The 227,736-nt window shown below is 71.3% G+C and carries 207 protein-coding genes, 1 tRNA gene and 1 pseudogene (2 of these 209 only partly in view); 144 read left to right on the forward strand and 65 right to left on the reverse strand.

Annotated elements, in window-relative coordinates; translation table 11 throughout:
* Both ACMTAK_RS36215 and ACMTAK_RS36220 read left to right on the forward strand, forming a co-directional pair.
* Positions 1-597: the 3' portion of a methyltransferase gene (locus ACMTAK_RS36215; protein ID WP_198277192.1), read on the forward strand. The gene continues 186 nt to the left of window position 1, outside the view; the window shows 597 of its 783 coding nt (coding positions 187-783); the start codon falls outside the window, past its left edge; it ends in the stop codon at positions 595-597.
* A gap of 271 nt (positions 598-868) precedes the next feature.
* Positions 869-1,261 carry a DUF3040 domain-containing protein gene (locus ACMTAK_RS36220; protein WP_030831620.1) on the forward strand — a complete coding sequence of 131 codons (393 nt, stop codon included), beginning with the start codon at positions 869-871 and terminating at the stop codon, positions 1,259-1,261.
* 146 nt (positions 1,262-1,407) lie between these two features.
* Here the strand turns inward: ACMTAK_RS36220 and ACMTAK_RS36225 are convergent, their stop codons facing one another.
* From ACMTAK_RS36225 to ACMTAK_RS36240, 4 genes are all read right to left on the reverse strand, one after another.
* On the reverse strand, positions 1,408-3,840 hold the full coding sequence (locus tag ACMTAK_RS36225) for a transglutaminase TgpA family protein (RefSeq protein ID WP_413810069.1): 2,433 nt from the start codon (positions 3,838-3,840) through the stop codon (positions 1,408-1,410).
* Positions 3,837-5,225 carry a DUF58 domain-containing protein gene (locus ACMTAK_RS36230; protein WP_413810070.1) on the reverse strand — a complete coding sequence of 463 codons (1,389 nt, stop codon included), beginning with the start codon at positions 5,223-5,225 and terminating at the stop codon, positions 3,837-3,839. The genes ACMTAK_RS36225 and ACMTAK_RS36230 overlap by 4 nt, the downstream gene beginning before the upstream one ends.
* A complete protein-coding gene (locus tag ACMTAK_RS36235) occupies positions 5,225-6,277 on the reverse strand; it encodes an AAA family ATPase (RefSeq protein ID WP_413810071.1) in 1,053 nt (350 codons plus the stop codon). The genes ACMTAK_RS36230 and ACMTAK_RS36235 overlap by 1 nt, the downstream gene beginning before the upstream one ends.
* 219 nt (positions 6,278-6,496) lie before the next feature.
* Positions 6,497-7,051 (reverse strand): beta-class carbonic anhydrase, encoded by a 555-nt coding sequence (locus ACMTAK_RS36240; RefSeq protein WP_413810072.1) that lies wholly within the window; start codon positions 7,049-7,051, stop codon positions 6,497-6,499.
* A gap of 409 nt (positions 7,052-7,460) precedes the next feature.
* Here ACMTAK_RS36240 and rsmH point away from each other — a divergent pair, with 409 nt between their 5' ends.
* From rsmH to ACMTAK_RS36325, 17 genes are all read left to right on the forward strand, one after another.
* Entirely contained in the window at positions 7,461-8,423 is a 963-nt protein-coding gene (rsmH, locus tag ACMTAK_RS36245; protein ID WP_413810073.1) for a 16S rRNA (cytosine(1402)-N(4))-methyltransferase RsmH, read from the forward strand.
* Positions 8,420-9,001, forward strand: coding sequence for a cell division protein FtsL (locus tag ACMTAK_RS36250; RefSeq protein ID WP_413810074.1), 582 nt, complete (start codon positions 8,420-8,422; stop codon positions 8,999-9,001). The genes rsmH and ACMTAK_RS36250 overlap by 4 nt, the downstream gene beginning before the upstream one ends.
* Before the next feature lie 8 nt (positions 9,002-9,009).
* A complete protein-coding gene (locus ACMTAK_RS36255) occupies positions 9,010-9,144 on the forward strand; it encodes a hypothetical protein (RefSeq protein ID WP_413810075.1) in 135 nt (44 codons plus the stop codon).
* The gene (locus ACMTAK_RS36260; protein ID WP_413810076.1) at positions 9,141-11,129 is read left to right on the forward strand and encodes a peptidoglycan D,D-transpeptidase FtsI family protein; all 1,989 of its coding nucleotides are present in this window, start codon (positions 9,141-9,143) and stop codon (positions 11,127-11,129) included. The genes ACMTAK_RS36255 and ACMTAK_RS36260 overlap by 4 nt, the downstream gene beginning before the upstream one ends.
* Before the next feature lie 12 nt (positions 11,130-11,141).
* A complete protein-coding gene (locus ACMTAK_RS36265) occupies positions 11,142-12,902 on the forward strand; it encodes a UDP-N-acetylmuramoyl-L-alanyl-D-glutamate--2,6-diaminopimelate ligase (protein ID WP_413810077.1) in 1,761 nt (586 codons plus the stop codon).
* A 62-nt stretch (positions 12,903-12,964) separates the two neighbouring features.
* Complete coding sequence (locus ACMTAK_RS36270) at positions 12,965-14,395, forward strand: UDP-N-acetylmuramoyl-tripeptide--D-alanyl-D-alanine ligase (RefSeq protein ID WP_413810078.1); 1,431 nt, start codon at positions 12,965-12,967, stop codon at positions 14,393-14,395.
* A gap of 8 nt (positions 14,396-14,403) precedes the next feature.
* Positions 14,404-15,471: a phospho-N-acetylmuramoyl-pentapeptide-transferase gene (gene mraY, locus ACMTAK_RS36275; protein ID WP_044582076.1), complete on the forward strand. Its 1,068-nt coding sequence runs from the start codon at positions 14,404-14,406 to the stop codon at positions 15,469-15,471.
* Positions 15,456-16,919 (forward strand): UDP-N-acetylmuramoyl-L-alanine--D-glutamate ligase, encoded by a 1,464-nt coding sequence (gene murD, locus ACMTAK_RS36280; RefSeq protein WP_413810079.1) that lies wholly within the window; start codon positions 15,456-15,458, stop codon positions 16,917-16,919. The genes mraY and murD overlap by 16 nt, the downstream gene beginning before the upstream one ends.
* Before the next feature lie 54 nt (positions 16,920-16,973).
* Positions 16,974-18,425: a putative lipid II flippase FtsW gene (gene ftsW, locus ACMTAK_RS36285; protein ID WP_413810080.1), complete on the forward strand. Its 1,452-nt coding sequence runs from the start codon at positions 16,974-16,976 to the stop codon at positions 18,423-18,425.
* Positions 18,426-18,431: 6 nt separating this feature from the next.
* A complete protein-coding gene (gene murG, locus ACMTAK_RS36290; protein WP_198278911.1) occupies positions 18,432-19,526 on the forward strand; it encodes an undecaprenyldiphospho-muramoylpentapeptide beta-N-acetylglucosaminyltransferase in 1,095 nt (364 codons plus the stop codon).
* Between the two features lie 13 nt (positions 19,527-19,539).
* On the forward strand, positions 19,540-20,337 hold the full coding sequence (locus tag ACMTAK_RS36295; RefSeq protein ID WP_413810081.1) for a cell division protein FtsQ/DivIB: 798 nt from the start codon (positions 19,540-19,542) through the stop codon (positions 20,335-20,337).
* A gap of 277 nt (positions 20,338-20,614) precedes the next feature.
* Positions 20,615-21,856 carry a cell division protein FtsZ gene (gene ftsZ / locus ACMTAK_RS36300; protein ID WP_413810082.1) on the forward strand — a complete coding sequence of 414 codons (1,242 nt, stop codon included), beginning with the start codon at positions 20,615-20,617 and terminating at the stop codon, positions 21,854-21,856.
* 43 nt (positions 21,857-21,899) lie between these two features.
* Entirely contained in the window at positions 21,900-22,640 is a 741-nt protein-coding gene (gene pgeF, locus ACMTAK_RS36305) for a peptidoglycan editing factor PgeF (protein WP_413810083.1), read from the forward strand.
* Positions 22,641-22,643: 3 nt separating this feature from the next.
* Positions 22,644-23,363, forward strand: a complete 720-nt coding sequence (locus ACMTAK_RS36310; RefSeq protein WP_413810084.1) for a YggS family pyridoxal phosphate-dependent enzyme — start codon at positions 22,644-22,646, stop codon at positions 23,361-23,363.
* A 123-nt stretch (positions 23,364-23,486) separates the two neighbouring features.
* Entirely contained in the window at positions 23,487-24,107 is a 621-nt protein-coding gene (locus ACMTAK_RS36315; RefSeq protein WP_030831675.1) for a cell division protein SepF, read from the forward strand.
* An 82-nt stretch (positions 24,108-24,189) separates the two neighbouring features.
* Positions 24,190-24,486 (forward strand): YggT family protein, encoded by a 297-nt coding sequence (locus ACMTAK_RS36320; protein WP_014060001.1) that lies wholly within the window; start codon positions 24,190-24,192, stop codon positions 24,484-24,486.
* 49 nt (positions 24,487-24,535) lie between these two features.
* Positions 24,536-25,732, forward strand: coding sequence for a DivIVA domain-containing protein (locus ACMTAK_RS36325; protein WP_413810085.1), 1,197 nt, complete (start codon positions 24,536-24,538; stop codon positions 25,730-25,732).
* 509 nt (positions 25,733-26,241) lie between these two features.
* On the opposite strand, the gene ileS is transcribed toward ACMTAK_RS36325, so the two are convergent.
* The gene (ileS, locus tag ACMTAK_RS36330) at positions 26,242-29,379 is read right to left on the reverse strand and encodes an isoleucine--tRNA ligase (protein WP_413810086.1); all 3,138 of its coding nucleotides are present in this window, start codon (positions 29,377-29,379) and stop codon (positions 26,242-26,244) included.
* A gap of 597 nt (positions 29,380-29,976) precedes the next feature.
* On the opposite strand from ileS, the gene ACMTAK_RS36335 reads away from it, so the two are divergent.
* From ACMTAK_RS36335 to ACMTAK_RS36350, 4 genes are all read left to right on the forward strand, one after another.
* Entirely contained in the window at positions 29,977-30,717 is a 741-nt protein-coding gene (locus ACMTAK_RS36335) for a TraR/DksA family transcriptional regulator (RefSeq protein ID WP_413810087.1), read from the forward strand.
* A gap of 70 nt (positions 30,718-30,787) precedes the next feature.
* Complete coding sequence (gene lspA, locus ACMTAK_RS36340) at positions 30,788-31,375, forward strand: signal peptidase II (protein WP_020872083.1); 588 nt, start codon at positions 30,788-30,790, stop codon at positions 31,373-31,375.
* 93 nt (positions 31,376-31,468) lie between these two features.
* Complete coding sequence (locus tag ACMTAK_RS36345) at positions 31,469-32,410, forward strand: RluA family pseudouridine synthase (RefSeq protein WP_020872084.1); 942 nt, start codon at positions 31,469-31,471, stop codon at positions 32,408-32,410.
* Positions 32,407-32,871: a GNAT family N-acetyltransferase gene (locus ACMTAK_RS36350; RefSeq protein WP_413810088.1), complete on the forward strand. Its 465-nt coding sequence runs from the start codon at positions 32,407-32,409 to the stop codon at positions 32,869-32,871. The genes ACMTAK_RS36345 and ACMTAK_RS36350 overlap by 4 nt, the downstream gene beginning before the upstream one ends.
* Before the next feature lie 16 nt (positions 32,872-32,887).
* Here ACMTAK_RS36350 and ACMTAK_RS36355 read toward each other — a convergent pair whose 3' ends face one another.
* Entirely contained in the window at positions 32,888-34,027 is a 1,140-nt protein-coding gene (locus ACMTAK_RS36355; protein WP_413813103.1) for a mechanosensitive ion channel family protein, read from the reverse strand.
* Between the two features lie 132 nt (positions 34,028-34,159).
* Here ACMTAK_RS36355 and ACMTAK_RS36360 point away from each other — a divergent pair, with 132 nt between their 5' ends.
* Positions 34,160-34,750, forward strand: coding sequence for a dienelactone hydrolase family protein (locus ACMTAK_RS36360; RefSeq protein ID WP_413810089.1), 591 nt, complete (start codon positions 34,160-34,162; stop codon positions 34,748-34,750).
* Positions 34,751-34,792: 42 nt separating this feature from the next.
* Here the strand turns inward: ACMTAK_RS36360 and ACMTAK_RS36365 are convergent, their stop codons facing one another.
* From ACMTAK_RS36365 to ACMTAK_RS36385, 5 genes are all read right to left on the reverse strand, one after another.
* A complete protein-coding gene (locus tag ACMTAK_RS36365) occupies positions 34,793-36,424 on the reverse strand; it encodes an alkaline phosphatase D family protein (protein WP_413810090.1) in 1,632 nt (543 codons plus the stop codon).
* A 158-nt stretch (positions 36,425-36,582) separates the two neighbouring features.
* Positions 36,583-37,410 carry a thioredoxin domain-containing protein gene (locus ACMTAK_RS36370; RefSeq protein ID WP_413810091.1) on the reverse strand — a complete coding sequence of 276 codons (828 nt, stop codon included), beginning with the start codon at positions 37,408-37,410 and terminating at the stop codon, positions 36,583-36,585.
* Positions 37,411-37,473: 63 nt separating this feature from the next.
* A complete protein-coding gene (locus ACMTAK_RS36375; RefSeq protein ID WP_413810092.1) occupies positions 37,474-38,175 on the reverse strand; it encodes a hypothetical protein in 702 nt (233 codons plus the stop codon).
* A 64-nt stretch (positions 38,176-38,239) separates the two neighbouring features.
* Positions 38,240-38,980: a thioredoxin domain-containing protein gene (locus ACMTAK_RS36380; RefSeq protein ID WP_413810093.1), complete on the reverse strand. Its 741-nt coding sequence runs from the start codon at positions 38,978-38,980 to the stop codon at positions 38,240-38,242.
* A gap of 310 nt (positions 38,981-39,290) precedes the next feature.
* A complete protein-coding gene (locus tag ACMTAK_RS36385; RefSeq protein ID WP_044576934.1) occupies positions 39,291-40,616 on the reverse strand; it encodes a DUF2252 domain-containing protein in 1,326 nt (441 codons plus the stop codon).
* A gap of 214 nt (positions 40,617-40,830) precedes the next feature.
* Here ACMTAK_RS36385 and dnaE point away from each other — a divergent pair, with 214 nt between their 5' ends.
* Positions 40,831-44,376, forward strand: coding sequence for a DNA polymerase III subunit alpha (gene dnaE / locus ACMTAK_RS36390; RefSeq protein WP_413810094.1), 3,546 nt, complete (start codon positions 40,831-40,833; stop codon positions 44,374-44,376).
* Between the two features lie 212 nt (positions 44,377-44,588).
* Here dnaE and ACMTAK_RS36395 read toward each other — a convergent pair whose 3' ends face one another.
* Positions 44,589-44,768 carry a hypothetical protein gene (locus ACMTAK_RS36395; RefSeq protein ID WP_413810095.1) on the reverse strand — a complete coding sequence of 60 codons (180 nt, stop codon included), beginning with the start codon at positions 44,766-44,768 and terminating at the stop codon, positions 44,589-44,591.
* Positions 44,769-45,071: 303 nt separating this feature from the next.
* Between ACMTAK_RS36395 and ACMTAK_RS36400 the strand changes: the two genes are divergently transcribed.
* From ACMTAK_RS36400 to ACMTAK_RS36415, 4 genes are all read left to right on the forward strand, one after another.
* Complete coding sequence (locus tag ACMTAK_RS36400) at positions 45,072-46,385, forward strand: NYN domain-containing protein (protein ID WP_413810096.1); 1,314 nt, start codon at positions 45,072-45,074, stop codon at positions 46,383-46,385.
* Positions 46,386-46,680: 295 nt separating this feature from the next.
* A complete protein-coding gene (locus ACMTAK_RS36405; RefSeq protein WP_413810097.1) occupies positions 46,681-47,721 on the forward strand; it encodes an ABC transporter ATP-binding protein in 1,041 nt (346 codons plus the stop codon).
* A 273-nt stretch (positions 47,722-47,994) separates the two neighbouring features.
* Positions 47,995-48,753, forward strand: a complete 759-nt coding sequence (locus tag ACMTAK_RS36410) for an ABC transporter permease (RefSeq protein ID WP_413813104.1) — start codon at positions 47,995-47,997, stop codon at positions 48,751-48,753.
* 59 nt (positions 48,754-48,812) lie between these two features.
* Positions 48,813-49,610, forward strand: coding sequence for an SLC41A family transporter (locus ACMTAK_RS36415; RefSeq protein ID WP_413810098.1), 798 nt, complete (start codon positions 48,813-48,815; stop codon positions 49,608-49,610).
* Between the two features lie 60 nt (positions 49,611-49,670).
* On the opposite strand, the gene ACMTAK_RS36420 is transcribed toward ACMTAK_RS36415, so the two are convergent.
* A complete protein-coding gene (locus ACMTAK_RS36420; protein ID WP_413810099.1) occupies positions 49,671-50,696 on the reverse strand; it encodes a LacI family DNA-binding transcriptional regulator in 1,026 nt (341 codons plus the stop codon).
* A gap of 190 nt (positions 50,697-50,886) precedes the next feature.
* Between ACMTAK_RS36420 and ACMTAK_RS36425 the strand changes: the two genes are divergently transcribed.
* From ACMTAK_RS36425 to ACMTAK_RS36450, 6 genes are all read left to right on the forward strand, one after another.
* The gene (locus tag ACMTAK_RS36425; RefSeq protein ID WP_413810100.1) at positions 50,887-51,885 is read left to right on the forward strand and encodes an asparaginase; all 999 of its coding nucleotides are present in this window, start codon (positions 50,887-50,889) and stop codon (positions 51,883-51,885) included.
* Positions 51,878-52,756 (forward strand): polysaccharide deacetylase family protein, encoded by an 879-nt coding sequence (locus ACMTAK_RS36430; RefSeq protein ID WP_413810101.1) that lies wholly within the window; start codon positions 51,878-51,880, stop codon positions 52,754-52,756. Before ACMTAK_RS36425 ends, ACMTAK_RS36430 begins: the two co-directional genes overlap by 8 nt.
* A gap of 173 nt (positions 52,757-52,929) precedes the next feature.
* Positions 52,930-54,258: an MFS transporter gene (locus tag ACMTAK_RS36435; RefSeq protein ID WP_413810102.1), complete on the forward strand. Its 1,329-nt coding sequence runs from the start codon at positions 52,930-52,932 to the stop codon at positions 54,256-54,258.
* A 21-nt stretch (positions 54,259-54,279) separates the two neighbouring features.
* Complete coding sequence (locus ACMTAK_RS36440; RefSeq protein ID WP_413810103.1) at positions 54,280-55,062, forward strand: SDR family NAD(P)-dependent oxidoreductase; 783 nt, start codon at positions 54,280-54,282, stop codon at positions 55,060-55,062.
* 13 nt (positions 55,063-55,075) lie between these two features.
* Positions 55,076-55,813: an SDR family NAD(P)-dependent oxidoreductase gene (locus ACMTAK_RS36445; protein WP_413810104.1), complete on the forward strand. Its 738-nt coding sequence runs from the start codon at positions 55,076-55,078 to the stop codon at positions 55,811-55,813.
* Between the two features lie 126 nt (positions 55,814-55,939).
* The gene (locus tag ACMTAK_RS36450) at positions 55,940-56,773 is read left to right on the forward strand and encodes a hypothetical protein (RefSeq protein ID WP_413810105.1); all 834 of its coding nucleotides are present in this window, start codon (positions 55,940-55,942) and stop codon (positions 56,771-56,773) included.
* Here the strand turns inward: ACMTAK_RS36450 and ybaK are convergent.
* The 3 genes from ybaK to ACMTAK_RS36465 are packed head-to-tail and all read right to left on the reverse strand — an operon-like array spanning position 56,662 to position 59,562.
* Positions 56,662-57,159, reverse strand: a complete 498-nt coding sequence (gene ybaK / locus ACMTAK_RS36455; protein WP_413810106.1) for a Cys-tRNA(Pro) deacylase — start codon at positions 57,157-57,159, stop codon at positions 56,662-56,664. The two genes, ACMTAK_RS36450 and ybaK, sit on opposite strands and share 112 nt — an antisense overlap.
* Positions 57,160-57,170: 11 nt before the next feature.
* Positions 57,171-57,911 (reverse strand): LON peptidase substrate-binding domain-containing protein, encoded by a 741-nt coding sequence (locus ACMTAK_RS36460; RefSeq protein ID WP_413810107.1) that lies wholly within the window; start codon positions 57,909-57,911, stop codon positions 57,171-57,173.
* A 55-nt stretch (positions 57,912-57,966) separates the two neighbouring features.
* Positions 57,967-59,562: an oxidoreductase gene (locus ACMTAK_RS36465; RefSeq protein ID WP_413810108.1), complete on the reverse strand. Its 1,596-nt coding sequence runs from the start codon at positions 59,560-59,562 to the stop codon at positions 57,967-57,969.
* 156 nt (positions 59,563-59,718) lie between these two features.
* Here ACMTAK_RS36465 and hisD point away from each other — a divergent pair, with 156 nt between their 5' ends.
* From hisD to hisF, 8 genes are all read left to right on the forward strand, one after another.
* A complete protein-coding gene (gene hisD, locus ACMTAK_RS36470) occupies positions 59,719-61,044 on the forward strand; it encodes a histidinol dehydrogenase (protein ID WP_413810109.1) in 1,326 nt (441 codons plus the stop codon).
* Entirely contained in the window at positions 61,041-62,159 is a 1,119-nt protein-coding gene (locus ACMTAK_RS36475) for a histidinol-phosphate transaminase (RefSeq protein WP_413810110.1), read from the forward strand. The genes hisD and ACMTAK_RS36475 overlap by 4 nt, the downstream gene beginning before the upstream one ends.
* Positions 62,156-62,749: an imidazoleglycerol-phosphate dehydratase HisB gene (gene hisB, locus ACMTAK_RS36480; protein WP_044576972.1), complete on the forward strand. Its 594-nt coding sequence runs from the start codon at positions 62,156-62,158 to the stop codon at positions 62,747-62,749. The genes ACMTAK_RS36475 and hisB overlap by 4 nt, the downstream gene beginning before the upstream one ends.
* A gap of 85 nt (positions 62,750-62,834) precedes the next feature.
* On the forward strand, positions 62,835-62,999 hold the full coding sequence (locus tag ACMTAK_RS36485) for a hypothetical protein (RefSeq protein WP_037948925.1): 165 nt from the start codon (positions 62,835-62,837) through the stop codon (positions 62,997-62,999).
* Complete coding sequence (gene hisH / locus ACMTAK_RS36490; protein ID WP_413810111.1) at positions 62,990-63,634, forward strand: imidazole glycerol phosphate synthase subunit HisH; 645 nt, start codon at positions 62,990-62,992, stop codon at positions 63,632-63,634. The genes ACMTAK_RS36485 and hisH overlap by 10 nt, the downstream gene beginning before the upstream one ends.
* Positions 63,635-63,688: 54 nt before the next feature.
* Positions 63,689-64,420 carry a bifunctional 1-(5-phosphoribosyl)-5-((5-phosphoribosylamino)methylideneamino)imidazole-4-carboxamide isomerase/phosphoribosylanthranilate isomerase PriA gene (gene priA / locus ACMTAK_RS36495; protein ID WP_413810112.1) on the forward strand — a complete coding sequence of 244 codons (732 nt, stop codon included), beginning with the start codon at positions 63,689-63,691 and terminating at the stop codon, positions 64,418-64,420.
* Positions 64,417-64,827, forward strand: a complete 411-nt coding sequence (locus ACMTAK_RS36500; protein ID WP_413810113.1) for a Rid family hydrolase — start codon at positions 64,417-64,419, stop codon at positions 64,825-64,827. Before priA ends, ACMTAK_RS36500 begins: the two co-directional genes overlap by 4 nt.
* Complete coding sequence (hisF, locus tag ACMTAK_RS36505) at positions 64,824-65,594, forward strand: imidazole glycerol phosphate synthase subunit HisF (protein ID WP_413810114.1); 771 nt, start codon at positions 64,824-64,826, stop codon at positions 65,592-65,594. The genes ACMTAK_RS36500 and hisF overlap by 4 nt, the downstream gene beginning before the upstream one ends.
* Positions 65,595-65,656: 62 nt before the next feature.
* Here hisF and ACMTAK_RS36510 read toward each other — a convergent pair whose 3' ends face one another.
* The 3 genes from ACMTAK_RS36510 to ACMTAK_RS36520 all read right to left on the reverse strand — a co-directional run bounded on the left by ACMTAK_RS36510 (position 65,657) and on the right by ACMTAK_RS36520 (position 67,907).
* Positions 65,657-66,712 (reverse strand): CU044_5270 family protein, encoded by a 1,056-nt coding sequence (locus ACMTAK_RS36510; protein ID WP_413810115.1) that lies wholly within the window; start codon positions 66,710-66,712, stop codon positions 65,657-65,659.
* A complete protein-coding gene (locus ACMTAK_RS36515; protein ID WP_413810116.1) occupies positions 66,709-67,350 on the reverse strand; it encodes an RNA polymerase sigma factor in 642 nt (213 codons plus the stop codon). Before ACMTAK_RS36515 ends, ACMTAK_RS36510 begins: the two co-directional genes overlap by 4 nt.
* Positions 67,351-67,538: 188 nt before the next feature.
* Positions 67,539-67,907 (reverse strand): MerR family transcriptional regulator, encoded by a 369-nt coding sequence (locus ACMTAK_RS36520; protein ID WP_413810117.1) that lies wholly within the window; start codon positions 67,905-67,907, stop codon positions 67,539-67,541.
* 64 nt (positions 67,908-67,971) lie between these two features.
* Between ACMTAK_RS36520 and ACMTAK_RS36525 the strand changes: the two genes are divergently transcribed.
* Positions 67,972-69,072 (forward strand): alkene reductase, encoded by a 1,101-nt coding sequence (locus ACMTAK_RS36525; RefSeq protein ID WP_413810118.1) that lies wholly within the window; start codon positions 67,972-67,974, stop codon positions 69,070-69,072.
* 2 nt (positions 69,073-69,074) lie between these two features.
* Here ACMTAK_RS36525 and ACMTAK_RS36530 read toward each other — a convergent pair whose 3' ends face one another.
* Positions 69,075-69,545 carry an OsmC family protein gene (locus ACMTAK_RS36530; RefSeq protein WP_413810119.1) on the reverse strand — a complete coding sequence of 157 codons (471 nt, stop codon included), beginning with the start codon at positions 69,543-69,545 and terminating at the stop codon, positions 69,075-69,077.
* A 184-nt stretch (positions 69,546-69,729) separates the two neighbouring features.
* On the opposite strand from ACMTAK_RS36530, the gene ACMTAK_RS36535 reads away from it, so the two are divergent.
* The 3 genes from ACMTAK_RS36535 to ACMTAK_RS36545 all read left to right on the forward strand — a co-directional run bounded on the left by ACMTAK_RS36535 (position 69,730) and on the right by ACMTAK_RS36545 (position 72,463).
* Positions 69,730-70,473: an SDR family oxidoreductase gene (locus ACMTAK_RS36535; RefSeq protein ID WP_413813105.1), complete on the forward strand. Its 744-nt coding sequence runs from the start codon at positions 69,730-69,732 to the stop codon at positions 70,471-70,473.
* An 86-nt stretch (positions 70,474-70,559) separates the two neighbouring features.
* Positions 70,560-71,423: a polysaccharide deacetylase family protein gene (locus tag ACMTAK_RS36540; protein ID WP_413810120.1), complete on the forward strand. Its 864-nt coding sequence runs from the start codon at positions 70,560-70,562 to the stop codon at positions 71,421-71,423.
* A gap of 209 nt (positions 71,424-71,632) precedes the next feature.
* Positions 71,633-72,463, forward strand: a complete 831-nt coding sequence (locus tag ACMTAK_RS36545) for an endo alpha-1,4 polygalactosaminidase (RefSeq protein WP_413810121.1) — start codon at positions 71,633-71,635, stop codon at positions 72,461-72,463.
* A gap of 192 nt (positions 72,464-72,655) precedes the next feature.
* Here the strand turns inward: ACMTAK_RS36545 and ACMTAK_RS36550 are convergent, their stop codons facing one another.
* Together ACMTAK_RS36550 and ACMTAK_RS36555 are read right to left on the reverse strand one after the other, a co-directional pair.
* Entirely contained in the window at positions 72,656-73,288 is a 633-nt protein-coding gene (locus ACMTAK_RS36550) for a TIGR03085 family metal-binding protein (protein ID WP_262704693.1), read from the reverse strand.
* Between the two features lie 112 nt (positions 73,289-73,400).
* Positions 73,401-74,420, reverse strand: a complete 1,020-nt coding sequence (locus tag ACMTAK_RS36555; protein WP_413810122.1) for a hypothetical protein — start codon at positions 74,418-74,420, stop codon at positions 73,401-73,403.
* 131 nt (positions 74,421-74,551) lie between these two features.
* Between ACMTAK_RS36555 and hisI the strand changes: the two genes are divergently transcribed.
* The 18 genes from hisI (at position 74,552) to ACMTAK_RS36645 (ending at position 95,027) form a co-directional block, all read left to right on the forward strand.
* Complete coding sequence (gene hisI / locus ACMTAK_RS36560; RefSeq protein ID WP_413810123.1) at positions 74,552-74,929, forward strand: phosphoribosyl-AMP cyclohydrolase; 378 nt, start codon at positions 74,552-74,554, stop codon at positions 74,927-74,929.
* A gap of 46 nt (positions 74,930-74,975) precedes the next feature.
* Positions 74,976-76,511 (forward strand): anthranilate synthase component I, encoded by a 1,536-nt coding sequence (locus tag ACMTAK_RS36565; RefSeq protein ID WP_413810124.1) that lies wholly within the window; start codon positions 74,976-74,978, stop codon positions 76,509-76,511.
* 117 nt (positions 76,512-76,628) lie between these two features.
* Positions 76,629-77,324: a TIGR02234 family membrane protein gene (locus tag ACMTAK_RS36570; protein WP_413810125.1), complete on the forward strand. Its 696-nt coding sequence runs from the start codon at positions 76,629-76,631 to the stop codon at positions 77,322-77,324.
* 288 nt (positions 77,325-77,612) lie between these two features.
* Entirely contained in the window at positions 77,613-77,876 is a 264-nt protein-coding gene (locus tag ACMTAK_RS36575) for an HGxxPAAW family protein (protein ID WP_413810126.1), read from the forward strand.
* Between the two features lie 117 nt (positions 77,877-77,993).
* Complete coding sequence (locus tag ACMTAK_RS36580) at positions 77,994-78,404, forward strand: DUF2752 domain-containing protein (protein ID WP_413810127.1); 411 nt, start codon at positions 77,994-77,996, stop codon at positions 78,402-78,404.
* 157 nt (positions 78,405-78,561) lie between these two features.
* Positions 78,562-79,371, forward strand: a complete 810-nt coding sequence (gene trpC / locus ACMTAK_RS36585) for an indole-3-glycerol phosphate synthase TrpC (RefSeq protein ID WP_138911135.1) — start codon at positions 78,562-78,564, stop codon at positions 79,369-79,371.
* A gap of 23 nt (positions 79,372-79,394) precedes the next feature.
* Complete coding sequence (trpM, locus tag ACMTAK_RS36590) at positions 79,395-79,547, forward strand: tryptophan biosynthesis modulator TrpM (protein ID WP_369075658.1); 153 nt, start codon at positions 79,395-79,397, stop codon at positions 79,545-79,547.
* Between the two features lie 114 nt (positions 79,548-79,661).
* Positions 79,662-80,909, forward strand: a complete 1,248-nt coding sequence (gene trpB / locus ACMTAK_RS36595) for a tryptophan synthase subunit beta (RefSeq protein ID WP_413810128.1) — start codon at positions 79,662-79,664, stop codon at positions 80,907-80,909.
* Positions 80,909-81,727 carry a tryptophan synthase subunit alpha gene (trpA, locus tag ACMTAK_RS36600; RefSeq protein ID WP_413810129.1) on the forward strand — a complete coding sequence of 273 codons (819 nt, stop codon included), beginning with the start codon at positions 80,909-80,911 and terminating at the stop codon, positions 81,725-81,727. The genes trpB and trpA overlap by 1 nt, the downstream gene beginning before the upstream one ends.
* 72 nt (positions 81,728-81,799) lie before the next feature.
* On the forward strand, positions 81,800-82,618 hold the full coding sequence (locus ACMTAK_RS36605; RefSeq protein ID WP_413810130.1) for a DsbA family protein: 819 nt from the start codon (positions 81,800-81,802) through the stop codon (positions 82,616-82,618).
* A 70-nt stretch (positions 82,619-82,688) separates the two neighbouring features.
* Positions 82,689-83,660 carry a prolipoprotein diacylglyceryl transferase gene (gene lgt / locus ACMTAK_RS36610; RefSeq protein WP_413810131.1) on the forward strand — a complete coding sequence of 324 codons (972 nt, stop codon included), beginning with the start codon at positions 82,689-82,691 and terminating at the stop codon, positions 83,658-83,660.
* A gap of 188 nt (positions 83,661-83,848) precedes the next feature.
* A complete protein-coding gene (locus tag ACMTAK_RS36615; RefSeq protein ID WP_020872135.1) occupies positions 83,849-84,580 on the forward strand; it encodes a VIT1/CCC1 transporter family protein in 732 nt (243 codons plus the stop codon).
* Positions 84,581-84,881: 301 nt separating this feature from the next.
* The gene (gltB, locus tag ACMTAK_RS36620; RefSeq protein ID WP_413810132.1) at positions 84,882-89,432 is read left to right on the forward strand and encodes a glutamate synthase large subunit; all 4,551 of its coding nucleotides are present in this window, start codon (positions 84,882-84,884) and stop codon (positions 89,430-89,432) included.
* Positions 89,425-90,885, forward strand: coding sequence for a glutamate synthase subunit beta (locus ACMTAK_RS36625; protein WP_413810133.1), 1,461 nt, complete (start codon positions 89,425-89,427; stop codon positions 90,883-90,885). The genes gltB and ACMTAK_RS36625 overlap by 8 nt, the downstream gene beginning before the upstream one ends.
* A 178-nt stretch (positions 90,886-91,063) precedes the next feature.
* The gene (locus tag ACMTAK_RS36630) at positions 91,064-91,486 is read left to right on the forward strand and encodes a GntR family transcriptional regulator (protein WP_020872138.1); all 423 of its coding nucleotides are present in this window, start codon (positions 91,064-91,066) and stop codon (positions 91,484-91,486) included.
* The gene (locus ACMTAK_RS36635) at positions 91,483-92,415 is read left to right on the forward strand and encodes an ABC transporter ATP-binding protein (protein ID WP_413810134.1); all 933 of its coding nucleotides are present in this window, start codon (positions 91,483-91,485) and stop codon (positions 92,413-92,415) included. The genes ACMTAK_RS36630 and ACMTAK_RS36635 overlap by 4 nt, the downstream gene beginning before the upstream one ends.
* Positions 92,412-93,470 (forward strand): translation initiation factor IF-2, encoded by a 1,059-nt coding sequence (locus ACMTAK_RS36640; protein ID WP_413810135.1) that lies wholly within the window; start codon positions 92,412-92,414, stop codon positions 93,468-93,470. The genes ACMTAK_RS36635 and ACMTAK_RS36640 overlap by 4 nt, the downstream gene beginning before the upstream one ends.
* Before the next feature lie 57 nt (positions 93,471-93,527).
* Positions 93,528-95,027, forward strand: coding sequence for a glycosyltransferase family 39 protein (locus ACMTAK_RS36645; protein WP_413810136.1), 1,500 nt, complete (start codon positions 93,528-93,530; stop codon positions 95,025-95,027).
* Between the two features lie 12 nt (positions 95,028-95,039).
* Here the strand turns inward: ACMTAK_RS36645 and ACMTAK_RS36650 are convergent, their stop codons facing one another.
* Positions 95,040-95,513, reverse strand: a complete 474-nt coding sequence (locus ACMTAK_RS36650; RefSeq protein ID WP_413810137.1) for a PPOX class F420-dependent oxidoreductase — start codon at positions 95,511-95,513, stop codon at positions 95,040-95,042.
* Between the two features lie 143 nt (positions 95,514-95,656).
* Entirely contained in the window at positions 95,657-96,544 is an 888-nt protein-coding gene (locus ACMTAK_RS36655; RefSeq protein WP_413810138.1) for a hypothetical protein, read from the reverse strand.
* 265 nt (positions 96,545-96,809) lie between these two features.
* On the opposite strand from ACMTAK_RS36655, the gene ACMTAK_RS36660 reads away from it, so the two are divergent.
* Positions 96,810-97,607 (forward strand): S1 family peptidase, encoded by a 798-nt coding sequence (locus tag ACMTAK_RS36660; RefSeq protein ID WP_413810139.1) that lies wholly within the window; start codon positions 96,810-96,812, stop codon positions 97,605-97,607.
* Positions 97,608-97,669: 62 nt separating this feature from the next.
* Here the strand turns inward: ACMTAK_RS36660 and ACMTAK_RS36665 are convergent, their stop codons facing one another.
* On the reverse strand, positions 97,670-98,056 hold the full coding sequence (locus ACMTAK_RS36665) for a VOC family protein (RefSeq protein ID WP_413810140.1): 387 nt from the start codon (positions 98,054-98,056) through the stop codon (positions 97,670-97,672).
* Positions 98,057-98,947: 891 nt separating this feature from the next.
* Here ACMTAK_RS36665 and ACMTAK_RS36670 point away from each other — a divergent pair.
* The 5 genes from ACMTAK_RS36670 to ACMTAK_RS36690 all read left to right on the forward strand — a co-directional run bounded on the left by ACMTAK_RS36670 (position 98,948) and on the right by ACMTAK_RS36690 (position 105,539).
* Complete coding sequence (locus ACMTAK_RS36670) at positions 98,948-99,328, forward strand: chorismate mutase (RefSeq protein WP_413813106.1); 381 nt, start codon at positions 98,948-98,950, stop codon at positions 99,326-99,328.
* Positions 99,329-99,407: 79 nt separating this feature from the next.
* Positions 99,408-102,044: an aminopeptidase N gene (gene pepN / locus ACMTAK_RS36675; protein WP_413810141.1), complete on the forward strand. Its 2,637-nt coding sequence runs from the start codon at positions 99,408-99,410 to the stop codon at positions 102,042-102,044.
* A gap of 245 nt (positions 102,045-102,289) precedes the next feature.
* Complete coding sequence (locus ACMTAK_RS36680; protein WP_413810142.1) at positions 102,290-102,523, forward strand: hypothetical protein; 234 nt, start codon at positions 102,290-102,292, stop codon at positions 102,521-102,523.
* 131 nt (positions 102,524-102,654) lie between these two features.
* The gene (locus ACMTAK_RS36685; protein WP_413810143.1) at positions 102,655-104,055 is read left to right on the forward strand and encodes a pyridoxal phosphate-dependent decarboxylase family protein; all 1,401 of its coding nucleotides are present in this window, start codon (positions 102,655-102,657) and stop codon (positions 104,053-104,055) included.
* A complete protein-coding gene (locus ACMTAK_RS36690; RefSeq protein WP_413810144.1) occupies positions 104,052-105,539 on the forward strand; it encodes a lysine N(6)-hydroxylase/L-ornithine N(5)-oxygenase family protein in 1,488 nt (495 codons plus the stop codon). Before ACMTAK_RS36685 ends, ACMTAK_RS36690 begins: the two co-directional genes overlap by 4 nt.
* A 42-nt stretch (positions 105,540-105,581) precedes the next feature.
* On the opposite strand, the gene ACMTAK_RS36695 is transcribed toward ACMTAK_RS36690, so the two are convergent.
* Positions 105,582-106,148 carry a TetR family transcriptional regulator gene (locus tag ACMTAK_RS36695; RefSeq protein ID WP_413810145.1) on the reverse strand — a complete coding sequence of 189 codons (567 nt, stop codon included), beginning with the start codon at positions 106,146-106,148 and terminating at the stop codon, positions 105,582-105,584.
* Positions 106,149-106,268: 120 nt separating this feature from the next.
* On the opposite strand from ACMTAK_RS36695, the gene ACMTAK_RS36700 reads away from it, so the two are divergent.
* The 3 genes from ACMTAK_RS36700 to pyk all read left to right on the forward strand — a co-directional run bounded on the left by ACMTAK_RS36700 (position 106,269) and on the right by pyk (position 109,753).
* Complete coding sequence (locus ACMTAK_RS36700; protein WP_413810146.1) at positions 106,269-107,207, forward strand: NADP-dependent oxidoreductase; 939 nt, start codon at positions 106,269-106,271, stop codon at positions 107,205-107,207.
* Between the two features lie 227 nt (positions 107,208-107,434).
* Positions 107,435-108,166: an SIMPL domain-containing protein gene (locus ACMTAK_RS36705; RefSeq protein ID WP_413810147.1), complete on the forward strand. Its 732-nt coding sequence runs from the start codon at positions 107,435-107,437 to the stop codon at positions 108,164-108,166.
* Between the two features lie 156 nt (positions 108,167-108,322).
* A complete protein-coding gene (pyk, locus tag ACMTAK_RS36710) occupies positions 108,323-109,753 on the forward strand; it encodes a pyruvate kinase (protein ID WP_037948817.1) in 1,431 nt (476 codons plus the stop codon).
* Positions 109,754-109,881: 128 nt separating this feature from the next.
* On the opposite strand, the gene ACMTAK_RS36715 is transcribed toward pyk, so the two are convergent.
* Positions 109,882-109,956, reverse strand: a tRNA-Leu gene (locus tag ACMTAK_RS36715).
* Positions 109,957-110,053: 97 nt separating this feature from the next.
* On the opposite strand from ACMTAK_RS36715, the gene ACMTAK_RS36720 reads away from it, so the two are divergent.
* On the forward strand, positions 110,054-110,689 hold the full coding sequence (locus tag ACMTAK_RS36720; protein ID WP_413810148.1) for an ANTAR domain-containing response regulator: 636 nt from the start codon (positions 110,054-110,056) through the stop codon (positions 110,687-110,689).
* Between the two features lie 62 nt (positions 110,690-110,751).
* Here the strand turns inward: ACMTAK_RS36720 and ACMTAK_RS36725 are convergent, their stop codons facing one another.
* The 8 genes from ACMTAK_RS36725 to ACMTAK_RS36760 form a co-directional block, all read right to left on the reverse strand.
* Positions 110,752-111,468, reverse strand: a complete 717-nt coding sequence (locus ACMTAK_RS36725; protein ID WP_413810149.1) for an ABC transporter ATP-binding protein — start codon at positions 111,466-111,468, stop codon at positions 110,752-110,754.
* A complete protein-coding gene (locus tag ACMTAK_RS36730) occupies positions 111,465-112,367 on the reverse strand; it encodes an ABC transporter ATP-binding protein (protein ID WP_413810150.1) in 903 nt (300 codons plus the stop codon). Before ACMTAK_RS36730 ends, ACMTAK_RS36725 begins: the two co-directional genes overlap by 4 nt.
* Positions 112,364-114,118, reverse strand: coding sequence for a branched-chain amino acid ABC transporter permease (locus tag ACMTAK_RS36735; RefSeq protein ID WP_413810151.1), 1,755 nt, complete (start codon positions 114,116-114,118; stop codon positions 112,364-112,366). Before ACMTAK_RS36735 ends, ACMTAK_RS36730 begins: the two co-directional genes overlap by 4 nt.
* 12 nt (positions 114,119-114,130) lie before the next feature.
* Complete coding sequence (locus ACMTAK_RS36740; RefSeq protein ID WP_164434188.1) at positions 114,131-115,063, reverse strand: branched-chain amino acid ABC transporter permease; 933 nt, start codon at positions 115,061-115,063, stop codon at positions 114,131-114,133.
* Positions 115,064-115,164: 101 nt separating this feature from the next.
* Positions 115,165-116,397 (reverse strand): branched-chain amino acid ABC transporter substrate-binding protein, encoded by a 1,233-nt coding sequence (locus ACMTAK_RS36745; protein ID WP_413810152.1) that lies wholly within the window; start codon positions 116,395-116,397, stop codon positions 115,165-115,167.
* Positions 116,398-116,906: 509 nt separating this feature from the next.
* Positions 116,907-117,299, reverse strand: a complete 393-nt coding sequence (locus ACMTAK_RS36750; protein WP_413810153.1) for a hypothetical protein — start codon at positions 117,297-117,299, stop codon at positions 116,907-116,909.
* 121 nt (positions 117,300-117,420) lie between these two features.
* On the reverse strand, positions 117,421-117,936 hold the full coding sequence (locus ACMTAK_RS36755; protein WP_413810154.1) for a hotdog fold thioesterase: 516 nt from the start codon (positions 117,934-117,936) through the stop codon (positions 117,421-117,423).
* Positions 117,937-118,017: 81 nt separating this feature from the next.
* On the reverse strand, positions 118,018-120,300 hold the full coding sequence (locus ACMTAK_RS36760) for an FdhF/YdeP family oxidoreductase (RefSeq protein ID WP_413810155.1): 2,283 nt from the start codon (positions 120,298-120,300) through the stop codon (positions 118,018-118,020).
* Positions 120,301-120,542: 242 nt separating this feature from the next.
* Between ACMTAK_RS36760 and polA the strand changes: the two genes are divergently transcribed.
* The 7 genes from polA to ACMTAK_RS36795 all read left to right on the forward strand — a co-directional run bounded on the left by polA (position 120,543) and on the right by ACMTAK_RS36795 (position 127,848).
* Positions 120,543-123,281, forward strand: a complete 2,739-nt coding sequence (gene polA / locus ACMTAK_RS36765) for a DNA polymerase I (RefSeq protein WP_413810156.1) — start codon at positions 120,543-120,545, stop codon at positions 123,279-123,281.
* Between the two features lie 113 nt (positions 123,282-123,394).
* Positions 123,395-125,161, forward strand: coding sequence for a lytic murein transglycosylase (locus ACMTAK_RS36770; RefSeq protein WP_413810157.1), 1,767 nt, complete (start codon positions 123,395-123,397; stop codon positions 125,159-125,161).
* Positions 125,162-125,332: 171 nt separating this feature from the next.
* The gene (locus tag ACMTAK_RS36775; protein WP_413810158.1) at positions 125,333-125,467 is read left to right on the forward strand and encodes an SPW_0924 family protein; all 135 of its coding nucleotides are present in this window, start codon (positions 125,333-125,335) and stop codon (positions 125,465-125,467) included.
* A gap of 16 nt (positions 125,468-125,483) precedes the next feature.
* Positions 125,484-126,485 (forward strand): PorA family protein, encoded by a 1,002-nt coding sequence (locus tag ACMTAK_RS36780; RefSeq protein WP_413810159.1) that lies wholly within the window; start codon positions 125,484-125,486, stop codon positions 126,483-126,485.
* A gap of 2 nt (positions 126,486-126,487) precedes the next feature.
* Positions 126,488-127,108: a hypothetical protein gene (locus ACMTAK_RS36785; RefSeq protein WP_413810160.1), complete on the forward strand. Its 621-nt coding sequence runs from the start codon at positions 126,488-126,490 to the stop codon at positions 127,106-127,108.
* A 147-nt stretch (positions 127,109-127,255) separates the two neighbouring features.
* Positions 127,256-127,474 carry a hypothetical protein gene (locus ACMTAK_RS36790; RefSeq protein ID WP_020872172.1) on the forward strand — a complete coding sequence of 73 codons (219 nt, stop codon included), beginning with the start codon at positions 127,256-127,258 and terminating at the stop codon, positions 127,472-127,474.
* Positions 127,471-127,848, forward strand: a complete 378-nt coding sequence (locus ACMTAK_RS36795; RefSeq protein WP_413810161.1) for a hypothetical protein — start codon at positions 127,471-127,473, stop codon at positions 127,846-127,848. The genes ACMTAK_RS36790 and ACMTAK_RS36795 overlap by 4 nt, the downstream gene beginning before the upstream one ends.
* A gap of 202 nt (positions 127,849-128,050) precedes the next feature.
* On the opposite strand, the gene hrpB is transcribed toward ACMTAK_RS36795, so the two are convergent.
* On the reverse strand, positions 128,051-130,684 hold the full coding sequence (gene hrpB, locus ACMTAK_RS36800) for an ATP-dependent helicase HrpB (RefSeq protein ID WP_413810162.1): 2,634 nt from the start codon (positions 130,682-130,684) through the stop codon (positions 128,051-128,053).
* Positions 130,669-131,595, reverse strand: coding sequence for a class I SAM-dependent methyltransferase (locus ACMTAK_RS36805; RefSeq protein WP_413810163.1), 927 nt, complete (start codon positions 131,593-131,595; stop codon positions 130,669-130,671). The genes hrpB and ACMTAK_RS36805 overlap by 16 nt, the downstream gene beginning before the upstream one ends.
* A 367-nt stretch (positions 131,596-131,962) precedes the next feature.
* Between ACMTAK_RS36805 and rpsA the strand changes: the two genes are divergently transcribed.
* Complete coding sequence (gene rpsA / locus ACMTAK_RS36810; protein WP_020872175.1) at positions 131,963-133,471, forward strand: 30S ribosomal protein S1; 1,509 nt, start codon at positions 131,963-131,965, stop codon at positions 133,469-133,471.
* A gap of 62 nt (positions 133,472-133,533) precedes the next feature.
* Here the strand turns inward: rpsA and ACMTAK_RS36815 are convergent, their stop codons facing one another.
* Entirely contained in the window at positions 133,534-133,995 is a 462-nt protein-coding gene (locus ACMTAK_RS36815; protein WP_413810164.1) for a right-handed parallel beta-helix repeat-containing protein, read from the reverse strand.
* Between the two features lie 313 nt (positions 133,996-134,308).
* On the opposite strand from ACMTAK_RS36815, the gene ACMTAK_RS36820 reads away from it, so the two are divergent.
* The 3 genes from ACMTAK_RS36820 (at position 134,309) to ACMTAK_RS36830 (ending at position 136,515) form a co-directional block, all read left to right on the forward strand.
* Positions 134,309-135,253 carry a PAC2 family protein gene (locus ACMTAK_RS36820; RefSeq protein ID WP_413810165.1) on the forward strand — a complete coding sequence of 315 codons (945 nt, stop codon included), beginning with the start codon at positions 134,309-134,311 and terminating at the stop codon, positions 135,251-135,253.
* A 38-nt stretch (positions 135,254-135,291) separates the two neighbouring features.
* On the forward strand, positions 135,292-135,900 hold the full coding sequence (coaE, locus tag ACMTAK_RS36825; RefSeq protein WP_413810166.1) for a dephospho-CoA kinase: 609 nt from the start codon (positions 135,292-135,294) through the stop codon (positions 135,898-135,900).
* Between the two features lie 234 nt (positions 135,901-136,134).
* Positions 136,135-136,515: a tetratricopeptide repeat protein gene (locus ACMTAK_RS36830; RefSeq protein WP_044577125.1), complete on the forward strand. Its 381-nt coding sequence runs from the start codon at positions 136,135-136,137 to the stop codon at positions 136,513-136,515.
* A gap of 91 nt (positions 136,516-136,606) precedes the next feature.
* On the opposite strand, the gene ACMTAK_RS36835 is transcribed toward ACMTAK_RS36830, so the two are convergent.
* Positions 136,607-136,813, reverse strand: coding sequence for a hypothetical protein (locus ACMTAK_RS36835; protein ID WP_413810167.1), 207 nt, complete (start codon positions 136,811-136,813; stop codon positions 136,607-136,609).
* A 280-nt stretch (positions 136,814-137,093) separates the two neighbouring features.
* A complete protein-coding gene (locus ACMTAK_RS36840; protein WP_413810168.1) occupies positions 137,094-137,399 on the reverse strand; it encodes a DUF6343 family protein in 306 nt (101 codons plus the stop codon).
* A 144-nt stretch (positions 137,400-137,543) separates the two neighbouring features.
* Here ACMTAK_RS36840 and ACMTAK_RS36845 point away from each other — a divergent pair, with 144 nt between their 5' ends.
* Complete coding sequence (locus ACMTAK_RS36845) at positions 137,544-138,752, forward strand: ADP-ribosylglycohydrolase family protein (protein ID WP_413810169.1); 1,209 nt, start codon at positions 137,544-137,546, stop codon at positions 138,750-138,752.
* A 34-nt stretch (positions 138,753-138,786) separates the two neighbouring features.
* Here the strand turns inward: ACMTAK_RS36845 and ACMTAK_RS36850 are convergent, their stop codons facing one another.
* A complete protein-coding gene (locus ACMTAK_RS36850) occupies positions 138,787-140,010 on the reverse strand; it encodes an FUSC family protein (RefSeq protein ID WP_413810170.1) in 1,224 nt (407 codons plus the stop codon).
* 70 nt (positions 140,011-140,080) lie between these two features.
* On the opposite strand from ACMTAK_RS36850, the gene ACMTAK_RS36855 reads away from it, so the two are divergent.
* Positions 140,081-140,551 (forward strand): type II toxin-antitoxin system PemK/MazF family toxin, encoded by a 471-nt coding sequence (locus ACMTAK_RS36855; protein WP_413810171.1) that lies wholly within the window; start codon positions 140,081-140,083, stop codon positions 140,549-140,551.
* 41 nt (positions 140,552-140,592) lie between these two features.
* Here ACMTAK_RS36855 and ACMTAK_RS36860 read toward each other — a convergent pair whose 3' ends face one another.
* Positions 140,593-141,135, reverse strand: a complete 543-nt coding sequence (locus ACMTAK_RS36860) for a DUF1697 domain-containing protein (RefSeq protein WP_413810172.1) — start codon at positions 141,133-141,135, stop codon at positions 140,593-140,595.
* A gap of 101 nt (positions 141,136-141,236) precedes the next feature.
* Between ACMTAK_RS36860 and ACMTAK_RS36865 the strand changes: the two genes are divergently transcribed.
* Positions 141,237-141,884 carry a nucleoside/nucleotide kinase family protein gene (locus ACMTAK_RS36865; protein WP_413810173.1) on the forward strand — a complete coding sequence of 216 codons (648 nt, stop codon included), beginning with the start codon at positions 141,237-141,239 and terminating at the stop codon, positions 141,882-141,884.
* Between the two features lie 56 nt (positions 141,885-141,940).
* Here the strand turns inward: ACMTAK_RS36865 and ACMTAK_RS36870 are convergent, their stop codons facing one another.
* The 4 genes from ACMTAK_RS36870 to ACMTAK_RS36885 form a co-directional block, all read right to left on the reverse strand.
* A complete protein-coding gene (locus ACMTAK_RS36870; protein ID WP_044577138.1) occupies positions 141,941-142,603 on the reverse strand; it encodes a DUF4360 domain-containing protein in 663 nt (220 codons plus the stop codon).
* A 30-nt stretch (positions 142,604-142,633) separates the two neighbouring features.
* Positions 142,634-143,287 (reverse strand): DUF4360 domain-containing protein, encoded by a 654-nt coding sequence (locus tag ACMTAK_RS36875; RefSeq protein WP_413810174.1) that lies wholly within the window; start codon positions 143,285-143,287, stop codon positions 142,634-142,636.
* A gap of 324 nt (positions 143,288-143,611) precedes the next feature.
* Positions 143,612-144,247: a methylated-DNA--[protein]-cysteine S-methyltransferase gene (locus ACMTAK_RS36880; RefSeq protein WP_413810175.1), complete on the reverse strand. Its 636-nt coding sequence runs from the start codon at positions 144,245-144,247 to the stop codon at positions 143,612-143,614.
* An 89-nt stretch (positions 144,248-144,336) separates the two neighbouring features.
* A complete protein-coding gene (locus tag ACMTAK_RS36885) occupies positions 144,337-145,218 on the reverse strand; it encodes a glycerophosphodiester phosphodiesterase (protein ID WP_413100583.1) in 882 nt (293 codons plus the stop codon).
* A gap of 215 nt (positions 145,219-145,433) precedes the next feature.
* Here ACMTAK_RS36885 and uvrB point away from each other — a divergent pair, with 215 nt between their 5' ends.
* From uvrB to ACMTAK_RS36905, 4 genes are all read left to right on the forward strand, one after another.
* Positions 145,434-147,578, forward strand: coding sequence for an excinuclease ABC subunit UvrB (gene uvrB, locus ACMTAK_RS36890; protein WP_413810176.1), 2,145 nt, complete (start codon positions 145,434-145,436; stop codon positions 147,576-147,578).
* Between the two features lie 196 nt (positions 147,579-147,774).
* Positions 147,775-148,353 carry a TerD family protein gene (locus ACMTAK_RS36895; RefSeq protein WP_210949447.1) on the forward strand — a complete coding sequence of 193 codons (579 nt, stop codon included), beginning with the start codon at positions 147,775-147,777 and terminating at the stop codon, positions 148,351-148,353.
* Between the two features lie 170 nt (positions 148,354-148,523).
* On the forward strand, positions 148,524-150,464 hold the full coding sequence (locus tag ACMTAK_RS36900; protein WP_413810177.1) for a TerD family protein: 1,941 nt from the start codon (positions 148,524-148,526) through the stop codon (positions 150,462-150,464).
* 242 nt (positions 150,465-150,706) lie between these two features.
* A complete protein-coding gene (locus ACMTAK_RS36905) occupies positions 150,707-151,711 on the forward strand; it encodes a TerC family protein (protein ID WP_413810178.1) in 1,005 nt (334 codons plus the stop codon).
* 88 nt (positions 151,712-151,799) lie between these two features.
* Here the strand turns inward: ACMTAK_RS36905 and ACMTAK_RS36910 are convergent, their stop codons facing one another.
* From ACMTAK_RS36910 to ACMTAK_RS36920, 3 genes are all read right to left on the reverse strand, one after another.
* Positions 151,800-153,110, reverse strand: a complete 1,311-nt coding sequence (locus ACMTAK_RS36910; RefSeq protein WP_413813107.1) for an MFS transporter — start codon at positions 153,108-153,110, stop codon at positions 151,800-151,802.
* 121 nt (positions 153,111-153,231) lie between these two features.
* A complete protein-coding gene (locus ACMTAK_RS36915) occupies positions 153,232-153,888 on the reverse strand; it encodes an MBL fold metallo-hydrolase (protein ID WP_413810179.1) in 657 nt (218 codons plus the stop codon).
* Positions 153,889-153,892: 4 nt separating this feature from the next.
* Complete coding sequence (locus ACMTAK_RS36920; RefSeq protein WP_413810180.1) at positions 153,893-154,639, reverse strand: maleylpyruvate isomerase family mycothiol-dependent enzyme; 747 nt, start codon at positions 154,637-154,639, stop codon at positions 153,893-153,895.
* A 229-nt stretch (positions 154,640-154,868) separates the two neighbouring features.
* On the opposite strand from ACMTAK_RS36920, the gene uvrA reads away from it, so the two are divergent.
* Entirely contained in the window at positions 154,869-157,886 is a 3,018-nt protein-coding gene (gene uvrA, locus ACMTAK_RS36925) for an excinuclease ABC subunit UvrA (protein WP_413810181.1), read from the forward strand.
* A 73-nt stretch (positions 157,887-157,959) separates the two neighbouring features.
* Here uvrA and ACMTAK_RS36930 read toward each other — a convergent pair whose 3' ends face one another.
* The gene (locus tag ACMTAK_RS36930; protein ID WP_413810182.1) at positions 157,960-158,910 is read right to left on the reverse strand and encodes a carbohydrate kinase family protein; all 951 of its coding nucleotides are present in this window, start codon (positions 158,908-158,910) and stop codon (positions 157,960-157,962) included.
* Positions 158,907-159,965 (reverse strand): LacI family DNA-binding transcriptional regulator, encoded by a 1,059-nt coding sequence (locus ACMTAK_RS36935; RefSeq protein WP_413810183.1) that lies wholly within the window; start codon positions 159,963-159,965, stop codon positions 158,907-158,909. The genes ACMTAK_RS36930 and ACMTAK_RS36935 overlap by 4 nt, the downstream gene beginning before the upstream one ends.
* Before the next feature lie 198 nt (positions 159,966-160,163).
* Between ACMTAK_RS36935 and ACMTAK_RS36940 the strand changes: the two genes are divergently transcribed.
* From ACMTAK_RS36940 to pgi, 13 genes are all read left to right on the forward strand, one after another.
* Positions 160,164-160,589, forward strand: coding sequence for a QcrA and Rieske domain-containing protein (locus tag ACMTAK_RS36940; RefSeq protein ID WP_413810184.1), 426 nt, complete (start codon positions 160,164-160,166; stop codon positions 160,587-160,589).
* A gap of 132 nt (positions 160,590-160,721) precedes the next feature.
* Positions 160,722-162,890 (forward strand): excinuclease ABC subunit UvrC, encoded by a 2,169-nt coding sequence (uvrC, locus tag ACMTAK_RS36945; RefSeq protein ID WP_413810185.1) that lies wholly within the window; start codon positions 160,722-160,724, stop codon positions 162,888-162,890.
* Entirely contained in the window at positions 162,887-163,822 is a 936-nt protein-coding gene (gene rapZ, locus ACMTAK_RS36950) for an RNase adapter RapZ (RefSeq protein WP_262702717.1), read from the forward strand. The genes uvrC and rapZ overlap by 4 nt, the downstream gene beginning before the upstream one ends.
* Complete coding sequence (locus tag ACMTAK_RS36955; protein ID WP_413810186.1) at positions 163,819-164,838, forward strand: gluconeogenesis factor YvcK family protein; 1,020 nt, start codon at positions 163,819-163,821, stop codon at positions 164,836-164,838. Before rapZ ends, ACMTAK_RS36955 begins: the two co-directional genes overlap by 4 nt.
* Positions 164,829-165,818: a DNA-binding protein WhiA gene (gene whiA / locus ACMTAK_RS36960; RefSeq protein ID WP_020872204.1), complete on the forward strand. Its 990-nt coding sequence runs from the start codon at positions 164,829-164,831 to the stop codon at positions 165,816-165,818. The genes ACMTAK_RS36955 and whiA overlap by 10 nt, the downstream gene beginning before the upstream one ends.
* Positions 165,819-166,123: 305 nt before the next feature.
* Positions 166,124-166,471, forward strand: coding sequence for a hypothetical protein (locus tag ACMTAK_RS36965; RefSeq protein ID WP_413810187.1), 348 nt, complete (start codon positions 166,124-166,126; stop codon positions 166,469-166,471).
* Between the two features lie 166 nt (positions 166,472-166,637).
* Entirely contained in the window at positions 166,638-167,642 is a 1,005-nt protein-coding gene (gene gap / locus ACMTAK_RS36970) for a type I glyceraldehyde-3-phosphate dehydrogenase (RefSeq protein ID WP_198267364.1), read from the forward strand.
* Positions 167,643-167,725: 83 nt separating this feature from the next.
* Positions 167,726-168,928, forward strand: a complete 1,203-nt coding sequence (locus ACMTAK_RS36975) for a phosphoglycerate kinase (protein WP_413810188.1) — start codon at positions 167,726-167,728, stop codon at positions 168,926-168,928.
* Between the two features lie 5 nt (positions 168,929-168,933).
* Entirely contained in the window at positions 168,934-169,710 is a 777-nt protein-coding gene (tpiA, locus tag ACMTAK_RS36980) for a triose-phosphate isomerase (RefSeq protein ID WP_262702712.1), read from the forward strand.
* 113 nt (positions 169,711-169,823) lie between these two features.
* A complete protein-coding gene (secG, locus tag ACMTAK_RS36985; RefSeq protein ID WP_014059875.1) occupies positions 169,824-170,051 on the forward strand; it encodes a preprotein translocase subunit SecG in 228 nt (75 codons plus the stop codon).
* Between the two features lie 219 nt (positions 170,052-170,270).
* A complete protein-coding gene (locus tag ACMTAK_RS36990) occupies positions 170,271-170,606 on the forward strand; it encodes an RNA polymerase-binding protein RbpA (RefSeq protein ID WP_009718803.1) in 336 nt (111 codons plus the stop codon).
* Between the two features lie 159 nt (positions 170,607-170,765).
* Positions 170,766-172,004, forward strand: coding sequence for an MFS transporter (locus ACMTAK_RS36995; RefSeq protein WP_413810189.1), 1,239 nt, complete (start codon positions 170,766-170,768; stop codon positions 172,002-172,004).
* A 50-nt stretch (positions 172,005-172,054) separates the two neighbouring features.
* Complete coding sequence (pgi, locus tag ACMTAK_RS37000) at positions 172,055-173,707, forward strand: glucose-6-phosphate isomerase (protein ID WP_413813108.1); 1,653 nt, start codon at positions 172,055-172,057, stop codon at positions 173,705-173,707.
* A gap of 97 nt (positions 173,708-173,804) precedes the next feature.
* Here the strand turns inward: pgi and pgl are convergent, their stop codons facing one another.
* The 5 genes from pgl to tkt are packed head-to-tail and all read right to left on the reverse strand — an operon-like array spanning position 173,805 to position 180,500.
* Positions 173,805-174,587 carry a 6-phosphogluconolactonase gene (gene pgl, locus ACMTAK_RS37005; protein ID WP_413810190.1) on the reverse strand — a complete coding sequence of 261 codons (783 nt, stop codon included), beginning with the start codon at positions 174,585-174,587 and terminating at the stop codon, positions 173,805-173,807.
* Positions 174,584-175,735, reverse strand: coding sequence for a glucose-6-phosphate dehydrogenase assembly protein OpcA (gene opcA, locus ACMTAK_RS37010; protein WP_413810191.1), 1,152 nt, complete (start codon positions 175,733-175,735; stop codon positions 174,584-174,586). The genes pgl and opcA overlap by 4 nt, the downstream gene beginning before the upstream one ends.
* Entirely contained in the window at positions 175,732-177,255 is a 1,524-nt protein-coding gene (gene zwf / locus ACMTAK_RS37015; RefSeq protein ID WP_413810192.1) for a glucose-6-phosphate dehydrogenase, read from the reverse strand. Before zwf ends, opcA begins: the two co-directional genes overlap by 4 nt.
* Before the next feature lie 4 nt (positions 177,256-177,259).
* Positions 177,260-178,378, reverse strand: coding sequence for a transaldolase (tal, locus tag ACMTAK_RS37020; protein ID WP_413810193.1), 1,119 nt, complete (start codon positions 178,376-178,378; stop codon positions 177,260-177,262).
* Between the two features lie 43 nt (positions 178,379-178,421).
* Positions 178,422-180,500 (reverse strand): transketolase, encoded by a 2,079-nt coding sequence (gene tkt / locus ACMTAK_RS37025; RefSeq protein WP_413810194.1) that lies wholly within the window; start codon positions 180,498-180,500, stop codon positions 178,422-178,424.
* Between the two features lie 383 nt (positions 180,501-180,883).
* On the opposite strand from tkt, the gene ACMTAK_RS37030 reads away from it, so the two are divergent.
* The 3 genes from ACMTAK_RS37030 (at position 180,884) to ACMTAK_RS37040 (ending at position 183,507) form a co-directional block, all read left to right on the forward strand.
* Entirely contained in the window at positions 180,884-181,834 is a 951-nt protein-coding gene (locus ACMTAK_RS37030) for a heme o synthase (RefSeq protein WP_413810195.1), read from the forward strand.
* Between the two features lie 24 nt (positions 181,835-181,858).
* A complete protein-coding gene (locus ACMTAK_RS37035) occupies positions 181,859-182,284 on the forward strand; it encodes a hypothetical protein (protein WP_413810196.1) in 426 nt (141 codons plus the stop codon).
* Positions 182,285-182,370: 86 nt separating this feature from the next.
* Positions 182,371-183,507: an amidohydrolase gene (locus tag ACMTAK_RS37040; protein WP_413810197.1), complete on the forward strand. Its 1,137-nt coding sequence runs from the start codon at positions 182,371-182,373 to the stop codon at positions 183,505-183,507.
* Here the strand turns inward: ACMTAK_RS37040 and ACMTAK_RS37045 are convergent.
* The 3 genes from ACMTAK_RS37045 to ACMTAK_RS37055 form a co-directional block, all read right to left on the reverse strand.
* Positions 183,477-184,469, reverse strand: a complete 993-nt coding sequence (locus tag ACMTAK_RS37045) for a COX15/CtaA family protein (protein ID WP_413810198.1) — start codon at positions 184,467-184,469, stop codon at positions 183,477-183,479. The two genes, ACMTAK_RS37040 and ACMTAK_RS37045, sit on opposite strands and share 31 nt — an antisense overlap.
* An 85-nt stretch (positions 184,470-184,554) precedes the next feature.
* Positions 184,555-185,328, reverse strand: a complete 774-nt coding sequence (locus tag ACMTAK_RS37050) for an ABC transporter permease (protein WP_413810199.1) — start codon at positions 185,326-185,328, stop codon at positions 184,555-184,557.
* On the reverse strand, positions 185,325-186,251 hold the full coding sequence (locus tag ACMTAK_RS37055) for an ABC transporter ATP-binding protein (protein ID WP_413810200.1): 927 nt from the start codon (positions 186,249-186,251) through the stop codon (positions 185,325-185,327). Before ACMTAK_RS37055 ends, ACMTAK_RS37050 begins: the two co-directional genes overlap by 4 nt.
* A 195-nt stretch (positions 186,252-186,446) precedes the next feature.
* Here ACMTAK_RS37055 and ACMTAK_RS37060 point away from each other — a divergent pair, with 195 nt between their 5' ends.
* From ACMTAK_RS37060 to dapD, 11 genes are all read left to right on the forward strand, one after another.
* A complete protein-coding gene (locus ACMTAK_RS37060) occupies positions 186,447-187,247 on the forward strand; it encodes a helix-turn-helix transcriptional regulator (protein ID WP_037949651.1) in 801 nt (266 codons plus the stop codon).
* Positions 187,244-188,665 (forward strand): Fe-S cluster assembly protein SufB, encoded by a 1,422-nt coding sequence (gene sufB / locus ACMTAK_RS37065; RefSeq protein WP_413810201.1) that lies wholly within the window; start codon positions 187,244-187,246, stop codon positions 188,663-188,665. Before ACMTAK_RS37060 ends, sufB begins: the two co-directional genes overlap by 4 nt.
* A gap of 92 nt (positions 188,666-188,757) precedes the next feature.
* A complete protein-coding gene (gene sufD, locus ACMTAK_RS37070; protein WP_413810202.1) occupies positions 188,758-189,927 on the forward strand; it encodes a Fe-S cluster assembly protein SufD in 1,170 nt (389 codons plus the stop codon).
* Complete coding sequence (locus ACMTAK_RS37075; protein WP_262702696.1) at positions 189,924-190,247, forward strand: bifunctional 3-phenylpropionate/cinnamic acid dioxygenase ferredoxin subunit; 324 nt, start codon at positions 189,924-189,926, stop codon at positions 190,245-190,247. Before sufD ends, ACMTAK_RS37075 begins: the two co-directional genes overlap by 4 nt.
* Before the next feature lie 7 nt (positions 190,248-190,254).
* Complete coding sequence (gene sufC, locus ACMTAK_RS37080) at positions 190,255-191,019, forward strand: Fe-S cluster assembly ATPase SufC (protein WP_216340892.1); 765 nt, start codon at positions 190,255-190,257, stop codon at positions 191,017-191,019.
* Positions 191,016-192,272 (forward strand): cysteine desulfurase, encoded by a 1,257-nt coding sequence (locus ACMTAK_RS37085; protein ID WP_413810203.1) that lies wholly within the window; start codon positions 191,016-191,018, stop codon positions 192,270-192,272. Before sufC ends, ACMTAK_RS37085 begins: the two co-directional genes overlap by 4 nt.
* Before the next feature lie 11 nt (positions 192,273-192,283).
* Positions 192,284-192,748, forward strand: coding sequence for a Fe-S cluster assembly sulfur transfer protein SufU (sufU, locus tag ACMTAK_RS37090; RefSeq protein WP_413810204.1), 465 nt, complete (start codon positions 192,284-192,286; stop codon positions 192,746-192,748).
* On the forward strand, positions 192,745-193,083 hold the full coding sequence (locus ACMTAK_RS37095; protein ID WP_037949638.1) for a metal-sulfur cluster assembly factor: 339 nt from the start codon (positions 192,745-192,747) through the stop codon (positions 193,081-193,083). The genes sufU and ACMTAK_RS37095 overlap by 4 nt, the downstream gene beginning before the upstream one ends.
* 108 nt (positions 193,084-193,191) lie before the next feature.
* Positions 193,192-193,512: a DMT family transporter gene (locus tag ACMTAK_RS37100; RefSeq protein ID WP_262702694.1), complete on the forward strand. Its 321-nt coding sequence runs from the start codon at positions 193,192-193,194 to the stop codon at positions 193,510-193,512.
* Positions 193,512-194,081: a TetR/AcrR family transcriptional regulator gene (locus ACMTAK_RS37105; protein ID WP_413810205.1), complete on the forward strand. Its 570-nt coding sequence runs from the start codon at positions 193,512-193,514 to the stop codon at positions 194,079-194,081. Before ACMTAK_RS37100 ends, ACMTAK_RS37105 begins: the two co-directional genes overlap by 1 nt.
* Before the next feature lie 44 nt (positions 194,082-194,125).
* Complete coding sequence (gene dapD / locus ACMTAK_RS37110) at positions 194,126-195,115, forward strand: 2,3,4,5-tetrahydropyridine-2,6-dicarboxylate N-succinyltransferase (RefSeq protein ID WP_413810206.1); 990 nt, start codon at positions 194,126-194,128, stop codon at positions 195,113-195,115.
* A 139-nt stretch (positions 195,116-195,254) separates the two neighbouring features.
* Here the strand turns inward: dapD and ACMTAK_RS37115 are convergent, their stop codons facing one another.
* Positions 195,255-197,081: an endonuclease/exonuclease/phosphatase family protein gene (locus ACMTAK_RS37115; protein ID WP_413810207.1), complete on the reverse strand. Its 1,827-nt coding sequence runs from the start codon at positions 197,079-197,081 to the stop codon at positions 195,255-195,257.
* 394 nt (positions 197,082-197,475) lie between these two features.
* On the opposite strand from ACMTAK_RS37115, the gene ACMTAK_RS37120 reads away from it, so the two are divergent.
* The 3 genes from ACMTAK_RS37120 (at position 197,476) to ACMTAK_RS37130 (ending at position 201,971) form a co-directional block, all read left to right on the forward strand.
* Positions 197,476-198,993, forward strand: coding sequence for a hypothetical protein (locus ACMTAK_RS37120; protein WP_413810208.1), 1,518 nt, complete (start codon positions 197,476-197,478; stop codon positions 198,991-198,993).
* A gap of 422 nt (positions 198,994-199,415) precedes the next feature.
* Positions 199,416-200,864 carry an alkaline phosphatase PhoX gene (locus tag ACMTAK_RS37125; RefSeq protein ID WP_413810209.1) on the forward strand — a complete coding sequence of 483 codons (1,449 nt, stop codon included), beginning with the start codon at positions 199,416-199,418 and terminating at the stop codon, positions 200,862-200,864.
* Positions 200,865-200,936: 72 nt separating this feature from the next.
* Entirely contained in the window at positions 200,937-201,971 is a 1,035-nt protein-coding gene (locus ACMTAK_RS37130; protein ID WP_413810210.1) for an LLM class flavin-dependent oxidoreductase, read from the forward strand.
* A gap of 19 nt (positions 201,972-201,990) precedes the next feature.
* On the opposite strand, the gene ACMTAK_RS37135 is transcribed toward ACMTAK_RS37130, so the two are convergent.
* Positions 201,991-203,217: a TerD family protein gene (locus tag ACMTAK_RS37135; RefSeq protein ID WP_413813109.1), complete on the reverse strand. Its 1,227-nt coding sequence runs from the start codon at positions 203,215-203,217 to the stop codon at positions 201,991-201,993.
* Positions 203,218-203,402: 185 nt separating this feature from the next.
* Positions 203,403-204,341: a DMT family transporter gene (locus ACMTAK_RS37140; protein ID WP_413810211.1), complete on the reverse strand. Its 939-nt coding sequence runs from the start codon at positions 204,339-204,341 to the stop codon at positions 203,403-203,405.
* A 116-nt stretch (positions 204,342-204,457) separates the two neighbouring features.
* Here ACMTAK_RS37140 and ACMTAK_RS37145 point away from each other — a divergent pair, with 116 nt between their 5' ends.
* Positions 204,458-205,033 (forward strand): TetR/AcrR family transcriptional regulator, encoded by a 576-nt coding sequence (locus ACMTAK_RS37145; protein WP_413810212.1) that lies wholly within the window; start codon positions 204,458-204,460, stop codon positions 205,031-205,033.
* On the opposite strand, the gene ACMTAK_RS37150 is transcribed toward ACMTAK_RS37145, so the two are convergent.
* Entirely contained in the window at positions 204,998-205,414 is a 417-nt protein-coding gene (locus ACMTAK_RS37150; RefSeq protein WP_413810213.1) for an ATP-binding protein, read from the reverse strand. The genes ACMTAK_RS37145 and ACMTAK_RS37150 overlap by 36 nt on opposite strands.
* Between ACMTAK_RS37150 and ACMTAK_RS37155 the strand changes: the two genes are divergently transcribed.
* The 5 genes and pseudogenes from ACMTAK_RS37155 to ACMTAK_RS37175 all read left to right on the forward strand — a co-directional run bounded on the left by ACMTAK_RS37155 (position 205,415) and on the right by ACMTAK_RS37175 (position 208,968).
* Positions 205,415-205,765, forward strand: coding sequence for a helix-turn-helix domain-containing protein (locus ACMTAK_RS37155; RefSeq protein WP_413810214.1), 351 nt, complete (start codon positions 205,415-205,417; stop codon positions 205,763-205,765). It begins immediately after the preceding gene.
* A pseudogene (locus tag ACMTAK_RS37160) lies at positions 205,762-206,018 on the forward strand (DUF397 domain-containing protein). Before ACMTAK_RS37155 ends, ACMTAK_RS37160 begins: the two are co-directional and overlap by 4 nt.
* Before the next feature lie 33 nt (positions 206,019-206,051).
* Positions 206,052-207,014 (forward strand): SDR family NAD(P)-dependent oxidoreductase, encoded by a 963-nt coding sequence (locus tag ACMTAK_RS37165; RefSeq protein ID WP_413810215.1) that lies wholly within the window; start codon positions 206,052-206,054, stop codon positions 207,012-207,014.
* A gap of 65 nt (positions 207,015-207,079) precedes the next feature.
* Positions 207,080-207,529, forward strand: coding sequence for a MarR family winged helix-turn-helix transcriptional regulator (locus ACMTAK_RS37170; RefSeq protein WP_413810216.1), 450 nt, complete (start codon positions 207,080-207,082; stop codon positions 207,527-207,529).
* Entirely contained in the window at positions 207,526-208,968 is a 1,443-nt protein-coding gene (locus ACMTAK_RS37175) for an MFS transporter (protein WP_413810217.1), read from the forward strand. Before ACMTAK_RS37170 ends, ACMTAK_RS37175 begins: the two co-directional genes overlap by 4 nt.
* A 533-nt stretch (positions 208,969-209,501) precedes the next feature.
* On the opposite strand, the gene ACMTAK_RS37180 is transcribed toward ACMTAK_RS37175, so the two are convergent.
* Positions 209,502-210,311, reverse strand: a complete 810-nt coding sequence (locus ACMTAK_RS37180) for an NAD-dependent epimerase/dehydratase family protein (RefSeq protein ID WP_413810218.1) — start codon at positions 210,309-210,311, stop codon at positions 209,502-209,504.
* Between the two features lie 310 nt (positions 210,312-210,621).
* On the opposite strand from ACMTAK_RS37180, the gene ACMTAK_RS37185 reads away from it, so the two are divergent.
* The 14 genes from ACMTAK_RS37185 (at position 210,622) to ACMTAK_RS37250 (ending at position 227,333) form a co-directional block, all read left to right on the forward strand.
* Positions 210,622-211,581, forward strand: coding sequence for a 5-dehydro-4-deoxyglucarate dehydratase (locus ACMTAK_RS37185; protein ID WP_413810219.1), 960 nt, complete (start codon positions 210,622-210,624; stop codon positions 211,579-211,581).
* Positions 211,578-212,777 (forward strand): hypothetical protein, encoded by a 1,200-nt coding sequence (locus ACMTAK_RS37190; RefSeq protein WP_413810220.1) that lies wholly within the window; start codon positions 211,578-211,580, stop codon positions 212,775-212,777. The genes ACMTAK_RS37185 and ACMTAK_RS37190 overlap by 4 nt, the downstream gene beginning before the upstream one ends.
* A gap of 138 nt (positions 212,778-212,915) precedes the next feature.
* Positions 212,916-214,091, forward strand: coding sequence for an MFS transporter (locus ACMTAK_RS37195; RefSeq protein ID WP_413813110.1), 1,176 nt, complete (start codon positions 212,916-212,918; stop codon positions 214,089-214,091).
* Between the two features lie 139 nt (positions 214,092-214,230).
* Positions 214,231-214,869: a GntR family transcriptional regulator gene (locus tag ACMTAK_RS37200; protein WP_413813111.1), complete on the forward strand. Its 639-nt coding sequence runs from the start codon at positions 214,231-214,233 to the stop codon at positions 214,867-214,869.
* Between the two features lie 130 nt (positions 214,870-214,999).
* Positions 215,000-215,902, forward strand: a complete 903-nt coding sequence (locus ACMTAK_RS37205; protein WP_413810221.1) for a dihydrodipicolinate synthase family protein — start codon at positions 215,000-215,002, stop codon at positions 215,900-215,902.
* Complete coding sequence (gene araD, locus ACMTAK_RS37210) at positions 215,899-217,638, forward strand: L-arabinonate dehydratase (RefSeq protein WP_413810222.1); 1,740 nt, start codon at positions 215,899-215,901, stop codon at positions 217,636-217,638. The genes ACMTAK_RS37205 and araD overlap by 4 nt, the downstream gene beginning before the upstream one ends.
* Before the next feature lie 83 nt (positions 217,639-217,721).
* On the forward strand, positions 217,722-218,702 hold the full coding sequence (locus ACMTAK_RS37215) for a carbohydrate ABC transporter permease (protein ID WP_413810223.1): 981 nt from the start codon (positions 217,722-217,724) through the stop codon (positions 218,700-218,702).
* Positions 218,699-219,598 carry a carbohydrate ABC transporter permease gene (locus ACMTAK_RS37220; protein WP_413810224.1) on the forward strand — a complete coding sequence of 300 codons (900 nt, stop codon included), beginning with the start codon at positions 218,699-218,701 and terminating at the stop codon, positions 219,596-219,598. Before ACMTAK_RS37215 ends, ACMTAK_RS37220 begins: the two co-directional genes overlap by 4 nt.
* Before the next feature lie 151 nt (positions 219,599-219,749).
* Positions 219,750-220,916 (forward strand): Gfo/Idh/MocA family protein, encoded by a 1,167-nt coding sequence (locus tag ACMTAK_RS37225; RefSeq protein WP_413810225.1) that lies wholly within the window; start codon positions 219,750-219,752, stop codon positions 220,914-220,916.
* On the forward strand, positions 220,913-221,785 hold the full coding sequence (locus tag ACMTAK_RS37230; protein WP_413810226.1) for a DUF6807 domain-containing protein: 873 nt from the start codon (positions 220,913-220,915) through the stop codon (positions 221,783-221,785). Before ACMTAK_RS37225 ends, ACMTAK_RS37230 begins: the two co-directional genes overlap by 4 nt.
* Positions 221,786-221,955: 170 nt before the next feature.
* The gene (locus ACMTAK_RS37235) at positions 221,956-223,305 is read left to right on the forward strand and encodes an ABC transporter substrate-binding protein (protein ID WP_413810227.1); all 1,350 of its coding nucleotides are present in this window, start codon (positions 221,956-221,958) and stop codon (positions 223,303-223,305) included.
* A gap of 208 nt (positions 223,306-223,513) precedes the next feature.
* A complete protein-coding gene (locus ACMTAK_RS37240) occupies positions 223,514-224,359 on the forward strand; it encodes a polysaccharide deacetylase family protein (protein WP_413810228.1) in 846 nt (281 codons plus the stop codon).
* Between the two features lie 213 nt (positions 224,360-224,572).
* Positions 224,573-225,793, forward strand: a complete 1,221-nt coding sequence (locus ACMTAK_RS37245) for a right-handed parallel beta-helix repeat-containing protein (protein ID WP_413810229.1) — start codon at positions 224,573-224,575, stop codon at positions 225,791-225,793.
* A gap of 94 nt (positions 225,794-225,887) precedes the next feature.
* Positions 225,888-227,333: an NCS2 family permease gene (locus tag ACMTAK_RS37250; RefSeq protein ID WP_413810230.1), complete on the forward strand. Its 1,446-nt coding sequence runs from the start codon at positions 225,888-225,890 to the stop codon at positions 227,331-227,333.
* A 54-nt stretch (positions 227,334-227,387) separates the two neighbouring features.
* Here the strand turns inward: ACMTAK_RS37250 and ACMTAK_RS37255 are convergent, their stop codons facing one another.
* On the reverse strand, positions 227,388-227,736 hold the 3' end of the coding sequence (locus tag ACMTAK_RS37255; RefSeq protein ID WP_413810231.1) for an aldo/keto reductase. It continues 632 nt past the right edge of the window; the window shows 349 of its 981 coding nt (coding positions 633-981); its start codon lies off the right edge, out of view; its stop codon occupies positions 227,388-227,390.

Genomic DNA, 227,736 nt, shown 5'->3' on the forward strand with positions numbered 1-227,736 from the left:
CGCCTCGGTCACCGCGTCACCGTGGTCGACCCGAGTCCGAACGCGCTGTTCGCGCTGGAGCGGCGGGCCGCCGAGGCCGGGGTCGCCGACCGGGTGCGCGGGGTCCAGGGCGATGCCCACGGGCTGTTCGACGTGGTCGAGCGCGGCGGTTACGACGTGGTGCTCTGCCATGGCGTCCTGGAGTACGTGGACGATCCCGCCGAGGGCCTGCGGAACGCGGCGGCGGCCCTGCGCCCGGCCGGGACCCTCAGCGTGCTCGCCGCGGGCCTGGGCGGCGCCGTGCTGGCCCGCGCCCTGGCCGGTCACTTCACCGAGGCCCGGCAAGCGCTTACCGACCCCGAGGGCCGCTGGGGCTCCGGGGACCCGATGCCGCGCCGCTTCACCGAGGACCAGCTGTCCGGGCTGGTGCGCGCTGCCGGTCTGGAGATCGCCGCGGTGCACGGGGTGCGGGTCTTCGCCGATCTTGTCCCCGGAGTGCTCGTGGACACCGAGCCCGGGGCGCTGGACGCCCTGTTGCAGCTGGAGGAGGCCGCCGCCGAGCTGCCCGCCTTCCGCTCCGTCGCCACTCAGCTGCACGTTCTCGCCGAGCGGGACTAGAGCGCTCCTCCCGCCCCATCCGACGACGGGCGGCGCAGGTGGAGTCGGCCACAGCAGACCCGATCGGCCGCCTGGCGCCGTATGATCGGGGTACACCGTCCGGCATGGCCAATCGGCGGGAGGGGAATGGACGTCTCAGCGTCAACTTTCGCCACGCCCGAAGGGGTGGGCGAATTGGCGTTGAGGGGCGGGTTTCACGGGGGCGATTCCCTGCCTATCCTGAAAGGGTCGCACCCGGTCGCCCCCCGCGACCGACGAGTAGGAGGACTCCGTGCCGCTCTCGGAGCACGAGCAGCGCATGCTCGAGCAAATGGAGCGAGCGCTGTACGCCGAAGATCCCAAGTTCGCGACAGCGCTTGAGGGAAGCGGCCTGCGAACGTACACCCGGCGACGGGTCTACCAGGCGGTCGCGGGTTTTCTGGTGGGCATCGCACTCCTCATGGTCGGGGTGATCGTTCCCCAGATCTGGATCAGCGTGGTGGGCTTCCTGATCATGCTGGGATGCGCGGTGCTCGCGGTGACCGGTTGGCGCAAGGCCCCCAAACCCGGCGAGGCACAGCGTGGTGGCGGGGCGGCTCCCCGTCGTCAGGGCCGTCAGCGCCGCTCGATGATGACACGCATCGAGGAGCGGTGGCAGCGGCGTCGTGATGAGCAGGGCCACTGAGAATTCACGGATGAGCGGTTGAGGGGCGGTCGCCGACTGGCGACCGCCCCTCAGCCGTGCGGTGTGCTTCTTCGGGCCCCCGCGCCATGCGTCGGGCCCCGCGCCATGCGCGGGGGCTCACGCAGGCGCTCAGGGCCGCCCGGGGATCAGTTCTCCTGCTGGCCGCGCGGGGCCCGGAGCTGGGAGGCCCAGCGGGCCCAGCGGGGCGTCCCCCACCGCTCCACCAGCGCCGACCAGCGCTGTCCCGCCGCCCACGCCAGCTGGGCCGCGGACCGCGGGGCCAGCAGCGCCCGCAGCCGCTCCCGCCGCCCCGCCGTGGCCCGGAATCCGGCCAGCACCAGCCGGACGTCGTCCGCGACGCCCGTGACCGGGCGCGGCCGCGGTGCGTACAGCACCTGCTCGACCGCCTCGGCCACCCGCTGCGCCGCCCGGGCCGGTTCGTCGTCGAGCCCGGCGATCCGCACCATCCGGGCCACCGCTCTGCGCGAGGTCAGCGAGTCGTCCGGCAGTACGCCGAAGTCCCAGGCCGAGTCGGTGAGTTCACGCCATGCGGCGAGCACCCGGTCGGCGGCGTCCTGCTCGGTGCGCCCGCCCGAGCCGTTCAGTCTGCGGGTCCGTATCCGCCGCCGCCACAGCATGGGCAGCAGGGGCACCACGGCCAGCAGCACCGCCAGCGAACTCCAGCTGGTGACCTTGGTGGCCGACCAGCCCCCGCCCGAGGCGCCGTCGTCCGGCTGCTGGGCCGCGGCGCCGCCACAGGTGCCCAGCTTCTTCATGTCCGGGGGGCAGCTGTCGGACGCGGTCGGCGCGGCCGTCGGCTCGGAGGTCTCGGTGGGCTCGGTCGTGGGCTCGTCGGTCGGGGTGCCCGAGGGCGTCTGCTCCATCGTGTAGTCGGGCTGGGTGCCCCGGCTCGGGGTGGGCTCGAAACGGGTCCAGCCCACGCCCTCGAAGTACAGCTCCGGCCAGGCGTGCGCGTCCTTCAGGCCCACCGACACCGAGCCGTCCGCCTGGGCGGTGCCGGGGGTGAACCCGACCGCGACCCGCGCCGGAATGCCCAGCGTCCGGGCCATCGCCGCCATCGAGAAGGAGAAGTGGACGCAGAAGCCCTCCTTCTGCTTCAGGAACCGGACGATGGCGGCCGAGCCGCTGCCGGACTGCACCTGGGTGTCGTAACGGAATCCTCCGCTCACCGCGAACCAGTCCTGGAGCTTGACCGCCTTCTCGTACGCGTTCGCCGCGCCGGCGGTCACCTCCCGTGCCGTACGGGCCACCACGGACGGCAATGAGTCCGGCACCTCGGTGTACTCGCTCCGCAGCCGGGAGGGCGGTGCCGGGGCGGCCGCCAGCTGGTCGGCCGTCGGCTCCACCAGCAGGCTGGTGACCCGGTAGCGCGCGCCCCGGGTGGTCTGGCCCCGGTCGCCGACCAGCGTGCGGCCCTCCGGCTCATAGCGCCAGCGCCCGTCGATCTCGACCTTGGAGGCGGGGTAGGGGAGGGGCAGCCAGTTCTGCGCGTACCAGTCTGCGGCCGAGATCGAGGTGTCGATCGAGGAGACCCGGACCGAGGGGCCGAGCCCGGCGGGCGAGGGGAGCTGACTGGGCACATCGGTGACATGCCGCTCGGACGACTTCCATGAGGTGCCGTCGAACCGGTCCAGCGCCACGATCCGCAGATAGAGGTCCTGGGTGGTCTGCGAGGAGGTGCGATAGCGGAGCACCTCCTTGTTCTCCGGCTGGTTCAGGCTGTCCTGGAGCGACACCAGCGGATTGACCGCCGAGATCGTGCCGCCGCCGCTGCCCGCCCCGCCGTTGCCGCCCTGCCGGTCCAGCAGCCCGCCGTCCAGGGACGGCAGCACCGCGGGCACCGCGAGCGCGATGCCGAGCGCCAGCACGCCGATCCTGCGGCCGGTGCGGACCGGGGCGAGCGCCGGGCTGCCTCCGGCCCCGGCCAGGCCTGAGGGTGGCATACCCGCCGGATGCGGGGCTCCGCCGCTGAACACCCGGCCCCACTGGGACAGCCGGTCCCGGCCCTCGGCCAGGAGCAGCAGCAGATAGCCGGCCGCCGCCAGCAGGAACCACAGCCAGTCGCTCCCGTCGTCGGACAGACCGGCCGCGACCGAGTAGAGCGCGAGCAGCGGAAGCCCGGCGGGGGCCGCGCTGCGGTACGTGACCGCGAGCGCGTCGACCACCAGGCCGATCACCAGCACCCCGCCCACGAGCATCAGCCGGATGCCGTCGGTGAGCGGCGCGGGGATCGCGTACTGCCCCACGTCGTCGGCGCCGTCGCGGAGCAGCAGCGAGAACTCGTGGAGCGCCTGCGGGCTCGGCAGCAGCCCGCCCAGCGCCTGGTCGTGCGCGAAGACCAGGGTGAGCAGCAGCAGCGTCACCAGGCCTTGCACGGCCAGCGTCAGCGGGCGGGCCAGCGGCACCCGGCGGGCCACCACGCCCGCGGCGCTCTGGACCGTCAGCAACAGGACGGCCTGCAACAGCCAGCTCGCCGGATCCACCAGCGGCAGCAGCGCACAGGCCGCCGCCACTGTGGCCAGCGCCGCACATATCGCGAGCCGAACGCTTCCACTCATGTCCAGCTCCCTGTCATGCCGCCGCCCGCGCGGCTTCCGGCGTCCGCCCGGGTGGCGCCCTGGGCGTCGGCCTGCCGCCACAGCTGCGTCAGCGAGGCGCCGGGGCCGACCGGCAGCGCCGTCCACCCCGCCTCGCGCAGCCGCCGCAGCCGGTCCTCCAGCTCCTGTGTGCTGCCGAGCTCCGCCCCGCGCGACCAGGCGGCGCCGTCCAGCACAAAGGCCACCGCGGCCGTGGTGCGGTGCCGCATCCGGGCGGCCATCGCCGCCTGCTCCTCGTCCAGATCGCCCAGGAAGGCCACCAGCAGCCCCTCACCGCCGCCGCGCAGCACCTCATAGGCGGGCGAGAGCCCTCCGCCGTCGGAGTGGTCCACCACGGCGAGGGTGTCCAGCATCAGCCCGGCCGTCTCCGCCGAGTCATGGGTGGAACCGGTGAAGCCGCCTCCGCCGTCCGGGCCGGGTACCGAGCTTCCGGTGTCGGTCAGCAGCCGGACCGCATAGCCCCGCTCCAGCAGGTGGACCGCGGCCGAGGCCGCCCCGGTGACCGCCCACTCGAAGGCCGAGTCCGGCCCGGAGCCGTAGTGGGCGGTGCGCCGGGTGTCCAGCAGCACCGTGCAGTGGGCCCGTTGCGGCTGCTCCTCCCGGCGGACCATGAGCTCCCCGTAGCGCGCGGTGGAGCGCCAGTGCACCCTGCGCAGATCGTCGCCTATGCGGTAGCCGCGCGGGATGACATCGTCCTCGCCGGCCAGCGCCAGCGAGCGGTGCCGCCCGTCCCCGTACCCCGCGGCCTCGCCGGTCAGGCGCACCGGGGGCAGGGGCTCGACGCGGGGCACCACCGTGAGCGTGTCGTAGGCGCTGAAGGCGCGGGTGAGCTCGCACATCCCGAACGGATCGCTCAGCCGCAGCTGGAGCGGGCCCAGCGGATAGCGGCCGCGCAGATCGGAGCGGACCCGGTAGGAGACCTCGCGGCGGCCGCCCGGCTCCACCCGGTCCAGTACGAACCTCGGGCGCGGCCCCAGCACATAGGGCACCCGGTCCTGGAGCATCAGCAGCCCGGTGGGCAGCCGCGAGACATTGTCCATCCGCAGGTGCACCCGGGCCTCGGAGCCCGCGGGCACCCGCGCGGGCGCGAGCCGTCGGCTGCCCGCCACCCGGTACCGGGTGCGGTAGACCACGGCCACGCAGACCAGCGGCAGCGCGGCCAGCAGCAGCCCGACCCGCAGCAGATCCGCCTGGCCCAGGACATAGCTGCACACCGCGGCGGCCACCCCGGCGGCCAGGAAGGAACGGCCGCGGGTGGTCAGACCGGCGAGGGCGGCCCGCAGCCCGCCCGGCTGCTCGCCGGCGCCGGGCCCCTCCGGGCCCATGTCCGTCCCCCCTGCGGCCATCACAGCCTCCGCGCGCCCGGCTGCTGCCGCCCGAAGTCGGCCGGGGGCATGGGCGGCATGGGGGGCATCCCGCCCGCACCGCGCTGGGTGGAGGTGGGCACCGGGGTGCGCTGCACGATGTCCGCGACGACCTGCTCCGAGGTGCGGCGGTTCAGCTGGGCCTGCGCGGTGGGCAGCAGCCGGTGGGCCAGCACCGCGACGGCGAGGGTCTGCACATCGTCCGGCAGCGCGAAGTCCCGCCCGGCCAGCGCGGCCGACGCCTTGGCGGCCCGCAGCAGATGCAGCGTGGCGCGCGGCGAGGCCCCCAGCCGCAGATCGGGGTGGTTGCGGGTGGCGGCCACCAGGTCCACCGCGTAACGCCGGACGGCCTCGGCGACGTGCACCGAGCGCACCGCCTCGATCAGCTTGACGATCTCATGGGCGTGCGCCACGGGCTGCAGGTCGTCCAGCGGGGAGACCCCGCCGTGGACGTCCAGCATCTGGAGCTCGGCCTGCGGGCTGGGGTACCCGATGGAGACACGGACCATGAAGCGGTCGCGCTGCGCCTCGGGCAGCGGATAGGTGCCCTCCATCTCGACCGGGTTCTGCGTGGCCACCACCATGAAGGGGTTGGGCAGCTCATAGCTCTCCCCGTCGATGGTGACCTGACGCTCTTCCATCGACTCCAGGAGCGCGGACTGGGTCTTGGGCGAGGCGCGGTTGATCTCGTCGCCGATCACGATCTGGGCGAAGATGGCGCCCGGCTTGAACTCGAACTCCTTGCGCTGCTGGTCGAAGATGCTCACGCCGGTGATGTCGGACGGCAGCAGGTCCGGGGTGAACTGGATCCGCCGCACGGAGCAGTCGATGGACCGGGCGAGCGCCTTGGCCAGCATCGTCTTGCCCACGCCCGGGACGTCCTCGATCAGCAGATGCCCCTCGGCGAGCAGCACGGTCAGCGAAAGCCGTACGACCTCGGGCTTGCCCTCGATCACACCCTCCACCGACCTGCGGATCCGATCCGCTGTGGTGGTCAGATCGCTGAGGCTCGCTCGCTCGTCATAGGTCGTCACCCGGCCCTCCTCGGCCCGTTCTCAGGGCCGTTGCCCTCGGAACGGACCGGCCCACCGCAAACGCTGACATCGGACCCCCGCGTGGTTGCGGGGGACGATGTCACCTATGCATTCTTGCGGTCTCCGCGGCCTCGCGTCACTCGGCTGTGGATAACCCGGGGTTATTTGTCACGCTTGTACGAGTTCGAGTGCTGAATCCCTTCCGTATCTCCAGCACCCTCACGTCCGTGGCGTGACCTCCCGCAGCAGACCCGTCGTCACGTCGAAGACAAAGCCGCGGACGTCGTCGGTGTGCACCAGGAACGGCGAGGTGCGCACCCGCTCCATCGACTGGCGGACGTCGGCGTCGAGGTCCTTGAACGCCTCGACCGCCCACGACGGCCGCTGTCCCACCTCCTCCTCCAGCTCGTGCCGGAAGTCCTCGGTGAGGGTCAGCAGACCGCAGCCGGTGTGGTGGATGAGCACGACGCTGCGGGTCCCGAGGGCCCGCTGGCTGATGGTCAGGGACCGGATGATGTCGTCGGTGACCACACCGCCCGCGTTGCGAATGGTGTGGCAGTCGCCCAACTCCAGGCCGAGTGCCTCGTGCAGGTCCAGACGGGCGTCCATGCACGCGACGATGGCGACGCGCCGCACCGGCCGCGCGTCCATCCCCGGGTCGGTGAATTTCTCGGCGTAACTGCGGTTGGCCTCCACAAGGCTGTCGGTGACCGTGTCTCCCGTGCGGGCGTCGCGGTCGGTGGACGGGTTCGGCTGCGGCGCTGATATCGACATGATGACGACGCTACCCCTCACCAGGAAATTTTGTCTTCTCTTTAGGTAGGGCAAACGAGGGCAACGGGGTGGGCCGAAGGGGTGATGTGAGGCAATCCACAACCCCCCGCGCCCCGCGGTCCGGTGCCCGGGGGAGGGGAAACCACCCCCGGGGCGGGACGCGCAGGCCGGTTGGTTGACCGAAGGGACGAGTGGACTAAAGTGGCGCGAAGTGGGAGGCGTGACGCTCCCCTCGGATCCCGGAATTTCGCGTGAGCGCGGTGCGTACGCACCCCTCGGCCTCCTCCCGCTCCGGTCGCCTGACGTCACTTCCCCGGCGCCAGTAGGCCACTTCCCCTTCAGAGCGGGCGGGGACCCGGCGGTGCGTATCATCCTCGCCCGATCCTCAGAAGGGCGCACGAGCAGCGCAATGAGCAGCAACGCTCTCCATGTTCCCGTCATGCTCCAGCGCTGCCTGGACATGCTGGCCCCCGCTCTCGCCCAGCCCGGCGCGGTCGTGGTCGACTGCACCCTGGGCCTCGGCGGCCACAGCGAGGCGCTGCTGCGCGACTTCCCCGAGGCCCGGCTGATCGCCCTGGACCGCGACCCGTCCGCACTGCGGCTCGCCGGAGAGCGGCTCGCCCCTTACGGCGATCGGGCGACGCTGGTCCACGCGGTCTACGACGAGCTGCCCGAGGTCCTCGACCGGCTCGGCGTCCCGCGCGTCCAGGCGATCCTCTTCGACCTCGGTGTGTCGTCCATGCAGCTGGACGAGGCCGGGCGCGGTTTCGCCTACGCCCAGGACGCCCCGCTGGACATGAGGATGGACCAGACCACCGGAGTCAGCGCGGCTGAGGTGCTCAACACCTATCCGCCGGGCGACCTGGTGCGCATCCTGCGGACGTACGGCGAGGAGAAGTTCGCCAAGAAGATCGTGGACGCGGTGGTGCGGGAGCGCGCCAAGGAGCCGTTCACCAACAGCGCCCGGCTCGTCGAGCTGATCCGCGATGCGCTGCCGCAGGCCGCCAAGCGCACCGGCGGCAATCCGGCCAAGCGCACCTTCCAGGCGCTGCGGATCGAGGTCAACGGCGAGCTCGCGGTCCTGGAGCGGGCCATCCCGGCGGCCGTAAGGGCGCTCGCGGTCGGCGGGCGGATCGCCGTGCTGTCGTATCACTCGCTGGAGGACCGCCTGGTCAAGCAGGTGCTCGCGGCCGGTGCCGGCAATACGGCGCCCCCGGGGCTGCCGGTCGTCCCCGAGCAGTACCAGCCCCGGCTGAAGCTGCTCACCCGTGGTGCGGAGCTGCCCACCGAGGAGGAGATCGCCGAGAACCGCCGGGCCGCCCCGGCGCGGTTCCGGGGGGCGGAGCGCATCCGGGAAGAGGTCGCCCCATGAGCGCGCGGGGGACGGGCCCGAAAGGACGGCCGGCGCCGGGCGCCACCACGGCCAGGCGCACGCCCTTCGTGCTGCTCGTCGTGGTCCTGCTCGGCTCCGGCCTGATCGCGCTGCTCCTGCTGAACTCCTCCCTCAACCAGGGGTCGTTCGAGCTCACCAGACTGGAGAAGCAGACCAAGGAGCTCACCGACGAGCGCCAGGCCCTCCAGCAGGACGTGGACAAGCTCTCCGCGCCCGGCGAGCTCGAGCGGCGCGCCCGGGAGCTGGGAATGGTGCCCGGCGGCACCCCCGCCTTCCTCAACCCGGACGGCTCGGTCAGCGGGGTGCCCGCCCCGGCCACGGGGCAGCCCTCGGTGCTGGGCGGACCCGGCCGGGTGCTGCCGCCCGCGCTCGGCACCACGCCGTCCGAGGCGTCGCCCGTCCTGTCCGAGGCGTCGCCCACTCCGTCCGCCCTCGCGCCGCCGACGCCGCCGTCCGCCACGGCCTCGGTGCCCCCGTACGGGCTGGCCACCGGCCCCTCCGCCTCCGTATCCACCTCCGCCTCCGCCTCCGCGAACTCCACCCCGGCCCCTCAGTAGGTGACACGGTGACGCGATCCCCAGCCTGCGCCCAGCCCACCCCGCCCGCGCGGGCGACCACCCACGCCCGGTGGACGGCCACCGGCCCGAGGGCGGTCGGCGACCCGAAGGCGGCCACCGAGCCGAGGGCGGCCCTCGCGTGAGCGCGCCCCAGGACCCCCGCCGCCGCGGGGTGCCCGGCCCGGCCGGTCCGCGCGGTGACCGCCGCCCGCGCCAGGACCCGGCGCGGCGCCCCGGCGAGCGCCGGGGTCAGGGCGGACCGTCCGGCCGTCCGGCCCCGCGTCCCCATCCCGGCGCTCCCCAGCAGCTGCGGCTGGGCAGCCCGCGTCCCCGACTGCGGCTGATCAGCCTCGGCCTCACCCTGGTCATGCTGGTCTTCGTCGTACGGCTGCTCCAGGTGCAGGCCGTCGACGCCAGCGCCTACGCGGCCAAGGCCAACGTCAACCGCTACATCCCGGTGAAGCTGTCCGCCGAGCGCGGCTCCATCACCGACCGCAATGGTGTCGACCTGGCGACCACGGTGGACGCCTACGACATCACCGCCGCCCCCGACCTCCTCACGCCCAAGACGGCCAAGTCCCACGACGCGCCCCGCCAGGCCGCGGCCCTGCTCGCGCCGATCCTCGGCAAGGACCAGGCGGACCTGGAGCAGAAGCTCACCGACAACCCCAGGTCGCAGTACGTCGTGCTCGCCCGGCAGCAGTCCCCGCAGGTCTGGAACCAGATCAAGGACCTGAAGAGCGCCCTGGACGACGCGGCGGCCAAGGGCAAGGGCGCCAATGTCCTGGCCGGGGTCAACCGCGAGGCGCACAGCAAGCGGGTCTATCCGAACGGGGACCTCGCCGCCGGGATCCTGGGATTCGTGGACGCCGACGGACGCGGCTCCGCCGGGCTCGAGCAGCAGCTCGACAAGAAGCTCGCGGGCAAGGACGGCAAGCGCGTCTACGCCCAGTCCGGCGGCCACCAGGTGCCCACCGGCGACGTCAGGGAGCAGCCCGCGGTCCCCGGCAGCGACTACGAGCTGACCATCGACCGGGACATCCAGTGGGCCGCCCAGAGCGCCATCGCCGACCAGGTGCGCAAGTCCGGGGCCGACCGCGGCTACGTCATCGTCCAGGACACCCGCACCGGACAGCTGCTGGCCATGGCCAACGCCCCCGGCTTCGACCCCAACGACATCACCACCACGGACGCCGACGCCCTGGGCAACGCCGCGGTCTCCGACGCCTACGAGCCCGGCAGCGTCAGCAAGCTGATGTCCATGGCCGCCGTCCTCCAGGAGGGCGTGGCGCGCTGGAACACCCATGTGGTGGTCCCCAACCGGCTGCCGCGGGCCGACCGGGCCTTCGCCGACGACATCGACCATCCGACCTGGTACCTCACGCTCAACGGCGTGCTCGCCAAGTCCAGCAACATCGGCACGATCCTCGCCACGGAGCAGCTGGCCAAGACCAAGCGGCAGAAGAACCAGATCCTCTACTCCTACCTGCGCAAGTTCGGGATCGGCCAGCCCACCGGGCTCGGCTTCCCCGGCGAGACCCCGGGCATCCTGGCCAAGCCGCAGGACTGGAGCGCCTCGCAGCAGTACACCATCCCCTTCGGCCAGGGGCTTTCGCTCAACGCCATCCAGGCGGCCTCGGTGTACTCCACCATCGCCAACGGGGGCGAGCGCATCGCGCCCACCATCATCCGCGGCGCCAGGGGGCCCGGCGGCGACTTCACCGCGGCGCCCGCCCCCAAGAAGACCCGTGTCGTCAGTAAGGAGACCGCCAAGACGCTCGCCGAGATGCTGGAGTCGGTCGTCGACGATCAGCAGGGCACCGGCGTCAAGGCGAAGATCCCGGGCTATCTTGTCGCGGGCAAGACCGGCACCTCCAACCGGGTGGACCCCAAGACCGGCCGCTACCGCGGCTACACCGCGTCCTTCGCCGGCTTCGCCCCGGCCGACAAACCTCGGCTGACGGTCTACTGTGCCGTTCAGAACCCGACCAAGGGCAGCTACTTCGGCGGTCAGGTCTGCGGACCGGTCTACAAGAAGGTCATGGAGTTCGGCCTCAAGGCCTTGCAGGTCCCGCCCTCCGGGAAGCAGCCCAAACGGCTCCCGGTGAGCTACAACCCGGGCCAGTGAGCGGGCCCAGCAGTGATGACGATCACGCCGGACTCCGGGAACCACGGTCCGGTACGGCCCCGCACCGCCGCCTCATTTCGCGGGGGAGCGGGTGTCCCGGGTACGCTCACCGCCGTGCCCCACGCTGATCAGTCCCAAACCCCTCAGAAGGACGTTTCTGTGGAATACCCGGGAGCGCCCCGCCCTCTCCAGGTCCGCCCGATCCCGCTGGCGGAGCTGGCGGATCAGCTGGGCGTCGAAGCCCCCGAAGCCTCGGAAGGGGCCGCGGTCACCGGGATCACCCATGACTCGCGGGCCGTGCGCCCCGGCGATGTGTACGCCGCGCTGGCCGGTGCCCGCCTCCACGGCGCGGACTTCGCCGCCCAGGCCGCCGACCTCGGCGCGGTCGCGGTGCTGACCGACCCGGCCGGCGCCGAGCGCGCCGCCGCCACCGGCCTGCCGGTCCTCGCGGTGGACAACCCGCGCGGCCGGATGGGCGCGCTGGCCGCCACGATCTACGGCGACCCGGGTCACGACCTGCTCCAGATCGGCATCACCGGCACCTCCGGCAAGACCACGACCGCGTATCTCATCGAAGGCGGCCTCAAGGCCGCCGCGAAGCACGACGGCGGCCTTACGGGTCTCATCGGCACCGTGGAGATGCGGATCGGCGACGAGCGCATCAAGTCCGAGCGCACCACCCCCGAGGCCACCGACCTCCAGGCCCTGTTCGCGGTGATGCGGGAGCGCGAGGTCCGCTCGGTCGTCATGGAGGTCTCCAGCCACGCCCTGGTCCTCGGCCGCGTCGACGGCTGCGTCTTCGACGTCGCGGTCTTCAACAACCTCAGCCCGGAGCACATGGAATTCCACTCCGGTATGGAGGACTACTTCCAGGCCAAGGCCCAGCTGTTCACCAAGGCCCGCAGCCGCCTCGGAGTGATCAACTACGACGACGAGTACGGCCGCCGACTGATCGAGCAGTCCGAGGTGCCCGTCACCACCTTCTCCGCCGAGGGCCACCCCGACGCCCACTGGCGCGCCGCGGACGTCGAGGTGGGCCCGCTCGGCTCGACCTTCACCGCCGTCGGCCCGAACGGTGAGTCCGTACGGGCCGCCGCGCCCCTCCCGGGCCCCTTCAACGTGGCCAACGCGCTCGCCGCCGTAGTCGCGCTCGCCGTCGCCGGGATCGACCCGCAGACGGCCGCCGACGGCGTCGCCGCCGTCCCCGGCGTACCGGGCCGGCTGGAGCGGGTCGACGTGGGCCAGCCCTACCTCGCGGTCGTCGACTACGCCCACAAGACCGACGCCGTGGAGTCGGTGCTGCGTGCCCTCCGTAAGGTGACCGACGGCAAGCTGCACGCCGTCCTCGGCTGCGGCGGTGACCGCGACCGGCTCAAGCGCGGCCCCATGGGCGCCGCGGTGGCCCGGTACGCCGACACGGCCGTCCTCACCTCCGACAACCCCCGCTCCGAGGACCCGCTCGCGATCCTCGCCGCCATGCTCGCGGGCGCCGCAGAGGTGCCGGCCCATGAGCGCGGTGATGTGCTGGTCGAGGAGGACCGGGCCAACGCCATCGCGGCCGCCGTCGCCCGCGCCGAGCCGGGTGACACCGTCATCGTGGCGGGCAAGGGCCACGAGCTGGGCCAGGACATCGCGGGCGTGATCCGGGCCTTCGACGACCGCCAGGTACTCCGCGAAGCCATCGAGCTCAGTGAGCGAGCCCACAGGCGCGATGCCACGCGCCCCGAGGCGAGCCCACAGCACCGGGACAAACACCTACACGACCAGGGATGACAGACCGCCATGCGCGCACCAGCCCCCTCCAGGCAGCTCTCCCGCACGGCCGGAGGTGATCAGTGATCGCACTGTCCCTCACCGAGATCGCCGGCCTAGTCGGTGGACAGCCGCACGACATACCGGACCCGGACCTGAAGGTCACGGGCCCTGTCGTGATCGACTCCCGCGAGGTGCGGCCCGGCAGCCTCTTCGCCGCGCTCCCCGGGGAGCGCGTGGACGGCCACGACTTCGCCAGGGGCGCGGTCGAGGCGGGCGCCGCGGCGGTCCTGGCCGCCCGCCCCGTCGGCACCCCGGACGCCCCCGTACCGGCGATCGTCGTCCCCGACGTCATCGCCGCCATGGGAGCGCTCGCGCGCGCCGTCGTGGAGCGCCTGGGCACCACCGTGGTCGCCCTCACCGGCTCCGCCGGCAAGACGAGCACCAAGGACCTCATCGCCCAGCTGCTCCAGCGCCGCGGCCCCACCGTATGGACGCCGGGCTCGCTCAACAACGAGATCGGCCTGCCGCTCACCGCGATGAGTGCCGACCAGGCCACCCAGCACCTGGTGCTGGAGATGGGCGCCCGCGGTAAGGGCCACATCCGGTATCTGGCGGAACTCACCCCGCCCCGTATCGGACTCGTGCTCAACGTCGGCACCGCCCATATCGGGGAGTTCGGCGGCCGGGAGCAGATCGCCGAGGCCAAGGGCGAGCTCGTGGAGGCCCTGCCGTCCGCAGTGGAGGGCGGGGTGGCGGTGCTCAACGCCGACGATCCCTTCGTGCGCGCCATGGCGTCGCGCACCAAGGCCCGTACCGTCCTGTTCGGCGAGGCCGAGGACGCCGATGTGCGTGCCGGGAATGTCCGGCTCGCCGACGGCGGCCGTCCCGCCTTCACGCTTCAAACCCCTACCGGGTGCAGCGAAGTGACCATGCGCCTGTACGGTGAGCACCACGTGTCGAACGCGCTCGCCGCGGCCGCCGTCGCCCACGAGTTGGGCATGTCCGTCGACGAGATCGCCGTGGCGCTCTCCGAGGCGGGGCAGCTCTCCCGCTGGCGGATGGAGGTCACCGAGCGCTCGGACGGCGTGACGGTCGTCAACGACGCCTACAACGCGAACCCCGAGTCCATGCGAGCAGCGCTGCGCGCGCTGGTCGCCATGGGCGCTGTCACACCGGGGCGTCGCACGTGGGCGGTGCTCGGCCCGATGGCCGAGCTGGGCGAGGAGTCACTGGCCGAGCACGACGCGGTCGGGCGGCTGGCCGTCCGGCTCAACGTCAGCAAGCTCGTGGCGGTCGGCGGCCAGGAGGCCGCCTGGCTGGACATGGGCGCCAAGAACGAGGGTTCGTGGGGTGAGGAGTCGGTGCACGTGTCCGACGTGCGGGCAGCGGTCGATCTGCTGCGCAGCGAGCTGCGACCGGGGGACGTCGTGTTGGTGAAGGCATCCAGGTCGGTGGGGCTGGAGCAGGTCGCGCAGGCGTTGCTCGAGGGCGAGGGTGAGGGCATCCACTAATGGGTGGCATGAGGCAGATCCTCTTCTCGGGAGCCATCGGGCTCTTTCTGACCCTGATCGGCACCCCGCTGCTGATCAAGCTGTTGGCGCGCAAGGGCTACGGCCAGTTCATCCGGGACGACGGCCCGCGCACCCACGGCAGCAAGCAGGGCACGCCCACGATGGGCGGAATCTCCTTCATCCTGGCCACGCTGATCGCCTACGCCCTGGCGAAGGTGATCACGGGCAGCCAGCCGACCTTCTCGGGTGTGCTGGTGCTCTTCCTGTTCGCGGGCATGGGCCTGGTCGGCTTCCTCGACGACTACATCAAGATCGTCAAGCAGCGCAGCCTGGGCCTGCGGGCCAAGGCCAAGATGGCCGGTCAGCTGATCGTCGGTATCGCCTTCGCGATCCTCGCACTGAACTTCGCCGACGCGCGCCAGCAGACCCCCGCCTCCGACCGGCTCTCCTTCGTCCAGGACTTCGGCTGGTCCTTCGGCCCGGTGATCTTCGCGATCTGGGCGCTGTTCATGATCCTGGCGATGTCGAACGGCGTGAACCTCACCGACGGTCTCGACGGTCTGGCCACCGGCGCCTCCGTGATGGTCTTCGGCGCCTACACCTTCATCGGCGTCTGGCAGTACCAGGAGTCCTGCGCCAACGCGGAGACCCTCACCAACCCGGCGTCCTGTTTCGAGGTCCGCGACCCGCTCGATCTGGCCGTCGTCGCCTCCGCCCTGATGGGCGCGTGCTTCGGCTTCCTGTGGTGGAACACCTCACCCGCCAAGATCTTCATGGGTGACACCGGTTCGCTCGCGCTCGGCGGCGCGCTCGCCGGCCTCGCCATCTGCTCCCGTACGGAGCTGCTGCTGGCCCTCCTCGGCGGTCTGTTCGTCCTGATCACCATGTCCGTGGTCATCCAGGTCGGCTCCTTCCGGACGACCGGGCGACGGGTCTTCCGGATGGCACCGCTCCAGCACCACTTCGAACTCAAGGGGTGGAGCGAAGTCCTTGTGGTGGTCCGGTTCTGGATCATCCAGGGCATGTGCGTGATCGTCGGCCTCGGCCTCTTCTACGCGGGGTGGCGGGCCTCGTGACGTCGGGCGCCGCCTCCCTCGACGTGTCCGGCCTCGCCGGACGGCAGGTCACCGTCGCCGGACTCGGCGTCTCCGGGGTCCCCGCAGCGCGTGCGCTGCGGGGCCTCGGGGCCTCGGTGACCGTGGTCAACGGCAGCGACGGCGAATCGCAGCGCGCCCAGGCGGCCGAGCTGGAGCCGCTGGGCATCACGGTCCGCCTCGGCGACGGGGAGACCCTTCCCGACGGCACCGAGCTGATCGTGACCACCCCCGGCTGGAAGCCCACCAGCCCGCTCTTCCTGGCCGCCGCCGAGGCGGGCGTGCCCATCTGGGGCGATGTGGAGCTGGCGTGGCGGCTGCGCGGGGAGGACGCCCCGCCCTGGCTCGCGGTCACCGGCACCAACGGCAAGACGACCACCGTAAGGATGCTGGCGGCCATCCTGGAGGCGGCCGGGCTGCGCACCGCCGCCGTCGGCAACATCGGCGTCTCGCTCCTGGACATCGTGCTGGGCGACGAGCCGTACGACGTGCTGGCCGTCGAGCTCTCCAGCTACCAGCTGCACTGGGCGCCCTCGCTGCGCGCCCACTCCGGGGCGGTGCTCAACCTCGCCCCCGACCACCTCGACTGGCACGGCTCCATGGCGGCCTACGCGGCCGACAAGGGCCGGATCTACGAGGGCAACCAGGTGGCCTGCGTCTACAACGTGGCCGACCCCGCCACCGAGGACCTGGTGCGCGCGGCCGACGTCGAGGAGGGCTGCCGGGCGATCGGCTTCACTCTCGGCACCCCGGGCCCCTCCCAGCTCGGCGTCGTGGAGGACATCCTCGTCGACCGGGCCTTCGTGACGGACCGGCAGAAGCAGGCGCAGGAGCTCGCCGAGGTCTCCGACGTGAACCCGCCGGCCCCGCACAACATCGCCAACGCCCTCGCGGCGGCCGCCCTGGCCCGCGCCTACGGCGTCCCGCCGACGGCCGTACGGGACGGCCTGCGCGCCTTCCGGCCCGACCCGCACCGGGTGGAGCATGTGGCGGACGTCGACGGCGTGGCCTACGTCGACGACTCCAAGGCGACCAACACCCATGCCGCGGAGGCGTCGTTGGGCGCCTATGAGCACATCGTGTGGATCGCGGGCGGCCTCGCCAAGGGGGCCACCTTCGACGAGCTCGTCCTTACGGCGGCCGAGCGGCTGCGCGGCGTGGTGCTGATCGGCGCCGACCGCGCCCTGATCCGGGAAGCGCTCGCGCGACACGCAGCAGATGTCCCGGTCGTGGACCTCGACCGGACCGACACTGGGGCGATGGCTGCGGCTGTGCGCGAAGCGGCGCGGCTCGCCCGGCCGGGCGATACCGTCCTGATGGCCCCGGCCTGTGCCTCGATGGACATGTTCACCAACTACAACAAGCGGGGCGACGCCTTCGCCGCGGCGGTTCATGACCTGGCCTCCGGCCGGGTCCCGGACGATCAGTAGCCCGCCGGTCCCCCGCGAGGACCGCCCGCGCGGGGAAACCGGAGGGGATACGACATGACGCCCGACCAGCCCGCCGCCCCGCGCTCCCGGACGCCCCGCCCCGGCACCGGCCGCCCGGTGCCGCGCTCGGGCGGCGCCCCGCGGCTGCGGGAAGCCGTACGGGGCAAGGGCCGGGCGGCGTCACCGGCCCGTCCGCGCGGCACGGCGGGCGCCTCCCGGCCTCCGCGCCGCCCGCCGAGGGTGAACGTCCCGGACGCCCTGCGCGGGCTTCAGCAGCGTGTCAGGCGGGCCTGGGACCGGCCGCTGACCGCGTACTACCTGCTGCTCGGCGGCTCGCTGCTGATCCTGGTACTCGGGCTGGTCATGGTCTACTCCGCCTCCCAGATCAAGGCGCTGCAGTCCGGGCTCTCGCCGTCGTACTTCTTCCGCAAACAGCTCTTCGCCGCCGCGCTCGGCGGCGCGCTGATGCTGCTCGCCGTGCGGATGCCCATCAAACTGCACCGCGCCTTCGCCTATCCACTGCTCGCGGTCTCGGTCTTCCTGATGTGTCTGGTGCAGGTCCCGGGCATGGGCATCGCGGTCAACGGCAACCAGAACTGGATCTCCTTCGGCGGCCCATTCCTGCTCCAGCCCAGTGAGTTCGGCAAGCTCGCACTTGTCCTGTGGGGTGCCGATCTTCTCGCCCGCAAACAGGACAAGCGGCTGCTGGCCCAGTGGAAGCACCTGCTGGTCCCGCTGGTGCCCGCGACCGGCATGCTGCTCGGCCTGATCATGCTGGGCGGGGACATGGGCACCGCGATCATTCTCACGGCGATCCTTTTCGGCCTGCTGTGGCTGGCCGGCGCCCCCACCCGGCTCTTTGTGGGCGTCCTCGCCTTCGCCGGGGTCATCGGCATGCTGCTCATCAAGACCAGCGCCAACCGGATGTCCCGGCTCGCCTGTATCGGCGCCACCGAGCCCGGTGCGCACGATCAGTGCTGGCAGGCGGTGCACGGGATCTACGCGCTCGCCAACGGCGGATGGTTCGGCTCAGGGCTCGGGGCAAGTATGGAGAAATGGGGCGAACTGCCCGAACCGCATACTGACTTCATCTTCGCCATTACCGGGGAGGAACTCGGCCTGGCGGGGACGCTGTCCGTTCTCGTTCTCTTCGCGGCTCTAGGCTATGCGGGTATCCGCGTGGCCGGACGCACGGAGGACCCCTTCGTGAGGTACGCCGCGGGAGGCGTGACCACCTGGATCACGGCCCAGGCCGTGGTCAACATCGGCGCGGTGCTGGGTCTGCTGCCGATCGCGGGTGTTCCGCTCCCGCTGTTCTCCTACGGAGGGTCCGCCCTGCTGCCGACCATGTTCGCCGTCGGCCTGCTGATCGCCTTCGCACGGGCAGAGCCCGGTGCGCGGGCGGCGCTGGCGATGCGGCAGCCTGCTTTGCGGAAGAAGCTGGCTCGGGTGAGACGGAAGACGATGAGACGGCCCGCCAAGAGGCGGCCGTCCGGAGAGCGGTGAATTTCGGTGCATGTCGTACTCGCCGGTGGGGGGACCGCCGGCCACATCGAGCCCGCGCTCGCCCTCGCGGACGCCCTGCGCAGGCAGGACCCGACCGTGGGGATCACGGCGCTCGGCACGGAGCGCGGGCTCGAGACCCGGCTCGTACCGGAGCGCGGCTATGAGCTCGGGCTCATCCCGGCCGTACCGCTGCCGCGCAAGCCCACCCCCGAACTGATCACCGTCCCCGGGCGGCTGCGCGGCACCATCAAGGCCGCCGAGCAGATCCTGGAGCGCACCAAGGCCGACTGCGTCGTCGGCTTCGGTGGCTATGTGGCCCTGCCCGGCTACCTGGCCGCCAAGCGGCTCGGCGTGCCGATCGTCGTCCACGAGGCCAACGCCCGCCCCGGCCTCGCCAACAAGATCGGCTCCCGTTACGCCCACTTCGTGGCGGTCTCCACCCCGGACAGCAAGCTCCGCAACTCCCGCTATGTGGGCATCCCGCTGCGCCGCTCCATCGCCACCCTCGACCGGGCCGCGGTCCGCCCCGAGGCCCGCGCGGCCTTCGGGCTCGACCAGAACCTGCCGACGCTGCTGGTCTCCGGCGGCTCGCAGGGCGCGCGGCGGCTGAACGAGGTGGTCCAGACGGTGGCGCCGTTCCTCCAGCGCGCCGGGATCCAGGTGCTCCACGCGGTCGGTCCGAAAAACGAACTGCCGCATGTGGACAACATGCCGGGAATGCCGCCCTATATCCCGGTACCGTATGTGGATCGAATGGACCTCGCGTACGCCGCGGCCGACATGATGCTCTGCCGCGCGGGCGCGATGACCGTCGCCGAACTGTCCGCCGTCGGACTCCCCGCCGCCTACGTCCCGCTGCCCATCGGCAACGGCGAGCAGCGGCTCAACGCCCAGCCGGTGGTCAAGGCGGGCGGCGGGCTGCTGGTCGACGACGCCGAGCTGAGCCCCGAGTGGGTGCAGGGCAATGTGCTGCCGGTGCTCGGCGACCCGCACCGGCTGTACGAGATGTCCCGGCGCGCCGCCGAGTTCGGCCGCAGGGACGCCGACGAGCTGCTGGTCGGCATGGTGTACGAGGCGATCAGCGCACGCCGCCAGGCGTGAGGAGGCAGGGAGCGTGGCCGGACCGTCGACCGCCGAGCGCGGCGCACGAGGGACGACTCCGTCCGGCCCGCCCCCACGCCTCCTCCGGGTCCGCCGCGGGCTCCGGCCGCCCCGCCGCCGCACCCTGCTGGTGACGGCGGTGGCGGTGACCCTGCTCGGCGCCGGGGCCGTCTGGCTGCTCTACGGCTCGAGCTGGCTGCGGGCCGAGCGGGTGCGGGTCGCCGGCACCACCGTCCTCACCGCCGACGAGGTGCGCGACGCCGCCGATGTTTCCCTGAACACCCCGCTGGTGGCGGTGGACACCGGAGCGATCGAACACCGTGTACGCGAGCGGCTGAAGCGGATTGCGAAAGTGGACGTATCCCGGTCATGGCCGCACACCGTCAGTCTGGTGGTGACGGAACGCAGGCCCGAAGCCATTGTCGAAGAGGACGGGAAGTTCCACGAAGTGGACGCCACGGGAGTCCGGTTCTCCACGCTGAGCAAGCGCCCGAAGGGGGTTCCGCTGCTGGAAATGGAGCCGGATCGGTCGCCGAGTTCGCGCCATTTCGGCCCGACCGGACTGCGCCGCGAGGCGGTCCGGGTGGTCACCCAACTCCCCGAGAAGGTCCGCCAGGACACCCGTTCCCTCCGGGTCCGCTCGTACGATTCGATCACCCTGGAGCTGACCGGGGGCCGTACCATCGCCTGGGGGAGCGGAGAGCGCGGCGCGGCGAAGGCGAAGGCGCTCACCGCCCTGATGAAAGCGCGGCCGGACGCCGACCACTTCGATGTCCAAGCGCCGAGTGCCCCCGCGGTGTCTCGCAGTTGACGTGGATAGCGGCAGGCCAGCACCCTGGTTGGCTAGCCCGCTGGGTGATCACATAGGGTGAAAAGAAAAGCGGGAGGTTCGGCGTGTTCATTGAACGCGCGACACTTGTCGACTTAGTGTCCTGTTCCGAAGAGTCCGGGAAACAGAGGCACTGGTAACCCTAAACTTCAGCGTTAGGGTTGGGGTCGGCAATCGGAACCGTCCCATTCGGCATCAGTCGGCGCACCGCGGCAACAGCGGGGTGGCGACACGTAACTCGAGGCGAGAGGCCTTCGACGTGGCAGCACCGCAGAACTACCTCGCAGTCATCAAGGTCGTCGGCATCGGCGGCGGTGGCGTGAACGCCATCAACCGGATGATCGAGGTCGGGCTCAAGGGCGTCGAGTTCATCGCGATCAACACCGATGCGCAGGCCCTGCTGATGAGTGACGCGGACGTCAAGCTGGACGTCGGTCGCGAGCTCACCCGGGGCCTGGGCGCCGGCGCCAACCCCGACGTCGGCCGTAAGGCCGCCGAGGACCACCGCGAGGAGATCGAGGAGGTCCTCAAGGGGGCCGACATGGTCTTCGTGACGGCGGGTGAGGGCGGCGGCACGGGCACCGGCGGTGCCCCGGTGGTCGCGAACATCGCCCGCTCGCTGGGCGCACTGACGATCGGTGTGGTCACCCGCCCGTTCACCTTTGAGGGCCGCCGCCGCGCCAATCAGGCGGAGGACGGCATCGCGGGTCTGCGGGACGAGGTCGACACCCTCATCGTGATCCCGAACGACCGGCTGCTGTCCATTTCGGACCGTCAGGTGAGCGTGCTCGACGCGTTCAAGTCGGCCGACCAGGTGCTGCTGTCGGGTGTTCAGGGCATCACCGATCTGATCACCACCCCGGGTCTGATCAACCTCGACTTCGCGGACGTCAAGTCCGTGATGTCCGAGGCCGGATCGGCGCTCATGGGCATCGGCTCGGCCCGCGGGGACGACCGCGCGGTGGCCGCGGCCGAGATGGCGATCTCCTCGCCGCTGCTGGAGGCGTCCATCGACGGCGCCCGGGGCGTGCTGCTCTCCATCTCGGGCGGCTCGGACCTCGGTCTGTTCGAGATCAACGAGGCCGCCCAGCTGGTGAGCGAGGCCGCTCACCCCGAGGCCAACATCATCTTCGGCGCGGTGATCGACGACGCGCTCGGTGACGAGGTCCGGGTCACCGTGATCGCGGCGGGCTTCGACGGCGGTCAGCCGCCCTCGAAGAACCGCGACAAGGTGCTCGGCTCCTACAGCGGCGGCAACCGCGAAGAGGGATCCGGCAGTTCCTCGAACCGCCCGGCCGGCCAGGACACCGGCGGCCGCCCGTCCTTCGGCGGGCTCGGCAGCGTCACCCCGCGTGAGGAGGAGCCCGCCCCGGCGGACCCGGCCCCGGTCGCCGAGGTGTCGCCGCCCCCGGTGTCCACCCCGCACCCCCAGGTCCCCCCGGCTCGCCCCTACCCGGAGAGCCAGGCCGAGGAGCTGGACGTCCCGGACTTCCTGAAGTGAGCCGTCCGGTATGGCTCGGCGGCGACTTTGAAGTGAACCAGACGTGATAGCGCAACAGCACGACGCGAGCGGCGCGCACTTCGCCTTCACCGACCGGTGGGGCGGGGTGAGCGCCGCTCCGTATGAGGAGCTCAACCTCGGCGGGGCGGTCGGCGACGACCCCCAGGCCGTACGGACCAACCGCGAGCTGGCCGCCAAGGCGATGGGCCTGGACCCGGCGGCGGTCGTCTGGATGAACCAGGTGCACGGCCGGGACGTCGCGGTGGTCGACGGACCGTGGTCGGACGACGAGATCCCGGCGGTGGACGCGGTGGTGACGCGGCGTCGGGGCCTCGCCCTGGCCGTTCTCACCGCCGACTGCACCCCGGTACTGCTGGCCGATCCGGTGGCCGGGGTCGTCGGCGCCGCCCACGCCGGGCGGCCGGGACTGGTCGCCGGAGTGGTCCCGGCGGTGGTGAAGGCGATGACCGAACAGGGCGCCGAGCCCGCCCGGATCGTCGCCCGCACCGGTCCCGCGGTCTGCGGCCGCTGCTACGAGGTCCCCGCGGACATGCGCGCCGATGTCGCCCAGACGGTGCCGGAGGCGTGGGCCGAGACCAGCTGGGGCACCCCCGCCGTGGATGTGGCGGCCGGTGTGCGGGCCCAACTGGCGTGCGCGGGTGTGCGGATGGACGAGATGGATGGACAATCTCACATCTGCACCCTGGAGTCGGCGGACCACTTCTCGTACCGGCGCGAGCGCACCACGGGGCGGCTCGCGAGCTATGTCTGGTTGGGCGGCTGAGCTGTGACGGATCGCAAGGCGGAACTGGCCGCGAATCTGGCCCGCGTGGAGGAACGTATCTCTGCCGCCTGCGCCGGGGCCGGTCGCAAGCGCGAAGAGGTGACCCTGATCGTGGTCACCAAGACCTATCCGGCGAGCGATGTCCGTTTGCTCGCGGAACTCGGCGTACGGCATGTCGCCGAGAACCGCGACCAGGAGGCCGCCCCCAAAGCTGCGGAATGCGCGGATCTGCCATTGATCTGGCACTTTGTCGGGCAATTGCAGACCAATAAGGTGCGTTCCGTATCGAGTTATGCCGATGTGGTGCAATCTGTCGATCGCAAGCGATTGGTCGACGCGCTCTCCCGTGCGGCTGTGGGGGCCGCGCGGGAGTTGGGCGTCCTGATTCAGGTCGCGCTCGACGTGGACTCCGATGACCGGGGAGAGCGCGGAGGGGTGGGACCGGACGGAGTGGAACGGCTCGCCGAGTCCGTGGTCGAGGCCGAAGCGCTCCGGCTGGACGGTCTGATGACCGTCGCCCCGCTGACGGGTCCCTACGAGGGGCGGCCGCGGGCGGCGTTCGACCGGCTGATGGAAATCTCATCCCGCCTGCGCGTGGCCCATCCGGCTGCGAACATGGTCTCGGCGGGGATGAGCTCGGACCTGGAGGAAGCGGTGGCGGCGGGGGCGACACATGTGCGCGTCGGCACTGCGGTACTCGGAGTCCGACCCAGGCTCCGGTAACGTCGCGAAGAAGTCGGACCACAGCAGAAAATATGGTCATTCCCGTCAAAAGGCGGGCGGGCCACGTGGATCCATGGCATCCGGTGGCGGAGCCGATCCACCACAGAGCGGAGGACGCAGAAAATGGCCGGCGCGATGCGCAAGATGGCGGTCTACCTCGGCCTCGTGGAGGACGATGGTTACGACGGCCGGGGGTTCGACCCCGACGACGAGTTCGAGCCCGAGCCGGAGCCCGAGCGGGAGCGGGACCGTCGGCGGCATCAGGTGGTGGAGACCGAACCGCGGCCGGAAAGGGGCGAATCTGTGCGAGTCGTCCACCCTCCCGCACAACGCGAACCGGCCCCACTTGCGGTGGAAACCGGGCGACCCGCGCGAATTGCCCCCGTGGCGTCCATCACACCTGAACGTCAGAACTTGGAGAAGAACGCGCCAGTGATCATGCCCAAGGTCGTGTCCGAGCGGGAGCCGTACCGCATCACCACACTGCACCCCCGGACCTACAACGAGGCCCGTACTATCGGGGAACACTTCCGTGAGGGCACTCCCGTGATCATGAATCTGACGGAGATGGACGACACGGATGCGAAGCGACTTGTCGACTTTGCGGCCGGTCTGGTGTTCGGTCTCCATGGGAGCATTGAGCGGGTGACGCAGAAGGTGTTCCTGTTGTCTCCTGCTAACGTCGATGTCACGGCGGAGGACAAGGCCCGTATCGCAGAGGGCGGGTTCTTCAACCAGAGCTGAGACGCAATAACGGCAAACCGGCAACACCGAGTCATCCGAGGCCGAAAGGCCGAGTACGAACCAGGGGAGAGGGACGCGCGGGATGGGCATCGCACTACAGGTGATCTACATCGCGCTCTACTGCTACCTGATCGTGCTGATCTTCAGGCTCGTGATGGACTACGTCTTCCAGTTCGCGCGCTCGTGGCAACCCGGTAGGGCGATGGTGGTCATCCTCGAGGCCACCTACACTGTGACCGATCCGCCACTCAAGCTGCTGCGGCGGTTCATTCCGCCGTTGCGTCTCGGGGGTGTGGCGCTCGACCTGTCCTTCTTCGTGCTGATGATCATCGTCTGGATCCTGATCACCGTCGTGAGCAATTTTGCGAGCAGGGTGTGAACGATACGGTCTTGCCGATTGCCGACGACTACGTTGAGGTGAAGTAGAGATGCCGTTGACCCCCGAGGACGTGCGGAACAAGCAGTTCACGACCGTCCGCCTCCGAGAAGGCTATGACGAGGACGAGGTCGATGCCTTCCTCGACGAGGTCGAAGCCGAACTGACCCGGCTGTTGCGGGAGAACGAGGACCTGCGCGCCAAGCTGGCCGCCGCGACACGTGCCGCGGCCCAGAGCCAGCAACAAGGCATGCGCAAGCCTCCCGAACAGCAGGAGCGGCCGGGCGCACCTGTGCCCGCCGCCATATCTGGACCGCCGCAGCAGCCGGTGCCGCCCGGCCAGCAGCAGATGGGTGGCCCGCCCCAACTCCCGGGCGGAGCCCCGCAGCTGCCGGCCGGCCCGATGGGCCAGAACGGCCCCGGTCCGATGCAGCAGGGTGGCCCCGGTCCGATGCAGCAGGGCGGTCCTGGCCAGATGCAGCAGGGCGGACCCGGCCCGATGGGCCAGAACGGACCCATGGGTCCCGGCGGTCCCATGGGCGGCCCGATGGGCGGTCCCGGTGGCCCGGGTGGCCCCGGCGGTCCTGGCGGCCCCGGTGGCCCGCAGCTGCCGCAGCCGGGGCAGGGCCCGGGCGGCGACAGCGCCGCGCGCGTGCTCTCGCTCGCGCAGCAGACCGCCGACCAGGCGATCGCGGAGGCCCGTTCCGAGGCCAACAAGATCGTCGGCGAGGCCCGCAGCCGCGCCGAGGGCCTGGAACGGGACGCCCGCGCCAAGGCCGACGCGCTGGAGCGGGACGCGCAGGAGAAGCACCGTGTCGCGATGGGCTCCCTGGAGTCCGCTCGTGCCACGCTCGAGCGCAAGGTCGAGGATCTGCGCGGCTTCGAGCGCGAGTACCGCACGCGGCTGAAGTCGTACCTGGAGAGCCAGCTGCGCCAGCTGGAGAACCAGGCCGACGACTCGCTCGCCCCGCCGCGTACCCCGGCGACCGCTTCGCTGCCGCCGTCCCCCTCGATGAGCGGCTCCATGGCCTCGGCTGGCGCCGGGACGATGGGTGGCCACACGATGGGTGGCAACCAGTCCATGGGCGGCCACAACCAGAACGGCGGAGCGCCGTCCTACGGTGGCCAGCAGCAGATGTCTCCCGCGATGACCCAGCCGATGGCACCGGTGCGGCCGCAGAGTCCGCAGCCGATGCAGCAGGCGCCCAGCCCGATGCGGGGCTTCCTCATCGACGAGGACGACAACTGACGCGGGGCGCGTAAGCGCGCGGCGTTCGGCAATCACAAGGGCCGGGTCCCAGGAGCCTCCTCCTGGGACCCGGTCCTTTGCCATGCGCGCTGGCCTGCGGGGGCTGTTTCCCCTACCCGCCCCTCCCCGTAACCGGGGCTCCGCCCCGGACCCCGGTCCTCAATCGCCGGACGGGCTGGATTGCCGTGGCCCGTGGGTTGGGCCTGGGTTCGGGTCCTCAATCGCCGGACGGGCTGGGTTGCCGTGGTCCGGGGGTTGGGCCTGGGTTCGGGTGCTCAATCGCCGGACGGGCTGGTGGCCGCGGCTCTCGGTTGGGCCCTGGTCCGGGGCGATGGGTGGGGTGGCGGGTTGTGGCCCGGGTTTGTCCCGGGGGTGGACGCCTTGTCGCCGGGCGGGCTGATTTCAGCCCGCCCGGCGATTGAGGACACGCCCCCAGGGCGTTCGGGGTTCAGGGGCGGAGCCCCTGGTTCGGGAAGGGGCGGGGTGGGGAACAAGCCCCCGGCGGGGGGCTACGCCTTGCGGAGGCGGAAGGTGAGGCCCAGCGGGGCGTCGGTGAACTCGTCGCCGTAGCCTTCCTCCCCGTCGCCGGAGGCGAAGTCGGTCGCGAGGACCTCGTCCGCGATCAGCTCGGCGTGGTCCGCGAGGGCCTGACGCAGCTCCTCGTCCGCCGACTGCCACCGCAGCGCGATCCGGTCGGCCACATCCAGCCCGCTGTTCTTACGGGCCTCCTGGATCAGCCGGATCGCGTCACGGGCGAGACCCGCGCGCCGCAGCTCCGGGGTGATCTCCAGGTCGAGGGCGACCGTGGCGCCCGCGTCGGAGGCAACGGACCAGCCCTCGCGCGGGGTCTCGGTGATGATGACCTCGTCGGGGGAGAGGGCGACCGTCTCGCCGTCCACCACGACCGACGCGTTCCCCTCGCGCAGCGCGACCGACAGCGCGGCGGCGTCGGCCTCCGCGATCGCCTTGGCGACCGGCTGGGTGCCCTTGCCGAAGCGCTTGCCCAGGGCGCGGAAGTTGGCCTTCGCGGTCGTGTCGACCAGCGAGCCGCCGACCTCGCTCAGCGAGGCGAGCGAGGAGACGTTCAGCTCCTCCTCGATCTGGGCGCGCAGTTCGGCGCCGAGGGTTTCGAAGCCGGAGGCGGCGACCAGCGCGCGCGACAGCGGCTGGCGCGTCTTCACACCGGACTCCGCGCGGGTCGCGCGCCCCAGCTCCACCAGGCGCCGCACGAGCGCCATCCGCTCCGAGAGGGCCGGGTCGATCATCGTCCGGTCCGGCTCCGGCCAGGTGGTCAGGTGCACGGAGGCCGGGGCCTCCGGGCTCACCGGGACGACCAGGTCCTGCCAGACCCGCTCGGTGATGAAGGGCACCAGGGGTGCCATCAGCCTGGTGACCGTCTCGATGACGTCGTGGAGGGTGCGCATCGCGGCGGCGTCGCCCTGCCAGAAGCGGCGGCGCGAGCGGCGCACGTACCAGTTGGACAGGTCGTCGACGAACGCCGACAGCAGCTTTCCGGCGCGCTGGGTGTCGTACGCCTCAAGGGACTCGGTGACCTGCTCGGTGAGCGTGCCCAGCTCGCCCAGCAGCCACCGGTCCAGCAGCGGCCGCTCGGCGGGGGCCGGGTCGGCCGCGGAGGGTGCCCAGCCCGAGGTGCGGGCGTACAGCGCCTGGAAGGCCACCGTGTTCCAGTAGGTGAGCAGTGTCTTGCGCACGACCTCCTGGATGGTGCCGTGGCCCACCCGGCGGGCCGCCCACGGCGAGCCGCCGGCGGCCATGAACCAGCGCACCGCGTCCGCGCCGTGCTGATCCATCAGCGGGATCGGCTGAAGGATGTTGCCCAGGTGCTTGGACATCTTCCGGCCGTCCTCGGCCAGGATGTGACCGAGGCAGACCACGTTCTCGTACGAGGACTTGTCGAAGACGAGCGTGCCGACCGCCATCAGCGTGTAGAACCAGCCGCGGGTCTGGTCGATGGCCTCGGAGATGAACTGCGCCGGGTAGCGCCGCTCGAAGAGCTCCTTGTTGCGGTACGGGTAGCCGTACTGGGCGAACGGCATGGAGCCCGAGTCGTACCAGGCGTCGATGACCTCGGGCACCCGCTCGGCCGTCAGCGAGCAGCCGTCGGCGGTGCAGGTGAAGGTGACCGCGTCGATGTACGGCCGGTGCGGGTCCAGACCGCTCTGGTCGGTGCCGGTCAGCTCGGAGAGCTCGGCGAGGGAGCCGACGCAGGTGAGATGGGACTCGGCGCAGCGCCAGATGGGCAGCGGGGTGCCCCAGTAGCGGTTCCGCGACAGCGCCCAGTCGATGTTGTTATTGAGCCAGTCGCCATAGCGGCCGGTCTTGACCGACTCGGGATACCAGTTGGTCTTCTCGTTCTCCCGCAGCAGCGCGTCCTTGATCGCGGTGGTGCGGATGTACCAGGACGGCTGGGCGTAGTAGAGCAGCGCCGTGTGGCAGCGCCAGCAGTGCGGATAGCTGTGCTCGTACGGCACGTGCCGGAACAGCAGCCCGCGCTCCTTGAGGTCCGCCGTCAGCGCCTCGTCGGCCTTCTTGAAGAACTGGCCGCCGACCAGGTCCAGGCCCTCCTCGAAGGTGCCGTCCGGGCGGACCGGGTTGACCACCGGCAGCCCGTAGGCCCGGCAGGTCAGCAGGTCGTCCTCACCGAACGCGGGGGACTGGTGGACCAGACCGGTGCCGTCCTCGGTCGTCACATACTCGGCGTTGACGACGAAGTGGGCGTCGGGGATCTCCACCAGCTCGAAGGGGCGCCGATAGCTCCAGCGCTCCATCTCGGCCCCGGTGAAGGACTCGCCGGCGACCGTCCAGCCCTCGCCGAGCGCCTTCTCGACCAGCGGCTCGGCGACGACCAGCTTCTCCTCGCCGTTGGTGGCGACCACATAGCGCACCTCCGGGTGCGCGGCCACGGCGGTGTTGGAGACCAGGGTCCATGGCGTGGTCGTCCACACCAGCAGCGCCGCCTCGCCCGCCAGTGGGCCCGAGGTCAGCGGGAAGCGCACGAAGACGGAGGGGTCGACGACCGTCTCATAGCCCTGGGCGAGCTCGTGGTCGGACAGCCCGGTGCCGCAGCGCGGGCACCAGGGGGCCACCCGGTGGTCCTGGACCAGCAGCCCCTTGTTGAAGATCTCCTTGAGGGACCACCACACGGACTCGATGTACCCGGGGTTCATGGTCCAGTACGCGCCGTCGAGGTCGGTCCAGAACCCCATCCGGGTGGTGAGCTCGGCGAAGGCGTCGGTGTGCCGGGTGACGGACTCCCGGCACTTGGCGTTGAACTCGGCGATGCCGTACGCCTCGATGTCCTTCTTGCCGTTGAAGCCCAGCTCCTTCTCGACCGCCAGCTCGACCGGCAGGCCGTGGCAGTCCCAGCCCGCCTTACGGTCGACGTGGTAGCCCCGCATGGTGCGGAAGCGCGGGAAGACGTCCTTGAAGACGCGGGCCTCGATGTGGTGGGCGCCCGGCATGCCGTTCGCGGTCGGGGGGCCCTCGTAGAAGACCCACTCGGGCCGCCCCTCGGACTGCTCGAGGCTACGGGCGAAGATCTTGTTCTCCCGCCAGAAGTCGAGCACGGCGTGCTCGAGGGCGGGCAGGTCGACCTGGGCGGGCACCTGGCGGTACTGCGGCGTCATCGGGGCTCTTCTTCCTCCGGCGGACACGTGCTCTTCCGTTTCCGTCGGAGGGACGAGAGCCGTGCGCTCCCGCGGTACCACCCTCCTTGACCGGCAGCCGCTGGCTCCCGGCCCCCTCATTGGGATCGCGATGCCGGTTCTACTGACCCAGGGCGGGCGTTCTTCCGGCGGCTCCGGGGTGATCCTTCACATCGCGCTCGCCCCCGGGCTCACACCGTCCCCGGGTCGCTCTGGGCCGCCTACGACGCTACTCGTCCCCATCCACGTCTTTCGCTGCGCCCCAGTGTACGGGGCCGGGGAGCCCGGGGCCGACCGAATAAGGCGCTGCGCCGAGTGGGGGACGCCCGGGTCCGGGGACTGGCCCGAATGGCCGGACGCCGGGGGCCGCGATCAGGACAGTCACGCTGGGTCACCCCCGGGTATCGCATCCCGGACGGATTACCGGAGGCGGAGTGGGGCACAACGGTGGAGACCGGGTTGTCGTACGGGCAAGCCGGGCGAATCGGGCGGCGTGCCCCGTTGCCGCCCGCTCGGAGTCGATTTATCGTTCCGGAACGATTCGCGCGCAAGATCACAATATGTGAAGGGGCCGCGGCCATGGTGGCGAGAAAGACCACCGTGCAGAAGAGCACGGCGAAGGCGACGAAGGCCGCACCCGGCAAGAAGAGCGCCTCGGGCAAGAAGGCCGTCAACGAGACCGCGGCACCCGGCAGGGCCGCCGCGCAAGGCGCCGCCAAGGCGGCGAGGAAGAGCGCACCGAAGAAGAAGTCGGAGACGCCAGCCAAGAAGGCCGCGCCCGCCGACAAGGCGGTGCCCGCGAAGAAGACGGGAGCCAGGAAAGTGGTTGCGAAGAAGACCTCGGGTGGTGCGCCGACCGGCAAGAAGGCCACGACGACCGCGCCGCCCCTGCCCAAGGCCCGTGCGGCGGGCGCCCCCGTCGACCCCGGCGAGCTCGCGGTCCGCCCGGGCGAGGACCCCTGGTCGGCCGGGGAGGTGGACGAGGCGCGCGCCGGGCTGCTGGCCGAGGCCGGCCGGCTGCGCACCGAGATCCTCGCCTCCGAGGAGGCGATCACCGGGCTGATGCGCGATTCCGGCGACGGCGCGGGCGACGACCAGGCCGACACCGGCACCAAGAACATCACCCGCGAGCATGAGATGGCCCTGACCGGAAACGCCCGCGAGATGCTGCTCCAGACCGAGCGCGCCCTGGAGCGGCTGGACACCGGGACGTACGGGCTGTGCGAGAGCTGTGGCAATCCGATCGGCAAGGCGCGGATGCAGGCGTTCCCCCGGGCCACGCTGTGTGTTGAGTGCAAGCAGCGCCAGGAGCGGCGCTGACGCCCGTACGCGTGTGCCGTACCCTCGTCCCTCACAGGGGGAGACAGACTCACGAGGTTGAGGGACTCACGTGACAGAGGCGGAGCAGGCCATCGGTACGCCGGACGCGGGGAAGGCGGAGGGAGGCGCCGGGACCAGCGCCGCCGGATCCGGTGAGGCCGCGGCGGGCAGGGGGAAGCGGCGTGTCGGGGTGCTCCTCGCGGTCGCGGCGCTGGCCTATCTGATCGACCTGACCAGCAAGCTGGCCGTGGTCGCGAAGCTGGAGCACCACGCTCCGGTCGAGGTGATCGGCACCTGGCTGCAGTTCGAGGTGATCCGCAACCGGGGGGCCGCGTTCGGCTTCGGCGAGGCCATGACCATCGTCTTCACGGTGATCGCGGTCGGCGTCATCGTGGTGATCGCGCGGCTGGCCCGCAAGCTCCACAGCCTGCCCTGGGCCATCGCGCTCGGACTGCTGCTCGGCGGCGCCTTCGGCAATCTCACCGACCGGATCTTCCGGGCGCCCGGGGATTTCCAGGGGGCGGTCGTCGACTTCATCGCGCCCTCCCACTTCGCGGTCTTCAACCTCGCCGACTCGGCCATCGTGTGCGGTGGCTTCCTGATCGTGATCCTGTCCTTCCGCGGTCTGGACCCGGACGGCACGGTCCACAAGGACTGACCGGGGCCGACACCGGTCCGGCCCTGGAAGGGGCGGGGCGGCCGTATCCGACGGGCGTACGAACCGGTGCTCCCGGTCCGGCATACTCGTCGGGTGAGTACGATTCCCGAGATCCGCACCCTGCCCGTACCGGACGGTCTGGAGGGCGAGCGCGTCGATGCCGCGATCGCCCGCATGTTCGGTTTTTCCCGGACCAAGGCTGCCGAGCTGGCCGCGGCCGGAAAGGTGCAGCTCGACGGCAGTGTCGCCGGGAAGTCCGACCGGGTCTCCGGGGGTGCCTGGCTCGAGGTCGAGATGCCGCAGGCCGCGCCGCCGGTGCGGATCGTCGCCGAGCCCGTCGAGGGCATGGACATCGTGCACGACGACGAGGACATCGTGGTCGTCTCCAAGCCGGTCGGCGTCGCCGCCCACCCCAGCCCCGGCTGGAGCGGCCCCACCGTGATCGGCGGGCTCGCCGCCGCCGGTTTCCGCGTCTCCACCTCGGGCGCCGCCGAGCGCCAGGGGATCGTGCACCGGCTGGACGTCGGCACCTCCGGGCTGATGGTCGTCGCCAAGTCCGAGCTCGCGTACTCCGTGCTCAAGCAGCAGTTCCGCGAGCGCACCGTGGACAAGCGCTACCACGCGCTGGTCCAGGGCCACCCGGACCCGCTGAGCGGCACCATCGACGCCCCGATCGGCCGTCATCCCCAGCACGACTACAAGTGGGCGGTGACCGCGGACGGCAAGCCGAGCGTCACCCACTACGACCTCATCGAGGCGTTCCGCGCCGCCAGCCTCCTCGACATCAAGCTGGAGACCGGCCGCACCCACCAGATCCGGGTGCACATGGCGGCCCACCGCCACCCCTGCGTCGGCGACCTCACCTACGGCGCGGACCCGACGCTCGCCAAGCGGCTGAAGCTGACCCGGCAGTGGCTGCACGCCGTGCGGCTCGGCTTCGAGCACCCCGCGCACGGCGGATGGGTCGAGTTCGAAAGCGTATACCCGGACGATCTGCGCGGGGCGCTGGACATCGTGAAGGCGGAGAGCGCGTGATCGAGGTCGTGACCGACGGGGACCTCTCCGGCTGCTTCGCGGTCCGCCGCGAGGTCTTCGTGGTGGAGCAGCGGATCCCCGAGGAGGAGGAGATGGACGCGTACGACGCGCACGCCGTCCACCTCCTGGCCACCGACGACGGGGGCCGCCCGGTGGGCACCGCCCGCTTCCTGCACGGCGCGGCCGCGGACAAGAAGTACGGCCGCGCCGGTGTCGACGGCGCCACCACCGCCGTGCTCGGCCGCCTCGCGGTGGTCCGCGCGGCGCGGGGCACGGGGCTGGGGGCCGACCTGGTCCGGGCCGTCGAGGCGGAGGCCCACCGGCGCGGTCTGGCCGAGGTCTATCTGGAGTCCCAGACCCATGCGCTCGGCTTCTACGAGCGGCTGGGCTACGAGGCGTTCGGGCCCGAGTTCGACGAGGGCAGCGGCATCCCGCACCGGGCGATGCGACGGTCGCTGTAGCGGCGGGCCGCCGGGCTCACCGTGGGTGCCGGGCGTCCTTGCGCAGCCCGTCCTCGAAGCGGGCGAAGTGATCGTGGCGCTCACGGCGGCGCTCGCTCTCCAGCAGCGCCTGCGGGGCCTGCGCGGCCGGGGCGGTGGCGATGCGCGGCAGGGCGTACGGATGGGCGTCCCGCAGCCAGATGATCATCTTCTCGCGCACCTCACAGCGCACGGTCCACGCGTCGTCCGGGTCCCGCGCCGTGATGAGCGCCCGCACCATGATGGTGCTCGGGGTGGTGTCCGTCACCACCAGGTTCCAGTCCCGGCCGTCCCAGGCCGGGGACTTCCTCACGATCTCGCGCAGGTGCTCCCGCATCTCCTCGATCGGCGCGGTGTGGTCCAGGTGGAAGAAGACCGTGGCCACCTTCTGGGTGCCGCCGCGTGACCAGTTCTCGAACGGCTTGTTGGTGAAGTACGACACCGGCATGGTGATCCGGCGCTCGTCCCAGGTCCGTACGGACAGGAAGGTCAGCGTGATCTCCTCGACCGTGCCCCACTCGCCGTCCACGACCACCGTGTCGCCGATCCGCACCATGTCGCCGAAGGCGATCTGGAGCCCCGCGAAGAGGTTCCCCAGCGTGGACTGGGCGGCCACACCGGCGACCACACCGAGGATCCCGGCGGAGGCCAGCATGGAGGTGCCGACCGTGCGCATCGTCGGGAAGGTCAGCAGCATGGCGGAGGCCGCCACCACGCCGACGATCGCGGCCACCACCCGCTGGATCAGCGTCACCTGGGTACGCACCCGGCGCACCCGCGCGGGGTCGTGCGCGCTGGAGGAGGCATAGCGGAAGTAGGAGGACTCCACCACGGCCGAGGAGACCCGCACGATGAGCCACGCCGTGGCCGCGATGAGCACCAGCGCGAGCAACTGGCCGATCGCCGACCCGTGCTCCTGGACGACCCTCGCATCCGTCTTGTCGTACGAACCGCTCAGCAACGCCGTGCACACGGTCACCTGGAGAGGGAGCCGGCAGCGGCGCAGATGGTCCCACAGGGGGGTCTCGGGATGCCGGGCGTCGACCCTCCGCAGCACCCAGTCGACGGCCCAGCCGATGAACAGCGTGATGGCCAGTGAGCCGCCGATGACGATGAGCGGACGCAGCACGTCCTCCATGGACACCTACCTCATCCTTCCCCAGGGGAGACACCAGGGTGTCCTGTGCCGCCTTCCCCGGATCCGGTGTCCTCAGACTGTGACTGGCACGATAGGAGGGGCCGATCCACGGAATGTGAAACGGGAAGGAAAGTGACGGCGGTGGCCGATACCTCGACGATTGTGCTGTTCCACTCCGCGTACGGGCTGCGGCCCGCCGTGCACGAGGCGGCCGACCGGCTGCGCGCGGCCGGGCATGAGGTGGTGGTGCCGGACCTGTACGAGGGGGAGACCGCCGAGACCGTCGAGGACGGCATGGTGATCAAGGAGCGGATCGGCCGGGACGAGTTGCTGAAACGGGCCGTCACCGCCGCCGCCCCGTACTCGGACCGCGGGCTGGTCTACGCCGGGTTCTCGCTCGGTGGCTCCCTCGCGCAGAACCTGGCGCTGGCCGACGACAAGGCGCGCGGACTGCTCCTGCTGCACGGCACCTCGGACATCGCCGACGACGCCGCGGCCGACGACCTGCCGGTGCAGCTCCATGTGGCCGACCCCGACCCGTTCGAGCCGCACGACTGGCTCAACGCCTGGTATCTGCGGATGCGGCGGGCCGGTGCCGATGTGGAGGTCTTCCGCTACGGCGGGGCCGGGCACATCTTCACCGACCCCGAGCTGCCGGACTACGACAAGGAGGCCGCCGAGGCCACCTGGCGGGTGGCGCTCGGCTTCCTGGCGGGCCTCTGAGCCTTTGACACGCGAGCGGGCTTTTGACGTACGGGTGAGTCTCTAACGCACGGGCGCGTCGGCGCGCTCGACCCGCTGGCTGCCCGCCTGGGTGCGGTACGACCGCGTCCAGGCGCTCGTGGCGTGCGGATCGGTCCGGTCGGAGACGGTGTAGTAGTCCATCTGGGCCCGCCGCGGGGTGACATCGAGCACGCCGTAGCCGTGCGAGTCCATGTCCACCCACTTCACATGGCGGTTGGCGGCCCTGATCGCGGCGGCCGCCGCCAGGGACACCGTCTGCGGCGCCACATGCAGCAGGTCGTCGAGGTTGTCCGAGGTCACCGAGGTGACCACGAACTCGGTCGCGGCCGACCGGGAGAGCGGATAGGTGGCGGCCTTCACCGGTACGTCGTTGGCCCACGCCATATGGATGTCACCGGTGAGGAAGACCGTATTGCCGATCCCGTGGTCGGTGAGGTGGGCGAGCAGCTCGCGCCGGTCGTCCGTATAGCCGTCCCACTGGTCGGTGTTGATGGCCAGCCCGCCCTTGGGCAGCCCCAGCAGCTCGGCCAGCGGGCCCAGCAACTCGGCGGGAAGGGCCCCGAAGGCGACCGGTGAGATCATTACCGAGTTGCCCACCAGTCGCCAGGTGGTGTCCGAGGCGGTCAGGCCCGACTTCAGCCAGTCGAGCTGGGCGCGCCCGGTCAGGGTGCGCTCCGGGTCGTCCACGTCCCCGCTGCCGGTGGCCGCCTGCTGGGAGCGGAACGAGCGCAGATCGAGCAGGTGGAGATCGGCGAGGCTGCCGTAGCGCAGCCGCCGGTAGGTGGTGCCCTGGGTCGAGGGGCGCACCGGCATCCACTCGAAGTACGCCTGCTTGGCGGCGGCCACCCGCTGGGCCCATGCCCCCTCGGTGCCGGGCGTGTGGTTCTCCGCCCCGCCGGACCAGGCGTCGTTGGCGAACTCGTGGTCGTCCCAGATCGCGATCAGGGGGAGCGCGGCGTGCAGCGCCTGGGCGTCGGGGTCGGTCTTGTAGTTCCCGTGCCGGACGCGGTAGTCGGCGAGCGTGACGATCTCGTGGGTGGGGGCGTGCGGGCGGACGACGTACCTGGCCTCCGGGTATTCACCGCTCTGGTACTCGTAGATGTAGTCGCCCAGATGGAGTACCGCGTCCAGGTCGGTGCGGGCGGCCAGATGGCGGTACGGGGAGAACCAGCCCGCCTCCCAGTTGGCGCAGGAGACCACGCCGAAGCGCACTCCCTCGGTCGCCGCGTCGTGCGCGGGGGCGGTGCGGGTACGCCCCACGGGGGAGCGGACGCCGCCCTCCGCGCCGAAGCGGTAGAAGTAGCCGGTGGCGGGCCGCAGCCCGCGCACATCGGCCTTGACGGTGTGGTCGGTGTCGGCGGCGGCCTTGACGGCGCCGCGGGCGACGACCGAGCGGAAGTCCCGGTCCTCGGCGACCTCCCAGGTCACCTCGACGGCGGGGCCGAGCCCCGAGCCGGGCACGGCGTCGGGGGCGGGCGTGATACGGGTCCACAGCAGGATCCCGTCGGGCAGCGGGTCGCCCGAGGCGACGCCGTGCAGGAAGGCGGGCCCGGAGGCGGCGGTGGCGGTGGGGCCCGGGACGAGGGGCAGCAGGGCGGCGGCGGCCGCCGCGGCCGTGACGGCGCTTCGGCGCGATATGTGGAGGTCGGTCACGGCCGAGGAGATTACTGACAAGTAGCCCGCTGGGACAGGGGGCTTGGGAGATGTTCGCCTACCCGTCGCCGCCAGGTCACAGGCGGCATCGGGCCATAACGCCGTCGGCGGGCGCGCCCTGGGGCGCGCCCGCCGAACCGGCCGGGATGGGCCGGGCGCTACCTCTTCAGCTCCTGCTTGACGAGCGGGGTGAACTGGTCCGGGGTCATCGGCGGGTTGTCGCCCACCTGCAGCTTCTTCCCGTTCAGCTTGAAGGACGGGGTGCCGGTGACGTCCTTGGTGTCGTTGAACGTCTTGGACATGGCCAGCGCCCACCGGTCGTAGGTGCCGTTCTTCACGGCCTTCTCGAAGGCCGTGTTGCCCTTCAGCTCCTTGACCTGCTGGGCGACGTCGATCAGCTTCTGGTCGTTCGCGAAGGCGTCATCGGTCTCCTCCGGGTGGTTCTTCGGCGCGTACAGCGCCTCCTTGTAGTCCAGGAACGCCTGCGGGCTGACGTCGAGGGCCGCGCCGAGCGCGCTCAGCGCGTTCTTCGAGCCGGCGCCGGGCTGCTGCTTGTTGTCGTCGAGGAAGGTGCCCATGGTGAACTGCGCCTTGTAGGTGCCGTCCTTGATGTCCTTGAGCACGGTCGGGCCGGTGTACTTCTCGAACTGGGCACAGACCGGGCAGCGCATGTCCTCGTAGACGTGCAGGGTGTTCTTGGCCTTCTTGTCGCCGATGACGACCGTCGTGCCCTGGGGGCCGGTGGCGTTGGCGGGCTTGGCGAACGTCTTCTTCTCGGCCGCCGCCCGCCACTTCTGGTTGGCGTCGTCGGAGTTCATGTTGGTGACGGCGTAGCCGATGCCGCCGGCTATCGCGAGGACCGCGACGACCGCGCCGCCGACGAACAGCTGGCGCCGCATCCGGTCCTTCTTGGCCTGGCGCTCGCGCTCGGCGCGCAGCCGCTCGCGCGCGGCCTGCTTGTTCTGCTGGCTGTTGCGATTGCTCATGATGGTTCGATCTCCGTGGGTGTGCGTCGTCAGTGATGCGTACGGGGGTGTGGAGCGCTGTGCTCAGGCAGCAGTGGCCGAGCGGGGCGGTCCACGACGCACCACGGAGTGCACGAGGAGAGGGAGAGCCGGTGCCGGGCGCACCGGCCGCACGGGCCGCGGGGCCCGGCGGTGGGGCAGCGAGGCCGCCGCGTGGACCGCGACGGCCAGCAGCAGCGGCCGGAAGGCGAAGGCGGCCACGGAGGCCAGCAGACGGCTCAGGGCGGCCTCGCCGCGCCGCAGCCAGGCCGAGGCGATCAGACCCACCGCGATATGCGCGGCGAGCAGCAGCCAGGGGGTGGCGGAGCTCACGGCGGCCGCCAGCGGGGTGGCGACGCCGTTCTGGGAGACCCCGGGCAGCGGACCGCCGAGGTCGCCCCCGCCACACAGCACGGTGACCCCCATGGAGCGCAGGGAGCCCGCCACCGGGCCGCCGGACTGTCCGTAACACGCCTGCTGGCCGGTGGTGAAGATCGTGTCGGCGGCCAGCTCCAGGGGGATCATCAGGGCCGCTATGGACCAGAAGCCCCGCTCCCGGCCCGCGAGGGCGTACGCGGCGGCGAAGACGGCCACCGCGAGCGCGGAGACGGTGCCGAGCGGCAGCGGGGCCCGCGACAGCAGGACATGCGAAGCCGAGGACAGCGTGACGCACAGCGCCGTGAAGAGCGCCGCGCGCACTGCCCTCAGCTGCGGTCCGGTGCCGTCCATGACTTCGAATTCTGCCATGAACGGCTGTAGGGACCATGTGAAGAATCGGCCCGGCGGCCGACTACCCGCCTGACCTGCTGGTTCACCCCTTGAGCTGCTTGTTCACCGCTTCCGTGAACTCCGTCGCGGTCGCGGGGGTGGAGCCGCCGCTGCCGGTCAGCTGGGAGCCGTCGAGCTTGACGGTGGGGGTGCCGCTCACCCCGGAGGCGTCGAAGTCGGCGATCACCTTCTTCGCCCAGGGGTCGTAGGTGCCCTCGCGCAGAGCCTCCCGGAAGGAGGCGTTCGTCTTGAGCGCGTACACCTCCTGGGAGACGGTCAGCAGCTGGTCGTCGTCGGCGTAGGAGTCCTTGCTCTCCTCGGGGTGGTTCTTCGGCGACATCAGGGCGGCCTTGTAGTCGAGGAAGGTGTCGGTGCTCACGTCCAGCGCCGCCCCGAGGGCGCTCAGGGCGTTCGCGGAGCCGCTGCCGCCCATGCTCTTGTCGAGGATGGCGGCGAAGTGGAACGAGACCTTGTACTTGCCGGCCTTGATGTCCTTGGCGATGGTCGGCCCGACCGCCTGGTCGAAGGAGGCGCACGGCGGGCAGCGCAGATCCTCGTAGACGTCGAGGGTGTGCTCGGCACCGGCCTCGCCGATCACCACGGTGGTACCGCTCGGCCCGGAGCTGTGGGCGGGCGTGACGAGGTTTCCCGGGCCCTGTGAGCCACCGGAACCGCCCGAGCCGGGCGGGCCCTGGACGACATCGTCCGACGCGCCGACCCGGGAGCCCTGGTCGTCATCCGTGAACACGAGGACGCCCGCGACCACCGCGGCGGCGGCCGCCACCGCGATGACGGCCGTAAGGCCGCCATTGCGCTGCCGGTCCGCCGGTGCGGGAGCGCCGCCCCAAGGCCCGCCATCCGGGCCCGGCGGCGGACCCTGAGGCGGCGGGGGAACGGGCGGGAGGCCCGGAGGCTGATCCGGGGGCGGCGGATGACCCGGCTGCTGATACGGATTCTGCTGCGGGTCTCGCTCGCCCCCCGGCGGCTGCTGTCCAGGCCACATGAGAGACAACCATAGGGGGGCGAGCGCACCCCGGCCATGGCCGGGGGACGATCAACGGTCCCGGGGGACGGGCGCCCCACGGGGGAGGCGATCAGAGGCCGGGGATGCGGCCGTTGCGGAAGAGGTCCACGAAGATCTGGTGGTCGGCGCGGGCGCGCGCACCGTAGGAGTGCGCGAAGTCCACCAGGAGCTCGGCGAAGCCGTCCTCGTCGGCGGCGATCACCGCGTCGATGGCCCGCTCGGTGGAGAACGGCACCAGCGAGTGGCCGCTCTGGTCGTCCGCGGCCGCGTGCATGGTGGCCGTGGCCCGGCCCAGGTCGGCCACGACGGCCGCGATCTCGGCCGGGTCGTCGATGTCGGACCAGTCCAGGTCCACCGCGTACGGCGACACCTCGGCGACCAGCTGCCCCGCCCCGTCCAGCTCGGTCCAGCCCAGCCACGGGTCGGCGTGGGCCTGGAGCGCGCGCTGGGAGATCACCGTGCGGTGGCCCTCGTGGTGGAAGTACGACCGCACCTGCTCATCGGTGATGTGCCGGGAGACCGCCGGGGTCTGCCCCTGCTTCATGTAGATCACCACATCGTTCTCCAGGGCGTCGCTGTTGCCCTCCAGAAGGATGTTGTACGAGGGGAGCCCGGCGCTGCCGATGCCGATACCCCGGCGGCCCACCACGTCCTTGACGCGGTAGGAGTCCGGGCGCGAGAGACTGGACTCGGGGAGCGTCTCCAGATAGCCGTCGAAGGCGGCCAGGACCTTGTAGCGGGTGGCCGCGTCCAGCTCGATGGACCCGCCGCCGGCCGCGAAGCGGCGCTCGAAGTCGCGGATCTCGGTCATCGAGTCCAGCAGCCCGAAGCGGGTCAGCGAGCGGGCGTCACGCAGCGCGTCCAGCAGCGGGCCCTCCGCGGTCTCCAGGGTGAAGGGCGGCACCTCGTCGTTCTTGGCGCCGGTGGCCAGGGCGTGGACGCGCTCGCGGTAGGCGCCGGCGTACGTCCGCACCAGCTCGGTGATCTTCTCGTCGCTGAGCGCCTTGGTGTAGCCGATGAGCGCCACGGAGGCGGCGAAGCGCTTGAGGTCCCAGGTGAAGGGGCCGACGTACGCCTCGTCGAAGTCGTTCACATTGAAGATCAGTCGGCCGTTGGCGTCCATGTAGGTGCCGAAGTTCTCGGCGTGGAGGTCGCCGTGGATCCACACCCGGCTGGTGCGGTCGTCCAGGTACGGCCCGCCGGAGCGCTCCCGCTCCACATCGGAATAGAACAGGCAGGCGGTACCGCGGTAGAACGCGAACGCCGAGGCGGCCATCTTCCGGAACTTGACGCGGAAGGCGGCCGGGTCGGCGGCGAGCAGCTCGCCGAAGGCGGTGTCGAATACGGCGAGGATGTGCTCGCCGCGCTGCTCCGCCTGGGTCTGCTGGGTCGACATCGCGGAACGCCTCCTGGGGCATGAGAGAGATGATCGGTGGGGCAGATACGACAGGGTATGTTCCGTCTCGCCGGGTGCGCGGGAGGACCGGATGACCCGTCGGGATCAACGCCTGAGGCTACTCGCGAGTGCCCGGCCCTTGTCAGTGCGGAGGGGTAACCTTCGGAGCTGTCTCGCCCTGCCGTCATCGATTGTTCGCCGGAGGTCTTCCACCGTGACCAAGCCGCCCTTCACGCACCTGCATGTCCATACCCAGTACTCGCTGCTGGACGGTGCGGCGCGGCTCAAGGACATGTTCAACGCGTGCAATGAGATGGGCATGACCCACATCGCCATGACCGACCATGGCAACCTCCACGGCGCGTACGACTTCTATCAGCAGGCGACGAGTGCGGGGATCACCCCGATCATCGGCATCGAGGCGTATGTGGCCCCCGAGTCGCGGCGCTACAAGCGGCGTGTCCAGTGGGGCCAGCCGCACCAGAAGCGCGATGACGTCTCCGGTTCCGGTGGTTACACCCACAAGACCATCTGGGCGTCGAACAAGACCGGTCTGCACAACCTCTTCCGGCTCTCCTCGGACGCCTATATGGAGGGTTACTTCGTCAAGTGGCCGCGGATGGACAAGGAGACCATCGCCCAGTGGTCCGAGGGCCTGATCGCCTCCACCGGCTGCCCCTCGGGCGAGCTCCAGACCCGGCTGCGGCTCGGCCAGTTCGACGAGGCCCTCAAGGCCGCCTCCGAGTACCAGGACATCTTCGGCAGGGAGCGGTACTTCCTGGAGCTGATGGACCACGGCATCGAGATCGAGCGCCGGGTCCGGGACGGGCTGCTGGAGATCGGCAAGAAGCTGGACATCCCGCCGCTGGTCACCAATGACTCGCACTACACCTACTCCCGCGAGTCCGTGGCGCACGACGCGCTGCTGTGCGTCCAGACCGGCAAGAACCTCTCCGACCCGGACCGCTTCCGCTTCGACGGCACCGGCTATTACCTCAAGTCGACCGACGAGATGTACGCCATCGACTCCTCGGACGCCTGGCAGGAGGGGTGCCGCAACACCCTCCTGGTGGCCGAGCAGATCGACAACAACGGCTGGTTCGAAAAGCGCGACCTGATGCCGCGGTTCGACGTGCCCGAGGGGTACACCGAGGTCACCTGGTTCCAGGAGGAGGTCCGCAAGGGGATGGCCCGCCGCTTCCCCGGCGGCGTCCCCGAGGACCGTCAGAAGCTGGCCGAGTACGAGATGGACGTCATCATCCAGATGGGGTTCCCGGGCTACTTCCTGGTGGTCGCCGACTTCATCATGTGGGCCAAGAACAACGGCATCGCGGTCGGCCCCGGCCGAGGTTCCGCGGCCGGTTCGATCGTCTCGTACGCGATGGGCATCACCGACCTCGACCCGGTCGAGCACGGGCTGATCTTCGAGCGGTTCCTCAACCCCGAGCGTGTGTCCATGCCCGATGTCGACATCGACTTCGACGAGCGTCGGCGCGGTGAGGTCATCCGGTACGTGACCGAGAAGTACGGCGCCGACAAGGTCGCCCAGATCGGCACGTACGGCACCATCAAGGCCAAGAACGCCATCAAGGACTCCGCCCGGGTGCTCGGCTATCCGTACGCGATGGGCGATCGCATCACCAAGGCCATGCCCGCCGACGTCCTCGGCAAGGGCATCCCGCTCTCCGGGATCACCGACGAGAAGCACCCCCGCTACAGCGAGGCGGGCGAGGTGCGCGGGATGTACGAGAACGAGCCGGATGTGAAGAAGGTCATCGACACCGCGCGCGGAATCGAGGGCCTGGTCCGGCAGATGGGCGTGCACGCGGCCGGCGTGATCATGTCCAGCGAGACGGTCACCGACCATGTGCCCGTCTTCTCGCCGAAGAACGACGGCCAGGTCGTGACCCAGTGGGACTACCCCACCTGTGAGTCGCTCGGCCTGCTGAAGATGGACTTCCTGGGGCTGCGCAACCTCACCATCATGGACGACGCCGTCAAGATGGTGCGCGCCAACAAGGGCGTCGACCTGAAGATGCTCGATCTGTCCCTGGACGACCCCAAGACCTTCGAACTGCTCTGCCGCGGTGACACCCTGGGCGTCTTCCAGTTCGACGGCGGCCCCATGCGCTCCCTGCTGCGCATGATGAAGCCCGACCACTTCGAGGACATTTCCGCCGTCTCGGCCCTCTACCGGCCGGGCCCGATGGGCATGAACTCGCACATCAACTACGCGCTGCGGAAGAACGGCCAGCAGGAGATCACCCCGATCCACCCCGAGCTGGAGGAGCCGCTCAAGGAGGTCCTGGGCATCACCTACGGCCTCATCGTGTACCAGGAGCAGGTGCAGAAGGCCGCCCAGGTGCTCGCGGGCTACTCGCTCGGACAGGCCGACCTGCTGCGCCGCGCGATGGGCAAGAAGAAGCAGGAGGTCCTCGACAAGGAGTTCGTGCCCTTCCAGAAGGGCTGCCGTGAGCGCGGCTACTCCGACGAGGCCATCCAGGCGGTGTGGGACGTCCTGGTCCCGTTCGCCGGATACGCGTTCAACAAGGCGCACTCCTCCGCGTACGGCCTGGTCACCTACTGGACCGCGTACCTCAAGGCCAACTACCCCGCCGAGTACATGGCGGCGCTGCTCACCTCGGTCCGCGACGACAAGGACAAGTCGGCGGTCTATCTGAACGAATGCCGCCGCATGGGTATCAAGGTGCTGCCGCCGAACGTCAATGAGTCCGAGGCCAACTTCACCGCCCAGGGTGATGATGTGATCCTCTTCGGTCTCACGGCGGTCCGTAACGTCGGTCAGAACGTGGTGGAGGCGATCATCCGCGGCCGTAAGGCCAAGGGGAAGTACACCTCGTTCCCGGACTACCTGGACAAGGTCGAGGCGGTCGTCTGCAACAAGCGCACCACCGAATCGCTGATCAAGGCGGGCGCCTTCGACGAGATGGGCCACACCCGTAAGGGGCTCACGGCGCACTACGAAGCCCTGATCGACAATGTGGTCGCGGTGAAGCGCAAGGAGGCCGAGGGGCAGTTCGACCTCTTCGGCGGCATGGGCGGCGACAGCGGGGAGGGCGACGGGCCGGGCTTCGGGCTCGACGTCGAGTTCGCGGACGTCGAATGGGACAAGACCTATCTGCTGGCCCAGGAGCGGGAGATGCTGGGCCTGTATGTCTCCGACCATCCGCTGTTCGGCATCGAGCATGTGCTGAACGAGAAGGCGGATGCCGCGATCTCCGCGCTCACCGGCGGTGAGCACGCGGACGGCGCGATCGTCACCATCGGCGGCATCATCTCCGGTCTCCAGCGCAAGATGACCAAACAGGGCAACGCCTGGGCCATCGCCACCGTGGAAGACCTGGCCGGCTCCATCGAGTGCATGTTCTTCCCGGCGACCTATCAGCTGGTCTCCACCCAGCTGATCGAGGACGTGGTCGTCTTCGTCAAGGGGCGGCTGGACAAGCGCGAGGACGTGCCCCGGCTGGTCGCCATGGAGCTGATGGTCCCCGATCTGTCCGAGGCGGGCGCCAACGCGCCCGTGACGATCACCATTCCCACGGTCAAGGTCACCCCGCCGCTGGTCGAGAAGCTGGGTGAGGTGCTCACCCACCACCGCGGCTCCACCGAGGTGCGGATCAAGCTCCAGGGGGCGCGGAAGACCACCGTGCTGCGGCTCGACCGGCACCGCGTCACCGCCGACCCGGCGCTCTTCGGGGATCTCAAGGTGCTGTTGGGGGCGTCCTGCCTGGCCGGGTGACCGCCCGGCCCTCACGAAAGCCGCGGCCGCCCGGCTTTGACGAAGGCACTGTCCGTCCGGTCCTGACGAAGGCAATGTCCGCCCGGCCCTGACGAAAGACGAAAGAGCGGCCCGTCGAGAACGCGCAAGGGGCGCGCCCGTGTCGGGCGCGCCCCTGGTGGCCATGTCACACGGCCTGCCACCGCGGTGGCCCAGCGCCGGTGCGCGGTGCGTCAGTTGTGGCCGAAGCTCTTCTGCCGGTCCTTGCGCGGCGTCGAGGGGCTGCCCTCCGACCGCATCGCCTGCGACTGCGCGTCCATCGAGGGCTGCTGGTCGGCGGGGCGGTCGGCCATGCCGCGCTCCTGACGCCGCTCCTGCTGCTGCTTGCGATCGCGGTTCTTGTTCTTGCCCATGGTGGTGTTCCTCCAGTTGGGATCAGCCCCCCGGTGAAGGGCCCTCCGGGAGATGCCCTTGGGAAGAAGCCCTTCGGGAAGAACAGTGACATGCCGCAGTGACCCGTGCATTTCGGGCAATTACGGTGAGTGAGAAGGGGGGTCTTGGCGGGTAAGCCGTATCCGCCACGCCGGTGATCCAGTTCGGACTGATAACCCCCGTACGGTCGGGCAGACTCGAAGGAAAGCCGAAAGACCACATCCGGGGACGGCTGTGCGCGGGGGGCGACCGAGGACTGGATTCGTCAGGGAAGAGGGTGGAACGTGGACCGCTGCGTCGTCCTGGTGGACGCCGGGTACCTGCTGGGCGCCGCCGCGAGCCTGCTGGCCGGGGAGCCCGCCCGATCGCGTATTTCCGTTGACCACGCGACCCTCATCCAGGGCCTGCGGGAGCGGGCCGAGGCCGAGACCGAGCGCCCGCTGCTGCGGATCTACTGGTTCGACGGCGCCCCCGACCGCGTACCCCAGCCCGAGCACCGGCGGCTGCGCGTGATGCCACGGGTGACCGTGCGGCTCGGCGCGCTCACCCGCAGCGACGGCCGCTGGGCCCAGAAGGGCGTGGACGCCGCCATGCACGCCGAGCTCACCGAGCTCGCCCGCAATCGGGCCTGTTCCGACATCGTCCTCGTCACCGGCGACGGGGATCTGCTGCCCGGGCTGATGTCGGCCAAGGAGCACGGCGTCGCCGTCCACCTCTGGGCGGTGCAGGCCGCCGACGGCGACTACAACCAGTCCGAGGATCTCGTGGCCGAGGCCGATGAGCGGCGCGTCCTGGACCGCGCCTGGATCACCCGGGCGGTGCGCGCCAAGGAGCTTCCCGGGCCCTGTGCGCCCGTCTCCGAGCCGCGCCCGGAGATCGCGGCCATTCTCTCCGCCCCGCTGCCGGAGACCGCCACGGCCGCCGCTGCCGCTGCGGCGGCGTCGCCCGGCGGGGCGGAGGCGGCCCCCGGCCGCAACGGCGCCGCCCGGCCCGGTACCGATGTGACCGGCCCGGCCGCCGCCCCCGGCCGTTCCGCCGCCGCGGCCGCCGAGGCGGGCGCGGACGTCGCGGCAGGGGCCGCGGCCAAGGGCGTACCCACCCCCAAGGATCTCGCCGACCTCGGCCGCGGCCCGGCCGGGCCCGGCGGCCAGGCGGACCGGCAGCCGGCCAGTGCCACGCTGCGCTGGTCCTCCGACAAGGGCTGGATCGACCGGGGCCCCGGCTCCGGGGTGGGGGAGCCGCCGGAGACCGCCAACCTCCCCATGCTGGCCCAGCTCACCAGCGCCGAGCAGCGCTGGGCCGACCGCGAGGAGGACATCACCGCGGTCAGCGGTGACCCGTTCGAGGTCGGCCAGGTCTTCGCCCGCCGCTGGACCGACCGGCTCGCCGATTCGGGCCACCTCCAGCAGCTTTCCACGGAGTACCCCCGCATCCCGCACCGCATCGACGGTGAACTGCTGCGCTACGCGGCCCGCTTCGGGCTGCTGGCGCACAAGGACGACCAGATCGACGAGCACGACCGCTATGCGATCCGGGCGGGCTTCTGGCGCGAGATCGACCTCCGCTCGGCGGCGGAGCACGCCCAGACCGGCGGCTAGGGGGCATCGACGCCTGCGGCGCGCTGCTCCCCTCCCCGAAACCGGGGCTCGGCCCCAGACCCCGAAACCGGGGCTCCGCTCCTTCTCGCAGCATCGATATGCGGCTCCCGCCGTGCGGCCAGGGCTCCGCCCCGGGCCCGGGGTCCAGGGGCGGAGTCCCTGGTATCGGGAAGGGGCGGGGAGGGGGAAGACTCGCCGGACACCCCGCAGGCCGCGGTCCGGCCCCGCCCCGCGGACCGCGGCCCGAGGGCCCCGGGGACGGGAGCGGGTGTTTGGGCGCGTACCCTCATAGCTCGTGAGGACGGGCGCGAAACAGGCGACGAGTGGCGATGTGGTGTGCACCGTGCGCGGCCTGGTCAAGACCTATCCCGCGGCGCGCGGCCGACGCGGGGCGCCCGCCACGCCCGCCGTCCGGGCCAGCGACGGCATCGACCTCGATGTGGTGCGCGGCGAGGTCTTCGGGCTGCTCGGCCCCAACGGCGCCGGCAAGTCGACCCTGGTACGGCAGCTCACCGGCCTGCTGCGGCCCGACGAAGGCCAGGTGCGGGTGCTCGGCCACGATCTGGTACGCCATCCCGAGCGGGCCGCCCGGCTGCTCGGCTATCTCGGCCAGGACTCGACCGCGCTGGACGAGCTGACCGTCGGCCTCGCCGCCGAGACCACCGCGCGGCTGCGCGGCCTGGAGACCCGCGCGGCCCGCGCCGAGCGCGACGCGGTGATCGAGGAGCTGGGGCTCGGCGAGGTCGCCGGGCGCCCGCTGAAGAAGCTTTCCGGGGGCCAGCGGCGGCTCGCCTGCGTCGCCGCCGCGCTGGTGGGAGAGCGGCCGCTGCTGGTGCTGGACGAGCCCACCAGCGGGATGGACCCCGTCGCCCGGCGCGCCGTATGGGCGGCCGTGGACCGGCGGCGGGCCGAGCGGGGGGTGACGGTGGTCCTGGTCACCCACAATGTGATCGAGGCGGAGACGGTGCTGGACCGGGTCGCCGTGCTGGACCGCGGCCGGGTCATCGCCTGCGACACGCCCGCCGGGCTCAAGGCGCTGGTGGCCGACGAGGTGCGGCTGGAGCTGGTGTGGCGCACCGAGCCGCCGCTGGAGGTGCCCGAGGTCGCCGCCCTGTGGAAATCCGCCGAGGCGGCCCTGGTCGCCGGCGGCGCCTCCGGGCGGCGCTGGACGCTCCGGCTGCCGCCGGACGACGCCCGCGCCGCCATCGCCACCGTGACCGGCGGCCCCGCCTTCGCCGCGCTGGACGATTTCACCTTGGCCACGCCGAGCCTGGAGGATGTGTACCTCGCCCTGGGGGGCCGTGCGGAGGGCGCGGAGGGGCTGGTGAAGACGTGACCGCCGGGGCGAGCCGGTGAACGCGTCGGTGACCGTGACCGTATTCGAGCCGTAAGAGGCGAAGAGGAGCAGCACAACGTGAGTGTCATGCCCGCCGTGTCCGGTGTATCCGGTGTGTCCGGTACCGCTGGTGTGCCTGGTGTGTCCGGTGCGTCTGCTGGGCTGCCCGGTGCCTCCGGTGCGTCCGGTGCCTCCGGTGCGTCCGGTGCCTCCAGTGCGTCCGGTGTCTCCGATGCCTCGGGGGCGTCCGGGGACGCCGGTGAGGCCGGTGACATGCCCGCGCCGCTGGCGGCCCGGGCGCGGCTCTTCCCCGCGCTCGTCGCGGTCTACCGCGCCCAGCTCTCACGGGCCCGGGTGGCCCGCATCCCGCTGCTCTTCGTGGCCACCTTCCAGTCCATCGGGATCATGATCCTTATGCGTGGGGTGGTGGACGGCGGAAGCGAGGCGCGGTCGGTGGTGGCCGGGTCGAGCGTGCTGGTCGTCGCCTTCGTGGCGCTCAACCTGCTCGCGCAGTACTTCGGCCAGCTGCGGGCCAGCGGCGGGCTCGACCACTACGCGACCCTGCCGGTGCCGCCCTCGGCCGTGGTGCTCGGGGCGGCCGCCGCGTACGCCTCCTTCACCGTGCCCGGGACCGCCGTCACGGCGGTGATGGGCAGTGTGCTCTTCCAGCTGCCCATGACCAATCTGTGGATCCTCCTCGCCGTGATCCCCCTGTCCGGCGCCGCTCTCGCCGGACTCGGCGCCGCGTTGGGGCTGCTCGCCCCGCGCCAGGAACTCGCCACGCTGTGCGGGCAGTTGGGGATGTCCGCCGCGCTGCTGCTCGGCGTGCTGCCGGCGGCCCGGATGCCGCAGGTGGTGTCGTACGCGCGCGATCTGCTGCCGTCGACGTACGGTGTGGAGGCCCTGACCCGGTCCTTCGACGGGCAGCCCGACTGGTGGGTGGTCTGCGCCGACCTCGGGGTGTGCGCCGGGGTGGCCGTGGTGTCCCTCGCCGCCGCGACCTGGGCCTATCGGCGGGCGGCGGTGCGGTGACGCGCCGCAGCGAACGTCCCGCCGACCGAAGTACGCCATCCGCCTGGCACGATGACGGGGTGACCGCACCGTTGACGCCACATGATCAGCACTCGCCGCACGACGGGCCCGCCGAGGGCCGGCCGCCGTCCCCCGAGCAGCCTGCCGGGGACTCCGCTGCGCCGTACCCCACCGGGTATCCCGCGCACCCGGGGCAGGCTTCGGGGCATCCGGAGCACGCCGAGCACCCTGAGCACTCCGCCGAGCACGCCGAGCACGCCGAGCACCCTGAGCACTCCGACGAGCACGCCGAGTTCTCCGAGCACTCCGAGCACTCCGAGCCCGGGCCCGAATTGCGTGCCGAACTGGTGCAGGCGTCGCTGGTCGCCATCGCGGTGGCTGTCGCGGGGGTGCTTCTCGGGCTGCTGTGGCTGTGGTTGGCGCCGAAGGTTCCCCTGGTCTCGGACGGTTCCGCCGTCTATCTGAAGAACTCGGAAGGGGAGGACGCGGTCGGCGCGGACGGGATGTTCACGCTGCTCGGGCTCGCCTTCGGGGCCGTCTCGGCCATCATCGTCTTTCTGTTCTTCCGCCACGGCGGTATCGCGCTGGTCGTCGGGCTGGCGATCGGCGGGGTGCTCGCCTCGGTGATCGCGTGGCGGCTGGGCGTATGGCTGGGGCCCACCTCGGACGTCGTGGCGCATGCCAAGGCGGCCGGTAAGGGCGTCACCTTCGACGGGCCGCTCAAGCTGGGCGCCAAGGGTGCGCTGCTGGCGTGGTCGGTGGCGGCGATGGTGATCCACCTGGCGCTGACCGGGCTCTTCGGCCCGAGGGACCCGGAGCCCGCCTTGCCGCCCCCGGCGACGCCGGGAGCGCGCTGACCGGAGCGCGTCTCCTGCCGGGCCCGGTGTGCGCGGGCCCGGTCCGCCGCCCCTCCCGGCTCAGGGAGACGGGACGCTGGACGCGCGGACGATGAGTTCGGGGCGTAGCCGCTTGGACTCCACGGCCTCGCCCTCCAGCAGCCGCAGCAGCGTCCGCAGCCCCTCGCGCCCCATGTCGAGCATGGGTGACCGCACCGTCGTCAGCGGCACCGGCAACTCCGCGGCCAGCGGCGTGTCGTTGAAGCCCACGACGGCCACGTCGTCCCCCGCCCGCAGCCCCTGGTTGCGCAGCGCGCCTATCGCGCCGATGGCCGCGAAGTCGTTGACCGCGAAGATGGCAGTCGGCGGGCTTTGTGTGTCCAGCAGCCGCGCCGTCGCGGCGTGGCCGCCGGAGACGTCGAAGCGGGACTGGGCGATGCGGTCCGCCGGAACGGACAGCCCCGCCTCCCGGTAGCGGTCCACCAGGCCCGCGGTGCGGTCGATACCGGTGCTGGCGTACGGCTCGCCCGCGACGACGGCGACATCGCGGTGGCCCAGCTCCAGCAGATGCTCGGCCACCAGCCGCCCGCCGAGATAGTCGTCGCAGGTCACCGAGGGATGGGCCCCGGCGGTGCGGCTGACCAGGACGAACGGAATGCCGCGGTCGGCCACCTCGTCCAGGAATCGCCCGTCCACATACGCGTCGCCGAAGATCATGCCGTCGACGCGCCGTCCGATGACCATATTGGTGCGGGTGCGCTGTGCCTCGGGGCGGTCGCCGGTGTTGGCGACGAACGTGGACAGTCCGTGCTCGGCGGCGGCCTCCTCGATGCCCTCATAGATCGTGGCCAGCACCATGTCGGACAGCCGGGGCACCAGCACGCCCACCAGGTTGCTGCGCCGGGTGCGCAGGCTCGTGGCGTGCGGGTTGGGCTGATAGCCGAGCTCGTCGGCGAGGCGGCGGATGCGCTCGACCGTGCTGGTCGAGGCGGCGCGCAGGCTTTCGTCCGGTTTGGCGTGCAGCACCCGCGAGACGGTCGAGACATGGAGGCCCAGCTGATCGGCGATGGTGCGCAGGGTGACCGGTCGTGATCGCTGCGTACCCACTCCGCTCGGCCTCCGCTTGTACCGCCGCCGCAGCCGGACCTCGGTTGCGGCCAGTTGACGCGATGGTAACAGCGGGCCCCTTGACACCTGCTGCCGGTGACCCACATTCTACCCAAACGATTGGCCCAAACGTTTGGGTGCGAGATCGAGCCATATGAGATCGGTTTCGCGTCATTGATGAGGAGGCAGGGTGCGCAGGATCGTCGTGCTGTCGACGGGCGGAACCATTGCCACGCGGCAGGACGCCCATGGCACCAGGCTCGCCGCCGAGCCCGCGGACGCCCTGTTGGAGCGGCTCCCGTGGCCGCCGGGGGTGGCGATCGAGGCGAGGGACGTGTTCTGCCTGGGCAGCTATCTGCTGACCCCGGCCGATATGCACGGCGTCGCCCTGGCCGTCCGCGAGGCGCTGGCCGACGAGTCGGTGGCCGGGGCCGTCGTCACCCACGGCACCGACAGCCTGGAGGAGACCGCCTATCTGGTGGATCTCTTTCACGGCGACCCCCGGCCCGTGGTGTTCACCGGGGCGATGCGCCCGGCGGACGCCCCGGACGGCGACGGCCCGCGCAATCTGGCGGACGCGATCGCGGTCGCGGACGCCGTCGCCGCCCGCGACCTGGGGGTGCTGGTCTGTTTCGACGGCCAGGTCTACCCCGCCCGTGGCACCCGTAAGGCGCACACCACGGCGCCCGCCGCGTTCGCCGCACCCGACGGCGGCCCGCTGGGGCGGGTCGGCGACGGCGAGGTGCGGATCTCGGCGGTGCCGGTGCGCCCCAAACCGCTGGACCTCGGCGCCTTCCGCCCCGATGGGATCCGCGCCGACATCGTGGCCTGCTACCCCGGATGCGATGTCCGGGCGTTGCGCGCGGTGACCGACGCGGGCGCCCGCGGGGTGGTGCTCGAAGCCACCGGGGCGGGCAACGCCAACCCGGAGGTCGCAGCGGAGGTCGCCCGGCTCACCGCGTCCGGCGTCGTCGTCGCGCTGTCCACCCGGGTACACGCGGGCCCCGTGGCCGGGCTCTACGGAAACGGCGGCGGCGCGGATCTGGTGCGGGCCGGGGCCGTCCCCACCGGAACCCTGCGCCCCTCCCAGGCGCGGGTCCTGCTCATCGCCCTGCTCGGCGTCTTCGGCGATCCGGAGCGGGTGCGGGCCGAATTCAACGATTCACTGGAGAGGAACACCCATGGCTAAAGAGATCTTTGTGGCATTCGGCGTCGATGTGGACGCGGTGGCCGGCTGGCTGGGCTCCTACGGCGGCGAGGACTCGCCCTGTGACATCTCCCGCGGGTTGTTCGCCGGGGAGGTCGGGGTGCCACGGCTGCTCCGGCTGTTCGAGCGCAAGGAGCTGCGCACCACCTGGTTCATCCCCGGCCACTCCCTGGAGACCTTCCCCGATCAGACCCGGCAGGTGGTCGACGCGGGCCATGAGATCGGCGCCCACGGCTACTCCCACGAGAACCCGATCGCGATGACCCGGGCCCAGGAGAGCGCCATCCTGGACCGCGGCATCGATCTGATCGAGAAGGTCTCCGGGCGCCGCCCGACCGGTTATGTCGCCCCCTGGTGGGAGTTCTCGCCGGTGACCAACGAGTTGCTGATCGAGCGCGGTATCACCTACGACCACTCGCTGATGCACAACGACTTCACGCCCTATTACGTCCGGGTGGGCGACAGCTGGACGAAGATCGACTACTCGCGCCCGGCCGAGGAGTGGATGAAACCGCTGGTGCGCGGTCAGGAGTCCGGACTGGTCGAGATCCCGGCCAACTGGTACCTCGACGATCTGCCGCCCATGATGTTCGTCAAGGCCAGCGCCAACAGTCACGGTTTCGTCTCCCCGCGCGAACTGGAGCAGACCTGGCGCGACCAGTTCGACTGGGTGTACCGGGAGATGGACTACGCGGCCTTCACCATGACGATCCACCCCGATGTCTCCGGCAGGCCTCAGACGCTGCTGATGCTGGAGCGGCTCATCGAGTACATCGGCGGCCACGAGGGCGTGCGCTGGTCGACCTTCGACGACATCGCCACCGACTTCAAGGCTCGTTTCCCCCGCGCCTGATCAACCCGTTCTCCGTCCCGCCCCCAGCGCGGTCATCCCGTGCGTGGCGCGGCCCTTTCCCGGGCGACAGGTTTCATGCCGCCGGGCCCCGGCCCCACCCCCGGCCGAAGCATCTTCGTTCCCCTCGCCGCGACGGCGCGGCGATCCCCCGCTTCCGACAAGGGGCACCCGTCATGACCACAGTCTCCTCCGACCCCGTCGCGCCCACCCGCAGATTGCCGCGCATCGGGGTGCGGCCCACCCGCAAGGCGACGGCCATCGCGTTCTTCGCATGGGTCTTCGCCGTTTACGACTACATCCTCTTCGGCACCCTGTTGCCGGAGATCTCCGACCGCTTCGGCTGGAGCGAGGAACGAGCGGCGCTGGTCTCCACCCTGATCTCCGCCGGAACGGCCATCGTGGTCCTCGGGGTCGGCCCGCTCGTCGACCGGCTCGGCCGCCGTAAGGGCATGATCCTCACCGTCTCGGGCACCGCCCTGGCATCGGCCGCGTCGGCGGGAACCGTGAACGCCGGGTATCTGGTCGGTGTCCGCTCCCTGGGCGGCATCGGGCTGTCCGAACAGTCCGTCAACACCACCTACCTCAACGAGATATACGCCGTCACCGAGGACGAGGCGATCAAGAAGCGCCGCGGCTTCGTCTACAGCCTGGTGCAGGCCGGCTGGCCGACCGGCACGCTCGTGGCCGCGGCGTTCGTCGCCGTGTTCCTCCCGCTCGTCGGCTGGCGCGGCTGCTTCCTGCTGGCCACCTTCCCCGCCGTCGTCATCGCCCTGCTGCGCCGCGGACTGCCGGAGACCCCGCAGTTCGAACTGGAGCAACGGCTGCGTCGGCTGCGCCGGGAGGGCAAGGCGGACGAGGCACGGCGGGTCGCGGCGGAGTACGGAGTGGACGAGGGGTCCTCCGCACCGCTGCTGGAGATCTTCCGCGGCCGCGCCCGGCGCAACACCCTGGTGCTCAGCTTCGCCTGGCTGGCCAACTGGTTCGGCATCCAGACCTTCAGCGTCCTGGGCACCACGGTGCTCACCAAGGCGAAGGGTGTCAGCTTCGCCAACTCCCTGGTGCTCTTCATCATCATCAACGCCGTGGCCTTCGCCGGCTATCTCTTCCACGGCTGGGCCGGTGACCGTTTCGGACGCCGCAATGTGATCGCCTGTGGCTGGATCCTCTCGGGCGTGCTCTTCGCCCTCATGCTGACCGTCGCCCACGGCACCGTCGCCGTGGTGGTGCTCTACTCCCTGGGGATGTTCTTCCTGGTCGGCCCGTACGCCGCGATGCTCTTCTACATGGGCGAGTGCTACGACACCCGCTGCCGGGCCACCGGCACCTCGTTCATCAACGCGTTCAGCCAGCCCGGGGCCATCGCCGCCGGGGCGATCGCCACCGCGATGCTCGCCTCCGGCGCCCACTGGGATCGCACCGCGCTGCTCGTCGGGGCGGTCGGCACCTTTCTGTCCGGCTTCGTGATGTTCGCCGCCCGGCGCGTCGACACCGTCGAAGCCTGAAACCATCGGGAGAAAACCACAGTGGCAAGGACCGACCATCCCACGGACCGGCGCGTCGCCGTCATCACCGGGGCGGCCAGCGGCATCGGCCGCGCGCTCGCCGTGGAGTACGCCCGCCGCGGGGTGCGCACCGTCATCGGCAGCTACCCCGGCGACCCCCACGACCCCACCGGGACCGAGCGCCTGGTGAAGGCGGCGGGCGGGGAGTGCACGCGGTACGAGGTCGACGTGCGCGACCCCGCTCAGGTCGAGGCGTTCGCCGAACACGCCCTTACGGCCTTCGGCCGCCTGGACATCGCCGTGGCCAACGCCGGGGTGCTGCGCCGGGCACCGCTCGACCAGCTCACCGACGACGCCTGGGACGACATGCTCTCCGTCGACCTCACCGGGGTGCTGCGCACCCTGCGCTCCGCCGCGCGGCGGATGGACGGACCGGGCGCGATGGTGGCGGTGTCCTCCATCGCGGGTGGGGTCTACGGCTGGGACGACCATGCCCACTACGCCGCCGCGAAGGCCGGTGTGCTCGGGCTGTGCCGCAGTCTCGCGGTCGAACTCGCCCCGCGGGGCATTCGCGTCAACTCCGTCATTCCGGGGCTCATCGAAACCCCCCAGTCCTCCGACCCCGTCAACTCGCTCGGTCCCGAGGGGCTGTCCCGTGCCGCCGGGGACATCCCCTGGGGACGGGTCGGGAGGCCCGGGGAGATCGCCTCCGCGATCGCCTATCTGACCTCGGACGGCGCCTCGTACATCACCGGTCAGAGTCTGGTCGTCGACGGCGGCCTCACCGTGAGGATGCCCGCATGAGGAGGGAGTGCTGATGGGTGCGCTGGACGAACGGACCGCGTTCATCACCGGCGGGGCCAGCGGGATCGGCCGTGCCGTCGTCGAGGCCTACGCGGCCGAAGGGGCCCGGGTGGTGGTGGCCGACCGCGACGGGGAGCGGGCGAGGGCCGTGGCCGAGCGGACCGGTGCCGCCGGGCACACGGCGGTGGACGTGAGCGATCCGGCCGCCGTGGAGGCGGTGATGTCGGCCGCGGTAGGGGAGTTCGGCGGGATCGACATCCTCGTCAACGCTGCGGGCATCCTCACGGAGGCGCCACTGATGGAGATGGACCCGCGGATGTGGTCCGAGACCCTCGCGGTCGATCTGACGGGCGTCTTCCTCTGCTGCCGCTACGCCGTCCCCCAGATGGCGCAGCGGGGCTGGGGGAGGGTCATCAATATCGCCTCGCAGCTCGGTATCAAGGGTGGCCGGTCGCTGTCCCACTACGCGGCCGCCAAGGCCGGGGTCATCGGGCTGACCAAGTCGCTGGCCCTGGAGGTCGCGGAGCGGGGCGTCCTGGTGAACGCCATCGCGCCGGGGCCGATCGACACCCCGCTGGTCGCCGGGATCACCCCGGAGTGGAAGGCGGCCAAACAGGCCGAACTGCCACTGGGGCGGTTCGGCCGGCCCGAGGAGGTCGCCCCGACCGCCGTGCTGCTCGCCAGCGACCCCGGCGGCAATCTGTACGTCGGCCAGACCCTCGGCCCCAACAGCGGCGATGTGATGCCGTAGCCGCGTCGGCGCCGGCCGCGGCCCTCCCCGCGTCGGGCGCGAACCGGGGACTCGGCGGGCCGGGCCCGGACGCATACGGCTCGGGGGCGACGGAAGCGGGAACGACAGAAGAAGGAAGGTGGCGGGATGTGCGGGGCCTGCGGTGAGCGGGGCGCGTTCGACTGGGCGCGGCCCTGGGTCAGCGGGGTCGCCGCCCGCCGGGCGGTGGCCGCCGCGGTCGGCGCGGTGGACCGGCCCGGGGTGCGGGTGGCGGTCGGGAGCGGCGGCTGGCTGGTGACCGGACCCACCGGAGCGACCACAGCCTGTGCGGGACTGGTCGCCCTGGTGGCTGCCGTACGGCATTGGGCCCCCGGAGCGGAACTGGCATCTCCGGACCGCGCGCGGCCGTCCGGGCCGCTGTCCGTGCCCGGGGAGGAGGACCGGCGCCGGGGCGTGGTGCTGCGCGTCGCCCCGGGCGGGGCCCGCCGCGCCGACGACGCGTTGGAGGCGCTCGGGACAGTGGCGGTGGTGGACTCCGGGGTCACGGCCCGCGCCGTCGTCGCCGCGCTCGCCTCGCCCCGCTGGTCCCCCCGCCGCTATCTGGAGCGGGTGGAGGGCGTGGCGGACGCCTGGGCCCGTCCTGCGCCCGCCCTGTGGCCGCCGCCGACCGGCCCGGACCCCTGCGCCCTGGCCGCCGACACCCTGGTCCGGCTGGAGTGGATCCGGCAGAGCGGCCGGCTGGACGGGGACGCTCTCGCCGTCCGGGGTCCGCTCGGTCCCGCCGCCGGGTACGACGTGGAGATCCGCGACGGGTACGTGGTGCGGGCCCGCACCTGCCTCGCGAGCCATGAGCGGGCCCGCCGTGAGAGCTACGAGCGGGCGATCGGTGCCACCACCGCGTCCGTCAGCGACGCCAGGTCCTTGGGGGACAGTTCGACCTCCAAGCCGCGGCGGCCCGCCGAGACGCAGATCGTCTCGTAGCCGTCGGCCGACGCGTCCAGGGCCGTGGGGAGGCGTTTGCGCTGGCCGAGTGGGGAGATTCCGCCCCGCACATAGCCCGTGGTGCGCTCGGCCACCGTCGGGTCCGCCATCGTGGCGCGCTTGCCGCCGACCGCCGAGGCGAGCGCCTTGAGGTCGAGCGAGGCCGAGACGGGCACGATGGCGACCGTAAGGTGGTCATCGACGCTCGCGACGAGGGTCTTGAAGACCCGCTCCGGTGCGACGCCGAGCGCCTGGGCGGCCTCCTCGCCGTAGGACGGGGCCGCCGGGTCGTGCTCGTAGGAGTGCACGGTGAAGTCCGTGCCCGCGGCGGTGAGGGCGGTGGTGGCGGGGGTGCCCGCCGAGTTCTTCTTGGTCTTCTTCGGCATGTTCGTCCGCGTCAGTTGGGGCTGGTGGGACCGCGGGTCAGATCGACGGCGGGGAGCGACGGGAGCTTACCGATGACCGCGCTCTCGGTGCGAAGGAGTTTCAGCTCGTCGGCCAGCCGGCTCGCGGTGTCCGGCGCCTGGAGCAGCCGCTGCTTCGCGGGCGTGTCGAGCACGGCGGCGGCCGCCACCAGGTAGGAGAGGACGGACGGCTCGCCCGGCAGGTCCTGCTCGGCCGCCAGGGTGCGCTCCCGGGCGCCCGCGAGCCGCTTCTGGTACATGCGGAAGGCCCGTACGACCCCCGAGGCCAGCGCCCCGGCGCCGTCGCCCTGCTCCTCCTCCAGCTCCTTGACCTCGGCCGTCAGATACGGGCCCGAGGAGTCCACGGAGACCAGCTCGAAGCGGGTGGTGCCGGTGGCCAGCACCTCGAAGGTGCCGTCATCCTGCTCCCGGATGGTGGCCGCGTCCGCCACGCACCCCACGGAGTAGAAGGACTTGGCGGGGTCCGGGCCGAACCCGGCGGTGGGGCCGGGGTCCGGCAGCGTGAGGGCGTCCGGGAGGCCGATCGCGCTCGGCGCGACCTCATGGCCGTCCTTGATCGCGATCACCCCGAACCGGCGCGGCGCGTCCTCGGGGAGCGCCGACAGATCGCGCATCAGGGAGCGATACCGCTGCTCGAAGACGTTCAGGGGCATGACGAGCCCCGGGAACAGCACCGTGTTCAGCGGGAAGAGCGGAAGGCGCGCGGAGGTCACGGGGCGTAAGCCTAATGGCCCCGCGCGTTCCCTTTCACTGGTGCCGGAGCAGCGGTCACTGGCGACGCAGCAGCCGGGACGCGCCGGCGGCGACCGCGGTGGCCAGCACCCAGCCCAGAAGGATCATGACGATGGAGGCCCATTGGACGGCGCCCTGGGGTTTCCAGTAGCCGTCCATGCCCAGATCGATGACCGGGATCAGCAGATCGAGCGTGTACAGCGAGGCGTTCCAGTTCGGTGATTCGTCGGGCTTCAGCGCCTCCGGCCGGTTGTGGGCGAAGAACACCGAGCCGACCGCCCACAGCACCGCCATCCACACCGCCGCCCGGCCCGGGCGATAGCCGTAGGCCACCGTCCAGTCCTGGAGATAGCCCCACACCTTCCCGGCGAGCGGCAGCGTCTCCCGGCGGCGCCGCTGCTTGGCGAGCTGCACCTCGCGGGCATCGGCGTCCTCGCCGCTGGCCCGCATCGTGTTGGCCAGCATCTCGTACGGCTCGGGCGCGTACTCGGGCGTGGCGGCGGCCACCCACTCCAGCCGACGGGCCAGCGGGAAGTGGCCGCGCGGAATCAGGCACTCATAGCTGAACCCGGCCATGGTCAGCCCGCCGGGCCCCGGCCAGCTCACCGACTTGTCGACAAGGTTGACCACCCGGGCGCCGGAGAGGATCACCCGTCCGCGCTGCGGCCGCTCCCCGAGGAAGCGCAGTTCGGGCGTCTGGACCCGGCGCAGCGACAGCTCCTGGTCGTTCTCCATGATGAAGCGGGCCTGGTCGAAGTCGATCGCGTCCCCGATCCGCCCGTCGTCCAGCCGGACCCCGCCCTCGCACTCGAAGCGCTGGATCCGGGTGCCGCGGGTGGGGGTGGAGGCGGTGCCGTACGGCGGGGTGGAGCCGCTGGAGTACGTGCTCACCCCGCCCGCGGTGAGGTACAGGCTGCGCTCCACGGTCAGCTGCGGCGCGTTCAGCGCGCGTCGGCCGTAAGGGTTGCGCAGCCGGCTGCCGCGCAGGCTGAGCGACACGCCGATCTGCGCCCCGCGCAGGCTCAGCTCGCCATACGACTCGATCATGTCGGCCTGGAAGTCCTGGGCGACGGTCAGCCCGTCGGCGCTGATCGACATGCCCCGGCGGTCGCGGCGCACGATGAGCTGGTTGAGCAGTAAATCGGTGCCGATATGGGCGTCGGTGAGCCTGATGCCGTGCTCGACCACACAGCGCGGCAGATGCAGATCGCCCTCGGTGCGCAGCCGGGCCGCCTCCAGCCGGGGGAGGGAGCAGCCCACCAGGCGCAGGGTGGTGAACTGCGCCTCGGGGACCAGCACCTCCCGCTCGAAGCGGCAGTTCTTGAGCTCCACATAGGGCTCGATGTTCCCGCCGGCCAGATCGAGCGTGCCGGTGATGTGCACCCCGTTGAGCTTGAGCGCCGAGACCCGGCCCGGCTGCGCGGGCGGCCCGTCCAGCAGCAGGAGGGCCACGACCCGCGCGCGGACGCTGCGCTCCGGGCCCCAGGCGTACGGTCCTGAGGGGTCGTTCCGCTGGGGGTGGGAGGTGCGCAGGTCATGGGTGCTGCCATTGCGGAACGCCTGCCACATGCCCCATTCGGCGGTGGTCAGATCGAGGCCCGGGGGTGGGTCGCCATCGTGCGGCTCGGTCACAGCCGTGTCCCCTCCTGAATCTCCGTGTCCCCGTACGGAGCACATTCCCGCTGAGTAACCGGTTGAACGCCAACGGTCAGGGTCAACTTAGGGGGTCCGTATCACTGACTGATACGGGGGGAGGGGCCTCGTGGCGGGTCTGAGACAATTGATCGCGTGATCTCCCGTATCGATCTGCGCGGCGCCGCCTTCCCCGAGGGCGGGATCGACCGCGACCTGCTGCCCCGTGCCGAGCTCGACGTCGAGGCCGCCCTGGAGAAGGTGCGGCCCATCTGCGACGACGTACGCCATCGCGGTACCGCTGCGCTGATCGACTACGCCCATCGGTTCGACGGCGTGACCATGGAGCGGGTGCGGGTCCCCGCGGAGGCGCTGGAGAGCGCCCTCGCCGGGCTGGACCCGGCCGTGCGGGCCGCCCTGGAGGAGTCCATCCGGCGGGCCCGGCTGGTCCACCGCGACCAGCGGCGCAGCGACCACACCACCCAGGTGGTGCCGGGCGGCACGGTCACCGAGCGCTGGGTGCCGGTCGAGCGCGTCGGGCTGTACGTACCGGGCGGGCGCTCGGTCTACCCCTCGTCCGTGGTGATGAACGTGGTGCCCGCGCAGGAGGCCGGGGTCGCCTCGATGGCCGTCGCCTCCCCGCCGCAGGCGGAGTTCGGCGGGCTGCCGCACCCCACCATCCTCGCGGCGTGCGCGCTGCTGGGCGTGGACGAGGTGTACGCGGCGGGCGGCGCCCAGGCCGTCGCCATGTTCGCCTACGGCACCGAGGACTGCCGTCCGGTCTCGATGGTGACCGGCCCCGGCAACATCTGGGTCGCGGCGGCCAAGCGGCTGCTCAAGGGCCGGATCGGCATCGACGCCGAGGCCGGGCCGACCGAGATCGCCATCCTCGCCGACGCCACCGCCGACCCGGTGCACGTCGCCGCGGACCTGATCAGCCAGGCCGAGCACGATCCGCTGGCCGCGTCCGTGCTGGTCACCGACTCCGAGGAGCTGGCCGCCGCGGTCGAGAAGGAGCTCGAGGTCCAGGTCGGGGCCACCAAGCATGTCGCGGACCGGATCGGTCCGGCGCTGGCCGGCCGGCAGTCCGGCATCGTGCTGGTGGACGGTCTGGAGCAGGGCCTGGCCGTCGTGGACGCGTACGCGGCCGAGCACCTGGAGATCCAGACCGAGGACGCGGCGGCCGTCGCGGCCCGGGTGCGCAACGCCGGGGCGATCTTCGTCGGGGCCTACGCCCCGGTGTCGCTCGGCGACTACGCGGCGGGCTCCAACCATGTGCTGCCCACCGGCGGCTGCGCCTGTCACTCCTCGGGGCTGTCCGTGCAGTCCTTCCTGCGCGGCATCCATGTGGTGGACTACACCCGGGACGCGCTGGCCGAGATCGCCGGCCATGTGGTGACGCTGGCCGAGGCGGAGGATCTGCCCGCCCACGGCGCCGCGGTGAAGGCAAGGTTCGACTGGAAGGTGCCACCGAGCAAGTGACCGGCATTGACGATCTCCCGATCCGGGACGAGCTCCGTGGCAAATCCCCGTACGGCGCTCCGCAGCTGGACGTGCCCGTACGGCTGAACACCAACGAGAACCCCTATCCGCTGCCCGAGCCGCTGGTCGCCCGGATCGCCGAGCGGGTCGCCGAGGCGGCCCGGAACCTCAACCGCTACCCGGACCGGGACGCGGTCGAGCTCCGCACCGGGCTGGCCCGCTACCTCAGCCGTACCGCCGGTCTCGAGGTCGGTGTCGCCCAGGTCTGGGCGGCCAACGGGTCCAACGAGGTGCTCCAGCAGCTGCTGCAGACCTTCGGCGGCCCGGGGCGCACCGCGATCGGCTTCGAGCCCTCGTACTCGATGCACGCGCTGATCTCCCGGGGCACCGGCACCGGCTGGATTTCCGGTCCCCGGAACGCCGATTTCACCATCGATGTCGATGCCGCCCGTAAGGCCATCGCCGAGCACCGCCCCGATGTCGTCTTCATCACCTCGCCGAACAATCCGACGGGGACGGCGGTCGGCGCCGAGACGGTACTGGCGCTGCACGACGCGGCGCAGGACGCCAGGGCGGACACCGCCGGGGCGCTCGTCGTCGTGGACGAGGCGTACGGGGAGTTCAGCCACCGTCCGTCGCTGCTGCCGCTGATCGAGGGGCGGCCGCGGCTGGTGCTCTCGCGGACCATGTCCAAGGCGTTCGGCGCGGCCGGGCTGCGGCTCGGCTACCTCGCCGCCGACCCGGCGGTCGTCGACGCCGTCCAGCTGGTCCGCCTGCCGTACCACCTGTCCGCCATCACCCAGGCCACCGCGCTGGCCGCCCTGGAGCACACCGATACGCTGCTGGGGTACGTCGAGGCGCTCAAGGCCGAGCGCGACCGGCTGGTGAGCGAGCTGCGCACCATCGGCTGCGAGGTGACCGACTCCGACGCCAACTTCGTCCAGTTCGGCCGCTTCGAGGACGCCCACGCGGCGTGGCAGGGCCTGCTGGACCGGGGCGTCCTGGTCCGGGACAACGGTGTACCGGGATGGCTGCGGGTCACCGCGGGGACCCGGGCCGAGAACGACGCGTTCCTCGACGCGGTACGCGAGCTGATGAAGGAGAAGAGCGCATGACCCGCGTGGGACGCGTGGAGCGCAGCACCAAGGAGACCTCGGTCGTCGTCGAGATCGACCTCGACGGCACCGGCCAGGTCGATGTGTCGACAGGGGTCGGCTTCTACGACCACATGCTCGACCAGCTCGGCCGCCACGGTCTCTTCGACCTCACGGTCAAGACCGAGGGCGACCTGCACATCGACACCCACCACACCATCGAGGACACCGCCCTCGCGCTCGGCGCCGCCTTCAAGCAGGCGCTCGGCGACAAGGTGGGCATCTACCGCTTCGGCAACTGCACGGTGCCGCTGGACGAGTCGCTGGCCCAGGTGACCGTCGACCTCTCCGGCCGCCCGTACCTGGTGCACACCGAGCCGGAGAACATCGCGCCGATGATCGGGACCTACGACACCACGATGACCCGGCACATCCTGGAGTCCTTCGTGGCCCAGGCGCAGATCGCCCTGCATGTCCACGTGCCCTACGGGCGCAACGCCCACCACATCGTGGAGTGCCAGTTCAAGGCCCTGGCGCGGGCCCTGCGCTACGCCAGCGAGCGGGACCCCCGCGCCGCCGGGATCCTCCCCTCCACCAAGGGGGCCCTGTGAGCGTCGCGCGCGCGGCCGCCGGGCCGCAGACGACACTCGACCCGCGCTTTCGCCGCGCGGGCGGAGAAGCGAACGAGGTAGCTTCGTGAACGGCCTGTCGACCGTGTTCATCCTCGTAGGACTGTTTCTGCTCGGCGGGGTCATCTCCTTCGTCAAGCAGGGCATGTCCAAGAGCATCATCACGCTGCTCGGGATCGGTGCCACGATGGCGCTGCTCGCCGGCGTCCTGCGGCTTGAGGTATGGAATTGAGCAACAAGAGCGTCGTTGTCCTCGACTACGGATTCGGCAACGTCCGGTCCGCCGAGCGGGCCCTCGCCCATGTCGGCGCGCGGGTCGAGATCACCCGTGACTACGACAAGGCCATGGCCGCCGACGGCCTGCTCGTCCCCGGTGTCGGTGCCTTCGCCGCCTGTATGAAGGGGCTGCGGGCGGCGCGCGGCGACTGGATCGTGGGGCGCCGGCTGTCCGGCGGCCGCCCGGTCATGGGCATCTGCGTCGGCATGCAGATCCTCTTCGGGCGCGGAATCGAGCACGGCGCCCCGGCCGAGGGCCTGGACGAGTGGCCCGGCACGGTCGAGCCGCTGCGCGCCCCTGTCGTCCCCCACATGGGCTGGAACACGGTCAAGGCGCCCGGCGACTCCCAGCTCTTCGCGGGCCTGGACGAGGGCGAGCGGTACTACTTCGTCCACTCCTACGCGGTCCGCACCTGGGAGCTCGAGGTCACCAACCCGCATATCCCCGCCCCGAAGGTCACCTGGTCCACCCATGGCGAGCCGTTCGTCGCCGCCGTCGAGAACGGCCCGCTGTGGGCCACCCAGTTCCACCCCGAGAAGTCGGGCGACGCCGGGGCGCGGCTGCTCCGCAACTGGCTCGACACGCTCTGACCGGCCCCCGCGCCAGCTCTCACCGCCCGCACGCTCTCACCGAAGGTTGCCCGCATGCGCACGCATCGCCTCGAACTCCTCCCCGCCGTCGATGTCCGCGACGGCCAGGCCGTCCGCCTCGTCCACGGGGAGTCCGGCTCCGAGACGTCGTACGGCGACCCGATGGAGGCCGCCCTGGCCTGGCAGCGGGCGGGTGCCGAGTGGCTGCACCTGGTGGACCTCGACGCCGCCTTCGGCACCGGGGACAACCGCGCGCAGATCGCCGAGGTGGCCCGCGCCATGGACCTCAAGGTCGAGCTGTCCGGCGGGATCCGCGACGACGCCTCGCTGGCGGCCGCCCTGGCCACCGGCTGCGCCCGGGTGAACCTCGGCACGGCCGCGCTGGAGTCCCCCGAGTGGGTCGCCAAGGTCATCGCCGAGCACGGCGACCTGATCGCCGTGGGCCTCGATGTGCGCGGAACCACGCTGCGCGGCCGCGGCTGGACCCGGGACGGCGGCGATCTGTACGAGACGCTGGCCCGTCTCGACTCCGAGGGCTGCGCCCGCTACGTCGTCACCGACATCGCCAAGGACGGTACCCTCCAGGGCCCCAACCTGGAGCTGCTGCGCAATGTCTGCGCCGCGACCGACCGGCCCGTCATCGCCTCCGGCGGCGTTTCCTCGCTTGACGACCTGCGTGCCCTTGCGACCCTGGTACCGGAAGGTGTCGAGGGCGCCATCGTGGGCAAGGCGCTCTACGCCAAGGCGTTCACCTTGGAAGAGGCGTTGGAGGCGGTGGCCGTATGACCTCACCCGAGATCGGGCGACGGGTCCAGACCGAGAGTCCCTGGGAACAGACCATCGGGTTCGCCCGGGCCGTCGAGGCCGGTGACCTGGTGCTCGTCGCCGGGACGATGCCGCTCGCGGAGCGCGGCGTCCTGGAGGGCGAGGGGGATCCGTACGAGCAGACGCTCGCGGCCTTCGGCCATGCGCTGGACGCGCTGAAGAGGTTCGACCTCGGCGTCGAATCGGTGGTCCGCACCCGTATGTACCTCACCCACGCCCGCGACGTGGACGAGGTGGGCCGCGCCCACAAGGAGCTCTTCGACGCCGTGCGCCCGGCCGCGACGCTGGTCGTGGTGTCCGGCTTCGTCGACTCGCGCGTCCTGGTGGAAGTCGAACTGGAAGCATTCCGAGGAGCACGACAGTCATGACCCTGGCGGTCCGAGTCATCCCCTGCCTGGACGTGGACAACGGCCGGGTCGTCAAGGGCGTCAACTTCCAGAATCTGCGGGACGCGGGCGACCCGGTCGAGATGGCCAAGATCTACGGCGAGGAGGGCGCGGACGAGCTCACCTTCCTCGACATCACCGCCTCCTCGGGCGATCGCGAGACCACCTACGACGTGGTCCGCCGCACCGCCGAGCAGGTCTTCATCCCGCTCACGGTCGGCGGCGGCGTCCGCACCCCGGAGGACGTCGACAAGCTGCTGCGCGCCGGGGCGGACAAGGTCGGCGTCAACACCGCCGCCATCGCCCGCCCCGAGCTGATCCGCGAGATCGCCGAGCGCTTCGGCAGCCAGGTGCTCGTCCTCTCGGTCGACGCCCGCCGCTGCCCCGAGGGGACGGTGACCCCCTCCGGCTACGAGGTCACCACCCACGGCGGCCGCCGTGGCACCGGCATCGACGCCGTCGAATGGGCCCACCGCGCGGTGGGACTGGGCGCCGGGGAGATCCTGCTGAACTCCATGGACGCGGACGGCACCAAGGACGGCTACGACACGGCCATGATCGAGGCCGTCCGCAAGCACGTCACCGTCCCGGTGATCGCCAGCGGCGGCGCCGGCAAGGCGGCGGACTTCTCGCCGGCCATCGCCGCGGGGGCCGACGCGGTGCTCGCGGCCTCCGTCTTCCACTTCGGCGATCTGCGGATCGGCCAGGTGAAGGACGCGCTACGGGAGGCGGGGCACCCGGTCCGCTGAGGAAGACGCCATGAAGCGGGGGATCACCGGCCGGTGATCCCCCGCTTCACCGCCTCAGGGCGTCACTTCGCGGCGGAGCCCGGCCGCTGGCGGTACGCGTCGACGATGCCGCGCTTCAGGACCGCGGTCTCCTCCATGACGTCGCCCTTCTTGCCCGCCCCGACGTCCTTCGTCCGGTAGCTGCGCACGCCGAGGTAGGCCAGGCTGTCCCGGTCGAAGACCCACTCGGTGGCCGTCCACGCCCTCTTGTCGACGCGGGCGATGCCGACCCCGTGGCGGCCCGCCGCGTCCACCGCGTCCTCCTGCCGCGTCACCCCCGGGATCTTCGCGGCGGCCTTGTACAGGGCGGCGGCGTTCCGTGGCGGCATCACCGTCTCGCCCAGCAGGTAGCCGATCTGGTCGAAGACGGCTTGCGCCTTCTCCTGGCCCCCGTCCGCGTCGGTCATCCGGTAGAGCTCCTCGAGCAGGTCGTCCGGGTCGGTCGGCAGGGACGCCAGCCACTGGTACGTGGGGCGGTCGATACCCGCCGGAGACCCTCCCAGTTCGCGCATCGGGGCGTAGCCCCCGCCCTCGTGGATCTCGCCGGTCTTGGTGATCCGCTTCACCCGCTGCGACGTCCAGACCTCCCGCTCGTGCCGCGGCTCCAGTGTGGAGGCGCCGTTCTCCTCCAGCTCGGCCCCCGCCGTCACGCTCTTGACGTAGACGAACTGGTCCTGTCGCACCGGCTTGACGTCCGACTTCGCCGCGGTCCCGGCGATCCGGTCGAGCAGGACGGTGGCGGTCTCGCGCGGCTGGGCGGTGGTGTCGCCGGACGTCCCGCCCCCGGTGAGGGTGACGGCCAGCGCCCCGGCCAGCGCCAGGGCCGCGGCGGGCATCAGCAGCGCCGGGCGCGGCAGCCGCCACCGGACCTTCGGGGCGGGCGCGGGGGTGCGGTTCCGGTCGTCATCGATGTGCTGCATCAATCGGTCCTTGTGGTGGAGGTACGGAGCGGAGGGCACGTCCCGTTCGGCCGGGACGGGAGGAAGCAGCCGGGCGAGCTCCTCGCGCGCGGTGTCCTCGTACGCGGCGTCCTCGCGCTCGCGCTCGGGCCGGGCGGGCCCGGAGCCGGCGGCGTTCATCGGGGGTCCTCCTGAAACTCCTGAAAGGGCAGGGCCGCGAACGCGGCCTCACGCTGTACCTCTCCGCGACGGTGCGGCGGTTCCTTCTTTTCTTCCGCGAGCCGCTGATCGGCGAGGGTGCGCAGCCGGGCGCGGGCCCGGGACAGCCGCGAGCGCACCGTTCCCACCGGGATGCCCATGGCCTCGGCCGCCTGCGCGTAGTCCAGACCGGACCAGACGCACAGCGCCAGCACCTCCTGCTCCCCGCGCCGCAGCCGGCCGAACACCGTGCGCACGGCGGCGATCCGGCGGGCGTCGTCGATCCGGCCCGCCGCCTCGTCGGCGAAGTCCGCCACCGGGTCGGGCGCCGGACGGCGGGCCAGGAAGGCCAGGCGGCGGCCGATGCCGCGGTTGGCGTTGCGGGCCTTGTTCGTCGCCACGCCCAGCAGCCACGGTTTCAGCGTGTCGTCGCCCGGCTCCAGTCGCTCCCGGGTGCGCCAGGCATCGAGGAACGTATCGCCCATCACCTCCTCGGCCACCGACCAGTCGCCGGTCAGCCGGAAGGCATGGTTGTAGACCATGCGCGCGTAACTCTCGTAGAGCTCCGCGAACGCCTCACGGTCACCCGCCCGTATCCGCGCCCGCAAGCCATCACTCATCTCGTTCACACCTCACACCCGTGCCTCTCCGCACGGCGGAGGTGGTTCCCGTGACCTGCGCCACACATAGGGCGCGGGTGGCGAGGTGCCCGTCCAGGGGTGTCCGCGGTACGCGTACGCCTGCGGCGCGTTGCTCCCCTCCCCGCCCCTGCACTCAACTGGGGCTCCGCCCGTGGTCCGACGGACACTCAGTGATCGGCCGGGAACGACGCCGCCTCGATCACCTCGTCCAGGACCTCACGGGAGCGGAGCAGATCCGCGATCATCCGGTCGATGCGCTCACGCTCCACCGTCAGATCGGAGACCAGCTGCCCGTTGGCCGTCCGCGACGGGCCGCCGTCCGAGTCGCGCATGCAGGGGAGCAGTTGGGCGATCTTCTCGCTGCACAGCCCCGCGGCGAACAGCTCCTGGATGCGGATGACGCGGTCCACCGCGCCCTCCCCGTACTCGCGATGGCCGCCCGGGGTGCGCTCGGCCGTCATCAGGCCCTGCTTCTCGTAGTAGCGCAGGGAGCGCTCGCTGACGCCGGTGCGCCGCGCCAGTTCGCCGATCCGCATTCCTCACCTCGCCTGCCGGTTCGGGGTTGAATCTGACATCAATGGCAAGTTCTACCGTACCCGCATGACGCACACACCCGAGATACCCAGCCTCTTCGAACCCGCCCGAGTCGGCCCTCTCGACCTCCCCAACCGCCTGGTCATGGCGCCGATGACGCGTAACCGCGCCGCCGCCGACGGCGTGCCCCTGCCGATCATGGCCACCTACTACGCCCAGCGCGCCACGGCCGGACTGATCGTCGCCGAGGCCGCCACGCCCAACGCGGTGGGCCAGACCTACCCCGACATCGCCGCGATCCACAACGCGGCGCAGGTGGCCGGATGGCGGCGGGTGACCGACGCGGTGCACGCGGCGGGCGGCCGGATGTTCCTCCAGCTTCAGCACGGCGGCCGGGTCGGCCACCCGGACACCAGCGGACTGATGCCGGTGGCCCCCTCGCCGGTGCCGCTCCCGGAGACGATCTTCACCCCGAACGGCCATCAGCGGTCCGTCGTACCGCGCGAGATGACGCTCGATGAGATCCGTTCCACCGTCGCCGACTTCGCCGCCGCCGCGCGCAATGCCCGGGGCGCGGGCTTCGCCGGAGTGGAGGTGCACGCCGCCAACGGCTACCTCCTCCACCAGTTCCTGGCCCGGGGCACCAACCGCCGCACCGACGCCTACGGCGGCCCGGCGGCCGGGCGCGTCCGGTTCGTGGCCGAGGTGGTCCACGCCGTCGCCGACGCGATCGGCCCCGAGCGGGTGGGCCTGCGCATCTCGCCCGGATCCACCGTCAACGGCATCGAGGAGGGCGACACCGAGGCCCTCTACCCCGCGCTCATCAAGGAGCTCGCGGGCACCGGGCTCGCCTATCTGCACATCGTCCGCGCCCGGCCGGACCAGCCCCTCTTCCGGGAGCTCCGCGCCTCCTGGCCGGCCACGCTGATCGCCAACCCGTCACTGCCCGGCGACGGCGTCCCCGCCGACGGGGGGATGCGCCAGGCCGGGGCGCTGCTGGCCGAAGGCGCCGATCTGATCGCCCTCGGCCGCACCTTCCTGGCCAACCCCGACCTGGTGACCCGCCTGCGCACCGGCGCCCCGCTCAACCCCATACGGGACGCCTATCTGATGTACGTGGGCGGCGAGACCGGCTACACGGACTACCCCACCCTGACGGCGGTCTGAGCTCAGCCGACCCGGACGGCCGGCTGGTGGCGGACGGGGAAGTTGACCGAGTTCGCGATGAAGCACGCCTGATGGGCTTCCGTATGCGCCGAACGCGCCCGCTCCAGCATCCCCTCGTCCGCGACGGTGACCACCGGATTGAGCACCACCTCGGTGAAGCGCCCGCTGTGCCCGGCCGTCTCCTCCATGACCCCGGCGGCGACGTCCTCGTACGCCGTGACCGTCACCCCGTCCCGGGCGCATACGGAGAGGTAGGTCAGCATGTGGCACTGCGAGAGCGAGGCCAGCAGGAACTCCTCCGGATTCCAGCACTCCGGATCCCCCAGGAACGCGGGATCGGCACTGCCCCGCAGGGTCGGCTTCCCCTCGCCGAGGATGTCGTGCGACCGCCCGTAGTCCCGGTAACCACTCGTCCCCGAACCGGTGTTACCGGTCCACCGGACGGTGGCGCGGTAGGTGTGCTGTCGGCCCATCGTCTGTGCGCTCCCCTTCGTGTCCCAGCGGTGGCGGAACTGGCCCCCGCCCATCGTGCCGTGCTGACGGGGAGTGTCCCACCCAGGAGGAGCGCGTCCTGGTACGGGGGCTCTGACCTGCGCAGACTCGGTGGGGCCAGGACGGAGCGGCACCAGGACGGAAAGGGATACCGCCATGAACGCCATGAACGACATGACCGGGACCGGCAAGGTCGTGCTCATCACCGGGGCCAGCAGCGGGATCGGGGCGGCGACCGCGCGCCGGCTCGCCGCCGACGGGCACCGGGTCCATCTGGGGGCGCGGCGCACCGAGCGGCTGGGGGAGCTGGCCGGGGAGATCACCGCCGAGGGCGGCAGCGCGTCGTACCAGAGGCTGGACGTCACCGCGGCCGATGACATGCGGGCCTTCGTGGCGGCCGCCCGGGAGCGGTTCGGGCGGGTGGACGTGATGGTCAACAACGCCGGGGTGATGCCCCTCTCACCGCTCGAGGCGCTGAAGGTCGACGAGTGGGACCGGATGCTCGATGTGAATGTGCGCGGTGTGCTGTACGGCATCGCCGCGGCCCTGCCGGTGATGCGGGAGCAGGGCGGCGGGCATGTCGTGAACATCGCCTCGGTGGGCGCGTACGAGGTGGTGCCCACCGCGGCGGTGTACTGCGCCACCAAGTTCGCCGTGCGCGCCATCTCGGAGGGGCTGCGCCAGGAGTCGGCCGGTGACATCCGGGTCAGCCTGGTCTCCCCGGGCGTGACCGAGTCCGAACTCGCCGAGTCCATCTCCGATCCGAACGCCCGCGAGGCCATGAAGACCTACCGCTCGGTGGCCATCCCCGCCTCCGCGATCGCCGACGCCATCGCGTACGCCATCGGACAGCCGCCCGAGGTCGACGTCAACGAGATCGTGGTGCGCCCGGCCGCGAGCGCCCAGTAGGGACGGGCCGTCCGCAGGGGCGGGCCGTCCGCGGGGGAGACGGAAAACCGGTAGGGCGATCGGTGACGGCGGCTCACACTGAGGGCATGGACGGAGCCACGTCGAGTCAGCTGCTGGGGTTCCCGCCCGATGCGCGGGTGCTCATCGTCAACTGCGACGACCTCGGCATGCACGAGTCGGTCAACGTCGCCGTCATCGACGCGATCGAGGAGGGGATCGCGAGCTCCTGCAGTCTGATGGTGCCGTGCCCGGGGGCGCCGCAGGCCCTGCGGATGCTGCGCGCGCGGCCGGGCATTCCGTTCGGCATCCACCTCACGCTCGTCCGCGACGCGGACCACCTCCGGTGGGGACCGCTGAGCGCGAAGGGGACGGTGGCGTCGCTGCTCGACGAGCGGGGCGAGCTCTTCACCGCCGGCCGGCGGGAGGAACTGCTCGCGCGGGCGCGCCCCGAGGAGGTCGAGCGGGAGTTCCGGGCCCAGATCGAGGCCGTGGCCGACGCGGGACTGACGCCGACTCACCTGGACTGGCACTGCCTGGCCGACGGCGGGCGCGAGGATGTCTTCGAGCTGACCGTGGCGCTGGCGGGGGAGTACGGACTGGCGGTGCGGGTCTGGCTCGACGGCGGCCGCCGGACGACGCGTGGGCGGGGGCTGCCGGTCACCGACCATGACTTCCTGGACAGCTTCGCCCTCGACGTCGACGGTAAGGCGGCCCGCTACGCCGAGCTGCTGCGCGCCCTTCCGTCCGGGCTCAGCGAGTGGGCGGTCCACCCCGGGCTGGACGACGCCCGGTCGCGAGCCGCCGAGCCCGGCGGCGGATGGCGGGTGCGCCACGGCGACCACGCGTTCCTGACGTCGGCGCGGGCCCGCGAACTGCTCGCGGAGGAGGGCGTCGTGGTGATCGACTACCGGCCGCTCCAGCGGATCTGGTCCGGGGGGCCGCCGACTTGATGCCATCCGATCCAGCGGGACCGCTGACTTGACGCCGTTGCCGGGGCCCGCTTTGATCGCAGCAGCCGCACGGTGTACTTGCCCCGTGCCGCGCAAGAGGTGCGCCCAGCCGGTAGGGGACCCGGTGCCGGTCCCGAGCCCGGACACAGTCGCCAGGACGGCGGATGCCATCCGAGGCGGGGACGCTACCCGCGAGTGTTGGAGCTTTCATGCCAGCCAGCCATGCCGCACGCCTTCGTCGCCGCTGGGCCCTCGCGTCGGTGGTGACGGCCGCCGCCGCGGCGGCCGCCGTCGTGACCGTGTCCATGTCCTCGGGAGCCAGCGCGTCCGAAGTGGCGCTGCCGCCCGTCCACGGTGGCTTCGACTACCAGATCGGCGGGGCGTACACCCCGCCGAAGGGCGTCGACATCGTCAGCCGGGACCGCGGGGACTCCCCGGCGAAGGGGCTGTACAACATCTGCTACGTCAACGCCTTCCAGGTCCAGCCGGGCGAGCGCGACCAGTGGCCGGACGACCTGCTGCTGCGCGACCGCAACGGCGATCTCGTCATCGACACCAAGTGGAAGGAACCGCTGCTCGACCTCCGTACCGCCGAGAAGCGCGAGCGCGTGGCGGACAAGGTCGACGGGTGGATCGACGGCTGCGCCGACAAGGGGTTCGACGCCGTCGAGCCCGACAACTACGACAGCTACGAACGCTCCAAGAAGCTGCTGACCACCGGCCACGCCAAGGCGTTCATGGCCCTGCTGTCCGAGCACGCCCACGCCCAGGGGCTGGCCATCGCGCAGAAGAACACCGCGGAGCTGCTGCCCGACCGGAAGGCGGCCGGGCTGGACTTCGCGGTGGTCGAGGAGTGCGGCGAGTACGACGAGTGCGGTGAGTTCGCCAAGGCGTACGACGACCATGTGGTGGTGGTCGAGTACGGCGACGAGGGCTTCGCCAAGGCGTGCGAGGGCTGGGGCGACCGGCTCAGCGTCGTCCGGCGGGACGAGGGCGTCTCGCCCGCGGGCGAGGACGGCTACGTTCGCGAGACCTGTTAGGGGATTCCCTCGTGTCGTCCCCGTCCGCCCCGCGCGGGCGGGGACGCGTCGCGCGGGCGGGGACGCGTCGCGCGGGCGGGGACGCGTCGCGCGGGCGGGGACGCGTCGCGCGGGCGGGGACGCGTCGCGCGGGCGGGGACGCGTCGCGCGGGCGGGGACGCGTCGCGTTCGGCTTCGCGTTCGGCGGGCGGCTCAGATGCCCAGCTTGGCCTCGTGCGCCGCGGCCACGGCCTCCTTGTCGCCCTCCAGCTCGACCCGGGCGGAATCCTGGCGGCCGGTGAGGAAGAGCGCCAGCTCGCCCGGTTCGCCGGTGACCGTGACGACCGGGGTGCCGCGGTTGGCCACCGCCGTACGGCCGTCCGGGCGGCGCAGCACCAGGCCGACGGGGGAGCGGCGGCCGAAGATCCGGGCGCCGCGCTCGATGCGGGACCACAGCGTGTCGGCGAAGACCGGGTCCAGCTCGCGCGGTGTCCAGTCCGGCCGGGCGCGGCGCACATCCTCGGCGTGGACGTAGAACTCGAAGCTGTTGGCCGCCTCGTCCACCTGCTTCAGCGCGAACGGCGACATCCGCGGCGGACCGGTGCGGAACAGCTGGAGCAGCTCCTCGTACGGCCGCGCCGCGAACTCCTCCTGCACCCGGGCCAGCCGCGCGGCCAGCGGCTTGACCAGCACCCCGGCGGCCGCGTCGGGACGGCGCTCGCGGACCACCAGATGGGCCGCCAGATCGCGGGTGCTCCAGCCCTCGCACAGCGTCGGGGCCCCGGGGCCCGCGCCGTCCAAGAGGTCGGCGAGGAGCAGGCGTTCGCGCTTCGCGTGAGTGGACATGCGTCCACCCTACGACCGGGACCCGCCCGCTGCCATGAGGAGCGCCGCCGCGCCCCCGGGCCTACGGGGTGTGCGGCTCCGCCGCAGGCGTACGCCTGCCGCCGGACACTCCCTAACCCGGCAGCGGCTTGCTCAGCTTCTTGCCGTCGCGCCCGGCGCTCAGCGTGAGCGCGCAGGAGACCTGGTCCTCGCCCTGGATGGAGTACGTGCCCAGCGCGGGGTACAGCGCGTAGTAGTAATACATCCGGCCGTCGTTGGGGATGCTCTTGAGCCGCTTCCTGGCATCCGTCGCACACAGCGCGAGCGCCTTGGTCTGAATCGCCTTCTCGGTGGAGAAGTCGCCGCTCAGCGTCTCGTTGGCGATCACCTCGCCGTCGTGCGGGCCGTGGCAGGACCGCTTCTCGACCTTGGTGACGCTGCTGTCCATCGCCGGGTGGTCGAAGCACCGGCCGGGGGCGAGCACCACATACGGCACCTTGTCACCGGGCGCGCCCGACTCCGACGCGTCCGGGGCCGCCGACTCCGAGGCGCCCGGATCCCCGTCGGGGGCCTCGCTTCCGCCGCCCAGCGGCGCGCCCTCGCCGGGGTCCTCCGAGCCCGACGGGGCGGCGGACGACTCGGCGTCCGAGGGCGAGGAGAGCGGACGGTCCGAGGCCGAGGCGGACGGGCCGGCGTCGGCCGACGTCTCCTTGCCGCCGTCGTCCTTCGTCCCGATGACGATCGCGCCGACGACCACCGCCACGGCCACCACCGCCGCGATGACGATCGCCGTGGTCCTGGAGCCGCCGGTGCCGGGCGGCGGGGGAGGGGGCGGCAGCGCCCCCGGGGGTATGGACCCCGGGGGCAGCGCGCCCTGGGGCGGACCCCCGGGCAGCAGGGCCGGTGGGGTGGGCGGACCGAAACCGCCGCTCGGCTGCGCGGGCCGGTCCGCCGGGGGCGGCGGCCCGAAGCCCTGCCGCGGCTGCTGCGCCTGCGGGGGCTCCTGCGGCTGTGCGGGCTGCGCCTGCGGGGGCTGCTGCGGCTGTGCGGGCTGTGGCTGTGGTGGTTGCTGCTGCTGCTGCTGCGGCGGTGGACCGAACCCCCCGCCGTTTCCAGGCCGGTTGGGCTCGTTCGACGGCGGCGGAAACGTCATGCCCGAAGCATGCCCCATTCCACTGACAATCCGTCCATCGGGCCCGGCCTACCGGCCGGTTTCGCAGCCCCGGCCCCGGTCCGGCGGAGATCATTCGCGGAGACCCCCCTCCGGACGTGCAGAATGGTCGCATGACCGGCTCCGACCGCCCCTCCGCCCTCGACCCGGCCCTCGCCGCCCGCCTCAAGCGCGGCGCCGACGGCCTGCTGCCCGCCATCGCCCAGCAGTACGACACCGGTGAGGTGCTGATGCTCGGCTGGATGGACGACGAGGCGCTGCATCGCACCCTCACCACCGGCCGCTGCACCTACTGGAGCCGCAGCCGCCAGGAGTACTGGGTCAAGGGCGACACCTCCGGCCATGTCCAGCTGGTCAAGTCCGTCGCGCTCGACTGCGACGCCGACACCGTCCTCGTCAAGGTCGACCAGGTCGGCGCCGCCTGCCACACCGGCGACCGCACCTGCTTCGAAGCCGACGAGCTCCCGCTCGGCCCGCAGACCGGCCAGTAGACCGGCCACCACCCCGCCAAGCCCTCCAGCCCCCAGCCCCAGCCCCGTGCCCCGCCGGGCTCCCCAGACCCAGACCCAGGACGCTGTCACGATGGATCTCGAGACCTTCCGCAAGCTGGCGGCCGACCGCCGCGTCATCCCCGTCAGCCGCAAGCTGCTCGCGGACGGCGACACCCCCGTGGGCCTCTATCGCAAGCTGGCCGCCGAGCGCCCCGGCACCTTCCTCCTCGAATCCGCCGAGAACGGCCGCTCCTGGTCCCGCTACTCCTTCATCGGCGTCCGCAGCGCCGCCACCCTCACCGAGCGCGACGGCAGCACCCACTGGCTGGGCACCCCGCCGGTCGGCGTCCCTACCGACGGCGATCCCCTCCAGGCGCTGCGCGCCACCGTCGAGGCCCTGCACACCCCGCGCGACCTCGGCGGGCTGGTCCAGCTGCCGCCGTTCACCGGCGGCATGGTCGGCTACCTCGGCTACGACATCGTCCGCCGCCTGGAGAAGGTCGGCGAGCACGGCCGGGACGATCTGCGCCTGCCCGAGCTGACCATGCTGCTCACCTCGGACCTCGCGGTGCTGGACCACTGGGACGGCACCGTGCTGCTGATCGCCAACGCGATCAACCACAACGACCTCGACACGGGCGTGGACGAGGCGTACGCGGACGCCGTGGCCCGGCTCGACGCGATGGCCGCCGACCTGGTCCGCCCCGTGGCGACCGACCCGGCCGCGCTGCCCGACTCCGAGCTGCCCGAGTACACCGCCCTGTGGGGCGGCGAGGACTTCATGGAAGCCGTGGACGACATCAAGGAGCGCATCCGCGCGGGCGAGGCGTTCCAGGTCGTCCCCTCGCAGCGGTTCGAGACGCCGTGCTCGGCCAGCGCCCTCGATGTCTACCGGGTGCTGCGGGCCACCAACCCGAGCCCCTATATGTACCTCTTCCGGTTCGAGGGCTTCGACGTGGTGGGCTCGAGCCCGGAGGCGCTGGTCAAGGTCGAGGACGGGCGGGCGATGCTGCACCCCATCGCCGGTACCCGTCACCGGGGGGCCACCCCGCAGGAGGACGCCGCGCTCGCCGAGGAGCTGCTCGCCGACCCCAAGGAGCGGGCCGAGCATCTGATGCTCGTCGACCTCGGGCGCAATGACCTCGGGCGGGTCTGCGAGCCGGGCAGCGTGGAGGTCGTCGACTTCATGTCGGTCGAGCGCTACAGCCATGTCATGCACATCGTCTCGACCGTCACCGGCAGCCTCGCCGAGGGCCGTACGGCCTTCGACGTGCTCACCGCCTGCTTCCCCGCGGGCACCCTCTCCGGCGCCCCCAAGCCGCGGGCGCTCCAGATCATCGAGGAGCTGGAGCCGAGCCGCCGCGGGCTGTACGGCGGCTGTGTCGGCTATCTCGACTTCGCGGGCGACTCCGACACCGCGATCGCCATCCGCACCGCGCTGCTGCGCGGGGGCACGGCGTATGTCCAGGCGGGCGCCGGGATCGTCGCCGACTCCGATCCGGTGGCCGAGGACGCGGAATGCCGCAACAAGGCGGCGGCGGTGCTGCGGGCGGTGCACGCGGCGGGCCGCCTGGGGCGGTAGTCCCCGGTGGCCGGTGGCTCCCCGGGGCGGTGGTGCCCGGTGGCCGGTGGCTCCCGGTAGGTCCCATATCCCCCACCCGGGAACGATCCCGTACCCGGGTGGGGGATAGTGGTAGGCGTGACTGCAGCAGCCGTACCCCAGCCCAGGGCCGAGCACGAGCCCTCCGCCCCCGCCGCGCGCGGCCGCCGAAGCAGCCTTGCCATCGCCCTGCTCGCCGGTGCGCTCGGCGCCGCCCTGGTCCTGCTGGCCACCAGCCGTAAATGGGCCGAGGGCACCGCCTCCGTCGCCCAGGGATCCCTCTCGCAGAGCGCCAACGGCGATGACATCACCGGACTCCCCGGTGCGCTGGCGGTCGTCGGCCTGGCCGCGCTGGTCGCCGTCTTCGCCGTGCGACGCCTCGGCCGTGCCGTCGTCGCGGCGCTGCTGGCCCTCTGCGGCGCGGGCATCGTGATCAGCTCCGCTCTCGGCGCGTCCGACAAGGGGGCGCTCGAGGAGAAGGCGTCCAAGGTGAGCGGGCTGACCCACAGCCCCATCCACGACGTGGCGTACACCCCCTGGCCGTGGGTCGCCGCGGCGGGCGGGGTGCTGCTGCTGCTCGCGGGCGTGCTCGCCCTGGCTTACGGCCGTCACTGGCCCGCCATGTCCGGCCGGTACGAGCGCGCGGGCACCGCGGGCACTCCGGGCCGGAGCCGCACCCGGCGCGGCGCCGCCGCCTCCGACCCGGACCGCCCCGAGGAGCTGTGGAAGGCCCTGGACCGCGGCGAGGACCCGACGGAGGCCCCGGTGCGGCAGGAGGCCGAGCGCGGCACCTAGGGGCGGTCCGACGGACCTTGACGCCTGCGGCGGGCTCACTCCCCTGCCCGCCCCTTCCCGACACCTGACGATATGCGGCTCCGCCGCGTGCGGGGCTTCGCCCCAGACCGCGGGGTCCAGGGGCGGAGCCCCTGCCGCGCGGCGGAGCCGCATATCGATGCTGCGGGAAGGGGCCGCACCGTAAGGTCCCACCCCCGCTCAAGGGCGTTTCGCGCATCGGGGACAATGGCGTAGGAGCGTTCGCCCCCGAGCGCCCGGACCAGGCGCGTACAGATACGAGGAGAATTCATGGCGGGTCACGACCACGGACACACCCCGGCCGCCTGGACCGGTGTCACCATCGCCTTCATCGGCTTCTGCGTCGCCGGCGCGTTCACCGTGGCGGCCAACCCGCTCGGCTTCTGGGCGGGCATGGTGATCATCGCCCTCGGCGGTGTCGTCGGCGCGGTGATGCGCGCGGCCGGGCTGGGCATGCCCAAGACGCAGCACCCGCCGCAGCCGCGGCCCGCGGCGCAGTCGCAGTCGCAGACGCAGGCGCAGACCCAGAGTTGAGCCTCGGCGCGGCCCGGGGCCGCGCCCGCCTCCACCGCATGCGGCACTGAGCCGTACGGAGGTCGGCGCATCGGCCCTGAGCTGCGCCTTCGTGGCTCCCCGGGCAGACTCGGCGGTGTGACAGAACCATCGCCGACCGCCCTTGTTCCCCTGGTGCGGCGTCTGGCCGCCCCGCTCGGCGTGCTCGCGGGCGTTCTCGCCGCCTTCAGTTATGTCGGCGCCGTGGACCCCCGGGAGCCCGGCCACTACCCCGTCTGCCCGCTGCTGCGGCTCACCGGGCTGTACTGCCCCGGCTGCGGCGGGCTGCGCGGCGCTCATGCCCTGGCCCATGGCGATCTTGCCGCCGCGCTGCGTGACAACGCCCTCGCCGTCGGCTGTTACGCGCTCTTCGCCGTCTGCTGGGTGGTGTGGTGCGTACGCGGACGCTTCCCGGCGCCGCGGGTGTGGCACGCGGGGGCGCTCGGCGCGGTGGCCCTGGTTTTCGCAATCGTCCGGAATTTCCCGTTCGGGGGACTACTGGTGCCGTGACCGTTGTTGTGTATGCGCATGTGGCGGGCGTCCGCGTCAACCGGATGCGAGACCTCGGCCTACCGGCGGCTACCATCGCAGTGCCAGGTGACGCGGTGGACCGCCCCACCCGGTACAGATCAGAAGCTTCATCCCCGTCACGGAAGGGGGCCGCTCGGTGAGTGTGCTCGACGAGATCATCGACGGAGTCCGTGCCGACCTCGCGGAGCGGCAGGCGCGCGTCGCCCTCGACGAGCTCAAGGAGCTGGCGGCCAAGGCCCAGCCGGCGAAGGACGGTGTGGCGGCGCTCAAGGGCGACAGCGTCAAGGTGATCTGCGAGGTCAAGCGGTCCAGCCCCTCCAAGGGCGCGCTCGCCGCGATCGCCGACCCTGCCGGGCTCGCCGCGGACTACGAGGCGGGCGGCGCGGCCGTGATCAGCGTGCTGACCGAGCAGCGGCGCTTCGGCGGATCGCTGGCCGACCTGGAAGCCGTACGGGCGAAGGTCGACATTCCGGTGCTCCGTAAGGACTTCATCGTCACCTCGTACCAGCTGTGGGAGGCGCGGGCGCACGGCGCCGACGTCATCCTGCTGATCGTCGCCGCGCTGGAGCAGCAGGCCCTGGTCTCGCTCATCGAGCGGGCCGAGTCGATCGGGCTGACGCCCCTGGTCGAGGTGCACGACGAGGAGGAGACCGCCCGGGCGGTCGACGCCGGGGCACGGGTGATCGGCGTCAACGCGCGCGACCTCAAGACCCTCCAGGTGGACCGCTCGAACTTCGCCCGGATCGCACCGGAGATCCCGGACCATATCGTCAAGATCGCGGAGTCCGGGGTGCGCGGCCCGCACGACCTGATCGCCTACGCCAACGACGGCGCGGACGCGGTGCTGGTCGGCGAGTCCCTGGTGACCGGGCGCGACCCCAAGGCCGCGGTGGCCGATCTGGTGGCGGCGGGCGCCCATCCGGCGCTGCGCCACGGCCGGGACTGACGACGGGGCGGGATCGGCGGACCATGGAGACGTACGCGCGCCTGGCACGGGGCTGTCGGCCCCGGGGCTGCCGCGCGCCCGCGAGGCGGGTGCGGGGGCGGCGCGTGCGCTACCACATCGGATGCGAGCCGGGGCAGATCAACGGGCGGCGATGGCGCCGGGCGGCGGCGCGCTGAGCGCGGGCCGCACGCGTTCCCATCCATCCCACCTGTCGCGGGGCGATGCCCCGATTGTCGCGGGGCGATGCCCCGATTGTCGCGGGGCGCTGCCCCGATCGAGGAGTACGTCGCATGTCCTCTGATTTCTTCATCCCTGACCCGGAGGGCCAGGTGCCCAGCGCCGAGGGGTATTTCGGTGCCTTCGGCGGCAAGTTCATCCCCGAGGCGCTCGTCGCCGCGGTCGACGAGGTCGCCGCCGAGTACGAGAAGGCCAAGGCGGACCCCGCCTTCGCGGCCGAGCTCGAGGATCTGCTGGTCAACTACACCGGCCGGCCAAGCGCGCTGACCGAGGTGGAGCGGTTCGCCGAGCACGCCGGGGGTGCCCGGGTCTTCCTCAAGCGGGAGGATCTCAACCACACCGGCTCCCACAAGATCAACAACGTGCTGGGGCAGGCCCTGCTCACCCGGCGGATGGGCAAGTCCCGCGTCATCGCCGAGACCGGCGCCGGCCAGCACGGGGTGGCCACGGCCACCGCGTGCGCGCTGTTCGGGCTCGAGTGCACCATCTACATGGGCGAGATCGACACCCAGCGGCAGGCGCTCAACGTGGCGCGGATGCGGATGCTGGGCGCCGAGGTCATCGCCGTGAAGTCCGGCAGCCGCACCCTCAAGGACGCCATCAACGAGGCGTTCCGGGACTGGGTCGCCAATGTGGACCGCACCCACTACCTCTTCGGCACCGTGGCGGGACCCCACCCCTTCCCGGCGCTGGTGCGCGACTTCCACCGGGTGATCGGCGTGGAGGCGCGGCGGCAGATCCTGGAGCGGACCGGGCGGCTGCCGGACGCGGTCGCGGCCTGTGTGGGCGGCGGATCCAACGCGATCGGGCTGTTCCACGCCTTCCTGCCGGACGAGAGCGTACGGATCGTCGGCTTCGAGCCCGCCGGGCACGGCGTGGCCACCGGGGAGCACGCGGCCACGCTGAGCCAGGGCGAGCCCGGGATCCTGCACGGCTCCCGGTCCTATGTCCTCCAGGACGAGGACGGCCAGATCACCGAGCCGTACTCGATCTCGGCCGGTCTTGACTACCCCGGCGTCGGCCCTGAGCACGCGTATCTGAAGGACGTCGGCCGCGCCGAGTACCGGGCGGTCACCGACGACGAGGCCATGCGGGCGCTGCGGCTGCTCTCGGAGACCGAGGGCATCATCCCGGCGATCGAGAGCGCCCACGCGCTCGCGGGCGCCCTGGACCTCGGCCGGGAACTGGGGAGCGACGGCCTGGTGCTGGTCAATCTCTCCGGGCGCGGCGACAAGGACATGGACACGGCGGCCCGGTACTTCGGGCTCTACGAGCAGCAGGGCGACGAGGGGGCGAAGTGATGGCCGGGAACCTGGAGCTGCTGGGGTCGGTCCTGGCGGGCGCCAAGGACGAGGGGCGCGCCGCGCTCGTCGGCTATCTGCCCGCCGGTTTCCCCACCGTCGACGGCGCGGTGGACGCGATGACCGCCATGATCGAGGGCGGCTGCGACATCGTCGAGGTCGGGCTGCCGCACAGCGATCCGGTGCTCGACGGGCCGGTGATCCAGACCGCCGACGACATCGCGCTGCGGGGCGGGGTCCGGATCCGCGATGTGATCCGCACGGTGGGGGAGGTGCACGCCCGCACCGGCGCCCCGATCCTGTGCATGACGTACTGGAACCCCGTGGACCGGTACGGCGTCGAGCGGTTCGCCGCCGATCTCGCCGAGGCGGGTGGCGCGGGCTGCATCCTGCCCGATCTGCCGGTCGAGGAGTCGGAGATCTGGCGGAAGGCCGCCGAGCAGCACGGTCTGGCGACCGTGTTCGTGGTCGCGCCCAGCAGCCGTGATGAGCGGCTGGCGAAGATCACGGCGGCGGGCAGCGGTTTCGTCTACGCGGCGTCCCTGATGGGTGTCACCGGAACGAGGGAATCGGTGGGCCAGGAGGCGCGCGCTCTGGTGGAGCGCACCCGGTCCACCACCTCGCTCCCGGTCTGCGTGGGCCTCGGCGTCTCCAATGCCACCCAGGCGGCGGAGGTCGCGGCGTTCGCCGACGGGGTCATCGTGGGCTCGGCCTTCGTCAAGCGGCTGCTGGACGCCGAGGGTGACACCGAGGCCGGTCTGGCGGGGCTGCGCGAGCTCGCGGGTGAGCTGGCGGAGGGCGTCCGCGCCGCCCGTTAGAGGGTCGCTCGTTCGAGGGAACAACGGGGCGGAGGAGCTCAGCGGTGCTCCTCCGCCTCGTTAGGCGAGGGCGTGAGCCAGAGAAACCGTGAGGGAAAGCGCGGCGCCCGAGAGCGCCTGCGGGAACAGCGCGAGCGGGACCGGGCGCGTGCGAAGCGTAAGCGGACGCTGGGCGTCCTGGGGGCGGTGGTGGCCGTCCTCGGCGCGGCGGTGGGCGTGGGCATCTTCGCGTCCAGGACCGACGACGAGTCGGGGAAGTCGGGCAGCGCCCTGGTGCCGCCGCGCGGAGCCGTCGGCAAGGGACGTCTGGTGATCCCCTCGGGGAGGTCGGAGAAGGCCGGGCAGGAGGGGAAGGCGGGGAAGGCGGCCCCGGTGACCCTGACGGTCTACGAGGACTTCCGCTGCCCGGGGTGCAAGCAGTTCGAGGACGTCTTCCGCAAGACCGTCCACGAGCTCCAGGACACCGGCCGGATGAGGGTCGAGTACCACCTGGTGACGATCATCGACGGAAACCTCGGCGGCACCGGTTCGGTCCGCGCCGCGAACGCGGCGGCCTGCGCCCAGGACAAGGGCCCCGCGAAGTTCCGGGCGTACCACGATGTGCTCTACCGCCACCAGCCCCAGGAGACCCGGGACACATACGCCGACAACGGCAGGCTGATCAAGCTCGCGGACCAGGTCCCCGGGCTGGTCACGCCCGCCTTCCGGCGTTGCGTCGAGGACGGCCGGCACGACGCCTGGGTGCGCGAGTCCAACGACGTCTTCGCCCACTCCGGCTACGCCTCCACGCCGACCGTGCTGCTGGACGGGAAGTCGGTCTACGGTGACCCCAAGAAGCCGCTGAGCCCCAACAAGCTCAAGCGCATGGTCCTCGCGGCGGCCCGCGACTGATCCTTGTTACGCAGCCGTTGCCGGGTGGGTTGTCGCATCTCCCGCCCGGCACGGTAGCGTCGGTCCTGTCATGGACCTCCTCGCTTACATTCCCAGCCCGTCGTCCGGCGTGATCTATCTCGGTCCGGTCCCGCTGCGCGGCTATGCGTTCTGCATCATCATCGGCGTCTTCGTCGCGGTCTGGTACGGCGGTCGGCGCTGGATCGCCCGTGGCGGCCGGGTCGGCACCGTCGCCGACATCGCGGTCTGGGCGGTGCCCTTCGGCCTGGTCGGCGGCCGCCTCTACCACGTCATCACCGACTACGAGCTGTACTTCACCGACGGCCGTGACTGGGTGGACGCCTTCAAGATCTGGCAGGGCGGCCTGGGGATCTGGGGGGCCATCGCGCTGGGCGCGCTCGGCGCCTGGATCGGCTGCCGCCGCCGGGGGATCCCGCTCCCGGCGTACGCGGACGCCATCGCCCCCGGAATCGCCTTCGCCCAGGCCATCGGGCGCTGGGGCAACTGGTTCAACCAGGAGCTGTACGGCAAGGCCACCACGCTGCCCTGGGCGCTGAAGATCGACGGCGACGCCGACGCGGGCCGGGTGGCCGGCACGTACCACCCGACCTTCCTGTACGAGTCGCTGTGGTGCGTCGGCGTGGCGCTGCTGGTGATCTGGGCGGACCGCCGCTTCAAGCTGGGGCATGGCCGGGCGTTCGCCCTCTACGTCGCGGCGTACACCGTGGGCCGCTTCTGGATCGAGTACCTCCGGGTGGACGACGCCCACCATGTGCTGGGGCTGCGGCTCAACAACTGGACCTCCGTCGTGGTCTTCCTGGCCGCGGTGGCCTATCTGGTGATCTGCGCGAAGCGGTCCCCGGGCCGCGAGGAGGTCGTGGAACCGGCGGCGATCGAGGACGGCGCGGCCCCGGCCACCGGGACGAGCGACGACGCCCCGGCCGGGAGCGCGGCCAAGAGTGACGGCACTCCGGCCAAGAGCGGCGGCGCGGACGAGGCCGGCGCGGTGGCCGCCGAGGCGGAGCCCACCAAGAACCCCTGACGCGCGCCGACGTGCGTCCACCGGGCCGCCGGACCCCTCGGGGTTTGGCGGCCCTTCTGCGTCTGCGCAGGTCAGCGAGGTAAGTTCGGCCTTCCTTGCTGGCGGAGCGGGGGAATTCGTGCGTACCTTCGAACCGTTGGGGTGAGGGCCGCATCGCCACACCCTTCTCGAAGGGAGCACATCTTCATATGTCCGTCATTGACAGCGCCGAGTCACCGCACATCGCCCACCGCGACAACCACACCCACCGTGATGTGAACGGCGGCTGGCTGCGCCCGGCCGTCTTCGGAGCCATGGACGGACTGGTCTCCAACCTCGCGCTGATGACCGGTGTGGCCGGTGGCGCCGTGGACCGGCAGACGATCGTGATCACCGGTCTGGCGGGCCTCGCGGCCGGTGCCTTCTCGATGGCCGCCGGTGAGTACACCTCCGTCGCCTCCCAGCGCGATCTGGTCCAGGCCGAGCTGGAGGTGGAGCGGCGCGAGCTGCGCAAGCACCCGGTGGACGAGCTGGAGGAGCTGGCCGCGCTCTACGAGTCGCGCGGGGTGGAGCCGGCCCTGGCCCGTGAGGTGGCCGAGCAGCTCTCCCGCGACCCCGAGCAGGCGCTGGAGATACACGCCCGCGAGGAGCTGGGCGTGGACCCGGACGATCTGCCGTCGCCGCTGGTCGCGGCGGTGTCCTCGTTCGGCTCCTTCGCGCTGGGCGCGCTGCTGCCGGTGCTGCCGTATCTGCTGGGCGCCTCGGCGCTGTGGCCGGCCCTGGTGCTGGCGCTGATCGGGCTCTTCGGCTGCGGTGCTGTGGTGGCGCGGGTGACCGCCCGTAACTGGTGGTACAGCGGGCTGCGGCAGCTGGCGCTGGGTGGCGCGGCGGCGGGTGTGACCTATGCCCTGGGCGCTTTCTTCGGAACGGCCGTAGGATGACAGTCATACGGCGAGCCGCGATCATCACGCCGTTACTCCCCGGTTTCGATCCCTTTACGGGCGGGCATAAGCCCGAAGCGCTTGGGCAGTGTCGCCCGATCCGCGCCATGGCGACGCCGGTCGCCCCATCGCCCATGCCCGTACTGCCTCACCTCACCCCACCTCTGGGGTGTCCGCATGATGGAACGGAATTTTCGCTTCCCGAGATTCACCCCATCATGTAACCTGCACGAAATTCTCGCGGAGGGCCAACGTCGTCCCTCGGCACACGCAAAATGCCATGACGACGACGGGAGAGCCGATGCGTTCCGCATCCCACCCTGCCCGCCAAGGGATGTACGACCCGCGCAATGAGCACGACGCCTGTGGCGTCGGCTTCGTGGCGACCCTCACCGGCGAGGCCAGCCACGAGCTCGTGGAGCAGGCTCTCACCGTGCTGAGGAACCTCGAGCACCGCGGCGCCACCGGTTCCGAGCCCGACTCCGGAGATGGCGCGGGAATCCTCGTCCAGGTTCCGGACGCCTTCCTGCGGGCCAGTGTGACCGGCTTCGAGCTGCCCGAAGCCGGTGCCTACGCGGTGGGCATCGCGTTCCTCCCGGAGGGTGAGACCGAGGGTGCGGCCGCCGCGGAGCACATCGAGCGGCTCGCCGCCGAGGAGGGCCTGACCGTCCTCGGCTGGCGCGAGGTGCCCGTCGCCCCCGAGCTGCTGGGCAACGGGGCCCGGGCCACCATGCCCGCCTTCCGCCAGCTCTTCGTCGCCGACGGCACCACCACCGGCGTGGCCCTGGACCGCAAGGCGTTCATGCTGCGCAAGCGCGCCGAGCGCGAGGCGGAGGTCTACTTCCCCTCGCTGTCCGCCCGCACCCTGGTCTACAAGGGCATGCTGACCACCGGTCAGCTGGAGCCGTTCTTCCCGGACCTCTCCGACCGCCGCTTCGCCACGGCCGTCGCGCTGGTCCACTCCCGGTTCTCCACCAACACCTTCCCGAGCTGGCCGCTGGCCCACCCGTACCGCTTCGTCGCCCACAATGGTGAGATCAACACCGTCCAGGGCAACCGCAACTGGATGCGGGCCCGGGAGTCCCAGCTGGTCAGCGATCTGTTCGGGGAGAAGGGCCTGGAGCGGATCTTCCCCGTCTGCACCCCGGACGCCTCCGACTCGGCGACCTTCGACGAGGTCCTGGAGCTGCTCCACCTCGGCGGCCGCTCGCTGCCGCACTCGGTGCTGATGATGGTCCCCGAGGCGTGGGAGAACCACCCCTCCATGGACCCGGCCCGGCGCGCCTTCTACCAGTACCACTCCACGATGATGGAGCCCTGGGACGGCCCGGCCTGTGTCACCTTCACCGACGGCGTCCAGGTCGGCGCCGTACTGGACCGCAACGGTCTGCGGCCCGGCCGCTACTGGGTCACCGACGACGGTCTGGTCGTGCTCTCCTCCGAGGTCGGCGTCCTGGACATCGACCAGGCCAAGGTGGTGCGCAAGGGCCGGCTCCAGCCGGGCCGGATGTTCCTGGTGGACACCGCCGAGCACCGCATCATCGAGGACGACGAGATCAAGGCCGAACTGGCCGCCGAGCAGCCGTACGGCGAATGGCTCGAGGCCGGTCTGATCGACCTGGCCGACCTTCCCGAGCGCGAGCACATCGTGCACACCCACGCCTCGGTCACCCGCCGTCAGCAGACCTTCGGGTACACCGAGGAGGAGCTGCGGGTCCTGCTCGCGCCGATGGCCAAGGCCGGCGCCGAGCCGATCGGCTCGATGGGCACCGACTCGCCGATCGCCGCCCTCTCCGAGCGGCCGCGGCTGCTGTTCGACTACTTCACCCAGCTGTTCGCGCAGGTCACCAACCCGCCGCTGGACGCGATCCGCGAGGAGCTGGTCACCTCGCTGATCTCCTCGCTGGGCCCGCAGGGCAATCTGCTGGAGCCGACTTCGGCCTCCTGCCGCAGCGTCACCCTGCCCTTCCCGGTGATCGACAACGATGAGCTGGCCAAGCTGATCCACATCAACGCCGACGGGGACATGCCGGGCCTCAAGGCGGCGAACCTCTCGGGCCTGTACCGGGTCGGTGGCGGCGGTCGGGCGCTCGCCGCCCGGCTGGACGAGATCTGCGCCGAGGCCGACCGCGCCATCGAGGACGGCGCCCGGCTGATCGTGCTCTCCGACCGCCACTCGGACGCCGAGCACGCCCCGATCCCCTCGCTGCTGCTCACCTCCGCGGTCCACCACCACCTCATCGGCACCAAGCAGCGCACCCAGGTGGGGCTGCTGGTCGAGGCGGGCGACGTCCGCGAGGTGCACCATGTCGCGCTGCTGATCGGCTACGGCGCCGCGGCCGTCAACCCGTACCTGGCCATGGAGTCGGTCGAGGACCTGGTCCGGGCCGGCACCTTCCTGCCCGGTGTCGAGGCCGAGACCGCGATCAAGAACCTCATCAAGGCGCTCGGCAAGGGCGTCCTGAAGGTCATGTCCAAGATGGGCATCTCGACCGTGGCCTCCTACCGGGGCGCGCAGGTCTTCGAGGCCGTCGGCCTGGACGAGTCCTTCGTGGACACCTACTTCCACGGCACCGCCACGAAGATCGGCGGCGCGGGCCTGGACGTCGTCGCCAAGGAGGTGGCCGCCCGCCACGCCAAGGCGTACCCCGCCTCCGGCATCCCCTCCGCCCACCGCACGCTGGAGATCGGCGGCGAGTACCAGTGGCGCCGCGAGGGCGAGCCGCACCTCTTCGACCCCGAGACGGTCTTCCGGCTCCAGCACTCCACCCGGTCGCGCCGCTACGACATCTTCAAGAAGTACACGGAGCGGGTGAACGAGCAGTCCGAGCGGCTGATGACGCTGCGCGGCCTGTTCTCCTTCAAGGGTGAGCGCACCTCGATCCCGATCGAGGAGGTCGAGCCGGTCAGCGAGATCGTCAAGCGGTTCTCCACCGGCGCCATGTCGTACGGCTCCATCTCCCAGGAGGCGCACGAGACCCTCGCCATCGCCATGAACCAGCTGGGCGGAAAGTCCAACACCGGTGAGGGCGGCGAGGACTCCGACCGGCTGCACGACCCCGCCCGGCGCTCCTCGATCAAGCAGGTGGCCTCCGGCCGCTTCGGTGTGACCAGCGAATACCTGGTCAACTCCGATGACATCCAGATCAAGATGGCCCAGGGCGCCAAGCCCGGCGAGGGCGGCCAGCTGCCCGGCCACAAGGTCTACCCATGGGTGGCCAAGACCCGGCACTCCACTCCGGGCGTGGGCCTGATCTCCCCGCCGCCGCACCACGACATCTACTCGATCGAGGATCTCGCCCAGCTGATCCACGACCTGAAGAACGCCAACCCGGGGGCCCGGATCCACGTCAAGCTGGTCTCCGAGGTCGGCGTCGGCACCGTGGCCGCGGGCGTCTCCAAGGCCCACGCCGATGTGGTGCTGATCTCCGGCCACGACGGCGGCACCGGCGCCTCGCCGCTGACCTCGCTCAAGCACGCGGGCGGCCCCTGGGAGCTCGGCCTCGCCGAAACCCAGCAGACGCTGCTGCTCAACGGGTTGCGCGACCGCATCGTGGTGCAGACCGACGGCCAGCTGAAGACCGGCCGCGACGTGGTGATCGCCGCGCTGCTCGGTGCCGAGGAGTTCGGCTTCGCCACCGCGCCGCTGGTGGTCTCCGGCTGCGTCATGATGCGCGTCTGCCACCTGGACACCTGCCCGGTCGGCATCGCCACCCAGAACCCGGTGCTGCGCGAGCGCTACAGCGGCCAGGCCGAGTTCGTGGTGAACTTCTTCCAGTTCATCGCCGAGGAGGTCCGCGAGCTCCTCGCCGAGCTGGGCTTCCGCTCCCTGGGCGAGGCCATCGGCCACGCCGAGCTGCTGGACACCACCCGTGCCGTCCAGCACTGGAAGGCGCAGGGACTGGACCTCGCCCCGCTGCTGTACGTGCCCGAGCTGCCCGAGGGCGCCGTCCGCCACCAGGCGATCGAGCAGGACCACGGGCTGGCCAAGGCGCTCGACAACCAGCTGATCAAGCTGGCGGCCGACGCGCTGAACGCCGAGAGCGCCGAGGCCGCCGAGCCGGTCCGGGCCCAGGTCGCGATCCGCAACATCAACCGGACCGTCGGCACCATGCTCGGCCATGAGGTGACCCGTACGTTCGGTGGCGCGGGACTGCCCGACGACACCATCGACATCACCTTCACCGGCTCGGCCGGTCAGTCCTTCGGCGCGTTCCTGCCCCGCGGCGTCACTCTGCGGCTCGAGGGCGACGCCAACGACTACGTGGGCAAGGGCCTGTCCGGCGGCCGCGTGATCGTCCGCCCGGACCGGGCCGCGGACCACCTCGCCGAGTACTCGACGATCGCGGGCAACACCCTCGCGTACGGCGCGACCGGCGGTGAGATGTTCCTGCGCGGCCGGGTCGGCGAGCGGTTCTGCGTCCGCAACTCCGGCGCCACGGTCGTCTCCGAGGGCGTGGGCGACCACGGCTGTGAGTACATGACCGGCGGCCACGCGGTCGTCCTCGGCCCCACCGGCCGTAACTTCGCGGCCGGGATGTCCGGCGGTATCGCCTATGTGATCGACCTCGACCCGGACAACGTCAACGTCGATCTGCGGGACGCCCTCGGCGCGCTGGACGAAACCGACCAGCGGTGGCTGCACGACGCGGTGCGCCGCCACCACGAGGAGACCGGCTCCACCGTCGCGGGCGCGCTGCTCGACGACTGGGAGACCGCCGTCACCCGCTTCAGCAAGATCATCCCCGCTACGTACCAGGCCGTGCTCGCCGCCAAGGACGCCGCCGAGCGTGCCGGGCTCTCCGAGTCCGAGACCCACGAGAAGATGATGGAGGCGGCGATCAATGGCTGACCCCAAGGGCTTCCTGAGCACTGACCGCGAGGTCGCCGAGACCCGTCCGGTGGACGAGCGCGTCAAGGACTGGAACGAGGTCTACGTCCCCGGCTCGCTGCTGCCGATCATCAGCAAGCAGGCCGGCCGGTGCATGGACTGCGGCATCCCGTTCTGCCACAACGGCTGTCCGCTCGGAAACCTCATCCCCGAGTGGAACGACTACGCCTACCGGGAGAACTGGCGCGAGGCCAGCGAGCGGCTGCACGCGACCAACAACTTCCCGGAGTTCACCGGGCGGCTGTGCCCCGCCCCGTGCGAGTCCGCGTGCGTCCTCGGCATCAACCAGCCGGCGGTGACCATCAAGAACGTCGAGGTCACCATCATCGACAAGGCGTGGGACTCCGGTGACGTCACCCCGCAGCCGCCCGAGCGGCTCAGCGGCAAGACCGTCGCCGTGATCGGCTCGGGCCCGGCGGGCCTGGCCGCCGCCCAGCAGCTGACCCGGGCCGGTCACACGGTCGCCGTCTATGAGCGGGCCGACCGCATCGGCGGGCTGCTGCGCTACGGCATCCCCGAGTTCAAGATGGAGAAGCGGCACATCAACCGCCGCATCGAGCAGATGCGCGCGGAGGGCACCAAGTTCCGCACCGAGACCGAGATCGGTCGCGACATCGACGCCGCCAAGCTGCGCAAGCGGTACGACGCCGTGGTCATCGCGGCCGGCGCCACCACCTCGCGCGATCTGCCGGCCCCGGGCCGGGAGCTGAACGGCATCCACTTCGCGATGGAGTACCTGCCGCTCGCCAACAAGGTGCAGGAGGGCGACCTCACCACGTCCCCCATCACCGCCGAGGGCAAGCACGTCGTGGTCATCGGCGGCGGTGACACCGGCGCGGACTGCGTCGGCACCGCCCATCGGCAGGGCGCCGCCTCCGTCACCCAGCTGGAGATCATGCCCAAGCCGGGCGAGGAGCGTGCCCCGAGCCAGCCCTGGCCCACCTTCCCGATGCTCTACAAGGTCACCTCGGCGCACGAGGAGGGCGGTGAGCGGATCTACTCCGTCTCCACCACCCACTTCGAGGGCGACGAGGACGGCAATGTCCAGTGGCTGCACCTGATCGAGGTGGAGTTCAAGGACGGCAAGCTGGAGCAGAAGCCGGGCACCGAGCGGAGGATCCCGGCCCAGCTGGTCACCCTCGCCATGGGCTTCACCGGCACCGACCAGAAGAACGGCCTGGTCGAGCAGTTCGGCCTGGAGCTCGACGAGCGCGGCAACATCGCGCGCGACGCCGACTTCGCCACCAATGTGCCGGGTGTCTTCGTGGCCGGTGACGCGGGCCGCGGCCAGTCGCTGATCGTCTGGGCCATCGCCGAGGGCCGCTCCGCGGCGCGCGGGGTGGACCGCTATCTGGCCGGGGCCAGCGAGCTGCCCGCCCCGATCCGCCCCACCGACCGGGCCCTCATGGTCTGACCCGGTCTCCCGGCTTTCCCGGATCTCCGCCCGTACAACGGCGTACGGACCGGCCGCGCGGCGCCTTCCCCCCCTCCCGACCGGGGGGAGGCGCCGCGTGGCGTTTCGGTTGACATTCCCTCGGGTGCACTCCACCATCATTCCACTAACTGATTAGTGAAAGGGTGGTGGAGGGCGGATGGTCGAATACCGCATCGACCGGCGCAGCGGCATCGCCACCTATCTGCAGATCGTCCAGCAGACCAAGCAGGCGCTCCGCCTCGGACTGCTGGAGCCCGGGGACCGGCTGCCCACGGCCAAGGAGGTCGTCGCGGCCACCGCCATCAACCCCAACACCGTCCTGAAGGCGTACCGCGAGCTGGAGCGCGAAGGGCTGGTCGAGCCCCGGCCGGGGCTCGGCACCTTCGTCCGCCGGTCGCTGGCCCGGCCCGGCGCCGCCGCGGACTCACCGCTGCGCGCGGAGCTCGCCGACTGGACCGACCGGGCCCGCGCCGCCGGGCTCGACCGCGAGGACGTGACGGCGCTGGTGGCCTCGGTCCTCGAAGAGCGCTTCGGTGAGACCGCCGCCCCCGGCGAGCGTGGACACGAGGAGAACGGGTGACCGACGAGATCGACGCGGCCGGCGCGCTGGAGGCGTCCGGGCTGGGCAAGAAGTACCGACGCGGCTGGGCCCTCAGAGACGTCGCCTTCCGGCTGCCCGCCGGGCGGATCTGCGCCCTGGTGGGCCCCAACGGCTCCGGCAAGAGCACCCTGCTGTCCCTCGCCGCCGGGCTGCTGACCCCGACCACCGGCACCCTGCGGGTCTTCGGCCGGCCCGCCTCCGACCCCGGCATCCGCGAGCGCATCGCCTTCGTCGCCCAGGACAAGCCGCTCTACCCGCGCTTCTCCGTGGCCGACACCCTGCGCCTGGGCCGGGAGCTCAACCTCCGCTGGGACCAGCGGGCCGCCGAACGAGTGGTGGCGGAGGCCGATGTGCCGCTGTCCGCCCGTGTCGGTTCGCTCTCCGGCGGCCAGCGCACCTGTGTGGCCCTCGCACTCGCCCTCGGCAAGCGCGCCGATCTGCTGCTCCTGGACGAGCCGATGGCCGATCAGGACCCGCTGCGCCGCCGCCGGATGATGGGCGCCCTGATGGCCGAGGCCGCCGAGCGCGGCACCGGCGTGGTCATCTCCACCCATGTGCTCGCCGAACTCGACGGCGTCTGCGACTACCTGCTGCTGATGGGCGGCGGCCGGATCCGCCTGGCGGGTGAGACGGACGCCATCCAAGCCGCTCACCGTCTCGTCACCGGACCAGGCGTGGCCGGGGGCGGAACACCGGAGGCGCTCGCCCGCCACACCGTGGTCGAGACCCGTACGACGGGCCGTCAGCTCACCGCGCTGATACGCCCGGAGGGCACCCCGGACGGGGACGGCTGGATCGTCAACGAGCCCTCCCTCGAGGACGTGCTGCTCGGCTATCTGCGCGCTCCCGACGCCCCGCCGATGTTCACGGCCGAGGCGCGCGCGACCGTTACGGAGGTGCGGGCATGAGCTCGATCGGCATACGGCTCCGGGCACCCGGCGCACGGCTCCGCGCCCGAGGGCTGGTGTGGCTGGTGGCGCGCCAGCACCGGGCCGCCCTGTGGGCGGGCCTGGCCGTGGTCGCGGCGATCGCCGCGTACATCGTCTGGCAGCGCGCCGAGATGGTCGGCTATATGCGGGCGCACGACATCCAGGGCTGCGCGGACTGGAGCTGGAAGCGGCTCTGCCACGGCAGGGAGATCAGTCCCAGCAAGGGAACCACGCCGATGGCCGAGGCACTCCGCCATCTCGGCGACACCTACCGCACACCGCTGCTCAACACCGGACGGCTGCTCATCGCGCTGCCCGCGCTGATCGGCGTCTTCATCGGCGCGCCGCTGTTCGCCCGGGAGCTGGAGACGGGCACCCACCAGGTGGTGTGGACCCAGTCCGTCGGCAGGACCCGCTGGCTCATCGCCAAACTCGCGCTCCCGCTCGTCGCCGTCACGGCCGGCACCGCGGTCCTCGCGGCCCTCTACACCTGGTGGTGGCGGGTGGCCCGGGTCCCGTTCCAGGACATCGCCTGGGGCACCGCCGTACCGTTCGACGCGACCGGCCCGGCGGCGGTCGCCCTCGCCCCGCTGTCCTTCCTCCTCGGCGCGGCGGCCGGGCTGCTGCTGAAGCGCACCCTGCCCGCCATGGTGGTCACCCTGGGGGCCACCGCCGGTGTCCAGTACGGGCTCGACGCCCTGCGCCCCCATCTGCTGACGCCGCGGACGATCGCCTCCAAGCTCTCCGCGGACACTCCCCCTGATGTCTACTTCGGCGCGTGGCGTGGCATGGGCAACGGCTATCTGACCGGGTCCGGGGAGAAGATCCCCCTGGAGCGCTGCTCGTCCGCCGTCGGTGCGCACGGCTGGGACCGCTGCTTCGCCCGGCTCGGCGCCACCAAGAGGTGGTACGAGGAGCTGCACCCGGCGAGCCACTACTGGCCCATGCAGTGGACGCAGGCCGGGATCTGCCTGGCCGCGGCCGTCGCGCTCGCCGCCTTCTGCCTGTGGTGGATCGGCCGCGGACGGGCCTGACCGGCGCCACCCCCTTCCACCCGCAGCCCTTCCGCTCCGATCGGAGTTCCCCTTCCCATGTCCGTCTCGCCTGCCCTCGACACCGCCGGGGCCAGTCCACGCGCCCGCCCGGCGCCCACGGAGCCCCCGGCGTCACGCCCCGCCGGGCGCACCGGGCACGCCGCCGCCGGGCTCGCACCGGCCGGGCTGGCGCTGGCGCTCGGGCTGTGGGGGATCCGCCGCGAGAACAGCATGTGGCGGGACGAGTCGACGACGTATCAGGTGGCCCACCGCGGCCTCGCCGACATCTGGCATCTGCTCGGCCAGGCCGATGTCGTCCACGGCCTGTACTACCTGTTCATGCACGGCGTCTTCGCCCTCTGGGACGGCGGTCTTGTCGCCCTCCGGCTGCCCTCCGTGCTGGCCATGGCCGCCGCGGCCGCCGGGGTCGGACTGCTCGGGCAGCGGCTCGCGGGGCCCCGCGCCGGACTCGCCGCCGGGCTGGTCTTCCCGCTGTTCCCGGTGGTGCAGCGGTACGCGCAGGAAGGGCGCTCCTACGCCCTGGTCTGCGCCGTGGTCGTCTGGGCCACGCATCTGCTGCTGAGCGCCGTGTCCAGGCCCCGCAAGCGGACCTGGACCGGCTATGCCGCCGTCGCGGCACTGGCCTGTCTGCTGCACGAGTTCGCGGTCCTGGCCGTCCTCGCACACGGCGTGGCGCTCCACCGGGCCCGGGTGCCGGCGGGGCTGGGCTGGGCCTGGGGCCAGGCCGCCGCGGCGGCGGCCCTCGTGCCGACTCCGCTGGTGATCGTCAGTCAGCAGCAGGTGGCGCTGGTCGGCTGGATCTCACCCCCGGGCACGAGCCAGCTGCTCGGCTTCGGCGTGCCCGCGCTCGCGGGCGTCCTGTGCGCGAGGGCGCCGGTCCCGGCGCGCGGGCCCATCGCGCTCGGCGATCTCGCGCTGCCCCTGCTGATCCTGCCCCCGGCCGTGCTGATCGCGGTGTCGTATCTGCACCCGCTGTACGTCGACCGCTATGTGATCTACGTCTACGTCGGCCTCGCGCTGCTGGCGGGGGCGCGCCTGGAGCGGCTGCTGCGCGCCGCCACGGCCCCGAAGACGGCGGCCGCCGCGCTGGCGGTGGTGGCGGTGGCCGCCCTGCTCCCGTACTCCGCCCAGCTGCGGACCCCGCAGAGCCGCATCGACGACACCATGGCCGCCGCACGCGCCGTACGGGAGCTGAGCCGGCCCGGCGACGGCGTGCTCTTCATGCCCGCCCGCCGCCGGGAGCCGATCATGTCGAGCCCGGGGGACTTCCGCGGGCTCGAGGATCTGGCCCTGGCCGAGCGCCCGGTGCCCTCGGCCACCCTGCACGGCGTCGAGCTGCCCGCGCCGCGCGTCCGGACCCGGATGCTGGCGGCCGGCCGGATCGTCACGGTCAATGACCCGCCCGGCCGGCCACTGGACGACACTCCCCAGGAGAACACCAAACGGGGGGTGCTGAAGAAGTACTTCCAGCGGTGTGCCGCCAGGGACGTCACGGGGATGCGGATCGTCCTGTACGGGCGCCCCGGCACCTGCTGATCCGGCGCCCCGTCAGCCCTCGTCCCCCACCAGCCGGGCCGGGAAGCCGCCCGTGGCCACCGGGCCCCAGCGCTCGGGGGTGACCCGGATCAGCGACTTGCCCTGCTTGCGCATGGCCTCGCGGTACTCGTCCCAGTCCGGGTGCTCGCCCGCGATATTGCGGTAGTACTCGACCAGCGGCTCGACGGACTCCGGGGTGTCGATCACCTCGGCGGTGCCGTCGATCTGCACCCACGGGCCGTTCCATTCGTCGGACAGCACGACGAGGCTCACGGCGGGGTCGCGCTTGGCGTTGCGCACCTTGGCGCGCTCGGGGTAGGTGGACATCACGATCCGGCCGGAGTCGTCGACTCCGCAGGTCAGCGGGGACGCCTGGGGCGAGCCATCCGTCCGGCGGGTCATCAGCAGCGCACGGTGGCGCGGGCGTACGAACTCCAGCAGCTCGTCGAGGCCGACTTGGGTGTTGGTGGCGATGGAGGGGCTCATGCAGGCGAGCGTACGACGTCGAGCGCGCTTCAAGGCCGTACGGCGCCGCGGAACCGCGCCGCGTCGGAAGCCGCGCTCAGGTGGCCGGCTGCCGTGTCACGTGTCGTCCCACGTGCCGCGTCACGTGCCGCTCACGTGCCGCGTCATGTGTCGCACTCCAGCACCGTACGGCACAGCCCGCAGCGGGCCCGCAGCCGCCCGCGCACCGGGACCCGGATGCGCTGACGGCAGGTCGGGCAGGGGAAGGAGACGCTCAGCGGAGGGCCGGTGTCGAAGGCGTACTCACCTCCGGTGGGGGAGGACTGGCCGGACTGGGCCGACCGGCGGTCCCTGGCGTAGCGGCGGCGGCCGGTCCAGCCGGCAGCGGTGAGCGGCGGCCGGGCCTGCTCGCGGCGGGCCAGTTCCAGCCCCTTGGTGTACGCCTCGTACGCCTGCGGGGAGGTGAACCAGGGGGAGGGGTCCTCGTCGAAGAGCAGCGCCCGCATGGCCAGGACGTAGCCGAACTCCTCCGGTGTCAGATAGCCCAGTTTCTGGCTGGAAACCGAGTCCTGGCGATAGGCGTCGAGCAGCAACCAGCCCGTGCCGAGATAGGCGGCGGTGGTGTCGGTGAGGATTTCGTTGTCGCGTGAGCCGGGGAACGACAGGTCCAGGCGGTGCAGATACACATGTGTGACCTCGTGGGCCAGGGCCGCGCCGATGTCCCGACGGTGGGTCTTGAAGCGGGAGTTGAGCTCGATGAAGTACTCCGGGCCCGCGGCCAGCTCCACGTTCCCCGCGTGCCGCATCTCCCGGAAGCTCACGATCATCCGGGCGTCGGGCAGCCGCAGATGCTGCACCATGACCCGGGCCACCCGCTGTACGCCCAGGTAGAGATCGTCCTGGTCGGAGAAGGCCACATCGCCGGGGACCACGCTGAGTCCGAAGGTGTCCACCGTGTCGCGGGACAGGCGGTGGTAGAGCGCGGTGATCGCGGCCCGGACGGTGTCCAGGTGGGGATAGCCGTGCTCGATGTCGCTGCCCGGTGCCGCCACGCCGTCACCCCGTGCCCGTCGCCAGCCGTGCGCCCTGTCTCACGTCAACCTTACGGTCGTTCGGTGGGGCAGTGGGTAGGCCGCGCTGGCTGGAAACCGACCCTTGTCACCCCGTTCACCCGGTCCACATAATCACAGGGCGTTTTACCGGCTCATCCACGGGATTTCGGAGAGGTTTCCGGATTTTTGTCATGCGGCGGAGCCGCATATCGACTTGGCATGAGCCTGACATACGCCTCGAACCCCCCCACGAAAGGACAGTCCGTTGCGGAACACGCTGAAGCACATCAAGAGAGCCTCGGCCCTCGGCGCGGTCGCCCTCGCCGCCTTCAGCCTCACCCCCGGCAGCGCCAACGCCCAGCCCACCGGCCCCGAGCCGAGCCCCTCCGTGGTCGGCGGCACCCGCGCCGCGCAGGGCGAATTCCCCTTCATGGTCCGGCTGTCCATGGGCTGTGGTGGCGCCCTCTACACCCAGGACATCGTCCTCACCGCCGCCCACTGTGTGGACGGCAGTGGCGCCAACACCTCCATCACGGCCACCGCGGGCGTCGTGGACCTCCAGAGCTCCAGCGCCATCAAGGTCAAGTCCACCCGGGTGCTCCAGGCCCCCGGCTACAACGGCACCGGCAAGGACTGGGCGCTCATCAAGCTCGCCAAGCCGATCAACCAGCCCACCCTGAAGATCGCCGAGACCACGGCGTACAACAAGGGCGACTTCACCGTGGCCGGCTGGGGCGCCGCGGTCGAGGGCGGCGGCCAGCAGCGGTATCTGCTGAAGGCCAGCGTGCCGTTCGTCGACGACGCCACCTGCAAGTCCGCCTACGACGAGCTCGTCACCGGCGAGGAGATCTGCGCCGGGAAGATGGCCCAGGGCGGAGTGGACACCTGCCAGGGCGACTCCGGCGGCCCCATGTTCCGCAAGGACGACAGCGGCCAGTGGATCCAGGTCGGCATCGTCAGCTGGGGCGAGGGCTGCGCACGGCCCGGTAAGCCCGGCGTCTACACCGAGGTGAGCACCTTCGCCAAGGACATCAAGGCGGGCGCGACCCAGCTCGGCGGCTGACCCCTCCTCAGCACCGCGAACGCGGAGAGCTGACCGGGGCGCGGCCATCGGGCCGGTCCCGGTCAGCTCGGTTCCGTCTGGCCGTAGCAGATGCAGAACGGGTGCCCGGCCGGATCGTTGAAGACCCGGAACCCCGAACGCTCCCCGCCGCTGTCACGCAGGAACGTCGCCCCGAGCTCGATCAGCTCCTGCTGCGCCCGCTCCGCGTCCGCGCGCGTCTCCACGTCGAAGTCCAGATGGATCTGCTGCGGGTGGGCCGGGTCCGGCCAGCGCGGCGGCTGGTGGTCCGGCGCCAGCTGGAAGGCCAGCTTACGGCCGTCCTCGGCCGTCAGGGTCGCCCACTCGGGATCGCTGTCGTTCAACCGCCAGCCCAGGATCTTGCCGTAGAAGGCGGCCAGCGCGGCGGGGTCGGGGCAGTCGATGACGGTGCACTGAAGTGTCGCGATCATGTGGGGACCCTACGGGGTATCCGCCGGATCTTTCCCCTTCCCCGCCCTTCCCCGCAGCGGCCGATATACGTCTGCGCCGCGCGGCAGCGGCTTCGCCCCTTGGGTCCGGGGCCCGGTGCGGAGCCCCACGCGGCGGAGCCGCACCTCGCAGCGCCGATATGCGGCTGCGCCGCCTGGCAAGGGCCTCGCCCTCCGGGGCCCGGGGCGGATCCCCGCTTTCCCGCAGGGGCCGATACGCGTCTGCGCCGCGCGGCAGCGGCTTCGGCCCTTGGGTCCGGGGCCCGGTGCGGAGCCGTCCATGCGGTGGAGCCGCGCCTCGCAGCACGGATATGCGGCTGTGCCGCCTGGCAAGGGTCTCGCCCTCCGGGGCCCGGGGCGGACCCCCGCTTTGCCTTCCCCGCCCGTTCCCGCAGGGGTCGATATGCGTCTGTGCCGCCTGGCAAGGGCCTCGCCCCCCCGGAGCCCCGGAGCCCCGGTGGGGTCTGGGGCGGAGCCCCAGTTGTGGGAAGGGGCGGGGAGGGGAACAGCCCGCCGCAGGCGTCAAGACCCGTCGGAGGCTCCCGGCCCGGAACGGCTCCGCCCTGAGCGGGCCACGGGGGAAGCCGGGCCGGAAGTCACCGGGAAAGTCGGGCCGGATGTGGAACCTCTCCCCGCCCAGGCGACTCCTCCACGCTGGAGGCGCCGTACCGGGAGCGGTCCTCCGCCACGACCGCCCCGCCCCCTTCCGCGCCCCCCGCGGGCCGGACCCCGAACCCCCCACAGGGGTCGGGGCGGTCCGGGGGTCTGGGGCCGCCCGAGGGCAGGCCCCGGACCCGGCCGACGCGGGCCGAAGCGCCCCCGAGCGGAACCGGGCCCCGGGGAAAAGTACTCTCGGGAGGCATGACGCACAGCATGAGCGACCACACCGCCGGACAGCCGGCGACGCCGGGGGCGGCCCCCGAGGGGATCGACCCGTCCGTCCTCGACGAGCTGACCCGGTTGCGCGACAGCATCGACAACATCGACGCGGCCGTGGTCCATATGCTCGCGGAGCGATTCAAGTGCACCCAGCAGGTCGGCCACCTCAAGGCCGCCCACCGGCTCCCCCCGGCCGACCCGGCCCGTGAGGGGCGCCAGATCACCCGGCTGCGGCAGCTCGCCGAGAGCGCCAAGCTCGACCCCGGCTTCGCCGAGAAGCTGCTCAACTTCATCATCGCCGAGGTCATCCGGCACCACGAGACCATCGCGCGCTCCGACAACGGCCCCGAGGGGCCCGAGGGCGCATTCCGGTAGTGCGCCCGGGCGGCCGTCCGCCCCGGGCAACCACTTCCCACCCGTGTGCGGCCCGCCGCACGTAGGGCAGCATGTCCCCATGTCCGTACTGACGCGCGAGGAAGCGCAGAACCGAGCCCGCCTCATCGAGGTCCACCGCTACACCATCGACCTCGACCTCACCCGCGGCGAGGAGCTCTTCGGCTCCACCACGACCATCCGCTTCAGCGCGCGCCAGGCGGGCGCGGACACCTTCGCCGAGCTCCAGCCGGCCGCCCTGCACCGCGCCGTGCTCGACGGCCGGGAGCTGGACCTCACCGGCGAGACCGCCGAGGCGCTCGCGGGCGGCCGGCTCCCGCTCACCGGGCTCGGTGAGGGCGAGCACGAGCTGCGCGTCGAGACCGACATGCGCTACTCCCACACCGGCGAGGGCATGCACCGCTTCACCGACCCCGCCGACGGTGAGACGTACCTCTACACCATGTGCTGCATGGCGGACGCGAACGACGTCTTCACCGCGTTCGACCAGCCCGACCTCAAGGCCGTCTTCGACGTCCGCGTCACCGCCCCGCCCGAGTGGACCGTCCTCGGCAACGGCATCGCCACCCGCGTCGGCGCCCCCGAGGAGGGCCGCTGGCAGCTCGCGCCCACCCCGCCCATCAGCACCTATCTGATGGCCCTGGCCGCCGGCCCGTACCACTCGGTGCGCACCGAGCACGCCGGACTCCCCTTCGGGCTGCATGTCCGCCGCTCCCTCGCGCCCTACCTCGAGGCCGACGCCGACGAGCTCTTCGACATCACCCGGCGCTGCTTCGACCGCTACCACGAGATCTTCGAGGAGCCGTACCCCTTCGACTCCTACGACCAGGCGTTCGTCCCCGAGTTCAACTCCGGCGCGATGGAGAACCCGGGCCTGGTCACCTTCCGCGACGAATACGTCTTCCGCTCCGCCGTCACCGACGCCGAGCGCCAGACCCGCGCCATGGTCATCGCCCATGAGATGGCCCATATGTGGTTCGGCGACCTCGTCACCATGAAGTGGTGGGACGACATCTGGCTGAACGAGTCCTTCGCCGAGTACATGGGCTACCAGATCCTCACCGAGACCACCCGCTACACCGACACCTGGGCCGACTTCGGCGTCCGCCGCAAGAACTGGGGCTACGACGCCGACCAGCGCCCCTCCACCCACCCGGTCGCCCCCGCGCCCGAGCTGGTCCCCGACACCGCCGCCGCCCGCCTCAACTTCGACGGCATCTCCTACGCCAAGGGCGCCTCCGCACTGCGCCAGCTCGTCACCTGGCTGGGCGAGAAGACCTTCCTCGACGGCATCAACGACCACTTCACCCGGCACCGCTTCGGCAACGCCACCCTCGCCGACTTCATCGACTCCCTCGCCCGCTCCTCCGGCCGTGACGTCCACGCCTGGGCCGACCGCTGGCTGCGCACCACCGGCGTCGACACCCTCGCCCCTGTCGTCACCGCGAACGGCGACCGCTGGAGCGCCGAGATCCGACACCAGGGCGGCGGCCCGGACGGGGACGCCCCCGTCAGGCGCCCGCACCGCATCGCCATCGGCCTGTACGACCACGCCCCCGCCGCCCCGCACCAGCTGGTCCTGCGGACACGCGTCGAGGCCGAGCTCGACGGCGCCGAGCCCGGCCTCAGCCTCTCCTTCACCGGGCCCCGCCCCGATCTGCTGCTGCTGAACGAGGGCGACCTCACCTACACCAAGATCCGGCTCGACCCCGCCTCCTGGAAGGCCGTCCACCGCTCGCTGTCCGGCCTCCCCGACGCCGTCAGCCGCGCCGTGGTCTGGAACGCCGCCCGCGACATGGTGCGCGACGGCGACCTCCCGGCCACCGACTACCTCGAGGCCGCCCGCGCCCATCTGCCGCACGAGACCGACATAGCGATCGTCCAGGGCGTCCTCGCCTTCGCCCGCACCCAGATCGCCGACCGCTACCTCCCCGCGGACCGGCGCCCCGCCGCTCTGGCCACCATCATTGCCACCTGCCGCGATCTGCTGCGCCGCACCGAGGACGGCTCCGGGGACGGGCTGCGGCTCGCCGCCGTCCGTACGTTCATCGGCAGCGCCACCGCGCCCGCCGAGCTCAGCGACTGGCTCGACGGCGACACCGTCCCCGGCGGCCCCGCCCTCGACCCCGAGCTGCGCTGGCAGATCCTCGGCCGCCTCGCCGTCCTCGGCGCCGTCGGCCCCGCCGACATCGACGCCGAACGCGCCCGCGACTCCAGCGCCACCGGCCAGGAGGGCGCCGCCCGCTGCCGGGCCGCCCTGCCGGACGCCGCCGCGAAGGAGGCCGCGTGGCAGACCCTCTTCGGCGGCGGGGAGGACGACCGGAACACTGACGGCCAGGGGACCGGCGGTCAGGGGTCCGACGGTCAGAGGACCGGCGGCCAGGGGGCCGAGCTCTCCAACTACCTGGTCACCGCGACCGTTGCGGGCTTCTGGCAGCCCGAGCACCACGACGTCCTCGCCGCCTACGTGCCGCGCTACTTCCCGGCCGCCGTCGCGCTCGGCGCCCGCCGCGGTCCCGCCATCGCCGACACCGTCGCCCGCTTCGGCTTCCCGAGCACCGTGGACGCCGAGACCCTGCGCCTGGGCGAGGAGTGGCTCGCCTCCTCCGAGGCCGTACCCGCCCTCCGCCGCCGCCTCGCCGACCAGATCGACGACCTGCGGCGCGCCCTGCGCGTACGGGAGAAGCAGGGCGAGTGACCCCGCGCCGACGGGACGGCGTGGGCGCTCGGTCGCCCCGCCGCCCCTGCCGCGCGGTCATGGCGTGAGTGATGCCGGCGATCAGCGTGCTCCTCCTCATCGCATAGCCGCCGCCCTCATCGCACAACCGCCGCCCTCAGGGCGGCACGCGGTAGGTCACACACGTGACCGGACTCGCCGACCGCGACACAGCATGACGCGATGCCGATCTCATCCCGGTCCGGGCACAGGGCAGACTGGCGGTCATGGATCGAGGAACGCGCCGGTGGACACTGGCGGTCGACGGGGAGGGGTTCGACGTCGCTGAGCGTCCCGACGAGCCCGGGACGTACGACTTCACCTGGCTGACCGGGCCGAACCCGGGATACGGCTTCACCACCCATGTGCACGGAGCCGACTCCTTGAGCGAGCGGGAACTGGAGGAGTCCGCACGGGACTTCCTCAGCCAGGTGGACCCTGAGACGGGGCACATCGAGTAACCAATCAATCCGCGGGGCCGGGCCGTACCACGTACGGGTGCACTTGACCCCGACCCCGGATCGGACCGTCGGCGGGCGAAGTAATTTAGGCAGCCCTGACCGCCGCCCAGACACCCCCTAGGGGCACACCCATGCCCGTGCCCGCATCCGGAACCGCCCGCCTCCTCGCCGGGGGCCAGAGCGGACCGGGCGTGCTCCGCCCGATGGTCGACACCGTCCTCGACGCCCTCGCCCACGGCGCCGCCGACCGCGGTGGGCCCCTCCCGGCCGGGGGACCGGCCGCGGTGGCCCGGCGGATACGCGGTGCGGCCCGGCCGCTCATCCCCGACGAGGGGGAGGGGCCCCACCACGCGCTGCGCAGCCTCGTCCACGCCCTCGCCCATGGCGCCGCCGAACCCGCCGACCCCCGCTGCACCGCCCATCTGCACTGTCCGCCGCTCGCCGTCGCCACCGCCGCCGACCTCGCGGTCTCCGCGCTCAACCCCTCCCTCGACTCCTGGGACCAGGCTCCGGCCGCCTGTGCGCTGGAGGCGCTGACCTGCCGTGCCCTGGCCGAACTCGTCCACCCCCACGGCCCCGACCCCGACGCCCTCGTCACCACCGGCGGCACCGAATCCAACCAGCTCGGCCTGCTCCTGGCCCGCGAGGCCGCCCAAGGCGCTCCGCTCCGTATCGTCCGCGGCGCCAACGCCCACCACAGCGTCCAGCGCGCCGCCTGGCTGCTCGGGCTGCCCGAGCCCCTCACCCTCCCCACCCCCAGCGGCGTCCTCGACCCGGTCGCGCTCCACACCGCCCTCGACCGGCCGTCCGACGCCCCCACCCTCGTCGTCGCCACCGCCGGCACCACCGACACCGGAGCCATCGACCCGCTCCCCGACATCGCCGACGTCTGCGACCACCACGCCGCCACCCTCCACATCGACGCCGCCTATGGCGCGCCCCTCCTGTTCAGCGACACCCTCCACAAGCGGATCCACGGGCTCGACCGCGCCCGTACCGTCGCCCTCGACCTGCACAAACTCGGCTGGCAGCCGGTGGCCGCGGGCCTGCTCGCCGTGCCCGACGGCGCCGCGCTCGCCTCCCTTGCCCACCACGCCGACTACCTCAACGCCGACGACGACACCGAGGCGGGCCTGCCCGATCTGCTCGGCCGCTCGCTCCGCACCACCCGCCGCCCCGACATCTTCAAGATCGCCGTCACGCTGCGGGCACTGGGCCGACGCGGTCTCGGCGAGCTCGTGGACCACGTATGCGCGGCCGCCCAGCACCTCGCCGACCTCATCGAGGCCCGCCCCGGGCTCGAGCTCTACGCCCGCCCCACCATCAGCACCGTCCTCTTCCGCCCCACCGGGGCACCGCCCGCCGCCGTCGCCGCGCTGCGCCGCCGCCTGCTCCACCACGGGGCGGCCGTCCTCGGCCGCGCCGCCACCCCCGAGGGGCTGTGGCTCAAGGCGACCGTTCTCAACCCGCACATCCAGCCCGACGATCTGCGCGGGCTGCTCGAACTCGTGGAAGGCAACACCACCCCATGAGCACCGCACACCCCCCCAACCCCGCCGCTGATCCCGCTTCCACCGCCGACCGGCCCGTGGACCTGGCCGGTATCGGCATCGGCCCGTTCAACCTCTCCCTCGCCGCCCTCGCCCACGGCGTCCCCGCCCTGCGCACCGCCTTCTACGAGCAGCGGCCCGCCTTCCACTGGCACCCCGGCCTCCTCATCGACGGCGCGACCATCCAAGTCCCCTTCCTCGCCGACCTGGTGACCCTCGCCGACCCCGGCAGCCCCTGGACCTTCCTCCAGTACCTCAAGGCCCATGAGCGGCTGTTCCCCTTCTACGTCGCCGAGCGCTTCCACATCGAGCGCGCCGAATACGACGCCTACTGCCGCTGGGTCAGCGAACAGCTGCCCGGACTCCACTTCGACCACCGCGTCGACGCCGTCCGCTGGGACCATGAACACGAGCTGTTCGAAATCGACTTCACCCGGCTCGGCCCGGCCGCCGACACCCCCGCGTCCGATGCGACCGGAACCGACGAGGAGGGCAGGGCCCTCGGCCGCGCATACGCCCGCGACCTCGTCCTCGGCGTCGGCACCGAGCCATACGTCCCCGAACCCCTACGCCCGCTCGCCGACGCCCCCAACGTCCCCGTCCTCCACTCCTCCGACTACCTCGAACACCGCGAGCGGCTGCTGGCCACCGGCCATGTCACCGTCATCGGCTCCGGCCAGTCCGGCGCCGAGGTCTTCCTCGACCTGCTGCGCAACCGCCCCCTGGGCGCCGAAGGGCTCCACTGGATGGCCCGCACCCCCGCCTTCGCGCCCATGGAGTACAGCAAGCTCGGCCTGGAGCAGTTCAGCCCCGACTACACCCGCTACTTCCACACCCTGCCCGAGCCCGTCCGCGACCAGCTGCTGCCCCGCCAGTGGCAGCTCTACAAGGGCATCGCCCATGCGACGCTCGACGCCATCCACCACGAGCTCTACCGCCGCGCCCTGCACTCCGACGGCTGGCCCGGCGCCGTCCTCACCCCCGGGGTCACCGTCCGCACCGCCGGCCGTATCGCCGCCGCCCAGCTCGAACTCCACCTGGAACACACCGAGCAGGGCACCCGGGCCCGCCACACCACCGAGGCCGTCGTCCTCGCCACCGGCTACCGCGAGCGCCGCGTCGACACCCTCCTCGCCGCCCTCGACCCCTACATCCGCCGGGACGCCTCCGAGCGCCTCCGCGTCGACGCCGACCACCGTCTGGTCCTCGACCCCATGATCAAGGGCTCGGTGTACGTCCAGAACGCCGAGCGCCACACCCATGGCGTCGGCACCCCCGACCTCGGCCTCGCCGCCTGGCGCTCCGCCGTCATCCTCAACTCGCTGCTCACGGACCCCGCCTACCGGCTGCCGTCCCGCACCGCGTTCACCGCCTTCGGCCTCCAGCCGTCGGGGCGGTGCGGCACCGTCATCGGCAACCCGCACCTCCCCGATCAGCGCACCCCCCTCACCCCGACGCGGACCTGACCGCGCCGGGGCCGGGCGTGCCCGGAGTACGGGAATCGAACCTCAGCCGGCGGCGGTCAGCGCCCGCAGTTGGGCCAGTGTCTCGCGGATGACGTCGCGCAGGTCGCGGTCCTCGGTGGCGTTGATCCATCGTTCATAGGCAACGCGGAACACGGCGATGCCGGTCTCGGTGGCCAGACTGGCCTCGGCGTCGTCGATGCCCCGCCGTCGCAATCTGTCGGCCAGGACGGCCGACATGGACGCGAGCTTGATCAACTCACGTTCGCGGAGATCGGCGTTGGCCATGATCACGGTCTGCCGCGTCCGCGCGAACTCACGATCGCCGCCGACCATCTCGGCCACCGCGTCGAGCGCGGCCGCGACGGCATCCAGCGCCGATGCCGTGGCCGGCGCCTCCTCCAGGGCGGCAACCGACCTTTCCTCCAGTTCGGACGCCCCGTCGAAGAGAACCTCGCGCTTGTCGGCGAAGTGCCGGAAGAAGGTGCGGGCGGTGACACCGGCCCGTTCGGCTATATCGGCCACCATGGTCTGCTCGAAGCCACGTTCCAGATACAGCGCCAGCGCGGCCTCGCGCAGTCGGCCACCGGCTCCAGGTTCCCACCGTCCCATGCGGCGAGTTTATGTGATGTCACCTGATGACACCGTGTTGCCGTCACCGATGTCATCAGGTGACATCGGCATGCTAGAGTGATGTCATCTAATGACATCACCGGCCGGTGGAGGCCCCGAATGACAACGGCGAAGCGCATCCAGTACCACCAGTACGGCGGGCCCGAGGTCTTGCGGCTCGAGGACTTCGAACCGGCCCGGCCCGGCCCCGGCGAGGTTCTGGTCCGTGTGCGGGCGGCGGCAGCCAACCCGATGGACTGGAAGATCCGCAGTGGCGCCATGAAGATGCTGACCGGCCGGCGCTTCCCGCGTGGGCTGGGCCACGACTTCGCGGGCGTCGTCGAGGCGGTCGGCGAAGGCGTCACTCGGCTCGGCGTCGGCGACGAAGTGCTCGGCGGGGCGCCGCTCAAGACGGCGGGAGCCTTCGCCGAGTTGGTCGTTGCCGAAGCGAAGGGGGTCGTGCAGAAGCCGGCGGATCTCTCGTTCGAGGATGCCGCCGCGATCCCGACGGTCGGGATCACCGCCTTTCAGGCCCTGGCCGGCCTGGGGAAACCGCAACCCGGGCAAGCCGTCTTCGTCCACGGTTGCCTTGGCGGAGTGGGCCGAGCCGCCGTCCAGATGGCCTCGATGCACGGCGCCTCGGTGGGGGGCAGCTGCCGCGCCACCGCCACGCAAGACGCGCGCGACCTCGGCATCGCCCCGATCGTCGAGTTCGACTTCGACCCGACGACGCTCGGAGGACGATTCGACATCGTCCTCGACACGGCGGGCACGCTCCCGATCAAGGCGGCGCAGACGTTGCTGAAGTCCGGCGGCCGCATCATCGACATCACCCCCACTCCCGCGAAGTTCGCGAGAAGTGCCCTGCCGGGGCCCTTCAAGGTGTTGATCGCCCAAGCCGTCACGAAGGACCTCGAGGAGGTCGCGCGAGCCGCCGGGCAGGGAACACTGCGGCTGCCGATCGCCCGCACGGTGCCGCTCACACAAGCGATCGCGGCGCTCACGGAGTTCGAACGCGGCATACCCAAGGGCGGCAAGCTCGTCATCACGACCGGGTGACCGCCGTGCCGCTGTCGGCTCACGCTCTTCCTCCGGGCAGGTGCCAGGTGGGCCGCCTGGAACGAACTGGACCGGATGGCCGACCTCGACCGCTCACAGCTCGTGGACACCGCGCTCGCCCTGGCCGCCGAGCGCCCGCCCCACGGCCGGGTCACCCCACCCCGCTGAGGGGCCGGGCGCCGTACGCTCCAAGCACCACCCCTCGTATATCCGGACCAGGAGCCGCCATGGACCAGCCCGCCCGGCCCGGCCCGCCGCCGCAGCCCGCCGCCCACGTGCCGTACGGCACCCCCGAGATCCCGCGCGTCGCCGTCCGCGGCGAGGCGACCCTGGAGGTCGACCCCGAGATCGCCCGGCTCACCATCACCGTCAGCGCCCGCGGCGCCGACCGGCGCGCCGCCCTGGAGGATCTCACCCGCCGCAACAACCAGGTCCTGGAACTGGTGAAGTCCTACGGCGAGGCGGTCGAGAAGCTGGAGACCGGCGCCTTCTCGGTCACCCCCGAGATCAACCCCAAGAGCCGCCATGAGCGCGTACGGGCCTATCACGGCCGGGTGCACCTCACCGCGGCCCTCACCGACTTCACCGCCCTGGGCGAGCTCACCACCCGCCTCGCCGACCTCGAGCTCACCCGCGTCGACGGTCCCTGGTGGGGGCTGCGCCCCGACTCGCCCGCCTATGGCCGGGCCCGGCAGCAGGCGGTGCGCGAGGCGGTGCAGCGGGCCCGCGAGTACGCCGGAGCGCTCGGCGCCCGGCTGGTGGCGCTCACCGAGCTCGCCGACCTGGAGGCGGAGGAGGGCCCGTTCCAGCCCGTGGCCGTCGCCGCCCCGCGCGCCCGGTCCGGCTACGGCGGCCCCGCCGACCGGGACGCCGTGGCCGCGCTCGACCTGGAACCGCAGCGCCAGACGGTGTACGCGCACGTCAACGCGCGCTTCACCATGACGCCGCCCGAGCTCTGAAACGCCTCCTCCGGAGCCCGGAACCACCCTCCGAAACGCTCATCGGAGCGGCCCACTGCACGTTTCATTAGTTGTCAATAACCTGCCATGCAAAGGCCATGGGGGAGTGTGAAGTTCCCGGTTCTTTACTCGTCGGTAAGTCATAGGCTCGACATCATGCGCCGAGCAAAAATCGTCTGTACTTTGGGACCCGCCACCGACTCGTACGAGCAGATCAAGGCACTCATCGAGGCCGGAATGGACGTGGCCCGCTTCAACCTCAGCCACGGCACCTATGCCGAGCACGAGGAGCGTTATCGGCGAGTGCGCAAAGCCTCGCTGGAAACCGGCCGCAGCGTCGGCATCCTGGCCGACCTTCAAGGTCCGAAGATTCGGCTCGGCCGTTTCCGTGAAGGGCCGGTACTCCTTGAACGCGGGGATGAGTTCATCATCACCGTCGAACCCATCGAGGGCGACCGGTTCCGCTGCGGCACCACCTACGAGGGGCTGGCCGGCGACGTCAGCAAGGGTGAGCGGATCCTCGTCGACGACGGCCGGGTCACCCTCGAGGTCGTCGACATCGACGGCCCCCGGGTGCACACCATCGCCATCGAGGGCGGCATGATCTCCGACCACAAGGGGCTCAACCTCCCCGGTGTGGCCGTCTCCGTCCCCGCGCTGTCCAAGAAGGACATCGAGGACCTGCGCTGGGCCCTCCGCATCGGCGCCGATGTCATCGCCCTCTCCTTCGTCCGCAACGGCAACGACGTCGTGGACGTCCACCGGGTGATGGACGAGGAGGACCGCCGGCTCCCGGTCATCGCCAAGATCGAGAAGCCGCAGGCGGTGGAGAACCTCGAGGGGATCGTCGACGCCTTCGACGGCATCATGGTCGCCCGCGGCGACCTCGGCGTGGAGATGCCGCTGGAGCAGGTGCCGATCGTCCAGAAGCGCGCGATCAAGCTGGCCAAGCGGAACGCCAAGCCGGTGATCGTCGCCACCCAGATGCTCGACTCGATGATCGAGAACTCCCGCCCCACCCGGGCCGAGGCGTCCGACGTCGCCAACGCGGTCATCGACGGCACGGACGCGGTGATGCTCTCGGGCGAGACCAGCGTCGGCAAGTACCCGATCGTCACGGTCAAGACGATGGGCCGCATCGTCGCCGCCGCCGAGGAGGACATCCTCGCCAAGGGCCTGCCCCCGCTCACCGAGCGCAGCAAGCCCCGCACCCAGGGCGGCGCGGTGGCCCGCGCGGCGGCCGAGATGGGCGACTTCCTCGGCGCGAAGTTCCTCGTCGCCTTCACTCAGTCCGGCGACACCGTGCGCCGCCTCTCCCGCTACCGCTCCCCGATCCCGCTGCTGGCCTTCACCCCGGAACCGGGCACCCGCTCCCAGCTCAATCTGACCTGGGGTGTGGAGACCTTCCTGGGCCCGATGGTCGATTCCACGGACGAGATGGTGGCCCAGGTGGACGAGGAACTGCTGCGCCTCGGCCGCTGCAAGAAGGGCGACCTGGTCATCATCACCGCCGGTTCCCCGCCCGGTGTCTCCGGCTCCACCAACCTGGTCCGCGTTCACCACATCGGCGCGGACGACCTGAGGTAGCCGAGCCTCGATCCTGGGGGCCGAAGTACTGGTTCAGTACTTCGGCCCGACGTGGTATTCCGGCGAAGCGTCCACTTCATCGAGTGAAGAAGACCGATTCCAATGTGACCTTGGAATCGAAGGAAAAGTGCCCCGGGTCGGACTCGAACCGACACTGTATGGGTTTTGAATCCATTGCCTGCTGCCAATTGGGCTACCGGGGCTTGCAGTTTCGAAGGTCACCAATGACCCACTGCGCGTCCACCTTACCGCAGCTAGGTAGGCTCGTGGTGCCCACCTGCCAGGAAAACGAGGAGCACAGTGAGCACCGCTGACGCCCCCGACGCGCAGTCGCACGTCCCACCGCAGACAACCCGCGTCGTCATCGCCGAGGACGAGGCCCTCATCCGCCTCGACCTGAAGGAGATGCTCGAGGAGGAGGGGTACTCCGTCGTCGGCGAGGCGGGCGATGGTGAGACGGCTGTCGCGCTCGCCCAGGAGCACCACCCCGACCTCGTCATCCTCGATGTGAAGATGCCGGTGCTCGACGGCATCTCCGCCGCCGAGCGGATCGCGGCCGACCGCATCGCGCCCGTCCTCATGCTCACCGCGTTCTCGCAGCGCGAACTGGTCGAGCGGGCCCGGGACGCCGGGGCGATGGCGTATCTCGTGAAGCCGTTCAGCAAGAGCGATGTGGTTCCGGCCATCGAGATGGCCGTCTCCCGCTTCACCGAGCTGAAGACCCTGGAGCAGGAGGTCGCCGACCTCTCCCAGCGGCTGGAGACCCGGAAACTGGTCGACCGGGCCAAGAGCGTCCTCCAGACCCAGTACGGGCTGACCGAGCCCGCCGCCTTCCGCTGGATCCAGAAGACCTCGATGGACCGCCGGCTGTCGATGCAGCAGGTGGCGGAGGCCGTCATCGAGGACGCGGCGGAGAAGAAGGCCAAGGAGCAATAGGGGACGAACGGAGAGGGGCTCGCACCGCCGACGCGGCGGTGCGAGCCCCTCTCCGCTTTCCCTCAGTCCTCGCCGAGGTACGCCTTCCGCACCGACTCGTCGTGCAGCAGCGCATCCCCCGTCCCCGACAGTACGATCTTGCCGATCTCCATCACATGGCCGTGGTCGGCCAGCGACAGAGCGGCCTGGGCGTTCTGTTCGACCAGCAGGATCGTCGTGCCCTGGGACTTGAGCTCGGCGATGGTCTGCATGATCTTCTGCATCATGATCGGCGAGAGGCCCATTGAGGGCTCGTCGAGCATCAGCAGCTTGGGGCGGGACATCAGGGCCCGGCCCATCGCGAGCATCTGCTGCTCACCGCCGGAGAGGGTGCCCGCCGCCTGGTTGCGGCGCTCGCCGAGGATGGGGAAGAGCTCGTAGGCGTGTCGGATGTCCGCGGCTATGCCGTCCGCGTCCTTCCGGAGGAACGCTCCGAGCTGGAGGTTCTCGGCGATCGACAGCCGCGGGAAGATATGCCGGCCCTCGGGCGAGTGGGCCAGCCCCAGGGCGACGATCTTGTGCGCGGGGACGCCTCGCAGCGGTTTGCCGTCGAAGCGGATCTCCCCGCCGAGCGGCTGGAGCAGGCCGGACAGGGTGCGCAGCGTGGTCGTCTTGCCCGCGCCGTTGGTACCGATGAGGGTGACGACCTGTCCGGCCTCGACGCTGAACGAGATGCCCTTGACGGCCTCGATCTTGCCGTAGGCGACCCGCAGGTCCTCGACCTCGAGCAGTGCGGTCACTGTCCGTCCTCCGTACGTGCTGTGGTGCCCCGCTGGGCCTCGTCCGTGGCTCCGGTCGTGGCCCCGGCCTCCGCGGCCTCGACTTCGGCGGCCTCCTCCGCGCCCGGCGCGCCCTCGAAGGGGGTGCCGAGGTAGGCGGCGATGACGCGCTCATCGCTCTGGACGACCTCCGAGGTGCCCTCGACGAGCTTCTGGCCCTGGACGAGCACCGCGACCCGGTCGCAGAGGTTGAAGATGAAGCGCATGTCGTGCTCGATGACGAGCACGGCGGTGCCCAGGTCCCGGATGGCGAAGACCAGTTCCTCGGTGGCGCGGGTCTCCTGGGGGTTCATTCCGGCGGTGGGCTCGTCGAGCAGCAGCAGTCCGGGGTCGCTGGCGAGTGCGCGGGCGATCTCCAGCTTGCGCTGTTCGCCGTAGGGGAGGTTGCGGGAGAGGTGGTCGGCCTTGTCGGCGAGGCCGGTGAACTCCAGGAGTTCCATGGCACGGGCCTTGGAGGCGGCCTCGGCGCGTTTGAACCCGGGGCCGCGCAGCAGGGCCGACCACAGGCCCTCGTTGGTGCGGGTGTGGCGGCCGACGAGCACGTTCTCCAGGACCGTCATATTGGCGAAGAGCCGGATGTTCTGGAAGGTGCGCGCGATGCCCGCCTGGGTGACGAGGTGGGGCTTGGGCGGCAGCACGGTGCCCCGGTAGGCGACGCTGCCCTCGGTGGGGACGTAGAGACCGGTGAGGCAGTTGAAGAAGGTGGTCTTGCCCGCGCCGTTGGGCCCGATGAGGCCGACGATCTCGCCGGGGTGGACGTCGAGGTCGACCGCTTGTACGGCCGTGAGCCCGCCGAAGCGCATGGTGACGCCGGTGGCGGTGAGCACGGGGGAGGTCGTGGTGGTGGTCATCGCTGTCATGCCTCCGCCTTGGTGACGCCGACGGCACTGTCCTTGAGTCCGGTGGCGCCCGGGACGTCGAGCTGGCCGGTCTCGTGGTACTCGAGCTGCTGCCGCCGGTTGGGGATGATCCCCTCGGGGCGGAAGCGCATCAGCAGGATGAGCGCGACGCCGAAGGCGAGGAGCTGGTAGTCCTGGAGGAACTCCAGCTTCTTGGGGATCAGATAGAGCAGGGTGGCGCCGAGCAGCGGGCCGCCGATGGTGCCCATGCCGCCGAGGATGACGGCGGCCACCAGGAAGGTGGAGTTGGGCGGGACGGGTCCGGCGAAGACGTACTGCTCGGGGACGACCGTGGACTGGAAGTGGGCCCATACGGCGCCGGCGACCCCGGCCAGCGTGGCGCCGAGCGCGAAGGCGATGAGCTTGACCCGGAATCCGTTGATGCCCATGGCGGTGGCGGCGGTCTCGTCCTCGCGGATGGCGACCCAGGCGCGGCCGATACGGGAGTTGCCCGCCCGGCTGAAGATCAGCACGACGACCACCGTGACCAGAAGCATCAGCAGGTAGTAGTTGCCGTTGGAGTCGAGGCTGATGCCGCCGATGCTGTGGTCGTCGTTGAAGTTGAACCCGAAGATCTCCAGCGGGGGGATGTTGGGGATGCCGTCGGGGCCGTTGGTGACGGAGGGGCCGGAGGTGCCGTCGAGGTTCAGCATGGCGAGCCGGAAGATCTCTCCGAAGCCGAGGGTCACGATGGCCAGGTAGTCGCCGCGCAGCCGCAGGGTCGGGGCGCCGATGACCACACCGAAGATCAGGGAGACCACGCCACCGGTGATCACGGCGGCCCAGAACGGGAACCTGACGTCGATCGTCGAGGCGGTGGACCCGGAGACCAGGGCGGCGGTGTAGGCGCCGACGCCGAGGAAGGCGACATATCCCAGGTCCAGGAGGCCCGCGAGGCCGACGACGATGTTCAGGCCGAGGGCGACGGTCGCGAAGATGGCGATGTTGACGCCCAGTTCGGTGAAGCTGGACTTGTCCTGGAAGAAGGGGAAGACGATCGCGGTGATCAGCGCCGCCACCAGGGTGACGGAGCGGTAGGAGCTGGTGAGCTCGCTGATCCGGCTGATGAGCCCGGCCTTGACCAGGGCGACGGCCGCGAATCCGACGGCGATGAGGTAGCCGAGGAACGGCTCGGGGTGGTCGGCGTCGGTCTGGATGCCGTAGTTGACCACGTAGAGGCCGACGGCGAAGACCGCCGCGATGATCAGGATCTCGGCCCAGGAGGGCAGCTCCTTGGGGCGGCACAGCGGGCGGCTGTCGTCCGGGAGCAGGAAGGTGGTGGCCACGGGGGCGGCGGTCACCGCGGCGGCGATCCAGCCGCCGGGCTCCAGGTTGACCAGGCCGTCCAGATCCACCGCGATGGCGATGACGGTGAACCAGGTGACGGCGAAGGTGCCGAGGGCCAGCAACCGCAGGGCCTGGGTGGAGCCGCTGGGGGTGAGCCAGCGCAGGCCCTTCAGGTCGAGGGCGGCCAGCGCGAAGACGCCGGTGGCGACGCCCAGGACGAGGGTGAGGAGCTGTAGTCCGCCGGGGTAGCCGTAGACGGTCAGATCGCCGGGGAACTCGGCGGTCCAGGTCCAGGCCAGGAAGGTGGAGACGGCGGCGGCGGCGCCGCCGGCCGCGGTGAGGGCCCGGAGCAGGGTGGTGCGCGGGGCGGGTGCGCCGGCCTCGGCCTCGCGCACGGCGGTGGGCTGGGTCTTGTCGGTGGTCATCGGTTCACTCCCTCAGGCCCGGTCCGCTACGCGTTCGCCGAGCAGACCCTGTGGCCTGACCAGCAGGACGACGATGAGCAGGGTGAAGGCCCATACGTCCTTCCAGGCACCGCCGCCGAGCTGGTCCATCCCGGGTATGTCCTGGATGTACTTGATGGCCAGGGCCTCGACGACGCCCAGGACGACGCCACCGAGCATGGCGCCGTAGATGTTGCCGATGCCGCCGAGCACGGCGGCGGTGAACGCCTTGAGACCGGCGATGAAGCCCATCTCGAAGTTGATCTGGCCGTACTTGAGCCCGTGGGAGAGGGCGGCGACGGCGGCGAACGCACCGCCGATGGCGAAGGCCATCACGATGATGCGGTCGGTGTTGATGCCCATGAGCTTGGCGGTGTCGGGGTCCTGCGCGGTGGCCTGCATGGCGCGGCCGGCCCGGCTCTTGGAGACGAACAGCCCCAGGGCGAGCATGCACAGCGGGGCGGCGATGAGGAGGAAGGCGTCGCCGCGCTGGATGTGCAGATTGTCGAGGATCTCGAACGACGATCCTTCGAACTGCGGGAAGCTGCGGGGCTTCTTGGCGTCGGGGTAGAAGGCCCAGACGGCCTGCTGCAGTGCGATGGACAGACCGATCGCGGTGATCAGTGGGGCGAGCCGGGGGCCGCCGCGCAGGGGCCGGTAGGCGAAGCGTTCCGCCGCGGTGGCGATGGCGACCGAGGCGACGATGCCGCCGATCAGCATCAGGGGCAGGGCGAGGGAGAGCGCGGTGCCGCTGGGCAGCCAGATGTAGATGGTGAGGGCCCCGAAGCCCCCGATCATGAAGATCTCGCCATGGGCGAAGTTGATGAGCTGGACGATGCCGTAGACCATGGTGTACCCGATGGCGATCAAGCCGTAGAGGGCGCCAAGGGTCAGGCCGTTGACCAGCGTTTGCGGCAGTTCGTGCACCGCAGGGCCTCCGATGAGCGTGTCGGATATGACGCCGCGCGAGGGCGATGGGTACGCCCTCGCGCGGATTCGTTTCGTGGGTGTGCGGTCGCTGCCGGGGGTCAGTCCTTGAAGGTCTCGCTCTTCACGGACTTCCAGGCGCCCTTGGTGACCTTGTAGACGGTCAGCTGCTTGTTCGTGGTGTCGCCGTACTGGTCGAAGGAGACCTTGCCGGTGACGCCGTCGAAGGAGACCTTGCCGAGCGCCTCGGTGATCTTGGCGCGGGCGTCGTCCGGGAGCTTGCCGTCGTTGTCCTCGACCACGGCCTTGACGGCCTGGATGATGGCCCAGCCGGCGTCGTAGGAGTAGCCGCCGTAGGCCGCGTACGGGTCCTTGTAGTGCTGGTCCGCGTAGTTCTTCACGAACGTCTTGGCGGAGTCGAGCTGCTCGACCGGGTAGCCGACGGAGGTGGCGAGGTCACCGTCGTTGTTGGTGCCCGAGGCCTTGATGAAGGCGGGGTCGTAGATGCCGTCGCCGCCCATGATCGGGACCTGTGCGCCGGCCTGCTTGACCTGGTCGGACAGCAGACCGCCCTCGGGGTACTGGCCGCCGAAGTAGACCGAGTCGGCACCGGAGGACTTCACCTTGTTGGAGATGCCGGAGAAGTCGGTCTCCTTGACGGTCAGGTGGTCCCGGCCGACGACCTTGCCGCCGAGGCGCTTGAACTCCTCGGCGAAGATGGTGGCGAGGCCGTTGCCGTACGCCTGCTTGTCGTCGATGACGAAGACCTTCCGCTTCTTCGCGTCCTTGTAGTAGTACTGCGCGGCGAAGCGGCCCTGGATGATGTCGGTGGTCGCGGTGCGGAAGTAGGTCTTGAAGGGGCGCGACTTCTTGCCCGAGGCCCAGTCGTCGCCCTGGCTGAGGGCCGGGTTGGTGTTGGCGGGGGAGACCTGGGCGAGGTCGCCCCGGTCGAAGACGCCCTGCATGGACTGGGCGACGCCCGAGTTGAGCGGCCCGACCGCGCCGAGGATGTCCTCGTCGTCGACCATCGAGGTCGCGTTCGCCTTGCCGGAGGAGGGCACGGCCTGGTCGTCGAAGGACTTGACCTTGAAGGTGACCCCGTCGACCTCGTTGTTCTTGTTGGCCACCTTCGCCGCGAGGTCGACGGAGTTCTTGATGCCCTGGCCGAGGGCGGACAGCGAGCCGGTGAGCGGGGCGTCGACACCGATGACCACGGTCGTCTTGCTGTCCTTGCCGCCACTGTCGTTTTTGTCGTCGCGCGACCCGCAGGCGCTGAGTGTGAGGGCGCCCGCGGTGATCGCGGTCGTGATGATGAGCAAGGAACGGTGTCGCACGAGGAATCCTTTCGCTGGCCCGGCACCCTGAGTTCATGGGGTGCCGTGTCCTCGCCGGATGAACCTGGAATGGCCGTGCGGGTGCGGCGTACACCCCACAGGGCCGTGACTGGCTGTGACTCTAAGCGCGGGGCGCGACCGGGGGCAGAGGTCTAGACGATGATGTGACTGTCTTGTTATGACGCGCGTCACCCCGGGATGTCCGTGTAGCGGAACGGAAGGGACGAATGGGGCGGATTTGGGCCAACCATTAGGTCCGGATCCTGAGAAGGTGCAGTTCCGCTAAGGAGTGCGGTGAGCTTGTGAATGAAGCGCGGAGTCGGGTGCGCGGATGAGCGCGAGAAGATCGACTTCGGAGTCGCCGAGTGTGCTGAAAATGCGACCTTATATTGCGTCAGCGTTACGCAGTGTTACGGCTGGCGGCGCGGGGCCGGGGCCTGTCCGGGGCGGTGGGCGGGGTTCCGGAATGGTGCCGGACCGGTGTCGCGCGGATGTCGCGCCGGTGCGGCTCAGGTCGGCGGGCGCCAGTTCTCGGAGCTGTGGGTGGCGCCGTTCGCGGCCGCGCAGCGGCGCTCGGCCAGCCGCTTGATCAGCGCTTTGGCCGCCGGGGCGCCATGCCGCTTCCGCTCGGTGCGCGCGGCCTGGACGATGTCGTCGTAGATCTCGTACTGCTCGTTGGAGAGCCCCTTCTGCTCCCAGTCGAGCCCGGCCCACTGGCTGCCCGCGAGGTCCTGCTCGGCCCAGTAGGAGATGAGGTCGGCGCACAGCCGCACGGGGGAGGCGGCCTGCGGTGTGGGGCTGTGGGGGGCGGGTGTGGACGCCTGGCCGTTAGGGGAGTCGCCGGAGTTGTGGGAGTCGTCCGAGGGGCCGGAACCGGAGCTGCCGCATCCGGTCATCGTCATGGCGACTACGAGAGCGCATCCACGGACGGCGGCGGGCCAGAAACCCGCCCGGGTCGTTGCCCCCATGGAGAGTCACGGTAGCCCCGGCCTCCCGGGGGGACAACGACAATGGCGCCGGGCGTCACGCCTCGGCGCGGTCCTTCGCCTCGGTGATGTCGGCGACCGTCCTGGCCCGGCCGGCGTCGTCCACCTCGCGCAGCAGGCAGGTGAGGCGGGCGGTGCACACCCGCCGGTCCTGCTCATCGCTGATGACGATCTCGTAAGTGGCGGTGGAGCGGCCCCGGTGGACGGGGGTGGCGACGCCGGTGACCAGGCCCGAGCGGGCGCCCCGGTGGTGGGTGCAGTTGAGGTCCACGCCGACCGCGATCCGCCCGCTGCCGCCGTGGAGCATCGAGCCGACCGAGCCCAGGGTCTCGGCCAGCACGGCGGAGGCGCCGCCGTGCAGCAGCCCGTACGGCTGGGTGTTGCCCTCCACCGGCATGGTGCCCACGACCCGCTCGGCCGAGGCCTCGAGGATCTGCACGCCCATGCGGGTGCCGAGATGCCCGGCGGAGAACAGCGCGTGAAGATCCACGCCGAGCGCCGCGTACTCGTCGAGTACCTCTTGCGGGAACTTCACGCTGGTCTGCTCGCCCATCGGGACAGGCTCCGTTCGGTTGCTGTGGTGGCCACCTTTGCTTGTGGTGGCCACCTTCTTACCAGGCAACTGAGCAAACGCTTAGGCCGGGGTCGTCTGTTCCAGGCGGACGACCACGGACTTGCTCGCCGGGGTGTTGCTGGTGTCGGCGGTGGCGTCCAGCGGGACCAGGACGTTGGTCTCCGGGTAGTACGAGGCGGCGCAGCCGCGCGCGGTCGGGTAGTGGATCAGGCGGAAGCCGGTGGCACGCCGCTCGGTGCCGTCCTTCCACTCGCCGACCAGGTCGACGTAAGCGCCGTCGGACAGCCCGAGCTCCTGGGCGTCCTCGGGGTGCACCAGCACCACCCGGCGGCCGTTCTTGATGCCGCGGTAGCGGTCGTCCAGGCCGTAGATGGTGGTGTTGTACTGGTCGTGGGAGCGCAGGGTCTGCAGCAGCAGCCGGCCCTCGGGCGCCTCGGGGTACTCGACGGGGGCCGCGGTGAAGTTGGCCTTACCGGTGGTGGTGGGGAAGCTGCGGCTGTCGCGCGGGGCGTGCGGCAGGGCGAAACCGGAGGGGTCGCTCACCCGCTCGTTGAAGTCCTCGAAGCCGGGGATGACGGCGGCGATGCGGTCGCGGACGCGCGTGTAGTCCTTCTCGAACTCCTCCCAGGGGGTGTGGCTCTCGGGGCCCAGCACCCGGCGGGCCAGCCGGCAGACGATGGCCGGCTCGGAGAGCAGATGGGAGCTCGCGGGCTCCAGGCGCCCGCGGGAGGCGTGCACCATGCCCATCGAGTCCTCGACGGTGACGAACTGCGGGCCACCGCCCTGGACATCGCGCTCGGTGCGGCCGAGAGTGGGCAGGATCAGCGCCCGCGCGCCGGTCACCACATGGGAGCGGTTGAGCTTGGTGGAGACATGGACGGTCAGCCGCGCGGTACGCATCGCGGACTCGGTGACCTCGGTGTCGGGGGAGGCCGCCACGAAGTTGCCGCCCATGGCGAAGAAGACCTTGGCCTGGCCGTCGCGCAGGGCGCGGATGGCCCGGACGACGTCGAAGCCGTGCTCGCGGGGCGGGGCGAAGCCGAACTCCCGCTCCAAGGCGTCCAGGAAGGCCGGGGCGGGCCGCTCGAAGATCCCCATGGTGCGGTCGCCCTGCACATTGCTGTGGCCGCGCACCGGGCAGACCCCGGCGCCGGGGCGGCCGACGTTCCCGCGCAGCAGCAGGAAGTTGACGACCTCACGGATGGTGGGCACCGAGTGCTTGTGCTGGGTCAGGCCCATCGCCCAGCACACGATGGTCCGCTTCGAGTCGAGGACCATGCGCAGCGCGCGGTCGATGTCGGCGCGGTCGAGCCCGGTGGCGCGCAGCGTCTCGTCCCAGTCGGCGGCGCGGGCCTCGGCGGCGAACTCCTCGAAGCCGTGGGTGTGCTCGCGGATGAACTCCTCGTCGGTGGCTCCCTCCGTCTCCAGGACGAGCTTGTTGAGGAGACGGAAGAGGGCCTGGTCGCCGCCGATCCGGATCTGCAGGAAGAGATCGGTGAGCGCGGTGCCGCCACCGGCGATACCGCGGGCGTTCTGCGGGTTCTTGAACCGCTCGAGACCGGCCTCGGGCAGCGGGTTGATGGAGATGATCTTCGCGCCGTTGGCCTTGGCCTTCTCCAGGGCGGAGAGCATGCGCGGGTGGTTGGTGCCCGGGTTCTGCCCGGCCACGACGATCAGGTCGGCCTTGTAGAGGTCCTCCAGCAGCACGCTGCCCTTACCGACGCCGAGGGTCTCGGTGAGCGCCGAGCCGGAGGACTCATGGCACATGTTGGAGCAGTCGGGCAGGTTGTTGGTGCCGAACTCGCGGGCGAAGAGCTGGTAGAGGAAGGCCGCCTCGTTGCTGGTGCGGCCCGAGGTGTAGAAGACCGCCTCGTTGGGGGAGTCGAGCGCGGTCAGCTCGTCGGCGATGATGTCGAATGCCCGGTCCCAGGTCACCGGCTCGTACCGCTCGGCGCCCTCGGGCAGGTACATGGGCTGGGTCAGCCGGCCCTGCTGGCCGAGCCAGTAGCCGCTGCGGGTGGCGAGGTCGGCCACCGGGTGGGCGGCGAAGAAGTCGGGCGTCACCCGGCGGAGGGTGGCCTCCTCGGCGACGGCCTTCGCGCCGTTCTCACAGAACTCCGCCGCATGGCGCTTGTCCGGCTCGGGCCAGGCGCAGCCGGGGCAGTCGAAGCCGTCCTTCTGGTTGACGCGCAGCAGGGTGAGTGCGGTGCGGCGCACGCCCATCTGCTGGTGCGCGATGCGCAGCGAATGCCCTACGGCCGGCAGTCCGGCGGCGGCATGTTGTGGGGGTGTGACCTCGGGCGCGTCCTGGATCGGATCGCCTGCGGGCGGCTTCGCTGCCATGTCGCTCCCCTTGGGCTCGAGCGTTGCGGGACCTGTGTGTGGACCTATGGGTCCGATCCTGTCACGGGCCACCGACAGCCGGGGCGGCGGCCCGGTCCGGCTTCGGCGGCCCGCCCCGCCCCGCCCGGCCCCGCCCCGGTCCGCCCCGCCCGGCCCCGCCCCGGTCCGGTCCGCCCCGCCCCGCCCCGGTCCGGTGGCCGGGGCGGGAGGCATTGTCGGTGGGGCGTGGCAGGATCGGGGGCGTGGCAGAGAAAGCATCGAAGAAGACCGCAGCGCCCGCGCCCGACCGCACGGGGGATGACCGTCCCCGCCTGCTCCTGCTGGACGGGCACTCCCTGGCATACCGGGCGTTCTTCGCGCTGCCGGCGGAGAACTTCAACACGACCACCGGCCAGACGACCAACGCGATCTACGGCTTCACCTCGATGCTGGCGAACACGCTCCGTGATGAGCAGCCCACGCACCTCGCCGTGGCGTTCGACGTCTCGCGCAAGACCTGGCGCTCCGAGCAGTTCACCGAGTACAAGGCGAACCGCTCCAAGTCCCCCGATGAGTTCAAGGGCCAGGTCGAGCTGATCGGCGAGCTGCTCGACGCCATGAAGATCACGCGCTTCGCGGTGGAGGGCTTCGAGGCCGACGATGTGATCGCCACCCTCGCCACCCAGGCCGAGGAGCAGGGCTTCGACGTTCTGATCGTCACCGGCGACCGGGACTCCTTCCAGCTGGTCACCGACCATGTCACGGTGCTCTACCCCACCAAGGGCGTCTCCGAGCTGACCCGGTTCACCCCCGAGAAGGTGCAGGAGAAGTACGGCCTCACCCCGAGCCAGTACCCCGACTTCGCGGCCCTGCGTGGCGACCCCTCGGACAACCTCCCCGGTATCCCGGGCGTCGGCGAGAAGACCGCGGCGAAGTGGATCAATCAGTTCGGCTCCTTCAAGGAGCTGGTGGAGCGCGTCGAGGAGGTCAAGGGGAAGGTCGGCGAGAAGCTCCGCGACCACCTGGAGTCCGTGAAGCTCAACCGCCAGCTGACCGAGCTGGTGCGGGACGTGGAGCTCACCGCCGGCCCCGAGGGGCTCGAGCGCGCCCCGTACGACCGGGAGGCGCTCGGGGTGATCCTGGACGCGCTGGAGTTCCGCCACCAGAACTTCCGCGACCGGATCATGGCCGTCGACCCGGGCGCGGCGGCGGACGAGCCCGTGGCCTCCGAGCCGGGTGTCGCGGTCGACGGAGCGGCGCTGGGCGCGGGCGAGCTCGCCCCCTGGCTGGAGAGCCACCGCGACGCCCCGCTGGGCCTGGCCACCGTCGACACCTGGGCGCTGGGCAGCGGCAGCGTCAGCGAGGTCGCGCTGGCCACCGGCTCCGGCCCCGCCGCCTTCTTCGACCCCTCGCAGCTGGACGAGGCCGACGAGCGGGCGTTCGCCGAGTGGATCGCGGACCCGGACCGCCCCAAGGTGCTGCACAACGCCAAGGGGATCATGCGGGTCTTCGCCGAGCACGGCTGGTCCGTCGCGGGCGTGCGCATGGACACCGCCCTCGCCGCCTATCTGGTCAAGCCCGGCCGCCGCTCCTTCGAGCTGGACGCCCTGTCGGTGGAGTACCTGGGCCGTGAGCTGTCCCCGGCGGTGGCAGCGGACAGCGGACAGCTGGCCTTCGGCGCCGATGAAGAGGCCGAGCGGGACGCCCTGATGATCAAGGCGCGGACCATCCTGGACCTGGGCGAGGCCTTCGGCGGCCGGCTGAAGGACGTGGGCGCGGCCGGGCTGCTGCACGACATGGAGCTGCCCGTCTCCGAGCTGCTGGCCCGGATGGAGCGGTCGGGCATCGCCGCCGACCGCGACTGGCTGGAGCGCATGGAGCAGCAGTTCGCGGCAGCCGTGCGGCACGCCGTGAAGGAGGCCCACGCCGCGGTGGGCCATGAGTTCAACCTCGGCTCGCCCAAGCAGCTCCAGGAGGTGCTCTTCGGCGAGCTGGGCCTGCCCAAGACCAAGAAGACCAAGACCGGGTACACCACGGACGCCGACGCGCTGGCCTGGCTGGCCGCGCAGACCGACCACGAGCTCCCGGTGATCATGCTGCGCCACCGTGAGCAGGCGCGGCTGCGCTCCACCGTCGAGGGCCTGATCAAGACCATCGCCCCCGGCGGCCGCATCCACACAAGCTTCAACCAGACCGTGGCGGCCACCGGCCGGCTCTCCTCCACCGACCCCAACCTGCAGAACATCCCGGTGCGCACGGACGAGGGCCGGGCGATCCGGCGCGGCTTCGTCGTCGGCGACGGCTTCGAGTCGCTGATGACCGCCGACTACAGCCAGATCGAGCTGCGCGTGATGGCTCATCTCTCCGAGGACGAGGGCCTGATCGAGGCGTTCACCTCCGGTGAGGACCTGCACACCACGGTCGCCTCCCAGGTCTTCTCCGTCGACAAGTCGGCGGTCGACCCGGAGATGCGCCGCAAGATCAAGGCCATGTCCTACGGGCTGGCGTACGGCCTCTCGGCGTTCGGCCTCTCCCAGCAGCTGGGGATCACCCCCGACGAGGCCCGCAAGCTGATGGAGAACTTCTTCGAGCGGTTCGGCGGGGTGCGCGACTACCTCCAGCGGGTCGTCGAGGAGGCGCGCGCCACCGGCTATACGGAGACCATGCTCGGCCGCCGCCGCTATCTGCCGGATCTCACCAGCGACAACCGCCAGCGCCGCGAGATGGCCGAGCGGATGGCGCTCAACGCCCCGATCCAGGGCACCGCCGCCGACATCGTGAAGATCGCGATGCTCAAGGTGGACGCGGCGTTGACGAAGGAGAAACTCTCGTCGCGGATGCTGTTGCAGGTCCACGACGAAATCGTGCTGGAGATCGCCCCCGGTGAGCGGGAGCGGGTCGAGGAGCTGGTGCGCCGGGAGATGACGGGCGCCTTCCAGCTGAGCGCTCCGCTGGACGTATCGGTAGGATCCGGTGCCGACTGGGAGTCGGCGGCTCACTGAGAGTTCGCCCGGTGGGGTGTTTGCACCGGTAGCTGCGGGCCATAAGTTGTCGTAGTGTCACCAGAGTTGACGCGCCGGGGGAGCGCATCGTGTTCGACGGGAGGGACACACGGATGGCACCGCTAATCGGCCGACGACTGCGCAAGGGGGCGGCCACGACAGCGGTGGCGGCGGCCGCGATGGCCGCCCTCACCGCGTCCCAGGCGCCGGGATTCGCCAATTCCGACCGTGGCGACCGGGACCGGGAGCAGCGGGCGGGGGAGGCACCGGCGCCGGACGACACGCCCATCGACGGTGGTTCCTCGTACCACACCGATCTGCCACCTCTGGTCACCCCCGACAAGCCGGGCTCCTCGATCGATCTGCCCGGGCTCCCCGGGGGCAGCAGCATCAAGCCCGAGGCGGGGATACCCGCGAGCGTCCTGGCCGCCTACAAGAAGGCGGAAGCGACCCTGAGGGAGTCCAACCCCGGCTGCAATCTGCCCTGGGAGCTGCTCGCCGCGATCGGCAAGGTCGAGTCCGGCCAGGCCGGCGGCGGCAATGTGGACGCGAACGGCACCACCGTCTCGCCCATCCTCGGCCCGGTCCTCAACGGCGACGGCTTCGCCCTGATCAAGGACACCGACGGCGGTGCCTACGACGGCGACAGTACGCATGACCGGGCGGTCGGCCCCATGCAGTTCATCCCATCCACCTGGGCCAGCTGGGGCCGGGACGGCAATGGTGACGGCGAGAAGGACCCCAACAACGTCTATGACGCCGCCCTCGCCGCGGGCGGCTACCTCTGCGCGGACGGCCGCGATCTGTCCGTCAAGGCCGACCTGGACCGCGCGATCCTCGGCTACAACCACTCGCGGGAATACCTGAACACCGTCCTGTCGTGGTTCGAGTACTACAAGCGCGGCACCCATGAGGTCCCCGACGGCACCGGTGCGATCCCCTCGGGGAAGGACTCCGGCTCCGGCCCGGGCGACAAGGGCAAGGACTCGGGCAGGAATCCGGGGAAGGGCGGCGGCAAGGACACCGGGAAGGGCGAGGAGAACGAAGCCCACACCCTGCCCAAGCCCAACGACGAGCCCGACACCACCCCCCCGACCCCGCCGGCCGACGGGAACGGGGGCACCCCCGGCACCGGGACCCCGACCCCGAAGCCCCCCACCACTCCGCCGTCCACCCCGAGCGGCACCAGCAAACTCACCACCGTCGGCGCGAAGGAGCTGTCCACCATCGCGGGCACCGGGTTCGACCGGTCGCCGCGCGTCAAGGCCGTGGACACCGCGGGCAAGCCGGTGGCCGGCGCCCGGGTGCGGTACGAGATCCTCGGCGACACCGACACGCGCTTCCTCGGCCTGGTCAAGTCCGCCACCGTGCTGACCGCCGCCGATGGCACCGCCATCGCGCCCAAGCTGCTCGCGGGCGAGAAGACCGGCACCTTCACCGTGCGCGCCACCGCCGTGGGGCGCGAGGCCGCACCGGTCGAGTTCACCGCCACCGTCAAGGCCCGGCCCGTGCCGCGGGCAGACGCGCTGGCCCGGATCGACGACAAGAAGCTCACGGCCCAGACCGGTGCCTCCTTCGCCGACGCGCTCACCGTCAAGGCCACCAACAAGGGCAAGATCATGGCGGATGTCCCGGTGACCGCCACCATGATCACCTCGGCGAAGGACCCCAAGCCCAACGACAAGGGGCCCTACTTCCTGGACGACAAGGGCAAGCCGGTGCGCACCCTGGCCGCCCTGAAGACCAACGCCCACGGCCAGCTCACCCTGCCGGAGATCCTCGCCGATGACCAGGCGGGCACCTTCCTGCTCCGCCTCACCGCCGAGGGCGGCGCCGTCCTGGACATCGAGCTGACGGTCACCCAGGCCCCCGCCGCGTAGACAACCGCCCCTCATACGGTTCACCGCACCGCCCCTGAGCCCCCACCGGGCCCAGGGGCGGTGTGACGCATTCACGCCTTCGTGTTCTCATCTGCGCCCCCCGTTGCTACGGTGCCCCATCCCTGACGAAGCGTCAGGCAGCGCCTCGCACCGACCACGAGGAGGCCCCGTATGCGTGCCCTCGCCGCCGCCGCGATCGGACTCGCCGCCGCCCTCGCCATCGTTTTCACGGTGACGGCCATCGGCGCCCCCAGCGGTGGGACCTCCCCGGAACCCCTGCTCACCACCGTCCCCAAGCACCCCTGAGGGAGGGACATCCGCCATGCGCCGCAGAGCAAGCCTGGTGCTGCTGGCCTTCGCCGTCTTCTTCGCGGCCCTCGCGCCGCTGCTGCGCTGGTATGCCTATCCCCGGCTGGCCAAGATCCCGCCCAGCGAGTACCAGACGGCGGTGATGGAGGCCAGCCCGGCCACACTGCTCGACTACGGCACGATGCAGCCCCGCACCGTCCCCAAGGTCAGCATCGTGCAGACCCTGCGCGGCAATGTGCCCGCCGCGAAGAAGGTCGGGAAGGCGACCGGGCGCGATGTCGTCGTCTGGGACACCCTGTCGTATGTGGCCGGGCCCGACGGCAAGATGGTCTCCAAGATCCCCGAGCGCTATGTCTTCGACGCCCACTCCCAGGACCCGGTGCACGCGGGCGGCGAACATGTCGACGGGGACGCGGTGCGCCGCGACGGCATCGAGTACAAGTGGCCGTTCCTCACCGAGAAGCGCGACTACCGCTACTTCGACGCACAGACCCGCACCTCCGCCCCCATCCACTACAAGGGCACCCGGAACTTCCGCGGCCTGGAGGTCTACTACTTCGAGCAGACCATCCCCTGGACCAAGGTGCCGCTGCCCAAGACCATGCCGGTCGACGGCGTCACCCCCGAGACCGTCCGCAAGGCCGGCACCTCCCGCTGGTACAGCACCAAGCGGATGTTCTGGGTCGAGCCCACCAGCGGCGCACCGGTCAACGGGCAGGAGATCCACAAGGAGGAACTGCGCGGCGGCACGCTGCTGGGCGACCGCGACCGGGTGACCGTCTTCTCCGGCCATGTGAAGATGCGCGAGGACTACATCCGGCACACGGTGGACATGGTCAAGTCCCAGCGACAGCTGGTCCTGCTGCTCACGACCTATCTGCCTTGGGGCTTCCTGATCCTGGGGCTGGCCCTGCTCGCGCTCGCGCTGCTGCTGGAGGCGCGCGGCCGCGCCACGCGGCCGCCGTCCGCCCCGGCGGCGCCGGCCGCGTTGTCAGTGGCGGGCCGTAGCGTATGACCATGCCAGTGAACAGCTGCGTCCCCGGCCCCGAACTCATCGGCCACATCGCCGACTTGGCCCGCCTGGAATGGACCCCGGGCGCCACGGCGGCCGCCGCGAAGCGCTTCGGCTGGGTGCCCGACGGCTCCCGTACGTCCTCGTACGCCACCAACACCGGACACCATGTCCTCCCGGAGTGGTTCGGCGGGCCGGACGACGCGGACACCGAATGCATGATCCCGTTCTGTTACTACTACGAACCGGACGACTTCGACGCGGAGTTGCAGGCCGACGGGCTCAGCGGCAATGTCGACTGGCTCGCCGGCTACCACTCCGGCGACCCCGGCTGGGTCTTCGACCGCGATGCCGACCGCTCCGGCTTCGACGGCCGGTGGCGCGCCGCCGTGGACGCCTTCGGCGAGCGCCTCGGCCAGCCGGAAACCGTGGTGCGGGACGAGAAGGGCGACCACCCGTGGAACTACGCGGCATGGCGCTGCGGCGGCAATGCGGTGGTGGTCGGCCAGTGCGTCGACAACGGCTCGTACATGACCTTCGAGCAGGCGCTCATATGGGTCGGGCCGCACCCTGTGGACGAGCCGTTCCCGACGGGGGAGCAGTTCGCCCTGAGGCTGGAGTGCTGAGCGGGCGCGAGTGCTGAGCGGGCGCGAACGCTGAACCGGGCGGAGCGCTGAGCGGTGCGGCCGTCGCGTCAACTTCCGTCCTCGCGGTTCGCCCGTGGTGGCCAAGCCGGTAGTGATCAGGGTGAGGGCGTGGCTAGCATGCCGCTCATGCCTGGCATCACGATTGAGTTCACCGAGCAGGAGCTGGCCGAGCTGCGTGCCGAGGCGAGGGAGAAGGGCGTCGCGATCAAGCGGCTGGCGCACGACATACTGACCGAGGACGTGGTGCGCAGGCGTCAGAAGCAGCGCTTCGTCGAGGGCGCCGTGAAGTTCGCCCTGGCCTACAAGGCCGAGTTCGAGCGGGAGTTCCCGCACGGCATGCGGTGATCCTGTACGTCGACGCCGGTTGGGTGCTGAACGTCCAGGTCGAGGTCTCCCCGGTGAACACCCCGGTCCGGGACTGGGGCGCGCTGCACTGCATGACCGAGCGCCACCGCTACGAGCGGTTCGCGGGCGAGCCCTACTACGAGGAGGCCGCCGCCCGCGCCGCGACCTTTCTGCACACTTCACTGATCCTCGAGCCGTTCTCCGACTACAACGCCACGATCGGCGCGGCCTGCGCGCAGATGTACATGGAGGAGTCCGGAGAGCCGATCGCGCCCCCGCCGGGCGCCATGGTCAAACTGGTCCGCGACTTACGGGAGATCAGCGGCTTCCGCCTCGGCGAGACCGCCCGCCGCCTACGCGCCTGGGCCGACTGACACCGGACTGACGCACTGCCCGGCTCCCAGGGCCCCGGGTTTCCTTCTGCGTCCCCCACGACTCACCGCGCGGCCCGCTTGGCCGTACCGCTCCAGCGCTCCACGCGTTCTACGGCGTTCCGTCGTCCCACTGCGCCGCGTGGCCACCGCGCCCCGGTGCCCACTGGGCGCTCGTGGTCGCGTGGCCTCCCGGGCGCATCGCTCAGCGGCGGGTGTTGGTGCGGCGGGTTGGTTCTGCCGTGGTCGGGTCCTCGGGCCAGGGGTGCTTGGGGTACCGGCCACGCAGTTCGGCGCGGACCGAGCGGTAGCCGTCCTTCCAGAAGGACGCCAGATCGGCGGTGACCGCGGCCGGGCGTCCCGCCGGGGACAGCAGATGGATCAGCAGCGGCACCCGGCCGCCCGCGATCCGGGGCGCCTCCTGCCAGCCGAACAGTTCCTGCAGCTTGACCGCCAGCACGGGCCGGTCCGCGCCGTAGTCCACCCGCACCCGCGAGCCGCTCGGCACCTCGATCCGCTCCGGCGCCAGTTCCTCGAACCGCGCGGCCTCGCCCGTGGCCCATGGCATCAGCCGGGCCAGCGCCTGCCCGGCGTCGACCCGCCCCAGATCGGCGCGCCCGCGGGCCCGTACCAGCTCCGTCCCGAGCCAGTCGTCCGGGCGGTCCAGCAGCGCCTCGTCGGAGACGTCCGGCCAGGCCCCGCCCAGTTCACGGTGGAGGAACGCCATCCGCTGCCGGACCGCCGTGGCCTGTGCCGACCAGCGCAGCAGCCCCGTGCCCTCGCGGCGCAGCCCCTCCAGCAGCGCCCGGCGCACCAGTTCCGGATCGGGGTCGGACAGCGGCCGGGAGACCAGCTCGATCGCGCCGAGCCGGACCACCCGGCGCGCCAGGACGTCCCCGTCGGCCCAGCGCACCTCCTCACCCTCCGAGGCCAGCGCCGCGGCCGCCGCCCGGGCGGTGTCCTCGTCGGTCACCGCCGCGAGCCGCACCCGCGCCGACGCGGAGGCCACCGGCCGGTCCGCCACGGCCACCGCGAGCCACGGCGCCCCGCCCAGCCGCGAGCCGTCGCCCAGCTCCGCGCCCGTCCCGGCGGCCATGAGGTACGCCCGCTCGCCGCGCCGCCGGGCCACCCGCTCCGGGAACGCCAGCGCGGCCATCAGCCCCGCCACGGCGTCATCGCCGCGCCCCGGACCGGCACCGCCCTGTCCGCCGTCCGGGCCCGGGGTCCCCGCGGCGGACAGGGCGTGTTCGAGCCGCCGGGCCTCCTGGCGCCAGCGGGCGGCGTAGGGGTCGCCGCCGTGGCGGGCGGTGCGCCAGGCGGCGGCGAGGTCGTCGCCGTACTCCCTCGGGGGTTCCTCGCTCAGCAAGGCCACCACCTCGGCCGCCCGGCGCGCGCCAACCTCCTTCGCGCCGTCGATGAGCGCCCGCGCCAGGCGGGGGTGGAGGCCGAGGCGGGCCATCCGGGTGCCGCGTTCGGTGGCCCGTCCTACGGCGTCCACGGCGCCGATCGCGGTCAGCGTCTCGCGTGCGGCCGCCATCGCCCCGGTGGGCGGCGGATCGAGCAGGGCCAGCCCAGAGGCGTCCGGATCGCCCCAGCACGCCGTCTGGAGGGCGAAGGCCGTAAGGTCCGCACCGGCGATCTCCGGGGACGGGAACCGCGGCAGCCGGGCGTCCTCCGCCTCCGGCCAGCAGCGGTAGACCACCCCGGGCGCCTCGCGCCCCGCACGGCCCGCGCGCTGCCGGGCGGCGGCCCGTGACGCCCTTACGGTCGTCAGCGCGCTCAGCCCGCGTGCGTGGTCCATCCGGGGCTCCCGTGCCAGCCCGCAGTCCACGACGATCCGTACGCCCGGCACGGTCAGGCTCGACTCGGCGACCGAGGTGGCCAGCACCACCCGCCGTCGCCCGCCGTCCGCGCCCGCGAGCACCGCCTCCTGAACGGCGGCGGGCGCCCGCCCGTGCACCTGGAGAACCTCCGCTTCGGCGAGCCCGCCCAGCTTCCCGGCCACCCGGGCGATCTCCCCGACGCCCGGCAGGAAGCACAGCACATCGCCCTCCCGCTCGCGCAGCGCCCGCCGCACCACGGCCGAGACGTGGTCCAGCAGGGCGGGGTCCACCCGCATCCCGTGCGGCGGCCTTACGGGGCGCTCGGGCGGCGCCCACACCACCTCCACCGGATGGGAGACCCCCGGTGCCGAGACGACCGGCGCGGGCTCCCCAGGGCCCGCCCCGCCATTCCCGGCATCCCCGCCGATGCCGCCATCCCCGCCGTCGCCGAGCAGCCGTGCCCAGCCCTCCGCGTCCGTGGTCGCCGACGCGGCGATCAGCCGCAGATCGGGGCGCAGGGCGGCCCGGACGTCCAGCAGGAAGGCGGCGGCCGTGTCCGCGTCCAGATGGCGCTCATGGCATTCGTCGAGCACGACCACATCGACGCCGGCCAGCTCCTGATCGCGTTGCAGGCGCTGCAACAGCACCCCGGTCGTGACCACCTCGACCACGGTCCCGGGCCCGGCCCGCCGCTCCCCGCGCACGGTGAAGCCGACCCTGCCGCCCGGCCGTTCGCCCAGCAGCCACGCCATCCGCCGCGCGGCGGCCCGCGCCGCGATCCGCCGCGGCTCGGCCACCAGCACCCGCCGCACCGGCCCGCCGCCCACCAGCCCGGCGAGCACCAGCGGCACCAGCGTCGTCTTACCGGTCCCCGGGGGCGCGCACAGCACGGCGACCCCGCGGTCGTCGAGCGCGCGCAGCAGCTCGGGCACGGCTTCGCGTACGGGAAGGCGGTCCAGGGCCTCGGCGCGCGCGTCCGCGGGTTTGGTCAACGCCCGCCTCAGTCCCGCTCGCATACGAAGATCGCCGTGCCGGGGATGAGGTTCCCCCGCAAGGGGGACCAGCCGCCCCACTCCTGGTGGTTCCACGCGGGCCACTCCGGTTCGACCAGGTCGACCAGCCGGAAACCCCCGGCCACCACGTCCCGCACCCGGTCGCCCAGCGTCCGGTGGTGCTCCACATAGACGGCCCGGCCCGACTCGTCCTGCTCCACATAGGGCGTGCGGTCGAAGTAGGAGGCGGCGATGGACAGTCCCTCGGGCCCCGGTTCGTCGGGGAACGCCCAGCGGATCGGATGCGTCACCGAGAAGACCCACCGCCCGCCCGGCCGCAGCACCCGGCGCACCTCGCGCATCACCCGCACCGGCTCGGCCACGAACGGCACCGCCCCGTACGCCGAGCACGCCAGGTCGAACGAGCCGTCCCGGAAGGGCAGGGCGGTGGCGTCGGCCTGCACCAGCGCGACCCCGCCCGCCTCGCCGGACCGGGACGCCCCGGAGACCCCGGAGACCATGGAGCCCCCTGAGGGCTCGGAGGTCCCGGAGGACCCTGAGGCCGCCGCCTCCGCGTCGATCCGCCGTGCGTGCCGCAGCTGCCGGAGCGAGAGGTCCAGCGCCACCGGCCGCGCCCCCCGCGCGGCCAGCCAGCGGGCGCACTGCGCGGCGCCCGCGCCCACCTCCAGCACATCGCGCCCCTTGAGTGCCTCCACCGGGCCCAGCAGCCCGGCCTCCGCCTCGTCCAGCCCCTCCGGGCCCCATATGAACCGGTCGTCGCCCAGGAAGGCGCCGTGCTCCTCCTGGTACTCGTCCGCGTTGCGGTCCCACCACCCCCGGTTGGCCCGGCTGCTCTCCGCCGTGTCGGCGGTCCGGCGGGTGGCCGTCGGCTCGGCGGCCTCCCCAGGGGTGCTGGGCTCGTGTTCTTGGACCATCGCGCGCGTCGTCGTACTCTCTGTATCGACCTGTGGCTGCGGGGCGCGGTGAGAACCGCGTCGCAGTACGGACCATGCAATTTGCCGGGTTTGGGGCGTTATTCCCCGCGTGTGCTCTTCGTGCATTGACCATGCCCGGCTGCCCCCGTATGCTACAAGTTGCGCTGCGGGCCTGTGCGCCTCGGACGGAGCAGGCCGCACTCGCATCTGTTGTATGTCCCCTCGGTTGTCGAGGCGCTCGGGTTTTTCGATACCTGAAATCGGAAAGATTCGGCGTCTCCAAGGCTGTCCGGCTTCGGCAGTGTGATAAGGGTCCTCGGCGTAGCAGTACCTACGACTTCATGTCCGTACCGGAGCCCTTTTCCACATGACGAGCAGCACCGAGGCAACCCGCACCACCCCGCAGGTGGCGGTAAACGACATCGGTTCCGAGGAAGCCTTCCTCGCCGCGATCGACGAGACGATCAAGTACTTCAACGACGGCGACATCGTCGACGGCGTCATCGTGAAGGTCGACCGGGACGAGGTCCTGCTCGACATTGGTTACAAGACCGAAGGCGTCATCCCCTCTCGCGAACTGTCGATCAAGCACGACGTCGACCCCAATGAGGTCGTCGCCGTCGGCGACGAGATCGAGGCCCTTGTCCTCCAGAAGGAGGACAAGGAAGGCCGACTGATCCTCTCGAAGAAGCGCGCCCAGTACGAGCGCGCCTGGGGCACCATCGAGAAGATCAAGGAAGAGGACGGGATCGTCACCGGTACCGTCATCGAGGTCGTCAAGGGTGGTCTCATCCTCGACATCGGCCTCCGTGGCTTCCTCCCCGCCTCCCTGGTGGAGATGCGCCGCGTCCGCGACCTGCAGCCCTACGTGGGCAAGGAGCTCGAGGCGAAGATCATCGAGCTCGACAAGAACCGCAACAACGTGGTCCTGTCCCGCCGCGCCTGGCTGGAGCAGACCCAGAGCGAGGTCCGCCAGACCTTCCTCACCACCCTCCAGAAGGGCCAGGTGCGCTCCGGCGTCGTCTCCTCCATCGTCAACTTCGGTGCGTTCGTGGACCTGGGCGGCGTCGACGGTCTCGTCCACGTCTCGGAGCTGTCCTGGAAGCACATCGACCACCCCTCCGAGGTCGTCGAGGTCGGCCAGGAGGTCACGGTCGAGGTCCTGGACGTCGACATGGACCGCGAGCGCGTCTCCCTGTCGCTCAAGGCGACCCAAGAGGACCCGTGGCAGCAGTTCGCCCGGACCCACCAGATCGGTCAGGTCGTCCCGGGTAAGGTCACCAAGCTCGTGCCGTTCGGTGCGTTCGTCCGCGTGGACGAGGGCATCGAGGGCCTGGTCCACATCTCCGAGCTGGCCGAGCGCCACGTGGAGATCCCGGAGCAGGTCGTCCAGGTCAACGACGAGATCTTCGTCAAGGTCATCGACATCGACCTCGAGCGCCGCCGCATCAGCCTCTCGCTGAAGCAGGCCAACGAGTCCTTCGGTGCCGACCCGTCCGCGGTCGAGTTCGACCCGACCCTGTACGGCATGGCCGCGTCCTACGACGACCAGGGCAACTACATCTACCCCGAGGGCTTCGACCCCGAGGCCAACGACTGGCTGGAGGGCTACGAGAAGCAGCGCGAGGAGTGGGAGCGCCAGTACGCCGAGGCGCAGCAGCGCTTCGAGCAGCACCAGGCGCAGGTCATCAAGTCCCGCGAGGCCGACGAGCAGGCCGCTGCCGAGGCGGGCAGCGCCGCCCCGGCGCCGGGCGGGCAGGCGGCCGGTGGCGGTGGCGGTTCGTACTCCTCGGAGTCGGCCGACAACTCCGGCGCCCTGGCCTCGGACGAGGCGCTGGCCGCGCTTCGCGAGAAGCTGGCCGGTGGCCAGAGCTGACCAGCCGCCGCTAGTCGGCACCAGCTGAGCAGGTAAGGCCCGCTCCCCCTGGGGAGCGGGCCTTACGCATGCCCATGGCGCCGGACACTGACCGAAACGGAGTCCACGGTCACGCCCCGGGCGCCGTCGATCCTGATGCCCTCCTTGCCGCCGTTGACCGTGATCCCCCTGACGGTCCAGTACGAGGCGCCGTTCAGCCGCAGCCCATAGGCGCCGTTGGCGGTGAGGACCGCCTTCGAGGAGCCGGTGAGGGTGATCCGCGAGCCGGAGGTGCCGGAGGCGGTGATCTCGAAGCTGCCGTGGTACCTGCCGTCGGCGAGCCGGATCGTATCGCCGGGCCGGGCCCCGGCGAGGGCCGCCCTGAGCCCGTCCGCGTCATCGACGGAGATCGGGACGGCGGTGGCGGCGGGGGCCTCCCGCCCGGTCATGCCCGCCGCCACCAGCCCGCCGGTGGCGATCAGTCCGGTGACGACGGCGGTGAGGAGGGTGCGTAATCGGGTGGGTGTGCGGCCGGAGGAGTGCATAGGAGGCTGCCTTCCTGTGCCGTGGCCAGAGGTGAACACGCTGGGTTCGGGACAGTGAACGCCGGATGACATGATGAACCGCTGACGGCTGGCGAAGATAGGCGTGCCGCATATGCGCGTCAACCCCGCGACGTGCGCCGACGTCGAGATCGGGCCGCTTCCGCTCGCCCCGGTGGGCCGTTGGGAACGTCGCCCGAGTGGCCGCTTGGAGATCCGGGTTTCAGGGCCGCTCAGCCATCGAAGGTCCCGCCCGGGGAATGCCCCCGCCCCCGTTCGGTGTTCTTGCGAGCGAACACGAGGAGGAGCGGTCACAGTGCATGATCCGCAGGAGTTGTACACATGGGAACCGAGCGGGCTGGCGGAGGTCGACGCGATAGCCTCGCGGGACTCGGCCGGGCTGGTGCTGCTGTACCACTTCGACGGCTATATCGACGCCGGCGAGACCGGGGACCAGATCGTGGAGCGGCTGCTCGACGGTCTGCCGCGCAAGGTGGTCGCGCGTTTCGACCATGACCGGCTGGTCGACTACCGGGCCCGGCGCCCGCTGCTGACCTTCCAGCGCGACCGGTGGACGGCGTACGAGACCCCGAAGATCGAGCTGCATCTGGTGCGCGATGCGACCGCGGCCCCGTTCCTGCTGCTCACCGGGCCGGAGCCGGATGTGGAGTGGGAGCGGTTCGCGGCGGCCGTGGGCCAGATGGTCGAGCGGCTGGGCGTCAGGCTCGCGGTGAACTTCCACGGCATCCCGATGGGCGTGCCGCACACCCGGCCGGTCGGCATCACCCCGCACGGCAATCGCACCGATCTGATGCCCGGTCACCGGGGCTACTTCGACGAGGCCCAAGTGCCCGGCAGCGCCGAGTCCCTGATCGAGTACCGGCTCGCCGAGGCGGGCCGCGATGTGCTCGGCGTGGCCGCGCATGTGCCGCACTATCTGGCCCGGTCGGCCTATCCGGACGCGGCGCTCACCGCACTGGAGGCCATCACCGCGGCCACCGGTCTGGTGCTGCCGGGGCCGACGCACGCCCTGCGCAACGAGGCCCTGAGGACGCAGGAGGAGATCGAGCGGCAGATCTCGGAGGGCGACGAGGAGCTGGTCGCGCTCGTACGGGGCCTGGAGCACCAGTACGACGCGGTGGCCGGGGCCGAGAGCCGCGGCAATCTGGTCGCGGAGCCGGCCGAGCTGCCCTCGGCGGATGAACTGGGCGCGGAGTTCGAACGGTTCCTCGCCGAGCGCGAGGGCGACGGCGGAGCCTGACCGATGACCCCACCGGCGCGCCGTATAGCGTGGGCCCCATGCTGAACCTGGGGCTCACGGGCGGAATCGGCGCGGGCAAGAGCGAGGTCTCACGAATCCTGACCTCATTGGGGGCGGTGCTGATCGACTCGGATCTGATCGCTCGCGAGGTGGTCGAGCCGGGCACGCCAGGACTGGCCGCCGTGGTAGCCGAGTTCGGCCCCGAGGTGCTGACCGCCGACGGCCGTCTGGACCGGCCCAGGCTCGGCGGGATCGTCTTCAGCGACCCGGAGCGGCTGAGCGCGCTGAACGCGATCATCCATCCGCTGGTCCGGGACCGCTCCGCCGAACTCCAGGCGGCGGCCGCGCCCGACGCCGTGGTCGTCCATGATGTTCCGCTCCTGGCCGAGAACAAGCTGGCGCCGCTCTACGACCTGGTCATGGTCGTGGATGCCACGCCCGAGACCCAGCTGGACCGGCTGATACGGCTGCGCGGCATGGCCGAGGACGAGGCGCGAGCCCGGATGGCCGCACAGGCCACCCGCGCGGAACGGCTGGCGATCGCCGATGTCGTGATCGACAACAATGGCCCGATCGAGGCGCTGGAGCCGCAGGTCAGAAAGGCCTGGGCGGACCTGGTGCAGCGGGCGGCCACCGGGGAGGGCTGAGCGGGGGCGCGGTGCGCGGTGCGTGCCGGGCCCGAGCCGGGGCGCGGTGCGCGGAACGGCCAGGGCCGAGCCGGGGCGCGGTGCGGAGCGTGCGGCGGCCCGTGGCGGGGAATGCGGCGTGCGGGGTGATTGTTGTGCACCCCGTAGCGAACGATCATCCGTGACGGTTCATCCCATCCCCTCACTCCATCCACCGCCTCACCACCGAGTACGTACCCGGGGAAGGAAACGGCTGTGCCCGAGCCCACGCCCGAGACCCACGTCATCGACTTCCGCGCCGCCGAGCACCTGCTCGCCGCCCGAGATCCACGAGGCGCCGTCAAGCTGCTCGACTCGGTCATCAGCGCCCACCCCGAGAACACGGCGGCCCGGCTGCTCCGGGCGCGCGCGTTCTTCGGCGCGGCCCAGCTGCGCTCGGCGGAGCTGGAGTTCCAGCTCGTCCTGGAGCGTGAGCCGGACAACGCCTTCGCCCACTTCGCCCTGGCCCGCACCCTGGAGCGGGCCAACCGCCCGGCCGAGGCCACCCGCCACTTCCGGCTGGCCGCGGCGCTCGATCCGCGCCCGGACTTCGTGGAGGCGGCCCGGTTCGGTGAGAAGGGCGGCCGGGACGGATAGGCGGGGCGCGGGCTGAGCCGCGGCGCTCGCCGGGGCCCGACCGCCGCGTGCCGCCGTAGGCGCCGTTGCGCGGCGGGCGCCCGTGCCCCGGTCAGCGCCAGAGGGCGAAGCCGCCGAGGATCACCGCGCCCAGCAGCACCACCCCGCCGAGGCCGAGCGCCACTCCGCGCTGACGGGCGAAGTCGTACGGGTCGGCCTCCCGTCCCCGCCGTGTCTCCCGCCGCCCGTACGGCTCTCCGCTTCCGGAGAGCATCAGCCCGAGCGCACAGAGCGCGATGCCGATCGCCAGCACCCCCATGACGGCCCCCCTGTCGCGGCAGGTACTCAGCTGGTACTGGGCAGTATCCCCCGGAACGCGGTGCTCCCCGCCGTCGATATCCCGTCACCGTCAGAGCGGCGTGCCCGCCTTACGGTGCCCATGTGCTCCAGGACGGCGCCGCCCTTACGGTGTCCCACGCTTCAGCGGCGCCGCCCTTACGGTGCCCACCGTTGAGCGGCGCCGCCGTTACGGAGTCCGCCGCCGCCCTTACGGTGCCCACCGTTGAGCGGCGCCGCCGTTACGGAGTCCGCCGCCGCCCTTATGGAGTCCTTCGCCGCCCGCGGCTCCGCCTGCGCTCGGCGATCGGTGCGTACGGCGGCACATCCCGGCCCGGCTGATAGTGCGGCCCCTGCCGGATGTGCCGGATGACCAGGACGAGGTCGATCAGCGTGACGACGGCGAGTGCCCCGCACGCCGCCGCCCACCCCGGCCGTCCCGCGACCGCGAAGGCCACCGCGCCGCCGAGTGTCCAGAGCAGCCCCCACGTGGCCAGCCCCAGCCGCATCCGCAGCGGACTGCGCGCGTGGATCGGCTCATCGCCCGTTCGGATCAGCCGCATCGGCATGGCACCGCATCTCCCGTTTTCGGCTGGTTCCTTACGCTTTCCGCTCTCTCGAATCTACCGCCGAGGGGCGTCCACCGACACCTGAGATCATGTCGTGTGCATCCATACGGGACGGCATGGGACCAGGACGATGAGGAGCTGCCAGTGATCCGCCAGTCATGGGACGAGACGGCCGCCAAGCGGGCCCGCATCCGCGGCTGCCTGCTGGGCGGTGCGATCGGCGACGCCCTCGGCAATCCCATCGAGTTCCTGTCCCTGCGGTCGATCCGCGAGACCCACGGCCCCGCGGGCGTCACCACCCTCGTCCCGGACGGCAGCGGAGTCGTGGGCCGGGTCACCGATGACACCCAGATGACACTCTTCACGGCCGAGGGCCTGATACGGGCCCACGCCAGAACCTCGTCCAAGGGCCTCGAAGGGTCCGAGACCGCCGTCGTCCGCCATGCCTATCTGCGCTGGCTGGACACCCAGAACCACCCCGGGCCGCCGCCCGCCGAGGGCACCGGGGACCTGGTCCGCTCCGGCTGGCTGCGCACCCAGCCCTGGCTGTACGCCCGCCGTGCCCCCGGCAACGCCTGCCTCTCCGGCCTCACCGCGAAGCACGTCCCCGCCCCGCGAGCCCCCCTCGACGGCACCCCCGGCCCGGTGAACACCGGCTCCAAGGGCTGCGGCACCGTGATGCGCTCGGCGCCGTTCGGCCTCACCGGTCTTGACCCCCGCGACTGCTTCGAACTCGCCGCCCGCTGTGCCCAGATCACCCATGGCCATCCGACGGGCTACTACGCGGCCGGTGCCCTGGCCGCCATGATCGCCTGCCTGCTCGACGGCGAGTCCCTGGAAGGCGCGACCCTGCGCACCCTGGAACTCCTCGCCCGCTACCCCGGCCACGAGGAGACCACCGCCGCCCTCCGTAAGGCGGTCGACCTGGCGGCTGAGGGCGATCCGACCCCCGAGAAGGCCGAATCGCTCGGCGGCGGCTGGGTCGCCGAGGAGGCGCTGGCCATCGCGGTCTACAGCGCTCTGGCCCGCACCCCGGCCCAGCAGATCCTGTACGGCCCCGGCGGCAAGATCAGCTATGACCCGGCACCCCCGCGCACCCCCGTCCAGGCGGCCCTGCTGCTCTCCGTCAACCACTCGGGCGACAGCGACTCGACGGGCTCGATCTGCGGCAACATCCTCGGCGCCCACCACGGCGACCTCCGCCTCCCGCCGTCCTGGCTGTCCCTGACCGAGGGCCGCGGCACGATCGCCGAACTCGCCGACGACTTCGCCTCCGAGTTCCACCGTTCGGTGGAGCTGTACGAGCCCTACGACGACGTGGTCTTCCCCCGCGACCGTTACCCGCTCAGCTGACCGCCCCCCAGGCGGCTCAGACCGCCCCCGGGACTCAGACCCCTCCGGGGCCGTCCGTGCGGCCGCGCCGGAACCGGCGCTGGAGCTTGTGGAGGAAGGGGAAGCGCTCGCGCTTCTCGCGGGTGCTGCGGTCGAGCTCCTCCATGAGCCGCTTGGAACGCTGCTCCATGTCGAGTTCGTCGAGGACGCGGTCGATCTCCGCGAGCAGGGCACCGTGCAGCTGCCACTGGCGGGGGTGCTCCTGGACGCGGCGCAGCAGGAGGTCGGCGCCCCGGTCGCGGCTGGCGTGGGCCTTGACGAGCTCGCTGGAGAGGCGGGCTTCGGCCTCCTCGGCATTGGCGCTGACCTGGGTGGTGACCAGGACGGCGAAGCTCTCGACGGCGGCGGCGAGATGGATGAAGAGATCCTTAAGGGCATCAGCCACGTCCGGGGGGAAGAGGGGTTCGTCCGTCCGCGCCCTGGCGAGGTCGGTCAGGGTGCGGGACATGACGCGCAGGATGACGGTGCAGATCTCCAGCGTGTCCAGGCCGGTGCGGAGCACCACGCGATAGAGGAGGCCCTCCTTGACGCGGGGGTTGAGCCGCACACTGTCCTCCGCCTGCCGGAGCGCCGCGTCGACCTGGGAGATGTCGTGGTCGAGGCGGCGGGCCTCGTAGAGCCGGGCGGCGGCGCGGTCGACGGCCATCTGGCTGCCCAGCTCCTCGGCGATGTGCAGCAGCAGCTGACGCATCCGGCGGGCCAGATCCTCGATGGACTTGCCGGCCGTCTCGACCCACACCGGAGGCGCGAGCAAGAAGTTGAAGCCCATCCCGACACCGGCCCCGATGAGGGTCTCCAGCACCCGGTCCCAGGCGTAGGTGGTCACCTGTGCCACTCCCAGGACCAGCATGGCGCTGATCGCCACCTCCTGGACCCAGTCGCCCACGCGTGTGAGATAGCCGGCGGTCTGGGCGGCAAGGATGATCAGGCAAAGACTCCACCAGGTCAGCCCCACCAGCACGCTGAAGGCGACGGCGATCAGGACGCCCACGACCACGGCCTCGACCCTGCGGAGGCTTCTGGTGAGGGTCGCGTAGAGGGTGACCTGGACGACGAGGAGGGCGGTCAGCGGCGCGGTGAGGGGGGCGGGTTCCTTGCTGAGCTCGAGGGCGACGACGTAGGCGATGGTCGCGGCCGCCGTGGAGCGCACGGTCTGGACGACGACCGGGTCATGGCGCCGTTTGACGAGCTCCGCCAGTGGGTCGAGAACATCGGGCACGTACATGCCCCTTCCACGCCGAGGGGGCCGCCATGTCATCGGGTTTCGCGGACGGGTTAACGTGTCGGGCGTGATCAGCCCATTCAACGGAACGCAGGGGACGGGGGACGGCGCGGCGCTTCCCGGAAGCGCCGGCCCGGCCGCCACCGTCGAGGCTCATCCGCGCCAGGTCGGGCGGGTACGGACGAGTTACGCACCCGATCCGGACGGGGACCCGGACCCCGGCGAGATCGTCTGGACATGGGTGCCGTACGAGGAGAACGACGGCCGTGGCAAGGACCGGCCGGTGCTGGTGGTCGCGCGGGAGCGGGCCGGGACGCTGCTCGCCGTGCAGCTGTCGAGCAAGCGGCACGACGGCGACCGCGAGTGGGTGCCGATCGGCTCCGGGCCGTGGGACCGCGCCGGGCGGGAGTCATGGGTCGATGCGGACCGGGTACTGAGGGTGCACCCGGACGGAATGCGGCGCGAGGCGTGCGCGCTCGACCGGCCGCGCTTCGACCTGGTCGTGATGCGGCTGCGGCAGCGGTACGGCTGGAGCTGAGCGCGGCTCGGCGCGTCTCCGGCCGATGCCGAGGAAGCGTCTCAGCCGTCGGCCAGCGCCAGCAGCTTGGTGACCGTGTTCCAGTTGCGGGCGGTGGTCGGCACCCCCAGCCGGGCGTTGGTGACCTTCCCCGCCAGCTTGGAGCGGCCGACCCCGTCCGGGCAGCACAGGAAGATCTCGCGGCCGATGAGGCGGAACGCGTCCGGGGCGTAGGCGGCCGGATCCAGCGCGTCCAGAGCGGCCGTGTCCGCGGGCACGGCCGCCAGGAAGACCACATGCAGGGTCTTGGGCTCGGCCACGGCCTCCGGATAGGGGTTGGCCTCGATCGCCGCGGCCAGCTCGTCGCGCGTACGGACCATGACGTCCACGGGAAAGCCGAGACCGGCGGCGAAGTGGTCCTCGAGGGTACGGGCCGTCTGCCCGGGCGGGGTGCCGGGGTCGGCGAAGACGATATTGCCGGTCTGGAGGTGGACGGTGACGTCCTCGAAGCCCAGCTCGGCCATCAGCTCACGCTGCCGCGCCATGGGGAACTTCCTGTTCCCGCCCACATTGATGCCGCGGAGCAGCGCTATCTGAGATGCCATGGCCGGAGCGTACCCCTCCCGGAGCCCCTGGCTCTGGCCCCTGGCCTCTGTCCTCCGGCCCCTGGAGCCCACAGCCCTCGGGCCCACGGCATGATGGGGGCGTGCGGCTCGAAGCGATCACCTGGGAACGGCTGACCGACGCGACCGCCGACCGCATCGCCGGGCTGACGGCGGCGGACGGCAGCCCCTGGCTGAGAGTGGCCGTCGACGGGGCCCCGGCGGCGCCCACCGGCGAGCTGGCGCGGGATCTGGCCGAGGCGCTGCGCGTCCTCGGCCGCCCGGCGCTGGTGGTCGCGGCGGCGGGGTTCTGGCGGCCCGCCTCGCTGCGCTACGAGTACGGGAAGCGGGACCCCGACGCGTACTACGACCGCTGGCTGGACACCGGCGCCCTGTGGCGCGAGGTCTTCGATCCGCTGGAACCGGGGCCGGGCGGCACCGGGCGGGTGCTGCCCGACCTGTGGGATCCGGAGACCGACCGGGCCACACGCAGCCCGTACGCCGAACTCGCGCCGGGCGGGGTGCTGTTGCTGCACGGCGCGCTGCTGCTGGGGCACTGGTTCCCGTTCGACCTCTCGGTGCATCTGCGGCTGTCCCCGGCCGCCCTCGCCCGCCGTACCGACGAGGGCGACCGCTGGACCCTGCCCGCCTTCGCGCGCTACGAGGACGAGGTGGGGCCCGGTGAGGCGGCGGATGTGGTGGTGCGGATGGACGACCCCCGGCATCCGGCCTGGCACCGCCCGGAGCCGTAGCCGGGTACGTTTCGAGGCGGTGCGCAGGGGGTCAGGTCCGGGTCTGCGCGCAGGGGTCACTTCTTGGTCGGCGGGCATTCCTTCCAGGCGAAGTGATAGGTGGTGCTCACATCGCCGTCCGTCGAGTCCATGGCGATGAAGCTGGTCGTTTCCTGGGTGTTGGACGTTCCGGCGTTGACCCGCAACTCGGTGTTGATGTTGAAGTTGCGGAGTTCACCGCAGGGCGACCACACCACAGTGGCGATATCGGATACGTCGGTGGCCTGCCAGTTGTCGTCGTAGGCGCCGTTGTAGCTATGCGTGTTCGACGAGGTCTGCGACTGCCCCTGGAAGTAGTACGAGGCTTTCTGCGTGGCGGACGCGCCCTTTTCCAGATGGGCGAAACCACGGTAGTCGACACTGGCGATGGCGTAGGAGAAGCCCTGTGGCACATGCGTGACGAGACTCAGCTGGCAGTTCTTTCTGAAGTCCGTCGGCTTGGAACCCTTGCCCACCTGCGCGAGATACTCGCTGTAGGTCACGGTGAAGGCAGTGTTGTCCGGGGAGACGGCGATCGCCGCGGTGCCCGCCGGGCAGCCCGACCCATTGACGGTCGCGACGGTGATCACGATCTTGTCGGGCGGCACGGTGTCGAACGGGGGTTGTGCATATGCCTGCGAAGTGAGCGTCGAGGCGAATAACGCCGCGACCACACCGCCTGCGTAGAGAACACCGGGCATGATTCTCCATTCGATGGTGGATTTACCGGGCTACCGGACGGCGGAAGGGCATTCCTTCCAGGCGAGGTGGTAAACCGTGTTGACCCCGCCGTCCGTCGAGTCCATGGCCATGAAGCTGGTGGTGCCCGCGGGAGAGGTGCCGGCGTTGACCCGCAGCTCGGTGTTGACGTTGAAGTTGCGGTCCTGGCCGCAGGGGGCCCACACCAGGGCGCTGTAGTCGGTGCTGTCGGTGGTCTGCCAGTTGTCGTTGTACGGACCGCCGAAGTCATGGGTCCGTGACGCGGTGTCCGCCGAGCCCTGGAAGTAGTAGCTCGCCTTCTCGGTGCCCTTGGCGCCCTTTTCGAGGTAGCCATAGCCCCGGTAGTCGACCTGGGCGATGGCGTAGGTGAACCCCTGCGGCACATGCACGCCCAGGCTGAGCTGGCAGTTCTTACGGATGTCGGTCGGGTCCGCGCCGGGGCCGACCTCGGCGAGATAGTCGCTGTAGGTCACGGTGAACGCCGAGTTGTCGGCGGCGACGGCCACGGCGGTGGTGCCCTTGGGACAGCCCGAGCCGTTCACCGTCTTGACGCTTATCTGGATCTTTTCCGGCGGCCCATCAGGGGCCGAGGAAACACCCTGGGTGGAAAGGACCGAGGCGAATAGCGCCGCGGCCGCGCCGCCCGCGAGCAGAACACCGGACATGGCTCTCCAATTCGATCACTTGTTGGGGACGTAGTTGAGCGATGAATTTCCGATGAGCGGGAAGAGCGAGGAAGAGCGGGGGTGCGGGGCGTGCGGGAAGTACCGGCAGAGCGGGTGGCACGCGCGATCGGTGGAGCGGGAAGAGCTGAAGAGCGTTATCGCGCGGTACGGTTCGTACGGCCGAACGCAATGAGAGCCCCATGCCCGGCTGGTGACGGAAAGCCAGGGCGATGGGCGCTCTTAAGATAAGGGCGATAGACAAGCACCACAAGACGGCCGCGGAATTCCGGAACAAGATATTTCCGTCCGGCCGGGAAGGGCGATTCAGAAGAGCGGTTGCGGAAGAACGCCTTCCAGTGCCAGCAGGATGCGCTTGGTCTCCAGCCCGCCGCCGAAGCCGCCGATGCCGCCGTCGCTCTCCACCACTCGGTGGCACGGCACCACGACCGGCAGCGGATTGCTCCCCATGGCCATGCCGACGGCGCGGGCCGCGCCCGGCTCACCCACCCGGTCGGCGAGGTTCTGATAGCCGACGACCGTGCCATAGGGCACATGGGCGGCCAGCTCGCGCAGTACCCGGCGGTTGAAGCCGGTGATCAGGGACCAGTCCAGGGAGAGAGTGAACGCCTTGGCCTCCCCGGCGAAATAGCTCTCCAACTGCCGTATCGCCTCGGCGAGATGCCCGGCGCAGCGAGGTGCGGACGGGGCGGTCGCGGTGCCGGGGGCCGTGGGCGGCACGGCGGTGGGCTCGGTGCCGAGGCGGCGCGTCAGCCTGGCGACGGCCTCGGCCGCCGTCTTCTCCTCCGCGTGGAAGACCACCCGGGCCACCCCCTCGTCGGTGGCCGCGAGCAGCAGCGGGCCGATGGGCGTGGCCAGGACCGCCCAGGCCCAGGCGCGCGCGTCCGGCCCCTCCGGGCGCTCCCGCGGGTCCGGCTGTGTCTGCCGCTCTCCGATCGTCACGCCTTCAGCGTAGAACCCCCCACCGACAGTGCCGCCGACAGCGCCCCGCCGGTCGGCCGGCAGGGCGCTTCGCCAGGGGGAACCGTGGCTCACGAGGCGTCGTCGAGGGCGTCCCGGATCACATCGGGCTTGTTGGTGATGATGCCGTTCACGCCCATGGCCGCGACCGAGACCGCCGTCGGGCCGTCGTTGACGGTCCAGGTGTAGACCTCCAGCGGCTTGCCGTGCGCCCCGTCCACCGACCGCACCGCGGACACATAGCCGGCGTCGATGGTCGTGTAGCTGGGGTTGATCTGGTCGGAGAACTCGGCGTACTCCGGCAGGTCGGCGACGGCCGGGGTGCCCAGGAAGCCGGTCTTGACGTCCGGCCGCAGCCGGTGGACCGCCCGCACGGAGTCGGCGCTGAAACTCTGGACGATCAGCCGGCGCTTGTGCCGGTGGTCCAGCCAGCCCTCTCTTCGCAGCTCCCGCAGCGTCTGGCGCTCGATCCCCGGATAGAGCTCGGGAGCCTTGAGCTCCAGCAGGAGCTTCTGATGGTTGTCCGAAACCCGGTCCATGTACTCCTCCAGAGTGGGCACCCCCTCGCCCTGGAACTCGGGGCCGAACCAGCTTCCGGCGTCCAGCTTCTCGATCTCGTCGAGGGTGAAGTCGGAGATCTTCCAGGGCGCGCGGTCCGGGAAGACCTGCTCGACGTCGGTGGTCCGGCTCAGCGTGGTGTCGTGCATGACGATCAGCTCGCCGTCCCTGGTGCGCTGGACGTCGTTCTCCACCCAGTCGATGCCCAGGTCGTCGGCGGCGTCGACGGCGGCCAGGGTGTTCTCGGGGGCGTACGCGGAGGCACCGCGATGGGCCACGGTGACCGTGTGGTGGTGCGTCGTCCGGCCGGTGGCCTGGGCCGTGGCCGTGGGGAGGAAGAGCGCGGACATCCCGATGAGCGCGCCGGTTAACGCGGCGGCCGGGCGGATCTGCATACGGACTCCTCGCGTCGTGTGGTTCTCGTCCGACTCATGGACGGGCAGAGGCTGCCAGATGTGCGGCTGTGGAGGATAGATGCCGGATGGACGGAAAATTCGTGCCACGGGCGACATCGTGTGCATGATCGTCCGAATCCGGCCAGAGGGCCGGGGCGAGGGTGGCGTGGACGAGCGCTCCGCCGTTGTCAGTGGTGAGTCGTACGGTTGGTCTCATGCGGCCCGTAACTCAGCTCGAACGCAAGGTGGCGCCCTTCGAGGTCGTCAGCCCCTATCAGCCCAGCGGTGACCAGCCCACCGCCATCGCCGACCTCGACCGGCGCGTCCGCGCGGGGGAGAGGGACGTCGTCCTGCTCGGCGCGACCGGCACCGGCAAGTCCGCGACCACCGCATGGATGATCGAGAAACTTCAGCGGCCCACGCTGGTCATGGCTCCGAACAAGACGCTGGCCGCCCAGCTGGCCAATGAGTTCCGCGAGCTGCTGCCGAACAACGCGGTCGAGTACTTCGTCTCGTACTACGACTACTACCAGCCCGAGGCGTACGTCCCGCAGTCGGACACCTATATCGAGAAGGACTCCTCGATCAACGAGGAGGTGGAGCGGCTGCGCCACTCGGCGACGAACTCGCTGCTCACCCGGCGTGACGTGGTCGTGGTGGCCTCCGTCTCCTGCATCTACGGCCTCGGTACGCCGCAGGAGTACGTGGACCGTATGGTGCGGCTCAAGGTCGGTGAGGAGATCGACCGCGATCAGCTGCTGCGTCGCTTTGTCGATATTCAGTACAACCGCAATGACATGGCTTTCACCCGGGGCACCTTCCGGGTCCGCGGCGACACCATCGAGATCTTCCCGGTTTACGAGGAGCTCGCGGTCCGCATCGAGATGTTCGGCGACGAGATCGAGGCGCTGTCCACGCTCCATCCGCTCACCGGCGAAGTGATCAGCGACGACCAGGAGCTGTATGTGTTCCCGGCCACCCACTATGTGGCCGGGCCCGAGCGCATGGAGAAGGCCATCGCCGGGATCGAGGCCGAGCTCACCGAGACGCTGGCCCGGATGGAGAAGCAGGGCAAGCTGCTGGAGGCCCAGCGGCTGCGGATGCGCACCACCTACGACATCGAGATGATGCGGCAGATCGGCACCTGCTCCGGCATCGAGAACTACTCGCTGCACATCGACGGCCGTGAGACCGGATCCCCGCCGCACACCCTGCTGGACTACTTCCCGGAGGACTTCCTCCTGGTCATCGACGAGTCGCATGTCACGGTGCCGCAGATCGGCGCGATGTACGAGGGCGACGCCTCCCGGAAGCGGACCCTGATCGAGCACGGCTTCCGGCTGCCCTCCGCACTGGACAACCGCCCGCTGAAGTGGGAGGAGTTCCTGGAGCGCGTCGGCCAGACGGTCTATCTCTCGGCCACCCCGGGGACGTACGAGATGTCCCGCGGCGACGGCTTCGTGGAGCAGATCATCCGCCCGACCGGCCTGGTCGACCCGGAGGTCGTCGTCAAGCCGACCGAGGGCCAGATCGACGATCTCGTCCATGAGATCCGCACCCGCACCGAGAAGGACGAGCGCGTCCTGGTCACCACCCTCACCAAGAAGATGGCCGAGGACCTCACCGACTACATGCTCGAGTTGGGCATCCAGGTGCGCTATCTGCACAGCGATGTGGACACCCTGCGCCGGGTGGAGCTGCTGCGCGAGCTGCGCGCCGGTGAGTTCGACGTACTGGTGGGCATCAACCTGCTGCGGGAGGGCCTCGACCTTCCGGAGGTCTCGCTGGTCGCCATCCTCGACGCGGACAAGGAGGGCTTCCTGCGCTCGGGCACCTCGCTGATCCAGACCATCGGCCGTGCCGCTCGTAACGTCTCGGGCCAGGTGCATATGTACGCCGACAAGGTCACCCCGGCGATGGCGAAGGCCATCGACGAGACCAACCGCCGCCGCGAGAAGCAGGTCGCGTTCAACAAGGCCAACAAGATCGATCCGCAGCCGCTGCGGAAGAAGATCAACGACATCGTGGCCCAGATCGCCCGCGAGGACGTCGACACCGAGCAGCTGCTCGGCACCGGCTACCGCAAGGCGAAGGACGGCAAGGGCGCGAAGGCGGCCGAGCCGGCGGCCGGCGGCAAGGCGGCCAAGGGTGGCAAGGCCAAGGCCGCCAAGGGCAAGGCCAAGGAGGCGGTGCTGACCGACCGGCCCGCGGCCGAGCTCGCCGAGCAGATCGAGGAGATGACCGACCGCATGCGGGCCGCGGCGGCGGAGCTCCAGTTCGAGGTGGCGGCCCGACTGCGCGACGAGGTCTCGGAGTTGAAGAAGGAGCTGCGGCAGATGAGGGAGGCCGGAGTTTCCTGATCACCGGGCGCCCCGGGTCCTCACCGGGGCGCCCGCGGGTTCCCTGTGTTGCAAGACCGACACAAAAGTCCGCTCGTCCGGCCGGAGCCCTGGCCACAGTGCATAGGGTTTTCGGAAGGGCCGTGCGTACGGCGCGGCGACGGCCGCACACCCGCGGCGGCCACGGGGAATCGAGAGATGAGAGTAGGGACAGCGCGTGACGGTCAACATGTCCAAGGGACAGGCCATCAGCCTGCAGAAGGCCGACGGGGGCACCCTGACCGCGGTGCGGATGGGGCTGGGCTGGCAGGCGGCGCCCCGCCGCGGGCTGTTCGGCTCCCGTACGCGGGAGATCGACCTCGACGCGTCGGCCGTCCTCTTCGCCGACAAGCAGCCGACCGATGTCGTCTTCTTCCGCCACCTGGTCAGCGACGACGGCTCGGTTCGCCACACCGGTGACAACCTCGTGGGCGGCGCCGGACAGGGCGGCGACGACGAGGCGATCCTGGTCGACCTCCAGCGGGTGCCCGTCCACATCGACCAGATCGTCTTCACGGTGAACTCCTTCACCGGCCAGACCTTCGCCGAGGTGCAGAACGCGTTCTGCCGGCTGGTGGACGAGACCAACGGCCAGGAGCTCGCCCGCTACACCCTCACCGGCGGCGGGCAGTACACCGCCCAGATCATGGCCACGGTCCAGCGCGCGGGCGGTTCCTGGCAGATGAAGGCGGTCGGCGAGCCGGCCAACGGCCGCACCTTCCAGGACCTGATGCCGCACATCCTGCCGCATCTGTAAAGGCGTACCGCATCTGTAGAGGCGTACGGCATCTGGCGTACCGCCCAGGTGAGCGCGTCGGCCCGGTTGAGCAGAGCTCGCCGGGCCGACGCGCTCACCGCACCACCGCACCACCGCACCACCACACAACACGTAGGGCACACAGCGGAACACAACGAGGGGACGCAGCCATGACGGCCGAGCTGGTCCGAGGGCAGAACCACCCGCTGCCCCAGACCCGTTTGGAGATCCGGATCTCTGCGGGCAATCCGATCGTGGCCGGGGCGACACTCGGCGATGAGCGGGGCACGGTGCACGGCGCCGAATGGGTCGCGCATCCCGCCTCGCCCCAGCTGGCCGGGATAGAGGTGCCCAGACAGGCGGCGGCCGACCACCGGCTCGCCGTGGACCTCGACGCGATGCCCGAACACATCCACCGGGTCACCGTGCTGCTCGCGCTGCCGGCCGGCGTCGGCGGCCCGACCCGGTTCGGCGCCATGGCCGCGCCGTTCGTCGCCGTCACCGGCCTCGACGGCACCGAGATCGCCAGCTACACCATCACCGATCTGGACTCGGAGTCCGCGGTGGCGGCCCTGGAGCTCTACCGCAGGCAGGGCGCCTGGAAGGTGCGCGCCATCGGCCAGGGGTACGCGGGCGGGCTGGCCGCCATGCTGCACGACCAGGGGCTGGAGCAGGGCACCGACCTCGCGGCGCGGATCAACGAGGCGGTGGCCCGCGGCGTGGCCCGCTCGGTCGCCCAGCCCCCGCCCCGCCCGGAGGGCGACGGCCGGGTGCGCACGGCCGCCGCGGGCGGCGGCACCGACCCGGCCCCCGCCCAGCCGCAGACCCCGCCGCAGCAGCCGCAGGGCACGCCCGCGGCCGGAGGGTCCATCGACTACCAGCACCCGGGCCGCCGCACGGCCGCGCCGCCCACACCCCCGCCCGCGGCGCCCCCCGTCGCGCCCGGGCAGCCCGCCCAGCCGGTCGCGGGCGACGCCTCCGGCTGGTCCATGGACGAGCGGCTCTACAACCAGGTCTGGGGCATGTTCGAGGACCTGGCCCGGACGACCGCGGCCTACCGCAGCGCGGTGGACTTCGCCGAATCCCGCATGGAGCAGGAGCTGGACCGGGTGCTCTCCGACCCGCGCACCCGGGTGGGCCCGGCCGCCGACTCCGCGCGCGCCGAGGCGCGCGCCAAGCAGACCGACCTTGTCGAGCAGGCCCGGATCGCCCTCGATCGCGATCTGGCGCAGCTCATCGCCGAGGCCGAGGTGGTGGAGCCCGCGCTGCCGTACGCGTACGCCCGCTGGGACAGTCCGGTGTGGCAGGCGTACCAGGTGCCGATGGAGGTTCCGATGGCCCTGCGCCTGGGCGATCTGTACCTTCCGGAGCGTGCCGATCTGCGCATCCCGATGCTGGTGCGGCTGCCGCTGGAGCGGGGGCTGTGGATCGACGCCGGGCGTTCGGGCTCGTTCGACGGGCCGGCCGACTCCGGTGAGCTGCGCAGGCTGGCGGCGGACGCGGCGGTGGCGATCGCGGCGCGGATGCTGGCCGTCTATCCGGCCGGGGAGTTCGCGGTGCATGTGATCGACCCGGCGGGTTCGGCCGCGGGCTCTTTCGCGCCGCTGGTGGGGGCGGGTGTGCTGGCCGAGCCGCCGGCGGCCGGGGCCCAGGGGGTCTCGGCGGTGCTCGCCGCGCTGACCCAGCGTGTCGACCTGGTGCAGATGGCGATCCGCAGCCGGGCCACGGACGCGCTGCCGCCGGATCTGGACACCGCCGAGCAGCTGCTGATCGTCCATGACTTCCCGCACGGCTTCGACGACCGGGCCGTCACCCAGCTGCGCTATCTGGCGGACGAGGGGCCCTCGGTGGGCGTGCATCTGATGATGGTCGCCGACCGCGAGGACGCGCGGGCCTACGGTCCGGTGCTGGACCCGCTGTGGCGGTCGCTGCTGCGGCTCACGCCGGTGGCCGACGACCATCTCGCCGACCCCTGGGTGGGCCACGCGTGGACGTACGAGCCGCCGATGGTGCCGCCGGGCAGCCGGGTGCTGGACCAGGTGCTGGGGGAGGTGGGGAGGGCCGCGCAGGCTCTGAGGGCCGCGCGGGCCCGCCAGTCCTATGGCGGCTGACCAGGGCTGATTGGGTCCTGACCAGGACTTTTGCCTTTCTCTTTACTCTTTCATGGGGATTCCTGTACTCTCTTTTACGCGGAGGGGAGTACTCCTTAGCGGTGTTCCCGTCACCACGGATTCCGTCCGGCACCAGGAGGCCGGACGGAATCCCGGGGCACCGGTCCACGGCGCGGTCCATGGGCGGAAGAGACCTCCGGCAGCGACGACGCTGAGACTGCCGTACGAATGCCGGAGGAACCGTGGACGTATCCGTGACCATGTGGGGGCTGACGATCATCGGCCTCTGCGCCCTGATCGCCGTCGACTTCTTCATAGGCGGCCGCAAACCGCATGAGGTCTCCATCAAGGAGGCCGGGATCTGGACCGCCGTCTGGGTCGCACTCGCCGGGCTCTTCGGGCTCGGGCTGCTGGTCTTCGCCGGCGGCCAGCCCTCCGGCGAGTTTTTCGCGGGCTTCATCACCGAGAAGTCGCTGAGCGTCGACAACCTCTTCGTCTTCGTCCTGATCATGGCGAAGTTCGCCGTGCCGACGATCTACCAGCAGCGCGTGCTGATGGTGGGTGTGCTCATCGCCCTGGTGCTGCGCGCGGTCTTCATCGCCGCCGGCGCCGCGATCGTCTCGACCTTCGCCTGGGTCTTCTACATCTTCGGCGCCTTCCTCATCTGGACGGCCTGGAAGCTCATCCAGGAGGCGCGGGCCGATGAGGAGGAAGAGGAGTTCGAGGAGAACCGGCTGCTCAAGGCGGTCGAGAAGCGGTTCCCGTCCACCGACCGGTACCACGACACCAAGCTGTTCATCGTGGAGAACGGCAAGCGGCTGATGACCCCGATGCTGATCGTCATGCTGGCGATCGGCACCACCGACGTCCTCTTCGCGCTGGACTCGATACCCGCGATCTTCGGCCTCACCCAGGACCCGTACATCGTCTTCACCGCCAACGCCTTCGCGCTGATGGGCCTGCGCCAGCTGTACTTCCTCATCGGCGGCCTGCTCAGGAAGCTGGTCCACCTCTCATACGGACTGTCGATCATCCTCGGCTTCATCGGCGTCAAGCTGGTGCTGCACGCGCTGCACGAGTCCGGGGTGCATGTGCCGGAGATCAGCATCCCGGTCTCGCTCGGCGTCATCTGCGCGGTGCTCGCCGTCACCACGGCCACCAGTCTGTACGCCTCGAGGAAACAGGCCCTGGCGGAGGCGGGGAGCGGGGAGGACCGGGCCCGGGACAAGGACAGCGTCGACGTCTGACGGCGCCCGCGGCGTCACCGCCCTGACGGCGCCCGAGAGCGCCCGGCGGCGTCCGGCAGCTGTCCAGTCCAGGATCCGGGAGACGGGCTCACACAGCCGCCTCCCCGGCCTCCAGAGGCCGTACGGCCGACCGTCCACCGTCCGGACGGTCGGCCGTCGGCCGTGTCTCCGGCAGCAGGGCGAAACAGCCCAGGCTCAGCAGCGCCACGGCGGTCAGATACACGGCGACGCCCCAGGGCGGGCCGTCGCCGTGGGACACCGCCGTCGCCACGATCGGCGTGAGCGCCCCGCCCAGGACGCCCGCGAGGTTGTAGCCGAGCGCCGCCCCCGTACAGCGCACCCGCGCCTCGAACAGCTCGGGCAGATAGGCCGAGGTCACGGCGAACATGGTGATGAAGGAGAGCAGCGCGCCCAGGAAGCCCAGGAACATCAGCGGCGGCTCACCGGTGCGCAACAGCGCCACCAGCGGAAACATCCACACCACGATGGCCGCGCAGCCCACCAGGCACATCGGCCGCCGCCCGAAGCGGTCGCCGAGATGGGCCGCCAGGGGCGTCAGGGCGCCCAGGACCGCCACGGCCGCCATGATGCAGCCCAGCAGGGTGGTGCGGGCCACCCCGAGCCGCTCCGTGCCGTATGCCAGCGACCAGGTCGTGACCGCGTAGAAGACGGAGTAGCCCACCGCCAGCCCGCCCGCGGTCAGCAGGACCAGCCGCCAGTGGCCGCGCACCACCTCGGCCAGCGGCGCCGCGGCCTGCTCGCCGCGCTCGGCCAGCTCCCGGAACCGCGGGGACTCGGTCACCTGGGCCCGCAGCAGCAGCCCGGCGCCCGCCAGCAGCCCCGCGCCCCAGAACGGCACCCGCCATCCCCAGGACCGGAACTCGCCGTCGCTCAGCGCGGCCGACAGGGCCAGCATCGTGCCGTTGGCCAGCAGAAAGCCGATGGACGGGCCGACCTGCGGAAAGCCAGACCACAGCCCGCGCCTCGCGGCGGGCGCGTGCTCGGCGGTCAGCAGCACCGCGCCGCCCCATTCGCCGCCCAGCCCCAGCCCCTGGAGGAAGCGCAGCACGAGCAGCAGGACGGGGGCGGCGATGCCGATCGAGTCATAGGTCGGGACGAAACCCACGGCGACGGTCGCGAGACCGGTGAGCATCAGCGAGGCGATGAGCACCGGACGGCGCCCGTGGCGGTCGCCGAGGGGCCCGAAGAGCATCGAGCCCAGCGGCCGGGAGACGAAGCCGACGGCGAAGGTGCCGAAGGCGGCGAGGGTGCCGGCCAGCGGCGAGAAGGTGGGGAAGAACAGCGGGCCGAGGACGAGCGCCGCGGCCGTGCCGTAGACGAAGAAGTCGTAGAACTCGATCGCGGTGCCGACCAGGGACGCGGCGGCGAGGCGGGCCATGGACGGTGAGCGGTCATGCTGCGGTGAGCGGTCGTGCTGCATGACGCGACAACCGCCCCGGCCCGCCGGGGGTCACGGGGCGTACGGAGGCGCGCGGCGCTCCGGGGCCGTGCGAGCGCCGCTACCAGCCGCGCTCGCGCCACTCCCCGAGGTGCGGGCGCTCGGCGCCGAGGGTGGTGTCGTCGCCGTGGCCGGGGTAGACCCAGGTCTCGTCGGAGAGCTGGTCGAAGAGTTTGGTCTCGACGTCGTTGATCAGGCTCTCGAACGCCTTGGGATCCTTACGGGTGTTACCGACCCCGCCCGGGAACAGGCAGTCGCCGGTGAACACATGCGGATGGCCGTGCGGATCGTCGTAGATCAGGGCGATGCTGCCGGGGGTGTGGCCGACCAGATGGCGGGCGGTCAGCTCGACCCGGCCGACCCGCAGCGTGTCGCCGTCCTCGACCAGGACGTCGGTGCGCGCCGGAATGCCCTCCGCGTCGTAGCGGCCCGCGTAGGTGGTTGCGCCGGTGGCCTCCATCACCTCGCGCAGCGCGCCCCAGTGGTCCGGGTGGCGGTGGGTGGTGACCAGGGACGCGATCCCGCTCTCGCCGATGAGGGAGAGCAGGGTGTGCGGCTCCGCGGCGGCGTCGATCAGCAGCTGTTCGTCGGTGGCCCGGCACCGCAGCAGATAGGCGTTGTTGGACATGGGGCCCACCGCGACCTTCGAGATCATGAGATCGGGCAGTTCATGCACGTCGGCCGGTCCGCCGACCGTCACCACTCCGCTGTAGGTCATGGCCTCAGCCTAGTGCGGGCAGGACGGGCAAGGGACCGTCGGGGCAGGAGAGACCGGCACCGTCCGTACGGCCGGTGAGCCAGCCCAGCAGGGCGGCGGGGGAGCCGGTGACGGTGACCGGGGACTCCCCGGGGGCGGCGGGGCGGCCGGTGTGCCGGACGTCGCCTTCGCCGGGCCCGGTGGCCAGCCGCAGCGGGGGAATATCCGGGCGACCGGCGACCCTTGTACCAATCAGCACGGTGAGCAGGCTCTCGACGAACGTGGCGGGGAGATCCGCCACGGTGCGGCCGATGCCGAGATCGACATGGTGCAACTCGACCTCGGTGAGGCGGCGCAGCGGCAGCCCGGCGGCCGGCTCCCGGACACCGCCGCGCGGGGTCACCTCGTACGACAGGCGCTCCGGGGGCAGCGCGGCGACCGCCGCGTCGAAGCGGGTGGCGCTGGTCCGCAGGTCGTCCAGGTGGACGGCCAGCGGCCGGGCGGCATCCCGCCGGATGTCGGCGTCGCGGGTCTCCGCGTCGCGGTACATCGGAGTCTCTTCGCCGGTCCTGGCCCAGGTGAGAAGGTTCACCATCGCGTCCGCGTTGCGGGCCAGGTGGGCCAGGACATGGCCGCGGGTCCAGCCCGGGAGCTCCGATGGACGAGTGAGGGAGGCCTCGTCGAGGGCGGCGACGGCGGTCAGCAGCCGGTCCGTCGCCTCCTGCACGGCGGCGGCGTCCCGGGCGTAGTCGGCCCCGGCGTAGTCGGTCATGACCCGACCGTAGTGCGCACCACACGATCGGGTGAAGTCGGCTCCCGCGTCCCGCAAATCGAATGTGCGTGCTATAGGCTCGGTGTGCTGCATCCTTAAGACATCGTCGTCGTGCCCCCATACCCTGGGTTGGGGGCTTCGCTCCGCTCCGCCTCTGCTCCGACCGGCAGGGCCGCCCCGCGAGCGGGCTCGGCGCACCCCGACCCTCTCAAGAAAGGTGCCGACCGGCGTGGCCGACCGTCTCATCGTTCGTGGCGCTCGTGAGCACAACCTCAAGAACGTCTCACTCGACCTTCCTCGCGACTCGCTCATCGTCTTCACCGGGCTGTCCGGGTCGGGCAAGTCGTCCCTCGCGTTCGACACGATCTTCGCCGAGGGGCAGCGCCGGTACGTCGAGTCGCTCTCCTCCTACGCCCGCCAGTTCCTGGGGCAGATGGACAAGCCCGATGTGGACTTCATCGAGGGCCTGTCCCCCGCGGTGTCGATCGACCAGAAGTCGACCTCGCGGAACCCGCGCTCGACGGTCGGCACCATCACCGAGGTCTATGACTACCTCCGGCTGCTGTTCGCCCGTATCGGCAAGCCGCACTGCCCCGAGTGCGGCCGTCCGATCGCCCGCCAGTCACCGCAGGCGATCGTGGACCGGGTGCTGGAGCTCCCCGAGGGCAGCCGCTTCCAGGTGCTCTCCCCGCTGGTGCGCGAGCGCAAGGGGGAGTTCGTCGACCTCTTCTCCGACCTCCAGACCAAGGGTTACAGCCGCGCCCGGGTGGACGGCGCCACCATCCAGCTGTCCGACCCGCCGAAGCTGAAGAAGCAGGAGAAGCACACCATCGAGGTGGTCGTGGACCGCCTCACCGTCAAGGAGACCGCCAAGCGCCGGCTGACGGACTCGGTGGAGACCGCGCTCGGCCTCTCCGGCGGCATGGTGATCCTCGACTTCGTGGACCTGGAGGAGGACGACCCGCAGCGGGAGCGGATGTTCTCCGAGCATCTCTACTGTCCGTACGACGACCTGTCCTTCGAGGAGCTGGAGCCGCGCACCTTCTCCTTCAACTCGCCCTTCGGCGCCTGCCCGGAGTGCACCGGCATCGGCACCCGGATGGAGGTCGACCCGGAGCTGATCGTCCCGGACGAGGAGAAGTCGCTGGACGAGGGCGCCATCCACCCCTGGTCCCACGGCCACACCAAGGACTACTTCGGCCGTCTGGTCGGCGCGCTCGCCGACGCGCTCGGCTTCCGTACCGACGTCCCCTGGGCCGGGCTTCCGCAGCGCGCCAAGAAGGCGCTGCTGGGCGGGCACCGGACCCAGATCGAGGTCCGCTACCGCAATCGCTACGGCCGCCAGCGGGCGTACACCACGGCCTTCGAGGGCGCGCTGCCCTATGTGAAGCGGCGCCATTCGGAGGCGGAGAGCGACGCCAGCCGGGAGCGGTTCGAGGGCTATATGCGCGAGGTGCCCTGCCCCACCTGTGAGGGCACCCGCCTCAAGCCGATCGTCCTGGCCGTCACCGTGCAGGACAAGTCCATCGCGGACGTCTCGGCGATGTCGATCAGCGAATGCGCCGAGTTCCTGCGTCGCATGGAGCTGAGCGCGCGTGAGAAGACCATCGCCGAGCGGGTCCTCAAGGAGGTCAACGAGCGGCTGCGGTTCCTGGTCGACGTCGGCCTGGACTATCTCTCGCTCAACCGCGCCGCGGGCACCCTCTCCGGCGGCGAGGCCCAGCGCATCCGGCTGGCCACCCAGATCGGCTCCGGCCTGGTCGGTGTGCTCTATGTGCTGGACGAGCCGTCCATCGGTCTGCACCAGCGCGACAACCACCGGCTGATCGAGACGCTGGTGCGGCTGCGCGACCTCGGCAACACCCTGATCGTCGTGGAGCACGACGAGGACACCATCAAGACCTCGGACTGGGTGGTGGACATCGGCCCGGGCGCGGGCGAGCACGGCGGCAAGGTGGTGCACAGCGGGCCGCTGAGCGAGCTGCTGGTCAACCAGGAGTCGGTGACCGGGCACTATCTGTCCGGCAAGAAGGCCATCCCGCTGCCGGCGGCGCGCCGGCCCATGGACCCCAAGCGGCGCCTTACGGTCCACGGCGCGAGGGAGAACAACCTCCAGGACATCGATGTGTCCTTCCCGCTCGGGGTGCTCACCGCCGTCACCGGTGTCTCCGGATCGGGTAAGTCCACACTGGTCAACGACATCCTCTACACCCATCTGGCCCGCGAGCTGAACGGTGCGCGGGCGGTTCCCGGGCGGCACACCAGGGTCGCCGGCGACGATCTCGTCGACAAGGTGGTGCATGTCGACCAGTCGCCCATCGGCCGCACCCCGCGCTCGAACCCGGCCACGTACACCGGCGTCTTCGACCATGTGCGCAAGCTGTTCGCGGAGACGATGGAGGCCAAGGTCCGCGGATATCAGCCCGGGCGGTTCTCCTTCAATGTCAAGGGCGGCCGCTGCGAGAACTGTTCCGGCGACGGCACCATCAAGATCGAGATGAACTTCCTGCCGGATGTGTATGTGCCGTGCGAGGTCTGCCACGGCGCGCGCTACAACCGGGAGACCCTGGAGGTGCACTACAAGGGCAAGTCCATCGCCGAGGTGCTGGACATGCCCATCGAGGAGGCCCTGGACTTCTTCGAGGCCGTGCCCACCATCGCCCGCCATCTGCGCACCCTCAACGAGGTCGGGCTGGGCTATGTCCGGCTCGGGCAGCCCGCGCCGACCCTCTCCGGCGGTGAGGCCCAGCGCGTCAAGCTGGCGAGCGAGCTCCAGAAGCGGTCCACCGGCCGCACGGTGTATGTGCTGGACGAGCCGACCACCGGTCTGCACTTCGAGGACATCAGCAAGCTGATCAGCGTGCTCTCCGGCCTGGTCGACAAGGGCAACACGGTGATCGTCATCGAGCACAACCTCGATGTGATCAAGACGGCCGACTGGGTCGTGGACATGGGCCCCGAGGGCGGCAGCGGCGGCGGTCTGGTGATCGCCGAGGGCACCCCGGAGGACGTGGCCTCGATCCCGGTCAGCCACACCGGGAAGTTCCTGCGGGACATGCTGGGGGACCGGGTGAGCGACGCCACGGTGCCCGCCGCGCGCAAGGGCGGCGTGACCACCAAGAAGGCGCCCGCCAAGAAGGCCGCTGCGAAGTCCACGGCGGCCAAGAAGACCGCGGCGAAGAAGACCGTGGCCAAGAAGGCGGCGGCCAAGACCACGGCCGCCTCCAAGCGGGCGGCCGCGAAGTAGCCCAAGCCGTTGTGCCGGCGCCGCGCCCGGACCGACCCGGGTGCGGCGCGAGCGCGGGCGTAACCGGTTGGGCTCAGGCCAGCTCGGAGGCGTAGGGCGGCTCCGCTCCCGCGCGGGAGCAGGTGATCGCGGCGGCGCGGGCGGCGAAGCCCAGCACATCCCGCCAGGACGCCTCGTCCAGCTTGGCCAGCGCGGGCGCCGACAGCGCCTGGTGCCCCGCCAGCCGGTGCAGCAGCGCGGCGTTCACGGTGTCGCCCGCCCCGATGGTGTCCACGATGTCCACCCGCTCGCCCGGCACCGAGATCACCGAGCCGTCCTGGCGCCGTACGCTCAGCCCCTCCCCGCCATGGGTGAGCACCACGGCCGCCGGGCCCGCCGCCAGCCACGCGCCCACGGCCCTCTCGACATCTCCCGCGTCCTCCGAGTCGGCCAGCCACCTGGCGTCCTCTATGGACAGCTTCAGCAGGCCGATATGGGGCAGCCAGCCGTGGAAGCGGGCCCGGTAGGCATCGGCGTCGGGGATCAGGCCGGTGCGGATATTGGGGTCCAGCGTGGTGAAGACCCCGCGCGCGGCCTCGCGCCGCAGCAGTTCCTCGTACGCGCTCGCGCCCGGCTCCAGCACCAGCGAGCAGGTGCCCAGCGACAGCGCGTCCACCCCTTCGGGAAGGGACGGCGGCAGGGTGAAGAGCCGGTCCGCGGTGCCCTGCACATAGAAGCCGTACCCGGCCGAGCCATCGGCCCCGATGGAGGCGACGGCCAGGGTCGTGGGCTCCTCGCCGCGCTGCACCAGCGCGGTGTCCACGCCGTCCTTCCGCAGGCCCTCCAGCAGCGCCTCTCCGAAGCCGTCCGTGGAGACCCGCGAGCAGAACGCGGTGGGCGAGCCGAGCCGTCCCAGCGCCAGCGCGGTGTTGTACGGGCCGCCGCCGCGCGCGGGCCGCAGCGCGGGCAACTGGCCCCCCGCCGCGGCGCTCGACGTGCGCTCGGGCACGAGGTCGATCAGGGCTTCTCCGGCGACGACGATCACGAGACGGGGTCCTTTCCGGCGAGTCCGGGAGTTCCGGGGGGCGGTCGGTCGAGGGCTTCGGCCACGCAGCCGCACGAGGTGCGGTGGACGAAGGCACAGGGCAGCCGTACGGTGCGCGGCGGGCGCCCCGGATTCTCCAGCCGCTCGAGCAGCAGCCGGACGGCGGTGGCGCCGACCTCCTGGCTGGGCTGGGAGATCGCGGTGAGCCCGGGGGAGAAGACATCCGCCCAGGAGAAGTCGTCGAAGCAGACCAGCGCGAGATCGTCCGGCACGCTCAGCCCCGCCGTCCGCAGGGCGCGCAGCGCACCGATGGTCATCGCGTTGTTCGCGGTGATGATCGCGGTGGGCGGTTCGGGCGAGGCCAGCAGCCGGTGGACGGCGTCCTCCGCGCCCCGCGCCTCGGAGTGGCCCTCGGCCAGCAGCCCGGGGCGGAACGGCAGCCCGTGCCGCTCCAGCCCGGCCCGGTAACCCGCGATCCGCTCGGTGGTGGTGCTGAGCCCCGGCAGCCCCGCGACCATCCCGATGCGGAGGTGGCCGAGATCGGCGAGATGGTCGACCAGTTGTTCCACAGGGCGCGCGTTCTCGGCGCACACCTGGTCATGGGCGTCGCCGACCAGCCGGTCGAGGAAGACGGCGGGGATCTTACGGCGGCCCAGATACTCCAGCAGCCCGGCGGGCTCGGCCGACGGGGCGACGATCACGCCGTCCACCCGTCGCTCATGGAGCAGCCGGACGACGGTGAGCTCATGCGCGGGGTCGTCATGCGGATCGGCGATCAGCAGGCCGTACTCCCGCGCCAGGGCGCTGGACTCGACGCCCTGGAGGATCTCGGTGAAGTACGGATTGCTGATCGCCGAGACGGCCAGGCCGATCGAGCGGGTGCGCGCGGTCACCAGGGAGCGCGCCAGCGTATTGGGGATGTATCCGAGGTCGTCGATGGCGTCCAGTACGGCCTTACGGGTGCCGGGGCGGACCGGCCGGGTCTCGTTGAGCACATGCGAGACGGTGGCCACGGACACTCCGGCGCGACGGGCTACGTCGACCATGGTCGCCATCCGCTGCGCTCCTCGATGGTGTGTGGTCGTGGGGGCCGGGCGTTGGCTCCGTGGGGCCCTGGGGGCAGGTAACGTATCGCATCCTCGATTCGACGTAAACGTTTGCGCAAGCGCTTACGTCGGCACAGGGAGGCGGTGGCGAACGGAAGGATCTGTGCCGGTATGGTCGGAGGGCCCTCACACCCCCAGGAGCCGCAGATGTCCAGCCAGCCCGCCTCCCGCCGAACCGTGCTGTGCCGCGCCGCGCTGGCCGGAGCCGCCGGGCTCGGGGCGGCGGCCTGCTCCCCGGACGGATCGGGCAAGAAGGCGTCCCCGACGCCCACCGCCCCCGTCGAGCTCGGCTCGGCCGGTGTCGTGCCGGTCGGCGGCGCCAAGATCTACCGCGAGCAGCGGGTGGTGGTCACCCAGCCCGCCAAGGGGGAGTTCACGGCGTTCAGCGCGGTGTGCACCCACGCCGGATGCGTCGTCGACACCGTCGAGGACGGCAAGATCAACTGCCCCTGCCACGGCAGCCAGTTCGACGCCCGCACCGGCAAGGTGCTCCAGGGCCCCGCGGAGAAGCCGCTGCCGTCGGTCCCGGTCACCGCGAAGGGCGGACGGCTCGTCGCGGGGCCCGACGCCTGAGCGGCCCCTGACGACTGAGCGGGCGCCCGGCGCGCGCCCGGACGGCCGCGCGACTCCCGAATCCCCTGGACCTCACCGCACCGCGTCCCGAGGGCGCCGGATGTGTCACTCCCCGCAAGTAGGGTGGTGACCATGGCCGACCCGAGCAGCTACCGCCCCAAGCCGGGACAGATCCCCGACTCGCCGGGGGTCTACAAGTTCCGTGACGAGCACGGCCGGGTGATCTACGTCGGAAAGGCGAAGAGCCTGCGCCAGCGGCTCTCGTCGTACTTCCAGGACCTGGCGAACCTCCACCCGCGGACCCGCACCATGGTCACCACGGCCGCCGCCGTGGAGTGGACCGTGGTCTCCACCGAGGTCGAGGCCCTGCAGCTCGAATACTCCTGGATCAAGGAGTTCGACCCCCGGTTCAACGTCAAGTACCGCGACGACAAGAGCTACCCCTCCCTCGCCGTGACCCTCAACGAGGAGTTCCCCCGGGTCCAGGTGATGCGCGGCGCCAAGAAGAAGGGCGTGCGCTACTTCGGCCCGTACGCCCACGCCTGGGCCATCCGCGAGACCGTCGACCTGATGCTGCGCGTGTTCCCCGTCCGGACCTGCTCCGCCGGGGTGTTCAAGCGCTCCGCGCAGATCGGCCGCCCCTGCCTGCTCGGCTATATCGGCAAGTGCTCGGCCCCCTGCGTCGGCCGTGTCACCGCCGAGGAGCACCGCCAACTGGCCGAGGAGTTCTGCGACTTCATGGCCGGCCGCACCGGCACCTATCTGCGCCGCCTGGAGGAGCGGATGCACGAGGCGGCCGAGGAGATGGAGTACGAGAAGGCGGCCCGGCTCCGTGACGACATAGGGGCGCTCAAGCGCGCCATGGAGAAGAACGCGGTGGTGCTCGCCGACGCCACCGACGCCGACCTGATAGCGGTCGCCGAGGACGAGCTGGAGGCGGCCGTCCAGATCTTCCATGTGCGCGGCGGCCGGGTGCGCGGTCAGCGCGGCTGGGTCACCGACAAGGTCGAGGCCGTCGACACCGCCGGGCTGGTCGAGCACGCCCTCCAGCAGCTGTACGGGGAGGAGCGCGGCGACGCCGTCCCCAAGGAGGTCCTGGTGCCCGCCGTACCGGAACCGGCCGAGCCGGTCACCCAGTGGCTTGCCGAGCGCCGGGGCTCCCGGGTCGATCTGCGCATCCCGCAGCGCGGCGACAAGAAGGACCTCATGGAGACCGTGCAGCGCAACGCCCAGCAGGCGCTCGCGCTGCACAAGACCAGGCGCGCCTCCGACCTCACCACGCGCTCCCGGGCGCTGGAGGAGATTGCCGAGGCCCTGGGGCTGGACTCCGCTCCACTGCGCGTGGAGTGCTTCGACATCTCCCATCTCCAGGGCGATGACGTGGTGGCCTCCATGGTGGTCTTCGAGGACGGGCTCCCCCGGAAGAGTGAGTACCGCCGTTTCCAGATCAAGAGCTTCGCCGGGCAGGACGATGTCCGCTCCATGCACGAGGTCGTGAGCCGCCGCTTCCGCCGCTATCTGCAGGAGAAGCAGAAGACGGGGGAGTGGCAGGAGGAAGCCGCCGGGGCTTCCGGGGTTCCCGGGGCTGTCGAGGCGTCCGAGCCCGCTGGGGTTCCCGGGGTCGCCGAGACATCCGGGGCTCCCGGGGCTGTCGAGACTCCCGGGTCCACCGGTACCGCCGGGCAGCCCATCGACGGACCTGACGGACCCGACGGACCCGACCAGGGGCCCTCCGGTCCGATCGACGAGGAGGGGCGGCCGAAGCGGTTCGCCTATCCGCCCCAGCTCGTCGTGGTCGACGGCGGCAAGCCGCAGGTGGCCGCCGCCAAGCGGGCCCTGGACGAGCTCGGCGTCGACGATGTCGCCGTCTGCGGCCTCGCCAAGCGGCTCGAGGAGGTGTGGCTGCCGGACGAGGAGGACCCGGTGGTGCTGCCCCGCAGCAGCGAGGGGCTCTACCTCCTCCAGCGGGTCCGCGACGAGGCGCACCGATTCGCCATCACCTATCAGCGCAGCAAGCGCGCCAAGTCGCTGAAGACCGGGCCGCTGGACACCGTTCCGGGCCTCGGTGACAGCCGTAAGCAGGCCCTGCTGAAGCACTTCGGCTCGGTCAAGCGGCTGCGCGCCGCCACCGTCGAGCAGATCTGCGAGGTGCCCGGCGTCGGCCGTAAGACGGCTGAGACGGTCGCCGCGGCGCTCGCCGGGGCCGCCCCGGCCGCGCCCGCCGTGAACACCGCCACAGGAGAGATCATTGAGGACGAGGCCGCCGGCGCGGCTTCGTCGAACGGGGGGACCAGACCATGACCGAGCACGCGAACCATGGAGACGGAGCGCAGGTGAATACGGGCACGTCGGGCGAGCCCGCCGAGGCGGCGGCCATCCCCGAGCTGGTGATCATCTCTGGAATGTCGGGCGCGGGCCGCAGCACCGCCGCCAAGTGTCTGGAGGACCTCGGCTGGTTCGTCGTGGACAACCTGCCGCCCGCGCTGATCCCCACCATGGTCGACCTGGGCGCCCGCTCCCAGGGCAATGTGGCCCGGATCGCCGTGGTGGTGGACGTCCGCGGCCGCCGCTTCTTCGACAACCTCCGCGAGTCCCTCGCCGACCTCGCCGCCAAGAACGTCAAGCGGCGCGTGCTGTTCCTGGAGGCGTCCGACGAGGCGCTGGTGCGCCGCTTCGAATCCGTGCGCCGCCCGCACCCCCTCCAGGGCGACGGCCGGATCGTGGACGGCATCGCCGCCGAGCGCGATCTGCTCCGCGAGCTGCGCGGGGACGCCGATCTGGTGATCGACACCTCCAGTCTCAACGTCCATGAGCTGCGCGCCAAGATGGACGCCCAGTTCGCGGGCGAGGAGGAGCCCGAACTGCGGGCCACCGTGATGTCGTTCGGCTACAAGTACGGGCTGCCGGTCGACGCCGATCTGGTGGTGGACTGCCGCTTCCTGCCCAATCCGCACTGGGTCCCCGAGCTGCGCCCCTTCACCGGGCTCAACGAGGAGGTCTCCAGCTATGTCTTCAACCAGCCCGGCGCCAAGGAGTTCCTGGACCGCTACGCGGAACTGCTCCAGCTCATCGCCGCGGGCTACCGCCGCGAGGGCAAGCGCTATGTGACCATCGCCGTCGGCTGCACCGGCGGCAAGCACCGCAGCGTCGCGATGTCCGAGCGGCTCGCCCCGCGGCTGGCCGCCGAGGGAGTGGAGACCGTCATCGTCCACCGGGACATGGGGCGCGAGTGACCATTCGTAGCAACCGGCTGCGACGGCTGGTCGGGGCGCGGGCGAACCGGGGCGCACAGCCCAAGGTCGTCGCCCTGGGCGGCGGCATGGGCCTGTCGGCGTCGCTCGCCGCGCTGCGCCGGATCACCGGCGATCTGACCGCCGTCGTCACCGTGGCCGACGACGGGGGCTCCAGCGGACGCCTCCGCGACGAGCTGGGCGTGCTGCCGCCCGGCGATCTGCGCAAGGCCCTGGCCGCGCTGTGCGGCGACGACGACTGGGGCCAGACCTGGGCGCGGGTCATCCAGCACCGCTTCGCCAGCGAGGGCGAGCTGCACGGCCACGCGGTCGGCAATGTGCTGATCGTCGCCCTGTGGGAGCAGCTGGGCGACCATGTGAAGGCGCTCGACCTCGTGGGCAAGCTGCTGGGCGCCCACGGCCGGGTGCTGCCCATGTCGGCCGTCCCCCTGGAGCTCCAGGCGTACGTCCGGGGCCATGACCCGGCGCGCCCGGACGAGGTCTCCACCGTCGCCGGGCAGGCCACCGTGGCGCTCACCCCCGGCGAGGTGCAGTCGGTCCATCTGGTGCCGCTCGATCCGCCGGCCGTCCCCGAGGCCGTCGAGGCGGTCATGGACGCCGACTGGGTGGTGCTGGGGCCCGGCTCCTGGTTCTCCTCCGTGATCCCGCATCTGCTGGTCCCCGATCTGCTCAAGGCGCTCACCGAGACCAAGGCCCGGCGCGTGCTCTCGTTGAACCTCGCTCCTCAGCCGGGAGAAACCGACGGCTTCTCCCCGCAGCGTCATTTGGAGGTTTTGGCCCGACACGCCCCTAAACTCGCCTTCGACGTGGTGCTGGCCGACGAGGCCGCCGTCCCCGACCAGAGCAGTCTGTGCGACGCCGCCAAGCGGCTGGGCGGCACAGTCGAGCTTGCGCCGGTGGCCGCGACCGACGGTGCCCCGAAGCATGACCCGGAGCTTCTGGCGGCCGCGTACGACCGTATTTTTCGGATGCATGGAAGGATCGGCCCATGGCGATGACGGCAGCGGTGAAGGACGAAATCTCCCGGCTCCCCGTCACCCGGACCTGCTGCCGGAAAGCGGAGGTCTCGGCGATCCTGCGGTTCGCGGGCGGGCTGCACCTGGTCAGCGGGCGCATCGTGATCGAGGCGGAGCTGGACACGGGGATCGCGGCCCGCAGGGTCCGCAAGGACATCCTGGAGATCTTCGGCCACTCCTCGGACCTGGTGGTGATGGCCCCCGGCGGGCTGCGCCGCGGCAGCCGGTACGTGGTGCGGGTGGTGGCGGGCGGTGACCAGCTGGCACGGCAGACCGGCCTGGTCGACGGCCGCGGCCGGCCGATCCGCGGACTGCCGCCGCAGGTCGTCTCCGGCGCCACCTGCGACGCCGAGGCCGCCTGGCGCGGGGCCTTCCTCGCCCATGGCTCGCTCACCGAGCCCGGCCGCTCGTCCTCCCTGGAAGTGACCTGCCCTGGCCCGGAGGCCGCGCTCGCGCTGGTCGGCGCCGCCCGCCGGCTCCAGATCGCCGCCAAGGCGCGCGAGGTGCGCGGGGTGGACCGGGTGGTCGTCCGGGACGGTGATGCCATCGGCGCGCTGTTGACGCGGCTGGGGGCGCATGAGTCGGTCCTCGCCTGGGAGGAGCGGCGGATGCGCCGCGAGGTGCGGGCCACCGCCAACCGCCTCGCCAACTTCGACGACGCCAATCTGCGCCGCTCGGCCCGCGCGGCCGTCGCCGCCGGGGCCCGGGTGCAGCGCGCCCTGGAGATCCTGGGCGACGAGGTGCCCGAGCACCTCGCCGCGGCCGGGCGGCTGCGCATGGAGCACAAGCAGGCGTCCCTGGAGGAGCTGGGCGCCCTCGCCGACCCGCCGCTGACCAAGGACGCCGTCGCGGGCCGTATCCGCCGTTTGCTGGCCATGGCCGACAAGCGCGCCCAGGATCTGGGCATCCCCGGCACCGAGTCCAGCCTGACCGAGGAGATGGCCGACGGCATGGTCGGCTGACGGCGCCCCGCGTCCAGGGCCGACCGCCCCGAGACCGGGTAGCGGTCCGACGGTCTCTTCGTATCCGCTCGTGAGCTTGCAAGCACGAACCGGTTTGCCGGGGATACGGCTCAGATGGCGCTGACCGGGCGGATGTCGCTGGGCGCGTCCGGCGTGGGGCCCCGTCAACGATCCCGCACCGTGGTCCTGCGGTGGATGTGACTCCGGGCGCGGAAGCCGGCTTCGCAGAAGAGCATGAATCGGTGTGAGCCCGGGCAGTCGGGAGCATAAGCGGAGCCGCATCGAACCGAGTCAACGAACTCGAGGTGTCCACCGAGTGCGAGGCGGGCCTCCCGCCCAATCCGCACGCGTTCGTCAACTTCTCAGCCGTGAACGGCCCGAGCCTGTTGACCGCAGGTCCGCGGTTCGGGACGGTTGACGGGGCCCCAGGCTGGGGCGCTCTCGGCCCGTGGGCGGTGCCGGGGGCGCCGGAGGGCGGTCCGGCGAACGCCGGGGACTGGTCCCGTTCGCGGGAGCTGTTCCCCACCGCCGCGGGCGTCACCACGCGGGACACCGTACTGCTGGGATTCGGCCTGGAGCCCGTCCCCGACGACGGCCAGAGGGCCGGTTGGTGGGCGACGCGCTACCTGCGCTGCGTCGTTGACAGCGCGTGACACATCGTGACTGAATCGGCGGTCCGTACCACTTTCCGGTGGTCATGGGCCGCCGATGCCAATGTCACGTACGTCCCGTGATAGCGGTAGGGTCGGAGGCGGTCGGGGACATCCCATTACACGTTCGCCGGCGTCCAGACCGGCACACCAACGAGGAGATCGGTTCGTGACGATCCGCGTAGGCATCAATGGCTTCGGCCGCATCGGTCGCAACTACTTCCGCGCGCTCCTTGAGCAGGGCGCGGACATCGAGATCGTCGGTGTCAACGACCTGACCGACAATGCCACCCTGGTCCACCTGCTCAAGTACGACTCCATCCTCGGTCGGCTGAAGCACGAGGTCAGCCACACCGAGGACACCATCACGGTGGGCAACCAGACCTTCAAGACGATGGCCGAGCGCGACCCGGCCGCACTTCCGTGGGGCGAGCTCGGCGCCGACATCGTGGTGGAGTCCACCGGCATCTTCACCAAGCGGGAGGACGCCGCCAAGCACCTTGCCGCCGGCGCCAAGAAGGTCCTGATCTCCGCGCCCGCCAAGAACGAGGACATCACCATCGTGATGGGCGTCAACCAGGACAAGTACGACCCGGCGAACCACCACGTCATCTCCAACGCCTCCTGCACCACCAACTGTGTGGCGCCGATGGCCAAGGTCCTCGACGAGAACTTCGGCATCGTCAAGGGCATGATGACGACGGTCCACGCGTACACCAACGACCAGCGCATCCTGGACTTCCCGCACAAGGACCTGCGTCGCGCCCGCGCGGCGGCCGAGAACATCATCCCGACCTCCACCGGTGCCGCCAAGGCCACCGCGCTGGTCCTCCCGCAGCTCAAGGGCAAGCTGGACGGCATCGCGATGCGCGTCCCGGTCCCGACCGGCTCGGTCACCGACCTCGTCCTGGAGCTCGACCGCGAGGTCACCAAGGACGAGATCAACACCGCCTTCCAGAAGGCCGCCGAGGGTCAGCTCAAGGGCATCCTCGAGTACACCGAGGACCCGATCGTCTCCTCGGACATCGTCAACTGGCCCGCGTCCTGCACGTTCGACTCCTCCCTGACCATGGTCCAGGGCAAGCAGGTCAAGGTCGTCGGCTGGTACGACAACGAGTGGGGCTACTCCAACCGCCTCGTCGACCTGACCGTCTTCGTCGGCGGCCGGCTCTGACCGCTGTCCCGATGAGCTAGGAAACGGGGCCCGCTACGACGCCGTCGTAACGGGCCCCGATCCATGATCAAGGAGTCATCCCTGTGAAGACGATTGACGATCATCAGGTCGCCGGGCAGCGGGTCTTCGTCCGCGCCGATCTGAACGTCCCGCTCGACGGCGAGACGATCACCGACGACGGCCGGATCCGCGCCGCCGTCCCGACGATCACCAAGCTCCTGGACCGGGGCGCCAAGGTGATCGTCGCCTCGCACCTGGGCCGCCCCAAGGGCGCCCCGGACCCCCAGTACTCGCTCGCCCCGGTCGCCCGGCGGCTCGGCGAACTCCTCGGCAAGCAGGTCGCCTTCGCAACCGACACCGTGGACGACAGCGCTCAGGCCACCGTGGCGGCCCTTGGCGACGGCGAGGTCGCGCTGCTGGAGAACCTGCGCTTCAACGCCGGTGAGACCAGTAAGGACGACGCCGAGCGCGGCGCCTTCGCCGACCGGCTCGCCGCCCTCGCCGACCTCTATGTGGGTGACGGCTTCGGCGCGGTCCACCGCAAGCACGCCTCGGTGTACGACCTCCCGGCGCGGCTGCCGCACGCAGCGGGCGACCTGATCGCCGCCGAGCTCACCGTCCTGAAGAAGCTCACCGAGGACGTCAAGCGGCCCTACGCGGTGGTCCTCGGCGGCGCCAAGGTCTCCGACAAGCTCGGCGTGATCGACCACCTGCTGGAGAAGGCCGACCGCATCCTGATCGGCGGCGGCATGGCGTACACCTTCCTCAAGGCCCAGGGCCACGAGGTCGGCGGCTCACTGCTGCAGGAGGACCAGGTCCCGGCGGTCCAGGACTATCTGCGCCGGGCCGAGGAGCGCGGTGTGGAGTTCGTGCTCCCGGTCGATGTCACGGCCGCGCCCGAATTCCCGGACCTGAAGACCAAGGCCCCCGCGAACCCACGGCTCGTCGCCGCGGACGCGATTCCGGCCGACCTCCAGGGCCTGGACATCGGCCCGGAGACGCGCAAGCTCTACGCCTCGAAGCTGGCCGACGCCGCCACCGTCTTCTGGAACGGCCCCATGGGCGTCTTCGAGCACCCCGACTACGCCGAGGGCACCCGGGCCGTGGCCCAGGCGCTCCTGGACAGCCCGGCCTTCACCGTGGTCGGTGGCGGCGACTCCGCCGCGGCCGTACGCATCCTGGGCTTCGACGAGAACGCTTTCGGCCACATCTCGACCGGCGGTGGAGCGAGCCTCGAATACCTCGAGGGCAAGACGCTCCCCGGCCTCGCCGCACTGGAGGACTGAACACCGTGAGTGACCGCATTCCGCTGATGGCGGGCAACTGGAAGATGAACCTCAACCACCTCGAGGCCATCGCCCACGTCCAGAAGCTCGCCTTCGGGCTCGCCGACAAGGACTACGAGGCCGTGGAGGTCGCGGTGCTGCCGCCCTTCATCGATCTGCGGTCCGTGCAGACCCTGGTCGACGGCGACAAGCTGAAGATCAAGTACGGCGCCCAGGACATCTCGGCACATGACTCCGGCGCCTACACCGGCGAGATCTCCGGCCCGATGCTGGCCAAGCTCAGGTGCGCCTACGCCGTCGTCGGGCACTCGGAGCGGCGCCAGTACCACGACGAGACCGACGAGCTGTGCAACGCCAAGGTCAAGGCGGCCTTCCGCAACGACCTCACCCCGATCCTGTGCGTCGGCGAGGGCCTCGACGTCCGCAAGGCGGGCAACCAGGTCGCGCACACCCTCGCCCAGGTGGACGGGGGCCTGAAGGACGTCCCGGCCGAGCAGGCCGAGACCATCGTGATCGCCTACGAGCCGGTCTGGGCGATCGGCACCGGCGAGGTCGCGACCCCCGAGGACGCCCAGGAGGTCTGCGGGGCGATCCGCGGCCGGCTCGCCGAGCTCTACGGCCAGGAGGTCGCCGACAAGGTCAGGATCCAGTACGGCGGCTCGGTGAAGTCGGGGAACGTCGCCGCGATCATGGCCAAGCCGGATGTGGACGGCGCCCTGATCGGCGGCGCGTCGCTGGACGCGGACGAATTCGTCAAGATCGTTCGTTTCCGCGACCAGTGAGTAGGCCCTAGCGCGCGCGTCGTCGTACCCTGTCGGGGGTCGAGGCGGTGGAAATCGCACCGTCCGGCCCCCGACGTCCGTACAAGCCCGAGAAGGTTGGTCCAGCTGTGATCATGGGGTTCTCGATCGCCCTCATCATCTTCAGCCTGCTGCTGATGATGTTGGTGCTCATGCACAAGGGGAAGGGCGGCGGCCTGTCCGACATGTTCGGTGGCGGCATGCAGTCCTCGGTGGGCGGCTCCTCGGTCGCCGAGCGCAACCTGGACCGCATCACCGTGGTGGTCGGGCTGCTGTGGTTCGTCTGCATCGTCGTGCTCGGGTTGCTGATGAAGCTCGACTGAGGGTCCGCCGGCGGGGCCCGTCCGGGACTCGGCTGACGCCCGATAACTGACGTACCGTCGTCAGCGGGGCCCATATGCGGCCTATGATGGCATGGCGTCCTCCGTGACGGGTGTAACTCCTCTCACTGGACGCGCGTTGGGCCTTACGTAGACTGGGGCGCCGGGCGGCGAAGCTGCCAATCGAGGCTTCGCGGCACCATCACGCAGGGAGTTACGACCGTGGCAAGTGGCAACGCGATCCGTGGAAGTCGGGTCGGGGCGGGGCCGATGGGAGAAGCCGAGCGAGGCGAATCGGCGCCGCGCCTGCGCATCTCCTTCTGGTGCTCGAACGGGCATGAGACCGTGCCGAGCTTCGCCAGCGACGCGCAGATCCCTGACACGTGGGACTGCCCCCGCTGCGGCTTCCCGGCCGGCAAGGACCGGGACAACCCGCCGGACCCGCCGCGCACCGAGCCGTACAAGACGCATCTGGCGTACGTACGGGAGCGGCGCAGCGACGCCGACGGCGAGGCGATCCTCGCCGAGGCACTCGCCAAGCTCCGGGGCGAGATCTAGACACACAACGCGGTACGACGGCCCGGCCGGGCACCTCCTGTGAGGGGTGCGCGGCCGGGCCGTTGTCAGTGGCGCGGGCTACGGTCATGAGGTGCTCGATCACCGGGGGGAGCCGTCCCGCCGGGTGGGGGCCGACGCATGGGGCGGAGGGGGATCGTCATGGCCGCGGTGGACGCCGCTGAGCTGGGTGCCGGGAAGCCGGCGGGGCCCGCGTGGCGCGGGGGGTTCGGGCGGCTGTGGGCGGCCGCCGTCGTATCCCGGTTCGGGGACGCGCTGCGGGGTGCGGCGCTGCCGCTGCTGGCCGTCTCGCTGACCGATTCGCCGGTGCTGGTCTCGCTCGTGACCGCCTGCGGCTTTCTGCCCTGGCTGCTGTTCGGGCTGATCGGCGGGGCCATCGCGGACCGGGTGGACCAGCGGCGGGCGATGTGGGCGGTGGACGGCGTGCGGGCCGTCCTGATGGCGGGGTTCGCCGTCGCGGTGTGGCTGGACCGGGCCACCATCGGGCTGCTGCTCGTCCTCGCCTTCGCCCTCACCACGCTGCAGACCCTGTTCGACAACGCGGCCACGGCGCTGCTGCCGTCCGTGGTGGGGCAGCAGGCGCTGGGCCGGGCCAACTCCCGGCTGATGACCGGGCAGGAGGTCATGGGCCGGTTCGTGGGCGCCCCGCTGGTCCCGGTGCTGCTCGGCCTCGGCGCCGCGATGCCGTACGCGGCGGACGCGGCCACCTATCTCGCCGCCGCCGCGCTGGTCGCCTCGCTGGGGGCGGCACCCCCCGAGCGGGCCCCGCGCCCGCCGGGCGGGTCGCTGCGGCGCGATATCGCCGAGGGCCTGGCCGTGCTGTGGCGGGACCGCGCGCTGCGGGCGCTGTGCGCCTCCACCACGCTGTGCAACATCGGCATCGGCGCGCTCATCGCCACTCTGGTAGTGCACATCACCGGCTGGCTGGACGCCGGGAACACCGGCTACGCGGCGGTCATCACCGTCTACGGGATCGGCAGCGTGGCCGGGGGCCTGGTGGCCGCCCGGCTCACCGAGAAGCTGGGGCGCGCCCGTGCCCTCGTGGTGTGCGGCACCGCGCAGATCGGCGCCCTGGCCGCCCTCGGGGCGATACGGAGCCTGCCGGTCGCGGTCGCCGCCATGGGCCTCTTCGGCTTCGCGGGGATCGTCTGGAACGTCACCGAGGTGACGATGATGCAGCAGCGCAGCCCAGACGGGGCACTCGGGCGGGTGAGCTCGGCCTTCCGTACGCTGTCGATCGCGGGCGCCCCGCTCGGCGCGCTGCTGGGCGGGGTGATGGCCGAGGCATGGGGGCTCAATACCCCGGCGCTGGGGGCCGCCGCGCTCTTCGTCTGCGGGGTGGCGGCCCTCGTTCCAGGAATGCGGCCCGTCATCAATTAGGTTGGTGGCACGGGGGCCAGGTACCGACGAGAAGTGGGCTGATGTCCGAGATGAACATGGAAGGCCGCACCAGGCTGGACCAGCTGCCGGAATGGCACGCGCTGGCCGCACACCGCAAGGAGCTGGGCGACGCTCATCTGCGCGACCTGTTCGCGGGCGACCCGGAGCGCGGGAGCCGCCTCACCCTTCAGGTCGGCGATCTCCACGTCGACTACTCCAAGCACCTGGTGACCGACGAGACCCTGCGGCTGCTGCGCGAACTGGCGAGCGCCACCAAGGTGGCCGAGCTGCGCGACGCCATGTTCCGCGGCGAGCGGATCAACACCACCGAGGACCGCTCGGTGCTGCACATCGCGCTGCGCGCACCGCACTCCGCGGAGATCAAGGCGGACGGGCAGGACGTCGTCGGCGAAGTGCACGCCGTGCTCGCCAAGATGGCCGTCTTCGCCGACCGCGTCAGGTCCGGCGACTGGACCGGCCACACCGGCAAGCGGATCCGACACGTCGTCAACATCGGCATCGGCGGCTCCGATCTGGGCCCGAAGATGGCGTACGAGGCGCTGCGCTCCTACAGCGACCGCTCGATGACGTTCCGGTTCGTCTCCAATGTGGACGGGGCGGATCTGCACGAGGCGGTGCGCGACCTGGACCCCGCCGAGACGCTGTTCATCGTCGCCTCCAAGACCTTCACCACCATCGAGACCATCACCAACGCCGTCTCCGCCCGCGACTGGCTGCTGACCGGGCTCCGGGCCGGTCAGGAGGCCGTCGCCAAGCACTTCGTGGCGGTGTCGACCAACGCCGAGAAGGTCGCCGAGTTCGGCATCGACACGGACAACATGTTCGGGTTCTGGGACTGGGTCGGCGGGCGCTACTCCTACGACTCGGCCATCGGTCTCTCCCTGATGGTCGCCATCGGCCCGGACTGCTTCCGCGAGATGCTGGCCGGCTTCCACCTGGTCGACGAGCACTTCTCCACCGCCCCGCCGGAGCAGAACGTCCCGCTGCTGATGGGCCTGCTGGGCATCTGGTACGACAACTTCCACGGCGCCCAGGCACATGCCGTCCTGCCCTACAGCCACTATCTGTCGCGGTTCACCGACTATTTGCAGCAGCTGGACATGGAGTCCAACGGCAAGCATGTGGACCGGGACGGGAACCGCGTCGGCTGGCAGACCGGCCCCATCGTCTGGGGCACCCCCGGCACCAACGGCCAGCACGCCTACTACCAGCTGCTCCACCAGGGCACCAAGCTGGTCCCGGCCGATCTGATCGGCTTCGCGCGGCCGGTGAAGGATCTGCCGCCCGGGCTGGAGTCCCATCACGACCTGCTGATGGCCAACCTCTTCGCCCAGGGCCAGGCGCTGGCCTTCGGCAAGACCGCCGAGGAGGTCGCCGCCGAGGGAGTGCCCGAGGAGCTGGTGCCGCACAAGACCTTCGACGGCAATCGCCCCACCACCACGATCCTCGCCCACGAGCTGACCCCGTCGGTGCTGGGGCAGCTGGTCGCCCTCTATGAGCACAAGGTCTTCGTCCAGGGCGCGGTGTGGAACATCGACTCCTTCGACCAGTGGGGAGTGGAGCTGGGCAAGGTGCTCGCCAAGCGCGTCGAGCCCGCCCTGACCGAGGGCGCCGAGGTGCCCGGTCTGGACACCTCCACCGAGCACCTGGTCGCCACCTACCGCTCGCTGCGCGGCCGCTGAGGCCTGAGAGGGCCGGAAAACCTTCCGGCCCTCACGACAACGAACGGTCCCCCGGGCGCCTGAAGCGCCCGGGGGACCGTCGTATGCGATACGAGGGTTACGGCGACGCCGGGGGGTACAGCTCGCGTGGCAGCCCCGCCGCCGCGGCCCGGTCCAGCAACCACAGCGTCCGGCCGCGACCGCGCGCGCCCGCCGCCGGAGCCTGCAGCTCCCCGGCGCCCGACAGCGCTATCGTGACCGCCTTCGCCTTGTCCTCACCGGCCGCCAGCAGCCACACCTCCCGTGCCGCGCGGATCGCGGGCAGGGTCAGCGAGATCCGCACCGGCGGCGGCTTGGGCGCGCCGCGCACCCCGACCACCATCCGCTCGGTCTCCCGGACGGCGGGCAGCTCGGGGAAGAGCGAGGCCACATGGGTGTCCGGGCCGACGCCGAGCAGGGTTACGTCGAACGACGGCACCGCGCCGTGGTTCTCCGGCCGCGCGGCCCCGGCCAGCTCGGTCGCGTACGCCTCGGCGGCGGCGTCCACATCGCCGCCGTGGGGTCCGTCGGACGCGGGCATCGCGTGCACCCGCGCCGGGTCCAGCTCCACCGCGTCCAGCAGCGCCTCGCGGGCCTGTGTGACATTGCGGTCCGCATGCCCGTCGGGCAGGAATCGCTCATCGCCCCACCACAGGTCCAGCCGCGACCAGTCGACCGCGTCGCGCGCCGGGGAGGCGCCGAGCGCGGCCAGCAGGCCGTTGCCGTTGCGCCCGCCGGTCAGGACGACCGAGGCCGAGCCACGGGCGGCCTGGGCGTCCACGATCTTCGTGATCAGCCGGGCCGCCGCGGCCTGGGCCATCAGCTCCTTGTCGCGGTGGACGACCACCTGTGGTGCGGTCATTTGTCCGCCTTCCCGTCCGCCTTCTGCTCCTGGGACTTCGGGGGGTGGGGCTTGGGAGCCGGCGGCTGTGCCGGTGCCTGCGGCGGGTTCTTCGGCGAGCCCGGAGCGTGCTCCGAGGGCGTCTCCGGGTCCCGGGTCGGCAGCGGCGGCAGGTCCGCCCCGGGCGGCACCACCTGGGTCGCCGGGGCGGCCTTGGCGTCCCGCTCCAGCGTCCCCACGCCGCCCTTGCCCAGCCTGCTGACGCCGAACTTCACCGACGACTCGTAGCTCTCGTCGGGGTCCAGCCGGCGCAGCTCCTCGGCGATCAGCTCCGACATCTCACGCCGCTGCAGCGCCACATGCCGGTCGGGCTGGCCCGGCATGGCCAGCTCGGCCAGCGAGCCGTTCGCCCGGTCCAGGCAGACCACGCCGTCGGCCGTCTCCAGCCGCACCGCGGTCAGCCCGGGGCCCTCCGAGACCTGCCGGTCCACCGGGACCCCCAGCCGCTGGGCGAGCCACAGCGCGAGCAGCTCGCTGCTCGGGTTGTACGCCTCGCCCTCGACGACCGCGGAGGTGATCGGGGAGTGCCGCTGGTCCAGGGCCGCGGCCAGGACGCTGCGCCACGGGGTGATCCGGGTCCACGCCAGGTCGGTGTCGCCCGGGGTGTAGGTGGCGGCCCGCAGCCCGAGGGCCGCGACCGGGTCCTCGGTGGCCTGGGCGTCGGTGATCCGGCGCTGGGCCAGCTGCCCGAGCAGATCCTCGGCGGGGTGCTCCGGGGCGTCCTCCGGCCACCACACCACCACCGGGGCGTCCGGCAGCAGCAGCGGCAGGACCACCGAGTAGGCGTGGTTGGCGAGTTCGCCGTGCAGCCGCAGCAGCACCGTCTCGCCGGTGCCGGTCTCGCCGCCGACCCGCACCTCGGCGTCCATCCGGGCCATCTTGCGGTCGCGCGGCGACCGGCCCGGCCGCTTGATGACGACCAGCGTGCGCGAGGGGTGTTCCTTGGACGCCTCGCTCGCCGCCCGCAGCGCGTCGTAGTGGTTGCCCTCGTCGGTGACGATGACGAGGGTGAGCACCATGCCCACGGCCGGGGTACCGGTGGCCCGGCGTGCCTGGACCAGAGCGGAGTTGATCCGGCTGGACGTGGTGTCCGTGAGATCGATGTTCATGGCCGCCGCCAGCTCCGTCCGTCTCGTGCGAGCATCTCGTCCGCGGCTTTCGGCCCCCAGGTACCGGAGGTGTACTGCTCGGGCCTGCCGTGCTGGTCCCAGTACTCCTCGATCGGGTCCAGGATCCGCCAGGACTGCTCGACCTCCTCATGGCGCGGGAAGAGGTTCGCCTCGCCGAGCAGGACGTCCAGCAGCAGCCGCTCGTACGCCTCGGGGCTGGACTCGGTGAAGGACTCGCCGTACTGGAAGTCCATCGTCACGTCCCGGATCTCCATGGAGGTGCCGGGCACCTTGGAACCGAACCGGATGGTGACGCCCTCGTCCGGCTGCACCCGGATGACCAGGGCGTTCTGCCCCAGCTCCTGGGTGTCGGTGGCATCGAAGGGGGAGTGCGGAGCGCGCTGGAAGACCACCGCGATCTCGGTGACCCGCCGCCCCAGCCGCTTGCCGGTGCGCAGGTAGAAGGGGACACCCGCCCAGCGGCGGTTGTCGATCTCCAGCTTGATCGCGGCGTAGGTGTCGGTCTTCGAGTGGGGGTCGATGCCCTCCTCCTCGAGGTAGCCGTGCACCTCCTCACCACCCTGCCAGCCGGGGGCGTACTGGGCGCGCACCGTGTGCTTGCCCAGGTCCTTGGGCAGCTTGACCGCCCTGAGCGCCTTCAGCTTCTCGGTGACCAGGGAGGACGCGTCGAAGGAGGCGGGCTCCTCCATGGCGGTCAGCGCGAGTAGCTGCAGCAGGTGGTTCTGGATGACGTCGCGGGCCGCGCCGATGCCGTCGTAGTAGCCCGCGCGCCCGCCGATGCCGATGTCCTCGGCCATGGTGATCTGTACATGGTCGACGTACGACCGGTTCCAGATCGGCTCGAACATCGTGTTGGCGAAGCGCAGCGCCAGGATGTTCTGGACCGTCTCCTTGCCCAGGTAGTGGTCGATCCGGAAGACGTCACTGGGCCGGAAGACCTCGTGGACGACCTGGTTGAGATCCTGGGCGCTCTTCAGGTCGTGGCCGAAGGGCTTCTCGATGACCGCGCGCCGCCAGGAGTCGCCCTGCCCGTGCGACAGCCCGTGCTTCTTGAGCTGCTGGACGACGGTGGGGAAGAACTTCGGCGGGACCGACAGATAGAAGGCGAAGTTGCCGCCGGTGCCGCGCGCCTTGTCGAGCTCCTCTATGGTCGCCCGCAGCTGGACGAAAGCCTCGTCGTCGTCGAACACGCCGGGGACGAAGCGGAACCCCTCGGCCAGCTGCTGCCAGACCTCCTCGCGGAACGGGGTCCGCGCGTGCTCCTTGACCGCGTCGTGTACGACCTGGGCGAAGTCCTCGTTCTCCCAGTCGCGGCGGGCGAAGCCGACGAGTGAGAAGCCCGGGGGCAGCAGCCCGCGGTTGGCCAGGTCGTAGATGGCCGGCATCAGCTTCTTACGGGACAGGTCGCCCGTGACGCCGAAGATCACGAGGCCGGACGGCCCCGCGATGCGCGGGAGCCGCCGGTCTCGTGGGTCACGCAGCGGATTGCTGCTGCTCACGTTTTCATGCCTCCGAGGGTGCGAGGCGCTTGAGCTCCGCCTCGGTGGACTTCAGCAGGTCGTTCCACGAGGACGCGAACTTCTCGACGCCCTCGTCCTCCAGCACCTGGACGACGTCGTCGTAGGAGATCCCGATCCCGGCCAGCGCGTCGAGGTCGGCCTTGGCCTGCTCGTACGTGCCGCGCACGGCGTCGCCGCGGATCTCGCCGTGGTCGGCGACCGCCTCCAGGGTGGCCTCCGGCATGGTGTTGACGGTGCCGGGGGCGACCAGATCCACGACGTACATGGTGTCCTTGTACGCCGGGTCCTTGACACCGGTCGAGGCCCACAGCGGACGCTGCTTGTTGGCGTTCGCGCGGTCCAGGACGTCCCAGCGGTCGGAGCTGAAGACCTCCTCGTACGCCTGGTACGCGAGGCGGGCGTTGGCGACGGCGGCCTTGCCGCGCAGCGCCTTGGCCTCGTCGGTGCCGAGCTTGTCGATGCGCTTGTCGATCTCGGTGTCCACGCGGGAGACGAAGAAGGACGCCACCGAGTGGATCTTCTGCAGGTCAAGACCCGCGGCCTTGGCCTTCTCCAGACCGGCCAGGAAGGCGTCCATGACCGCGCGGTACCGCTCCAGGGAGAAGATCAGGGTGACATTGACGCTGATGCCCAGGCCGATCACCTCGGTGATCGCGGGCAGCCCCGCCTCGGTCGCCGGGATCTTGATGAAGGTGTTGGGCCGGTCCACCAGCCAGGCCAGCTGCTTGGCCTCGGCGATGGTGGCGGCCGTGTTGTGGGCCAGGCGCGGGTCCACCTCGATGGATACCCGGCCGTCCTGGCCGCCCGTCGCGTCGTACACCGGCCGGAGGATGTCGGCCGCGTCGCGGACGTCCGCCGTGGTGATCATGCGGACGGCTTCCTCGACGGTGACCCGGCGGACCGCGAGGTCGGCCACCTGCTGCTGGTAGCCGTCACCGCCGGAGATCGCCTTCTGGAAGATCGACGGGTTGGTGGTGACGCCTACGACATGCTGCTGGTCGATCAGCTCGGCCAGATTGCCGGAAGTGATCCTCTTGCGGGAGAGGTCGTCGAGCCAGATGGCGACGCCTTCGTCGGCCAGCCGCTTGAGTGCGTCTGTCATGGGGTGTGTTCTCCTACTCGTCGCACTTACGTCGTCTGTGGGGTCAGCGCCCGGCGGCGTCGAGGGACTCGCGGGCGGCGGTGACCACGGCCTCGGCGGTGAGGCCGAACTCCCGGAAGAGCACCTTGTAGTCGGCCGAGGCGCCGAAGTGCTCGAGCGAGACGATGCGGCCGGCCTCGCCGACGTAGCGGTACCAGGTCAGGCCGATACCCGCCTCGACGGCCACCCGAGCCTTGACGGACGGCGGCAGCACTGTCTCCCGGTACCCCTTGTCCTGCTCCTCGAACCACTCGACCGAGGGCATCGACACAACGCGGGTGGGAATCCCGGCGGCCTGGAGCTGCTCGCGCGCCTCCACGGCGAGCTGCACCTCGGAACCGGTGCCGATGAGGATGACCCGCGGCTGACCGCCCTCGGCCTCGAAGAGGACGTAACCGCCCTTGGCGGCGTTCTCGTCGGCCTCGTAGGTCGGCACGTTCTGCCGGGTCAGCGCCAGACCGTGCGGAGCCGGGTTCGCGGTGTGGCGGCGGGTGATCTCCCGCCATGCGATGGCCGTCTCGTTGGCGTCGGCCGGGCGGACCACGTTCAGGCCCGGGATGGCGCGCAGCACGGACAGGTGCTCCACCGGCTGGTGGGTCGGGCCGTCCTCGCCGAGGCCGATGGAGTCGTGCGTCCACACGTAGGTGACCGGCAGCTTCATCAGCGCGGCGAGCCGGACGGCCGGGCGCATGTAGTCGGAGAAGACCAGGAAGGTACCGCCGTAGACACGGGTGTTGCCGTGCAGCGCGATGCCGTTCATGGTCGAGCCCATGGCGTGCTCGCGGATGCCGAAGTGGATCGTGCGGCCGTACGGGTCGGCCTCCGGCAGCGGGTTGCCCTTCGGGAGGAAGGACGAGGACGCGTCGATCGTGGTGTTGTTGGAGCCCGCGAGGTCGGCGGAGCCGCCCCACAGCTCGGGGAGCACCCCGCCGAGCGCCTTGAGCACCTGGCCGGACGCCTTACGGGTGGCGACGTCCTTGCCCGGTTCGAAGACCGGCAGCGCGCTCTCCCAGCCCTCGGGCAGCTCGCCCGCGGTGATCCGGTCGAACAGGGCGGCCCGCTCGGAGTTGGCGTTCCGCCACTCCTGGAGCTTCTTGTCCCAGGCGGCGTGGGCCTCGCGGCCGCGCTCGACCAGGGCGCGGGTGTGGTTGATGACCTCCGTGTCGACCGCGAAGTGCTGCTCGGGGTCGAAGCCGAGGACGCGCTTGGTGGCGGCGACCTCGTCGGCGCCCAGCGCCGAGCCGTGGGACGCCTCGGTGTTCTGCGCGTTCGGGGCGGGCCAGGCGATGATCGTACGGGCCGCGATGATCGAGGGGCGCTCGGTCTCGGCCTGCGCCGCCTTCAGCGCCGCGTGCAACGCGTGGATGTCGAAGTCGCCGCTCTCGGCCTGCTCGATGCGCTGGACGTGCCAGCCGTACGCCTCGTAGCGCTTCAGCACGTCCTCGGAGAGCGCGGTCGCGGTGTCGCCCTCGATCGAGATGTGGTTGTCGTCGTACAGGGCGACGATGTTGCCCAGCTTCTGGTGGCCGGCCAGCGAGGACGCCTCGGCGGAGATGCCCTCCTCCAGGTCGCCGTCGGAGACGATCGCCCAGATGGTGTGGTCGAACGGAGAGGCGCCCTCGGGCGCCTCCGGGTCGAACAGGCCACGCTCGTAGCGGGCGGCCATCGCCATGCCCACCGCGTTGGCGATGCCCTGGCCCAGCGGGCCGGTGGTGGTTTCGACACCGGTGGTGTGGCCGAACTCGGGGTGCCCCGGGGTCTTGCTGCCCCAGGTGCGGAACGACCGCAGATCGTCGAGCTCCAGCCCGAAGCCCGCCAGGTACAGCTGGACGTAGAGGGTCAGGCTGGTGTGCCCGGGGGAGAGGACGAAGCGGTCCCGGCCCGCCCAGCCCGCGTCGGAGGGGTCGTGCCGCATCAGCTTCTGGAAGAGCAGGTACGCGGCGGGCGCGAGGCTCATGGCCGTGCCAGGGTGGCCGTTACCGACCTTCTGTACGGAGTCCATGGCCAGGACCCGGGCCGTGTCGACGGCTCGCTGGTCCAGATCGGTCCACTCGAGGTCTGTGGTAGTCGGCTTGGTGCTCACCCTGAGTCAGGGCTCCTCTCCACAATGTCGAAATCCGGTGACCGTATGTACACCGGCGTTGTCGAGCCTACCCCTGGAACAACGGTCGTCTTTTCGAGTTCCACCCAACGGGATAAGGAACGAATTCCGAGGTTGCCGCATTCCCTCCGGGGCCCGTCCGAAGGACGTCCCGGGCCCTACGGAAGGCGCCGTTCCGGGCTCTGCCGGGCCCGTCGCCCCCCGGGCGTGGCCGCCTTACGGGCGCCTTGCCGTCCGCCTACAACACGAGGGACCCCGGCGGCGGGCGGCGCATCCGCTACGTCTAGAGTGGCGTGGTACGCGCAAGTCTTTACCGGCTCTTCATGTCCGGTGCTTGCTTGTTCTTGCTTCCACCAGGGGTGTGCGTGACGGCCGTCGAATCCCGTCCTGCGGGGGTGCTCGAGACGAGCGAAACGAGCTCCGGTCACCGGCCGTTCGGGGCCCGTGTCAAGGCGTTCGTGGCGCTGACGAAGCCGCGCGTCATCGAACTGCTGCTGATGACGACGGTGCCGGTCATGTTCCTGGCCGCCGAGGGCGTCCCGGACCTGTGGCTGGTGGTCGCCACCTGCGTCGGCGGCTATCTGTCCGCCGGTGGCGCCGCCGCGTTCAACATGTATTACGACCGGGACATCGACGCGCTGATGGAGCGCACCGCGCAGCGCCCGCTCGTGACCGGCATGGTCTCGCCGCGGGAATGCCTCGTCTTCGCCTTCGCGCTCGCGGCGGGGTCGACGGCCTGGTTCTGGGCGCTGGTCAACCCGCTGTCCGCGATGCTGTCGCTCGGCGCGTTGGCCTTCTACGTCGTCGTCTACACCATGTGGCTCAAGCGCCGCACCTCGCAGAACATCGTCTGGGGCGGCATCGCGGGCTGCATGCCCGTGCTCATCGGCTGGTCCTCGGTGACCAACGAGGTCTCCTGGGCCGCCGTCATCCTCTTCCTCGTGATCTTCTTCTGGACGCCGCCGCACTACTGGCCGCTGTCGATGAAGGTCAAGGACGACTACGAGCGGGCCAGCGTGCCGATGCTGCCGGTGATCGCGGGCAACAAGGCGGTCGCGCGCCAGATCGTCCTCTACAGCTGGGCCATGGTCGGCGTCTCGCTGCTGCTGTGGCCGCTGGGCTACACCGGCTGGTTCTATCCCGTCGTCGCGGCCGTGCTGGGCGGGTTCTGGCTCAAGGAGGCGCACGGTCTCCAGGCGCGCGCCAGGGCCGGGATCACGGGCGCGAAGCTCAAGGAGATGCGGCTGTTCCACTGGTCGATCACCTATGTGTCGCTGCTCTTCGTCGCCGTCGCCGTGGACCCTTTCCTGCGGTGATTACCGGCGGGTAGCATCGGCTGTATGGCAGACACCACCCAGCCGGAGACACCCGAGAGCGGCGAGTCGGCCGCCCAGCCCTCCGCGCCGGAAGCACCGGCCAAGCCGCCCAAGCCCGCCAAGCCGTCCAAGGACGAGAAGCGGGCCGATCGGCTCGCCCGCCAGATCACGGCCTTCGCCGGGAGTCACGGCGGCGCCGAGGGGCAGATCGCGCACATCGGGCGCGGCGCCGTCCGGATCGCACTCGTGGGCGCCGACGGCGAATGGGGCGTCCTCGTGGCCGCCTCCCAGGACAGCGCGCGGCGCGCCGCCGAGCTCGCCGGGCTGACCCTCAGGGACGACTTCGACGGCGAACTCGCCGCCAAGGTCCGCACCGGTCCGTACGAGTGGACGCGCATGGCGGGCATCCAGCTCGGCGGACCCGGCAACCCTCCGGCGGCCGCCTCGTAGAACGCCTGATAACGGGTCCGGCGACACCTCGCGCCCCTTCCGTCCGTTAAGCCCGTCGATGCCGGAGGGCGAGGAGGCGGGCGGCGATGCACGAGGCGACGGACTCCCCGGATACCGTGGGCCCGCCGATCGGTCCGGTCCCCCGCGACGGGCCGGCCCCGGCGGCGGGGCCGATCACCCTGCCGCCGCTGGTCGACCAGCACAGCCACGGCACGGTCGACGGCGAGCTCGGAGTCGGCTCGTTCGAAACCCATCTGGCGGCCGCCGCCGGGTCCGGGGCGGCCCCGGCCGGCACCACCTTCTTCGACAGCTGGACCGGCCTCGCGGTGCGCCGCTGGTGCCCCCCGCTGCTGGGCATGGAGCCCCACTGCGCGCCCGTCAGCTATCTCGCCCGCCGCCGTGAGCTGGGCGCCTACCGCGCCGCGCGGCTGCTGCTGCGCGGCGCGGGCATCGGCACCTTTCTGCTGGAGTCCGGCGCCCGGGACGACCTCAGCACCCCGGACGAGCTGGCCGCGGCCGCCGACGGCACGGTCCTCGAGGTGGTCCGGCTGGAGCCGCTGGCCGAGCAGGTCGCCGACACCTCCGGCACGGTCGACGCCTTCATCGGCAACACCGCGGAGGCCCTGTACGCGGCGGCCCAGCACGCGACCGCCTTCGCCATGGGGATCGCCTTCTGCGACGAGCTCCCGCCCGACCCGCGCGAGGTGCGGCGCGCCGCCGCCCGCTGGCTCGCGCTCACCGGCCGCCCGGCCCGGGACCGTGCCCCCGACCCCGCGCTCGCCCGGCATCTGCTGTGGAGCGCCGTGGCGACCGGTCTTCCGGTGCAGCTGCATTGTGCCGATCCGCAGTCGCTCATCGGCTTCCTGCGCGCCACGGCGGGCTTCGGCACCGATCTGGTGCTGCTGCCGGACCGGCCGCACCACCGGCGGGCGGCCCAGCTCGCCGCGGCCTTCCCGCACGTCTACGCGGACGCAGGGCCGCGGCCCGGGGAGACCCTGGGCGAGGCGCCGTTCGGCAAGCTGCTGTTCTCGACGGGCGCGCGGGCGCTGCCCGAGCTGTATGTGACCGCTTCCCGGCTGTTCGGCCAGGCCATGGCCCGGCTGGCCGAGGAGTGGGTCGGCGAGGGGATCTGCACCCGGGCCGAGGCCCAGCGGATCGCCGGGCTGGTCGCGGCCGGGACCGCGCGCCGGGTCTACCGGCTGGACGCGGCCGGCTCGGGCTGAACGGTCTCGTGGTCGCCGGTGGGGGCGGGCGCGGCCGCCGGAAGGGCGGCGCGCTCGCGCTGGGCGAGCAGCACCCGCAGCACCGCGATCCACACCAGGCAGGAGCCGAGCATGTGGATGCCGACGACGACCTCGGGCAGATGGGTGAAGTACTGCACGTACCCGATCACGCCCTGCGCGAGCAGCACGACGAGGAGCTCCAGGACCGTACGGCGCTGGGCGGCGGGGGCCTTCACGGCCCGCAGCGTGAACCACAGGGCGACGGTGAGGCCCAGCACGATGTAGACGAAGTCCACATGCAGCTGGGTGATCTCCTGCCAGTTCAGCGGGATGCGGTGCACCTTACGGGCGTCACCCGCGTGCGGGCCCGCGCCGGTGACCACCGTGCCGATCAGGATCAGCGCCAGGGTCGCGCCGACCAGCAGCCAGGTCAGCTGGCGCACCGGCCGGGCGATGAGGTCGCGTGGTTCACCGTCACCCTCGCGAGCCCGCTGCCAGACCACCATCGCCACCGTGAGGAGCGCGGAGGACAGCAGGAAGTGCGAGCTGACGATGTACGGGTTGAGTCCGGTGAGGACCACGATGCCGCCGACGACGGCGTTGCCCATCACGATCCAGAACTGGGTCCAGCCCAGCCGGGTGAGGGAGCGGCGCACCGGCGTGCGGGCCCGCGCGGCGATGATCAGCACACCGACGAAGACGCACAGGACGTACGTCAGCATGCGGTTGGTGAACTCGATGACACCGTTGATGCCCATGTCGGCGGTGGGCGTGAGGCTGGACGGGGTGCACTTGGGCCAGGTGTCACAGCCCAGGCCGGACTGGGTGAGCCGGACCGCGCCCCCGGTCACCACGATGACCACGGCCATCACCACGGTGGCCAGCGCGGCCCGCTCCACGAAGCGCGCGGAGGGCTGCCAGCGCCGGGCGATCAGCTCGAAGGGATTCAGCGAATTCGGCACCCGCCCATCGTAGGCCGCCGCTTGTGCAGCTTTTCACGAGGGGTTGTGTTCCGGTAAAGCCGCAGGCTGTAAGGGCCGCCTCGGGCTACTCCCAGCGGAAGAAGCGGGCCGCCGCGCCCAGCCCCAGCACCGCCCAGACCGCCAGGATCCCCAGATCCCGCCACGGCATCCCGGCCCCGTCCTGGAGGACGTCCCGGAGTCCGCCCGAGAGCGCCGAGATCGGCAGCAGCTCCAGCGCGCTCCGCACGGCGCCCGGGAACTTGTCCAGCGACACGATGACGCCGCCCGACACGAGCAGCAGCAGGAAGACCAGATTCGCGGCGGCCAAGGTCGCCTCGGCCTTCAGGGTGCCCGCCATCAGCAGCCCGAGGCCGGAGAACGCCGCGGTGCCGAGGATCAGCAGCAGCGCGACGGAGAGCGGGTCGCCGTGCGGCGACCAGCCGAGCGCCAGCGCGATCGCGGTCAGCAGCACGATCTGCATCACCTCGGTGACCAGTACCGCACAGGTCTTGGCGGCCATCAGCCCCCACCGCGGCAGCGGTGAGACGGCGAGCCGCTTGAGCACGCCGTAGCGCCGCTCGAAGCCGGTGGCGATGGCCTGTCCGGTGAACGCCGTGGACAGCACGGCGAGCGCCAGCACGCCGGGCGCCAGGAAGTCCACCGTGCTGCCGTCCGAGCCGGTGTCGACGATGTCGACGGTGCTGAAGAGCACCAGCACCAGGGACGGGATGACGACGGTCAGCAGCAGCTGCTCGCCGTTGCGCAGCAGCATCCGGGTCTCCAGCGCGGCCTGCGCCCGGATCATCCGCGGCAGCGGGGCCGCCCCCGGCTTGGGGAGAAATGTGCCCGTGGCGGTCACGCTCGCAGCTCCTTACCGGTGAGCTCCAGGAAGACGTCCTCGAGGGTGTGCCGCTCGACCGAGATCCGGTCCGGCATCACCCCGTTCTGCGCGCACCAGGTGGTGACGGTGGCCAGCATCTGGGGGTTGACCTTGCCGGTGACGCGGTACGAGCCGGACGTCAGCTCGGCGGCCGTGGAGTCGGCGGGCAGCGCCTTGAGCAGCGAGGCCAGGTCGAGCGCGGGGCGGCCGATGAAGCGCAGGGTGTTCTCGGCGCCGCCCCGGCACAGCTCCTCCGGGGTGCCCCGGGCGATCACCTTGCCGCCGTCGATGATCGCCACATCGTCGGCGAGCTGCTCGGCCTCGTCCATGTAGTGGGTCGTCAGCATCACGGTGACCCCGTCGTCGCGCAGATCGCGGATGAGGTCCCAGGTGGCGCGGCGGGCCTGTGGGTCGAGCCCGGCGGTCGGCTCGTCGAGGAAGACCAGCTCGGGGCGGCCGACGACGGCCATGGCGAGCGCGAGCCGCTGCTGCTGGCCCCCGGAGAGCCGCCGGTAGGTGGTCCGGCCGCAGGAGCCGAGGCCGAGCCGCTCGATCAGCGGATTCACCTCCACCGGATGCGCGTGGAGGGAGGCGGTGTGGCGCAGCATCTCTTCTGCGCGCGCGCCGGAATAAACGCCTCCGGACTGGAGCATCACCCCGACCCGGGGGCGCAGCGCCGGGGCGTCCCTGACCGGGTCGAGCCCGAATATCCGGACCGTCCCGGCGTCGGGGCGGCGGTACCCCTCGCAGGTCTCGACGGTGGTGGTCTTACCGGCTCCGTTGGGGCCCAGAACGGCGGTCACGGTGCCCCGGCCGACGGACAGATCGAGCCCGTCGACCGCGGTCTTCGGGCCGTACCGCTTGACCAGGCCGACGATGTCGACCGCGGGCTCTTCTCGCATGCCCGGCAGTCTACGAATCCCGGGGCCGTCCGTGGGCGGCAGGGCCTGAAGCCGCGGCGCCCGCCGACCGGCCCGGACACGTCGCCGCAGGTGAGCCCGCATCTCGGACTTAGGCAGGCCTAAGTGATGTACTCCACCGGAACCGGCGAACTCCCCCGCTTGTGGATCGCCGGAGAATTACGCAACAATGGCGTTGTGAAATACGCGAGCGAGGCTCCGAACGAACGCGCGGCTGAAGCGGCCGCGCGGTCTGGCACGCCCGCGTCCGCGCCGGAAGAGCAGCACGGCACCCGCAACCGGGTGGCGCGCTCCATTCTCGACCACGGTCCCTCCACCGCGGCGGAGCTCGCCCTGCGGCTGGAGCTGACCCAGGCGGCCGTCCGCCGCCACCTGGACACCCTTGTCGCCGACGGCGTCGTCGAGCCCCGGGAGAAGAGGGTGTACGGGGCGCGGGGGCGCGGCCGCCCGGCCAAGGTCTTCGCGCTCACCGACTGCGGTCGCGACGCCTTCGACCAGGCCTACGACAAGCTCGCCGTCGACGCTCTCCGCTGGATCGAGCAGAGCGCCGGAGGCGGCGAGGCGGGGCGTGCCGCGGTCGCGGCGTTCGCCCGCGCCAGGCTCGCCGCCCAGGCGGAGGAGTACCGCGGCGCCGTCGAGGCCGCTGCCCCCGGCAGCCGCACCGAAGCGCTCGCCGGAGCACTCTCCGCGGACGGGTACGCTGCTACGGCGCGCAGCGCGCCGGTCGGCGAACAGCTCTGCCAGCACCACTGCCCGGTCGCCCACGCAGCCGAGCGATATCCGCAGCTGTGTGAGGCGGAGACCGAGGTCTTCTCCCAGCTGCTCGGAACCCATGTGCAGCGTCTGGCCACCATCGCCCATGGCGACGGGGTGTGCACGACGTTCGTTCCGAAGACCGGCAAGGTCGAGAAGACCGACACCAGCACTACCAAGACCACCACCGCATCTGCCAGCACGGCCGGGAGGAACCCCGAATGACTCTCCCCACGGAGACCGCTCACCCCGAGCTCGAGGGTCTGGGCAACTACGAGTACGGCTGGGCCGACTCCGACGTGGCCGGCGCCTCGGCCAAGCGCGGCCTCTCCGAGGAGGTCGTACGCGACATCTCGGCGAAGAAGTCCGAGCCGGAGTGGATGCTCAAGCTCCGTCTGAAGGGCCTGCGGCTCTTCGACAAGAAGCCCATGCCCACCTGGGGCTCGGATCTGTCGGGTATCGACTTCGACAACATCAAGTACTTCGTCCGCTCCACCGAGCAGCAGGCCGCCTCCTGGGAGGAGCTGCCCGAGGACATCAAGAACACGTACGACAAGCTGGGCATCCCGGAGGCCGAGAAGCAGCGCCTCGTCGCGGGTGTCGCGGCCCAGTACGAGTCCGAGGTCGTCTACCACCAGATCCGTGAGGACCTGGAGGAGCAGGGCGTCATCTTCCTGGACACCGACACCGCGCTCAAGGAGCACCCGGAGCTCTTCAAGGAGTACTTCGGCACCGTGATCCCGGCGGGCGACAACAAGTTCGCCTCGCTGAACACGGCGGTCTGGTCCGGCGGCTCGTTCATCTACGTGCCGAAGGGCGTGCACGTGGAGATCCCGCTCCAGGCGTACTTCCGCATCAACACCGAGAACATGGGCCAGTTCGAGCGGACGCTGATCATCGTCGACGAGGACGCCTACGTCCACTACGTCGAGGGCTGCACCGCGCCGATCTACAAGTCGGACTCGCTGCACTCCGCGGTCGTTGAGATCATCGTCAAGAAGGGCGCCCGCTGCCGCTACACGACCATCCAGAACTGGTCGAACAACGTCTACAACCTGGTCACCAAGCGCGCCGTGGCCTACGAGGGCGCGACCATGGAGTGGGTCGACGGCAACATCGGCTCCAAGGTGACCATGAAGTACCCCGCCGTCTACCTGATGGGTGAGCACGCCAAGGGCGAGACCCTGTCCATCGCCTTCGCGGGCGAGGGCCAGCACCAGGACGCCGGCGCCAAGATGGTCCACATGGCCCCCCGCACCTCGTCGAACATCGTCTCCAAGTCGGTGGCGCGCGGCGGTGGCCGCACCTCCTACCGCGGTCTGATCGAGATCGGCGAGGGCGCCGAGGGCTCCAAGTCCAATGTGCTGTGCGACGCCCTGCTCGTCGACACGATCTCCCGCTCGGACACCTACCCGTATGTGGACGTCCGCGAGGACGACGTGTCCATGGGCCATGAGGCGACCGTCTCCAAGGTCAGCGACGACCAGCTCTTCTACCTGATGAGCCGTGGTCTGTCCGAGGACGAGGCCATGGCGATGATCGTGCGCGGCTTCGTCGAGCCGATCGCGCGCGAGCTGCCCATGGAGTACGCGCTGGAGCTCAACCGGCTGATCGAGCTGCAGATGGAGGGCGCGGTCGGCTGACGCCACCCCCTCTCCGCCCGGCGGGGGCCGAAGTCCTCCGCCCGGGCACCCCACTCAGGCCCATCAGGCAGAAAGAGAGCAGTACGACAGCCATGGCTGAAACCATCCCGGCCGGATCCACCACGGACGGCGTCATCCAGGTGGGCCAGCCCACCGATGCCCGGGTGAGCGCGCCCGCGTCGTACGACGTGGCCGACTTCCCGGTGCCCCACGGCCGCGAGGAGGACTGGCGGTTCACCCCCCTGGAGCGGCTGCGCGGTCTCCACGACGGCACGGCCGTCGCCGACGGCGGCGTCAAGGTCGAGGTGACCGCCCCCGCGGGCGTCACCGTCGAGACCGTGGGCCGTGACGACGAGCGCCTGGGGAAGGCCGGCAAGCCGGTGGACCGGGTGGCGGCGCAGGCGTACAGCTCCTTCGAGAAGGCGTCGATCGTCTCGGTGCCCAAGGAGACGGTGCTCACCGAGCCGGTGCGGATCGCCGTGCACGGCGAGGGCGGCACCGCCTTCGGCCACCAGGTGATCGAGGTCGGCGCCTTCGCCGAGGCGGTCGTGGTCATCGACCACACCGGTGACGCCACGGTCGCCGCCAATGTGGAGTACCTGATCGGCGACGGCGCCAAGCTCACCGTGGTCTCGGTCCAGGACTGGGACGACACCGCGGTCCACGCCGGTCAGCACACCGCGCTGGTCGGCCGGGACGCCACCTTCAAGTCCGTGGTCGTCACCTTCGGCGGCGATCTGGTGCGGCTCCACCCGCGGGTCGTCTACGGCGCCCCGGGCGGTGAGGCCGAGCTCTACGGCCTGTACTTCACCGACAACGGCCAGCACCAGGAGCACCGGCTCTTCATCGACCACGACACCCCGCACTGCCGCAGCAACGTGGCCTACAAGGGCGCGCTGCAGGGCGCGGAGGCGCACGCGGTGTGGATCGGCGATGTGCTGATCCGGGCCGCCGCGGAGGGCACCGACACCTACGAGCTCAACCGCAACCTGGTCCTCACCGACGGCGCCCGCGTCGACTCGGTGCCGAACCTGGAGATCGAGACCGGTGAGATCGTCGGCGCCGGTCACGCGAGCGCGACCGGCCGCTTCGAGGACGAGCAGCTGTTCTACCTGATGGCGCGCGGCATCCCGGCCGATGAGGCCCGCCGCCTGGTGGTCCGCGGCTTCTTCGCCGAGCTCGTCCAGCAGATCGGGCTCCCCGAGCTGGAGGAGCGGCTCATCGCCAAGATCGAGGCCGAGCTGGAGGCGTCCGTAGGATGACCCCAACCTTCGTACGCGCCTGTGCGCTGGACGAACTCGAGGAAGACACCCCGAAGCGGGTCGAGCTCGAGGGCGTGCCGGTCGCTCTGGTGCGCACCGAGGGCGAGGTGTTCGCGGTCAACGACATCTGCTCGCACGCGAACGTCTCGCTGTCCGAGGGCGAGGTGGAGGACTGCCAGATCGAGTGCTGGCTGCACGGCTCCAGCTTCGACCTGCGCACCGGAAAGCCGTCCGGCCTCCCCGCGACGCGCCCGGTCCCCGTATACCCCGTAAAGATCGAAGGGGACGATGTGCTCGTCTCCGTCACCCAGGAGTCCTGAGGCACCCATGGCCACGCTTGAGATTCACGACCTGCACGTTTCCGTCGACGCCGAAGGCGGCCCCCGCGAGATCCTGCGCGGTGTCGACCTGACCGTGAAGCAGGGCGAGACGCACGCCATCATGGGCCCCAACGGCTCCGGCAAGTCCACCCTGGCCTACTCGCTCGCCGGTCACCCGAAGTACACGGTCACCGGCGGCACCGTGACGCTGGACGGCGAGGACGTGCTCGCGATGTCCGTCGACGAGCGCGCCCGCGCCGGTGTCTTCCTCGCCATGCAGTACCCGGTCGAGGTCCCCGGCGTCTCGGTCTCCAACTTCCTGCGTACCTCCGCGACCGCGATCCGCGGCGAGGCACCCAAGCTCCGCACCTGGGTGAAGGAGGTCAAGGAGGCCATGGAGCGCCTCCACATCGACCCCTCCTTCGCCGAGCGGAACGTGAACGAGGGCTTCTCCGGCGGTGAGAAGAAGCGCCACGAGATCCTCCAGCTGGAGCTGCTGAAGCCGGCCATCGCGGTCCTCGACGAGACCGACTCCGGCCTCGACGTGGACGCGCTGCGGGTGGTCTCCGAGGGCGTCAACCGGGTCCGCGAGTCCGGCCAGGTGGGCACCCTGCTGATCACCCACTACACCCGCATCCTGCGGTACATCAAGCCCGACCACGTCCACGTCTTCGCGGCGGGCCGGATCGCAGAGTCCGGCGGTCCCGAGCTCGCCGACAAGCTGGAGGAAGAGGGCTACGAGGCGTACGTGAAGGGAGGCGCGTCCGAGTGACACAGTTGCCGGGCCTCCTCGACACCGAGGCGATCCGTAAGGATTTCCCGATCCTGGACCGGGTCGTCCACGACGGCCAGCGGCTCGTCTACCTGGACAACGCGGCGACCTCGCAGAAGCCGCGCCAGGTGCTGGACGTGCTGAACGACTACTACGAGCGCTCCAACGCCAATGTGCACCGGGGCGTCCATGTGCTCGCCGAGGAGGCCACGGCGCTGTACGAGGGCGCCCGCGACAAGGTCGCCACCTTCATCAACGCTCCCAGCCGCGACGAGGTGATCTTCACCAAGAACGCCTCGGAGTCGCTGAACCTGGTGGCCAACATGCTCGGCTGGGCCGATGAGCCCTACCGGGTGGACCAGGACACCGAGATCGTCATCACCGAGATGGAGCACCACTCCAACATCGTTCCGTGGCAGCTGCTCTCGCAGCGCACCGGCGCGAAGCTGAAGTGGTTCGGCCTCACCGAGGACGGCCGCCTCGACCTGTCGGAGATAGAGCAGATCATCACCGAGAAGACCAAGGTCGTCTCGTTCGTGCTGGTCTCCAACATCCTCGGCACGGTCAACCCGGTCGAGGCGATCGTCCGCCGCGCCCAGGACGTCGGCGCCCTCGTGGTGATCGACGCCTCCCAGGCCGCCCCGCACATGCTGCTGGACGTGCAGGCGCTCCAGGCCGACTTCGTGGCCTTCACCGGCCACAAGATGTGCGGTCCGACCGGTATCGGGGTGCTGTGGGGCCGCCAGGAGCTGCTGGAGGACCTGCCCCCGTTCCTCGGCGGCGGCGAGATGATCGAGACCGTCTCGATGCACTCGTCGACCTACGCCCCGGCGCCGCACAAGTTCGAGGCCGGTACGCCCCCGATCGCCCAGGCCGTCGGCCTCGGCGCGGCCGTGGACTACCTCACCTCGATCGGCATGGACAACATCACCCGCCATGAGCACGCCCTCACGCACTACGCGGTCGGCAGGCTCCTGGAGGTGCCGGACCTGCGCATCATCGGCCCCACCACGGCCGAGGAGCGGGGTGCCACGATCTCCTTCACGCTCGGTGACATCCACCCCCACGACGTGGGCCAGGTACTGGACGAGCAGGGGATCGCGGTCCGGGTGGGCCACCACTGCGCCCGCCCCGTATGCCTGCGCTACGGAATTCCGGCGACCACCCGAGCGTCGTTCTATCTGTACTCCACGCCCGCCGAGGTCGACGCCTTGGTGGAGGGCCTGGAGCACGTACGGAACTTCTTCGGGTAGGGGCGTGCCGCGTGAAGCTGGATTCGATGTACCAGGACGTGATCCTGGACCACTACAAGAACCCCCACGGCCGGGGGCTGAGGAACGGCGACGCAGAGGTACACCACGTCAATCCCACCTGCGGTGACGAGATCACGCTCCGGGTGCGGCTTGACGGCGACACCATCAAGGACGTGAGCTACGAGGGCCAGGGCTGTTCCATCAGCCAGGCCAGCGCCTCGGTGCTCAATGAGCTGCTGGTGGGCAAGGAGCTGGCCGAGGCCCGCAGAATCCAGGAGACCTTCCTGGAGCTGATGCAGTCCAAGGGCAAGACCGAGCCGGACGACGCCATGGAGGAGGTGCTGGAGGACGCGATCGCGTTCGCCGGTGTCTCCAAGTACCCGGCCCGGGTGAAATGCGCCCTGCTGAGCTGGATGGCGTGGAAGGACGCCACGGCCCAGGCACTGGGCGAGACCGCCGGAGGGAAGACCGCATGACTGAGAACGCCGCCACCACCACCAAGCCCGCCAGCGAGGAAGAGGTCCGCGAGGCCCTGTACGACGTCGTGGACCCCGAGCTGGGCATCGACGTGGTCAACCTCGGTCTCGTCTACGGCATCCATGTCGACGACGGCAATATCGCCACCATCGACATGACGCTCACCTCGGCGGCCTGTCCGCTGACCGATGTCATCGAGGACCAGGCCAAGTCCGCGACCGACGGCATCGTGAACGAGCTGCGGATCAACTGGGTCTGGATGCCGCCGTGGGGCCCGGACAAGATCACGGACGATGGGCGTGAGCAGCTGCGGGCGCTCGGCTTCAACGTCTGACGGCTCCTGGGCCTGTCGAAACGGCCCCCGCGCTCCGGCGCGGGGGCCGTTTCGTATGCCGTGGATCGTTGCGTACGCCCGTACGCAACGATGTGTACGATTGTACGCATGGGATATGTGACGCTCTCCGGGGCCATCCTGGCCGAGATCCTGGCGACCACCTCGATGAAGTACAGCGAAGGCTTCAGCAGGCTCTGGCCCTCGCTGGCCACCGGCGCCGGCTATCTGGTGTCCTTCGTACTGCTCGCGCACACGCTCAAGACCATCTCCGTCAGCACCGCCTACGCCATATGGGCCGGGGCCGGGACCGCCGTCATCGCCGCGATCGGCATGCTCTTCCTGGGGGAGGCGATGACCGCCGCCAAGGTGCTCGGCGTGCTGCTGGTCATCGCCGGTGTGGTGGTGCTCAATCTGAACGGCGCCCACTGATGGGCCGCCGCTACGACCCCGAGCGGCGGCAGCGGATCATCGACGCCGCGGCCGCCGTGGTCCGCGAGCGCGGCATCGCGGGGCTCGGCCACCGGGCCGTGGCCGCCGCGGCCGATGTGCCGCTGGGCTCGACGACCTACCACTTCGCGACCCTCGACGACCTGCTGACTGCGGCGCTCCGCCAGATCAACGCGGAGTGGCTGGCGGAGGTGAGGCAATGGGTGGAGGGCGTCGATCCGGCCGCACCGCCCGCCGACGAGCTGGCCCGGTGGCTGGGGGAGCAGATCACGGGCGACCGGGCGCGGATGGAGCTGGAGTACGAGCTGTACTTCGCCGCGCTGCGCCACGAGGGGCTGCGGCCGCTCGCCGCCGAGTGCCTGGACGAGATGGCCCGGATGCTGACGCGACTGGTGCCCGACGAGGCCACGGCGCGCGCGGTGGTGGCTCTGATCGACGGGCTGACCTTGCAGGTGCTGCTGGCGGACCGGCCGTACGACCGGGAGAGCACCAGCGCGTCGCTGGCGCGGATCATGGGCGGAGACGGCGACGAGGCGCCGCCCGCTCGCTGAGACCGGTTCGCCTCCCGGGCCCGGCTCCGGTTAGCGTTCTGACCATGACCGATGCACCCACCACCGCCCCCACCGGCGCCGTCGCCGCCGGTCTCGCCACCCTCACCGAGGACGGCACTGTCCTGGACACCTGGTTCCCGGCCCCCGAGCTGACCGCCGAACCCGGCCCGGCCGGGACCGAGCGGCTCGACGCCGAGCACACCACTCGGCTGCTGGGCGAGACCGCCCTCAAGGCGGTCGGACCCGACCCCCGGCGCGGCGTCGAGGTCGTCGCCGTCCGCACGGTCATCGCCTCGCTCGACGAGAAGCCCAGGGACGCCCACGATGTCTATCTGCGGCTGCATCTGCTCAGCCACCGGCTGGTCAAGCCGCACGGCCTGAGCCTGGACGGCCAGTTCGGCCTGCTGGCCAACGTGGCCTGGACCTCGCTCGGCCCGGTCCCCGCCGACCAGGTGGAGCGGGCCCGGCTCGCCGCCCGCGCCGAGGGGCTTCAGCTGTCGGTGACCAGTGTCGACAAGTTCCCCCGGATGACCGACTACGTCGTCCCCGCCGGTGTCCGTATCGGCGACGCCGACCGGGTCCGCCTCGGCGCCCACCTCGCCCCCGGGACCACGGTCATGCACGAGGGCTTCGTCAACTTCAACGCCGGCACGCTCGGCACCTCCATGGTCGAGGGCCGGATCAGCGCGGGTGTCGTGGTCGGCGACGGCTCCGACATCGGCGGCGGCGCCTCGATCATGGGCACGCTCTCCGGCGGCGGCAAGCAGACGATCACCATCGGCGAGCGCTGCCTGCTCGGCGCCGAGGCGGGCCTGGGCATCTCACTCGGCGACGACTGCATCGTCGAGGCGGGGCTGTATGTGACGGCGGGCACCCGCATCACGCTCCCGGACGGCAAGATCGCCAAGGCCCTGGAGCTCTCCGGCGTCAACAACCTGCTCTTCCGCCGCAACTCCATCACCGGCGCGGTGGAGGCGCTGCCTCGGACGGGTTCTTGGGGCGGGTTGAACGAGGCGTTGCACAGCCACAACTGAGGTTGGGCGCGCGCTCTTTGGGTTCGTTGTCGGGTGCGGGCCGGTGGGTGGTGTTGTGCCCACCCGTCCCGCCAGGGGGCACCCCCCAGCGGTAGCTGGGGGAGTGACGATTGCCCACAACACGCCCGGAAAGCGCCCCTCAGGGGCGCACTCGCACCACCTGTGGGTCGTGGTCGCTGGACTGGTCCGCGAACTCGGCGTTGATGTGCACGATGTCGTAGTCGGCGCGGCGCAGCGCGCGGCTGGTCAGGATGTGGTCCAGCACCTGCGAATTGCCGTTGTAGACATAGCCGTAGCGCTCGTCCTTCGGCAGTCGGGTCACCAGGTCCGTCAGTACACCGCCCTTGGTGAGGTCGGCCAGCGCGGGCGAGAACTGGTAGTCGTTGAGGTCGCCCGCGACGACCACCGACGCCTTCGGGTCGGCGTGTCGCAGCGCCTTGACGAAGGTGTTGACCGCCGTGGCCTGCCCGGTGCGCTGGACCTCCGAGGAGCGGGCCGGGGGCTGGAAGCGGCTGTCCAGGCCCTGGTCGCCGCCCTTGGAGTTGAAGTGGTTCGCGACCACGAACACCGGGCGGCCCCGGAAGGAGAACTGCCCGACCAGCGGCTTGCGGCTGTCCTTCCAGACGCCGTTCGCCGGGTCGATACGGCCGGGGGAGGCCGACAGCGTGGCCTTGCCGCCCTTCTGCTCGACCTTCACGGGGGTGGTGGAGTCGCCGCCGGGGATGTCGGTGAAGGAGACCCGCTCGGGGTTGTAGAGGAACGCCACGCGGATGTTGCCGCCCGGCTCGCCGCCATCCTGGTCGTCCACCGGGTTGATCTGCCGCCACTCGTACGCGGGACCGCCCGCCGCCTTGATCGCGTCGGTGAGCTTCTTCAGTGTGGCGTCGGCGCTCACCACCGAGTCGTTCGTCGCGCCGTTGTCGTCCTGGACCTCCTCCAGGGCGACGATGTCCGGCGAGGCGAGGTGCTCCACAAGGCCGGTGGCCAGCCGGTCGAACTTCGACTGGGCGGTCTTGGGGGAGAGGTTCTCCACGTTGTAGGTGGCGATGGAGAGTTCGTCCGCCTTCTGCTCACGGGTGGTCTCCCGCCGCGGGCCGTGGTCGGCCAGTTCGCCCATCGCGGTGGCCGCGATCGTGTAGCCGCCGAAGTTGTCGTAGTCCATCGGCCCGGCCGTGGTGCCGGTCAGCGCGTCGCCGACGTCCGCCACGGGGAAGGGGTGCTGGGCGTAGGGGAGGAGCGAGACCACCTTCACCCGGCCCGCGTTCGGGTCGCGGTACGAGCTGTAGAGGGCGCCGCCGCGCGCGGTGCGCCGGTGGCGGGGCTCGGCGGTGACCCACAGCTCCTTGTAGGTGTTGGTCGCGCCGACCACGGGGGCGTTCTCGACCGAGACCCGCATGCCCTCCAGCGACTCGTAGCGGTCCAGGGCGTACGAGCGCGGCCGCAGCGTCAGCCCCTCGATGGAGTCGCCACCGGCGTCCGGGGCGTAGCGGTCGGGGATCGTGGAGGGGGTGAGCCGGTAGGCGGCGGGCAGCGCGTTGCCGGAGGACTGGACCGTCCAGGTCGCCTTGGAGAGCTCGGTGAGCGACTGCCCGCCGGCGTCCTTGCCGCCCGGGTAGTACTCGGACACCGTCCCGGAGACCAGCACCGAGTCGCCCACGGCGACCGAGGGCGTGGTCGACCCGGTGAAGACGAAGATCGCCTCGCTGGTGGCCGCGTCCTTGTCGGGCCGGGTGTCCTGGATCCAGAAGCCGCGCGAGGAACCGAAGGCGCGTATCGCCGTGACCGTGCCGGGGACGTCGCTCACCTGCTGTCCGGCGAGCGGGGATATCCGGGTGCTGCCCTGGATGTCATGGATGCGGACCTCGGCGGCGGAGGCCGACGAGGGTACCGCGAGCAGCCCGGCCGCGAGGGCGGAGGCGGCGACGGCGGTGCGGGCGACGGGTCCGCGCGGGGCGCGAAGGGACATGGTGGTGGCCTCCGGAAGGAGTGAACGGCGAGGAATGGGCCTCTACGCGCGTCAATCTCTTTCCTCGCCACGGAAGTTGTCAAGGGAGGACGGGTGGCCCGGGTATGGCGGAAGCGGGACGGAGACATGAACGAGGGCCGCGGGATGTGGTGCGGGAGGGGGTGCGGGACGGGCGCAGACCACATCGGGACGAAAGTGCCGTCCCGTTCCGTCTACGCTGGGGTCCGGGCCGTATCCGCGCACCCGCGCCGGTACACCCCGCACCGCCGTACCCCCATGGGTCCACGGTCCCGTGGACCCATGGCCCCACAGCCCCATAGCCCCATAGCCCCGCATTCGCGCCCGCGACCTCCGCGCCCGCGACTTCCTTGCCCTCGAGGAGTGACGTCCGCCCATGCCAGAAGAGCGCCCCACCATGCCGCCCGTGCGGCTTCGCACCGACGCGGAACTCGCGCGGGACGCACTCGCCGCGCCGTTGCTCGCCCGCGCGGTCCGGCTCGCCCGCTGGGCCGAGCAGGGGAAGCCGGTGGCGTCGGGCGGGGCGCTGCCGGAGGGCGAGCTGCGGGAGGCGACCGAGCTGCTGGAGCTCGCGGGGGACGAGGACGGGTCGCTGTGCGCGGCGCAGGCGTGGCAGCTGGCGGTGGACACCGGGCTGGTCGAGATCGAGGAGCCGACGGGGGCCGACGGCGACGGCGACGGTGCCGGTGCTGACGCGGGGGGTGAGTCGACGGCCGAGGACGAGTTCTCCGCCGTCGCGACCAGCGGCGAGGAGCTGCGGCTGATCACTGAGGGCGGCCCGCGCGACGTCCTGGACATCTGGCTCGACGGCTTCGAGATGGTGCTGGCCGACGCCGCCGCCCCCGATCTGAGCGACATCGCCGCCCAGATCGGCGAGAGCGGTGAGCTCGACCTCGACGCGCTCGACTGGAACCCGGAGGAGGAGGCCGAATTCCTCGACGGGGTGCTGGGCAACCTCTATCTGCTGACCGCCCTGGACGAGGAGGCCGCCACGGCCCCCGTACCGCTGCCCGCCCTTGCCGCTTCCATGATCGTGCCCGAGGACATGGACGAGCCCACCGACGACATCCTCGAAGAGGTCTCCGAGGCGATGGTGCGGCTGGACGACCAGTTCCGGCTGCTCGCCCCGACCGGCCTCGTCGACTACCAGCCGGTGGACGAGGCGCTGATCCAGGAGGTCGACGGCGAGGGCCGGATCCAGGAGCCCGGGACGGCCCAGGAGCTCGAGGACGAGGACGTCTCCCGCTACGGCATGGTGCGGCTCACCCCGCTCGGCGTCTACGCCGTACGGGCCCGGATGCTCGAGGCGGGCATCGACGCCCCGGCCGTCGGCGACCTGGCCGACAAGGGCGCCGACATCCTGCTGGACGCCCTCCCCGGCCACCCCGAGCCCGCCGCGCAGGCCGAGGCCGAGCAGTGGCTGGCCCGCCGTACGCCCGAGGAGGCCGCCCGCGAGCTGCTGGCCGCCGCCCGCGGCGACGACGAGGACGCGCCGCTGCGCCGCCTCACCTGCCAGCAGACCCTCTCGCTGGCCGGGACCGAGGCCGAGCCCGCCCTGCGCGAGGTGCTCGACGACCGCCACCTGGGCGGGCTGGCCCGGGTCTGGCTGGCCGAGCACGGGGTGGCGGGCGTCCCGGAGCCGTCGGAGGAGATGGTCTTCTGGCTCACCGTGGACACCCTCGCGGCCCAGCTCGCCTCCGAGGGCGACTCGGCGGAGCTGCGCGACCTGGTGCGGGGTCTGGTCGACCAGTCGGGGAGCTTCTTCGACTCGGCCTGGCGGGTGGACCACCCGGCGACGGCGGACGTGCTGGAGGCGATGGGGCGCCTGCACCCCGACAAGAAGGCCGCGAAGGAGGCCCGCAAGGCGGCCTTCAAGGCCCGCTCCCGGGCGTAGTCGCTCCGCGCGGGCCCGCGCGGGTCCGCCGGAGTCCCGCCCGTGTCGCCTTCCGGGTGCCCGTGTGCCCGTGTTGCCCGTGTGCCCCTGTGCCCGCGCACCCGCGCGTCGCCGTGCGGACCGGCGCGGGCGCGCCGGCCCGGCGCCTCGTGTTGCCACCCGCGCGGGGCCCCGCTCGCGGCACCGAGGGGCGCGGCCGGTGCCTGGCGGTGACCCGCGGTGCGCTCCCGGGAGGCGGGGCGTGACGCCCGCGGACGCGGAGTAACCGTCGCCGTTGTAGAGCCGTAACGCTTTGCGCGCCGTATAAGGGATCGGCGGCCATTCGTCCGCTGATGTCGCGCGCCGTTCAACTGATGTTCGGCCGGGGACGGAAACGTATGGCCGCAGTCCGGAGGACACCATCCTGCGTTACGGGAGAAGACATGCCGCTCAGCCGAAGAGACTTCGCGAGGCGTTCCGCGTACACCGGGGCCGGGTTCGCCCTGGTCGGAAGTGCGGGGGTGCTCGCCACCGCACCCGGCGCGCTCGCCGCTGAGGCGACCGAGGAGGGCGTCGCGGGGGTCGAGGGCCAGGGCGGCTCGTCGCTCGGCTACGGTCCGCTCATCGCGGACCCCAAGGGCATCCTGGCCCTCCCCAAGGGCTTCAGCTACAAGATCATCACCCGTACCGGTGAGACGAAGCTGGAGTCCGGCGAGTCCACCCCGTCCAACCACGATGGCACCGCCACCTTCGAAGGTCCGCGCGGTGCGACGCTGCTGGTCAACAATCACGAGCTGGGCGGTCCCCGCAGCAAGTGGCCGCACCCGGTCCCGCTGACCGAGGGCCTGGTCTACGACCCGGCGGCCTCCGGCGGCTGCACCGTCGTCGAGGTCTCCAAGCACGGCGACCACGTCACCGAGTGGGTGGGCATCGCGGGCACCGCCACCAACTGCGCCGGTGGCCGCACCCCCTGGGGCACCTGGCTGACCTGCGAGGAGACCGAGGACAAGGCCGGCCAGAACGGCATGACCAAGGACCACGGCTACGTCTTCGAGGTCGACCCGCACGACCGCAAGGCCAACCGCGACCCGAAGCCGATCAAGGCCCTGGGCCGGTACGCCCACGAGGCCGTCGTCGTGGACCCGGGGCGCGGCCACCTCTACCTCACCGAGGACGCCTCCGGACCGAACGGCCTCCTCTACCGCTGGGTCCCGCCGCACGGCTTCAAGCACGGCCGCGGCAAGCTCGACACGCTCAAGGACGACGCGGGCGTGCTCCAGGCGCCCAAGTGCTATGACTCGGGCGGCAACTTCGTGGACGACCTGTCCCGCGCCACCAAGACCGGCACGGTCTACGGCGTGGACTGGGAGCCGGTGCCGGACCGCGACGCGAAGTCGGTGTCGGTGCGCAAGCAGTTCAAGGACGGCGAGATCACCCGGGCCCGCAAGCTGGAGGGCATGTGGTGGGCGGACGGCGGCGCGTACATCGTCTCCTCGTACGCCCGTGAGGAGAGCCCGGTCCAGCACGACGGCCAGGTCTGGTTCTACGACCCCAAGCGCCGCACCCTCACCCTCAAGGTGCTGCTGGGCGTCAACCCCGACCCGTCGAAGGACGGCGCCTTCGACGGCCCGGACAACATCACGGTCTCGCCGTACGGCGGTCTGGTCATCGCCGAGGACGGCGAGGGCATCCAGCACCTCTTCGGCGCCACCGAGGACGGCCGGACGTACCCGATCGCGCGCAACGACCTGAACATCGGCAGCGCGGAGGAGCCGGAGTTCAGCGAGTTCACCGGCGTGGTCTTCTCGCCCGACGGATCGACGCTGTACGCCAACATCCAGGTGCCGGGCATCATGCTGGCGATCACCGGCCCCTGGCGCCGCCAGGGCTGAGAGCCATGGCCGGGGGCTGACGCCGCCGAGGCCGGGGGAATCGTCCCGGCCAGGGCACGCGTTGACGTGAGCGTGACCTCACGCCTGCGCACCACCCCCTTCTCCATCCTGGACCGCTCCCGCACCCGCCAGGGGCGGGAGCGGTCGCAGGCGCTGCGCGACACCGTACGGTTCGCGCAGCAGGCCGAGGCGCTCGGCTACCACCGCTTCTGGGTCTCCGAGCACCACAGCGTGCCCGGCGTGGCCGGTTCGGCGCCCACGGTGCTGGCGTCCGCCGTCGCGGCGGCGACGGTCCGCATCCGCGTGGGCACGGGCGGCGTGATGCTGCCGAACCACCGCCCGCTGGTCGTGGCCGAGCAGTTCGGGGTCCTCGAATCCCTCTTCCCGGGCCGGATCGACATGGGCCTGGGCCGCTCCGTCGGCTTCACCGACGGCATCCGCCGCGCCCTGGGCGCCGAGAAGGACGCCGCGCGGGACTTCGGCGCCCAACTGGGCGAGCTGCTCGGCTGGTTCACCGGTGAGCAGGACGCTCACCCCCAGGTCCACGCCCACCCGGCGGAGGGGCTGCGGCTGCCCGTCTTCGTCCTGGCCACCGGCGCCGGCGCGGAGCTGGCGGCGCGGGCCGGACTGTCCCTGGTGATCGGCGATCTACGCGGCCGGGACGAGATGCTGCGCGCGATCGACCGCTACCGCACGGGCTTCCGCCCCTCCGTGTGGTCCTCCGCCCCCTACGTCGTCGTCTCGGGCAATGTCGCGGTCGCCGACACCACGGAGGAGGCCCGCCGGCTGCTGCTCCCCGAGGCATGGTCGATGGCCCACTCCCGCACCCACGGCGTCTTCCCGCCCCTGGCCCCGGCCCCGGAGATCGAGGCCCGGGAGATGACCGACAAGGAGCGCGGCTTCTACGAGAGCGGCCTGCGCGGCCAGCTGTACGGCACGGAGGACGAGGTCGCCGCCGCGCTCGACGAGCTGATCGAGCGCAGCGACGCCGACGAGGTGCTGGTCACGACGAGCACCTACGACCGCGATGCCCTCCTGGACTCCTACCGCCGCCTGGCCCGCGTGGCGGGGCTGTCGGGCGGCCTGGTGGCAACCGGCGCCCGTTGACCAGTGGCGAAGGGTTGGTTCACAGAGCCTTGCCGGCGGGCTTGGCCATGCCTCGGACGGTGCGCGAGTCCACGTACTCGCCCATCGCGGTCATCTCCCACTCACCCGAGAACTGCTTGATCAGCTTCGCCATCATCACGCCCGTGCGCGGCTCGGCGTGGGTGAGGTCGAAGCGGACCAGTTCCTCGCCGGTCTGGGCGTCGAGCAGGCGGCAGTACGCCTTGGCCACATCGGTGAACTTCTGGCCGGAGAAGGAGTTGACCGTGAAGACCAGGCCGGTGACCTCGGGCGGGAGGCCGCCGAGGTGGACGGTGATGGACTCGTCGTCGCCTCCGCCCTCACCGGTGAGGTTGTCGCCGGAGTGCTGGATGGCGCCGCCCAGGATGGCCAGCTTGCCGAAGAAGCAGGCGTCGATCTTCTTACGGTCGACACCGAAGGCGATCACGGAGGCGTCCAGGTCGATGTCCTTGCCGCGGAACGCGGGCTCCCAGCCCAGGCCCATCTTCACCGAGCTGAGCAGCGGGCGGCCGCCCTTGACCAGGGACACCGTCTGGTTCTTCTGCAGGCTGACCCGGCCCTTGTCCAGGTTGATCTTCCCGGTGGCCGGGGCCGCCGCGGCGGCGGGCGGGGCGGCCGCGGCGGCGGGCGGGGCGGCCGGGGGCGCGGACGGCATCGGCGGCGGGGGCTGGAAACCGGCGGGCGGGCCGCTCGGCGGGGGCGGCGTCTGGGCGGCGGGGGCGGCCGGGGCGGCGGGCTCCTCGACCGTCACGCCGAAGTCGGTGGCGATGCCCGCCAGACCGTTGGCATACCCCTGCCCGACCGCGCGCACCTTCCACGCCCCATTGCGCCGGTACACCTCCACGACCACCAGCGCGGTCTCGTTGCCCAGCCGCGGCGGGGTGAACGCGGCGATCACCGCGCCGTCGTCGGCGCCGCGCACGGTGGCGGTCGGCTCGGTGCCCGCGAACGTCGCCCCGGGCGCGTCCAGGCTCGCGGTCACCACGATCTTCTCGATGTCGGCGGGGACGGCGGCGGTGTCCACGGTGATGGTGTCGCCCGCGCCCGCCGTCCCGGCGCGGTGGGTCACGCCGGGTCCGGCGGGCTGGTTGTAGAAGACGAAGTCGTCGTCGGAACGCACTTTGCCGTTGGCGGTGAGCAGCAGGCCCGATACGTCGAGCCGCACCGGAGCGGTGACGTCAACCGCCACGCGCGCGACGGAGAGGGGGAGGTTCGAGCCGGGTGTCATAGCGGTCATGCCCGGGGTAACGAACGTCCCCGCTTTACGGTTCCTTGACCTGCGGAGTGACTTCTCCCGTGGCCTGTCCCGCCGCGATCGACCCCGGGCCGGCGTCGTCCCGGTTCGGGGACCCCCGGTTCGCCCGGCACGCCCTGGGCTCCAACAGCCGCGTACGGGCGCGCCGCGCCCGCGAGCTACTCGGCCGGCACCCGCGACACCGCTCGATCACGGACTCGATCCTCCGCGAGCCGCGCTGACCGGTCGGGGCGGCGGCGCGCGGTGGCCGCCGTCACGCCGATCACGCACACGGCCATGCCGACGAGGGCCGTCCACCCGGGCGCGTCCCCGAACATCGCGTACGCCCACACCAGCGTGGTCGGGGGCGTGAGGTAGATCAGCGCGCTGGTGCGGGTGACGCCGTTGCGGCGCAGGCTCAGCCAGTAGAAGCCGTAGCCGCCGACCGTGGAGAGCAGGAACGTCCAGGCCACCGCCGTCCAGAAGGTCCCGCTCGGCGGGGGCGTGGCATGGCCTCCGGCCACGGCGACCCCGGTGAACAGCATGGCGCTGACGAGGCAGTGGAGCGGTATGGCGTCCATGGGGTCGAGCGGCGCCCGTGCCTTTCGTTCGAGGAAACTCGCGGCCAGCAACGCGGCCATCGCCGCGAAGGGCAGGCCGTACGCCCAGGCCGGGGCGGCGGCCGGGCCCGCCGAGAGATCGCCCTGGACGACGAGCGCGACCCCGCCGAGGCCGATGGCCAGCCCCGCCCACTGGCGCGGGCTGACCGTCTCCCCGAGCAGCCGCCCGGCCAGCGCCCCCGCCGCCAGCGGTTGCAGCGCGGCGATCAGCGCGGTGGTGCCGGACGGGACGCCGAGCCCGACCGCCCAGACGACCCCACCGAGATAGCCGCCCTGCGAGAGCGCGCCGATCGCCGTCTGCTCGGCGATGGCGCGCGGGCGCAATCTGCGGCGCCTCAGCAGCGCCCAGGCGCCGCCCAGGACCGCCGCCGCCGCGAGGAAGCGCCACATCAGCAGGGTGTCGGCGGCGGCCTCCCGCGTGCCGAGCTCGGCTCCGATGAAGCCGGAGCTCCACATCACGACGAGGCCGATGGCGGTGACGGCGGCGCTGACGGGCATGGGGGTCCTCGCTCTGGTTGGGGTCGACTCGGGCTATACCGATCTGTTTACTCCCTCATCCACTAGACTAAACAGATCGGTATACACGTCAACCCCGACCCGGAGGTGATCACGGCATGGAAGCGTCTACGGGAGTGCTCACCCCTGCCGCGCGGCGCATCCTCGACACCGCCGCCGAGCTGTTCTACGGACAGGGGATCAACGCCGTCGGCGTTGATCTGATCGCCAAGCGCGCCGGAGTCACCAAGAAGACGCTGTACGACCGCTTCGGCTCCAAGGAGGCCCTGGTCGCCGCGTATCTGCGGGAGCGCGATGAGCGGTGGCGGGCGTGGCTCACCGCCGAGGTCGAGAAGTCGCCCCCGGCGGATCGCGCCCTCGCCACGTTCGACGCGCTCGCGGAGTGGGTGCGCCGCGAGAACCCCCGCGGCTGCGGTTTCGTGAACGCGGCGGCCGAACTGCCGGACGCCGCCCATCCGGCCCGGCAGGTGATCGCCGAGCAGAAGCGATGGCTGCGCGGATATCTGCGGCAGCTGTGCGAGGAGGCGGGCGTGACGGCCCCGGATGATCTGGCGGACGAGCTGCTGCTGCTCCACGAGGGCGCCACGGTGCTGAACGGGCTCTCGGTGGTCGCCGACGCGGTCGGCATCGCGCGGCGGCTAGCCGTGCGGGCGCTGGAGCGGGCCCGGACCTGAGCCTGACGGTTTGGTCTCGGTCGCGATCTCGGCCCATACGGTCTTCCCGGGCCCGCCGCCGGAGCGGGGCCCGACCGCCCAGCGCTCGGCGAGCTGCGAGACGAGATGCAGGCCGCGTCCGGTTTCGGCGTCGGGCGCGGCGGTGGTGAGCGTGGGCCGCTTCTCGGTGCGGGTGTCCGACACCTCGATGCGGATCGTTCCGGGGGTGTCGCCGCCCAGGGGCGCGGTCAGCCGTACGTGGAAGTCCCGCCCCGGGACGCGGCCGTGCCGTACGGCGTTGGCGGCCAGCTCACTGGCGATCAGGGTCGCGGTCTGTGATGGGAGGGATGCGACATGGCGGGTACGGAACGGTCCCCGTTCCTGAGGGGCTTCGGTAAGCAAGTGAAGCTGTTCCGGGAACGGGCCGGGCTCACCCAGGCGGAATTAGGGGCGCTCGTCGGGTACAGCGCGGACCAGGTGGCGTCGGTGGAGTGCGGGCGGCGCATTCCCAAGCCAGAGCTGGTCGACAAGGCCGATGAGGTGCTGGGTGCGGGCGGCGTACTGGAGGCGATGAAGGAGGAGCTTGCGCATCGTGAGCAGCTCGCGTACCTCGAAGGCCAGGGGCGCAGCGCCCTGCTCACCGACCGGGAAGAGGTCCGCCCTATTGCCGCGCGATATGGGTTCATCCGGGCGCAGGCTCTCACGCCACGGGAGTCATCCTTCTTCATCGAGAAGTTGCTGGGGGAGCTATGAGCAATGACATAGGCAAGTTGATGTGGTTCAAGAGCAGCTACAGCGGTAGCGAGGGCGGCGCATGCATCGAGGTCGCCATGGATTGGCGTAAGAGCAGCTACTGCGCGGGAAACGGTGGCGAGTGCGCGAGGTCGCCTCGTGCCGCCCCGACACCGTGCACGTCCGGGACAGCAAGAACACCGACGGCCCGAACCTTACGTTCCCCGCAGCCGCGTGGGGCGACTTCGTCGCCTTCGCGCGGGGCGTCGCTTGACCTTGAGCGCGCTCGAAACCGTACGTTCCCCGCATGATGACACAACAGCATGCGATCGGCTCCGGTTTCGGGGTGCGCAGTACGACGAGCGACGTTCTCACGGGCATCGACCTGACCGGGAAGCTCGCGCTCGTGACCGGCGGTTATTCAGGGCTCGGGCTGGAGACGACGCGGGCTCTCGCCGGTGCGGGGGCCCATGTCGTCGTGCCCGCGCGGCGGCGCTCAACGGCCGTCGAAGCGCTCGGCGGGATCGAGGGCGTGGAGGTCGCCGAGATGGACCTCGCGGACCTGGACAGCGTTCGGGCCTTCGCGGAGGAATTCCTCGCGTCCGGTCGCGCTATCGACATCCTGATCAACAACGCCGGGATCATGGCCGCGCCCGAAACCCGGGTGGGCCCCGGCTGGGAAGCCCAGTTCGCCATCAACCACCTGGGCCATTACGCCCTGACCAACCGGCTGTGGCCCGCCGTCGCCCGTGGTGGCGCACGCGTGGTGTCCGTCTCCTCCAATGGGCACCAGCTCTCGGACATCCACTGGGACGACCCGCACTTCGAGCGGCACGCCTACGACAAGTGGCAGGCGTATGGGCAGGCGAAGACGGCCAACGCCCTGTTCGCGCTGCACCTCGACGCGCTGGGGCGGAACACCGGTGTGCGGGCGTTCTCCGTGCACCCAGGCACGATCGCCACCCAGCTGGGGCGCCACATGTCCCCGGAGGAACTGGCGGAGCTGAGTGAGACGATCGAGGCCAGCCCCACCAACGTCGGCTGGAAGGCACCCGAGGAGGGGGCGGCCACCCAGGTCTGGGCGGCGACCTCGCCTCGGCTCACGGGTATGGGCGGGGTGTACTGCGAGGACTGCGACATCGCCGAGCCCGCGTCGGAGCAGACCGAACTGGGCAGCGGGGTGAGCGCCTGGGCCACCGATCCGGAGCGGGCGGCGCGGCTGTGGGCGCTGTCGGCCGAGCTCACGGGGGTCGATGCCGTCACAGGGTAGATAGACAGCCCAGGCTGCTCAGCTTGAACTGGACAGCCTGAACTGAAGGAAATATCGTGCGGGGCATGGCTGAGACCCCTGGTGGTGTGTCCGCGTCCGCCGTGCGCGCCGCGCATGAGATCCGTGTGGTAGTCGGCCGGCTGCGGCGGCGGTTCAAGGAGGCGTACGACAACGAGCAGCTCACCCCCTCCCAGACGTCCGTGCTCAGCAGGCTCAGCAAGGAGGGCCCCGCCTCGGCCAGCGCGCTGGCGGCGGCCGAGCGCGTACGGCCGCAGTCGATGGCGGCCACGCTCGCCGCGCTGGACGAGCGCGGGCTGATCCAGCGGCGCCCCGATCCCGGCGACGGGCGGCGGCAGCTGGTCTCGGTGAGCGACGCGGGCGGCGCGTTCCTGGACGACAAGCGGCGGGCGGGCGAGGAATGGCTCGCCCGGGCCCTGGAGAGCGGCTATACGGAAGCGGAACGGGAGACCATCCTCGAGGCGCTGGCCCTGCTGGACCGGCTCAGCCGCGCATGATCGAGCGGCTGACGCGACGAAAGGGAAAAGGCAGGGCGGACGCGGGGAGCACCTTCGACCGGAGGTTGCTCGCGCCGATGATGCTGGGTTCGGTACTGAACCCGGTCAACTCCTCGATCATCTCCGTGTCGTTGGTGCCGATCGGCGCCGCGTTCGGGGCGCCGCCGTCGCAGACGGCCTGGCTGGTCTCCGCGCTCTATCTGGCCACCTCGATAGGCCAGCCGGTCATGGGCCGGCTGATCGACCTCTACGGGCCGCGCCGCCTCTTCCTCGCCGGGGCGGCCCTGACCGGGATCGCGGGGCTGATCGGTCTGCTCGCCCCGAACCTGGGGACGCTGATCGTCGCGCGGGTGGTGCTCGGGTTCGGCACCTGCGCGGGCTATCCGGCCTCGATGTACCTCATCCGCGGGGAGGCCCGGCGGACCGGCCAGGAGAGCCCCGCCGGGATCCTTGCCACGCTAGCGGTCGCCGGCCAGACCATCGCGGTCATCGGACCGCCCCTGGGCGGACTGCTGATCGGGCTGGGCGGCTGGCGCGGCACGTTCGCCGTCAACATCCCGCTGGCGGCGGCCGGTCTGATCCTCGGCGTCCGGCGTCTGCCGAAGGAGCGGCCCCCGGCGGAGCGCACCGGCGAGCGCGTCCGGCTGGACCTGATCGGCATGGGGCTGTTCGCCACGATGCTCGTCTCACTGCTGCTGTTCCTGATGGCGCCGCGAGCCGACCGGTGGTATCTGCCGGTGCTGATGGCGGTGGCGGCGGCCGGGTTCGCGGTGCGGGAGCTGCGGGCGGCCGAGCCGTTCATCGATCTGCGGGTGTTCGGCGGCAATCTGCCCCTGCTGCTCACCTACGTCCGCGCGCTCCTCGTCTCCGTCGTCTCGTACGTCTTCCTGTACGGCTACACCCAGTGGCTCCAGGACGGCCGGGGGCTGACGGCCTCACAGGCGGGCCTCGCCCAACTGCCCCTGTTCCTGACCGGTATCGCGGTGTCCACGGCCACCGGCCGCCGCACCGCCGTACGCGGCAAGCTGCTGGTGGGGGCCGTGGGGCAGATCGTCGGCTGCGCCCTGCTGCTCCCGCTCCAGCCGCACAGCGCGATAGGGCTGCTGATCGTCGTCGGGCTCGTCTTCGGCGTACCGCAAGGGCTGATCAACCTCGCCCTGCAGAACGCGGTGTACCACCAGGCCGATCCGGAGCGGATGGGCTCCTCGGCGGGGCTGCTCCGCACCTTCTTCTACCTCGGCGCGATCGTCGCCTCCAGCGCCAACGGCGCCTTCTTCGGCGCACGCGCCGACACCGGCGGGCTGCACGGCCTGGCCTGGTTCATGCTCGCCATCACCGGCCTGTGCCTGGCGCTGACGCTCGTGGACCGCTCGCTGGGCCGTATCGGTTCCGACGATTCCTCTTCCGCACGACAATCGACGCAGCGAAAGGCTTCGTGAACGTGCACGTGAAGGTGAACGTGAACGTGAACGTGAACCCGACCCGGACCCGGAGGTCCACCGCGGGCTGAGCGGCTCGGTCGGGTGCGGCGCCGTTTCGCGCCTTCGGCGCATTTGAGCATGGGTCGGCGGGTGGGGGCCCGGCCCTCGTCGCCGGGTGCCGGGCCGGTGGGGGCTGGGCCCGGCGGCGGCATCTGTGCTCGGGGGCCAGGGTCGTTGCCGGACCGTCCTCCGGATGGGCCGGGGTGGGGTACCCCCTCTCGGAATTGCTTGACAAATTAGTTGCGCCAGATCAAGCGTTTTTTGGATGGGTGCCCAGAGGGGCTGTCCCGGGGCCCGGTCCGCACTCCGGATCGAACCGCGCCCCCGCGGCGTCGAGCCGCCACGACCTCGACATCCCACCGGGCCGGCGGCCGGCGGCGCCACCCCCGCCCCCCACCTCCGGCCCCATGCTCAAAAACCTTGGCTCGGTAAGCGGCGCCCATACGCACAGGGGCCTGCCCGAAAACCTCAGCGTGGCCCCGGGCGGGGCCTCAGCGCGGCCAGATCGGCGGGTTGGTGCAGAACGCGCCGCCGAGGTTCTCGTGGTCGGGGTTGCCCGGCTCCAGTTCGCCCTGTTCGGCGATCAGCTTCGCGGCGTACGGCTCGGAGTCGTCCCTCGGCTCGTACCCCAGGGCGCGGGCCGAGGAGAGGTCCCACCACAGGCGGGTGTTGGCCGAGCTGCCGTAGACCGTCGTGCAGCCCACGTTCTCCGCCGTAAGGGCGGCGTGGAGCAGCCGGGCGCCGTCCGCCGGGCTCATCCAGATGGACAGCATGCGGACCGTCGTGGGCTCGGGGAAGCAGGAGCCGATGCGGATGGCGACCGTCTCGATGCCGTGCTTGTCCCAGTAGAACGCGGCCAGATCCTCGCCGAACGCCTTCGACACCCCGTAGTAGGTGTCGGGGCGGCGCGGGGCGTCGAGCGGGATGAGCGGGTCGTCCCCCATCGGGCGCGGGGTGAAGCCCACGACGTGGTTGCTGGAGGCGAAGACGATCCGGCGGACCCCCGCCTCGCGCGCCGCCTCGTACACGTTGTACGTGCCCTCGATATTGGCCCGCAGGATCTTCTCGAACGGGGCTTCCAGGGAGATACCCGCGAGATGGATGATCGCGTCAACGCCCCGCACGGCCTCGCGCAGGGCGTCCCGGTCGGACAGATCCGCGGTGATCGCGTCCGGCTCGCCCTCGATGGGGAGCTGGTCGAGCAGCCGCAGCTGGTATCCGTACGGCGGCAGCAGCTCGCGCATCAAGGTGCCCATGCCGCCGGCGGCGCCGGTGAGGAGGACGGTGCGGGGAGCGGGCATGGGCGGATCTCCTCCGTGGGGGTATCGCGTTATGGGGTTGTCGCGCAGGGGGCTCTTGTGTATGGGGTTTTTATTCATGTATGTGGTTCAGATTCATGGACACCGTAAGGATCGGCGCATGGGTCGTCAAGGGTCGCGCGATGTCGGCGAATTCACCGTCGGGTGAGTGGTGTCACCCGGTTGGCGCCCTTGACCGGCGGCCGATGGCTGCCTTACGGTGAACTCGTTCACGAATGTAGATGACGATCAGAAACGTGCACACGGCGTCGGTGGGTGACGGCGGGTCGGTGTACACGACAGGGAGAAGCCCGTGACCTCAGCTTCACTCGCCGAGCGCCTTGACGGACTGCTGTTCTTCCCCGTGACCGCCTACGGTCCCGATGGCGCCCTGGACCTGGAGATCTACCGCGCGCACATCCGCGCCGGGATCGAGGCGGGGGCGGGCGCCGTCTTCGCGTGCTGCGGCACGGGCGAGTTCCACGCCCTGACGCCCGAGGAGTTCCACGACTGCGTCGTGGTCGCCGTGGAGGAGGCCGCCGGGCGGGTGCCGGTGGTCGCGGGCGCCGGGTACGGGACCGCGCTGGCGATCCAGTACGCCAAGCTGGCCGAGCGGGCCGGTGCGGACGGGCTGCTCGCCATGCCGCCGTATCTGGTCGTGGCCGATCAGGAAGGGCTGATCCGCCACTACAGCGCCCTCGCGGGCGCGACCGACCTCGACATCATCGTCTACCAGCGGGACAACGCCGTCCTGGCCCCGGACTCCGTGGCCCGGCTCGCCAAGGTGCCCGGCATCATCGGCCTCAAGGACGGCATCGGCGACCTCGACCTGATGCAGCGCGTCGTGAGCGCGGTGCGGGCGGACGCCCCCGACGAGGACTTCCGGTACTTCAACGGGCTGCCGACCGCCGAGCTGACCGGCCTCGCCTACCGCGGGATCGGGGTGACGCTCTACTCCTCCGCCGTCTTCTGCTTCGTTCCCGAGGTCGCCCTCGCCTTCCACAAGGCGCTCATGACGGGCGACGACGAGACTGCCAACAAGCTGCTGGACGGCTTCTACCGGCCGCTGGTCGAGCTCCGCAACCAGGGCCGCGGCTATGCGGTGTCGCTGGTCAAGGCCGGGGTCCGGCTGCGCGGGCTGGACGTCGGCGGGGTGCGGCCGCCGCTGAGCGAGCCCAGCCCCGCCCACGTCAAGGAGCTGGCCGAGCTGATCGAGCGCGGCATGGCGCTGGTCGGGGACGCGGACAAGGACGGGAACGGGGAGGCGCGGTGAAGGCTTCCGCCTTCGTCTACCCCTGGGACGTCGTCGGGGACCCGGACGCCGCGCGCCGCATCGCGGACCTCGGCGTCCAGCAGGTGACGCTGGCCTCCGCCTACCACTCCACCCGGGCCCTGACCCCGCGCCACCCCGGCCACCGCATCGTCACGGCCCGCCACGCGGCCGTGCTCTACCCGCCGAGCGCGGAGCGCTGGCAGGGGCGCGAGCTGCGGCCGTACGAGCAGTCGTGGGTGCCGGGCGACGATCCGTACGGCGAGGCGGCCGCCGCGCTGGCCGACGCCGGTCTCGAGGTCCACGCCTGGGTGGTGCTCGCGCACAACACCCGGCTGGGCGAGGAGCATCCGCGGATCACCGTGCGCAACGCCTATGGCGACCGCTACCCGTGGGCGCCGTGCATCGCCCGCCCCGAGGTGCGCGCCTATCTGGTGGACCTGGCCGCCGAGGCGGCCGTACGGCCCGGAGCCCGCGGCACCGAGCTGGAGTCCTGCGGCTGGTACGGACTCGCCCATCTGCACGCCCACGACAAGATCGGCGGGGTGCCGCTGGGCGGCGCCGGCCAGTACTTGATGTCGCTGTGCTTCTGCGAGAGCTGCGAGGCGGGTTACGCGGAGCTGGGCGCCGACCCCGAGGAGCTGCGCGACCTCGTGGTGCGCGCCCTGCGGCCGGTGTGGGCGGGAGAGACCACCGCGGACGGCGGTGACCGCGCGGGGGAGTGGGCCGAGGTCGAGAAGCTGCTCGGCGCCGACCACGCCGCGCTCTTCGCGGCCTGGCGCGACCGGATCGCGAGCGGTCTGCGGGGCGAGGCCGTGGCCGCCGTAAGGGCCGCGGCGGACGGGGACTTCCAGGTTCTGCTGCACGCCGACCCGGCCCCGCACCGGCTCGGCGCCAACGTGGGCGTGGACCCGGCCGATGTGCTGGCCCAGGCCGACGGGGTCGTACTGCCGTGCACGGGGGGCGAGGCGGCGCGCGCCGGGGTCCTGCCCCCGTTCGTCCCGTACCGGACCGAACGGACCGTGCTCGCCGCCAACTTCACGGTGGTGGCGGGGATGGGCGGCAGCCCGGCGACGCTGGCCCGGGACGCGGCCCACGCGGTGGAGCTGGGCGCGGACGAGCTCCGCCTCTACCACGCCGGTCTGGCCTCGGACCAGGACCTGGCGGCCGTCCGCACGGCCCTGGCCGAGCTGAGCTGAGGCCGAAGGCTCGGAGAGCGCCTGGCGGGTTTCCGGGACAGCCCGGCGGATTATCGGAAGCGCGACACCCGGTGGCATCGCCACGATCGAACGGTGTCGACGAAACGGACCACCTCACCCCGCGGACCCATCGCGCTGATGTCCCTGGGACACGCCTGCGTGGACATCTACCAGGGAGCGGTGGCCGCGCTGGTGCCGTTTCTCGTCTCGGAACGGGCCTACAGCTACGCCGCCGCCTCCGGCGTCGTACTGGCCGCCTCGCTGCTGTCGTCCGTCGTACAGCCGCTGTTCGGGGCGCTCACCGACCGGTGGGCCATGCCGTGGCTGCTGCCGGTGAGCACGCTGGTGGGCGGCGCGGGTGTGGCGCTGAGCGGGGTTACCGGCTCCTACGCGGCGACCCTGGCGGTGGTCGCCGTCTCCGGCATCGGCGTCGCCGCGTACCATCCCGAGTCCGCCCGGGTGGCCCGGCTCGCCAGCCGGGGCAGCCACACCGCGATGAGCTGGTTCTCCCTCGGCGGCAACGTCGGCTTCGCTGCCGCGCCGCTCGCGGTCGCCGCCGTCATCGCCACCGGCGGTCTGCGGGCCTCCCCGCTGCTGGCCGTCCCCGCCGTCGCCGGAGCCGTCCTGTGCGCGGCCGCGCTACGGGCGCTCAGGGCCCCGGGCACGGCGGCCGGGCCCGCGAGGGCGAGCCGCGGGGGAGAGGGGCGGGACGACTGGCCCTCCTTCCTCCGGCTGTCCGGCGCCATCATGTGCCGCTCGATCGTCTTCGTCGGACTGAGCGCGTTCATCTCCCTGTATGTGCGCGAGCGCGCCGGCGGAGGCGAACTCGCCGGTACCGCCGCCCTGTTCGTGCTCTACGCCGGCGGCGCGGTGGGCACGGTGGCCGGTGGCGGACTCGCCGCCCGCCACGGCCGGGTCCCGGTCGTCCAGTGGTCGTACGCCCTGACCGTCCTCGCCGTCGCGGGCGTCGTCCTCGTCCCCGGCCCGGCGCTCTACCTCTGCGTGGCCCTCGCCTCGGCCGGGCTCTATGTGCCGTTTTCCCTGCACGTCACCCTCGGCCAGGACTACCTGCCCCGCCGCGTGGGCACCGCCAGCGGGGTCACCCTGGGCCTGACCGTCAGCGCAGGCGGCCTCGCAAGCCCCCTCATCGGCGCCCTGGCCGACGCCACCACCCTCCAAACCGCCCTGTCCCCCCTGATAGCCCTCCCCGCCATCGGCTGCCTCCTCCTCCGCCCCCTGAACGAACCCGCCGTCCCCGAAGCCATCACCCAACACCCCCACTCGGCGAACACCGACGCCCCCGAGCGGGCGTGAGGACGGGACGGGCCCGGCTTTGGCGCTCTCGGCCAGTTTTTGTCAGAACCGTTGACGAACTCCTGGGGCCGCCTTAACTTCATCGGGTCGTACTTCGTATGTCATATATGAGACGTGATATGTGAGATCTGAGAGCATCATGGACATCGCCCCGAGCCCGATTCCCTCCCGCACCCAGTACGTGCTGGAGGCGGTCAAGCGCGCGATTCTCACCGGGGGGTTGCGGCCCGGACAGGCGTTGGTGGAGGCCGAGTTGGCCGCGCAGTTCGGGGTGTCGAAGACGCCTGTGCGGGAGGCGCTCAAGACGCTCGCGGGGCGGGGGCTCGTGGTGATGAGCGAGTACAAGGGGGCCACGGTCAGGACCGTGGACACCGCGATGGCGCACGCCGTCTACGATGTGCGGCTGCTCCTGGAGCCCGAGGCGCTGCGCCGGACCGTGGCCGCGCGGGCCGGGCTGGAGGACGCCGGGGCCGCGCTGGAGCGGTCGGACGCGGCCGCCGATCCGGCCGGGCGGTCGCTCGCCAACCGCGACTTCCACCGGGCGCTCTATCTGCCCTGCGGCAACCCCCTGCTGACCCGGATGCTCGACGAACTGCGGGACCAGGCCGCGCTGGTGTCCGCCATCGCCTGGCAGGCGGTGCCCTCCTGGGAACAGGAGGCCCATGAGCACCGGGAGATCCTGGCCCGCGCGCTCGACGGCGACGCCGACGGGGCGGCCCGCGCGCTGCACGAGCACATCGCGTCCTTCGTCCAGCGCGCCTTCCCGGACGGGGAGTAGCGCCCGGCGGCCCCCGGCCGCCGACCCCAGTACCCAGCACCCAGCACGCAGCACGCAGCACGCAGCACGCAGCACTCAGCACCATCCGAACAGCTCGTCCCGATGCCCGACATCGAGAGAAAGGGTTCGTATGGACTACTCACCGCTGAGGACGGCGCTCGCGGACGTCGTGGCGATCCCGGTGACCCCGTACGACGCCGAGGGCGCCGTGGACCGCGCCGCCTACCGGGCCCTGCTCCGCCGGCTCCTCGACGGCGGGGTCAAGGCCGTCACCCCGAACGGCAACACGGGGGAGTTCTACGCCCTCACCCTCGAAGAGCGGCGGCTGGTCACCGAGCTGACCGTCGAGGAGGCCGCCGGGCGGGCGGCTGTCCTCGTCGGGGTCGGCCATGACGCGGCCACCGCGGTCGAGGCCGCCCGGCACGCCCGCGCGGCCGGGGCCGACATGGTGATGGTGCATCAGCCGGTGCATCCGTACGTCGCCCAGGACGGCTGGATCGACTACCACCGCACCATCGCCGAGGCCGTCCCCGAGCTGGGCGTGGTGCCGTATCTGCGCAATCCGCTCATCGAGGGCGCGGCGGTCGCCCGGCTCGGCGAGGAGTGCCCCAATGTCATCGGGGTCAAGTACGCGGTCCACGACGCCACCCGCTTCGCCGCCGTGGCGCGCGACGCCGGGCTGGACCGGTTCGTCTGGGTGGCCGGGCTCGCCGAGCTGTACGCGCCCTCGTACTGGGCGGTCGGCGCCACCGGCTTCACCTCGGGCCTGGTCAACGTGGCCCCCAACGTCTCGCTCAACATGCTGGGCGCGCTGCGCGCGGGGGACTACCCGGGCGCGATGAAGGTCTGGGAGCAGATCCGGCGGTTCGAGGATCTCAGGGCCGAGCGGCAGTCCGCCAACAACGTCACGGTGGTCAAGGAAGCGCTTGCCGCGATGGGGCTGTGCCGGCGCGACGTCCGCGCCCCGAGCAGGCCGCTGCCCGAGCCGAGGCGCGCGGAAGTCGCCGCGATCGTCGAGGGGTGGTCGGTGTGAATACTCAACGGAGAACGCGCAAGCGCCCCGACGAGCTGCGCAGCCACCAGTGGTACGGCACCGACGGCCTGCGCTCCTTCAGCCACCGCGCCCGCACCCGCCAGCTCGGCTATCTCCCCGAGGAGCACCTGGGCAAACCGGTCATCGCGATCCTCAACACCTGGAGCGACATCAACCCCTGCCATGTGCACCTGCGCGACCGCGCCCAGGCGGTCAAGCGCGGGGTCTGGCAGGCGGGCGGCTTTCCGCTGGAGTTCCCGGTCTCCACGCTCTCCGAGACCTTCCAGAAGCCCACCCCCATGCTCTACCGCAACCTCCTCGCCATGGAGACAGAGGAACTGCTCCGCTCGTACCCGGTCGACGGCGCCGTGCTGCTGGGCGGCTGCGACAAGTCCACCCCGGCGCTGCTGATGGGCGCGGCCAGCGCCGACCTCCCGGCGGTCTTCGTCCCGGCCGGGCCGATGCTGCCGGGGCATTGGCGCGACGAGGTGCTGGGTTCGGGCACCGACATGTGGAAGTACTGGGACGACAAGCGGGCCGGGCTGATCGGCGACTGCGAGATCTCCGAGCTGGAGCGGGGGCTGGCCCGTTCACCCGGTCACTGCATGACGATGGGCACCGCCTCCACGCTGACGGCCGCCGCCGAGGCGCTGGGCGTGACCGTACCCGGCGCCTCGTCCATCCCGGCCGTGGACTCCGGGCACGACCGGATGGCGGCCGCCTCCGGGTTACACGTGGTCGAGCTGGTCTGGCAGGACCTCAGGCTCTCGGAGCTCCTCACCCGGGAGGCCTACGAGGACGCGGTCGCGACCGTGCTCGCCCTCGGCGGCTCCACCAACGCGGTGATCCATCTGATCGCCATGGCGGGCCGGTCTGGGGTGCGGCTGACCCTCGACGACTTCGACCGGATCGCCCGTACCGTCCCCGTGCTGGCCGATCTGCGGCCCGGCGGCCGGTACTTGATGGAGGACTTCCACTTCGCGGGCGGGCTCCCGGGCTTCCTCTCCCGGCTGACGGACGTCCTGCACCTGGACCGCCCCACCGTCGCCCACCCCACACTGCGCGAACAGCTCGACGGCGCCCTGGTGCACAACCCCGAGGTGATCCGGGACCGCGACCGCCCGCTGGCCGGGGAGGGCGGAGTGGCGGTGCTGCGCGGCAATCTGTGCCCCGACGGCGCGGTCATCAAGCACATCGCGGCCGAGCCCCGGCTGCTGAAACACACCGGTCCCGCCGTGGTCTTCGACGACTACAGGACGATGCAGGCCACCATCAACGACCCCGGTCTCGGCATCACCGAGGACAGCGTGCTGGTGCTGCGCAACGCGGGCCCGCTGGGCGGCCCCGGAATGCCCGAGTACGGGATGCTGCCGATCCCCGACCATCTGCTCAAGCAGGGGGTGCGGGACATGGTGCGGATCTCCGACGCCCGGATGAGCGGCACCAGTTACGGGGCCTGCGTGCTGCACATCGCGCCCGAGTCGTATGTGGGCGGCCCGCTCGCGCTCGTCCGCGACGGCGATCCGATCACTCTCGACGTCGCGGCGCGGGTGCTGCGGCTGGAGGTGGACGACGCCGAGCTGGAGCGGCGCCGGGCGCGGTGGACGGCCCCTCCGCCCCGCTATGAGCGCGGCTACGGCGCGCTCTACCAGGACCAGATGACCCAGGCCGACACCGGCTGCGACTTCCGCTTCCTGGCCCGTCCCGGGGCGGTGCCCGAACCCTACGCGGGCTGAGCGAATTTTTTTGCACGAGATACCGAACAACATTCGGTAAGCGCTTCACCAGACCCCGCACCTCTGAGAACGGAGAAGCAGTCATGGCCCACGCCGTGGCGAAACCACCCCGGGTCACCCGGCGCCGTACGGGAGGACCGGCCCGTACGGGAGGACCGGCCCGCACGGGAGGACCGGCCCGCACGGGAGGACCGGCCCGCCGCCTCCCGTATCTGCTGATCGCCCCCGCCGGGCTGCTGATGCTGGGCTTCATCGCCTATCCGATGCTCAGCGTCCTCTACTACAGCCTGCGGAACTACAACGTCACCAAGCCCTGGCGGAACGGCTACGCGGGCCTGGACAACTTCACCCGGATCTTCACCGACGACCCGCAGTTCTGGGACACGCTCGTCTTCAGCGGCAAATGGGTCGTCACCGAGGTGCTGTCGCAGCTCCTGCTCGGCCTCGCGCTCGCCCTGCTGGTGAACCAGACCTTCCTCGGCCGTGGCCTCGCCCGCGCCCTGGTCTTCTCGCCCTGGGCCGTGTCCGGGGTGCTGACCACCACCATCTGGATGCTGCTCTACAACCCCTCGACGGGCATCAGCCGCTATCTCGCGGACGCGGGGATCGGCACCTACGGCACCTCGGTGCTCTCCGACACCGGGACCGTCTTCTGGGCCGCCGTCGTCGCCGAACTCTGGCGCGGTGTCCCGTTCTTCGCCATCCTCCTCCTCGCCGACCTCCAGTCCATCCCCAGGGACCTCTACGAGGCGGCCTCGGTCGACGGCGCGGGCCGGGCGCGGCGGTTCCTCCACATCACCCTGCCGCACCTGAAGGACGCGATCGTCCTCTCCACGCTGCTGCGCGGCGTCTGGGAGTTCAACAACGTCGACCTGCTCTACACCCTCACCGGCGGCGGACCGGCCGGGCAGACCACCACCCTTCCGCTGTACGTCGCCAACACCGGGATCAACGGCCATGACTTCGGCTACGCCTCCGCGCTGACCACCGTCGCCTTCGTGATCCTCCTCTTCTGCTCGATCCTCTATCTGCGCCTGAGCAAGTTCGGAGGCGAGACCAAGTGACCGCCGCACTCGCCGAGCAGGGCACCCTGCCCGCCGCCGCGGCCGCCCCGCCGCCCACCGCCCGCGGGGGGCGCCGTCGCGGGTCCGGCCAGGACGTACCGCGCTGGCAGATCTATCTGCCGCTGGGTCTGTATCTGCTGTTCACCCTCGTCCCCTTCTACTGGATGCTGCTGTTCGCGCTGCGCCCCGCGGGCTCGAACGCGCTGGTGCCCTGGCCGATCACCGGTGAGCACTTCCAGAAGGTCTGGAACGAGCGCAGCTTCGGGATCTTCTTCCAGAACAGCATGATCGTCGGGGTCGCCTCACTGGTGATGACGACGGCGGTCGCGCTGGCCGGGGGCTATGCCCTGGCCCGCTTCGACTTCCGGATCAAAAAGGGCTTCATGCTGGCGCTGCTGGCCTCGCAGTTCATCCCGGGCGCGCTGATGCTGGTGCCGCTCTTCGAGATCTTCAAGAACCTGCAGATGATCAACTCGCTGGGGAGCGTGGTCATCGCGGAGACCGTCTTCCAGCTGCCCCTGTCGATCATCCTCATCAGCGGCTTCATCAAGAACGTGCCGGTGTCGCTCGAGGAGCAGGCGTGGGTCGACGGCTGCGGCCGCTTCCGGGCCTTCTGCGCGGTGGTGCTGCCGCTGCTGCGCCCGGGGTTGATCGCGGTCGGCTCCTTCGCCTTCGTACACAGCTGGAACCACTTCCTGTTCGCGCTGATGTTCCTCAGCTCCCAGGACAAGCAGACGATCCCGGTCGGCCTGAACACCCTCATCGGGGCGGACAGCGTCGACCTGGGCGCGCTCGCGGCGGGCGGGGTGATCGCCGCGGTGCCCGTCGTCATCGTCTTCGCCTTCATCCAGAAGTGGCTGATCACCGGCTTCAGCGCGGGGGCGGTCAAGGGCTAGTGGGTGTCCGACGGATCGTGCCGCCCGCGGCGGGCTGCCCCCCTCCGCGCCCCTTCCCACAACTGGGGCTCGGCCCCGGACCCGAGCACCTCTCTCACGGACAAGGAGGTCCGAAGATGCGCATGGTGCGCCCCCAGGGAGGGGGATTCCAGTGATACCCCTCGTCCTCGCCGGTGCCCGCGGCCACGGCCGCTGGCACCTGGACAACATCCGGCGGCTGACCGCCGAGGGAAAGGTCCGCCTCGCCGGGGTGTGCGAACTCGCGCCGCTCACCCGGGAGGAGCTGGGCGACGGGCTCGGCGAGCCCGAGCAGTCCGCCGACCTCGCCGCGCTCGTGACCCGCACCGGCGCCCGGATCGCCGTCATCTGCACCCCGATCCACACCCACGCCGACCTCGCCCTCGCCGCCGCCGAACGCGGTGCCCACCTCCTGCTGGAGAAGCCGCCCACGCCCTCGTACGCCGAATTCACCCGGTTGAGCGAAGGACTACGCGGATACGGAACCGTCTGCCAGATCGGCTTCCAGTCGCTCGGCTCCCATGCCCTGCCCACCATCCGGAAACTCGTCGCCGACGGACGTATAGGGGCGATCCGCGGCATCGGCGCGGCCGGGGCATGGGCCCGCGACGAGGACTACTACACCCGCGCCCCCTGGGCCGGACACCGCACCCTCGACGGCCGCGACGTCGTGGACGGCGTCCTCACCAACCCCCTCGCCCACGCCATCGCCACCGCCCTGCACCTCGCCGACGCCGACCGGGCCGAGGACGTGGCCGGTATCGAGCTGGAGCTGTACCGGGCCAACGCCATCGAGGCCGACGACACCTCCTGCGTACGGATCCGCACCACCCGCGGCACCACCGTGGCCGCCGCCGTCACCCTGTGCGCGGAGGAACCCGGTGAGCCCTATGTGGCCGTCCACGGCGAACGGGGCCGGATCACCTTCTGGTACAAGCTCGACCGGGTCCGTATCGAACGCGACGGGGCGCCGCCCGAGACCACCGATCACGCGCGCACCGATCTGCTGGACAACCTCGTCGCGCATCTGCGCGACGGCACCGAACTGCTCGTTCCCCCGGACCGCACCGGCGCGTTCATGCGCGTCGTCGAGGCGGTCCGCACCGCCCCCGCACCGGTCCCGCTGCCCGCCGACGCCTGGCGCACCGAGCCCGGTGCGGGCGTCACCGCGCGAGCGGCCGAGCGGCGCGTGGTGACCGGCATCGACCGACTGGTCACCGCCGGCGCCGAGCGCCTCGCCCTGTACTCCGAACTGCGCGCCCCCTGGGCCGCTCCCCCCACGGAGGTCCCGCACCCATGACACCCCTGACCCCCTCCGGCCCCCTGACACCGACCAACCCGCTCACTCCCTCCCCCACCCGCCGTCCCCCGTGCACCCTGCTGCGCCATGAGCACCGGGTCGTCGGCACGTATGTGCACCGCCCCGAACTGCCCGGCACGGTCGTGCCGCGTCCGTATCTGCACCCCGTGCGCACCCTCGGCGGTGTCACCGTCACCGGGCTGCGGCCCGCCGAGGACCCGGCCCGCCTGGGGGTGTCCATGGCCATCCCGGAGGTGGCCGGATGGAACTTCCGTGGTGGTCCCGGCCGACGGGACCACCACGGCCGCCAGCGCCATCTCAGCTGGCTGCTGCGCGACCCCGACGGATTCGTGGAAGAGCTGTCGTGGACGGCCGGTGGGCGGCAACTGCTGCTGGAGCGGCGCACGGTGGCCGTACGGTCCCTCGGAACGGAGTGCTGGGCGCTGGACTTCACCTCCGCCCTCACCAATGTGACGGGCGAGGAGATCGCCCTCGGCGGGGCGGGCCACGTGGGCGGCTTCTTCTGGCGTGTCCCCCGGTGTCCCGAGCCCGCGCATGTCTTCGGCGCCGACGGCGAGGGCGAGGCGGCGGTGCACGGACGGCCCGCGGACTGGCTGGCGCTGGCCACCGACGACTGGACGCTGGTCTTCGTCGGCGCGACCGGCGACACCCGGGCCGACCCGTGGTGGGTCCGCACCGGCGACCACCCGGGCGCCGGCTCGGCCCTCACCTGGCAGCGCCCCCTGCCCATAGCCCCGGCCGACACGGTCACCCGCCGCATCGTCACAGCGATAGCCGACACCCGCCTGACCCGGCCCGCGGCGGCCCGCCTGGCGGCCCACCTCTCCGACAGGGGAGCGGCGGTATGAGCACCGGTTGTGGGCGATCGTCCCTCCCCCCAGCCACCGCTGGGAGGTGCCCCCTGGCGGGACGGGCGGGCACAACCGACCCGCACATGGCCACGGGCTCCGGCCACAACGGCGCGACCCCAAGCGACCACCACCCGCAAGCGACCCCACAAGGAGACGGACGTACACCCATGAACCCACGCACCCGCAGAGCAACCCGAACCGCGACCGCCCTGGCCGCGACCCTCACCCTCGCCCTGACAGCCACCGCTTGCGGAGACGACGGCTCGACCACCGGCGAGGAAGGCTCCGGCAAGGGCACCATCACCTTCTGGGACAACAACGGCGGCCCCCGCACCAAGATCTGGAAGCAGATCATCGCCAAGTTCGAGGACAAGTACCCCGACATCACGGTCACGTACGTCCCGATCCCGATCGCCAACGTGCAGTCGAAGTACGACACCGCCATCCAGAGCGGCGGCGACAGCCTGCCCGACGTCGGCGGCGTGGGCACCGCGTATCTGGCCAATCTGGTCGCCCAGGGCGCCCTCGACCCCGTGACCGACCGCATCGGTGACAGCGCCCTCAAGGGCAAGCTGATCAAGAACATGGTCGAGAGCGTCCGCGCGGCCGGAGGTGACGACAAGGAGCTGTACTCCGTCCCGACCTCCGCCAACCAGGGCACCCTCTGGTACCGCACCGACCTCTTCAAGGCGGCGAAGCTGCCCGCGCCCGACAGCTGGGACAACTTCTACAAGGCCGCCGAGGAGTTGACCGACAAGGGCCGGAACAAGTTCGGCTTCACCCTGCGCGGCGGTGCGGGCTCGATCGCCCAGGCGCTGGACATGATGTACGCCCAGTCCGGCATCCCGTCCTTCTGGAACGGCGAGGGCGGGGACAAGACCACCCTCAACGACCCGAAGAACGTCGCGGCGCTCGAGAAGTACATCGCCCTCTTCAAGGAGGTCACCCCCGCCGCGGACCTCAACAACGACTTCGCCAAGATGGTCGCCCAGTTCGACCAGGGCGACATCGGGATGCTCCAGCACAATCTCGGCAGCTATGTGGACCACGTACGGCTGCTCGGCAAGGACAAGATCGCGGGCATACCGCTGCCGCCGTCCCGGCAGGGCGCGGCGCGCACCATCGTCTCCAACCCGGTCGACGGCCTCGGACTGTTCAAGGCGAGCAAGAACAAGGCGGCGGCCTGGAAGTTCATCGAGTTCGCGGCCTCCCCGGAGATGAACAGCCTCTGGAACGAGGACGTCGGCGCCATTCCCGCCAACGTCGGCGCCGCGGACGACGACTGGATCGCCAAGGCCCCGCCGACCAGGTCCGCGCTGGAGTCGCTCAACGATCCGCAGACCAAGGTCGTCCAGTTGCCGTACTACCTCCCGGACTGGAACAACATCAGCAAGGCCGACAACGAGCCCAGCTTCCAGAAGGTGCTGCTCGGCAAGATGACCGCCAAGGCGTTCTGCGACAAGGTCGCGAAGGAGCTCAACGCGGCACAGGCGGACTGGAAGAAGCACCAGAGCTAGCCCTGGCCGCCACAGCCGGTCGAGCCGCGCCCGACCGAACCACCACCACTTCGCTCCATGGGCCTTCGGGCCCCTCCAGTCCTCTATGAACTACGTGTATACATGCGGTGTATAGTGCTCGCAGTTCGTGCCGCCAACTTTACGTATTTGGCCGGACGTTGGCGGCATGGCGACCACTATTGGCCACAAGAGGACTTCGGGGACATCAATGGGGCGAAAAGGTCGAATATCCGGGCTGTGCGTCAGTCTCGTCGGCGCCGTCTGCCTGACGCTGGGCCTCAGCGGCTGCGGTGCGTCGTACGACACCACCTCGCCGCGCAGCGCCCGGGAGCACGCGGCGTCGGACGCCGGTCACTCGACACCGGCCGCCTCCAAGCCGGACGTACTGAAGAAGGGCGACGGGGCGAACGGGGCGGACGACAAGAGCGGGGCGGACGGCTCCGTCGACTGCGCCGTCGCCAGGTGCGTCGCCCTCACCTTCGACGCGGGCCCCAGCGGCAACACGCCCCGGCTGCTGAAGATCCTCAAGCACGAGAAGGTCCACGCGACCTTCTTCATGCTCGGCAGGAAGCACATCGACCGCCACCCGGACCTGGTGCGCCGTATCGCCGACGAGGGGCATGAACTGGCCAATCACACCTGGTCGCACAAGATCCTGACCAAGACCGACTCCGACGAGGTCCGCACGGAGATCACCCGAGTCCAGACCGCGGTCAAGAAGCTCACCGGCCGTACGCCGCTGCTGATGCGCCCGCCGCAGGGGCGTACCGACGAGCGGGTCTCCAGTATCTGCCGTGAGCTCGGCGTGGCGCAGGTGCTGTGGAGCGTGACGGCGAAGGACTACCAGACGAACGACTCCGCGCTGATCGAGAAGCGGGTGCTGGAGCAGACGAAGCGCGACGGGATCATCCTGCTGCACGACATCTACAAGGGCACGGTGCCGGCCGTGCCGGGGATACTCGCGAAGCTGAAGAAGGAGGGCTACACGGTGGTGACGGTCTCCCAGCTGATGGCCCCGGCCATCCCGGAAGCGGGCAAGGTCTATCGCCCATGAGGCAACAGACCGACACGTTCTCCGTCGCGTTCGAACATCCTCGGGCACAAAATGATCAAGTGTTGTCGCAAGCTATCGCGATGCGATCGGGATTTCGTAATCTAAGAATCCTCGGGAACCCGGCAACCTAATCTGGAGTGGCGGCAACTACGACATGGAGCGGGCCGGTCCGGATCCTCCGGCCCGTTCTCTCGACGCGGAACAGGAGTTGCCATGAGGCTGAGACGCAAACGGGGCCGTCACCGCCGTCGCAAGGATCGCACGCTGTCGTTGGGCAGCGCCGTGATCGTGGCGTCGGCCGTGGCCGGGGTGTATCTGACGGCTTCACCGGAGGGCGCGAGCGCCGTGCCCACCACCCTGTATGTGGCCACCAACGGCAGCGACGGCAACACCGGCACTCTCAAGTCCCCCTACCGAAGCCTGGAGAAGGCGTTCTCCACCGTCAAGGCGGGCACCACCATCGAGGTCCGCGGCGGCACCTACTACCCCTCCAGGACCCTGCGCAGCTCCATCAGCGGCACCCCACGCGAGCGCGTCCAACTGCGGTCGTACCGCGCGGAGAAGGTCCGGATCGACGGCTCCCGGCTGGGCCGGGGCTCCTCCCTGGTCTCCCTCACCGCCGACTACTGGACGGTCTCGGGGATCGAACTGCGCAACGCCCCGGGCGGCGGCCTGGTCTGCACCTCCTGCGCGCGCAACGTCTTCCAGGACCTCAGCACCCACGGCAACGGCGACACCGGACTCACCCTCCGCGGCGACGACACCAACGGCAACGTCATCCGGAACCTGGACTCCTACGCCAACCACGACGACGCCACCGGCGGCCAGCGGGCCGACGGCATAGCCATCACCCACGGCTCCGGCTCGGGCAATGTGGTCACCGGGTCCCGGCTGTTCCACAACAGCGACGACGGCCTCGACCTGTGGATGTGGGCGAGCCCGGTCACCATCGAGCACTCCTGGGCCTTCGGAAACGGCCGGAACCGCTGGCACATCCCCTACTTCAAGGGCGACGGCAGCGGCTTCCAGCTCGGCTCCGACCGCCGTGACGCCCCCTCGCCCGCCCATCTCGTACGGTCCTCCGCCGCCTGGGCCAACACCAAGAGCGGCTTTGACGCGGGCGGCAACACCGGGGCCCTCCGGCTCCAGCGCACCACCTCCTTCGACAACTGGGGCAAGGGCTACGCCGTCGCCGGCTCCCGCGCCCGGCTGACCCGCAACCTCGCGCTCTCCAACGGCCGCGGCAGTGCCGACACCGGCCTCCTCGCCGTCTCGCTGGACAACAACTGGGCGCCGGGCCGCCGGGCCACTCCGCCGCTGGTCACCACCGACCCCACCACGGCCTTCGGGCCCCGGCGGCCGAACGGCTCGCTGCCGCTCACCGGCTTCCTCGTGGTCATGGACCGCACCGAGATCGGTTCGCCGATGAACTGAAACCCCGGGAAAACCTGAACCGCGCTCCTGGCGGGCACAATCCCCTGATCCGGCACGCCGCCGACCAGCCCGCCGTCCCCCGAGGAGCGCGACCATGGCGAGACAGATCACGGACAAGGCCCCGGCCCCACCACTGCCCGGCCTCCCCCTGCTCGACCGCTACTTCCGGATATCCGAGCGGGGTTCCACCCTCGGCCGGGAGGTCCGGGGCGGGTTCGCCACCTTCTTCACGATGGCGTACATCCTCGTTCTGAACCCGATCATCCTGGGCGGGGCGAAGGACAAGTTCGGCGAGCAGCTCTCCGGCACCCAACTCGCCACCGCCACCGCCCTGGTGGCCGCCGTGATGACCGTCCTGATGGGCATCGGCGGCAATCTGCCGCTCGCCCTCGCCGCGGGCCTCGGGCTCAACGCCGTCGTCGCCTTCCAGATCGCCCCGCAGATGAGCTGGGCCGACGCTATGGGCCTTGTGGTCCTGGAGGGCCTGATCATCTGCGCGCTGGTGGTGACCGGGCTGCGCGAGGCGGTGATGCACGCCATCCCGCAGCCGCTGAAGCAGGCCATCAGCGTGGGGATCGGGCTGTTCATCGCCTTCATCGGCTTCATCGACGCCGGGTTCGTCTCCCGCATCCCGGGCCCCACCGGCTCCACGCCCGTACAGCTCGGCTCGGACGGGCGGCTCAGCGGCTGGCCGGTGGTGGTCTTCTGCGTGGGGGTGCTGCTGACCATCGCGCTGATGGCGCGCAAGGCCAAGGGCGCCCTTCTGATCAGCATCGTCGTCTCGACCGTGCTCGCGATCGTCATCAACGAGATCGCCGACATCCGGCCGGAGGCATGGGGGCTGACCGTGCCCACCCTCCCTGACAGCGTCGTCGACACCCCGGACTTCGGGCTGCTCGGCTCCTTCAGCCTCTTCGGGGCGTTCCAGCAGGTCGGTGTGGTCACCATCGTCCTGCTGATCTTCACCCTCATCCTGTCCGACTTCTTCGACACCATGGGCACGGTCGTCGGGGTGAGCAACGAGGCCGGGCTGCTGGACGCCGAGGGCAGGGTGCCGGGGCTGGGACGGGTGCTGCTCATCGACGGTGCGGCGGCCGCCCTCGGCGGCGCCGCGTCCGCCTCGTCCAACACCAGCTACATCGAGTCCGCGGCCGGGGTCGGCGAGGGCGCGCGCACCGGGTTCGCCAGCGTGGTCACCGGAGCGCTGTTCGGGCTCGCGCTCTTCCTGACCCCGCTGGCCACCGTGGTGCCCGCCCAGGCCGCCGCCCCGGCGCTGATCGCGGTGGGCTTCCTGCTCATGAGCCAGGTGCGGTCCATCGACTGGGAGCGGATCGACATCGCCGTCCCGGCCTTCCTCACCATCGCGCTGATGCCGTTCAGCTACTCCATCTCCAACGGGATCGGCGCCGGGTTCATCTCGTATGTGGTGATCAAGACGGTGCTGGGCAAGGCGCGGGAGGTGCACTGGCTGCTGTGGGGGACGGCCGCGCTGTTCGTGGTCTACTTCGCGATCGACCCCCTCGAACGACTGCTCACCTGAGCCGCGACGCCCCGCCCCGGAAGCCGCTGGGAGCCCCGGGCCGCCCCCGCCCCGTCAGCTGTGGCCCATGATGGGGCGCGGGCGGTAGGGGGCCTCCAGGCGGGCCACCTCCTTCTCGTCGAGCGTCAGCCCGACCGCCGCGACCGCGTCCTCCAGATGGCGGGTCTTCGTGGCCCCGACGATCGGCGCGGTGACCGCGGGCCTGCTGAGCAGCCATGCCAGCGCGACCTGCGCCGGGGACACCCCGCGCTCCTGGGCGATCGCGCGGGTGGCGTCCACGATGGAGAAGTCCGCGTCCGCGTACCACCTCTCCACCAGCGGATCGTTGCCCGCCCGGACCGTCTGCCCGGTGCGGTCCCGGCCGCGGGTGCCCGCCAGCAGCCCGCGCGCCAGCGGGCTCCAC

The sequence above is a fragment of the Streptomyces lacaronensis genome (genome assembly GCF_047337785.1).
Classification (GTDB): domain Bacteria; phylum Actinomycetota; class Actinomycetes; order Streptomycetales; family Streptomycetaceae; genus Streptomyces; species Streptomyces lycopersici.

What these genes read in the sequence shown, in the direction of transcription:
- ACMTAK_RS36225 (WP_413810069.1), bottom strand. Translation starts at nt 3,840, where the DNA reads ATGAGTGGAAGCGTTCGGCTCGCGATATGTGCGGCGCTGGCCACAGTG.
- ACMTAK_RS36230 (WP_413810070.1), bottom strand. Translation starts at nt 5,225, where the DNA reads ATGGCCGCAGGGGGGACGGACATGGGCCCGGAGGGGCCCGGCGCCGGC.
- ACMTAK_RS36240 (WP_413810072.1), bottom strand. Translation starts at nt 7,051, where the DNA reads ATGTCGATATCAGCGCCGCAGCCGAACCCGTCCACCGACCGCGACGCC.
- rsmH (WP_413810073.1), top strand. Translation starts at nt 7,461, where the DNA reads ATGAGCAGCAACGCTCTCCATGTTCCCGTCATGCTCCAGCGCTGCCTG.
- ACMTAK_RS36250 (WP_413810074.1), top strand. Translation starts at nt 8,420, where the DNA reads ATGAGCGCGCGGGGGACGGGCCCGAAAGGACGGCCGGCGCCGGGCGCC.
- mraY (WP_044582076.1), top strand. Translation starts at nt 14,404, where the DNA reads ATGAGGCAGATCCTCTTCTCGGGAGCCATCGGGCTCTTTCTGACCCTG.
- ftsW (WP_413810080.1), top strand. Translation starts at nt 16,974, where the DNA reads ATGACGCCCGACCAGCCCGCCGCCCCGCGCTCCCGGACGCCCCGCCCC.
- ACMTAK_RS36315 (WP_030831675.1), top strand. Translation starts at nt 23,487, where the DNA reads ATGGCCGGCGCGATGCGCAAGATGGCGGTCTACCTCGGCCTCGTGGAG.
- ACMTAK_RS36320 (WP_014060001.1), top strand. Translation starts at nt 24,190, where the DNA reads ATGGGCATCGCACTACAGGTGATCTACATCGCGCTCTACTGCTACCTG.
- ACMTAK_RS36325 (WP_413810085.1), top strand. Translation starts at nt 24,536, where the DNA reads ATGCCGTTGACCCCCGAGGACGTGCGGAACAAGCAGTTCACGACCGTC.
- ileS (WP_413810086.1), bottom strand. Translation starts at nt 29,379, where the DNA reads ATGACGCCGCAGTACCGCCAGGTGCCCGCCCAGGTCGACCTGCCCGCC.
- ACMTAK_RS36335 (WP_413810087.1), top strand. Translation starts at nt 29,977, where the DNA reads ATGGTGGCGAGAAAGACCACCGTGCAGAAGAGCACGGCGAAGGCGACG.
- ACMTAK_RS36355 (WP_413813103.1), bottom strand. Translation starts at nt 34,027, where the DNA reads ATGGAGGACGTGCTGCGTCCGCTCATCGTCATCGGCGGCTCACTGGCC.
- ACMTAK_RS36370 (WP_413810091.1), bottom strand. Translation starts at nt 37,410, where the DNA reads ATGAGCAATCGCAACAGCCAGCAGAACAAGCAGGCCGCGCGCGAGCGG.
- ACMTAK_RS36375 (WP_413810092.1), bottom strand. Translation starts at nt 38,175, where the DNA reads ATGGCAGAATTCGAAGTCATGGACGGCACCGGACCGCAGCTGAGGGCA.
- ACMTAK_RS36385 (WP_044576934.1), bottom strand. Translation starts at nt 40,616, where the DNA reads ATGTCGACCCAGCAGACCCAGGCGGAGCAGCGCGGCGAGCACATCCTC.
- ACMTAK_RS36395 (WP_413810095.1), bottom strand. Translation starts at nt 44,768, where the DNA reads ATGGGCAAGAACAAGAACCGCGATCGCAAGCAGCAGCAGGAGCGGCGT.
- ACMTAK_RS36410 (WP_413813104.1), top strand. Translation starts at nt 47,995, where the DNA reads ATGCCCGCGCCGCTGGCGGCCCGGGCGCGGCTCTTCCCCGCGCTCGTC.
- ACMTAK_RS36430 (WP_413810101.1), top strand. Translation starts at nt 51,878, where the DNA reads ATGGCTAAAGAGATCTTTGTGGCATTCGGCGTCGATGTGGACGCGGTG.
- ACMTAK_RS36435 (WP_413810102.1), top strand. Translation starts at nt 52,930, where the DNA reads ATGACCACAGTCTCCTCCGACCCCGTCGCGCCCACCCGCAGATTGCCG.
- ACMTAK_RS36445 (WP_413810104.1), top strand. Translation starts at nt 55,076, where the DNA reads ATGGGTGCGCTGGACGAACGGACCGCGTTCATCACCGGCGGGGCCAGC.
- ACMTAK_RS36450 (WP_413810105.1), top strand. Translation starts at nt 55,940, where the DNA reads ATGTGCGGGGCCTGCGGTGAGCGGGGCGCGTTCGACTGGGCGCGGCCC.
- ybaK (WP_413810106.1), bottom strand. Translation starts at nt 57,159, where the DNA reads ATGCCGAAGAAGACCAAGAAGAACTCGGCGGGCACCCCCGCCACCACC.
- hisB (WP_044576972.1), top strand. Translation starts at nt 62,156, where the DNA reads ATGACCCGCGTGGGACGCGTGGAGCGCAGCACCAAGGAGACCTCGGTC.
- hisH (WP_413810111.1), top strand. Translation starts at nt 62,990, where the DNA reads ATGGAATTGAGCAACAAGAGCGTCGTTGTCCTCGACTACGGATTCGGC.
- priA (WP_413810112.1), top strand. Translation starts at nt 63,689, where the DNA reads ATGCGCACGCATCGCCTCGAACTCCTCCCCGCCGTCGATGTCCGCGAC.
- ACMTAK_RS36500 (WP_413810113.1), top strand. Translation starts at nt 64,417, where the DNA reads ATGACCTCACCCGAGATCGGGCGACGGGTCCAGACCGAGAGTCCCTGG.
- hisF (WP_413810114.1), top strand. Translation starts at nt 64,824, where the DNA reads ATGACCCTGGCGGTCCGAGTCATCCCCTGCCTGGACGTGGACAACGGC.
- ACMTAK_RS36510 (WP_413810115.1), bottom strand. Translation starts at nt 66,712, where the DNA reads ATGAACGCCGCCGGCTCCGGGCCCGCCCGGCCCGAGCGCGAGCGCGAG.
- ACMTAK_RS36515 (WP_413810116.1), bottom strand. Translation starts at nt 67,350, where the DNA reads ATGAGTGATGGCTTGCGGGCGCGGATACGGGCGGGTGACCGTGAGGCG.
- ACMTAK_RS36520 (WP_413810117.1), bottom strand. Translation starts at nt 67,907, where the DNA reads ATGCGGATCGGCGAACTGGCGCGGCGCACCGGCGTCAGCGAGCGCTCC.
- ACMTAK_RS36525 (WP_413810118.1), top strand. Translation starts at nt 67,972, where the DNA reads ATGACGCACACACCCGAGATACCCAGCCTCTTCGAACCCGCCCGAGTC.
- ACMTAK_RS36530 (WP_413810119.1), bottom strand. Translation starts at nt 69,545, where the DNA reads ATGGGCCGACAGCACACCTACCGCGCCACCGTCCGGTGGACCGGTAAC.
- ACMTAK_RS36535 (WP_413813105.1), top strand. Translation starts at nt 69,730, where the DNA reads ATGAACGACATGACCGGGACCGGCAAGGTCGTGCTCATCACCGGGGCC.
- ACMTAK_RS36540 (WP_413810120.1), top strand. Translation starts at nt 70,560, where the DNA reads ATGGACGGAGCCACGTCGAGTCAGCTGCTGGGGTTCCCGCCCGATGCG.
- ACMTAK_RS36545 (WP_413810121.1), top strand. Translation starts at nt 71,633, where the DNA reads ATGCCAGCCAGCCATGCCGCACGCCTTCGTCGCCGCTGGGCCCTCGCG.
- ACMTAK_RS36550 (WP_262704693.1), bottom strand. Translation starts at nt 73,288, where the DNA reads ATGTCCACTCACGCGAAGCGCGAACGCCTGCTCCTCGCCGACCTCTTG.
- ACMTAK_RS36555 (WP_413810122.1), bottom strand. Translation starts at nt 74,420, where the DNA reads ATGACGTTTCCGCCGCCGTCGAACGAGCCCAACCGGCCTGGAAACGGC.
- hisI (WP_413810123.1), top strand. Translation starts at nt 74,552, where the DNA reads ATGACCGGCTCCGACCGCCCCTCCGCCCTCGACCCGGCCCTCGCCGCC.
- ACMTAK_RS36575 (WP_413810126.1), top strand. Translation starts at nt 77,613, where the DNA reads ATGGCGGGTCACGACCACGGACACACCCCGGCCGCCTGGACCGGTGTC.
- trpM (WP_369075658.1), top strand. Translation starts at nt 79,395, where the DNA reads ATGGAGACGTACGCGCGCCTGGCACGGGGCTGTCGGCCCCGGGGCTGC.
- trpB (WP_413810128.1), top strand. Translation starts at nt 79,662, where the DNA reads ATGTCCTCTGATTTCTTCATCCCTGACCCGGAGGGCCAGGTGCCCAGC.
- trpA (WP_413810129.1), top strand. Translation starts at nt 80,909, where the DNA reads ATGGCCGGGAACCTGGAGCTGCTGGGGTCGGTCCTGGCGGGCGCCAAG.
- lgt (WP_413810131.1), top strand. Translation starts at nt 82,689, where the DNA reads ATGGACCTCCTCGCTTACATTCCCAGCCCGTCGTCCGGCGTGATCTAT.
- ACMTAK_RS36615 (WP_020872135.1), top strand. Translation starts at nt 83,849, where the DNA reads ATGTCCGTCATTGACAGCGCCGAGTCACCGCACATCGCCCACCGCGAC.
- gltB (WP_413810132.1), top strand. Translation starts at nt 84,882, where the DNA reads ATGCGTTCCGCATCCCACCCTGCCCGCCAAGGGATGTACGACCCGCGC.
- ACMTAK_RS36625 (WP_413810133.1), top strand. Translation starts at nt 89,425, where the DNA reads ATGGCTGACCCCAAGGGCTTCCTGAGCACTGACCGCGAGGTCGCCGAG.
- ACMTAK_RS36630 (WP_020872138.1), top strand. Translation starts at nt 91,064, where the DNA reads ATGGTCGAATACCGCATCGACCGGCGCAGCGGCATCGCCACCTATCTG.
- ACMTAK_RS36640 (WP_413810135.1), top strand. Translation starts at nt 92,412, where the DNA reads ATGAGCTCGATCGGCATACGGCTCCGGGCACCCGGCGCACGGCTCCGC.
- ACMTAK_RS36645 (WP_413810136.1), top strand. Translation starts at nt 93,528, where the DNA reads ATGTCCGTCTCGCCTGCCCTCGACACCGCCGGGGCCAGTCCACGCGCC.
- ACMTAK_RS36650 (WP_413810137.1), bottom strand. Translation starts at nt 95,513, where the DNA reads ATGAGCCCCTCCATCGCCACCAACACCCAAGTCGGCCTCGACGAGCTG.
- ACMTAK_RS36665 (WP_413810140.1), bottom strand. Translation starts at nt 98,056, where the DNA reads ATGATCGCGACACTTCAGTGCACCGTCATCGACTGCCCCGACCCCGCC.
- ACMTAK_RS36670 (WP_413813106.1), top strand. Translation starts at nt 98,948, where the DNA reads ATGAGCGACCACACCGCCGGACAGCCGGCGACGCCGGGGGCGGCCCCC.
- pepN (WP_413810141.1), top strand. Translation starts at nt 99,408, where the DNA reads ATGTCCGTACTGACGCGCGAGGAAGCGCAGAACCGAGCCCGCCTCATC.
- ACMTAK_RS36680 (WP_413810142.1), top strand. Translation starts at nt 102,290, where the DNA reads ATGGATCGAGGAACGCGCCGGTGGACACTGGCGGTCGACGGGGAGGGG.
- ACMTAK_RS36685 (WP_413810143.1), top strand. Translation starts at nt 102,655, where the DNA reads ATGCCCGTGCCCGCATCCGGAACCGCCCGCCTCCTCGCCGGGGGCCAG.
- ACMTAK_RS36690 (WP_413810144.1), top strand. Translation starts at nt 104,052, where the DNA reads ATGAGCACCGCACACCCCCCCAACCCCGCCGCTGATCCCGCTTCCACC.
- ACMTAK_RS36695 (WP_413810145.1), bottom strand. Translation starts at nt 106,148, where the DNA reads ATGGGACGGTGGGAACCTGGAGCCGGTGGCCGACTGCGCGAGGCCGCG.
- ACMTAK_RS36700 (WP_413810146.1), top strand. Translation starts at nt 106,269, where the DNA reads ATGACAACGGCGAAGCGCATCCAGTACCACCAGTACGGCGGGCCCGAG.
- ACMTAK_RS36705 (WP_413810147.1), top strand. Translation starts at nt 107,435, where the DNA reads ATGGACCAGCCCGCCCGGCCCGGCCCGCCGCCGCAGCCCGCCGCCCAC.
- pyk (WP_037948817.1), top strand. Translation starts at nt 108,323, where the DNA reads ATGCGCCGAGCAAAAATCGTCTGTACTTTGGGACCCGCCACCGACTCG.
- ACMTAK_RS36730 (WP_413810150.1), bottom strand. Translation starts at nt 112,367, where the DNA reads ATGACAGCGATGACCACCACCACGACCTCCCCCGTGCTCACCGCCACC.
- ACMTAK_RS36735 (WP_413810151.1), bottom strand. Translation starts at nt 114,118, where the DNA reads ATGACCACCGACAAGACCCAGCCCACCGCCGTGCGCGAGGCCGAGGCC.
- ACMTAK_RS36750 (WP_413810153.1), bottom strand. Translation starts at nt 117,299, where the DNA reads ATGACGATGACCGGATGCGGCAGCTCCGGTTCCGGCCCCTCGGACGAC.
- ACMTAK_RS36755 (WP_413810154.1), bottom strand. Translation starts at nt 117,936, where the DNA reads ATGGGCGAGCAGACCAGCGTGAAGTTCCCGCAAGAGGTACTCGACGAG.
- ACMTAK_RS36760 (WP_413810155.1), bottom strand. Translation starts at nt 120,300, where the DNA reads ATGGCAGCGAAGCCGCCCGCAGGCGATCCGATCCAGGACGCGCCCGAG.
- ACMTAK_RS36770 (WP_413810157.1), top strand. Translation starts at nt 123,395, where the DNA reads ATGGCACCGCTAATCGGCCGACGACTGCGCAAGGGGGCGGCCACGACA.
- ACMTAK_RS36775 (WP_413810158.1), top strand. Translation starts at nt 125,333, where the DNA reads ATGCGTGCCCTCGCCGCCGCCGCGATCGGACTCGCCGCCGCCCTCGCC.
- ACMTAK_RS36780 (WP_413810159.1), top strand. Translation starts at nt 125,484, where the DNA reads ATGCGCCGCAGAGCAAGCCTGGTGCTGCTGGCCTTCGCCGTCTTCTTC.
- ACMTAK_RS36785 (WP_413810160.1), top strand. Translation starts at nt 126,488, where the DNA reads ATGCCAGTGAACAGCTGCGTCCCCGGCCCCGAACTCATCGGCCACATC.
- ACMTAK_RS36790 (WP_020872172.1), top strand. Translation starts at nt 127,256, where the DNA reads ATGCCTGGCATCACGATTGAGTTCACCGAGCAGGAGCTGGCCGAGCTG.
- hrpB (WP_413810162.1), bottom strand. Translation starts at nt 130,684, where the DNA reads ATGCGAGCGGGACTGAGGCGGGCGTTGACCAAACCCGCGGACGCGCGC.
- ACMTAK_RS36805 (WP_413810163.1), bottom strand. Translation starts at nt 131,595, where the DNA reads ATGGTCCAAGAACACGAGCCCAGCACCCCTGGGGAGGCCGCCGAGCCG.
- rpsA (WP_020872175.1), top strand. Translation starts at nt 131,963, where the DNA reads ATGACGAGCAGCACCGAGGCAACCCGCACCACCCCGCAGGTGGCGGTA.
- ACMTAK_RS36815 (WP_413810164.1), bottom strand. Translation starts at nt 133,995, where the DNA reads ATGCACTCCTCCGGCCGCACACCCACCCGATTACGCACCCTCCTCACC.
- coaE (WP_413810166.1), top strand. Translation starts at nt 135,292, where the DNA reads ATGCTGAACCTGGGGCTCACGGGCGGAATCGGCGCGGGCAAGAGCGAG.
- ACMTAK_RS36835 (WP_413810167.1), bottom strand. Translation starts at nt 136,813, where the DNA reads ATGGGGGTGCTGGCGATCGGCATCGCGCTCTGTGCGCTCGGGCTGATG.
- ACMTAK_RS36840 (WP_413810168.1), bottom strand. Translation starts at nt 137,399, where the DNA reads ATGCCGATGCGGCTGATCCGAACGGGCGATGAGCCGATCCACGCGCGC.
- ACMTAK_RS36860 (WP_413810172.1), bottom strand. Translation starts at nt 141,135, where the DNA reads ATGGCATCTCAGATAGCGCTGCTCCGCGGCATCAATGTGGGCGGGAAC.
- ACMTAK_RS36870 (WP_044577138.1), bottom strand. Translation starts at nt 142,603, where the DNA reads ATGCCCGGTGTTCTCTACGCAGGCGGTGTGGTCGCGGCGTTATTCGCC.
- ACMTAK_RS36875 (WP_413810174.1), bottom strand. Translation starts at nt 143,287, where the DNA reads ATGTCCGGTGTTCTGCTCGCGGGCGGCGCGGCCGCGGCGCTATTCGCC.
- ACMTAK_RS36885 (WP_413100583.1), bottom strand. Translation starts at nt 145,218, where the DNA reads ATGCAGATCCGCCCGGCCGCCGCGTTAACCGGCGCGCTCATCGGGATG.
- uvrB (WP_413810176.1), top strand. Translation starts at nt 145,434, where the DNA reads ATGCGGCCCGTAACTCAGCTCGAACGCAAGGTGGCGCCCTTCGAGGTC.
- ACMTAK_RS36900 (WP_413810177.1), top strand. Translation starts at nt 148,524, where the DNA reads ATGACGGCCGAGCTGGTCCGAGGGCAGAACCACCCGCTGCCCCAGACC.
- ACMTAK_RS36910 (WP_413813107.1), bottom strand. Translation starts at nt 153,110, where the DNA reads ATGGCCCGCCTCGCCGCCGCGTCCCTGGTCGGCACCGCGATCGAGTTC.
- ACMTAK_RS36915 (WP_413810179.1), bottom strand. Translation starts at nt 153,888, where the DNA reads ATGACCTACAGCGGAGTGGTGACGGTCGGCGGACCGGCCGACGTGCAT.
- ACMTAK_RS36920 (WP_413810180.1), bottom strand. Translation starts at nt 154,639, where the DNA reads ATGACCGACTACGCCGGGGCCGACTACGCCCGGGACGCCGCCGCCGTG.
- ACMTAK_RS36935 (WP_413810183.1), bottom strand. Translation starts at nt 159,965, where the DNA reads ATGGCGACCATGGTCGACGTAGCCCGTCGCGCCGGAGTGTCCGTGGCC.
- ACMTAK_RS36940 (WP_413810184.1), top strand. Translation starts at nt 160,164, where the DNA reads ATGTCCAGCCAGCCCGCCTCCCGCCGAACCGTGCTGTGCCGCGCCGCG.
- uvrC (WP_413810185.1), top strand. Translation starts at nt 160,722, where the DNA reads ATGGCCGACCCGAGCAGCTACCGCCCCAAGCCGGGACAGATCCCCGAC.
- rapZ (WP_262702717.1), top strand. Translation starts at nt 162,887, where the DNA reads ATGACCGAGCACGCGAACCATGGAGACGGAGCGCAGGTGAATACGGGC.
- whiA (WP_020872204.1), top strand. Translation starts at nt 164,829, where the DNA reads ATGGCGATGACGGCAGCGGTGAAGGACGAAATCTCCCGGCTCCCCGTC.
- secG (WP_014059875.1), top strand. Translation starts at nt 169,824, where the DNA reads ATGGGGTTCTCGATCGCCCTCATCATCTTCAGCCTGCTGCTGATGATG.
- ACMTAK_RS36995 (WP_413810189.1), top strand. Translation starts at nt 170,766, where the DNA reads ATGGCCGCGGTGGACGCCGCTGAGCTGGGTGCCGGGAAGCCGGCGGGG.
- pgi (WP_413813108.1), top strand. Translation starts at nt 172,055, where the DNA reads ATGAACATGGAAGGCCGCACCAGGCTGGACCAGCTGCCGGAATGGCAC.
- pgl (WP_413810190.1), bottom strand. Translation starts at nt 174,587, where the DNA reads ATGACCGCACCACAGGTGGTCGTCCACCGCGACAAGGAGCTGATGGCC.
- opcA (WP_413810191.1), bottom strand. Translation starts at nt 175,735, where the DNA reads ATGAACATCGATCTCACGGACACCACGTCCAGCCGGATCAACTCCGCT.
- tal (WP_413810193.1), bottom strand. Translation starts at nt 178,378, where the DNA reads ATGACAGACGCACTCAAGCGGCTGGCCGACGAAGGCGTCGCCATCTGG.
- ACMTAK_RS37035 (WP_413810196.1), top strand. Translation starts at nt 181,859, where the DNA reads ATGGCAGACACCACCCAGCCGGAGACACCCGAGAGCGGCGAGTCGGCC.
- ACMTAK_RS37040 (WP_413810197.1), top strand. Translation starts at nt 182,371, where the DNA reads ATGCACGAGGCGACGGACTCCCCGGATACCGTGGGCCCGCCGATCGGT.
- ACMTAK_RS37055 (WP_413810200.1), bottom strand. Translation starts at nt 186,251, where the DNA reads ATGCGAGAAGAGCCCGCGGTCGACATCGTCGGCCTGGTCAAGCGGTAC.
- sufB (WP_413810201.1), top strand. Translation starts at nt 187,244, where the DNA reads ATGACTCTCCCCACGGAGACCGCTCACCCCGAGCTCGAGGGTCTGGGC.
- sufD (WP_413810202.1), top strand. Translation starts at nt 188,758, where the DNA reads ATGGCTGAAACCATCCCGGCCGGATCCACCACGGACGGCGTCATCCAG.
- ACMTAK_RS37075 (WP_262702696.1), top strand. Translation starts at nt 189,924, where the DNA reads ATGACCCCAACCTTCGTACGCGCCTGTGCGCTGGACGAACTCGAGGAA.
- sufC (WP_216340892.1), top strand. Translation starts at nt 190,255, where the DNA reads ATGGCCACGCTTGAGATTCACGACCTGCACGTTTCCGTCGACGCCGAA.
- ACMTAK_RS37095 (WP_037949638.1), top strand. Translation starts at nt 192,745, where the DNA reads ATGACTGAGAACGCCGCCACCACCACCAAGCCCGCCAGCGAGGAAGAG.
- ACMTAK_RS37100 (WP_262702694.1), top strand. Translation starts at nt 193,192, where the DNA reads ATGGGATATGTGACGCTCTCCGGGGCCATCCTGGCCGAGATCCTGGCG.
- ACMTAK_RS37105 (WP_413810205.1), top strand. Translation starts at nt 193,512, where the DNA reads ATGGGCCGCCGCTACGACCCCGAGCGGCGGCAGCGGATCATCGACGCC.
- dapD (WP_413810206.1), top strand. Translation starts at nt 194,126, where the DNA reads ATGACCGATGCACCCACCACCGCCCCCACCGGCGCCGTCGCCGCCGGT.
- ACMTAK_RS37115 (WP_413810207.1), bottom strand. Translation starts at nt 197,081, where the DNA reads ATGTCCCTTCGCGCCCCGCGCGGACCCGTCGCCCGCACCGCCGTCGCC.
- ACMTAK_RS37120 (WP_413810208.1), top strand. Translation starts at nt 197,476, where the DNA reads ATGCCAGAAGAGCGCCCCACCATGCCGCCCGTGCGGCTTCGCACCGAC.
- ACMTAK_RS37125 (WP_413810209.1), top strand. Translation starts at nt 199,416, where the DNA reads ATGCCGCTCAGCCGAAGAGACTTCGCGAGGCGTTCCGCGTACACCGGG.
- ACMTAK_RS37135 (WP_413813109.1), bottom strand. Translation starts at nt 203,217, where the DNA reads ATGACACCCGGCTCGAACCTCCCCCTCTCCGTCGCGCGCGTGGCGGTT.
- ACMTAK_RS37140 (WP_413810211.1), bottom strand. Translation starts at nt 204,341, where the DNA reads ATGCCCGTCAGCGCCGCCGTCACCGCCATCGGCCTCGTCGTGATGTGG.
- ACMTAK_RS37145 (WP_413810212.1), top strand. Translation starts at nt 204,458, where the DNA reads ATGGAAGCGTCTACGGGAGTGCTCACCCCTGCCGCGCGGCGCATCCTC.
- ACMTAK_RS37165 (WP_413810215.1), top strand. Translation starts at nt 206,052, where the DNA reads ATGATGACACAACAGCATGCGATCGGCTCCGGTTTCGGGGTGCGCAGT.
- ACMTAK_RS37170 (WP_413810216.1), top strand. Translation starts at nt 207,080, where the DNA reads ATGGCTGAGACCCCTGGTGGTGTGTCCGCGTCCGCCGTGCGCGCCGCG.
- ACMTAK_RS37175 (WP_413810217.1), top strand. Translation starts at nt 207,526, where the DNA reads ATGATCGAGCGGCTGACGCGACGAAAGGGAAAAGGCAGGGCGGACGCG.
- ACMTAK_RS37180 (WP_413810218.1), bottom strand. Translation starts at nt 210,311, where the DNA reads ATGCCCGCTCCCCGCACCGTCCTCCTCACCGGCGCCGCCGGCGGCATG.
- ACMTAK_RS37195 (WP_413813110.1), top strand. Translation starts at nt 212,916, where the DNA reads ATGTCCCTGGGACACGCCTGCGTGGACATCTACCAGGGAGCGGTGGCC.
- ACMTAK_RS37200 (WP_413813111.1), top strand. Translation starts at nt 214,231, where the DNA reads ATGGACATCGCCCCGAGCCCGATTCCCTCCCGCACCCAGTACGTGCTG.
- ACMTAK_RS37205 (WP_413810221.1), top strand. Translation starts at nt 215,000, where the DNA reads ATGGACTACTCACCGCTGAGGACGGCGCTCGCGGACGTCGTGGCGATC.
- ACMTAK_RS37215 (WP_413810223.1), top strand. Translation starts at nt 217,722, where the DNA reads ATGGCCCACGCCGTGGCGAAACCACCCCGGGTCACCCGGCGCCGTACG.
- ACMTAK_RS37230 (WP_413810226.1), top strand. Translation starts at nt 220,913, where the DNA reads ATGACACCCCTGACCCCCTCCGGCCCCCTGACACCGACCAACCCGCTC.
- ACMTAK_RS37235 (WP_413810227.1), top strand. Translation starts at nt 221,956, where the DNA reads ATGAACCCACGCACCCGCAGAGCAACCCGAACCGCGACCGCCCTGGCC.
- ACMTAK_RS37240 (WP_413810228.1), top strand. Translation starts at nt 223,514, where the DNA reads ATGGGGCGAAAAGGTCGAATATCCGGGCTGTGCGTCAGTCTCGTCGGC.
- ACMTAK_RS37245 (WP_413810229.1), top strand. Translation starts at nt 224,573, where the DNA reads ATGAGGCTGAGACGCAAACGGGGCCGTCACCGCCGTCGCAAGGATCGC.
- ACMTAK_RS37250 (WP_413810230.1), top strand. Translation starts at nt 225,888, where the DNA reads ATGGCGAGACAGATCACGGACAAGGCCCCGGCCCCACCACTGCCCGGC.